Source organism: Bacillus sp. FJAT-45350 (assembly GCF_002335805.1).
In the GTDB taxonomy this organism is placed as follows: domain Bacteria; phylum Bacillota; class Bacilli; order Bacillales; family NISU01; genus FJAT-45350.
Window position 1 is genome coordinate 2159240 of sequence record NZ_NISU01000001.1, and the last position, 230686, is coordinate 2389925.

General features: G+C 36.3%; 233 protein-coding genes, 14 tRNA genes, 1 other RNA gene, 2 pseudogenes and 2 riboswitches (2 of these 252 cut by a window edge). Of the genes and pseudogenes, 45 read left to right on the top strand and 205 right to left on the bottom strand.

All coding sequences use genetic code 11. The features are described 5' to 3' along the window. Positions 1-62: the 5' end (the start) of a sensor domain-containing protein gene (locus CD003_RS10825; RefSeq protein ID WP_096201132.1), read on the bottom strand. The gene continues 2014 nt to the left of window position 1, outside the view; only the first 62 of its 2076 coding nucleotides appear in the window; its start codon is at positions 60-62; its stop codon lies beyond the left edge, outside the window. A 375-nt stretch (positions 63-437) separates the two neighbouring features. Here CD003_RS10825 and CD003_RS10830 point away from each other — a divergent pair, with 375 nt between their 5' ends. The 5 genes from CD003_RS10830 to CD003_RS10850 all read left to right on the top strand — a co-directional run bounded on the left by CD003_RS10830 (position 438) and on the right by CD003_RS10850 (position 4680). Further along, positions 438-740, top strand: coding sequence for a MerR family transcriptional regulator (locus CD003_RS10830; RefSeq protein WP_096201133.1), 303 nt, complete (start codon positions 438-440; stop codon positions 738-740). Positions 741-863: 123 nt separating this feature from the next. After that, positions 864-1766, top strand: a complete 903-nt coding sequence (locus CD003_RS10835) for an NAD(P)/FAD-dependent oxidoreductase (RefSeq protein ID WP_096201134.1) — start codon at positions 864-866, stop codon at positions 1764-1766. Between the two features lie 75 nt (positions 1767-1841). Further along, entirely contained in the window at positions 1842-2645 is an 804-nt protein-coding gene (locus CD003_RS10840; protein WP_096201135.1) for a divergent polysaccharide deacetylase family protein, read from the top strand. Positions 2646-2672: 27 nt separating this feature from the next. Then, the gene (locus tag CD003_RS10845; protein WP_096201136.1) at positions 2673-4454 is read left to right on the top strand and encodes a S8 family peptidase; all 1782 of its coding nucleotides are present in this window, start codon (positions 2673-2675) and stop codon (positions 4452-4454) included. Positions 4455-4497: 43 nt separating this feature from the next. Next, positions 4498-4680, top strand: coding sequence for a DUF5370 family protein (locus CD003_RS10850; RefSeq protein WP_096201137.1), 183 nt, complete (start codon positions 4498-4500; stop codon positions 4678-4680). 59 nt (positions 4681-4739) lie between these two features. Here the strand turns inward: CD003_RS10850 and CD003_RS10855 are convergent, their stop codons facing one another. From CD003_RS10855 to CD003_RS10900, 10 genes are all read right to left on the bottom strand, one after another. Further along, positions 4740-6119 carry an HD domain-containing phosphohydrolase gene (locus CD003_RS10855; protein WP_096201138.1) on the bottom strand — a complete coding sequence of 460 codons (1380 nt, stop codon included), beginning with the start codon at positions 6117-6119 and terminating at the stop codon, positions 4740-4742. Between the two features lie 241 nt (positions 6120-6360). Continuing rightward, positions 6361-6567 (bottom strand): DUF3906 family protein, encoded by a 207-nt coding sequence (locus CD003_RS10860; protein WP_096201139.1) that lies wholly within the window; start codon positions 6565-6567, stop codon positions 6361-6363. Between the two features lie 16 nt (positions 6568-6583). Continuing rightward, complete coding sequence (locus tag CD003_RS10865) at positions 6584-8200, bottom strand: nitrite/sulfite reductase (protein WP_096201140.1); 1617 nt, start codon at positions 8198-8200, stop codon at positions 6584-6586. 43 nt (positions 8201-8243) lie between these two features. Further along, a complete protein-coding gene (gene cysC, locus CD003_RS10870) occupies positions 8244-8837 on the bottom strand; it encodes an adenylyl-sulfate kinase (protein WP_096201141.1) in 594 nt (197 codons plus the stop codon). A 183-nt stretch (positions 8838-9020) separates the two neighbouring features. Next, on the bottom strand, positions 9021-10103 hold the full coding sequence (locus CD003_RS10875; protein WP_096201142.1) for an inorganic phosphate transporter: 1083 nt from the start codon (positions 10101-10103) through the stop codon (positions 9021-9023). A gap of 63 nt (positions 10104-10166) precedes the next feature. Then, positions 10167-11312: a sulfate adenylyltransferase gene (sat, locus tag CD003_RS10880; protein ID WP_096201143.1), complete on the bottom strand. Its 1146-nt coding sequence runs from the start codon at positions 11310-11312 to the stop codon at positions 10167-10169. A 167-nt stretch (positions 11313-11479) separates the two neighbouring features. Beyond that, positions 11480-12166 carry a phosphoadenylyl-sulfate reductase gene (locus CD003_RS10885; protein WP_257008360.1) on the bottom strand — a complete coding sequence of 229 codons (687 nt, stop codon included), beginning with the start codon at positions 12164-12166 and terminating at the stop codon, positions 11480-11482. 175 nt (positions 12167-12341) lie between these two features. Further along, positions 12342-12491, bottom strand: a complete 150-nt coding sequence (locus CD003_RS10890) for a YezD family protein (RefSeq protein ID WP_096201145.1) — start codon at positions 12489-12491, stop codon at positions 12342-12344. Positions 12492-12705: 214 nt separating this feature from the next. After that, positions 12706-13473, bottom strand: a complete 768-nt coding sequence (locus CD003_RS10895; protein WP_096201146.1) for a hypothetical protein — start codon at positions 13471-13473, stop codon at positions 12706-12708. A 174-nt stretch (positions 13474-13647) separates the two neighbouring features. Beyond that, positions 13648-13899: a hypothetical protein gene (locus CD003_RS10900; protein WP_096201147.1), complete on the bottom strand. Its 252-nt coding sequence runs from the start codon at positions 13897-13899 to the stop codon at positions 13648-13650. A 225-nt stretch (positions 13900-14124) separates the two neighbouring features. Between CD003_RS10900 and cbpB the strand changes: the two genes are divergently transcribed. Further along, a complete protein-coding gene (gene cbpB, locus CD003_RS10905) occupies positions 14125-14562 on the top strand; it encodes a cyclic-di-AMP-binding protein CbpB (protein WP_096201148.1) in 438 nt (145 codons plus the stop codon). A gap of 165 nt (positions 14563-14727) precedes the next feature. Further along, a complete protein-coding gene (gene namA, locus CD003_RS10910; protein WP_096201149.1) occupies positions 14728-15744 on the top strand; it encodes an NADPH dehydrogenase NamA in 1017 nt (338 codons plus the stop codon). Positions 15745-15903: 159 nt separating this feature from the next. Here the strand turns inward: namA and CD003_RS10915 are convergent, their stop codons facing one another. After that, the gene (locus CD003_RS10915; protein ID WP_096201150.1) at positions 15904-16332 is read right to left on the bottom strand and encodes an SRPBCC family protein; all 429 of its coding nucleotides are present in this window, start codon (positions 16330-16332) and stop codon (positions 15904-15906) included. A gap of 112 nt (positions 16333-16444) precedes the next feature. Between CD003_RS10915 and CD003_RS10920 the strand changes: the two genes are divergently transcribed. Together CD003_RS10920 and CD003_RS10925 are read left to right on the top strand one after the other, a co-directional pair. Then, entirely contained in the window at positions 16445-17692 is a 1248-nt protein-coding gene (locus tag CD003_RS10920; protein WP_179295524.1) for a DUF4236 domain-containing protein, read from the top strand. Between the two features lie 19 nt (positions 17693-17711). Further along, positions 17712-18314 (top strand): CPBP family intramembrane glutamic endopeptidase, encoded by a 603-nt coding sequence (locus tag CD003_RS10925; protein ID WP_096201152.1) that lies wholly within the window; start codon positions 17712-17714, stop codon positions 18312-18314. A gap of 149 nt (positions 18315-18463) precedes the next feature. Here the strand turns inward: CD003_RS10925 and CD003_RS10930 are convergent, their stop codons facing one another. The 11 genes and pseudogenes from CD003_RS10930 to mce form a co-directional block, all read right to left on the bottom strand. Next, on the bottom strand, positions 18464-18904 hold the full coding sequence (locus CD003_RS10930; RefSeq protein WP_096201153.1) for a YaaR family protein: 441 nt from the start codon (positions 18902-18904) through the stop codon (positions 18464-18466). Between the two features lie 91 nt (positions 18905-18995). Beyond that, positions 18996-19226 carry a hypothetical protein gene (locus tag CD003_RS10935; RefSeq protein ID WP_096201154.1) on the bottom strand — a complete coding sequence of 77 codons (231 nt, stop codon included), beginning with the start codon at positions 19224-19226 and terminating at the stop codon, positions 18996-18998. Between the two features lie 166 nt (positions 19227-19392). Further along, positions 19393-20535, bottom strand: coding sequence for a flagellin (locus tag CD003_RS10940; protein ID WP_373558568.1), 1143 nt, complete (start codon positions 20533-20535; stop codon positions 19393-19395). Positions 20536-20610: 75 nt separating this feature from the next. After that, a pseudogene (locus CD003_RS22670) lies at positions 20611-21018 on the bottom strand (flagellin N-terminal helical domain-containing protein); the annotation flags it as partial. Positions 21019-21048: 30 nt separating this feature from the next. Next, entirely contained in the window at positions 21049-21471 is a 423-nt protein-coding gene (fliS, locus tag CD003_RS10945) for a flagellar export chaperone FliS (protein WP_096201156.1), read from the bottom strand. Between the two features lie 59 nt (positions 21472-21530). Further along, positions 21531-21827 (bottom strand): EscU/YscU/HrcU family type III secretion system export apparatus switch protein, encoded by a 297-nt coding sequence (locus tag CD003_RS10950; protein ID WP_096201157.1) that lies wholly within the window; start codon positions 21825-21827, stop codon positions 21531-21533. After that, positions 21824-26917, bottom strand: a complete 5094-nt coding sequence (locus CD003_RS10955; RefSeq protein WP_096201158.1) for a hypothetical protein — start codon at positions 26915-26917, stop codon at positions 21824-21826. Before CD003_RS10955 ends, CD003_RS10950 begins: the two co-directional genes overlap by 4 nt. A 116-nt stretch (positions 26918-27033) precedes the next feature. After that, complete coding sequence (locus CD003_RS10960) at positions 27034-28311, bottom strand: DNA polymerase IV (RefSeq protein WP_096201159.1); 1278 nt, start codon at positions 28309-28311, stop codon at positions 27034-27036. A 13-nt stretch (positions 28312-28324) separates the two neighbouring features. Further along, the gene (locus CD003_RS10965) at positions 28325-28813 is read right to left on the bottom strand and encodes a MarR family winged helix-turn-helix transcriptional regulator (RefSeq protein ID WP_179295525.1); all 489 of its coding nucleotides are present in this window, start codon (positions 28811-28813) and stop codon (positions 28325-28327) included. A gap of 214 nt (positions 28814-29027) precedes the next feature. Continuing rightward, positions 29028-30149: a M20/M25/M40 family metallo-hydrolase gene (locus tag CD003_RS10970; protein WP_096201161.1), complete on the bottom strand. Its 1122-nt coding sequence runs from the start codon at positions 30147-30149 to the stop codon at positions 29028-29030. 101 nt (positions 30150-30250) lie between these two features. After that, positions 30251-30664 (bottom strand): methylmalonyl-CoA epimerase, encoded by a 414-nt coding sequence (gene mce / locus CD003_RS10975; RefSeq protein ID WP_096201162.1) that lies wholly within the window; start codon positions 30662-30664, stop codon positions 30251-30253. Between the two features lie 199 nt (positions 30665-30863). On the opposite strand from mce, the gene prli42 reads away from it, so the two are divergent. Next, complete coding sequence (gene prli42 / locus CD003_RS21880) at positions 30864-30956, top strand: stressosome-associated protein Prli42 (RefSeq protein ID WP_179295526.1); 93 nt, start codon at positions 30864-30866, stop codon at positions 30954-30956. 48 nt (positions 30957-31004) lie between these two features. Here prli42 and CD003_RS10980 read toward each other — a convergent pair whose 3' ends face one another. The 20 genes from CD003_RS10980 to CD003_RS11075 all read right to left on the bottom strand — a co-directional run bounded on the left by CD003_RS10980 (position 31005) and on the right by CD003_RS11075 (position 52469). Then, positions 31005-31517, bottom strand: coding sequence for a L,D-transpeptidase (locus CD003_RS10980; RefSeq protein ID WP_096201163.1), 513 nt, complete (start codon positions 31515-31517; stop codon positions 31005-31007). 86 nt (positions 31518-31603) lie between these two features. Then, complete coding sequence (locus tag CD003_RS10985) at positions 31604-32551, bottom strand: aromatic acid exporter family protein (protein ID WP_096201164.1); 948 nt, start codon at positions 32549-32551, stop codon at positions 31604-31606. Between the two features lie 85 nt (positions 32552-32636). Next, positions 32637-33359, bottom strand: a complete 723-nt coding sequence (locus CD003_RS10990) for an amino acid ABC transporter ATP-binding protein (RefSeq protein ID WP_096201165.1) — start codon at positions 33357-33359, stop codon at positions 32637-32639. Beyond that, positions 33352-34011: an amino acid ABC transporter permease gene (locus CD003_RS10995; protein WP_096201166.1), complete on the bottom strand. Its 660-nt coding sequence runs from the start codon at positions 34009-34011 to the stop codon at positions 33352-33354. Before CD003_RS10995 ends, CD003_RS10990 begins: the two co-directional genes overlap by 8 nt. A gap of 32 nt (positions 34012-34043) precedes the next feature. Further along, on the bottom strand, positions 34044-34835 hold the full coding sequence (locus CD003_RS11000) for a transporter substrate-binding domain-containing protein (protein ID WP_096201167.1): 792 nt from the start codon (positions 34833-34835) through the stop codon (positions 34044-34046). 318 nt (positions 34836-35153) lie between these two features. Continuing rightward, the gene (locus CD003_RS11005) at positions 35154-36812 is read right to left on the bottom strand and encodes an SLC13 family permease (protein ID WP_096201168.1); all 1659 of its coding nucleotides are present in this window, start codon (positions 36810-36812) and stop codon (positions 35154-35156) included. A 320-nt stretch (positions 36813-37132) separates the two neighbouring features. Next, entirely contained in the window at positions 37133-38191 is a 1059-nt protein-coding gene (locus tag CD003_RS11010; protein ID WP_096201169.1) for a DctP family TRAP transporter solute-binding subunit, read from the bottom strand. A gap of 11 nt (positions 38192-38202) precedes the next feature. Next, complete coding sequence (locus CD003_RS11015; RefSeq protein WP_096201170.1) at positions 38203-38892, bottom strand: response regulator; 690 nt, start codon at positions 38890-38892, stop codon at positions 38203-38205. Continuing rightward, complete coding sequence (locus CD003_RS11020) at positions 38879-40492, bottom strand: ATP-binding protein (RefSeq protein WP_096201171.1); 1614 nt, start codon at positions 40490-40492, stop codon at positions 38879-38881. Before CD003_RS11020 ends, CD003_RS11015 begins: the two co-directional genes overlap by 14 nt. Before the next feature lie 151 nt (positions 40493-40643). Next, positions 40644-40718, bottom strand: a tRNA-Arg gene (locus tag CD003_RS11025). 148 nt (positions 40719-40866) lie between these two features. Next, on the bottom strand, positions 40867-41223 hold the full coding sequence (locus CD003_RS11030; protein ID WP_096202330.1) for a hypothetical protein: 357 nt from the start codon (positions 41221-41223) through the stop codon (positions 40867-40869). A 52-nt stretch (positions 41224-41275) separates the two neighbouring features. Next, positions 41276-41701 carry a BrxA/BrxB family bacilliredoxin gene (locus CD003_RS11035; RefSeq protein WP_096201172.1) on the bottom strand — a complete coding sequence of 142 codons (426 nt, stop codon included), beginning with the start codon at positions 41699-41701 and terminating at the stop codon, positions 41276-41278. Positions 41702-41853: 152 nt separating this feature from the next. Next, positions 41854-43110 (bottom strand): metal ABC transporter solute-binding protein, Zn/Mn family, encoded by a 1257-nt coding sequence (locus tag CD003_RS11040; RefSeq protein ID WP_096201173.1) that lies wholly within the window; start codon positions 43108-43110, stop codon positions 41854-41856. 159 nt (positions 43111-43269) lie between these two features. Beyond that, a complete protein-coding gene (locus CD003_RS11045) occupies positions 43270-43749 on the bottom strand; it encodes a hypothetical protein (protein WP_096201174.1) in 480 nt (159 codons plus the stop codon). A 387-nt stretch (positions 43750-44136) separates the two neighbouring features. After that, entirely contained in the window at positions 44137-45423 is a 1287-nt protein-coding gene (locus CD003_RS11050) for a dihydrolipoamide acetyltransferase family protein (RefSeq protein WP_096201175.1), read from the bottom strand. 43 nt (positions 45424-45466) lie between these two features. Continuing rightward, the gene (locus CD003_RS11055; RefSeq protein ID WP_096201176.1) at positions 45467-46450 is read right to left on the bottom strand and encodes an alpha-ketoacid dehydrogenase subunit beta; all 984 of its coding nucleotides are present in this window, start codon (positions 46448-46450) and stop codon (positions 45467-45469) included. Positions 46451-46465: 15 nt separating this feature from the next. Next, complete coding sequence (locus CD003_RS11060) at positions 46466-47458, bottom strand: thiamine pyrophosphate-dependent dehydrogenase E1 component subunit alpha (RefSeq protein WP_096201177.1); 993 nt, start codon at positions 47456-47458, stop codon at positions 46466-46468. An 85-nt stretch (positions 47459-47543) separates the two neighbouring features. Further along, complete coding sequence (gene lpdA, locus CD003_RS11065) at positions 47544-48968, bottom strand: dihydrolipoyl dehydrogenase (RefSeq protein WP_096201178.1); 1425 nt, start codon at positions 48966-48968, stop codon at positions 47544-47546. A gap of 182 nt (positions 48969-49150) precedes the next feature. Further along, positions 49151-50245 (bottom strand): branched-chain amino acid dehydrogenase, encoded by a 1095-nt coding sequence (gene bcd / locus CD003_RS11070; protein ID WP_096201179.1) that lies wholly within the window; start codon positions 50243-50245, stop codon positions 49151-49153. Between the two features lie 160 nt (positions 50246-50405). After that, on the bottom strand, positions 50406-52469 hold the full coding sequence (locus CD003_RS11075) for a sigma-54 interaction domain-containing protein (RefSeq protein WP_096202331.1): 2064 nt from the start codon (positions 52467-52469) through the stop codon (positions 50406-50408). 160 nt (positions 52470-52629) lie between these two features. On the opposite strand from CD003_RS11075, the gene CD003_RS11080 reads away from it, so the two are divergent. Then, a complete protein-coding gene (locus CD003_RS11080; protein WP_096201180.1) occupies positions 52630-52893 on the top strand; it encodes a DUF2627 domain-containing protein in 264 nt (87 codons plus the stop codon). A gap of 14 nt (positions 52894-52907) precedes the next feature. On the opposite strand, the gene CD003_RS11085 is transcribed toward CD003_RS11080, so the two are convergent. Genes CD003_RS11085 through steA form a run of 4 tightly spaced genes read right to left on the bottom strand, consistent with a single transcriptional unit; the run spans position 52908 to position 55951 of the window. Further along, on the bottom strand, positions 52908-53702 hold the full coding sequence (locus CD003_RS11085; protein WP_096201181.1) for a hypothetical protein: 795 nt from the start codon (positions 53700-53702) through the stop codon (positions 52908-52910). Next, complete coding sequence (locus tag CD003_RS11090; RefSeq protein WP_096201182.1) at positions 53699-54364, bottom strand: glycosyltransferase family 2 protein; 666 nt, start codon at positions 54362-54364, stop codon at positions 53699-53701. The genes CD003_RS11085 and CD003_RS11090 overlap by 4 nt, the downstream gene beginning before the upstream one ends. Then, positions 54351-54821, bottom strand: coding sequence for a hypothetical protein (locus CD003_RS11095; RefSeq protein WP_096201183.1), 471 nt, complete (start codon positions 54819-54821; stop codon positions 54351-54353). Before CD003_RS11095 ends, CD003_RS11090 begins: the two co-directional genes overlap by 14 nt. A 2-nt stretch (positions 54822-54823) precedes the next feature. Next, complete coding sequence (gene steA, locus CD003_RS11100; RefSeq protein WP_096201184.1) at positions 54824-55951, bottom strand: putative cytokinetic ring protein SteA; 1128 nt, start codon at positions 55949-55951, stop codon at positions 54824-54826. Positions 55952-56088: 137 nt separating this feature from the next. Here steA and CD003_RS11105 point away from each other — a divergent pair, with 137 nt between their 5' ends. Then, the gene (locus tag CD003_RS11105) at positions 56089-56268 is read left to right on the top strand and encodes a hypothetical protein (RefSeq protein WP_096201185.1); all 180 of its coding nucleotides are present in this window, start codon (positions 56089-56091) and stop codon (positions 56266-56268) included. A gap of 162 nt (positions 56269-56430) precedes the next feature. Here CD003_RS11105 and spo0A read toward each other — a convergent pair whose 3' ends face one another. From spo0A to CD003_RS11250, 29 genes are all read right to left on the bottom strand, one after another. Beyond that, a complete protein-coding gene (gene spo0A, locus CD003_RS11110; protein WP_096201186.1) occupies positions 56431-57225 on the bottom strand; it encodes a sporulation transcription factor Spo0A in 795 nt (264 codons plus the stop codon). Positions 57226-57584: 359 nt separating this feature from the next. Beyond that, on the bottom strand, positions 57585-58901 hold the full coding sequence (gene spoIVB / locus CD003_RS11115; protein ID WP_096201187.1) for a SpoIVB peptidase: 1317 nt from the start codon (positions 58899-58901) through the stop codon (positions 57585-57587). 122 nt (positions 58902-59023) lie between these two features. Continuing rightward, the gene (gene recN / locus CD003_RS11120; protein WP_096201188.1) at positions 59024-60748 is read right to left on the bottom strand and encodes a DNA repair protein RecN; all 1725 of its coding nucleotides are present in this window, start codon (positions 60746-60748) and stop codon (positions 59024-59026) included. A gap of 16 nt (positions 60749-60764) precedes the next feature. Next, a complete protein-coding gene (gene ahrC / locus CD003_RS11125) occupies positions 60765-61214 on the bottom strand; it encodes a transcriptional regulator AhrC/ArgR (protein WP_096201189.1) in 450 nt (149 codons plus the stop codon). 209 nt (positions 61215-61423) lie between these two features. After that, positions 61424-62272 carry a TlyA family RNA methyltransferase gene (locus CD003_RS11130; protein WP_096201190.1) on the bottom strand — a complete coding sequence of 283 codons (849 nt, stop codon included), beginning with the start codon at positions 62270-62272 and terminating at the stop codon, positions 61424-61426. Between the two features lie 3 nt (positions 62273-62275). Further along, the gene (gene dxs / locus CD003_RS11135) at positions 62276-64165 is read right to left on the bottom strand and encodes a 1-deoxy-D-xylulose-5-phosphate synthase (RefSeq protein WP_096201191.1); all 1890 of its coding nucleotides are present in this window, start codon (positions 64163-64165) and stop codon (positions 62276-62278) included. Positions 64166-64174: 9 nt separating this feature from the next. Next, positions 64175-64792, bottom strand: coding sequence for a hypothetical protein (locus CD003_RS11140; protein ID WP_096201192.1), 618 nt, complete (start codon positions 64790-64792; stop codon positions 64175-64177). Between the two features lie 798 nt (positions 64793-65590). Next, positions 65591-66484 (bottom strand): polyprenyl synthetase family protein, encoded by an 894-nt coding sequence (locus tag CD003_RS11145; RefSeq protein WP_096201193.1) that lies wholly within the window; start codon positions 66482-66484, stop codon positions 65591-65593. Further along, a complete protein-coding gene (locus CD003_RS11150; RefSeq protein WP_096201194.1) occupies positions 66481-66720 on the bottom strand; it encodes an exodeoxyribonuclease VII small subunit in 240 nt (79 codons plus the stop codon). The genes CD003_RS11145 and CD003_RS11150 overlap by 4 nt, the downstream gene beginning before the upstream one ends. Beyond that, the gene (xseA, locus tag CD003_RS11155) at positions 66713-68077 is read right to left on the bottom strand and encodes an exodeoxyribonuclease VII large subunit (RefSeq protein WP_096201195.1); all 1365 of its coding nucleotides are present in this window, start codon (positions 68075-68077) and stop codon (positions 66713-66715) included. Before xseA ends, CD003_RS11150 begins: the two co-directional genes overlap by 8 nt. A 12-nt stretch (positions 68078-68089) precedes the next feature. After that, positions 68090-68944: a bifunctional methylenetetrahydrofolate dehydrogenase/methenyltetrahydrofolate cyclohydrolase FolD gene (gene folD, locus CD003_RS11160; RefSeq protein WP_096201196.1), complete on the bottom strand. Its 855-nt coding sequence runs from the start codon at positions 68942-68944 to the stop codon at positions 68090-68092. An 18-nt stretch (positions 68945-68962) separates the two neighbouring features. Then, positions 68963-69358, bottom strand: coding sequence for a transcription antitermination factor NusB (gene nusB / locus CD003_RS11165; protein ID WP_096201197.1), 396 nt, complete (start codon positions 69356-69358; stop codon positions 68963-68965). A gap of 335 nt (positions 69359-69693) precedes the next feature. Next, on the bottom strand, positions 69694-70101 hold the full coding sequence (locus CD003_RS11170) for an Asp23/Gls24 family envelope stress response protein (RefSeq protein ID WP_096201198.1): 408 nt from the start codon (positions 70099-70101) through the stop codon (positions 69694-69696). Positions 70102-70176: 75 nt separating this feature from the next. Further along, positions 70177-71529, bottom strand: coding sequence for an acetyl-CoA carboxylase biotin carboxylase subunit (accC, locus tag CD003_RS11175; protein ID WP_096201199.1), 1353 nt, complete (start codon positions 71527-71529; stop codon positions 70177-70179). A gap of 13 nt (positions 71530-71542) precedes the next feature. Next, a complete protein-coding gene (gene accB / locus CD003_RS11180; protein WP_096201200.1) occupies positions 71543-72031 on the bottom strand; it encodes an acetyl-CoA carboxylase biotin carboxyl carrier protein in 489 nt (162 codons plus the stop codon). A gap of 348 nt (positions 72032-72379) precedes the next feature. Beyond that, a complete protein-coding gene (locus CD003_RS11185; protein WP_096201201.1) occupies positions 72380-72742 on the bottom strand; it encodes a hypothetical protein in 363 nt (120 codons plus the stop codon). Positions 72743-73026: 284 nt separating this feature from the next. After that, complete coding sequence (locus tag CD003_RS11190; protein ID WP_096201202.1) at positions 73027-73623, bottom strand: SpoIIIAH-like family protein; 597 nt, start codon at positions 73621-73623, stop codon at positions 73027-73029. A gap of 3 nt (positions 73624-73626) precedes the next feature. Continuing rightward, the gene (spoIIIAG, locus tag CD003_RS11195; RefSeq protein ID WP_096201203.1) at positions 73627-74295 is read right to left on the bottom strand and encodes a stage III sporulation protein AG; all 669 of its coding nucleotides are present in this window, start codon (positions 74293-74295) and stop codon (positions 73627-73629) included. 2 nt (positions 74296-74297) lie between these two features. Further along, positions 74298-74930: a stage III sporulation protein AF gene (gene spoIIIAF, locus CD003_RS11200; protein ID WP_096201204.1), complete on the bottom strand. Its 633-nt coding sequence runs from the start codon at positions 74928-74930 to the stop codon at positions 74298-74300. Positions 74931-74945: 15 nt separating this feature from the next. Continuing rightward, positions 74946-76118 (bottom strand): stage III sporulation protein AE, encoded by a 1173-nt coding sequence (gene spoIIIAE, locus CD003_RS11205; protein ID WP_096201205.1) that lies wholly within the window; start codon positions 76116-76118, stop codon positions 74946-74948. Positions 76119-76168: 50 nt separating this feature from the next. Beyond that, entirely contained in the window at positions 76169-76558 is a 390-nt protein-coding gene (gene spoIIIAD / locus CD003_RS11210; RefSeq protein ID WP_096202332.1) for a stage III sporulation protein AD, read from the bottom strand. 14 nt (positions 76559-76572) lie between these two features. Beyond that, the gene (gene spoIIIAC, locus CD003_RS11215) at positions 76573-76776 is read right to left on the bottom strand and encodes a stage III sporulation protein AC (RefSeq protein ID WP_096201206.1); all 204 of its coding nucleotides are present in this window, start codon (positions 76774-76776) and stop codon (positions 76573-76575) included. Positions 76777-76800: 24 nt separating this feature from the next. Continuing rightward, positions 76801-77313 carry a stage III sporulation protein SpoIIIAB gene (gene spoIIIAB, locus CD003_RS11220; protein WP_096201207.1) on the bottom strand — a complete coding sequence of 171 codons (513 nt, stop codon included), beginning with the start codon at positions 77311-77313 and terminating at the stop codon, positions 76801-76803. After that, a complete protein-coding gene (gene spoIIIAA / locus CD003_RS11225) occupies positions 77310-78239 on the bottom strand; it encodes a stage III sporulation protein AA (RefSeq protein ID WP_096201208.1) in 930 nt (309 codons plus the stop codon). Before spoIIIAA ends, spoIIIAB begins: the two co-directional genes overlap by 4 nt. Before the next feature lie 98 nt (positions 78240-78337). Beyond that, on the bottom strand, positions 78338-78619 hold the full coding sequence (locus CD003_RS11230; RefSeq protein WP_096201209.1) for a DUF2619 domain-containing protein: 282 nt from the start codon (positions 78617-78619) through the stop codon (positions 78338-78340). Between the two features lie 320 nt (positions 78620-78939). Next, positions 78940-79497 carry an elongation factor P gene (gene efp, locus CD003_RS11235; RefSeq protein ID WP_096201210.1) on the bottom strand — a complete coding sequence of 186 codons (558 nt, stop codon included), beginning with the start codon at positions 79495-79497 and terminating at the stop codon, positions 78940-78942. Between the two features lie 80 nt (positions 79498-79577). Next, positions 79578-80645, bottom strand: coding sequence for a M24 family metallopeptidase (locus CD003_RS11240; RefSeq protein WP_096201211.1), 1068 nt, complete (start codon positions 80643-80645; stop codon positions 79578-79580). Beyond that, positions 80642-81079 carry a type II 3-dehydroquinate dehydratase gene (gene aroQ / locus CD003_RS11245; protein ID WP_096201212.1) on the bottom strand — a complete coding sequence of 146 codons (438 nt, stop codon included), beginning with the start codon at positions 81077-81079 and terminating at the stop codon, positions 80642-80644. The genes CD003_RS11240 and aroQ overlap by 4 nt, the downstream gene beginning before the upstream one ends. A 103-nt stretch (positions 81080-81182) precedes the next feature. Further along, entirely contained in the window at positions 81183-81671 is a 489-nt protein-coding gene (locus CD003_RS11250; RefSeq protein WP_373558540.1) for a YqhR family membrane protein, read from the bottom strand. A gap of 262 nt (positions 81672-81933) precedes the next feature. Here CD003_RS11250 and CD003_RS11255 point away from each other — a divergent pair, with 262 nt between their 5' ends. Then, positions 81934-82290: an SA1362 family protein gene (locus tag CD003_RS11255; protein ID WP_096201214.1), complete on the top strand. Its 357-nt coding sequence runs from the start codon at positions 81934-81936 to the stop codon at positions 82288-82290. A gap of 155 nt (positions 82291-82445) precedes the next feature. Next, positions 82446-83261, top strand: a complete 816-nt coding sequence (locus CD003_RS11260; RefSeq protein ID WP_096201215.1) for a phosphatase PAP2 family protein — start codon at positions 82446-82448, stop codon at positions 83259-83261. 1 nt (position 83262) lies between these two features. Here CD003_RS11260 and CD003_RS11265 read toward each other — a convergent pair whose 3' ends face one another. The 4 genes from CD003_RS11265 to CD003_RS11280 form a co-directional block, all read right to left on the bottom strand. Then, positions 83263-84153 (bottom strand): patatin-like phospholipase family protein, encoded by an 891-nt coding sequence (locus tag CD003_RS11265; RefSeq protein ID WP_096201216.1) that lies wholly within the window; start codon positions 84151-84153, stop codon positions 83263-83265. A gap of 284 nt (positions 84154-84437) precedes the next feature. After that, positions 84438-84872, bottom strand: a complete 435-nt coding sequence (gene mntR, locus CD003_RS11270; RefSeq protein ID WP_096201217.1) for a transcriptional regulator MntR — start codon at positions 84870-84872, stop codon at positions 84438-84440. A gap of 194 nt (positions 84873-85066) precedes the next feature. Then, complete coding sequence (gene splB / locus CD003_RS11275) at positions 85067-86095, bottom strand: spore photoproduct lyase (protein ID WP_373558541.1); 1029 nt, start codon at positions 86093-86095, stop codon at positions 85067-85069. A 148-nt stretch (positions 86096-86243) separates the two neighbouring features. Beyond that, positions 86244-88796, bottom strand: coding sequence for a vitamin B12-dependent ribonucleotide reductase (locus CD003_RS11280; protein WP_096201219.1), 2553 nt, complete (start codon positions 88794-88796; stop codon positions 86244-86246). 461 nt (positions 88797-89257) lie between these two features. Between CD003_RS11280 and dat the strand changes: the two genes are divergently transcribed. After that, positions 89258-90103, top strand: coding sequence for a D-amino-acid transaminase (dat, locus tag CD003_RS11285; protein WP_096201220.1), 846 nt, complete (start codon positions 89258-89260; stop codon positions 90101-90103). Positions 90104-90121: 18 nt separating this feature from the next. On the opposite strand, the gene CD003_RS11290 is transcribed toward dat, so the two are convergent. After that, on the bottom strand, positions 90122-90955 hold the full coding sequence (locus CD003_RS11290) for a lipoate--protein ligase family protein (RefSeq protein WP_096201221.1): 834 nt from the start codon (positions 90953-90955) through the stop codon (positions 90122-90124). 241 nt (positions 90956-91196) lie between these two features. On the opposite strand from CD003_RS11290, the gene CD003_RS11295 reads away from it, so the two are divergent. After that, positions 91197-91574: a rhodanese-like domain-containing protein gene (locus CD003_RS11295; protein ID WP_096201222.1), complete on the top strand. Its 378-nt coding sequence runs from the start codon at positions 91197-91199 to the stop codon at positions 91572-91574. Between the two features lie 55 nt (positions 91575-91629). Here the strand turns inward: CD003_RS11295 and gcvPB are convergent, their stop codons facing one another. From gcvPB to gcvT, 3 genes are read right to left on the bottom strand one after another with little or no spacing between them, the layout of a single operon-like run. Then, positions 91630-93087, bottom strand: coding sequence for an aminomethyl-transferring glycine dehydrogenase subunit GcvPB (gene gcvPB / locus CD003_RS11300; protein WP_096201223.1), 1458 nt, complete (start codon positions 93085-93087; stop codon positions 91630-91632). Continuing rightward, the gene (gcvPA, locus tag CD003_RS11305) at positions 93081-94427 is read right to left on the bottom strand and encodes an aminomethyl-transferring glycine dehydrogenase subunit GcvPA (RefSeq protein ID WP_096201224.1); all 1347 of its coding nucleotides are present in this window, start codon (positions 94425-94427) and stop codon (positions 93081-93083) included. Before gcvPA ends, gcvPB begins: the two co-directional genes overlap by 7 nt. 37 nt (positions 94428-94464) lie before the next feature. Next, positions 94465-95556: a glycine cleavage system aminomethyltransferase GcvT gene (gene gcvT / locus CD003_RS11310; protein WP_096201225.1), complete on the bottom strand. Its 1092-nt coding sequence runs from the start codon at positions 95554-95556 to the stop codon at positions 94465-94467. 261 nt (positions 95557-95817) lie between these two features. After that, a riboswitch (glycine riboswitch) is annotated at positions 95818-95914 on the bottom strand. A gap of 119 nt (positions 95915-96033) precedes the next feature. Here gcvT and CD003_RS11315 point away from each other — a divergent pair. Further along, positions 96034-97722, top strand: coding sequence for a DEAD/DEAH box helicase (locus tag CD003_RS11315; protein WP_096201226.1), 1689 nt, complete (start codon positions 96034-96036; stop codon positions 97720-97722). After that, a complete protein-coding gene (locus CD003_RS11320) occupies positions 97700-98494 on the top strand; it encodes a YqhG family protein (protein WP_096201227.1) in 795 nt (264 codons plus the stop codon). Before CD003_RS11315 ends, CD003_RS11320 begins: the two co-directional genes overlap by 23 nt. A 157-nt stretch (positions 98495-98651) precedes the next feature. On the opposite strand, the gene CD003_RS11325 is transcribed toward CD003_RS11320, so the two are convergent. After that, positions 98652-98828 (bottom strand): DUF2759 domain-containing protein, encoded by a 177-nt coding sequence (locus CD003_RS11325; protein WP_096201228.1) that lies wholly within the window; start codon positions 98826-98828, stop codon positions 98652-98654. Between the two features lie 153 nt (positions 98829-98981). Further along, positions 98982-99509 carry a hypothetical protein gene (locus CD003_RS11330; protein ID WP_096201229.1) on the bottom strand — a complete coding sequence of 176 codons (528 nt, stop codon included), beginning with the start codon at positions 99507-99509 and terminating at the stop codon, positions 98982-98984. A gap of 95 nt (positions 99510-99604) precedes the next feature. Here CD003_RS11330 and CD003_RS11335 point away from each other — a divergent pair, with 95 nt between their 5' ends. Together CD003_RS11335 and CD003_RS11340 are read left to right on the top strand one after the other, a co-directional pair. Continuing rightward, positions 99605-100240 (top strand): MBL fold metallo-hydrolase, encoded by a 636-nt coding sequence (locus CD003_RS11335; protein WP_096201230.1) that lies wholly within the window; start codon positions 99605-99607, stop codon positions 100238-100240. A gap of 367 nt (positions 100241-100607) precedes the next feature. Further along, positions 100608-101741, top strand: a complete 1134-nt coding sequence (locus CD003_RS11340; RefSeq protein WP_096201231.1) for a class I SAM-dependent methyltransferase — start codon at positions 100608-100610, stop codon at positions 101739-101741. 68 nt (positions 101742-101809) lie between these two features. On the opposite strand, the gene CD003_RS11345 is transcribed toward CD003_RS11340, so the two are convergent. From CD003_RS11345 to CD003_RS11495, 32 genes and pseudogenes are all read right to left on the bottom strand, one after another. Beyond that, positions 101810-102052: a DUF2626 domain-containing protein gene (locus CD003_RS11345; RefSeq protein WP_096201232.1), complete on the bottom strand. Its 243-nt coding sequence runs from the start codon at positions 102050-102052 to the stop codon at positions 101810-101812. A 155-nt stretch (positions 102053-102207) separates the two neighbouring features. Then, positions 102208-102918 carry a helix-turn-helix transcriptional regulator gene (locus CD003_RS11350; RefSeq protein WP_096201233.1) on the bottom strand — a complete coding sequence of 237 codons (711 nt, stop codon included), beginning with the start codon at positions 102916-102918 and terminating at the stop codon, positions 102208-102210. A gap of 207 nt (positions 102919-103125) precedes the next feature. After that, positions 103126-103320, bottom strand: coding sequence for a YqzE family protein (locus CD003_RS11355; protein WP_096201234.1), 195 nt, complete (start codon positions 103318-103320; stop codon positions 103126-103128). Positions 103321-103370: 50 nt separating this feature from the next. Next, the gene (locus CD003_RS11360; protein WP_096201235.1) at positions 103371-103868 is read right to left on the bottom strand and encodes a shikimate kinase; all 498 of its coding nucleotides are present in this window, start codon (positions 103866-103868) and stop codon (positions 103371-103373) included. Beyond that, positions 103868-104206, bottom strand: coding sequence for a competence type IV pilus minor pilin ComGG (gene comGG / locus CD003_RS11365; RefSeq protein WP_096201236.1), 339 nt, complete (start codon positions 104204-104206; stop codon positions 103868-103870). The genes CD003_RS11360 and comGG overlap by 1 nt, the downstream gene beginning before the upstream one ends. A 34-nt stretch (positions 104207-104240) precedes the next feature. Further along, complete coding sequence (comGF, locus tag CD003_RS11370; RefSeq protein WP_096201237.1) at positions 104241-104675, bottom strand: competence type IV pilus minor pilin ComGF; 435 nt, start codon at positions 104673-104675, stop codon at positions 104241-104243. Then, entirely contained in the window at positions 104672-105013 is a 342-nt protein-coding gene (locus CD003_RS11375; protein ID WP_096201238.1) for a type II secretion system protein, read from the bottom strand. Before CD003_RS11375 ends, comGF begins: the two co-directional genes overlap by 4 nt. Beyond that, on the bottom strand, positions 105000-105425 hold the full coding sequence (gene comGD / locus CD003_RS11380) for a competence type IV pilus minor pilin ComGD (RefSeq protein WP_096201239.1): 426 nt from the start codon (positions 105423-105425) through the stop codon (positions 105000-105002). Before comGD ends, CD003_RS11375 begins: the two co-directional genes overlap by 14 nt. Beyond that, positions 105425-105727 (bottom strand): competence type IV pilus major pilin ComGC, encoded by a 303-nt coding sequence (comGC, locus tag CD003_RS11385; RefSeq protein ID WP_096201240.1) that lies wholly within the window; start codon positions 105725-105727, stop codon positions 105425-105427. The genes comGD and comGC overlap by 1 nt, the downstream gene beginning before the upstream one ends. 475 nt (positions 105728-106202) lie before the next feature. Next, positions 106203-106275, bottom strand: a tRNA-Thr gene (locus tag CD003_RS11390). Positions 106276-106282: 7 nt separating this feature from the next. Next, positions 106283-106359, bottom strand: a tRNA-Asp gene (locus CD003_RS11395). A 48-nt stretch (positions 106360-106407) separates the two neighbouring features. Further along, positions 106408-106498 (bottom strand) — tRNA-Ser (locus tag CD003_RS11400). A gap of 4 nt (positions 106499-106502) precedes the next feature. After that, positions 106503-106577, bottom strand: a tRNA-Asn gene (locus CD003_RS11405). 3 nt (positions 106578-106580) lie between these two features. Further along, positions 106581-106657, bottom strand: a tRNA-Ile gene (locus CD003_RS11410). A gap of 131 nt (positions 106658-106788) precedes the next feature. Next, positions 106789-106863: transfer RNA gene (locus CD003_RS11415), tRNA-Gln, on the bottom strand. Positions 106864-106878: 15 nt separating this feature from the next. After that, positions 106879-106954, bottom strand: a tRNA-His gene (locus tag CD003_RS11420). A gap of 17 nt (positions 106955-106971) precedes the next feature. Beyond that, a tRNA-Met gene (locus CD003_RS11425) sits at positions 106972-107048 on the bottom strand. A gap of 318 nt (positions 107049-107366) precedes the next feature. Further along, positions 107367-108401, bottom strand: a complete 1035-nt coding sequence (gene comGB, locus CD003_RS11430; RefSeq protein WP_096201241.1) for a competence type IV pilus assembly protein ComGB — start codon at positions 108399-108401, stop codon at positions 107367-107369. After that, complete coding sequence (gene comGA / locus CD003_RS11435) at positions 108388-109464, bottom strand: competence type IV pilus ATPase ComGA (RefSeq protein WP_096201242.1); 1077 nt, start codon at positions 109462-109464, stop codon at positions 108388-108390. Before comGA ends, comGB begins: the two co-directional genes overlap by 14 nt. 126 nt (positions 109465-109590) lie before the next feature. Then, positions 109591-109932: an MTH1187 family thiamine-binding protein gene (locus CD003_RS22675; RefSeq protein ID WP_373558569.1), complete on the bottom strand. Its 342-nt coding sequence runs from the start codon at positions 109930-109932 to the stop codon at positions 109591-109593. Positions 109933-110007: 75 nt separating this feature from the next. Beyond that, positions 110008-110697 (bottom strand): annotated as a pseudogene (locus CD003_RS22680) (DUF1385 domain-containing protein); the annotation flags it as partial. Between the two features lie 13 nt (positions 110698-110710). After that, positions 110711-111307: a hypothetical protein gene (locus tag CD003_RS11445; protein ID WP_096201244.1), complete on the bottom strand. Its 597-nt coding sequence runs from the start codon at positions 111305-111307 to the stop codon at positions 110711-110713. A gap of 145 nt (positions 111308-111452) precedes the next feature. After that, positions 111453-112250, bottom strand: coding sequence for a bifunctional hydroxymethylpyrimidine kinase/phosphomethylpyrimidine kinase (thiD, locus tag CD003_RS11450; RefSeq protein WP_096201245.1), 798 nt, complete (start codon positions 112248-112250; stop codon positions 111453-111455). A gap of 13 nt (positions 112251-112263) precedes the next feature. Then, on the bottom strand, positions 112264-113373 hold the full coding sequence (gene thiO, locus CD003_RS11455; RefSeq protein WP_096201246.1) for a glycine oxidase ThiO: 1110 nt from the start codon (positions 113371-113373) through the stop codon (positions 112264-112266). Positions 113374-113397: 24 nt separating this feature from the next. After that, a complete protein-coding gene (locus tag CD003_RS11460) occupies positions 113398-114177 on the bottom strand; it encodes a thiazole synthase (RefSeq protein ID WP_096201247.1) in 780 nt (259 codons plus the stop codon). Between the two features lie 5 nt (positions 114178-114182). Further along, positions 114183-114380 (bottom strand): sulfur carrier protein ThiS, encoded by a 198-nt coding sequence (gene thiS, locus CD003_RS11465; RefSeq protein ID WP_096201248.1) that lies wholly within the window; start codon positions 114378-114380, stop codon positions 114183-114185. A 1-nt stretch (position 114381) separates the two neighbouring features. Then, positions 114382-115008, bottom strand: a complete 627-nt coding sequence (gene thiE, locus CD003_RS11470) for a thiamine phosphate synthase (protein WP_096201249.1) — start codon at positions 115006-115008, stop codon at positions 114382-114384. A 150-nt stretch (positions 115009-115158) separates the two neighbouring features. Further along, positions 115159-115272, bottom strand: a riboswitch (TPP riboswitch). A 51-nt stretch (positions 115273-115323) separates the two neighbouring features. Further along, positions 115324-116436: a hypothetical protein gene (locus CD003_RS11475; RefSeq protein WP_096201250.1), complete on the bottom strand. Its 1113-nt coding sequence runs from the start codon at positions 116434-116436 to the stop codon at positions 115324-115326. Positions 116437-116809: 373 nt separating this feature from the next. Continuing rightward, entirely contained in the window at positions 116810-118225 is a 1416-nt protein-coding gene (gene aspA, locus CD003_RS11480; RefSeq protein WP_096201251.1) for an aspartate ammonia-lyase, read from the bottom strand. 317 nt (positions 118226-118542) lie between these two features. Further along, positions 118543-119511 carry an ROK family glucokinase gene (locus CD003_RS11485; RefSeq protein ID WP_096201252.1) on the bottom strand — a complete coding sequence of 323 codons (969 nt, stop codon included), beginning with the start codon at positions 119509-119511 and terminating at the stop codon, positions 118543-118545. 1 nt (position 119512) lies between these two features. Beyond that, on the bottom strand, positions 119513-119719 hold the full coding sequence (locus tag CD003_RS11490) for a YqgQ family protein (RefSeq protein WP_096202333.1): 207 nt from the start codon (positions 119717-119719) through the stop codon (positions 119513-119515). Positions 119720-119815: 96 nt separating this feature from the next. Continuing rightward, positions 119816-120328 carry a hypothetical protein gene (locus CD003_RS11495; RefSeq protein WP_096201253.1) on the bottom strand — a complete coding sequence of 171 codons (513 nt, stop codon included), beginning with the start codon at positions 120326-120328 and terminating at the stop codon, positions 119816-119818. A gap of 153 nt (positions 120329-120481) precedes the next feature. Between CD003_RS11495 and CD003_RS11500 the strand changes: the two genes are divergently transcribed. Beyond that, the gene (locus CD003_RS11500; protein WP_096201254.1) at positions 120482-120880 is read left to right on the top strand and encodes a YueI family protein; all 399 of its coding nucleotides are present in this window, start codon (positions 120482-120484) and stop codon (positions 120878-120880) included. Positions 120881-120971: 91 nt separating this feature from the next. Here the strand turns inward: CD003_RS11500 and CD003_RS11505 are convergent, their stop codons facing one another. The 5 genes from CD003_RS11505 to CD003_RS11525 form a co-directional block, all read right to left on the bottom strand. Continuing rightward, the gene (locus CD003_RS11505; protein ID WP_096201255.1) at positions 120972-122435 is read right to left on the bottom strand and encodes a spore germination protein; all 1464 of its coding nucleotides are present in this window, start codon (positions 122433-122435) and stop codon (positions 120972-120974) included. Between the two features lie 129 nt (positions 122436-122564). Next, positions 122565-123815, bottom strand: coding sequence for a multidrug effflux MFS transporter (locus CD003_RS11510; protein WP_096201256.1), 1251 nt, complete (start codon positions 123813-123815; stop codon positions 122565-122567). Between the two features lie 60 nt (positions 123816-123875). Beyond that, entirely contained in the window at positions 123876-125741 is a 1866-nt protein-coding gene (locus CD003_RS11515; protein ID WP_179295527.1) for a XylR N-terminal domain-containing protein, read from the bottom strand. Positions 125742-125971: 230 nt separating this feature from the next. Beyond that, entirely contained in the window at positions 125972-127447 is a 1476-nt protein-coding gene (hpaB, locus tag CD003_RS11520) for a 4-hydroxyphenylacetate 3-monooxygenase, oxygenase component (RefSeq protein WP_096201258.1), read from the bottom strand. Positions 127448-127842: 395 nt separating this feature from the next. After that, the gene (locus CD003_RS11525; protein ID WP_096201259.1) at positions 127843-128892 is read right to left on the bottom strand and encodes a M42 family metallopeptidase; all 1050 of its coding nucleotides are present in this window, start codon (positions 128890-128892) and stop codon (positions 127843-127845) included. Positions 128893-128980: 88 nt separating this feature from the next. Here CD003_RS11525 and CD003_RS11530 point away from each other — a divergent pair, with 88 nt between their 5' ends. After that, entirely contained in the window at positions 128981-129862 is an 882-nt protein-coding gene (locus CD003_RS11530) for a hypothetical protein (RefSeq protein WP_096201260.1), read from the top strand. A 56-nt stretch (positions 129863-129918) separates the two neighbouring features. Here CD003_RS11530 and CD003_RS11535 read toward each other — a convergent pair whose 3' ends face one another. The 8 genes from CD003_RS11535 to CD003_RS11570 all read right to left on the bottom strand — a co-directional run bounded on the left by CD003_RS11535 (position 129919) and on the right by CD003_RS11570 (position 137979). Further along, on the bottom strand, positions 129919-131493 hold the full coding sequence (locus CD003_RS11535) for a rhomboid family intramembrane serine protease (protein ID WP_096201261.1): 1575 nt from the start codon (positions 131491-131493) through the stop codon (positions 129919-129921). A gap of 4 nt (positions 131494-131497) precedes the next feature. Then, on the bottom strand, positions 131498-132250 hold the full coding sequence (locus CD003_RS11540; RefSeq protein ID WP_096201262.1) for an HAD family hydrolase: 753 nt from the start codon (positions 132248-132250) through the stop codon (positions 131498-131500). A gap of 285 nt (positions 132251-132535) precedes the next feature. Further along, positions 132536-132733, bottom strand: coding sequence for a sodium:proton antiporter (locus CD003_RS11545; protein ID WP_096201263.1), 198 nt, complete (start codon positions 132731-132733; stop codon positions 132536-132538). 123 nt (positions 132734-132856) lie between these two features. Then, complete coding sequence (locus tag CD003_RS11550) at positions 132857-133813, bottom strand: L-lactate dehydrogenase (RefSeq protein ID WP_096202334.1); 957 nt, start codon at positions 133811-133813, stop codon at positions 132857-132859. Between the two features lie 238 nt (positions 133814-134051). After that, complete coding sequence (locus CD003_RS11555) at positions 134052-135071, bottom strand: ThiF family adenylyltransferase (protein ID WP_096201264.1); 1020 nt, start codon at positions 135069-135071, stop codon at positions 134052-134054. A 37-nt stretch (positions 135072-135108) separates the two neighbouring features. Further along, positions 135109-135669 (bottom strand): 5-formyltetrahydrofolate cyclo-ligase, encoded by a 561-nt coding sequence (locus CD003_RS11560; protein WP_179295528.1) that lies wholly within the window; start codon positions 135667-135669, stop codon positions 135109-135111. 91 nt (positions 135670-135760) lie between these two features. Further along, on the bottom strand, positions 135761-135910 hold the full coding sequence (gene rpmG, locus CD003_RS11565; RefSeq protein WP_045485842.1) for a 50S ribosomal protein L33: 150 nt from the start codon (positions 135908-135910) through the stop codon (positions 135761-135763). Positions 135911-135984: 74 nt separating this feature from the next. Beyond that, the gene (locus CD003_RS11570) at positions 135985-137979 is read right to left on the bottom strand and encodes a glycoside hydrolase family 15 protein (protein WP_096201266.1); all 1995 of its coding nucleotides are present in this window, start codon (positions 137977-137979) and stop codon (positions 135985-135987) included. Between the two features lie 409 nt (positions 137980-138388). Here CD003_RS11570 and CD003_RS21885 point away from each other — a divergent pair, with 409 nt between their 5' ends. After that, positions 138389-138760, top strand: coding sequence for a hypothetical protein (locus tag CD003_RS21885; protein ID WP_179295529.1), 372 nt, complete (start codon positions 138389-138391; stop codon positions 138758-138760). Between the two features lie 56 nt (positions 138761-138816). Then, positions 138817-139335: an endolytic transglycosylase MltG gene (locus CD003_RS11580; RefSeq protein ID WP_096201267.1), complete on the top strand. Its 519-nt coding sequence runs from the start codon at positions 138817-138819 to the stop codon at positions 139333-139335. Positions 139336-139443: 108 nt separating this feature from the next. Here CD003_RS11580 and CD003_RS11585 read toward each other — a convergent pair whose 3' ends face one another. From CD003_RS11585 to CD003_RS11600, 4 genes are all read right to left on the bottom strand, one after another. Then, positions 139444-141531 (bottom strand): peptidoglycan D,D-transpeptidase FtsI family protein, encoded by a 2088-nt coding sequence (locus CD003_RS11585; RefSeq protein WP_096201268.1) that lies wholly within the window; start codon positions 141529-141531, stop codon positions 139444-139446. A 69-nt stretch (positions 141532-141600) separates the two neighbouring features. Further along, positions 141601-141780: non-coding RNA, 6S RNA (gene ssrS / locus CD003_RS11590), on the bottom strand. Positions 141781-141862: 82 nt separating this feature from the next. Next, positions 141863-143131: an MFS transporter gene (locus CD003_RS11595; RefSeq protein WP_096202335.1), complete on the bottom strand. Its 1269-nt coding sequence runs from the start codon at positions 143129-143131 to the stop codon at positions 141863-141865. A 171-nt stretch (positions 143132-143302) separates the two neighbouring features. Continuing rightward, on the bottom strand, positions 143303-143914 hold the full coding sequence (locus tag CD003_RS11600) for a superoxide dismutase (RefSeq protein WP_096201269.1): 612 nt from the start codon (positions 143912-143914) through the stop codon (positions 143303-143305). 265 nt (positions 143915-144179) lie between these two features. On the opposite strand from CD003_RS11600, the gene CD003_RS11605 reads away from it, so the two are divergent. Continuing rightward, positions 144180-145004, top strand: a complete 825-nt coding sequence (locus tag CD003_RS11605; protein WP_179295530.1) for an undecaprenyl-diphosphate phosphatase — start codon at positions 144180-144182, stop codon at positions 145002-145004. 99 nt (positions 145005-145103) lie between these two features. Here the strand turns inward: CD003_RS11605 and CD003_RS11610 are convergent. The 6 genes from CD003_RS11610 to CD003_RS11635 all read right to left on the bottom strand — a co-directional run bounded on the left by CD003_RS11610 (position 145104) and on the right by CD003_RS11635 (position 147411). Next, a tRNA-Ser gene (locus CD003_RS11610) sits at positions 145104-145196 on the bottom strand. Between the two features lie 17 nt (positions 145197-145213). Beyond that, a tRNA-Ile gene (locus CD003_RS11615) sits at positions 145214-145290 on the bottom strand. 10 nt (positions 145291-145300) lie between these two features. Continuing rightward, positions 145301-145376 (bottom strand) — tRNA-His (locus CD003_RS11620). Between the two features lie 30 nt (positions 145377-145406). Then, positions 145407-145483, bottom strand: a tRNA-Met gene (locus CD003_RS11625). A gap of 5 nt (positions 145484-145488) precedes the next feature. Beyond that, positions 145489-145563, bottom strand: a tRNA-Asn gene (locus CD003_RS11630). 216 nt (positions 145564-145779) lie between these two features. After that, the gene (locus CD003_RS11635) at positions 145780-147411 is read right to left on the bottom strand and encodes a Na/Pi cotransporter family protein (RefSeq protein ID WP_257008299.1); all 1632 of its coding nucleotides are present in this window, start codon (positions 147409-147411) and stop codon (positions 145780-145782) included. 426 nt (positions 147412-147837) lie between these two features. Here CD003_RS11635 and CD003_RS11640 point away from each other — a divergent pair, with 426 nt between their 5' ends. Next, on the top strand, positions 147838-148626 hold the full coding sequence (locus CD003_RS11640) for a DUF1189 domain-containing protein (RefSeq protein ID WP_096201271.1): 789 nt from the start codon (positions 147838-147840) through the stop codon (positions 148624-148626). Between the two features lie 50 nt (positions 148627-148676). On the opposite strand, the gene CD003_RS11645 is transcribed toward CD003_RS11640, so the two are convergent. From CD003_RS11645 to CD003_RS11655, 3 genes are all read right to left on the bottom strand, one after another. Next, a complete protein-coding gene (locus CD003_RS11645) occupies positions 148677-149336 on the bottom strand; it encodes an NfeD family protein (RefSeq protein WP_096201272.1) in 660 nt (219 codons plus the stop codon). A 322-nt stretch (positions 149337-149658) separates the two neighbouring features. Further along, the gene (locus tag CD003_RS11650; RefSeq protein WP_096201273.1) at positions 149659-150531 is read right to left on the bottom strand and encodes a DUF1002 domain-containing protein; all 873 of its coding nucleotides are present in this window, start codon (positions 150529-150531) and stop codon (positions 149659-149661) included. Positions 150532-150646: 115 nt separating this feature from the next. Then, on the bottom strand, positions 150647-151867 hold the full coding sequence (locus tag CD003_RS11655; protein WP_096201274.1) for an MFS transporter: 1221 nt from the start codon (positions 151865-151867) through the stop codon (positions 150647-150649). Between the two features lie 141 nt (positions 151868-152008). On the opposite strand from CD003_RS11655, the gene CD003_RS11660 reads away from it, so the two are divergent. Continuing rightward, complete coding sequence (locus CD003_RS11660) at positions 152009-152347, top strand: hypothetical protein (protein ID WP_096201275.1); 339 nt, start codon at positions 152009-152011, stop codon at positions 152345-152347. Between the two features lie 154 nt (positions 152348-152501). Next, the gene (gene ispG / locus CD003_RS11665; protein ID WP_096201276.1) at positions 152502-153599 is read left to right on the top strand and encodes a flavodoxin-dependent (E)-4-hydroxy-3-methylbut-2-enyl-diphosphate synthase; all 1098 of its coding nucleotides are present in this window, start codon (positions 152502-152504) and stop codon (positions 153597-153599) included. A 104-nt stretch (positions 153600-153703) separates the two neighbouring features. Here ispG and CD003_RS22315 read toward each other — a convergent pair whose 3' ends face one another. Next, a complete protein-coding gene (locus tag CD003_RS22315) occupies positions 153704-154102 on the bottom strand; it encodes a DUF4190 domain-containing protein (protein WP_096201277.1) in 399 nt (132 codons plus the stop codon). A gap of 184 nt (positions 154103-154286) precedes the next feature. On the opposite strand from CD003_RS22315, the gene CD003_RS11675 reads away from it, so the two are divergent. Continuing rightward, on the top strand, positions 154287-154865 hold the full coding sequence (locus CD003_RS11675) for a hypothetical protein (RefSeq protein ID WP_096201278.1): 579 nt from the start codon (positions 154287-154289) through the stop codon (positions 154863-154865). Positions 154866-154928: 63 nt separating this feature from the next. Here CD003_RS11675 and CD003_RS11680 read toward each other — a convergent pair whose 3' ends face one another. The 4 genes from CD003_RS11680 to CD003_RS11695 all read right to left on the bottom strand — a co-directional run bounded on the left by CD003_RS11680 (position 154929) and on the right by CD003_RS11695 (position 157941). Beyond that, on the bottom strand, positions 154929-155360 hold the full coding sequence (locus tag CD003_RS11680) for a Fur family transcriptional regulator (protein ID WP_096201279.1): 432 nt from the start codon (positions 155358-155360) through the stop codon (positions 154929-154931). Positions 155361-155375: 15 nt separating this feature from the next. Further along, positions 155376-156209: a metal ABC transporter permease gene (locus CD003_RS11685; protein WP_096201280.1), complete on the bottom strand. Its 834-nt coding sequence runs from the start codon at positions 156207-156209 to the stop codon at positions 155376-155378. Between the two features lie 81 nt (positions 156210-156290). After that, positions 156291-157163 carry a metal ABC transporter permease gene (locus CD003_RS11690; RefSeq protein WP_096201281.1) on the bottom strand — a complete coding sequence of 291 codons (873 nt, stop codon included), beginning with the start codon at positions 157161-157163 and terminating at the stop codon, positions 156291-156293. Continuing rightward, positions 157156-157941 carry a metal ABC transporter ATP-binding protein gene (locus CD003_RS11695; protein WP_096201282.1) on the bottom strand — a complete coding sequence of 262 codons (786 nt, stop codon included), beginning with the start codon at positions 157939-157941 and terminating at the stop codon, positions 157156-157158. The genes CD003_RS11690 and CD003_RS11695 overlap by 8 nt, the downstream gene beginning before the upstream one ends. Before the next feature lie 235 nt (positions 157942-158176). Between CD003_RS11695 and CD003_RS11700 the strand changes: the two genes are divergently transcribed. Beyond that, entirely contained in the window at positions 158177-159721 is a 1545-nt protein-coding gene (locus tag CD003_RS11700) for a Ppx/GppA phosphatase family protein (RefSeq protein WP_096201283.1), read from the top strand. Positions 159722-159814: 93 nt separating this feature from the next. After that, positions 159815-161920, top strand: a complete 2106-nt coding sequence (locus tag CD003_RS11705) for an RNA degradosome polyphosphate kinase (RefSeq protein WP_096201284.1) — start codon at positions 159815-159817, stop codon at positions 161918-161920. 44 nt (positions 161921-161964) lie between these two features. On the opposite strand, the gene CD003_RS11710 is transcribed toward CD003_RS11705, so the two are convergent. Then, on the bottom strand, positions 161965-163005 hold the full coding sequence (locus CD003_RS11710) for a two-component system sensor histidine kinase NtrB (protein WP_257008300.1): 1041 nt from the start codon (positions 163003-163005) through the stop codon (positions 161965-161967). A gap of 255 nt (positions 163006-163260) precedes the next feature. Between CD003_RS11710 and CD003_RS11715 the strand changes: the two genes are divergently transcribed. Continuing rightward, complete coding sequence (locus tag CD003_RS11715; RefSeq protein ID WP_096201286.1) at positions 163261-163524, top strand: DUF2624 family protein; 264 nt, start codon at positions 163261-163263, stop codon at positions 163522-163524. Between the two features lie 534 nt (positions 163525-164058). Here the strand turns inward: CD003_RS11715 and CD003_RS11720 are convergent. Together CD003_RS11720 and CD003_RS11725 are read right to left on the bottom strand one after the other, a co-directional pair. Continuing rightward, on the bottom strand, positions 164059-164955 hold the full coding sequence (locus CD003_RS11720; RefSeq protein WP_096201287.1) for a deoxyribonuclease IV: 897 nt from the start codon (positions 164953-164955) through the stop codon (positions 164059-164061). Positions 164956-164980: 25 nt separating this feature from the next. Continuing rightward, on the bottom strand, positions 164981-166312 hold the full coding sequence (locus CD003_RS11725; protein WP_096201288.1) for a DEAD/DEAH box helicase: 1332 nt from the start codon (positions 166310-166312) through the stop codon (positions 164981-164983). A 227-nt stretch (positions 166313-166539) separates the two neighbouring features. Here CD003_RS11725 and CD003_RS11730 point away from each other — a divergent pair, with 227 nt between their 5' ends. Together CD003_RS11730 and CD003_RS11735 are read left to right on the top strand one after the other, a co-directional pair. Further along, positions 166540-167256, top strand: coding sequence for a YqfQ family protein (locus tag CD003_RS11730; protein ID WP_257008301.1), 717 nt, complete (start codon positions 166540-166542; stop codon positions 167254-167256). Positions 167257-167362: 106 nt separating this feature from the next. Beyond that, entirely contained in the window at positions 167363-168310 is a 948-nt protein-coding gene (locus tag CD003_RS11735) for a 4-hydroxy-3-methylbut-2-enyl diphosphate reductase (protein WP_096201289.1), read from the top strand. A gap of 84 nt (positions 168311-168394) precedes the next feature. Here CD003_RS11735 and CD003_RS11740 read toward each other — a convergent pair whose 3' ends face one another. From CD003_RS11740 to rpsU, 27 genes are all read right to left on the bottom strand, one after another. After that, a complete protein-coding gene (locus CD003_RS11740; RefSeq protein WP_096201290.1) occupies positions 168395-169516 on the bottom strand; it encodes a Nif3-like dinuclear metal center hexameric protein in 1122 nt (373 codons plus the stop codon). Next, a complete protein-coding gene (locus tag CD003_RS11745) occupies positions 169513-170223 on the bottom strand; it encodes a tRNA (adenine(22)-N(1))-methyltransferase (protein WP_096201291.1) in 711 nt (236 codons plus the stop codon). Before CD003_RS11745 ends, CD003_RS11740 begins: the two co-directional genes overlap by 4 nt. A gap of 175 nt (positions 170224-170398) precedes the next feature. After that, a complete protein-coding gene (locus CD003_RS11750) occupies positions 170399-170776 on the bottom strand; it encodes a c-type cytochrome (protein ID WP_096201292.1) in 378 nt (125 codons plus the stop codon). Between the two features lie 191 nt (positions 170777-170967). Continuing rightward, positions 170968-171513 (bottom strand): hypothetical protein, encoded by a 546-nt coding sequence (locus CD003_RS11755; protein ID WP_096201293.1) that lies wholly within the window; start codon positions 171511-171513, stop codon positions 170968-170970. A gap of 87 nt (positions 171514-171600) precedes the next feature. Then, entirely contained in the window at positions 171601-172719 is a 1119-nt protein-coding gene (gene rpoD / locus CD003_RS11760) for an RNA polymerase sigma factor RpoD (RefSeq protein ID WP_096201294.1), read from the bottom strand. Positions 172720-172788: 69 nt separating this feature from the next. Then, complete coding sequence (dnaG, locus tag CD003_RS11765; RefSeq protein ID WP_096201295.1) at positions 172789-174600, bottom strand: DNA primase; 1812 nt, start codon at positions 174598-174600, stop codon at positions 172789-172791. 102 nt (positions 174601-174702) lie between these two features. Then, the gene (locus CD003_RS11770; RefSeq protein WP_096201296.1) at positions 174703-175164 is read right to left on the bottom strand and encodes a YaiI/YqxD family protein; all 462 of its coding nucleotides are present in this window, start codon (positions 175162-175164) and stop codon (positions 174703-174705) included. 414 nt (positions 175165-175578) lie between these two features. Then, positions 175579-176394, bottom strand: a complete 816-nt coding sequence (locus tag CD003_RS11775; RefSeq protein WP_096201297.1) for a pyruvate, water dikinase regulatory protein — start codon at positions 176392-176394, stop codon at positions 175579-175581. A gap of 37 nt (positions 176395-176431) precedes the next feature. Next, a complete protein-coding gene (locus CD003_RS11780; protein WP_096201298.1) occupies positions 176432-177085 on the bottom strand; it encodes a helix-turn-helix transcriptional regulator in 654 nt (217 codons plus the stop codon). A 191-nt stretch (positions 177086-177276) separates the two neighbouring features. Next, positions 177277-179349, bottom strand: coding sequence for a glycine--tRNA ligase subunit beta (glyS, locus tag CD003_RS11785; RefSeq protein ID WP_096201299.1), 2073 nt, complete (start codon positions 179347-179349; stop codon positions 177277-177279). Beyond that, complete coding sequence (glyQ, locus tag CD003_RS11790; RefSeq protein ID WP_096201300.1) at positions 179342-180232, bottom strand: glycine--tRNA ligase subunit alpha; 891 nt, start codon at positions 180230-180232, stop codon at positions 179342-179344. Before glyQ ends, glyS begins: the two co-directional genes overlap by 8 nt. A gap of 341 nt (positions 180233-180573) precedes the next feature. Next, complete coding sequence (gene recO, locus CD003_RS11795; RefSeq protein ID WP_096201301.1) at positions 180574-181329, bottom strand: DNA repair protein RecO; 756 nt, start codon at positions 181327-181329, stop codon at positions 180574-180576. Between the two features lie 40 nt (positions 181330-181369). Continuing rightward, positions 181370-181510, bottom strand: a complete 141-nt coding sequence (locus tag CD003_RS11800) for a YqzL family protein (RefSeq protein ID WP_096201302.1) — start codon at positions 181508-181510, stop codon at positions 181370-181372. A gap of 409 nt (positions 181511-181919) precedes the next feature. Next, positions 181920-182831 carry a GTPase Era gene (gene era, locus CD003_RS11805; RefSeq protein ID WP_096201303.1) on the bottom strand — a complete coding sequence of 304 codons (912 nt, stop codon included), beginning with the start codon at positions 182829-182831 and terminating at the stop codon, positions 181920-181922. Then, on the bottom strand, positions 182824-183222 hold the full coding sequence (locus CD003_RS11810) for a cytidine deaminase (RefSeq protein ID WP_096201304.1): 399 nt from the start codon (positions 183220-183222) through the stop codon (positions 182824-182826). The genes era and CD003_RS11810 overlap by 8 nt, the downstream gene beginning before the upstream one ends. Continuing rightward, positions 183215-183973, bottom strand: coding sequence for a DUF502 domain-containing protein (locus tag CD003_RS11815; protein WP_096201305.1), 759 nt, complete (start codon positions 183971-183973; stop codon positions 183215-183217). Before CD003_RS11815 ends, CD003_RS11810 begins: the two co-directional genes overlap by 8 nt. Before the next feature lie 115 nt (positions 183974-184088). Next, positions 184089-184478: a diacylglycerol kinase gene (locus tag CD003_RS11820; protein ID WP_096201306.1), complete on the bottom strand. Its 390-nt coding sequence runs from the start codon at positions 184476-184478 to the stop codon at positions 184089-184091. Then, positions 184462-184932, bottom strand: a complete 471-nt coding sequence (ybeY, locus tag CD003_RS11825; protein WP_096201307.1) for an rRNA maturation RNase YbeY — start codon at positions 184930-184932, stop codon at positions 184462-184464. The genes CD003_RS11820 and ybeY overlap by 17 nt, the downstream gene beginning before the upstream one ends. Next, positions 184929-187100 carry an HD family phosphohydrolase gene (locus CD003_RS11830; protein ID WP_096201308.1) on the bottom strand — a complete coding sequence of 724 codons (2172 nt, stop codon included), beginning with the start codon at positions 187098-187100 and terminating at the stop codon, positions 184929-184931. Before CD003_RS11830 ends, ybeY begins: the two co-directional genes overlap by 4 nt. A 178-nt stretch (positions 187101-187278) precedes the next feature. Beyond that, positions 187279-188244, bottom strand: a complete 966-nt coding sequence (locus CD003_RS11835) for a PhoH family protein (RefSeq protein ID WP_096202338.1) — start codon at positions 188242-188244, stop codon at positions 187279-187281. Positions 188245-188258: 14 nt separating this feature from the next. Beyond that, positions 188259-189446 carry a sporulation protein YqfD gene (yqfD, locus tag CD003_RS11840; protein WP_096201309.1) on the bottom strand — a complete coding sequence of 396 codons (1188 nt, stop codon included), beginning with the start codon at positions 189444-189446 and terminating at the stop codon, positions 188259-188261. 24 nt (positions 189447-189470) lie between these two features. Beyond that, positions 189471-189752: a sporulation protein YqfC gene (yqfC, locus tag CD003_RS11845; RefSeq protein WP_373558542.1), complete on the bottom strand. Its 282-nt coding sequence runs from the start codon at positions 189750-189752 to the stop codon at positions 189471-189473. 255 nt (positions 189753-190007) lie between these two features. Then, positions 190008-190544: a hypothetical protein gene (locus tag CD003_RS11850; RefSeq protein ID WP_096201310.1), complete on the bottom strand. Its 537-nt coding sequence runs from the start codon at positions 190542-190544 to the stop codon at positions 190008-190010. Positions 190545-190578: 34 nt separating this feature from the next. Next, on the bottom strand, positions 190579-191562 hold the full coding sequence (gene floA, locus CD003_RS11855) for a flotillin-like protein FloA (RefSeq protein ID WP_096201311.1): 984 nt from the start codon (positions 191560-191562) through the stop codon (positions 190579-190581). A 28-nt stretch (positions 191563-191590) separates the two neighbouring features. Beyond that, the gene (locus CD003_RS11860) at positions 191591-192931 is read right to left on the bottom strand and encodes an NfeD family protein (protein ID WP_257008302.1); all 1341 of its coding nucleotides are present in this window, start codon (positions 192929-192931) and stop codon (positions 191591-191593) included. A gap of 272 nt (positions 192932-193203) precedes the next feature. Next, entirely contained in the window at positions 193204-193647 is a 444-nt protein-coding gene (locus tag CD003_RS11865; RefSeq protein ID WP_096201313.1) for a GatB/YqeY domain-containing protein, read from the bottom strand. A gap of 18 nt (positions 193648-193665) precedes the next feature. After that, on the bottom strand, positions 193666-193839 hold the full coding sequence (gene rpsU / locus CD003_RS11870; RefSeq protein ID WP_003323311.1) for a 30S ribosomal protein S21: 174 nt from the start codon (positions 193837-193839) through the stop codon (positions 193666-193668). Between the two features lie 352 nt (positions 193840-194191). Here rpsU and CD003_RS11875 point away from each other — a divergent pair, with 352 nt between their 5' ends. After that, complete coding sequence (locus CD003_RS11875; protein WP_096201314.1) at positions 194192-195121, top strand: Na/Pi symporter; 930 nt, start codon at positions 194192-194194, stop codon at positions 195119-195121. A gap of 68 nt (positions 195122-195189) precedes the next feature. Here the strand turns inward: CD003_RS11875 and deoC are convergent, their stop codons facing one another. From deoC to gpr, 13 genes are all read right to left on the bottom strand, one after another. After that, complete coding sequence (deoC, locus tag CD003_RS11880; protein WP_373558570.1) at positions 195190-195843, bottom strand: deoxyribose-phosphate aldolase; 654 nt, start codon at positions 195841-195843, stop codon at positions 195190-195192. Between the two features lie 198 nt (positions 195844-196041). Beyond that, entirely contained in the window at positions 196042-197382 is a 1341-nt protein-coding gene (gene mtaB, locus CD003_RS11885) for a tRNA (N(6)-L-threonylcarbamoyladenosine(37)-C(2))-methylthiotransferase MtaB (RefSeq protein ID WP_096201316.1), read from the bottom strand. Positions 197383-197389: 7 nt separating this feature from the next. After that, on the bottom strand, positions 197390-198142 hold the full coding sequence (locus CD003_RS11890) for a 16S rRNA (uracil(1498)-N(3))-methyltransferase (protein ID WP_096201317.1): 753 nt from the start codon (positions 198140-198142) through the stop codon (positions 197390-197392). Positions 198143-198193: 51 nt separating this feature from the next. Continuing rightward, positions 198194-199129 carry a 50S ribosomal protein L11 methyltransferase gene (prmA, locus tag CD003_RS11895; protein WP_096201318.1) on the bottom strand — a complete coding sequence of 312 codons (936 nt, stop codon included), beginning with the start codon at positions 199127-199129 and terminating at the stop codon, positions 198194-198196. A 53-nt stretch (positions 199130-199182) separates the two neighbouring features. Beyond that, positions 199183-200301 (bottom strand): molecular chaperone DnaJ, encoded by a 1119-nt coding sequence (gene dnaJ, locus CD003_RS11900; protein WP_096201319.1) that lies wholly within the window; start codon positions 200299-200301, stop codon positions 199183-199185. Between the two features lie 202 nt (positions 200302-200503). Then, a complete protein-coding gene (gene dnaK / locus CD003_RS11905; RefSeq protein WP_096201320.1) occupies positions 200504-202339 on the bottom strand; it encodes a molecular chaperone DnaK in 1836 nt (611 codons plus the stop codon). A gap of 47 nt (positions 202340-202386) precedes the next feature. Further along, positions 202387-202950, bottom strand: a complete 564-nt coding sequence (gene grpE / locus CD003_RS11910; protein WP_257008303.1) for a nucleotide exchange factor GrpE — start codon at positions 202948-202950, stop codon at positions 202387-202389. Positions 202951-203058: 108 nt separating this feature from the next. After that, positions 203059-204087, bottom strand: coding sequence for a heat-inducible transcriptional repressor HrcA (gene hrcA, locus CD003_RS11915; protein ID WP_096201322.1), 1029 nt, complete (start codon positions 204085-204087; stop codon positions 203059-203061). A gap of 204 nt (positions 204088-204291) precedes the next feature. Further along, complete coding sequence (gene hemW / locus CD003_RS11920; RefSeq protein ID WP_096201323.1) at positions 204292-205431, bottom strand: radical SAM family heme chaperone HemW; 1140 nt, start codon at positions 205429-205431, stop codon at positions 204292-204294. A gap of 130 nt (positions 205432-205561) precedes the next feature. Then, positions 205562-207388, bottom strand: a complete 1827-nt coding sequence (gene lepA / locus CD003_RS11925) for a translation elongation factor 4 (protein WP_373558543.1) — start codon at positions 207386-207388, stop codon at positions 205562-205564. Between the two features lie 267 nt (positions 207389-207655). Then, positions 207656-207979 (bottom strand): hypothetical protein, encoded by a 324-nt coding sequence (locus CD003_RS11930; RefSeq protein WP_096201324.1) that lies wholly within the window; start codon positions 207977-207979, stop codon positions 207656-207658. Positions 207980-208029: 50 nt separating this feature from the next. Next, positions 208030-209199, bottom strand: coding sequence for a stage II sporulation protein P (spoIIP, locus tag CD003_RS11935; protein ID WP_096201325.1), 1170 nt, complete (start codon positions 209197-209199; stop codon positions 208030-208032). A 231-nt stretch (positions 209200-209430) separates the two neighbouring features. Further along, positions 209431-210546, bottom strand: coding sequence for a GPR endopeptidase (gene gpr, locus CD003_RS11940; RefSeq protein WP_096201326.1), 1116 nt, complete (start codon positions 210544-210546; stop codon positions 209431-209433). A gap of 155 nt (positions 210547-210701) precedes the next feature. On the opposite strand from gpr, the gene rpsT reads away from it, so the two are divergent. Further along, complete coding sequence (gene rpsT / locus CD003_RS11945; protein WP_096201327.1) at positions 210702-210968, top strand: 30S ribosomal protein S20; 267 nt, start codon at positions 210702-210704, stop codon at positions 210966-210968. A gap of 184 nt (positions 210969-211152) precedes the next feature. Here rpsT and holA read toward each other — a convergent pair whose 3' ends face one another. Beyond that, positions 211153-212190 (bottom strand): DNA polymerase III subunit delta, encoded by a 1038-nt coding sequence (gene holA, locus CD003_RS11950; RefSeq protein ID WP_096201328.1) that lies wholly within the window; start codon positions 212188-212190, stop codon positions 211153-211155. A 584-nt stretch (positions 212191-212774) separates the two neighbouring features. Between holA and CD003_RS11955 the strand changes: the two genes are divergently transcribed. Beyond that, on the top strand, positions 212775-212912 hold the full coding sequence (locus CD003_RS11955) for a YqzM family protein (protein WP_096201329.1): 138 nt from the start codon (positions 212775-212777) through the stop codon (positions 212910-212912). A 62-nt stretch (positions 212913-212974) separates the two neighbouring features. On the opposite strand, the gene CD003_RS11960 is transcribed toward CD003_RS11955, so the two are convergent. From CD003_RS11960 to CD003_RS11970, 3 genes are all read right to left on the bottom strand, one after another. Continuing rightward, positions 212975-215305 (bottom strand): DNA internalization-related competence protein ComEC/Rec2, encoded by a 2331-nt coding sequence (locus tag CD003_RS11960; protein ID WP_179295533.1) that lies wholly within the window; start codon positions 215303-215305, stop codon positions 212975-212977. 100 nt (positions 215306-215405) lie between these two features. After that, positions 215406-216692: a homocysteine synthase gene (locus CD003_RS11965; RefSeq protein ID WP_096201331.1), complete on the bottom strand. Its 1287-nt coding sequence runs from the start codon at positions 216690-216692 to the stop codon at positions 215406-215408. 204 nt (positions 216693-216896) lie between these two features. Then, entirely contained in the window at positions 216897-217511 is a 615-nt protein-coding gene (locus CD003_RS11970) for a helix-hairpin-helix domain-containing protein (RefSeq protein ID WP_096201332.1), read from the bottom strand. Between the two features lie 85 nt (positions 217512-217596). On the opposite strand from CD003_RS11970, the gene CD003_RS11975 reads away from it, so the two are divergent. Next, entirely contained in the window at positions 217597-217854 is a 258-nt protein-coding gene (locus CD003_RS11975) for a DUF2533 family protein (protein ID WP_096201333.1), read from the top strand. Positions 217855-217951: 97 nt separating this feature from the next. Then, positions 217952-218776 carry a late competence protein ComER gene (gene comER, locus CD003_RS11980; protein ID WP_096201334.1) on the top strand — a complete coding sequence of 275 codons (825 nt, stop codon included), beginning with the start codon at positions 217952-217954 and terminating at the stop codon, positions 218774-218776. A 60-nt stretch (positions 218777-218836) separates the two neighbouring features. On the opposite strand, the gene CD003_RS11985 is transcribed toward comER, so the two are convergent. The 8 genes from CD003_RS11985 to yqeH are packed head-to-tail and all read right to left on the bottom strand — an operon-like array spanning position 218837 to position 224304. Beyond that, a complete protein-coding gene (locus CD003_RS11985; RefSeq protein ID WP_096201335.1) occupies positions 218837-219586 on the bottom strand; it encodes a class I SAM-dependent DNA methyltransferase in 750 nt (249 codons plus the stop codon). After that, on the bottom strand, positions 219583-220449 hold the full coding sequence (locus CD003_RS11990) for a CvfB family protein (protein ID WP_096201336.1): 867 nt from the start codon (positions 220447-220449) through the stop codon (positions 219583-219585). The genes CD003_RS11985 and CD003_RS11990 overlap by 4 nt, the downstream gene beginning before the upstream one ends. Next, positions 220449-220805 (bottom strand): ribosome silencing factor, encoded by a 357-nt coding sequence (rsfS, locus tag CD003_RS11995; RefSeq protein ID WP_096201337.1) that lies wholly within the window; start codon positions 220803-220805, stop codon positions 220449-220451. Before rsfS ends, CD003_RS11990 begins: the two co-directional genes overlap by 1 nt. Positions 220806-220809: 4 nt before the next feature. Continuing rightward, the gene (gene yqeK / locus CD003_RS12000) at positions 220810-221388 is read right to left on the bottom strand and encodes a bis(5'-nucleosyl)-tetraphosphatase (symmetrical) YqeK (protein WP_096201338.1); all 579 of its coding nucleotides are present in this window, start codon (positions 221386-221388) and stop codon (positions 220810-220812) included. Next, positions 221375-221956 (bottom strand): nicotinate-nucleotide adenylyltransferase, encoded by a 582-nt coding sequence (locus CD003_RS12005; RefSeq protein WP_096201339.1) that lies wholly within the window; start codon positions 221954-221956, stop codon positions 221375-221377. Before CD003_RS12005 ends, yqeK begins: the two co-directional genes overlap by 14 nt. A 57-nt stretch (positions 221957-222013) precedes the next feature. Next, positions 222014-222304 carry a ribosome assembly RNA-binding protein YhbY gene (gene yhbY / locus CD003_RS12010; RefSeq protein WP_096201340.1) on the bottom strand — a complete coding sequence of 97 codons (291 nt, stop codon included), beginning with the start codon at positions 222302-222304 and terminating at the stop codon, positions 222014-222016. A 1-nt stretch (position 222305) separates the two neighbouring features. After that, positions 222306-223139 (bottom strand): shikimate dehydrogenase, encoded by an 834-nt coding sequence (gene aroE, locus CD003_RS12015; RefSeq protein WP_096201341.1) that lies wholly within the window; start codon positions 223137-223139, stop codon positions 222306-222308. Between the two features lie 55 nt (positions 223140-223194). Continuing rightward, positions 223195-224304, bottom strand: a complete 1110-nt coding sequence (gene yqeH / locus CD003_RS12020; RefSeq protein ID WP_096201342.1) for a ribosome biogenesis GTPase YqeH — start codon at positions 224302-224304, stop codon at positions 223195-223197. 547 nt (positions 224305-224851) lie between these two features. Between yqeH and CD003_RS12025 the strand changes: the two genes are divergently transcribed. After that, positions 224852-224992, top strand: a complete 141-nt coding sequence (locus tag CD003_RS12025) for a sporulation histidine kinase inhibitor Sda (RefSeq protein ID WP_096201343.1) — start codon at positions 224852-224854, stop codon at positions 224990-224992. 57 nt (positions 224993-225049) lie between these two features. On the opposite strand, the gene CD003_RS12030 is transcribed toward CD003_RS12025, so the two are convergent. Next, positions 225050-225253, bottom strand: a complete 204-nt coding sequence (locus CD003_RS12030) for a hypothetical protein (RefSeq protein WP_096201344.1) — start codon at positions 225251-225253, stop codon at positions 225050-225052. 494 nt (positions 225254-225747) lie between these two features. Here CD003_RS12030 and CD003_RS12035 point away from each other — a divergent pair, with 494 nt between their 5' ends. The 5 genes in view from CD003_RS12035 to CD003_RS12055 are tightly spaced (at most 5 nt apart) and all read left to right on the top strand, a layout consistent with a single transcriptional unit that may run on beyond the window. Then, positions 225748-228165, top strand: coding sequence for a Na+/H+ antiporter subunit A (locus CD003_RS12035; protein WP_096201345.1), 2418 nt, complete (start codon positions 225748-225750; stop codon positions 228163-228165). After that, positions 228162-228587, top strand: a complete 426-nt coding sequence (locus CD003_RS12040) for a Na(+)/H(+) antiporter subunit B (protein ID WP_257008304.1) — start codon at positions 228162-228164, stop codon at positions 228585-228587. Before CD003_RS12035 ends, CD003_RS12040 begins: the two co-directional genes overlap by 4 nt. Further along, positions 228587-228925, top strand: a complete 339-nt coding sequence (locus CD003_RS12045; protein WP_096201346.1) for a Na(+)/H(+) antiporter subunit C — start codon at positions 228587-228589, stop codon at positions 228923-228925. The genes CD003_RS12040 and CD003_RS12045 overlap by 1 nt, the downstream gene beginning before the upstream one ends. Beyond that, positions 228918-230399 carry a Na+/H+ antiporter subunit D gene (locus CD003_RS12050; RefSeq protein ID WP_096201347.1) on the top strand — a complete coding sequence of 494 codons (1482 nt, stop codon included), beginning with the start codon at positions 228918-228920 and terminating at the stop codon, positions 230397-230399. The genes CD003_RS12045 and CD003_RS12050 overlap by 8 nt, the downstream gene beginning before the upstream one ends. Positions 230400-230404: 5 nt before the next feature. Further along, positions 230405-230686, top strand: partial view of a Na+/H+ antiporter subunit E gene (locus tag CD003_RS12055; RefSeq protein WP_096201348.1) — the 5' portion only. The gene runs 195 nt beyond the window's last position; only the first 282 of its 477 coding nucleotides appear in the window; the start codon lies at positions 230405-230407; the stop codon falls past the right edge of the window.

Here is a 230686-nt window from a genome sequence, read left to right on the forward strand (position 1 = left end):
GTTTTAAGTATATCAGGGTTTTCCCATAGCTTATTTTTTATTGCACGCTCTTCATTTTTCATTATGTTGCAACCTTCTTTCAAAAACCAATTTTATTACTTATCAGGTTACACCTGTTCTTTTATTTAAACTTATTTTACAACGTAATCACTATCTTTTTAAGAAAAATATAGTGAAAAAGTTATGTATGCTAGATTTCGCTCGAAAACATAGAGAAATTTCAATTAGTAAAGATAGCCGTATCTACATTTAAAGGTTACCTCATATTATACATGAAATAAATTGCTTTAAATGAATTACAATGAAAAAATTCTTATCGGAATAAACCATGTAAGATTATCTAACGTGATAATTTATCTTACATGAAAAGTATGATATATTCTTAACTAAAGATTCGGAAACTTTCAGTGTGGAATTGAGAGGAGTGTTATAGCGTTGTGTCCTATAGAGATAAAAAAGTAATTACAATAGGAATTGTAAGCGAACTAACCGGTCTATCTGAAAGAAAAATACGTTATTATGAAGAAAGAAAACTAATTTATCCTGACCGTTCAAAAGGTGGAACAAGAAAGTTTTCCTTTTTAGATGTAGAGCGTTTAATTGATATCGCTAATAAAATGGAAGACGGAATGCAAACGTTTGAAATTAGAAAAATGGAACAGAAGGCTCTCAAGAAGAAAGATGTACGAGACAAAATGCTACGCGGTCAGTTAAATGCCGCTTTCAATATGCGAAAATAAAAACTGCTGCAGATGAGATTCGGCTCATCTGCAGCAGTTTTTATTTTCATAGGTAAATTACAAATGAATTACTTAGTTTTGGGAAAGATAATCTTATCATATGCCCGAAAGGATTGTTTAACCATGATTTACGACTGCATTATAGTTGGTGGTGGAATTGCTGGCTTACAAGCTGCAATTCAGCTCGGTCGATATAAGCATTCGGTAGCTGTAATTGATTCAAATAAAGGGCGTTCTTCCTTATGTAAAGAATATCACAATATTCTAGGTTGGCCTGATGGTATTAGTGGTGATTACTTTAGACAAAGTGGAAAAATTCATGCAGAACGTTATGGAGTGAAATTCATTGACTCTAAAGCATTAAAAGTGAAAAAAAATAAAGAACTTTTTTCCATCACAGTAGCAAATAATGACTCTCCAATGCTTAGTAAACGAATATTATTTGCTACAGGTATTACCGACTCATTACCTGAGTTGCCAGGTTTACTCCCGTGCTTAGGAAATAGTATTTACCTATGCCCTGACTGTGACGGTTATGAAGTAAAAGATAAACGAACAATTGTATTAGGTTCAGGTGAAAAAGGAGCAAATTTATCATTAATCATCCATTATTGGACAAAAGAAATCATTTATGTCAATCATACACTTGACACAATAAGTGAAGATACATTACAACGATTAGAAAACTATAATATTCAAGTCATTGAAGAACCTATCGCCGCTTTAAAAACTGATGGAAAATCACAATTTCATGGAGTCACATTAAAAAATGGTCAAACAATAAATGCGAAACATAGTTTTATTGCCTTTAGTGGAACAAAAGTAAATTCCGATTTGGCAAAAAGCCTCGGGGTCGAGCGTTTAGAAAATAAGCATATCGTTGTTGACCCTCGTACAAAAATGACCAATGTGCCAAATGTGTGGGCAGTTGGCGATGCCACTGTACATTCTCAGCTATTAACAATTGCAATGGGAGACGGTGCACAAGCGGCCATATGGATTCACAAAAGCTTATTATCAAGTTGAAGGGAGATTTGTCCCTTGACCTAGTAAGAAACAACGTGCATATAGTTGCACTACCCCTAAAAGGAGTGAGCAAGATTGAGATTATCTTTTGTTTTTTTCATTATTACTTTATCTTTACTAAACACCCTATCTCTACCAAAAGTTTTTTCTGAAGATAATGTTTCTAAAGCAGCTATTATTATTGATGACTTTGGTGGTGATGTAAGAGGTGTGAATGAGTTTTTTGACTCACAAATACCAATTACTGTTGCTGTAATGCCTTTCCTCTCCCACTCGAATGAACAAGCAGAAAAGGCACATGAAATCGGTTTAGAGGTAATCGTTCACCTTCCATTAGAACCGAAAAAAGGAAAAGCTTCTTGGTTAGGACCAAATCCAATTACAAGCGATTTATCACTAGAAGAAGTCAAAGAAAGAGTCAATAAAGCAATTGAAGATGTCCCACATGCAGTTGGAATAAATAATCATATGGGCTCCAAAATAGTAGAAGACGAAAAAATCATGAGAGCCATTTTAGAAGTAGCAAAAGAAAAAGGTCTATATGTTGTCGACAGTGGGACAAGCGGTAAATCTGTTATCCCTACTTTAGCAGAAGAGCTACATATTCCATGGGGAGTTAGGGATATTTTTTTAGATGACACCCTTTCTAACAGTGGTCATGTGGAGCAACAAATGAAAAAGTTAGCTAGAATCGCTAGTAAACAAGGACAGGCAATTGGAATTGGACACGTAGGGATAAAAGGGGAGGCTACAGTCGCAGGAGTTAAACAAGCTATGCCTTATTTAAAAGAGAATCACGTAGAAGTTGTACCTGCCTCTCATTTATTAGATTCACCAATTGATAAAGACCCTGAAAAGTTTTGGCATAAAGGAGCTTAGTATTTTACAAAAAGGGAGGTATCAGCAATGCGAAAAACCTATAGAGCCGCCTTATTTGTTGGCGCATTTATCGTACTGGGCTTTGTTGCTCTATTACTCAATAATGCAGATAATATGGGACTTCAAAACCATACTCAACAAGAACAAAATTTAGAACGCATGGATCAAGTGTTGGCTAACGACTTATCAATGACTACCTCAATGTTTATTGACCAACTTTCTTTACAATTACACCGATGGGCAGAACAAGATTTAACTGAGCCAATGCTCCGAGAACAATTTGCACAAGAGATTGATGAACACAAACATTTTCATGGATTTGCTATGGTTGAAAATAATGAGATTAAAGAATCGATAGGTGACATAACATCAGACAAACTTGCACTTTTGACTCATAACCATGAATCAAAACAGTTTTCCGACCCCTATGTTATGAACGGCCATCAATTTCTGTTAATGTCTGAAAACATTGATTCAAGTAAAAAGGTAGTAGGAGAAATTGATTTATCCTTCGTTAAGACTTTTGTTCATAATATGGCTTCAGTAGCTGATGCCAACGGTAATTTCTTTATATCCGGAGAAGACCCAGAGGTTAAATGGGAAACAGCGGACCGTATCCCAGACGATGTAGCCACAGAAACTGTACCCGAACTAGGTTGGAATATAGTAGTCCATTCAAAACCATCTGAGGATGAAGAAAAGGATTATCATGAAGGAGAGGCTGTCGTAAAGTTCGAGGATGAAGCAGATGCAAAAAATTGGGTTCAAGGCCAAGATGACCTACAAGTACTAAAAGATGGTGGCCCATATGTCGTTCTTCGTTCCGACACTCGAACAACCCAAGAACTTCTTAGAGAGCTCAGAAGAGATAACAGAGTTGAAGTTGCAGAACCAAACTATATTATTTCAAAACAAACAACAACGAATGCTAGAATACAGGACAAAGAAAGCTTACCTAACGATGAATTCTTCCAGGAGTATCAGTGGAATCTATCTCAAATCTCTGCTGAAGAGGGTTGGAACCTAACTGAAGGCGCTGAAGATGTCATTATTGCTGTTTTAGACACAGGAGTTGATCCTGATCATCAAGATTTATCAGGTAAATTATTACCTGGTTACAATGCTTTTGATGGTACGTCAAATTCATATGATGAGCATGGCCATGGAACACATGTAGCAGGTATCGCAGCCGCTATTACAAATAATGTAACTGGAATTGCTGGTGTGTCATGGCATAACTTCATTCTTCCAATTAAGGTATTAGATGAAGATGGTCAAGGGACATCCTTTGAAGTTGCTAGAGGTATTCGTTGGGCTACTGACAACGGAGCTAAAGTCATTAATATGAGCTTAGGGGACTATTATAACTCCTTCATTCTACACGACGCTATTCGATACGCTCATAAAAACGATGTCGTCTTAATTGCTGCGTCAGGAAATGATAATGTGAATACACCAATGTACCCATCAGATTATCCAGAGGTTCTAACAGTAGCCGCAGTGGATCACAACCGGGAACGTGCATTCTTTTCTAATTTCGGTCCACACATCGATGTAGCAGCTCCAGGAGAACATATACCTAGTACGTTCCCTGATAATAACTATGTCATCATGAGCGGTACTTCAATGGCGGCCCCACACGTAGCAGGTCTAGCAGGACTGATTCGCTCGTTAAACCCGAATTTAACAAAAGCCGAAGTTCATAATCTCATTCGCGAGACATCATTAGACCTAGGACCTACGGGTCATGACCAATATTATGGTTTTGGAGAGATAGATGTAGCAAGAGCTTTGGAAAAATTAAGATAAGGAATTTCATTATTTTGCAAATACGTATGCTAGGAGGAAGAAGATGGGCGTTATTGATAAAGACGGATTTCGCTTTGAGGTAGAATACAGTGTAATAAACCAGACAGGTGCACTACATGTATACAGAGGTGGAGAATTTATTGAAGAATTAACATATAATTTTGAAGGAGATAGACCAAATCCTGAACAGATAGAGGAAATAGTTGACGGGTATGTAGGAAGATAAAACAACAAAAAATGTACTCGTTCTAATTAGCTTGTTAGTTCGAGTACATTTTAATTTACCTATACTTCCTCTTTCTTTTCATGCATTTTTCCTAATGTTAGGTCGAGGATGTCCTTTATACCAAGTAGAGCATCGTGTTCTTCACCGACTGAGAGCTGACCATCATCCCACTTTGACTCGATTTCTTTTATCGATTTAACTATTACATCAATAAAAATATTTTCGACCGTCATTCCTTCAGTAACTTCTTTGAAGTTCTTTATTGCTTCATCTCTATTTCCATTTACAAGATTAGAAACATATGACTTCCAATTTATCTCCTTTTGATTTTGAACAGTACTTCCATCCCATTCTATAACCTGGTCCCATTGAACAAACCGAGGGATAGTTACAGATAGATTAGTTGGTAATTCAAACGTTTTGGAACGATCAAGTTCTTCTAAAATTGGGCGATACGGTTGGTTCTCATTTACTTCTTTAATCCTCGCCCTCTTACCATTTGATAGCGTAACAATAGAATCCGCTGGATATATATTTAGTAATTCTATAAATTTCACTAAATATAACGAGTCATACTTCCCTTTCTTACCAAGTAATAACTCAATCGCTTTTGTAGAAGAAAGTGGTTCTCTATAGGACCTTTTTAAGGTTAATGCAGAATACGTGTCTACAATCCCCATAATTCTCACTTCTGTTGACAAATCATTCCCAGTTAAGCCTTCTGGATAACCACTACCATCTAGTCGTTCATGGTGAGATTTAACAACATCTACAAAATTTTCTGGTAATTTATTTTCCTTTAACCATTCTACTCCACAAACTGTATGACTTTGTATTTTCTCAAATTCTTCTTTAGAAAGTTTGCCTTCCTTATGCAATAAGTATCTCGGTATTTTCAACTTTCCAACGTCATGTATTAAGCAGCCAGTTGCAAATAGTTTCACATCTCTAATTCCAACAACATCTGCTAACAATGAGCCTAATAAAAAAACATCGAAGGAATGGAAATAACTATATGAATCGACTTTTTTTAAAGTGAACAGGGCTGACGAGATTTTTGAATCTTTCAAAATTGAAGTGAAGAGATTTTCAAGCCAGCTTAATTGCTTTTCATTATGCAATACATAGCCATACCTAGATTCATTTACTACATACTGTAAACTTTCGTAAAAAAGTTGTTTAATATCAAGTAATTGTTTAGAGAAAAATATACTTTCCTTTTTTCTTTCTTCTAATAAAGAGTTGACATTCATTTGAGGAGAAAAGTCATTTCTTGATTGAACTACATCAATTTTAGTAACACCCCACAACTGGAGCTTTCTGATAACAGTATCATTTACTAGTGTACCTGCCTTAACAAGTAGTGTTCTGTTTACATATATATCACTAGTAATGATTTCTCCTTCCTCAAGTTGAGCAACATATTTTGTACTTGCCAAAGCAATCCTCACCCATTTCCACAATAATTTATCCGATTAATTTTAATTACTCTTTTTATAGATATGCACTTCATTATTTTACATAAATATAAGAATCAGTAGCAATAATTATTTAACTTATTTCTTGAAATATATTACAGTTATGATACTAAAATGTTACATTAGATTATATACAGTGTATTATTTATATAGGTAATCTTAGTATAACTCGAAAAAACCTCTGCGCACAGAGGTTTTTTCATTATTCATTCATATCTACAACAAAGCCTGTCCCACTACCGATTGTCTTCTTTTCAACTAAGCTTAGTTCTTTAATAATCGGTAGCTTTAAGTAATTTCTTTCAATTTCTCGTTCTGCAAGTTGAAAGGCTTTCTCTTCTGTTTCGGAGGCAACGACAACAAAAACAGTCTTCTTCTCCAATACCGCTTCAAAACGGAATAAAACCATGCTTACAACCTCTATTCTATGCTGGTACTAAAATTGAATCTAAAGTCGCTTGTAGCTTTTCAATACCTACACGTTGTGAGAAGTCAAAGAAGTTCTCTTTTTCTTCTTTATTGTCAGTATAGAACTGAAGGAATTCTTGAAGAACTTGAGGTAACTCTTCTCCATCAATTTTACCTTGAAGCTTTTGGTTAAACTGAGCATGTTCTCTTTCTAATGTTCCACCAACATATAGTTCAAAGGCTTCTACAAGCTTTTTGTCTTTGTTTCGTAGCTTCACACCCTGTAAACCGATATCAGCAATTTGACGCTGACCACATGCATTTGGACAGCCAATCATGTGAATACGCACAGGAACATCAACAGTTATCTGCTCATCTAAGTATTCAGCCACACGACGCATGCGCTCTTTCGTTTCAACTAATGCAAGGTTACAGTATTCAATCCCTGTACATGAAACAGAGTAACCTATAAAGTTCTTTGGCTCAAGCTTAATTCGGTCAAATAGCTTTTCTTTTAATAGTCCTTCTAATTTTTCGTCTGGAACATTAGGAATGACGATATTTTGTGAGTTACATGTACGAATTTCTCCGTTTCCGTACTCTTTCGAAATTCGCGCAAGATCAAACCACTCAGCTGAGTCCATACGCCCTACAGGTACGTTAAAGCCAACATAGCTTAATCCTTCTTGTACCTGCTTATGAACGCCATAGAAATAACCTGCATTCCAGTCCTTAACTTTGTCTGTTCCCTTTGAAGGAAGCTCTACGTATTCCATAAGTTTTTCTTTAAACTTTTCAACGCCCCAATCAGCAATTAAGAACTTAAGACGAGCACGGTGACGTTTTTCACGGTATCCAAAATCACGGTAAATTGTCGTAATTGCAATCGCTACTTCCTTCACTTGCTCTGGACGAACAAATACATCAAGCTCTTCTGCTAAGTATGGCTTTGCCGATAAACCGCCACCTACTTTAACATGGAAGCCTATTACTTCTTCACCGTCAATTTCTTTTACAGCTGGTGTAAAAGCTAGACAGTTAATCTTGTCATGCCCCGCATTATGAACGTTTGCTGAGATTGACATTTTATATTTTCTTGGTAAGTTAGAAAAATCATAATTTCTTTGGAAGAATTGATATACATCCTCAACAATTTCTCGAGTGTCTAGTAATTCATTTGGATCAATTCCAGCAAGTGGGTTACCAACAATTGTTCTTGGAATATCACCACATGCACCAACTGGAGACAATCCAACACTATCTAAACGTTTATAAATATCAGGTATTTGCTCAATTGTTAACCAATGGAATTGGATTGCTTGTCGAGTTGTAATATCAATAACATCGCGACCATAGTCACGACCAATCGCAGCAAGTACTTCAGCTTGCTCGTTTGTAATGATTCCAGATGGGATGTTCACACGCATCATAAAGTAGCCATCTTCCTTTGGCTTTTGGAGATACATACCCGCCCACTTGAATAAGCTCCAGTCTTCTTTCGGAATTGAATCAAAACCTTCTTTTGCATACTTTTCAATATCTTTTAAAATATCAAGACCATCTTTTTCTAACTTTTTTAATTCATCTTTATTAAGTTTACTAGGGTCTTCAGCCCATATTTTTTCGTAAGCCATGTTGTAGCCTCCTATATTATCTGTCTGTTGCGTTAAACAACACCTACAAAACTTCCTTATTCTTTAAGTATTGTATAATTAAATCTACTGATTCTTCAATAGTATGTTTATCTGTCTCAATTACTAGCTCTGGATTTTCAGGTTCTTCATAAGGAGAACTAATGCCAGTAAATTCTGGGATTTCCCCTGCTCTTGCTTTTTTATACAGACCTTTTGGATCTCTGTTTTCACATTCTTCTAACGAACATTTTACAAATATTTCGATAAATTCACCGTCTTCTACAATCTCTCTTACTTGATTTCGGTCCTCTTTAAACGGAGAAATAAAGGCAGTGCAAGTGATTAAACCAGCATCAACGAAAAGCTTTGCAACCTCTCCAATACGACGAATATTCTCCTTACGATCTTCGTCACTGAAGCCTAATCCCTTATTTAACCCGTGTCTTACATTATCTCCATCTAGCACATAACTATTTACACCTGAATCATAAAGCTTTTTTTCAACCGCATTCGCTAGTGTTGATTTCCCTGAACCAGATAACCCAGTAAACCATAGAATTGTGCTCTTATGTTTGTTTCTCTCCTGTCGTTCATCCTTACTAATCGTCGTGTTATGCCATACAATATTTTCAGCCATTTTTGAACCATCCTTCCCTTTATTTAAAATAGTCACGACAGGTGAACACTTTTAGCACATAGTAACCAATTAAATGACACACATGAACTGAAAAATAAGCCTTCAATTTACTATTTACTATTCTGATTGATTTACTATGTTTTAAAGATAGTGTTATTTAAGGAATTTGTCAATATTTGAAGCCTAAATTCCCCCACCTTGGTCATGAACTGCACGCTTTTCTTTTCTCCCTGCTTGCGCAAGACTAATGGACCCAATTGTTGCGATAAAAACGCTTAAAATAATTGCTATTGTATAAAAATCTGCTTTTAAAAATAACATAATTAAACCATACGAGATAACAAGAGAAAATACAGGAGAGACAACCCAAACTTTAATAATTTTCTTTATAATCCCCTTTTGCCATAACTTGAATCCATTATCAGCTGTACCTATCCCAAGAATGGCAGATGTCGTAACCTGCGTTAATGGTACAGGCAATCCAAAGATTGAAGCAATAATAACAAGTACCCCACCTATCGATGACACTGTTGTCCCTTGAGTTAAGGATAGCCTCGTAATCCTTTTACCATTCGTTTCAAGTACTCTTCCACCTAATAAAATAGCTCCTAAACTAACAAAAATTCCACCAATGATTAACGCGGGCGTAATATCAATTAAACCGGCACCAACTAGTGGACCAACTGCATTTGCTACATTATTCATCCCTGCTGCAAAAGCTTCCAAACAGCCTGCTAACACAAGTAAAACTACTAACCACTTTTTCCATTTTCCTTCGCCTTTTAAAGCTGGCCATTTCTTTTCTGCTCGTTTTAATACAAAGCCAAATCCATAGGCAAGTCCAAAAGCAACAATTGGTACGATAACCCAAAACGATACAATGACAAATAGCTTATCAAAATAGACTGCTTGAAAAGCCACACCTGCACCAACAATTGAACCGACAACAACTTCACTTGTAGAAAGAGGAATCCCAATCAGATTGGCAATAAAGAGGGTCAAACAAGCTGCAGCTAGTATAATCGTAACAACGTTTACATCAACAACATCAGGAGGGATAATCCCCCCACCTATTGTTTTTACAACCTCGCCACCAGCTAAAGCACCTAGGAAGGCAAAAATGGCAACTAAAAACATCGCATTTCTTTTCTTTTTTATTGCCCCACTTCCGTAAGCTGGGCCCATGGCAGCAGCTGTACCACTTGCCCCAATATTCATTGCAAAGAATAAGGCAATTGCAAACGCAGCTATTGTTATTAATGACATTTGCTCATCACCGCTACCTTCTTGTTATCCATAACCCTCACCCTCTCTAATCGCGCCTGTGGATTATGCTTGAACTTTCTCTCGCATACCACGAATAAGCACTTCTACCACTTCTTTTCTACTAAATTCCGGTGGTGGAACCTCACCATTACTTAGCATTTCTCTTACTTTCGTTCCTGATAAAATCACTCGGTCTTCTACACCGTGTGGGCATGTTTTTGTTGATGCCATGTTCCCACACTTTTTGCAATAAAAGCTATGTTCAAAAAACAATGGAGTAATACCTAGTTCTTCACTAGTGAAGTTTTGGAAAATTGTTTGTGCGTCATATGTTCCATAATAATCACCAACACCTGCATGATCACGACCAACGATAAAATGAGTACAACCGTAATTTTTTCGTACCATCGCATGGAAGATTGCTTCTCTCGGCCCAGCATAACGCATCGCTGCAGGGAAAACCGCTAAATAAACACGATCTTTCGGATAATATTTTTCTAGTAAAACTTCATAACTTTCCATACGTACATCAGCTGGAATATCATCAGACTTCGTTTCACCTACTAATGGGTTTAAGAAAAGCCCATCAACGATTTCAAGTGCAGATTTCTGAATATATTCATGCGCACGGTGAACTGGATTTCTCGTTTGGAAGCCTACAACACGTTTCCATCCTAAACTTGCAAATTGCTCACGAGTTTCTTTCGGATCAAGATAATACTCTGTGAAACGTTCTCTTTCTACACGCTTCGTTTGTTTAACTGCTCCACCTAAGTACACACTCGGACGGTCAAATAATTTCTTAACCCCTGGATGTGCTAAATCCGCCGTACGATAAACATTTTCAGCTTCCTCTGTCTTATTAGGAACGTATTTTTCTTTAAGCTCGATAACACCATAAACAGTTCCACTCTTTACAAGCTTAATAGTTTCTCCAATTTCAAGAACTTCTGCAACATCCTCCGTTACTGGTAACGTAATTGGGACACTCCAAACTGTCCCGTCTGCTAAACGCATTGATTTAACGACAGATTCATAATCCTCTTTACCTAAAAAGCCTGTAATTGGACTAAATGCTCCATTTGCAATTAACTCCAAATCAGATAAAGCAAAATCATCTAATTCAACTTCCTTTGTAATTGTTGATACATCAACAGCCTCATCAAAACGATTCACCAAAACTCCACCATGCGGTTTACTTAAACTCATCATAAAACACTCCCCATTTTTATTAATTATTAATTATGAGTTATGAGTTACTAGTTCTTGCTCTTCAATTCATAACTCGTATCTCATAATTCATCATTGAATTACGTTTTCGTAATTCTTGCTCCCTTGCACTTCAATTTATAATTCATAACTCATAACTCAAAATTCTACTGATGTAGTCCACATTCCGTTTTATTCTTTCCTGCCCATCTTCCACTTCTTGAATCTCCATCTTCATCAACAGGTAGTGTACAGTGTTCACAGCCTATACTTGGATAGTTTTTATCGTGAAGTTCATTGTATGGGAGCTGGTGTAATCGGATATACATCCAGACTTCTTCCCACGTCCAATGAATAAGTGGACAAATTTTAATAGATTGAAAGCGGTTATCTTTGTTTACAAATTGCGTTGATTGTCTTGTAGGTGATTGTTCTCTTCTTAAACCAGATATCCAAGCGCTATAATTAGATAATTCCTTTTCTAGTGGCTGTAACTTACGTACCTGACAGCATTGGTCAGGATTTGTCTTCCAAAGTTCAGCTCCGTATTGCTCCGTCTGTTCTTCTAATGTTATTTCTGATTTTAATAGCTTAATATTTAACTGTGGATACTTTTGTCGAACCTTTTCAATCAATTCATAAGTTTCTTTAAAATGTACGTCAGTATCTAAAAACGCAATGGTTGCATCCTTTTTTACCTTACTAATTAAATCAATCATAACCATCCCTTCTGCCCCGAAGCTACATGCATATACAACATCCTCTTCAAAGGTAGAATAGGTCCACTTTAGAACATCCAGTGCATCTTTTCTATCTAACTCTCTGTTTACATTTTGATAACCTTCTTCATCCATAGATTGATAGCTTAATTCTGCCATTAGAGCTCCCCCTTTGTTTATGGCAATTGCAGTATTTAATTCACAGTTTGCCATTTATAATTACTAATTTATTGAAATTTTCATATAAAAAAAGCAACATTAAAATTGAGTGTATCCCAATAAATGTCGCCTCTAGTTGTCTAGTCAGCTATTATTTCAAACGTACCTTTTCGTTTTTTTCAATTTGAATTACTTTTCCATCCTGCACGACTAACGTAATTGATCCATATTTCAAATTTTTAAGAAGGTCTTTTAATTTATCAAACATTTTTTCTTCCTCGTCTATTTCTCGAGATTTCATACTGATGCCTCCTTACTCTCCATCTCTTAATTCCATGTAAGTTTATATGATTTATTTGTATTTTATCCATGAACATCCAAAAAGTCAACCCTACTTTTCGGGTAGGAATTAAATATTTTGATTTAATTCATAAAATTTTATTAACTCGTCTATAATCGATATCCTAAAATACAAAAAAAATAGCCACCAAACTTAATTGGTGACTACGCTATCTTTATTGATTAACTGTACCCTTAACATTTGTAACCGTCACTTCACCACTGCTATTTTGCACAATTGTTACATCTTTCTCAATTGAATCAATTACAATAGCGCCAGTACCACTCATCACTTGAACTGAACCATCAACTGATGAGATATCAATATTACCTGAACCAGCAATTAAATTTACGTTTCCAATGTGGTTACTTAAAGTAAATTGGCCAGAACCGTTATTTACTTCTAACTCACCGACAATGTCATTTAATGCTATTTTTCCAGACCCATCAGTAATTGCGATGTTTCCAACAACAGAGTTCATAATAATATCCCCTGAACTGTGGTTTAGCTTCATGTTTCCGTTCATATTTTCCACATAAAAATGTCCAGCAGTTTGCTTTAGTTCCACATGTAAATCAATTGGAACATAAATCTCTAAGTGTACACGTGCTTCATTTGTCGTTTCTGTTCCTTGATAAATACTCGTTGATAAAAGGGCTTCTGTTCCCTCTTTATCAAGACTTACTTGAATATTATTTTCTCTAAAAGCCGCAGCTTCCGCTTCAGTGTCACTAACAACAACTACACTCGCAATAACTTCTATCTCTGCTCGTCCTTCTTCACCGAATATTTCAACATCACCTTTTTCTAAATCCATAACAAGTATATCAATGCCATCTGCTGCTAATGTATAGTCTGTCGCTTCCTCTGTCATCGATAAATTACATCCACTTAGTAGTAATAATACAAAGCTTATAATTCCAATTATAAAAACACGTTTCATTCCGATTTCCTTCTTTCATCGCAATTTCATCCGCTTAACAATACCATAAATCCGAGATTTACTACAATATAGAACACCTGTAGTAAGAGAAGTTTCACCTTTTAGACAAGAGTAAGAAAATTTTTACCCATCAAGATTTGACATAACCAATGTATATGTATTCTTAATTTACAACTATCTACTCCTATCTTTATATCGAAAATCAATTACAATAGCTGGCTTTTTGTTTATTTCTTTTATTTCTGTCATATACCCTTCACTCTTTCTTTGCTCAAAGGTTCTTTTTGAGATTGGCCGAGGTCTTGACCATGAAAGTGAACCTATGTTCTGCCATGAATCATGTGTGATAATTTCTTGTTTATAATAATAGCAATTTCCTGAAGGATATTTTTCACAAATATATTTTACTGTTTGCTTTGTATGCATCTTATCACCCTCTTTACAACTATTATCATCGACAATAATCCATAAAATAAAACCCAATTTTAATCAATTTATTCATATCTATATAGTGTTTAGCATAGATTATTAATGAGTTCACCTCTCTTGTAAACGCTTTCATTTCCTCCTTGACAAATAATTGCATACCTCCTAGTATAAAATGAGAGGATATTTGAACGGATACTAAATAGAGAAGAAGTGATACGAGACATGATGCAAGAATTGAAGAACAGTAATATTATGGAAAATGAAATTAAAGAGTTAATGATTCCTCATGAAAAGGTAGCCCATGTACAGCTTGGAAATCCACTTGAACATGCACTACTTGTTTTAATAAAGTCAGGTTATTCTGCCATTCCAGTACTAGATACATCTTACAAAATACGTGGGCAAATTGGTAAGGCACTAATTTTAGATTCACTCCTTGGACTAGAGCGTATTGAAATGGAACGCTTAAACGATCGTAAAGTAGAGGAAGTGATGGATTCAAAAATTCCTTATATTCGAAAAGACGCAAACTTTTCGAGAGCGTTAGCAATGTCTATCAATCATCCATTTATCTGTATAATTGATGATGACGATTCGTTTATCGGGATACTCACTAGAAGATCGATATTAGCATTAATCAATCGATATTTAAGAAAATAGTTTTTGTGAAGGGCCGTTTGGAAAATATCCGAATGGTTTTTCTTTTAGTTTAAAAACAAATTAGAACAGAAGAAAAGAGGTAAGCCATCCTTTTGAATACGTTCTATGAAACATGATACACTTATGGTATGTTTTAGAATTTAGATAATTGGAAGGAGTAATACGATGACTATGCTATTTTCACCTTATACAATTAAAGATGTAACATTAAAAAATCGTATCGTGATGTCACCTATGTGTATGTATTCCTCAAATGAACAGGACGGGAATGTAACTCGCTTCCACATTACTCATTACGGAACTCGCGCATTAGGACAGGTAGGTCTTGTCATGCTAGAAGCAACTTCTATCACTCGACAAGGTAGAATTTCGAATGAAGACTTAGGGATTTGGCATGATGACCATATTGAAGGTCTTTCTAAAGTAGTAGAAGATATTCATTCATATGGGTCAAAGGCTGCGATTCAAATTGCACATGCAGGTAGAAAAGCAATGGCTGATGGAGATGCAATCGGCCCGTCAGCAATACCTTATAATGATAAAATGAAAATGCCTATTGAAATGTCTGAAAAAGATATTAAAGACACAATTCAAGCATTCCAAGACGGGGTATTACGTGCGAAAAAAGCCGGTTTTGATATTATTGAGCTTCACGGGGCCCACGGATATTTAATTAGCTCATTCCTATCTCCTTTATCTAATAAACGAACAGACAACTACGGTGGCAGTCTAGAAAATCGATACCGTTTCCTTAGAGAAACAATTACTGCTGTAAAAGAAGTATGGGACGGACCACTATTTGTTCGCGTATCAGCAAATGATTACTTAGAGGATGGATGCTCCATTGAAGACTTTGTTACATACAGCAAGAAAATGAAAGAAGACGGTGTAGACCTCATCGACACTAGCTCAGGTGGAGTTGCCTCAGCAAAAATTAAGCCATATCCAGGTTATCAAGTACGTTACGCAGAAACAATTCGAAGTGAAGCAAATATCCCTACAGGAGCTGTTGGCTTAATTACGACAGGGATTCAAGCAGAAGAAATCTTACAAAATGAACGTGCTGACTTGGTTTTTATTGGTCGTGAATTACTCCGTGACCCTTATTGGCCACGAACAGCAGCTAGTCAGCTAGGTGAGACAATTGAAGCACCTGTACAATATGAGCGAGGCTGGAATTAACTAATGATGAGTTATGAGTTCTAAGTTATGAATGGGTAATTGTTAATGGTTAATTAGGGAGGGGGGATTCTTTCCTCTTTCCAACTTTCTGCTAACCAACAAGTAACTTGATGCCATTATCAATTAACAACTGTCAGTACCCTTTCCAGCTTTCTACTTTCAACTAAAATACTTCCTAATCTCCTTCTCCCTACTAGAAAACATCCCCTTTAAAAATTGTTGCACAAATAAACCTGGCATAATTGCTTCGTATGTCACAGTATCCTTCATTAGCGTACCATTACCCTTCTCTTCAAAAGCATGAACATGCCTCCACTCTTTAAATGGAAAAGGAACAACTTTACCAACATCAATAAAATATGACTTTTCTACAACCTCCGTAATATCTGAACTCCAAGCCATTTTAAACAATCTAAAATTAAGCTCCATCTCAATTATGTTTCCTTTTACCGTAGCCGGGTTAGAAAGAATCCGAACTTTTGGGAACGAAGTAATTTTAGCTAAATTTTCAGCGGTTGAAAAGAAATCCCAAACATTATCAATATGACTATCAATGTATGTCTCATAATAAAACGTGTGTTTCCCCATTCAAAGCCCACCTTCATAGACACAATTATTTCCTCTCATTGTAAATATCAGGTACAATATTTGTAAAGAAATAAGAACGAGTAAGTGTTAACTAAAAAGGAGGTCTATGAGAATGAGCTTCCGTTTTCAAAAACGAGTGAAAGTAGCACCAGGTGTACGTATAAATATAAGTAAACGAGGGGTAAGTACTTCAATAGGTCGAAGAGGAGCCTCAGCTACCTTGGGAAAACGAGGTCTTTACGGGAATATAGGTATGCCAGGAAGTGGCTTATCCTATCGAACCAGATTAGATAAAAAAAGTGGTCGAAAAACGATTCAAATGACAAATGGTAATAATGACTCACCTGCCGGAAATATACAACTCGTATACCAAAAGGATACACATAGTGTTGCCTTTGTCACAGATAACGGAAAACCGCTTCCTTCATCGTTAGAAAGACAATTAAAGAAGGAGTTTAGTTCTGATATTGAAAAGCTGTATAGGGAAAAAGAACAAGAAATAAATGCCCAAACTGATCGCCTATTGGATTTGCATCATCAAACTTTTAAACCTACATCATACCAAGACCTAGACAGAGAGATAGATGAAATTACAGCCTTCAATGAAAGAGAACCTTTGCAAGAAGAAATCTATCGAGAAATGTTAGAAAGTGAACGTAAACAGTTACATACTATGACAAAGCTACTCCTTCTTCTCCCCTCCAAGAAAAAAGAATTTGAAGAGCGTATCAATGAGCAATCAACAAAAGCTTACAAAGAACAACTGACACAATACCAAGAGGACAAAGCCGCACTGGAGGATGAAAAGGAATATAGAAAAGGGTTGCTATCAAGAGTTGGGCAAGGTGATATGGAAGCAATTGAACAATGGCTTGAACTTTATTTACCAGAACTAGATTTTCCTCTAGAGACGAATGTTTCCTTTTCTGTTCTATCAAAAGAAACTATCTATTTAGATGTTGATTTACCTGAAATGAAAGACATTCCACTAACAAAGGCAGAAATACTTAAATCAGGAAAACTTAAGGTAAAGGAAAAGTCTCAGAGGGAAACACGCGAACATTTTGCTCTAGTTGTTGGTGGGACGGCACTTTATTTATGTTCCTTTGTTTTTGCCTATGTACCCTCCTGTAAAAATATTGTCATTTCAGGATTCACACAGATACTTAATGAAGCAACTGGACATACAGAAGACCAGTATATATACAGCCTAGTTGTAGACCGTACTACTTTATTTGAATTAAATATGGAGCATCTTCACCCTGTAGTTGCATTTGACAATTTTAAGCCTAAAATCAACGCAACGAAAACATATATTTTTAAAGAAATTAAACCATATCAACCAGAGGATTTCAGTTAGTAGAAAGGTGGGAGTACAGTTGAATTATTGGTTTTCTATTGTTATACCTGTTGTCATAGCCCATCTATTACTCTGTTTAAGCTTTTTATTGCAGCCAATTGATTTTTGGATTCTGTTCCCCCTTTCCCTTTTTGTTTTATCGGTATATGCACTTACTAGGGAGAGATTGTTACTTGAACTTCAAAACCACATTTTATGGTTAGGATTCGTCTCAGGGTTCTTACTATATGGAGTATTTGCATTTGGTAAATGGTTTATTGCCTGGAGTGGTATACCGTTACTAGAACAATTAGAAGCACTATATCAGCTAGTTCAACCAGTAAGTCTGTGGAATTATCTATTTTTATTTTTGATTATTATACCTGGAGAAGAGTTATTTTGGCGGGGGTTAGTGGTAAAGAGGTTAAGTATGAAGTTTTCACCTATGCTTTCTGTAAGTGTAGGTGCACTATTCTATGCATCAGCTCATATATATTCAGGAACGATTTTGTTGGTTGTAGCAGCTTTACTAGCTGGATTTGTGTGGGGATGGATTTATTTGAGGACAAGGAGTATTTGGGTGGCGATATTCTCACATTTGGTGTTTGATTTGTTTTTGTTGGTGGTGTGGCCACTTATGTAAAAGTCATAAAAACGTATAGGGGTGTTTCAGAGAAGGGCAATGGCTTCGCTCGCTACTCGTCAAACAACAAGAAAACCGCTTGCTGTTTGACTTTAAAAACAGGTAGCAGCTAAGCACATTGCTTTGCCTAAAAGCGACTAACGTCGCTTTTAGGCGTATATATTAACTAGCAACCCTTTAATCTCTCCAACCATATCAAGTATTTCTAAGCCCTTCTTCTGCTTTTCAATTAATGCATCTGTTAAATCGAGTAGTTTCCGGTCTACTTCTTGAACGATTTTGTAAATTTTTGTACGTCCACGTCGGTTAAAGCCGCGGCGCTCTTCGAGGCTTAGACCGAACTGAACGGCATCCTCCATGAACTCTTTTACAAGTGCTTTATATTTACGAAGCTCGTCAACCGTTCTTGAAGATTCAGCTAACACTTTTCCTTGGTCATCTATTTTTTGCATTAGAGCATTTAAACGTTCGTATGCTTTTTCATCACGTTGTTTTCCCATAACTTCTGTAAAAGAAACCTTTCCAGTAACCTCTTGCTTTTTCGGGTCTATTTTACCTAAGCCTGTCTTTCCTACTCTTTGAACATCCATTTACTTCCCGCCTTTATCTTAAGTAATTAGTTTTATTTTAGCACAGGCTTATATAGCAAGTAAGGTGCTAAACTTCTGTAACAGTGGAAAATTAATGTAAGAACTGTTCGCACTGTTTTTGAAGCTCATTAATTTCTCGCAGTAGACGATTTATTTCCAACTGTATCTCAGCTACCTTTTCACGGTCATGCTGTACTTCTTTCGCATACTCAGCAAGCAGCTTCATCTCCCGAAGCTTATACTCAATGGCACACAACAAACGGTCTCTCTCCTTTACCCACTCTAACTGCTCCTCTAAAAACCGTCTCTCTTCCTCACTCATGTAAACACGCCCTTTAAATACTTACACCCATTATCTCAAAAAAGAAGCAAAGTTAAAAGGCGCTTGTCCTTCCCTTCCCAACGTTCTACTTTCCAACTATCCTCTAACCAACTAACCCCTAAAAAAAGAGACTGACCAAAACGGCCAAGTCTCCTTGTTAATATGTTTATTGTAATAACTGTAATACACCTTGTGGTAATTGATTCGCTTGTGCAAGCATTGCTGTTGCTGATTGGTTAAGAATGTTATTTTTCGTGAACTCTGTCATCTCAAGAGCCATGTCAGCATCACGGATACGAGACTCAGACGCAGTTAGGTTTTCATGAGTTACTTGTAGGTTATTAATTGTGTGCTCCATACGGTTTTGAGTAGCACCTAATTTTGCACGAACGTCTGATAGGATGTTAACTGCACGGTCAAGAATGAAAATTGCTTCATTCGCACCTTCTTGCGTAGTAACATCAACTCTCTCAATACCTAAACGAACTGTGTCAAGTTGTGGGATGTCGATCATTACATTTTGGTTAGTGTTCGGCCCGATTTGGAATGCTAGAGCATTGTTGATTAGTGCGAATTCAGTTGTGTTTCCACCTGTAGCATTTGAAGGTTGTATGTTACTATCAAAATTAAATTCAAACCCACCATGACGGATAACACCATTTCGAGATGTAATTTCCTTATTAAATTCCATTCTTTCATATTCTTCTGGATCGGCGTTATCTTCTTTATAATAAACAGAGAAGTTGGCTCTCATTTCCAATGATACTTTTACAGTTCCAGCACCAGTGATTTCTGTAGTATTAATTAATAACCCACCAATTGTTACTTCTTGATTTAGTCTTGCAACTTGGTCCGAAGTAAAATCGGTTACACTCACATCTTTATAGTCAGCAGAAGCTGGAGCTATTAGTGTTGTAGTACCTCCATCATCATTTACTGTAAACCAGTCTGTCCCATCGGTTCCAATTATATTACCATTATTATGCTTAAAAAGCTCTAAATTACTGGTAACTGGTCCTGGACCTGTGACAAAATCCCCAGTATACTTTTCACCAACTTCTACTGCTTTCTTTTCAATTGGTATTCCGTTTGGACCAATAACTTCAATAGTTGCTCCCTTATTATCTCCGTCAAAATTTCTTATGTTTATTGTATATTCACCTAATGCATTCTCTTCATCAAGTGCTGCAAATTTTATATCTGAAGAAAGTCCTATTCCTGCTGCTGGTTGTGTAATACGGACAACCTCTTCTACCCCTGCAATATCTAAACGATAATCCCCTGACTTTAATGCTGGATTCAACACCATTGGAAAATCAGTTAAATTAGATATGTTGGTTTCATTTGCGTTTTTAAAAGTGGTAAGCACTGCACTCGATCCATTTAATAGAGTTCTTGTATTAAACTCTGTTTTTTCAGAAACACTATCAATTTCTAACTTCAACTGATCAATCTCTTTCTGAATCTGTTCACGGTCAAATTCAGTATTTGTATCATTTGCACCTTGAACTGCTAGCTCACGCATACGTTGTAGCATAGCATGTACTTCTGTTAAAGCACCTTCTGCTGTTTGCATTAATGATATTCCATCCATCGCATTTCTTTCTGCTTGTTTAAGACCACGAATTTGAGAACGCATTTTCTCCGAGATTGCTAGACCAGCTGCATCATCAGCTGCACGATTAATTCGAAGACCAGAAGATAATTTTTCTAAATTTTTCGATGTACTAAACTGATTTGCATTTAAATTACGATAAGCATTTAAAGCTTGAATATTGTTATTAATTTTCATTGGAATTTACTCCCCTTAATTCTGTAGTTTTTATTCGTAAATAGCTGTTTGCTCGTAAGCATTTGCTTTTTGTCTTATAATTTTTGGTTGTGCATCGGCATTTTTTTTCATCGCTAGATTCCATGCATTCATAATCTCAGTTAAGATATTAAGAACTTCATTAATACTAGTCACATCTTTATTATAGTTTGCTTCAACCAGTTTATCTGCCATATAGTTATATAGCGTATCTAACTGGTCAGCGACAATACCAGCTTCATAATTAATTCCAGCCCCTAAGCGGTGTAGGATATCAGTTGCCTTCTTTAAATTTTCATTTGCTTGTATATAATCTTTTTCATCTATTGTTTTTATTGCACTTTCTAAATTTGTTACGCATGCCTCATAAAGTAATGCTGTAATTTCTTGTGATGTTTTTTTATGAAGAGCCTCACTTGTTATAAACTGTGTCAAGGTTACACCTCCGTCTCTTTCAACTTCTATTTGTAATATCGGAATATTAATTTCAATGTTTAATAGTTTTTCTCCATTTCCTCAATAAGTAACAAAATTTCTGCGATTACCGAGTACAATTGGGGTGGAATATTGTCACCTAGGTCCATATCTAGTAAATTTTCGACGAGCATTGGGTCTTCTTGCATGTGAATATTGTTCTTTTTTGCTAAATCTAAAATTTGATTTGCTACTTGTCCTTTTCCTTGGGCGATAATCTTCGGTGCTCCACCGTCTTCATCATACTTAAGCACAGCAGCAGTTGGACCATTTGTCATCCGACGCTGTTTATGGTTAAAGTGCTTTGACACCATCATATCTTGAAGTCAAATCCTTTCTCAGTGAAGATTGGTTTTTGCTGTGGTTCTATTTGCTGTTCACCTTCTTGAGTTACTTGTTGTTGTGTATTTTTCTCTTGAGAAACCATTTTTGTAAATTTTATTCCACCGACGTTATATCCAATCTCTGCTAGATTATCAATACTCTTATCCACTAAAGGCTCCATTCGGTCTTTAAAATCATCTTGTTCGTTTTTTAATGTTACTGATAGATTACGATCAACGACATTCAACATGATTCCAACCTCGCCAAGTTTCGGTGTATCAATTAGGAAATAAAGATTACAGTTTTCCCAGTCTACTTGCTGACCTTCATTTCTTGAATTGACATACACCTGTAGATTCTCAGCTTGTTCTTCTAATAGTAATGGTAGATTAAATAGCATACTTTGTAGGTTACTACTATTATCCGATTTGCTTAGTAGTTGCTGTCCAGTTAAGTTATTTAACGCTTGGTTTGCTTGTTGAGAGATTCTAGTTCCTTCTTCCTCACCACGCATCAGTTGCATCAAGACTGCCTTCATATTTCGTTGATTCGCATCCTGTTGTGATTGTTCGCGAGATGAAGCAAGCATTTGGGCAATCTCACTATCCCGGTTTAATCCAAGACTACGTACCATTTCAAAAGCTTGTCGCGCTGATGGCTCTTGCATATACGTACGAGTAGTATCTGTCAATTGTTGTAGTAACTGTTGTTGGGGTGTACGCCCTTCTTGTTGAAGACGTTCATTTGATACATAATGTTTAATTTTCGTTTCCGACGGCTGGAAGTTTAGTTTCTCTACTTCATTTTTTACTTCTTGGACAATACGACTTGCTTCTTGATAGTTTCCTCTATTTAAAAACTTCTTCGCTTCAGCTAACTGACCACTTGCTTGCATTAGTTTTTTTTCTGTCTTCATATCTGTTAAAAGCATCATTTCACTTTTTAAAATGGCATTGTCTAGTTTCTTAATTGTTGTCTCTAATAATGGTTTTACTTGGTCTCTTGATTTACTTCTGTATTGTTCTATTAATCTCTGAATTGTATCTAAATTTCTTGTAATATCACGCTGCATATCTTTAAATTCTGCTGTAGCTTCTGCTAACTTTTGAGTAACAGTTGTTACTGCAATATCTTTACTATTTAACTGAACACTCGTTTGAAATTGCTCATTTAAGACATATTGCTGGGTTTCCTGAGCTGGTCTAACAGGCTCTTGCGCTGCTGCTTGTTGTTCAACTTGTGTTAGTGCTTGCATCATTTCTTGACGAGCTGCCATTTCACGACCATTTTGCTGTAATTCACTTGCACTTCTCATAGATTGCTCTAGTGCTCGTGCCATATCTTGACTTGTTTGCGGGTGTTCAGCAACTTGTTGACGTACCTGCTCTATAGCTCGCTCAAGTTGTGGCTCTTTTTGAAGAGTTTGTTGTGCTTGACGAATGGCATCAGTAAAACGGGTTTCTGTTTTCCCTGCTTCGGAATTATTAGAAGTACGAGTCGCGTTTTGTTCAGTTCTTTGCAACTCAGTTTCTGCCTTTGCTAATGCTTGTACCATCCGGTCTTTGCCAACTTGCTCAAGCTGTTCAGCCTGAGTTGCAACACGATTAAGTGAATCCTGCGTACGAGTTTCAACAGCGTTACTTTGCATTTGCTGACGAATATTTTCAACCGCTCGTTGTAAGCTGCCTGTTTGTTGTACTTTTTCACGAATTTGGCGAACCATATCATTTAAACGTTGCTCGTTTCTTTGTCCTTCTTGTGTGCGTTCAACTGGTCTCTGTTCAGATTGACGGCCTTCCGCGCGAGATAAATCCCGCTCTGCCTGTTGTAATGCTTGCGTTAAACGCTCTCGTCCCGTACTTTCCTGACCTCGTTGCTGCAACTGACGAGCTTCTTCTGTTGCTCGCTCTACCCTCTGTGCCACTTCTCGGCCCACACTTGGGTTATTCACTACTTGTTGGCGCACTTGCTCCACTGACCTCTGCAAGTTAGGTTCGCGTTGCACTTGCTCTCTCACTTGACGAACTGTTTCACTTGCGCGTTGCTCTTGTCTTGGAGCTTCTTGCGCTCTCTGCTCCTGCACACGACCTTCCACGCGCGATAAATCTCGCTCCGCCTGCTCCAACGCTTGCGTTAAACGCTCTCGTCCCGCACTTTCCTGTCCTCGTTGATGTAACTGACGAGCTTCTTCTGTTGCTCGCTCGACTCTCTGCGTAACCTCAGGACTCACTCTCGGATTATTCACCACTTGTTGACGCACTTGCTCCACTGCTCTCTGCAAATTCGGCTCTCGTTGGACTTGCTCTCTTACTTGACGAACCGTTTCGCTTTCGCGCGGTTCTTGTCTTGGTACCTCTTGCGAGCGTGTACTTTCTGTTCTTGCTAAATCACGCTCCGCCTGTTGCAATGCTTGAGTTAACCTTTCACGTCCAGCACTTTCCTGGCCACGCTGCTGTAATTGACGGGCTTCTTCCGTCGCTCGCTCTACTCTCTGCGCAACCTCTGGACTCACTCGTGAATTGTTTACAACTTGTTGGCGCACTTGCTCTACTACTCTTTGGAAGTTCGGCTCTCGCTGTACTTGTTCCCTCACTTGACGGACTGTTTCACTCGGGCGTTGCTCTTGTCTTGGTACCTCTTGCGAACGTGTGCTTTCTGTTCGTGCTAAATCACGCTCCGCCTGTTGCAAGGCTTGTGTTACACGCTCACGCCCCGCACTTTCCTGTCCTCGCTGCTGTAATTGACGAGCCTCTTCCGTCGTTCGCTCCACTCTCTGCGCTACCTCAGGACTCACTCTCGGATTGTTCACCACTTGTTGGCGCACTTGCTCCACTGCTCGTTGTAAATTTGGCTCTCGTTGGACTTGTTCCCTCACTTGACGTACCGTTTCACTCGCACGTTGCTCTTGTCTTGGCACTTCCTGTGGTCTCGTCTCCTGCACACGACTTTTCACTCGCGATAAATCCCTCTCCGCCTGTTGCAACGCTTGCGTTAACCTGTCTCGTCCTGCACTTTCCTGACCTCGTTGCTGTAACTGGCGTGCTTCTTCCGTCGCTCGTTCTACTCGTTGCGCTACTTCCGAGCTTACGCGCGGATTATTCACCACTTCTTGACGAACCTGCTCCACTGACCTCTGGAGGTTCGGCTCTCGTTGTACTTGCTCTCTCACTTGACGGACTGTTTCACTCGGACGTTGCTCTTGTCTTAGCGTTTCTTGTGGTCTCGTCTCCTGCATACGACCTTCCACTCGCGATAAATCACGCTCCGCCTGTTGCAACGCTTGTGTTAATCTCTCTGGTCCTGCACTTTCCTGTCCACGCTGCTGTAATTGACGAGCCTCTTCCGTCGCTCGCTCCACTCTCTGTGCTACCTCAGGACTCACCCTAGGATTGTTCACCACTTGTTGGCGCACTTGCTCCACTGCTCGTTGTAAATTCGGCTCTCGTTGTACTTGCTCTCTCGCCTGACGAATCGTCTCACTGGCACGCTGATCGTTCCTTACAGCTTCCTGAACTCTTACATCCTGTGATGGTCTACTTTCTACGACTCTATCAGTCTGTCGCCCTTCTGTACGAGCTAAATCTCTCTCTGCTTTTTGAAGAGCATCTACTAATCTATCTCTACCAACTTGTTGTAAATATCTAGCCTCATTTACAGCTCTGTCAACTCTTTGAGCTACTTCTCGATCCACTCTAGGGTTATTTACCACTTGTTGACGCACTTGTTCTACTGCTCGTTGAAGATTTGGCTCTCTCTGTATTTGTTCCCTCACTTGACGAACCGTTTCACTCGGACGCTGTTCTGCTCTTTGCACTTCTTGTGATCTAACTTCTTGAGTCCGTCCCTCACTAATTCTTCCATCTTGTGAACGACCTTCTACTCTTGCTAGATCTCGCTCTACTTGCTGTAGCACTTGGTTTAAGCGCTCTCGTCCAACGCTTTCTTGCCCCCGTTGCTGTAGTTGACGAGCTTCTTCTGTCGCTCTCTCTACCCGCTGAGCTACTTCTGGACTTATACGTGGATTTTCTACCACCTGTTGACGCACTTGTTCCACTGCTCTCTGCAAGTTTGGCTCTCTCTGAACTTGCTCTCTCACTTGACGAACCGTTTCACTCGGACGCAGTTCTGCTCTTTGGCTTTCCTGAGGTCTTACTTCTTGAGTTCGACCCTCATTCGCTCTCAGATCTTGCGAACGACCTTCCACCCGCGATAAATCTCTCTCTGCCTGCTGTAACGCCTGAGTAATTCTTTCTCGACTAGCACCTTCTTGACCCCGTTGTTGTAATTGGCGGGCTTCATCAACCGCTCGTTCCACTCTTTGAGCCACTTCTCGATTTACTCTAGGGTTATTTACTACTTGCTCACGAACTTGCTCTACTACACGTTGCAAGTTTGGCTCTCTCTGAACCTGTTCTCTTACTTCGCGAACCATTTCACTAGGACGAGCCTCACTTGAGGCACTAGCAACAACTCTCTCTTGTCTCGGTATTTGGAATTTAGGGTCGATTTCTTTCGCTAAATCTGTTAACACTTGATTCAACGGTCGGCCGTGCAGTGCTTCATGTACCGAACGTAATTGTGTTGGCGTTGCTTCTAGACGTTTATTCGCCATCGCTTGAACTGTTTGTAAGCGCTGCTCGGTTGTTCCATTTGATGAGTTCATAAAGGTTTGGAGATCACGAACAGATTCCCTCGTTAATGGAACTCCTTTATCAAGGAGCATTTGTGCCGCTTGACGAAGTTCTGGAGTAGGATTCGCCCCTGCTCCTAAACTTCGTAGTACACGTGTAACATCTCTTTGCTCACCTGTCTGCTGTGAAGAAGATGAACGAGGCTCTTCTGTAATTGTTCGAACACGAACTACATCATCCTTCTGTGTACCAATTTGGACTGTTACTCTATCACTTGATGGGACGCTCCCTTCAAATCTTGCTTGAACTTCACGTCCACGAATTTGTAATGTGGCTTCATCTTTACTAGTTCTCTCTTTTATCGTTGCACGATAGACTTCTCCTTCACGAAGCTGTATCGGTCTATCTGATGAATTTTGCTGATTCGAGGCAACTAAACTACTTATATTCATTCGACTCACTCCCGTACAATTTCCCTATATATGTTGTTTATCGGCTTGATAGCAAAATCTATTAACGATCTGTTAAAAAGAATTAAGTAAAACAAAAAACACTTAGCTACTTTTAACTAAGTGTTGTCATTTTTACTTCTTTCTCTCAAAAAATCCTTATCTAAGCTCGTCCCTCGACGCTTTTTATCCCTCAATAATTCACTTGGATCCCCTTTTGCTTGACCACCCTTTATTAATGAGCTCTCACCATATTTATTTCGAATTTCATCAACTGTCTTTAACAGCTCGTAACTCTTGGCATCTTTTTCGTAATTAAATAAATCTAGCTGCTTATATCCATATTGCTCATCAACTAAGTTTTGTCCTGTAATTCCTAATAATCGAATAGGCTCTTTATTCCAATATTTTCGAAATAGAAACAATGAGTACTCTAACAACTCTTCACTCGATTGAATTGGATAATCTAAGGATTTGCTTCGAGTGATTGTTTTTCTGTCACTATAACGAATTGTTAATTGTACTGTATTTGCACATACCTGTTTCCGCCTTAATCTACGACCAACAGAACCTGCCAGGTTCGTGAGCACAATTTTTACTTTCTCTTCACTTGTCGTATCTGCCTTTAGTGTTGTTGAATTCCCTACACTTTTGAACTCTGAAAAAGAGCTAGGATCAACTGGGCGAGCATCAACCCCGTTCGCCCTTTCAAAGAGCTTAACTCCATTCACACCAAATTTTGTACTTAAAATATCCTTACTCGTATGAGCCAAATCTCCAATCGTTCTAATGTTAAGCTTAATTAATTTTTCTGCCGTTTTCTTACCAACACCATGCATTTCACCTACAGGTAAAGTCCAAAGCTTCTTGTCTAGTTCACGCTTTCGCAAAATAGTAATCCCTAATGGCTTCTTCATTTCACTAGCCATTTTCGCTAGAAATTTATTCAGAGCAATTCCAATACTACAAGGAAGGTCAAGCTCCTTTTGCAGTCGATGTTGAATTTCATAGGCAATTTTTATTGGATCTTCTGTATAGTTTGTTATATCAATATATCCTTCATCTATAGAAACTGGTTCTACTAAAGGTGTATATTCTTCTAACAACTGAAACATTTTTTCCGATGCTGAACGGTAACGATCGAAATTTGGTGGTCTAATAATTAATTCTGGACATAAACGCTTCGCTTGCCAAATAGGCATTGTTGTTTTTACACCTTTAGCTCTTGCTTCATAGCTACATGTAACAATAATACCGCGCCGTTCTTCTACGTTTCCAGCTATTGCTAATGGTTTTCCTTTTAAAGTGTGGTCATAGGCAGACTCAACTGAGGCATAAAAACTATTCATATCAACATGAAAAATGACTCTACCTTTTTTCAAACGGTTATCTGCCATAACGCTCCACCCATTATTTTTGTCCTGTTTTCTCTACCCATTTGACAAATTCTTTTCCATGAAAAAAACTGTTAGCTTCTTTAATGAACTCTCCCATTTGTAAAACAAATTGTTTATTTTCCTCACTTTGTGCCATATATGCCTTAATATAATTCATGAAAGGAGATTCGAATTTAGCTGATTCTTCACGTTTCTGCTCTCCCTTATCTGTTAAACAAACATAGGATACACGCAAGTCTTGTTCGTCCTTCGTCGTTCGGACTAACTCCTTTGCTTTTAACCTTTTAACAATTTGCATCACTGTCGATAAATCCCAAAGTCCTACCTCTGCAATTCTAGACATCGAAGCTTTTTTCTCAAAGAAAAGAATCCACAAAATGTGTTGCTCTGATTGAGTAATCCCAATTTCTTGAGCTGAATGTTGCCAGCTCTCATCAACAACTTTTCCAATACCTCGAATATAATTTAACGCTTTATGTAAATCATGAAAATCATTACTCATTATTCCCCACATTCCTTCCACTAGTATAACTAGATTTCTCTATATTGGAATCGAATCAATATAGGGAAATATTAACATAAAATAAACCCACAGTGGTAATAAAGAGCCTTTTCATTAGTAATTAATAGTGATTTAAGTACATTGTGCAATTTAAATTCTATTACAATATAAAAAATCGCCACCACTTATAAGTACGTAGCGACGATTATTCATTCTATTGTTCTGAAACTGTTTTTACAACAGCAATTACCATATCAGTTAATTTAACTAACTCAGCAATTGGCATTTTTTCATTTTTAGTGTGGATTTCCTCATAACCAACAGCTAAGTTTACAGTTGGTATTCCGTGTCCAGCAATGATGTTCGCATCACTACCTCCACCACTTTTTAGTAATTTTGGAGTTAGACCTAGGCTTGTTGCTGCTTTTTTTGCAACCTCAACTACCTCGTCACCATCTCCTAATTTAAAACCTGGATACATCACTGTCACTTCTACATCTGCAGTTGTACCCATTTCTTCCGCCGCTTCTTCAAAAGCTTTTTTCATTTTCTTAACTTGCTTTTCCATTTTTTCAGGGACAAGAGAGCGTGCTTCAGCTAAAATTTCTACGTAATCGCAAACAATATTCGTTTGACTACCACCTTCAAAGCGACCGATGTTTGCAGTTGTTTCTCCGTCTATACGTCCAAGAGGCATTTTTGAGATTGCTTTTGACGCAACTGTAATTGCAGAAATACCTTTTTCAGGTGCTACACCTGCATGTGCTGTTTTACCATGAATCACAGCTTTTACCTTTGCCTGTGTAGGTGCCGCTACGATAATGTTACCTACTGGACCATCACTATCTAATGCGAAGCCGTATTTTGCCTTTAGTAATGCAGGGTCAAGAGCTTTAGCACCTACTAAACCTGACTCTTCCCCAACTGTAATAATAAATTGAATAGTTCCGTGCTCAATATTATTCTCTTTCATTACCTTTAAAGCCTCAAGCATCGCTGCTAGACCAGCTTTGTCATCGGCTCCTAAAATTGTTGTTCCATCAGTAACAACATACCCATCTTTCACCGAAGGATTCACACCATTACCCGGAACAACTGTATCCATATGGGAAGTAAAATAGATTGTGTCTACTCCCTCTTTCGTCCCTGGTAATGTACAAATTAAGTTTCCAGCACCATGGCCAGTAATCGACGTTGTATCATCTTCAAAGACCTCAACACCTAGAGCTTCAAATTTCTCCTTTAAAATAGGAGCAATCTTTCCTTCATCCTTTGTTTCAGAATCAATTTGAACTAGCTCTAGAAATTCTTCTAGTAATCGTTTTTCATTTGTCAATGTCACCACTCCAATATTGTTATGTCTCTATTGATGTTACACGAATGTGGTAGCTTTTTCATCTAATTGGAGGCTCTCACGTAATAATAAAAGAATTCAGATTATTTCTTTTCACAATACTCATATAAAATTCCACCAGCAGATTTCGGGTGTATGAATGCTACTTGAGCCCCACCAGCTCCAGGTACTGGCTTATCATGAATCATTTTAATGCCTTCTGTCTTAATTTCATTAATTCTCTCTTGAATATCAGAAACCCCTAACGCAACATGATGAATTCCTTCCCCACGCTTTGCTATAAACTTAGCAATCGGACTTTCATCAGATAGAGGTTCTAAAAGCTCAATCTTAGATTCCCCAACCTGTAGAAACGCTACCTTAACACCTTGAGATTCTACCTCTTCAACAGCTAGTAATGGCATTTTTAAATTATCGACATAAAAAGGTAAAGACTTTTCAATAGAAGAAACTGCTATTCCAATATGGTCAATTTTCTTCGGCGTACGACTTTCCATGTTCCCCACTCCTATATTTTCTATAAATTTATTTTGATATGTAACAATTCTAGACAAAACATGAATCCCCTCTAATTACTTTCAGAGTTCTAATCTTCTTTAATTAACAATTACCCATTAATCATTGACCATTAACATCTTGTGTTTTAGCCTAATAAGTTGTACAATATTATCAGTAATGTTTATAGGGGGTTATCGTATGCCACGTAAATTTCAAAAAACAATTATTTATATTATGATCGTTTCGTTAGTTCTAGGTAGTTTGTTTACTGGAGCAGCGTTTATTTTCTAATGATATACAATAGTCAAAAGACCAGAAGTGATTCACTTCTGGTCTTTTTTATATAGCTCCGTATTCCTTTGCAATCTGTTCAAATGTCTTTTCAGAACTAATTACCAATATTTTCGTACCCTGTGGAACTCGTTCAAAAAGCTCTTCCACCTGTTGATTAAACATTCTTATACATCCTGCTGTCACATAGCTTCCTATAGAAGGAGGATTATTAGTACCGTGAATTCCGTAAATCCGTCCATCTGTTTCTAATGCATCAAACCCAATCCATCTCGTACCTAAAGGATTTTCAGGAGAACCACCTTCAATGTCTCGTTTCCGGTAGTATGGGTCTATCGCCTTAACAACAATGGTAAACTCCCCTTCAGGTGTCAGTTCTGTCGTTTTACCTGTAGCTACTTGATATGTCTTTTGTATTTCACTTTCATTAATAAATGCGAGCTCGTTTGTTTTTTTATTCACAATAATATATGGATCTCCTATCACTGGATTTTCTCCGATAGGCCATATAGGAGATGCAATGAACGTAACACTCATAAGTAACGCAAATAATTGATACATGAAAGCCTTCCTCCTATTCAAGTATCTTTTCAACTCTGTTACCTAATAGTGTTACAATTGCTCTAGAAGATTATTCCCTTAACGCACTATGATTTACTTAATGCATCTTTGATTAATAAATATTGTTCTAGCTCGTGCATAATATAAAATAAAGACGAACGAATTTCAAACTCCTGTCTGTCTTTTGGTAATTCCATCCCCTGAAATTCTTGTTTCATCTCTGCTAATTGACCTAAAAATATATGAGAACGGTTTGTTGGACTTATTCCAGCACTCAATCCCTCTAAAAATTCAGCCATCCTTTTACCTTGTATAACCGTTTCGTCCATAGAAGAAATAAAGGGCATGATTCGCTCTATAATTTCAAATTGCTTTTCTCTCATTTTAAAATAGTAGAAGTATTGATCCTCGTGTCTTAGTAAATGATTTTCTATATTACGTAATGCAGTATTTTTTGCTTTATCTAGGAGAATTACTGTATCCGTTAACTCTCTTCCATCCCATTCACTAGTTCCTTCTCTTAAGAATAAAGCGAGCTCATTAAAGATTTTCTTGAAATTTTTTTCTGTTTCCTCTTGATATTTTTTTAATTCATTTTCTACACTTGGCATATAAAGATTCATTACTAAGCCTGTCCCTATTCCAATGATAATTAAAGCAACTTCATTCATAATGATTTGCAATGAAACAGTTTGCAATGTGTAAATATGTAAAATAATAACGACGCTAGTAACAATACCTTCCTTTGCTTTGATTGCGACCATCGTTGGTATAAATACCAGTAGTAATAATCCTAGAGCAACAGGATTATATCCAATTAACTCAAATAAAACGATAGAAAAACCCATCCCGATAAGACAGGCAATAAATCGTTGCCAAGAAACTTTAAGCGAGCTTTTTTTTGTAACAGATATGCATAATATCGTTAATATAGCGGCAGAGGCATAAAAGTCTAGTTGTAATAACTGAGCAATACCAATTGCTATTGATGCACCAACTGCTGTTTTTATCGTTCGGTAGCCTATTCTAAACATAATAAGGTCCTTTCTAAAACGACTTTATTTTATTGTACCAAAAAAGGACGATCTAAAATGATCGTCCTTTCAAATAATATCGTTATTACAATACTTTTTCGAGAAACTCTTTCGCACGCTCTGTTTTTGGTGAAGTAAAAAATTCTTCTGGTTTACCTTGTTCCATTAAAATACCTTGGTCTAAAAAGTAAACGTGGTCTGCTACTTCTCTGGCAAAGCCCATTTCATGAGTCACAATTGCCATTGTCATACCAGAATTCGCTAGTGTCTTCATAACATCTAACACTTCCTTAACCATCTCTGGGTCAAGCGCTGATGTCGGCTCATCAAACAGCATCACTTCAGGATCCATAGCTAAAGCACGAGCAATCGCTACACGTTGCTTTTGTCCGCCTGATAAACGGTTTGGATATTGGTCCTTTTTATCAAGAAGGCCAACCTTAGATAATAGGTCTTCACCCTTCTTGTTTGCATCTGCTTTAGATAACCCTTTAACAGAAATAGGAGCGTATGTTAAATTTTCTAGAACCGTCATGTGGGGAAATAAATGAAAGTGTTGAAACACCATACCAATACGTTGACGTACATTCATGATATTTGTTTTACCACTTGTAAGTTCTTCATCATTAACCCAAACTTCACCTGCTGTCGGCTCTTCTAGAAGATTCATACAACGAAGAAATGTTGACTTACCAGACCCAGATGGACCTATAATTGCAACAACGTCCCCTTTGTTGATTTCTGCTGAAATTCCTTTTAGTACTTCTAAATTACCAAATGATTTGTGTAAATCAACAACTTTAATCACTTCTCTTCATTCTCCTCTCTAAACCTTTTCCAAGAAGAGTTAGAACCATAACCATGCAGTAATATAAGACAGCCGCTACGAATAGTGGTTCAAAGTAGAGATATTTATCGGCGGCGACAATTTGTGAACGACGCATAATATCCCACACACCAATGGTTGAAACAATCGCTGATTCCTTCGTTAACGTAATAAATTCATTCATTAATGCTGGTAAAATATTTTTAAATGCTTGCGGTAGAATGATTTTTAACATCATTTGACGATAGGGTATCCCTAATGCCTCAGCCGCTTCCTTTTGTCCTTTATCTACTGCTTGAATACCTGCACGGATAATTTCTGAGATATAGGCCGCAGAATTTAGACCAAAGGCAATTACCCCTGCCATGTACGCTGAAATATCATAACCAATTAGCTGTGGTGGTGCAAAGTAAATAATAGCAAGCTGTAAGATAAGGGGAGTCCCACGGAAAATGGACGTATAAATATCAGCTAAGATAATTAACGGTTTAAACTTTCCTATTTTAAATACAGCTAAGATTGTTCCAAGCGCTAGACCAACTAGTATTGAAACTGTAACAAATTGTAACGTGACCCATATCCCTTTAACGATAAAAGGGATAGAGGGCGCGATTTGGGCGAAATCTAAATTCATACCCCAAACTCAATCCTCTCTATCCTTTATTCTTACTCTTCTTCAGAGAACCACTTAATCATTAGTTCTTCTAACATTCCGCTTTCTTTCATTTCTAATAATATTTCATTAAAAGGTCCAACTAATTCACTATCTTTTGGAAAACCAATTGCAGAACCACCTGGCTCGTCATCTAGTAATATAAATGAAGTTAATACTTCATGTTGGTTTAAATGTCCTAATGCTACAGCATCCTCAATAATTGCTGCATCTATACGATTTGAAAGTAATTCTTGAACTAATGCAGGGATACGGTCACGTTGTACCATCTCAATCCCATCAATTTCTTTCGCAGCTTCTTCTTGAATCGAACCAAGCTGAACTCCAACTGTTTTACCAGCTAAATCTTCAACTGATGTAATCCCACTATCTGATTTAGTAATAATTAAATTGTTAGCTTCATGATATATGTCAGAAAAATCAACGTTTTGTTTACGCTCTTCTGTTGGTGTCATACCAGCTAATACAAAATCAGCACGTCCTGAAGTTAATGCAGGTACTAATGTACTAAACTCCATATCTTCAATTTTGAACTCATAACCTAATTGCTCGGTAATGTATCTTGCAATATCAACATCAAAGCCAACAATTTCTCCTGTAGCTGAATCAACTGATTCAAATGGTGGGTAGTCAGCAGATGTTCCCATTACAAGTACTTTCTTCTCTTCTGTGCTATCTCCCGCTTCTTCATTTCCATTACCTGATGTTGTATCTCCTGCTCCACAACCTACTAATAATCCAACAGATAAAACTGCTGATAAACCTAAAGATAAAAGCTTTTTCATTATATTTCCCCCTAGAAAGTTTTATGTTTGTTTATGCATTTATTCCTATATTTATTCGCTGATTTGTATATTATCATAAGTCTACTAGATTGAAAAGCTTTTTTATAAAAGTTTTATACCAATCTATCATAGTCGTAATTTTCAGTGAAATACCTTACTAAACAAAGTTTTTTTGTAAAACTCATTATTATTACTAACTTCAATTGGCATAGAAACATAATGATTTACAACATACTACAATATATAGGAATATACAATAAATCAAGCTACAATAAAAAGGAAGTCTGATAGGTTTTTCCTAACAGACTTCCTTTTATATTATTTAAATACATCTGGGTACATTTGTAGGTCTATGCCCCATATAATTGGTAAAAAGTAATATACAGCTACAACAACAAACACAATTGCCAATAAATTAATCCAAAATCCTGCCCTTGCCATATCAATCATCTTCAGGTGACCAGAAGCAAAGACAACTGCATTTGGCGGTGTCGCTACTGGTAGCATAAATGCACATGACGCAGCAATTGCTGCAGGTATCATTAATGCAAATGGGTGTACATCAATCGCAAAGGCTAATGAAGCCATAATCGGTAGAATCATTGTTGCTGATGCTGTATTTGAAGTGATTTCTGTTAAAAACATCACTAACGCTGTTACGACTAATAAAATGATAAGGAAATGAACTCCCTGTACAACTGTTAACTGATTTCCAATCCATTCTGCTAATCCAGATTGACGGAAGCCTGCTGCAATTGCCAAGCCACCACCAAATAGTAATAGAATACCCCAAGGGACTTTTTTCGCAGTTTCCCAGTCTAATAGGAACGTTCCTCTTTTACTTAGTGACGGAATCATAAACAATAATACTGCCGCTGCAATAGCGATCATCGTATCATCAATTCCTGGAATCCATTGTTCTAAAATAAATGAACGGGTAATCCACGAAATTGCTGCAAAAGAGAATACGGCAAGTACCGCCTTTTCTTCAAAGCTCATTCTTCCTAACGATTTCTTTTGCTCATTAACAAGAGCTTCTCCACCTGGTATTGTCTTCATCTGCATTGGAAACGCAACTTTTATTAAATACAACCAAGCTAGTACTAGCATAATGACTGCTAACGGAACCCCAAATAACATCCATCCTGCAAATGAAATTTGAAACCCAAATAATTCATGTACGACTCCTGCTAGTATCATATTAGGTGGTGTACCAATTAATGTCCCTAAACCACCAATTGAAGCAGCATAAGCAATCCCTAACATCATTGCTTTAGCAAAATTCCCATCTTCTTTAGCGATGCCAACATTTTTTTCCTTTAATGAATGAGATACTTGAATAATAATCGCTGTACCAATCGGAACCATCATCATAGCTGTTGCTGTATTTGATATCCACATAGATAAAAAGGCAGTAGACACCATGAAACCAAGTATAATTCGTTGAGTGCTCGTCCCAATTAAAGAAATAATCGTCAACGCAATTCGTTTGTGTAATTCCCAGCGCTCCATTGCTAATGCAATAAGGAAACCTCCAAGGAATAGGAAAATAATTGTATTTCCATAAGAAGCTGTGACAGCTCCAGTATCTAGTACCCCCGTTAGTGGGAACAAGATAACCGGTAATAATGAAGTAACTGGGATAGGAATAGCCTCAGTAATCCACCACGTAGCAATCCAAACCGTACTCGCTAACACTGCTTTCGCTTCTGGACTCATTCCTTCTGGAGAAAGAAAAAACATAATAATAAAAAATAAAGATGGTCCTAAAATTAGGCCAATTTTTTGAGGTGTCCGATAAACTGGAGGCCTCTCTTCGTTATTTTTATTGTTATTGTTTTCGACTCTATCAGTTTCCTTACTTTTTTCTACATTATCAGCTTGATTTTTTGGAAGTGAAAAAGTTAACACTTGCTTTACCTGGGAATGAGATTGCCAAAGCTGTCCCCATACTGTTGCTAGAAATGAATTATTCATTCGTTCATTCCCCCTCTTATTAATTTTACTATTCTAATTTAAAACGCTTTCAGACATTATTCTTTACTTGAACTTAGTTTTATTTCTAACTATTCAAATTATAAAACGCTTTCATAAATATGTGTTGATTTGAACTTAATGGTCTTTTTGTTCTTTTTGGTCTTTATACACTGTCGTAATCCACTTTCGCCTCGCAAACTATTACAAACAACAGAAATATAGATGCATAAAGGAATCTTCTGTTTAATAATCATTATATTTTTACACATAACAGTTTTTTATTAATTCCGACATTTTTTAAGAAAATAAAAAAGAGTGAATTATTCACTCTTTTTCCCATGCAATTTATATACTTGTTCCATAATATCTGGATGAATTAACTCAGAGTATTTATCGTATACTGATTCTAGCTGATTACGCCAATGTTCCTTTTCTACTTGAGCTAGTTCATTAATTTCTATCAGTCCTGTATTTTTTATTCTGTTTAACCTTTCTTCATTATGGTCTATCGCGTATACTCGAAGCCAGTCATTCACTTCTTCCATTGCCTCCATAATGCTACTTTGATGCTCGACAGGAAGTCTTTCCCAGAGGTGTTCATTCATTAATACCGCATAACCTAAGTAATTATGATTGCTAATGGTCATATATTTTTGTTGTTGGTAGAGGCCCTTTGAATAAATATTTGATGGGGTATTTTCAGTACCATCCACTCTACCATCACTTAATGCTTCATAAACTTCATTAAATGCGTATACACGTGGGCGAGCACCTATTGTTCGATATGTATCCATTAGTGCATCACTAGGCATCACACGCACTGTTACTTCTGACAAATCCTCAGTTGAGCGAATCGGTCGAATATTATTTGTAATATGTTTAAAACTATTTTCCCAGTATGCGATCCCCTTATATCCTTGTCTACCTATGCTCTCAAACAGAAGCTGGCCTATTTCACCATCAAACGCTTCCTTTACCTCTTTTTCATCCCGAAACAAAAAAGGTAAATCCATGACAAACCAGTTTGCATTATGAACTGCAATTTCTGAAAAGGCAGGAGCAATCAAGTGAACTTCATTTCTCTTTAACGCATCAAATTCCTCTTGAGCATTAAAGAGAACCCCATTTGAAAAAATTTGAATATCAACCCAGCCATCAGTTTTTTCTTTAACAAGCTGCGCAAATAACGAAGCTGCTAATCCTTTAGGTGTATTATCAGCTACTACATGACTAAAGCGTAGTACATATTTTTCATTAAGACCTTCAATTTCTTTATCTACTGCTTGTGGTGTTGTTTTTACATCAAAACCAAAGCCGATATAAAAGGCAGTAATAATTCCAATAAATAAAAATGATAAAATTGCAATAAACCCTTTCATATCGCCTCACCTTATTCTTTCATTCGATACATTTGTATTGGTCTACCAATTGTCCCATACGTTAGTTCCATTTCTACTTTTCCAACTGATTCCAAATAATTTAAATACCGTCTAACTGTTACCCGTGCTAGTCCTACCGCTGTGCCAATTTCTTCTGCTGATTTTCCCGTTTGTATTTGTTGTAAGTACTCAGTAATTTGATTTAATGTTTGTGCATGTAATCCTTTCGGCAATTGGTGTTGAACTTTATTTGTCTCTTCCTTTTGTGTTCTAAGCTCATCTAATTTCGCTTGAGATACTTCACCTGCTTTATCTAATTGGCGATAGACGTCTTTATATTGCTTTAATGCCTTCTCTAATCTTTCAAAAGTAAATGGTTTTACAATATAATCGACTACACCTAAGCGTAATAACGTCTTAACTGTCTGCGTATCATTTGCAGCTGTAACTGCAATAATATCCACATCTATTAATTCACTACGAAGGTGCTTTAACACCTCTAGTCCATTTTGCTCCGGCATAAAAACATCAAGAAGTACGAGATCAGGCTTAAGGCTCTGCACCTTTTTTATCCCTTCAGTTCCTGTTGATGCAACACCTTTAACAGTAAAGCCTTCAACTTTTTCAATAAACATCTTATTTACTTGTTGAACCATCGGATCGTCTTCAATTAGCAGCACATTTACTTTAGCCTTTGTCATAAGTACCTCCCCGCCTCTTCATCGGTAGAATTATTGTAATTGTTGTACCCTCTTTGTACACACTATCAATTGAAATTGTTCCTTCTACTCGTTCAACGATAGAATGAGCTAAGAATAACCCAATTCCTCTGCCTTCTTTTTCTTTTGTTGAGAAGCCCCTAGTAAATACTTTCTCTTGAAGTATTTCATTCATTCCCATTCCATTATCTGAAACCTCGATGACAAGCTCCTCTTCTTTTTCCTTTATTAGTATATATACATCCTTTTCTTCTTCACTAGCAAACTCTATGAGCGCGTCAAAGCTGTTGTCAATCAAATTTCCAAGAATTACGACTAAATCATGTAGCGTGATTCCTTCTGGGTAATTTACAAAGGAACTATTATTATCAACATGTAAGTTAATTCCAAGCTCTTTACTTCTACTTATTTTCCCAAGCAGTAATCCAGCAATACTATCATCATGTATTTTTTGCATAATTACCCTTGATAAGCCCATATGTTCCTCTTCTAACTCAAAAATATACTCTAACGCTTTTTTTCCTTCATCCAGCTGAATTAATCCAGCAATTGTATGAAGTTTATTGGAATATTCATGATTTTGAACACGTAGAGCATCCACAAACGCTTGTACACCTGTCAATTCTTTCGCTAAACGATTTACTTCTGTTTTATCCTGGAAAATCGCAACTGCCCCTACCGTTTTATCAGCAACTGTAATAGGAATACGGTTACTCAAAATCGCTTTATTCTGAACATAGAACTCACGCTGAAAGACAGGCTTCCCAATTTTTAATATTTCAGGTAATCGTGTATCAGGAATGACATCTTGAATTTTTTCTCCAATGATACTTCTCTTGATATTTAGCATTTTCTTAGCTGCTTCATTAATAACTGTAACTCTTTCATCCTCATTAATTGCTATAACTCCTTCATGTATGGCATTAAAGGTAGCTGTTCTTTCTACAAGGACTCGAGCTAATTGTTCAGGTTCCATTTCGAATGTTTGTTTTTTTATATGGTTTGCTAACAGCCATGCACCCCAAACGCCAAATAACGTTGTAATAAGGACAATGACAAAGGCTGTATTTGCAAACTCATTCAGTAGCTGCGAAACAGTTGGTAATACGTTTCCAACTACAACTACACCAACCTGCTCCCTGTCTAGTTTAATTGGTGCAAAAGCACGGACTGTTGTTACAGCATTTGCTTGTGCTTTTGAAATATAAATATGGTCTGAAAAAGCAGGATCTTCATCTCCTCCAACAAAAGGGGTGTACAGCCTATCTTGTATTGGATGAGTAAGACGAATTCTCTCCATATTCAATACAACTATATAGTCATGCTCATTAATAACACGCATCCGTTCAACAATTGGCTGTAATATATCTGCTGCATTTTCCTCTTGAATATTTTGTTGCACAGTCGAGTTTTGTGCTACAAGCTGTGCAGTAATCAAGGCTCTATGTGAAAGCTCTTCTTCTTTTATTTCAGTTGTGTACCCTAATAATATAATTCCTATAATTAATAAGGAAAAAGCAACAATCCCAAAGGATAAGCCTGTTATTTTCCATTTAATAGGTATATTTACAATCTTATTCATCAGAACCCTCGACTTTTTTCAACATAATATAATAAATATACCATATCATTTTATCTAGAACTATTTTTTATAGACAGTAGTCAGACAGGCAAAAAATAAACAAAAAAAGACTTAAGAGTATATACTCCTAAGTCGTGGTATGTAAAATAAATGGCGCGCCCACCAGGATTCGAACCCAGAATACGAGAGCCGAAATCTCGTGTGATATCCATTTCACTATGGACGCATTGTAGTTTATTGCGACTTTATCATTATATTATAGTTAAAGTACAAAGTCAATATATAATGAAATGAACATAAGGTCGTTCACTGTAAACCAAGTTAAAAGAATACCCTTTAACTTGGTTACAGATTACTATGCTATTGCTTATTAATTAAGCTTTTACAGGACCTTCTTCAAACATTTGCTCGAAGCGCTCGTTAATGTCTTCTTCTGTATAACCTAAGTTAGCTAAACGAGCTGTAAAGTTTTTAGCCCATAGTTGACATCTTTCAGCCATCTTCTTGTATTTCTTAGCTTCTGAACCTTTTTGCTCTTTCTCTCTACTTTCAGCATTTGACATAATGCTTTCAATAATGAATAAAGCCTTCCATACGTCATCCTCTTCAAAGCTTTCATGGTCAGCTCCAAGATTATCTATTACTTTTTTATAGTATTCACTAAATTCTTTGAATGAAATTTCTTCATCCATGTTTAAGTATTCTTGAATCTTTGCATACAACTCTTGCATTACGACACCATCCTTTTCTTGTTCGGACATATTATAGCAAAATAAATCAGTTTTAGGAAGAACAATGCGTGTCAAAAGCTTCCTCTAGCTTCTGTACAACTTGAATTGGCTCATGTCCTTCAATTTCATGTCGTTGCACCATCATTTGAATCTTGCCATCCTTCAACAAAGCAAAAGATGGTGAAGACGGTGGATATCCTTCAAAATAAGTACGAGCCTTCTCTGTCGCTTCTTTATCTTGTCCAGCAAAAACAGTAACAAATTGATCTGGCTTCACTTCATAATTCACCATGTACGCAGCTGCAGGACGAGCAATTCCACCAGCACATCCACAAACAGAATTTATCATGACTAACGTCGTACCTTCTCCCTCTAGTGTTTGTTCTACATCTTCCACTGTTTTTAACTCTTTGTAGCCAGCATTTTGCATATCCTGTCTTGCTTGTTCTACCACATCATTAAAAAAATTAAATTGCATATCTATCACCTCTGGATTAAATTTTAAAATATTAAATCACTCTCTTTATCCCTATTGTACCCAAACCTATGTGGATAACCAAATAATAATACTTGAACATTTAAATATTAAACGGGATAGCCAATTTAAGGCTACCCCGTTTTAACATTTTATTATTGTAGAGCAATACGTAATGATTCGATATTCTTTCTCATTAAACTGAAATAATCTTCATTATTATCAATGTCTTGTTGTACCAATGCCTCTAAATTATGAATATACAATGCTTCTGCTCCAATTTCGTCTTGAACAACTTCCGCCACCTTTGGAGTTATGTTTTGCTCAAATAAAATATGTTGTATCCCATTTTCTTCAGCTAAATGTATGATATCTTGCAATTGCTTTTGTGTTGGCTCATTTGTTGGTGATAATCCAGCAATTCCAATTTGATACAACCCATAACGTTCAGCCCAATAACCAAAGCCTGCATGAGAAACAATAAATGTATTATTTTCTACTTCTTCAACCATTGTACGGAACTCCACATCGATTGCTTCAAGCTCAGCTTTTACATCTTTAAAATTAGCTTCAAAGAACTCCTGCTGTTCAGGCATTAACTGCACTAAAGCATTCTTAACGTTTTCCGCTAATTGAATAGATAGAATAGGGTCTAACCAAACATGTGGATCCTCGTCGCCATGATGATGGTGATGGTCATCGTGATCATGTCCGTGGTCGTCATGCTCGTGTCCATGATCATCGTGATCATGTCCGTGGTCGTCATGCTCGTGTCCATGATCATCGTGATCATGTCCGTGGTCGTCATGCTCGTGTCCATGATCATCGTGATCATGTCCGTGGTCGTCATGCTCGTGTCCATGATCATCGTGATCATGTCCGTGGTCGTCATGCTCGTGTCCATGATCATCGTGGTCATGACCGTGGTCGTCATGCTCGTGTCCATGGTCATCGTGGTCATGTCCGTGGTCGTCATGCTCGTGTCCATGGTCGTCGTGGTCATGTCCATGGTCATGGTCGTAGTCAATTAACTCGATTCCTTCTGTGGCTTTAACTATAAGGACATCTTCATTGGAAATGGTTTCAATTAGAGCATCTGCAAAACCTTCCATTCCAGCACCATTGTAAATGAATATATCCCCTTCTGCTACTTCTATCATTTCTCTCGCAGTTGGTTCAAACGTATGTGCATCTGCTCCAACGGGAACAAGATTCGTTACATTAACAAATTCCCCACCAATTTTGTTTGCAAAATCTTCTAATGGAAAGATTGTGGTAAATAACTCTAGCGCCTCTACCTCCTCTATTTCATGTGCACTTGTGTCTTCTTGTACTTCTTCTTGACCACCACATGCTGCTAAAAATGTTGAAAGTACAAGCATAATGGCAAAAAGACTTGCTTTAATTTTCATTGTATGTATTCCCCTTTCGTAATAGTTCTTATTAACAATTACGAATTATATCGTAATTATTACGATTTGTAAATAAAGATCGCTTTTATTTTATCCTCAAAAACATACAAAAACTGAGGCTTGCCGACTCGACATACCCCAGTTCCTATAAATATATTCCTATTTAGCCATTTGAATTCGCTTTTTATACAGCTTATTTAATTCTTTATGTTGGTCAAAAAGTTTTGGTATCATTTTTTTTATTTCTTTTTCATCATACTCTTTTATAGCTTTTGCAAAATTAGTTTGTAATTCCGCATGACTCTTATACCAATCTTCCCCTACCTTTTTACCATGTAGAAGCGCACCTGTCTTTTCAAGTTCAGTAATCTTCTTCTCTAGCATATCTCTTTCCTTTTGTATTTCATTCCACTCAGCAACTAACTCAGGTGCATATTTTTCAGCTAATAATTGATAATACATTGTCATATGTATATCAATAATCTCCGAAGTATAACTTAGGTCATGGCCAGAACTACAATTACATTCTTCTTTAACAATCGATTCCTCTGCATGTACTGGCATCTGAGCAAAAGAAACTAAAAAACCAACTAAACAAGCCAATCCAACGAAATATAAACGACTGTTTTTCAAAATCATACTTATATCATCCTTTCTGTCGATCAGTCATTTGTAGGATAACCAGAGGGGGGAGGAATTATTAATTATGAATTATGAGTTATGAATTATGAATTGCTAATTGCTAATTGCTAATTGCTAATTGCTAATTGCTAATTGCTAATTGCTAATTGCTAATTGCTAATTGCTAATTGCTAATTGCTAATTGCGCGGCTGATAAATCAGCCGCGACAATTAGCAAGAGCTCGTTCTAGCTTTGCTAGAACTTCAAATGATTTTAATTTGCCATTCGCCATTTGCAATTTTAAATTCAATTATTCATTAACCATTTACAATTAACAATTAATTACCGTTCCAAACGAAAAAGAGAGAAACTTTCCATTGTAGAAAGTTCCTCTCTTTAAGTTATTAATAAACTGATGTATTTTCGTTAGAAATAGATTCAAGTTTTTCTTTTACTTTTGCTAGGAACTTTCCACACACTAATCCATCTAATACTCGGTGGTCTAGTGATAAGCATAGATTTACCATGCTACGGATTCCGATTGCGTCATTTTCTAAAACGACAGGGCGTTTCACGATGGATTCAATCGATAAAATAGCTGCTTGTGGATGGTTGATAATTGGCGTTGATAATATTGATCCAAACGAACCTGTATTATTAATCGTAAACGTTCCACCTTGCATCTCTTTGCTAGAAATTTTACCAGTACGAACTTTTGCAGCAATATCGTTTATTTCTCGAGCAATTCCTTTGATATTTTTTTCATCTGCATGTTTAATCACAGGTACAAATAGGGCATCATCAGTTGCTACGGCAACAGACATATTGATGTCTTTCTTTTGAATAATCTTATCTCCTGCCCACATAGAATTCATTTGAGGGTATTCTTTTAGCGCTTCAACCGTTGCTTTAAGGAAGAACGGTAAGAACGTTAAATTATACCCTTCACGGGCTTTAAATTCGTTCTTAATACTATTACGATAGTTCACAAGGTTTGTTACATCCACTTCAATCATCATCCATGCATGTGGAGCCTCATGTTTACTTTTCACCATATTAGCAGCAATTGCTTTACGCACACCTGATACAGGTATTTCTGTATCACCTACACTTACAGGGATATCTATTGCCTGCTGATTAGGAGCTTTTTCTACTTTGGGTGATGCTGTTGGTTGTGATTGCCCTTCAACTGACTCTGTCTGTTTTGTAATAGGAGTGCTTGGTGCTACAGGTATTTCACCACTATTAATGATTTTTAATAAATCCTTTCTAGTGATTCTTCCACCTTTACCAGAACCATTTACTTGAGTAAGGTCAATATCATTTTCTTGTGCTAAACGTAAAACAGCTGGAGAGTAACGAGCCTTCTCTGAGTTATCCGGCTGTACGTCACTCTTCTGTGCAGGTGGACTTGCTTCACTAGAAGGAGCTGATTTTTCCTCGACTGCCCCACCTTCTACTTCAATCGTACAAATGACCCTACCAACTTCTACTGTTTCATCTTCCTCAGTTAGTAGTTCTTTAATTGTCCCTGTATAAGAGGAAGGTACCTCAGCATTTACTTTGTCAGTCATTACTTCTGCTATTGGATCGTATTTATTTACTTTATCGCCTGGTTTCACTAGCCACTTCGTAATCGTACCTTCTGTGACACTTTCACCAAGCTGGGGCATTGTAATTTCTGTTGCCATTTGTCGACCTCCTTTTAGAGGTTGTTTAAAACAACCTCTATTATTAAAATTCTGCTAGATCACGCATTGCCTTCTCAACTTTATCTGGATTAATCATAAAATACTTTTCCATAGTTGGAGCGTATGGCATTGCCGGTACATCTGGACCTGCGAGTCTTCGAATTGGCGCATCTAAATCAAAAAGACAGTTCTCACTAATAATTGCTGAAACTTCACTTATGATGCTACCTTCCTTATTGTCTTCCGTAATTAATAGAACTTTACCTGTCTTTTTAGCCGCTTCTATGATACTTTCTTGGTCTAGCGGATATATTGTACGAAGGTCTAATACATGAACAGAAACTCCATCTTTTTCAAGTTTTTCTGCTGCTTGTAAAGCAAAATGTACTGCTAAACCATAGGTAATCACCGTAATGTCATCACCTTCACGCTTCACATCGGCCTTTCCAATTGGAAGAGTATAATCATCTTCTGGTACTTCTCCTTTAATTAAACGGTACGCTCGTTTGTGCTCAAAGAAAAGAACTGGATCTTCGTCTCGTATTGCTGCCTTTAATAATCCTTTAACGTCATAAGGGGTAGAAGGCATAACAATTTTCAAGCCCGGAACACCTGAGAACATCGCTTCAACAGATTGTGAATGGTAAAGTGCACCATGTACACCACCGCCATAAGGAGCACGAATAACCATCGGACAACTCCAATCATTATTTGAACGGTAGCGGATACGCGCTGCTTCACTGACAATTTGGTTCACTGCTGGCATAATAAAATCGGCAAATTGAATCTCAGCTACTGGACGCATTCCGTACATAGCAGCACCAACTCCAACCCCGACAATTGCAGATTCCGCTAATGGTGTATCCATCACTCGGTCTTCCCCAAACTGTTCATATAATCCGTTTGTCGCACGGAAAACACCTCCGCGTGCTCCAACGTCTTCACCTAATACAAATACTTTCTGGTCCCGTTCCATCTCTTCACGTAATGCTAACGTAACAGCTTCTATATATGAAATAATTGCCATTTAGTTCCCTCCCCGTTACTCGGCATATACATGCTTTAATGCATGTTCCGGTTTTTCGTAAGGCGCATTCTCAGCATACTCTGTAGCTTCGTTTACGATTTTTGCAATTCTATCATTCATTTCTTTTTCTAGTTCTTCAGTTAATAAACCAACATCACGTAAATACGTAGCAAAAGTAAAGATAGCATCTTTCTTCTTCGCTTCAGCTACTTCTTCTTGAGAACGATACGCCCTATCATCATCATCACTTGAGTGAGGTGTTAAACGATAAGATACTGTTTCAACCAATGATGGTCCTTCTCCTCTTCGTCCACGGTCTGCCGCTTCTTTAACTGCCTCATAGACTGCCAATGGGTCGTTACCATCTACTGTTACACCAGGCATACCGTATCCAATCGCACGGTCAGAAACCTTTTCACAAGCTAATTGCTTCTCAATCGGTACAGAAATTGCATATTTATTGTTCTCACACATGAAAATTACTGGAAGCTTATGAACCCCTGCAAAGTTTGCCCCCTCATGGAAGTCCCCTTGGTTAGAAGATCCTTCACCAAACGTTGTAAAGGTCACTAAGTCTTTTCCTTCCATCTTTCCTGCCAACGCAATTCCAACCGCATGAGGTACTTGAGTTGTAACAGGAGAAGAACCAGTAACAATTCTATTTTTCTTTTGTCCGAAATGTCCGGGCATTTGTCTTCCACCTGAGTTTGGATCTTCTGCTTTCGCAAATGCAGATAGCATTAATTCACGTGCAGTCATACCAAAAGTAAGAACAACTCCCATATCACGATAATATGGTAAAATATAGTCTTTCTCAGTATCTAAAGCAAATGCTGCACCTACTTGAGCAGCTTCTTGCCCCTGACAAGAAATCACAAATGGTATTTTTCCTGCACGATTTAATAGCCACATACGCTCATCAATTTTTCTCGCTAGTAGCATTGTTTCAAACATATTCATAACCGTGTCGTCGGATAAACCAAGTGCCTGATGTCGGTTTTCTGTCATAGGAATGCCTCCTTTTATATAATAAAACCTAGAAAACGTTGTTTAAGGTTTCAATAGACATGGGCTTTTTAGAATCACTTATATTCTATGAATGTATTGCTTTCCCATCAACAGCCAATGCTGCTTCTCCCATTACCTCTGATAAAGTTGGATGTGGGTGAATTGTATGAGCCACTTCCCAATTGGCTGCATCTAGTACCTTTGCAATTGCAGCTTCACTAATCATATCTGTTACGTGAGGCCCAATCATATGAACGCCTAATAAATCATCTGTTTTCTTATCCACAACAAACTTAACAAAACCATCTGATTCACCATAAACAAGTGCTTTACCAATTCCTTTAAAATTGAATTTACCTGTTTTCACTTCATAACCTTTTTCAATTGCTTCTTTTTCTGATAGTCCAACGCTTGCAATCTCTGGATGGCTATAGATACAAGTAGAGATAAGTGTATAGTCAATTGGCTCTGGGTTATTATTTGATAAATGCTCTACTGCAACGATACCTTCATGTGACGCAACGTGAGCTAATTGCATACCACCGATAACATCACCAATTGCATAGATGTGACTTTCTTTTGTTTGATAAAACTCATTTGTTTCAATAACACCTTTATCCACAACGATATCTGTGTTCTCTAAACCAATACCATCAATATTTGCAGAGCGCCCAACCGAAACTAGCATTTTTTCTGCAGTGAATTCTAACTCTTCACCGTTTTTCTCTGCCTTAATTGATACGCCTTCAGCACTAGCAACAAGTGAATCTCCTTTTACTTGTACACCTGTTTGTATTTTAACGCCCTTACGCTTTAATAGACGTCTCGCTTCTTTTGAAATTTCTTCATCTTCTGTTGGAATAATGTGTTTACCATACTCTAGAACAGTTACCTTTACACCAAAATCTGCCAGCATTGAAGCCCACTCAATTCCAATTACCCCTCCACCAACAATGATGATTGACTCAGGTAATTCCTCTAGCTTAAGAGCTTCATCAGAAGATAAAACATTTGTTCCATCAATTGTTAAACCTGGTAATGAACGCGGTTTTGAACCTGTAGCAATAATAACGTTTTTCGGAATTAACATTTGATTTTCTTCTCCATTGTTCATTTCAACAGAAATTGTCCCTGGAGTAGGTGAAAAAATTGACGGCCCTAAAATACGACCAATTCCTTCATATACGTCAATTTTTCCTTTCTTCATAAGGTGTTCGACACCTTTATGTAATTGGTCAATGATTTTTTGCTTACGCTCTTGTACTTTGATAAAGTTAAACGAAACTTCACCTGTAGTCACACCAAATTCTTCAGAACGCTTTGTCGTTGCATAGACTTCCGCACTTCTAAGTAAAGCCTTACTAGGAATACACCCTTTGTGTAGACACGTACCTCCTAATTTTTCCTTTTCAACAACAGCTACCTTTAATCCTAATTGTGATGCTCTAATTGCAGCTACATAGCCACCTGTTCCTCCACCTAGTATGACAAGATCGTATTCTTGTGACATCTTAAATTCCTCCTCTAGTTGCTTTACCTTTATAAATTTTTATTTTAAATATACCACTTTAAAATGTTACTTCCTTTTAACTCTAAAGTAAATCTATGTAAGCTTCATTTTTGAAATATATATACCACTACGAAAAGACAGTCCTATAGGCAATTAAGCTACTACTGCCTATAGGTAATCCCTTATCTACGACTTAAAATATGGTGACCATTTTGTAAGAATTGCTTACGCGATCTACGCATACGTTCTATTCTTTCTTCTGCCATTCTGTCTGCTGCTAAATACGTTGGAACCTTATCTCTCTTAGAAATCTCAAGAACTTTCTCTATGTTATCGTAAATACCTTCAACCTTTTTCAATGCACGTTCACTATTGTAGCCATAAAGCTCATCAGCCACATTGATTACTCCACCTGCATTAATTACATAGTCTGGCGCATACACAATGCCCATTTCATGAATTCTATCTCCGTGACGGTTTTCTCTTAATTGATTATTTGCTGCACCAGCAATGACTTTCGCCTTAATTTTAGGAATCGTATCATCATTAATAATTGCACCTAAGGCACAAGGAGCGAAAATGTCACATTCTACGCTATAAATATCATTAATATCTACTGCTTTTGCATTAAATTCATTTACGACTCTTTCAACAGCTTCTTTATTAATATCCGTTACAATTAATGAAGCCCCTTCTTCGTGAAGGTGACGACAAAGATTGTAGGCAACATTCCCTACGCCTTGAACAGCAATCGTTTTACCTTCAAGAGAATCTGTACCAAATGCTTCCTTCGCTGCAGCTTTCATACCAACGTACACACCATATGCAGTAACTGGAGATGGGTTTCCAGAAGAACCAAATGCCGGGGAAATCCCTGTTACATAATCAGTTTCGTCATGAATTAGATCCATGTCAGCAACCGTTGTACCAACGTCCTCAGCTGTAATATACCGACCATTTAACCCTTGGATATAACGTCCAAATGCTCTAAACATTTCTTCGTTTTTATCCTTACGAGGATCACCAATAATTACTGTTTTCCCGCCACCAAGGTTAAGCCCTGCTGCTGCATTTTTATAAGTCATTCCTTTGGCTAAACGTAGTGCATCTTCAAAAGCAGCTTCTTCTGACTCATACATCCACATTCTAGTACCACCTAATGCAGGACCTAACGTTGTATCGTGAATAGCAATGATTGCTTTTAAACCTGATTGTTTATCTTGGCAAACGACTACCTGTTCATAGTCGTAGTTCTCCATGTATTTAAATAATTCCATTTCTATTCCTCCTAGATGACTTATTAAAAATGAGCAAGACACTCACCTTTACTCACTTATCTATTATGCAAGAACCGTGCCAACTTTTAATTTCGTGAAAGCGCTTTATTTTACTGTTCTTTGAATAAAACCACATGCAATATTTTTCATACTATGAAAATTACTGCATGTTACTTTTGTCAATTTTATATTTTTCCATTTTATAGTATAAATTACGAACAGAAATTTGCAGTTTTTTCGCCACAGCTGTTTTGTTTCCATTACATTGGTTAAGTGCTTCAATGATCTTTTCTTTTTCAAATTGCTCCACCATTAAAGATAATGAGGTCTCAGCTATGACCTCTTGCTTAGGAAAAATTTCTACACCCGCTTCATCCGATTGTAAGTGAGGGATATGACTCTTTTTTATTACTTGCTCCCCGTAGTGCATATAAATAATTGCTCTAGCTAGTACATTTTCAAGTTCACGAACATTTCCAGGCCAGTCATATTTTTTTAGCTTTTCTAATGCCTCATTATCAATACTCTCAATATTGCGTCCAAAATCTTGATTAATCTTCTGAATTAAGTAAACAGATAAGTTCTGTAAATCTTCTTTTCTTTCACGGAGTGGTGGTATATGTATTGGCATCTTATTCAATCTATAATATAAATCTTCCCTAAAAGTGTTTTCACTTATACCTTTTTCTAAATTTACATTCGTTGCCGCTATGACTCTCACATCCACAGAAATTGCTTTTGTTCCACCCACTCGAACGATTTCTTTTTCCTGTAATACTCGTAACAACTTCGCTTGAGTGTTTGCAGAGAGTTCACCAAGTTCATCCAAAAATATACTACCCTTATTCGCTTCTTCAAATAGACCTCTTTTTCCGCCACGCTTGGCACCTGAAAAGGCTCCTTCTTCATAACCAAAAAGCTCACTTTCAAGCAGAGACTCTGATATAGCAGCACAATTCACTCGAATAAATTTATTGTACTTCCGATCACTTTCGTTATGTATCGCATGAGCAAATAACTCTTTACCCGTCCCAGACTCTCCACGTAATAATATAGTAACGGGTGTACCTGCTGCGACCTTTGCCTGTTCGATTGCAAGCTTAATTTCATCAGATTGTCCAATAATATCATCAAATGAGTATTTCGCTTCTAATGTACGAATGATCTGTCTAGCTCTCGCTAACTCCTCGGTCACCTGTTTAATTTCCGACATATCATGAACGACACCGACACTTCCTTTAATCTTGCCATCTACAATAACAGGGGCTACATTAACAACGACATCTTTACGTTTTGGTCCTACCTTCATTCGTACACTACGAACCGGCTTTTTAGTTTTTAATACATGTAAATGCATACTATCTCCCTCATAAATATCAGCTGTTGCAGGTTTACCAATTACCTCTTCAGGAGATAATCCCGTCAACCTAGTATAGGCTGGATTAATCATAATTCCATTTCCATTTTCATCCACTACTGAAATGGCATCGTCGGAAGACTTGATAATAGCCTCTAACATTGTTTGTATGCTTTTTAAATTTGTTACTTGCTCTGCCATTGCTTGTATTTCGGTAATATCTTTAAAAACAGCTAGTGCACCAATTTGGGTGTTACCTTCAAGCATTGGAACTCTAGTTGTAATGATACTTGTCCCGCTATCAAGCACCTGCTCCTGGTTTCTTTCTTCTACTCCAGACTTTAAAACTCGCGGTAGAAGACTTGAAGGGAGAACTTCAGAAATTGGTTTTCCTAATGCCTCATAAGCTCTTTTGTCAGACATCCGTTCCGCTGCCCGGTTAAAAAGTGTCACGATACTATTATTATCAATTGCCACCATGCCATCTGAAGTAGAGTTTAATATCGTTTCTTTTATTGAGGCATAATTCTCCATTTCTCTTATCAAATTTTCTTTTTCTTCTATTAAATTAAATATGACATTCGCTACAGAGCTAGGAATGATTGATGTATTCATATCGCATGTATTATGTAACTCTTCGACAAGTGCATCATTTCCAGTTGCCTCCACTACAACATCCACAGAGCTAGAAATAACTTCTTTCCAATTAAGACTTGTTTTAATTCCATAATCCCTTGCCACAGATAAGCCAATTGCCTCCGGGTTAATATCAGCGACCGCAATAACTTCGATCATCTCTAATTCCTTCAGCATCGTTAGTAACGACGTGCCACCTTTCCCAGCACCAATAATCACTACCTTCTTCACAACCATTCACCTCACCCCTTACTATTACGCAAATATCACAAACTTGCAACTGATTACTTGGACAGACACCCATTTATCATGTAAAATATAAAGAAAATATCGATTTAAAAATACTAAATATACTTACAACCTTGTTTTTAGGCAGAAAGGATAAGTGAATATGACTTTACAACGGTTTATTGCACTTTTAATTTTAGTTATTCCAGCAGTTATCGCTGGTTATGGCATAAAGCTTATGCGAGACACGGTTTTTCAAATATTACATCAACCATTCCCATTTCTATCATTACAATTTATATCAGGACTAATTCTTACAATTTTAGGTGTAGCCTTCATAGGTGGATTTATTTTTCATCGAGATCGTAAAAATAATAAAATTGCTCCACGTTTTCAAAAGCCAAAAGACGAAGCGACTAGAACATAGTCGCTTTGTCTTTTTTATTCATTCGTCCCAAGTCGATCAATTCTACTGAGAAATGTAGAACGTGCAATGACTTTTGAAAAAGATACCTTTTCCGCAAGTAATGTTAAGAAAAAACTTATAGTTATTGTCAACCATTGATGAAGTGGTGAACCATGAACTATAGTAATTACCGCTAAAATAGCACCTATTGTCGTTGCTCCATTATCCCCTAACATCGCTAGTTTCCTTCCTTCAAAGACAAAGATAACACTACATACAACAATAAAATAAATGAATGAAATTGGTTCAACTATTGTTAAAAAAGGAAGTAAGCTCGCTACGTATAATAGACCTACTTTTGATGCTCGCAAAGGTCTCGTATCAAATAGATTGAATATATGAGGTAAAAGCAGTAATAACAAAAGTATTCGAACTGCCTCTAGATTAAAAACTGCTGAAGTAAGAACAACGAAGAATAAAGACGCCATACCCGTTACAATAATCTTTACAATGCCTGTACTAATTTTCCGTTCGTGTAGTAATACCAATATATGACCACGAAAGCCTTTTGATGCTTTATCTCCGTAACGGTCATCAATAAAGCCACTAAACCAAATCAAAGTAACATAAATTACACTCTGCAATGTGAGTATTTCATTCGAGTAAAATAGTACACCTGGTAAGAAAAAAGCTACTATAATTATTACACCAAGATTATAGGGTATTTGCTTCCCCTCAAAATTAGTCGTTGTCCACCCATTTTTTATAAAGAATTTATAACACCCGATGCTAACAACTGCAATTATTAGAGATAGAAAAAAGGAATTCACTCAGAAATCCTCCTTAACGACCTCTCCATTTCAATCCACTGTATTCCTCGATGTAAGAAACCCTTTAAATCTTTCCCAGTTTCTCTATGATACATATTTGTATCAACTTCAACTATTGTAGCCCCTTCTTCTAATAAATCAATCGTCATTTCTGTCTCAACACCGAATCGAAAATAGTTTTTCTCTAGCAAAAATGGTATCCATTTTTTACGTATTGCACGTTGTCCTGATAATGGAGATGTTAACCATGTCCCTGTTCTTTTTAATACCAATCGTTGAACTCTTTTTTTCATTAACCCCAAACCTTTTTTTCTACCACTCGGTAGTCGACCAATTACACAATCAAAGAACGGATATTGAAGAGGCTCTAAAAGTTTCTTAGCCTCTGTAATTGATGGACCCAAATCTGCATCGAGCATGACAATAATATCACCTTCAGCCTTTTTCCATCCCTCTTGTAACGCTCGTCCCTTTCCTACATTACTGTGTACATGGACGGTCATATCACTATACTGGTCAGCAATTTTTCCTGTTCTGTCTGTACTACCATCATTCACTACGATTAATTGATCATACCAATGCTCTTGTCTCAATGCTGCTAATGTTTGACCGAGATAACCTTCTTCATTGTAAGCTGGTATTACGACACTAACCTTCGTCACTGAAATTCTCTCCTTTTATCCGTAGTAATGAAAGATAAAATTGCTGGGCTGAATATATATCATCTGGTACTGCATCTATAACTAGTTGAGGTAAATCGTACTCACTATCTAATTCCTGTCCGACCGTTATTAAAAAGCCTTCTTTTTCTAGAAGCGTCTCCATCGTATCAAACTGTTTTGCTTCTACACCAATATGATTGAGCCAAGTTTTAATATTTGAATCGTGTACGTCCTCCGTTAGATAGATATCAATTCTCTTTAACTCATCCGACACATAGGATAACCATTGTTGGTTTTCATTTTCCAAACGATCCTTTTCCATTTTTACCGATTGTATATATGTCAGCTGTTGATCAGATACCCAGCCCTTGTCTAACATGAACCCAAATAGAGTCCCTCCAAAAAAGGTGATAAACAATAGAAAATAAGCTTTTAATTTCATATTAAATTGTAACATTCTCACCCTCCATTCAATGAAAACCATACTAGCGATAGTAGGAGTTTGCATTTTTCATTAAACATCGCGAATGTAAGAGCCACCGCTGAAACAGAAGGCAGAAACGGCAACCGATTCTTTTCTTCTAACTTATTAAGTTTATGAATTCCTCTTAAATCAGTAATAGTATGCCCCGCTTGAATTCTAACTAATATGCTAGAACCCATTCCTTTTCTACCTTTTTCTAAAAAGTCAACCATGCTTGTATGACTGCCAATCGTATATATATGCTTCGCTTGTGCCCAATAAGAAAAAATAGTAGCAACATCCTCGCTTGTTCCTACAAAAGATTTGCTGTCATAATTTAAATTCAAACTCTCAAGACGTTTTGCTCCAGGGGCTACTCCATTCAAATAGGAATGAACAACGAGCTTTGCTCCAGTAGCTAATGCCTTTTCACTTACAGAATCCATGTCACCAATAATGATTGTAGGTGTAAGCCCATATTTTAATAATCCATCTGCTCCACCATCTACTGCAATAATTATTGGCTTCTCCTTCTTCACCCATGATTTAATTGCCTGAATATCTTTTTCATACTTATCACCACGAGTAACTATCAATACCTCCTTATTTGAACAGAGTTGGAAAATCCCTTCTACTAACTGTCCTTTTGCAAACAGGGATAATTCTTTTTTCCCATACTGAAATGAATTCTCGATAAATTGCTCAAATTGCTCAGGCAAATGCAATTTAGCAACACGGTCTAGTTGATTCACTCGTTTAAAATCATAGCGAGAGAGCTTTGCTACTTTAATAAATTGATTATTATCCGATATATATAAATCGTTATTTGAAATACGAACGGTTTCTCTTTCAAGACTGATGTCATGACGATAAAATTTTTCTACATCAAAAACTGGTATCCTGTTTTCTAATAATGTTCTCACACCATTATGTACATAGTGACCAGTCATTGACTTTTTTATATTTATAATTGCCTTCACTTTACAATTCTTCAAATCATCAGCAGCCGTTGAGTCGATGTCCTCATGGGATAAAACTACAATGGACCGAGGTGGAATTCTCTTAACTAACTCTTTTGTTTTATTCCCTTGATAGGCAATGTCCTCTATTAAAAAAACTACCATATACCTCATCTCCCAGTCTCACTGTTTTCCGTTAGTATGAGCAAATAATTCTTATTTCAACCAACAAGTGAGCAAATCGCATAAAAATAGGGAACAAAGGAAAACTAATAATACTTTCTATACAAAGAGGTGAAAGAATGTTTACGCATATTGAAACGATTAATAATCGTGAAATTTACACAGCAAATTACAACAGCAAGGATTTTCGAATAACATATAATCCAGAAAATGAACAAATTGAACAAGTCATACCACTAAGTGTCGGGACAGACTATTTAGTTAATGAATTTCGCCGGTATATCGAAAAACACAACTAACTGACTTTGAATAAGCTTTCAATTATCCATAGCTTAAGTATTTTTTAATTTCCTAGCCATAAAAAAGAAGCTTCTCAAAAGATCCAACTTTGATCTTTTGAGAAGCTCCCTTACTATAATAAATTAATATTAGTTATAGATGCTGATAATTATTTTTATTATTTAACTAACTTTATGTTCGATGCGTAATTTATCAGCGACCATCGCAATAAACTCTGAATTTGTCGGCTTCGCTTTTGACACTGATACTGTATATCCAAATAGACTTGAAATTGAATCGATGTTTCCGCGACTCCAGGCTACCTCAATCGCATGACGAATTGCACGTTCAACACGACTTGCTGTTGTGTTAAATTTCTTCGCGATATCTGGATAAAGCACTTTAGTAATTGAGCCTAATAACTCGATGTCATTATATACCATCGTAATTGCTTCACGTAAGTACATATAACCTTTAATATGTGCTGGAACACCAATTTCATGAATAATATTTGTGATGCTCGCATCTAAATTAAAGACATTTTCATCCCTTTTCACAAAGGACTGTTGATAGCTTACTGTTTTTTGTATAAAAGTGCGCTTTTGACCACTTACTTCACGAATATTGTTCATTAATGTATCCATATCAAAAGGCTTTAAAATATAGTAGGACGCACCTAAATCAACCGCTTTCTTTGTTACATCCTCTTGACCAAAAGCAGTTAGCATAATAATATTTGTATTTTTCTTTAACCCTGTTTGATGTAGCTTTTCTAAAACAGCTAATCCATCTAAGTGAGGCATAATTATATCAAGAATTAATACATCAGGCTCATTTTCTTCAACTATGTTTAAGCATTCTTGACCATTGTAGGCAAGACCTACTACTTCCATGTCCTCCTGAGCCGAAATATACTCATTTAATAAGTTAACTAATTCACGATTATCGTCCGCAATACATACTCTTACCTTTTGCACGTGATGTCCTCCTCGTATCTCTAAATTTTTCACTAACCTACAAATTCGACAATCAACCATCTTTTCCTTTTTATTTTAAAAATAAATTAAAAAAAACTTGTTTTCTTAACGCGAAATAAGATATAATGTTAAATTCGACTATTTTCGATTATTATATTATATATTATAAATTCTTTTGTCGAATATTCTTTAAAGGCATGATTATGTCGTTCTAATTATCAATATGTCAATTATTAAGTCTTTATGTCCCCTATTATCATACCACAAGAAAACTATTCTTTGTCGGATATCTTTAGAGCTTGAAATTACCGTTTTTTCGATTTTTTCTACATTTTTTCAATTAAAAAGCAAAGGTGAGATTAACTCGCCTTTGCTTTGCCATCTTTATTAAGTTCTACGCCTGCTTCTTGCAGCATCCATTCAATGTGACAACCGTATCCACTTGTTGGATCGTTTACGAATACGTGAGTTACTGCTCCAATCACTTTCCCATCTTGAATAATAGGGCTACCACTCATTCCTTGAACGATACCACCTGTTGCATCTAGTAATTTTGGGTCGGTTACTTTAATGACAAGGCCTTTCGTTGCAGGAAATTTTTGCGGTACAGAATTTACAATTTCAATATCAAATTCTTGCACTTCTTCGTCCTCAACAACTGTTAAAATCTTTGCGGGTCCTTCTTTAACTTGATTTGCTGGGACTACAGGTAATGCTTTGTCATGAATATTATTTTTTAAACTTCTAGCTGTAATTTCTCCAAAGATTCCAAACGGACTGTTTTTTGTTATTGTCCCAATAATGCTCCTTTGGTCAGAAAAGCTTGCTAACTTTTCTCCTGGATCCCCATTACTACCTTTTTCGATTGACGTTACAGATGACTCAATAATATGTCCATCATGTACAACAATTGGTTTTTGTGTATCCATATCAGAGATAACATGACCTAATGCGCCGTATTTCTTTGATTCTGGTTCATAAAACGTAAGTGTCCCAACACCTGCTGCTGAATCGCGAATATATAATCCTAAACGGTAAGAACTTTCACCTTTTGCTTTAAGTGGGGTTAGCTGTTTTGATAAGGTTTCTTTCTCTCGTTTGACTTCAATATCTATTGGTTCACCTTTATCTCCCGCTTCTTGAACAATACTAGCCACCTGGTTCATTTTAGAAATAGCTTTACCATTCATTTTTGTAATCATATCTCCTACCTCAATACCTGCTATTTCACCTGGTGATTTGTCACCTTCCTCTGTGTGTACAAGGTGATGACCAACAACTAGCACACCATCAGTATTTAGCTTAACGCCTATGGATTGACCACCTGGAATGACTTTAACCCCTTCGATAACGTTTACATTTACCTTTTTGACTGGAAAACTACCGACTTCAAGTGTCACGTTAGTATCACCTTGCTTTTCGGCTGTAAATGCCATTGTATCCTCTAGTTCATGCTCCTCCATCATATTAAAAACGAGCATATCTTCATTTGCTGGAGTTGCTGTTAAAGGACCAAATTCAGCTTTCGAAGCTTGTAGTTCTCCTATCTCACCTTCATAAAGGACCAATTCATCGGGAAGAGTTACCATTTGTTGAACAGGTTTGTAAAATCCAATACTGAATAAACTAACAAGGAGAATTACACCTATAATTTTTCTAATTGTATCGCCTTTCAATCACTTCACTCTCCTCGCTCCTTACCCACACCTCCAATTTCGCTGTACTACTAATGTTGCCTTGTTTTAGAACATTTATAACAAGTTCAAAATAAAAAAGCTCACCACGTTTGGCAAGCTTTTCAAGAATTGTTTTTTATTTTATCTGCTAAGTCAAGTAGTTCCTGAGCATGTTGTTTAGTTAGTTGTGTAACTTCTACACCAGAAATCATACGAGCTACTTCATCTATGCACTTCTCTTTTGTTAATGGTACTACACTTGTTAACACTCTATCACCTAATTCTTGTTTAGAAATATATAAATGAGTGTCTGCCATTGCTGCTACTTGTGGGAGATGCGTAATACATAACACTTGTGACCCTACAGAAATATGATGAATTTTTTCAGCGATTGCCTGTGCTACACGTCCACTTACTCCAGTATCTACCTCGTCAAATATTAATGAAGTCACACCTTGATGATTTGAGAAAATTGTCTTCATCGCTAGCATAATTCTAGAAATCTCCCCACCTGAGGCTACTTTTGAAAGGGGTTTTAACGGTTCTCCTGGATTTGTCGATAACAAAAACTCAACAGAATCAATACCGTTATCGTAAAATGTTATAGGTGCACCATCAATAGTACGGGCTTTGGAGGAATGTTTTTTCTCTTTGAACTCAATTTGAAATTGAGTTTTCTCCATATATAGTGCTCTTAGCTGTTTATGGATTTGATCTGATAATTCCTGAGCTTCTCGAACTCTTATCTTAGTTAATGCCTTTGCTTCAACTAACATATCGAGAATTGTTGCCTCAAGTTCAGCTTCAAGCTTTTGAATTCGGTCATCCTTATTAAGTAGTGAATCAATTTCCTCTTCTATCTTCGCTGCATACTCCATTATCTCAGCAACATTTTCACCGTATTTTCGTTTCAACTGATTGATTTCATTTAATCTAGTCTCGATAAAATTTAATCGATTCGGGTCAAATTCTAATTGTTCAAATCGATCCCTCATAGAAAAGGAAGCTTCTTCTAGTAGATAAAAACAATTGCTAATCGTTTCCTGCATTTCACTTAATTCTTTATCAATTGAAGCTGCCTCCTCCATATGATTCATAGCTAAGCTTAACCAATCTAAACCTTTGCCGTCTCCATAAAGACTATAGTATGAATCATGAAGGGTTTTATATAATTTTTCGCTGTTTGCTAATTTATATTTTTCTTCAGATAAAAGCTCATCTTCATTAGGTATTAAATCAGCATTTTCAATTTCCTTTAACTGATACTGAATTAAATCAAGACGATGAGCTAGTGCCTGTTCGTTATCGGTCATTTGCTTTACTTGTTTATCTAACTGTTGATACTTTTTATATAAATGGTGATACTCTGTTAACGTCGGCATTAGTGAATCTTTCGCAAAGCTATCTAGCATAGAGAGATGTCTCTCTGGCTGCATAATTGATTGATGTTCATGCTGACCATGAATATCAACTAGCGCTTGTCCAATTTCACGAAGTATTGCTAAAGTCACAAGCTTTCCATTCACACGACAAATACTCTTTCCATTAGCTGAAATATCACGTCTAAGAATGAGCATTCCCTCTTCGGTTTCAATACCTAATTCATTTACTTTTATTATACATGGATTAGTCGATTCAACAGTAAAAAGCCCTTCCATTTCAGCTCTATTTGTTCCGTAACGGACAAATTCTGAGGAACCTCTTCCCCCTGTTAACAAACCGATCGCATCAATAATTATTGACTTACCCGCACCTGTTTCACCTGTTAAGACCGTTAACCCCTTTTCAAAGGAGATTGTTAGCTCATCTATGATAGCAAAGTTTTTGATTGTTAACTCAATTAGCATACGTTATCACAACCTCTTAGAGCATTTCTAAAAATCGTTCAGTAACAATAGGACTTTCCTCTTTATGCTTGCAGATTATAAGAATTGTATCATCTCCACAAATAGTTCCCATAATCTCATTCCAATCTAAATTGTCAATCAATGCTCCAACTGCATTTGCATTACCCGGTAAAGTTTTCATCACAATCATATTTTCAGAACGATCAATACTGACGAAGCTATCCATTAACGAGCGCTTTAGTTTTTGGAGTGGATTAAATCGTTGATCAGCAGGTAAGCTATATTTATAGCGCCCGTCCATCATAGGAACCTTTACTAAATGAAGTTCCTTTATATCCCTTGAAACTGTTGCTTGCGTTACATTGTATCCAGCATTTTTTAAACATTCAACTAACTCATCTTGTGTATCTATATCATTATTTGAAATAATTTCTCTAATTTTTATATGACGTTGCCCTTTATTCAAACTAATCACCTACATTTTCCAATTAATGTATACTTCATTTTAGTCAGTTTAAAAAATATACATACTTGTATCATACATTATAACCGTTATGACTACAAATAAATATTAATAAAAATGAATAAACATAAGATAGTATACATTATTGTATAACATAGCAAAAGAACAAATATAGGGGTAAAAAACATAAATATAGCAGATCAAATGAGGTGCTAACCCTCATTTTGATCTGCTTTATTATTGTCCTTTAATTGTTGGTGTGCACTAGCGACAACTTCATCTTCCGTCATATCTGCGAGTCTGTTTCCACTTTCTCTCCCATGTTCCCATGAAAGATAGAGAAGAAACTCTATATTCCCTTCGCCACCTTTTATCGGGGAGAAGTCGATGCCCTTAACGTCATAGCCTTGTCCAAGAGCAAATTCCACCATATACGTTAACACTTTCGTATGTGTTTTAGGATCACGAACAATTCCCTTTTTTCCTACTTCTTCACGACCTGCTTCAAATTGAGGCTTGACCAAAGCGACTACCTCACCATGATTGACAAGTAATGTACCAAGAACAGGTAAAATTAGTTTTAGTGAAATAAACGACACATCAATTGTTGCAAAATCAGGCATTCCCTCTTGTAAATCCTCAGGTTTTACGTAGCGGAAGTTTGTCCTCTCCATAACTTGTACACGCTCATCTTGACGAAGTTTCCAAGCAAGCTGATTATAACCAACATCCAATGCATAAACGAGCTTAGCTCCATTTTGCAAGGAGCAATCAGTAAATCCACCAGTTGAAGCACCGATATCTAATACAATTTTATCTTGAAGAGAAAGATTAAAACGATTAATAGCCTTTTCTAACTTAAGGCCGCCCCGACTAACGTAAGGTAAAACATCACCTTTTATCGTTAATATCGAATCAGTATCGATTTTCATTCCAGGCTTGTCAATTCGCTCTTCATTCACATAGATTAGACCAGCCATGATTGAGCGTTTTGCTTTTTCTCTCGTCTCAATTAAGCCCTTCTCAACAAGTAAAATATCTACACGTTCTTTCTTTGCCATACTTTACGCCCTTTGTCTTTTTCTAGGAATAATTGAGCTTATTTTCTCAACAACATGATTAGTAGTTAAACCTACCTCTTCAAGTAGCTCTGATACACTTCCATGCTCAATAAATTTATCTGGAATCCCCATTCTTTGTACGATCGTTTCATGGTAGCCACTATCATGTATGAATTCTAACACAGCACTACCAAAACTACCTTGGATTGAAGCTTCTTCTACTGTTAGCAATGGAAACTTTTGTTCAGCAAGTTCTCGCAGCATTTTCTCATCTAACGGCTTAATTGAACGAGCATTTACAACTTTTACAGAGATACCTTGACTAGATAATTGTTCTGCTGCTTCTAACGCAACAGGAATCATTGTTCCAAATGTTAATATACAGGCATCTGAACCTTCTACAAGTACTTCCCATGTGCCAATTGGAATTTGTTTTAATTGTTCATCCATTTTAATACCGTATCCATTACCCCTAGGATAACGAACTGCAATTGGTCCATCATCATAATTAACAGCAGTATAAATCATATGTTGTAGTTCATTTTCATCCTTAGGATTTAAGATAACCATGTTTGGAATGTGTCGTAAAAAGGCAATATCGAATACACCTTGATGAGTTTCCCCATCTGCCCCAACTAATCCAGCACGATCAATTGCAAACATCACATTTAAGTTTTGGCGACATACATCATGAACCACTTGATCATAACCACGCTGTAAAAACGTAGAGTAGACTGCAAAAACAGGTTTTAACCCTTGCGTTGCAAGACCACCAGCCATTGTTGTTGCATGTTGCTCTGCAATCCCTACATCAAACATTCGCTTCGGAAACTCAGAAGCATATTGATCAAGTTTTGTTCCACCTGGCATAGCAGCTGTTAATGCTACCACACGGTTGTCTTCTCGTGACACTTTTCGTAATGTATCACTGAAAACCCCACTATAACTTGGTGGTCCTGGCTTCTTCACTACTTCACCAGATTCAATCTTGTATGGTCCTAGACCATGCCATGTTCCCTTAGCATCATTTTCTGCAGGAGCATACCCTTTTCCTTTTTTCGTAAGAACATGAATTAACACTGGTCCTTTTGTCTTTTTCGCATATTTAATATTGTCCATTAGGTCATCCAAGTCATGACCATCTACAGGTCCTAAATACGTAAAGCCCATTTCTTCAAAAAAGATTCCTGAAACAAGTAAATATTTTAAGCTATCTTTTACACGCTCAGCAGTTGTTGCAAGCTTACCACCAAAGGCAGGAATCTTTTTAATTAGATACTCAAGCTCTTCTTTTGCTTTCTTGTACTTACCAGCTGTACGCAAACGACCAAGTACATTATGAAGAGCACCAACATTCGGAGCAATCGACATTTCATTGTCATTTAATACAACAATTAGATCTTTTTGCTCATGTCCAATATGGTTCAATGCTTCTAATGCCATTCCACCTGTAAGGGCACCATCACCAATAACCGCAATAACTTGCTCATCACTGCCTTTTAAATCTCTTGCTGTCGCCATTCCCATTGCAGCTGATAACGAAGTTGAGCTATGACCAGTTTCCCAAACATCATGTTCACTCTCACTACGCTTTGGAAATCCACAAAGCCCTTTGTATTGTCTTAATTCATCAAACTGTCCAGCTCTGCCAGTTAATATTTTATGAACGTAAGCCTGGTGGCCAACATCCCATATAATTTTATCCTTTGGACTATCAAAAAGGTGATGAAGAGCCAATGTTAGCTCAACTACACCTAAATTCGGACCAAGATGTCCACCAGTAACAGATAACTTCTCAACTAAAAAGCGACGAATCTCTTGACCTAGAGACTCTAGCTCTGCTTTTGAAAGGCTTTTCAAACTACTAGGGTCATTTAACTTCTCTAAATTCATGAAGTACCCTCACTTTCGGCTTTTTTTCTCTTTATTCTTCTTTTTACCGTTTTTGTTCGTAGAAAATACATTTATCTTCAATTTTAGCTCTAAAATGTATAATAATCTACCGACTTGATAAATAATCGGTGTGGCAAATTCAATCGCAAGTGTCTTACCAAATGACTTACCACCAACTGTAAGTGCTGCAACAACACTTGTAAATAGTACAGATATCGCAAATTGATATACTGAACCATCTTCATGTCCCATTTGTAATGAAAGCTGAAGAACAACATAAGCTGATGCGGTACCACTAATGATACCAGCAATATCACCAATTACATCATTACAAAAATTAGCAAAACGGTCCGCGTTACGAGTAATCATTACCGCATGCTTTGCGCCAACTAACCTTTCTGCTGCCATCGCATGAAAGGGCTTTTCTTCTGCGGCTGTCGCGGCAACTCCAATTGTATCAAAAAACACACCTAAAAATACAATCGCAAGGACTATTACCATTCCAACAGCCCATGTAACACCGCTTAATATAAAAGTAGATATAATTGAAAAAATAGCCGCTAACACCAGAGTGATAACGGCAATTCCTAGACTCCAATTTATTGATTTTAATAGTTTTTGCTTCATCGTTATCGGTTTTACACCCTATCATTATTGACATAAAAGAACTTTTCTAACCCTTATGTACGACCAGAGTGGTCATTTAAAGAGTAAACACTGTGGCTTAGGTCCAGTAGGCTTTCCCAAGCAGGTACCAAAGCGTTGCCGCTCTGACGGTTTCCCATTAAACCCACTTTAACGCTGTCGCCAAACGTTAGACTAGATTACCACTTAGCCCACACTATAATCCCCTTTAAATGTCACAGGAACAGTCTAGGAGTTTTCCTCTACAGCCCTTAACCAACTCTTATCCTCTTTTGCAGGGCAGATTTCATATGGCAATCAATGACTTCTGTTGGCCGACAGTAATCATTTCTATTTCCATAATCCCCTCATACCCCACTCAAGGCAGGCTACGCTGCTGACAAGCTCCCAAGCTTGTCATAACAGGTTTATACCCCGCACCTCCCATTGTAATACACCTGTATACTGGAAAGATACGAAGCCTCCGCGGAGGCAGGGTCATCGCCTACATGCCTTTGTAGATCGCCCTACCACCTTAACACCCAGCATCGACCCAAGGCTGGGCGCCTCAAGCCGACACAAGGAGCTTCATCGATGTGCCCTTTGGCGGATTTTTAGGCCCGCCTTCGAGAATGGTGGACTGACTAGAATACTGCACCACTCAGTCTTTCAATCTATTATACCACTAGAATATCGCTTGCTCAATGAAAATGAATGGAAACATACCCAATATACAAATTTTGAGAAGAAGAGGGTGTTCCAAAAGGTAAAAAACGACTTTGGACACCCTCATTATTTATCTTAATGGTCACGTTCAACAATATAATCAGTAATTGCTTCTAATAAACTATTTTCCATATTTATTTTATATAAGTATTCTTTTGCTTTGTTTTTATGACTATTTAATTTTTCTTTGGCACCTTCCATCGTTAACAGACTTGGATAAGTGCTCTTATTATTACCTTCATCACTTCCTACAGGCTTTCCAATTGTGCTTGCATCCCCTTCAACATCAAGAATATCGTCCTTAATTTGAAAGACTAACCCAAGTTCTTTTGCAAAACAACGAAGAGTTTCTACTTCATCCTCAGTTGCACCAGCCAAAATCGCACCTGCTACAACGGAATATGTTAATAAGTCACCTGTTTTATGATGATGGATATATTCTAATTGCTCTACAGTTAATTTCTGGCCTTCACCTTCCATATCGGCAACCTGACCGCCAACCATTCCCTCAGGTCCAGCAGCCTTCGCTAATAGCTCAATCAATCTCACTTTTTGCTCACTTGATATATCGGGATGGGATGTTTTCGCAACTACTTCGAAACTGTATGTGACAAGGGCATCACCTGCTAAAATAGCAATTGCTTCACCATATACTTTATGATTCGTTGGTTTACCACGACGTAAATCATCATCATCCATAGCTGGTAAATCATCATGTATTAACGAGTACGTATGGATCATTTCCAAGGCACAAGCTACATCCATTCCAATTGATTCATCTCTAGTAAAATCGCTAAGAGTTGCTAATAATAAAATTGGTCGCACACGCTTTCCACCGGCATCAATAGAATATAGCATCGCATCTTTTAAAGACTTCGGAACCTTTAACTTATCAATATGTGTAGGTAAACATTCATCAATTAATTTTTTATTAGTTGAGAGAAAGGTTTTTAAATTACTAACAGTCACTCTTTCAAGTCCTCCTGAAATAACGTTAATTCTATTTCTCCATCTTCATGCAAGATTTGGTCCATCTGCTGTTCCACATTTGTGAGCTTATCATGACATAACTTTGATAGCTTCATACCTTCTTGGAACATTGATATAGCTTCCTCTAATGGAACATCACCTTGCTCAAGCTTGTCTACAACAGTTTCGAGTTGCTCCATTGCCTGTTCAAAAGAAAGCTCTTTTTTCTCACTCATCATTATCCCCCACTCTCTTCATAACCTTCTCTTTAACCTCACACATTAATTGACCATCCTTCAACTGAATTTGGACCTTATTACCTTCTTCAAGTTGATTTACCGTTTTTACTAGCTTATTTTCACCTGAATATACTAAGCTATAACCTCGCTCCATTACCTTTAACGGACTCAACATATTAAGCTTGGCAATAGAAGCTTGAAATAAATGATTTTTTTCTTTCGTAATATCGTTCATTTGGCGCTTAAGTGTTGCTACTAATTCCTTGTGCCGCTCACTAGCATCAGCTATCTTTGCTTTCGGATGATTTCTTTTTAAATCCTTATGTAATTGAGATAGCTTATCCTTTTTCCTGTCTATCGCACGGTTGGCTTCCTTCTCTAAGCGTTCAAGTAGTCTATCTAAATCCTGTTCCTTTTGTTTAACTAGCTGTACTGGGTAGCGGAACGCGTATGATTTTTGAAGTTGTTGTAAACGTTTCGATTCTCCTGAATACCTTTCCTTCATAGCTCGAATCATTCTTGCCTTTGTAATTGAAAGCCTCTCATACAGCTCATCACTTGATGGAACTGCTAATTCTGCAGCCGCAGTTGGTGTGGCTGCTCTAATATCAGCAACAAAATCAGCTATCGTAATATCTGTTTCATGACCTACTGCTGAAATAATCGGAAGCATTGAATGATAAATCGCTCGCGCTACAATTTCTTCATTAAAAGCCCATAAGTCTTCTATTGAACCTCCACCACGACCAACTATGAGAACATCAAATATCCCTGCTGCATTTGCTTGTTCAATCCCCTTAACGATAGAGGGAGCAGCCTCATCACCTTGTACAAGTACCGGAAGAAGAGTAATTGATGCCATCGGAAAACGACGTTTAATCGTCGTAATCATATCACGTATTGCTGCCCCTGTTGGAGATGTAACTATAGCAATTCGAGTAGGACAAGAAGGAAGTGGCTTCTTATTATCTTCCGCAAAAAGGCCTTCCCTTTGTAACTTCCCCTTCAGCTCTTCGAATGCTAAATACAAACTCCCTACCCCATCAGGTTGCATTTCCCTTGCATACATCTGGTAGGATCCATATGGTTCGTAAACCGTGACGTTTCCTCTAATTAGTACCTTCATTCCATCTTCAGGGCGAAACTTTAGAAAGCGGTTATTTCCGGCAAACATAACTCCCTGCATCCGTGAATGCTCATCTTTTATAGTAAAATACATATGTCCACGACTGTGTTGTTTGAAGTTCGATAACTCACCACGTATCCATATATCTTGTAATAGATCATCTTCTTCAAATGTTCGCTTGATATATTTTGTTGCGTCGGAAACAGTTAGTATTTGTTCAGTTCCCATCGAAAAGCCCCTTTACGCCTTTGTGCGTTTTAGTGATTCGATTGTATTATGCATAAGCATTGTAATTGTCATTGGTCCTACTCCACCTGGTACTGGTGTAATATATGATGCCACTTCCTTCGCATCTTCAAATACAACATCCCCAACAAGCTTTCCTGTCTCTTCAAGGCGGTTTACACCTACATCAATAACAGCGGCGCCCTCTTTAATGTAGCTTCCGTCAATGAAGTTTGCTCTTCCAACAGCAACAACTAAAATATCTGCTTGCTTAGTAATATCCTTCATGTTTTTCGTACGTGAATGACAGTATGTTACTGTTGCATTTTCATTTAATAAAAGCTGTCCAACTGGCTTTCCAACAATATTACTTCGCCCAACTACAACAACATGCTTTCCTGCAATCTCAATTCCTTTCGATTTAATCATTTCAACGATACCAAAAGGAGTACAAGGAAGGAATGTCTCTTCACCAATCATCATTTTCCCGATATTACTAGGGTGAAATCCATCAACATCCTTATCAGGACTAATCTTTTCAATGACAGCCTGCTCTGTAATATGTTGTGGTAATGGTAATTGAACTAAAATACCATGAATGTTGTCGTCATTATTAAGCTTGTCTATCTCAGCTAATAATTCTGCCTCCGTTGTTGTTTCTGGCATTTCTTGAAGTACTGAATAAATTCCAATCTCTTGACATGCCTTTTCTTTTGCTTTCACATATGATCTTGACGCTGGGTCGTTTCCAACTAGAATTACTGCTAACCCTGGCTTTTTCCCCGTTTGAACTAGCTTTTCAACTTCTTGCTTCATTTCTAGTCTCTTTTGTGCTGCTAATTCTTTTCCACTAATAATTTCTGCTGCCATCTACTCTCTCTCCCTTACTTATTTTTCTATTTTATTTTTTATTTTTGAAAGAACCCCGTTAATAAACTTCCCTGACTCTTCTCCACCAAATGCCTTCCCTAACTCAATTGCCTCATTAAATGTTACATTTGGTGGGATATCTTCAATGTATTTCATTTCATGAATGGCTAAACGTAATACAGCTCGGTCCACATTTCCCATTCTTTCTAACGACCAATTCTCTAAGCTCTCGTTAATTAACGAATCAATTTCAGTTTGATGCTCTAATGTTCCAGTTACACTGGTCTCTAAAAATGGAGAGATTTTTTCCTCTTCCTCTATTGCATTCTCAATAGCTATTTTCCACTCTGCTTCTGTCACATCAATTTGAAATAGAGCTTGAACTGCCCTTAGTCTTGCTAGTCTTCTATTCATTCGTATATACTCCTTTGACTGCATCTAATCTAAATCTTCTGTATTCAAGAGGATGTCTGAAAGGAAAACGAACCTCTTTCAACTAATTTTACCTATCTTTACTATGTTTGATAATAGCACAAGAAACGACATGAATACAGGATTCTCTACAAAAAATTGATCGAAAAGCAGCCAAAGAATAAACCTTTGGCTGTACATTCATTAATCCATTATCTCCAGTTATTAAAGACATTAGACAAAATATAATGAGAAAAATCATAAAGACAATACTATACTATTAGGCGTCGACAGATTTAGAGGTAGGCTCATCATAAGAACCTACCTCGTCTTTCATATTATTGCTCTAGTTCTTCTTCTTGTGACTCTTGTGCTGATTCAAATTGCACTCCTACAATATGAACATTAACTGCTTGTAAATCAATCGCTGTCATTGTTTGTAGCGTTTGTTTAATATTGTTTTGAATCTGCTTTGCCACTTCTGGAATAGATACTCCGTAAATCATCACAACTGACACATCAACTGTGATCCCTTCTTCACCTAAATCAACCTTAACACCTTTACCATGATTTTTCTTCCCTAGACGCTCAACAACACCACTAGCAAAGTTTCCTCTCATGTTTGCAACACCCTCTACCTCTGATGCAGCAATTCCCGCAATTACTTCAATAACCTCAGGAGAAATTTCTACCTTCCCTAAATCACTTTTTTGTTCATCTAAATCAAGAATATGGTTTTCTGTCATCACAAGCACCTCCATATAAGATTAAAAAATAGTGTAATTGATAATCGTTACTCACATTACTTAAGTGACTTTGAATTATTTTTCAGTCAAATCATGTATTTCAAGGAATTTTGTATTAAATTCGCCTGAAACAAATGCTTCATGACTCAATAAACGTAGGTGGAATGGTATTGTTGTATCAATTCCTTCAATTTCAAATTCCATTAAAGCTCGCTTCATTCTTGCAATCGCTTCTTCCCGTGTAGCACCATATGTGATAAGCTTCGCAATCATCGAATCATAGAATGGTGAAATAACATACCCAGGGTAGACTGCTGAATCAACTCTGACTCCGAAACCACCTGGAGGTAAGTAATTCGTTATTTTCCCAGGTGATGGCATGAAATTTTTATCAGGATTTTCTGCATTAATACGACACTCGATAGACCAACCATTAAATGTAACTTCCTCTTGAGTAACTGAAAGCTTTTCTCCAGCCGCAACACGAATTTGTTCTTTGATTAAATCTATGCCTGTCACCATTTCCGTAACAGGATGCTCTACTTGGATACGAGTGTTCATTTCCATGAAGTAGAAATCACCTGTATTGTGGTCATAAATAAACTCAACTGTTCCTGCACCAGAATAATTAACGGCTTTAGCAGCTGCGACTGCTGCCATCCCCATCTCTTCTCGTTTCTTAGCATCTAACGCAGGAGATGGAGTTTCTTCTAGTAGCTTTTGTAATCGACGTTGAATACTACAGTCTCGTTCTCCTAAATGAATCACATTTCCATGATTATCAGCTAACACTTGGATTTCTACATGACGAAAATCTTCTATGTATTTTTCTAGGTAGACACCTGGATTCCCGAATGCAGTAGCAGCCTCTTGTTGTGTAATGTTAATACCTTTTACAAGCTCTTGCTCACTTCTCGCAACTCGAATTCCTTTTCCGCCACCACCAGCTGTTGCTTTGATAATAACAGGATACCCAATTTTATTAGCAATTTTCTTACCTTGCTCCACGTTTTCAATAATCCCATCGGACCCTGGAACAATTGGTACCCCTGCTTTATCCATTGTATCACGGGCTACATCTTTTGTTCCCATTTTATTAATCGCCTCAGGACTTGGGCCAACAAATGTCACATTACATGCTCCACAAATCTCTGCGAAATCCGCATTTTCAGCTAAAAATCCATAACCAGGATGAATTGCATTAACTTCAGTGAGTGTAGCGACGCTCATAATATTAGTCACATTTAAATAGCTTTTCCCAGAAGGAGTTGGCCCGATACAATACGCTTCATCTGCAATTCGAACATGAAGAGCATCTCTATCAGCCTCAGAAAAAACAGCTACTGTTTCTATCCCTAATTCACGACAAGCACGGATTATGCGAACTGCAATTTCTCCACGATTAGCAATAAGTAATTTTTTTATCATGATTTAACGCTCCCTATTCAGGTTGAACTAAAAATAGTGGTTGGCCGTATTCTACTAGTTGACCATTTTCTACTAATACTTCAACGATTGTTCCGTTAATTTCAGCTTCAATTTCATTCATTAATTTCATTGCTTCCACGATACAAACAACTGTATCTTCCTTCACCTTATCGCTTGCCTTTACATATAGGTCCGAGTCAGGAGACGGTGCAGCATAGAAAGTACCTACCATTGGTGATGTGATTTTATGTAAGTTATCTTGATTTACAGCTGGGGTTTCTTGTTTCGACATTGGAGCTTCTTTCACTTCCTCAAACTTTTGCTCAGGCTTAACAGGTACTTCGTTTTGAATCACACTTATCGGAGGGGCAGTTGTAGTTAACCCTGGTGTAGTTCTATTCTTTTTTATCGAAAGCTTAGTACCTTCTTGCTCAAATTTAAATTCATCAATACTAGAATTATCAATTAGTCTAATTATTTCACGTACATCTTGAATCTTCATTATATTCTCCACTCCTAACAATAATAGCTCCTAAATTCTAAGTTCTAAGTAAATTAACAATTTCCTTCTTAATTTCATGAAAAGTGATTTATTCCTCTTCATTCCCTTCACTAACCCGATAAAATTTCTCACACTATTGAATAATTTAGTATCAGGTCATAGGACATCTTATTATATCACAACCAGCTAGGAGAAAACCAAATGAAAATGAAAACGTATATAAACGGTTTTAAACTCAGGTTCGTATCCTAAATAGCATCATAAAAAAAGGACTAAACTCGATACCAAGTTTTATCACCTTCAATATTATAAGGTGATAAAACTTTCGAGCTAGTCCTTCGTATAATCTTATTCTTCGTTCTCTGTTACTTCTTCCTCTTCTTTAACAATCGCATCTAGCTTATACTGCCTGAAAACAGGAAACTCAGAAAGATTTTCAGGAATTTTACCATTTTCAAGTAAAATAATTTTTACAATGTTTTTATTTCGTGCCATATGGTATTTATCACCATATTCATTCTCTTGAGTGAATTTCTTTAGGCTTGTATAATCATCTTCTTGAATTGAAACTGTATATGTACTTCCACCTTCTGTTACAAATTCTTGCTCAAAACCAACTTCAAATTCAACAATTTGAATATTATCATTTTTCATATTACGTGTTTGTTCTAAAACGGCTTTCGCCCCTTCAGTTAAGTCATTCCATTCCATCATTAATCTCTCCCTTATTTCAATCTATCCTGACCATTAGGCATAACAATGTTGTATTATATCATGTCCATGTTACCATTGCATTATAATGTTAGGCTACAAACTAATTACGAATGACAAATTGCAAATTGTAAATTCCATGAATAAATACAACACAAGCTCGAATTTTTTTAACGTATTCCTTAAACCAAACGAACTTTACTAGCCAATTTTAAATTCCAATTGTTAATTCTAAATTAAAACAAGTAGGGGCAAAAACATAAATGTTTTTGCCCCTACTTGTTTTAGTTACCTGCTTGGAATTGAACAGCTACGTGTTTATGACCTAGTTGCTCCCCAGCCATTAATAGAATTTCATTTGCTTGCTCACGAGTAAGCTCGTCAGCTTTTACGATAATTTTTACTTGCTCCTCTTGTGTAATAACTAGCACATCATCATATCCCTTTGAACGGATTAACGTTTCTAGCATTTGTTCTTTTTGCTCTAATTGTAATAAGTTTTCTTTGCTTTCAAGAGCTGATGTTCTTATTTCTTCTGGTGCATCAGTAGAAGCAATAATGTTTGTGTACTCTTCTTGCATTCTTTCACGTGATTCTTGGCGATCTAGTCTAATTGAAGTAAATACTTCATCACTTGCGATACTTGAGATAACTCCAGCTTCATCTAACTCTTCTTCTAAGTTAATGTCCAACTCTTCTTCAATATTTACCGAAACTTGACCAGCTTCTTCAAAATTTAATTCTTCATTCACTGCTTCCTCTTCCTCAAGAAACGCCATTTGATCCCCTGTTTGCCCTGGAGCTGTAATGTAATAGACTGATAGTACAATGATTAAGCTTAACATCGTTAATAACCAAATTGTTTGTTTTTTCAAAACCATAATTTATTCCTCCTTAGTTTTTTTAGGCATTACTGATACACGATGAGCAGGTACATCGAGTGCACGACTTACTGCTTCAACGACCATAGACTTTACTTGGATGTTATCAACACCCTTAGCTACTACTAGCACACCTCGAATATTTGGTTTTTCTTTTTTTATTAAAATTGGCTCTTCTTTGTCACCATTTCGTACGATGACTAATTGCTCATCCCTTGAAAGGTCATCAACTTTTCGTTGACCTCCTTCTCGGTCTGTTTCCTCTGTTTGTTGCTTTTTCACATTTGAATTTCTTTCATACACTTTTTTTTCAGTTTCCGCTAAATTTATCATAACGGAGACATCAGAAACGCCAATGATTTGTTCAAGTGTTTCTTTTAGTTGATTTTCATAGCGAATCTCATAATCATTCATCGTACTAGGCTCTGATTGATTATTTTGACCAAAGGCTGGCTGGTCCTCTTCAGTAGAAGTTGCCTCACCGCGGAAAACAGGTTGACTCTCTTGTTCTGCGATGTCGTCCTTAAAGAAGTTTCCTAAAATCATTAGGGCAACACCTAAACACAAGATTAGCACTACATATGGTAATGAGAGCTTTTTCTTTTTTCCATCTACCTTATCGGATACTAGCTTCTTCAACCAATGACGGTCATTTTTTTCACCTGAGTCCATGTCTACTGCTCCCCTCCTTCCCATGCTAAAGAGATTTTATCTTTAGGAATTTGCCAACGCTCAGATAAGTGGTTGTGTAATGGCTTATCATCGAAGCTTTCTACTTTTCTTTCAAATTCTTTACTAGTATCAATAGAAACTACTTGAACTGCCTCGATTCCCTCATAATCAACTGGTACTTGGTCTTTCTTTGTAATGAGTACCCGTACTTCTTTGATTGCAACTTCAAACTCTACTGATGGGTCGGCAAACTCATCAAGGGAAATGGCAACTTCCTTCAGCTCTACATCAAATTGTTCAATCAACTCCTCTTCCACTTCTCTTTTCAATTGGACAGCCACCTGTTCTGAAATATATGCACGTTGTCCCATTTCTATATCTACTTTCTTTCTTTCAATTGAATTTTCTAAAGAATTATTTGTATTTTGTTCCACCTTTGAAACTTCTGCAAAGATATCATCCACATCTACTGAAAAAATAGAAAGTAGAGGATTTAGAATCATGACTAGTAACAGCAGGCCTACGACCATTTTGACGTACCTCTGCATACTAGAGTTGGGTAGGAGTAACTCCAGTATCGTCGCTAGTAATATAAAAAGAATGATATTCGTTAACCACTCTGTTATAAACGCCATGAAATCCCCCCTTCCCTATCTCATCATAATCGATATATTTCCTGAAGCTATGATAATTGTTAAAGCTAAAAAGAACATTAAACATACAGTCGCAAGTGCTGCGAAAATAAAAATAACTGATTTTCCAATTGTAGATAAGCAATCAATAATCGGACCACCACCTAATGGTTGAAGAACAGCTGCTGCAATATTAAATATTAGTGCCAAAGATAAAACCTTAATTGCAGGAAACGCACATAAGACAAGTAAAATTCCTAGTCCAGCAATCCCTACTGTATTTTTTAAAATAAGAGAAGCACTCATTACAGTATCAGCTGCATCTGTGAACATCCTTCCGATTACAGGGACAAAATTACCAGCAACAAACTTTGCCGTTCGAATTGTTATTCCATCAGCAACAGCAGAAGTTGCCCCTTGTACAGAAATGACCCCTAAGAAAATTGTTAGAAAGACACCAAGTGCCCCTATACTAATATTTCTTAGAAAGTTAGCTAGCTTGGTCACTTTGTAATGAGAGCTTAACGTGCTAACAATATTTAAAACTGCTGATAAAAAAAGTAAAGGTAGTACAAAATGCTGTATTAATAGTCCGCTTGTATTAACAAGAAAGACGATTAATGGGTGAAAGAGTGCTACTGAAGTTACACTACCCATAGAAGCCATTAACGCTAGTAAAAGAGGGATAAGAGCAAACATAAAATTTATCATTGTATTAATGGCATCTTGCGCATACGTGACAGCAACATGAAAACTATTTAATGCGATAATGATTAACACCATATAAATAATTGCATAAGCCACTTTACTAATCGTATGTTGTTCAAATGCATTTTGTAGTGACTGTAATACCATCGAGAACACAGTCAGCAAAATGAGCATCCCCAGAAGCTTCCCATTAACAAGGAGCTCATGAAGAAGAAATTTAACTAAACCACCAAACCACTCTTTAATAGAAAATTGTTTATCTCCACGAACAAATTCCATTAAAGAACCTTTTTGACTTTCAGGTAGAAAGCCACCATATTCATTGGCGATCATGTCCCAATAATCGCGGATTTCATCAATACCTAGCTGTTCAAGCTGGTTTTCAACAAACCCTTGATCAATTTCTTGTTCAGGACCTTCCGCTAATGTGACAGTCGGTAGAAACCAAATAAAAAAAAGTAGAAAGACAGCCGCGCGCAACATTTCACCTCCTATTATCAGACTCAATGCTTGTACACTACGGTGCTTGTACACTAACCCGGTAACAAGGAAACAACCATTTCAATAATTGCTGTTAGGATTGGAATTGCCATGACCATAATTAAGACTTTCCCTGCAAGCTCTATCTTTGAAGCAATAGCCGCTTGTCCAGCATCTTTTGCTATTTGAGCACCAAACTCAGCGATATACGCAATTCCAATGATTTTTAATATCGTTTGTAAATACACCATATTAATATTTGCATTTGTAGCAATACTCTCGAGCATCCCTATTACTTTAGCTATTTCTTCTATTAAAAAAAGAAAAATTAAAACACCAACAAAAACGGTTAACATAAAAGCAAATATAGGTTTTTGCTCTTTTACAACCAGGGCTAGGAAGGTGGTAATTAAGCCCAAGCCGACAATTTGAATAATCTCAATCAGAGACACCTCCCCTATTGAATCAAGAAAACCCCTTTAATTTTTTGAAATAAATCATCTACAATCGAGGCAACCATGTAGAGTACAACTACAAAACCAATTAATGTAACCCAATGAGCCCAATCTTCTTTACCCATCTGCTTTAAAACCGTATGAATCATCGCAACAACAATACCTATTCCAGCGATTTGGAAAATCGTATTTACATCATAGACCATCTCAATCCTCCTCTTAGGTCATAATTACAGCATTAGAATAACGATTAGTAACCCTGACAGAAACCCCAGTGATTTCAACATTTTTTCATATCGATTCTGTCGATCCCTTGCTTCCCCTTCCTCCCTTTCAAGGTGAGAAAGCGTCAGTTTGATTTGCTTTTGCTGGTGCGTCCTATCATGCTGTCCGAGGGTTGCACCAAACTGCTTCATCACTTCTAATTCAGCAGGACATAGTGCTGTAAGTGGCCACGTCTCATCCAAACTCTCTTGCCATGCCTTTGCGACACTATCTTCTTTATTGTGTAAATGAAAAGAGAACCTTTCAAAAAAATAAGCTACTGGCTTTGGCATTTGTTTCGCCAAATTTGTACTGGCCTCAGCTAACGGTGTCATCCCATACATGATTTCTGCTTCTAATGACTGTAAAGCCACTTTCAGTTGTCGTAATTGCCTTGGCCTGTCACTTAAACGTTTTGCAAATTCAAATCCTACCCATGTCGTCCCGATGATGATAATAAGAGCGCCAAGAAGCTTCAACTGCTCTTCACCACATCTTTCTGGATATGATTGCGTATTCTCCTTATTTTCCCAGCTGTTTCTCTTCTTGTTAATTCGATCGAACGTTGAAAGGCATTTGATGCAACAATAGGTTGAATCGTTGGTCTTTGTTCAATTTCCTCCATGTTGTGTCCGTGAGCAGTTGTAATAATTTTCACCCCTGCATTTATTGCTTCATTTATTGCTTCACCATCTTCTTTTCTTCCAATCTCGTCTACTATAATGACATCAGGACTCATTGAGCGTATGAGCATCATCATTCCTTCAGCTTTCGGACAACCATCTAGGACATCAACTCTATGTCCAAGTTGATGCTGAGGAATTCCTCTGACACTCGCTGCAATCTCAGATCGTTCATCGACAATACCGACCTTACTAGGTGCTATATTTAGAGAAGGTGCTCCGCAACTTATCAGCCTTGCTATATCTCGTAATAATGTCGTTTTTCCAGTTTGAGGTGGTCCGATAATTATCGTATTTAACCATCCTTGGTCATATATATATGGAATAATTTTTTCTGCGACACCGACCTTTTGATTTGCAATCCGAATATTATAGGAACTAATATCTCTCAATGCTTTAACTCGTCCATTTTCCACAACTACTTTTCCTGCTAGCCCTACTCGATGACCTCCACGAATAGTGATATATCCTTGTTTAAGCTCTTCTTCAAAAGCATATAAAGAGTATTGACTTAGTTGATTTAGTAAGTGAGAGGCATCTTCATTACTAACAATATACATTCTATTTGCAAGCTCTGGATAATAAGGTTTACCTGCAGCGATCACTTCTAAAGGGCGGTCGATACGAATTCGAACCTCCTCTAGATTCTTTTTTAAGGAAGCGGGCAATCCCACTAACAGGTTTTTTATTGGTACTGGACAAACTGCCAACACCTCATCCATATCTCATCCCTACCTTCTAAGAAAAACCGCTTTGCGGTCTTGTCGCTTTTTATACTTACTTACACCATATGCAAGCTTGACCCAATTTCATGATTACTTTATTTACGGATACCGATTAAAATGAGCAAAACACCTAGTCCAATTAGTAGAAGTTTACTAACAGAAATCTTTCCAGCAACCCCTAATAAACCAATGGCCATCGTACTTATTAAAACGAGAGGACCAACAATTGCGAGCACCGCATTTACAGCAATTGCCTTTTCAATGCTATTCAAACGCAACATAATTGCAGCTGCACTTAACTCAATAAGTCCTGAGGTTAGCCGTAATATAACCATACCAAGCACTGCTGTTTCTATTCCTACTAACCACGCTTTCACATACGTTCCCTCCACATATTAATCTACTTTGTACAACCTATGACAAGAGGGAGAAATTCAGAACAGAAAGGGGGACTTTAATTATTAGTTATAAGTTATTAGTTATATAATTTAGGGCTGTATTCATTGTAGTAACAATCAGCCATTGACGTTTTTTCATTCATAATCCATAACTCATAATTCATAATTAAAAAAGCCATTCACCCACTATATTGGTAAATGACTCTAACTAGATTATTGAACTCAGCTTAGTAAATCTTCTCGATTAGCGCAAAAAATCCATTACCCTATAGGATAATGGATTTTTCGAATTGGATAGATTATGCACGAGATACATAAGCTGAGCTTCTTGTATCAATAATTAATACATCGCCTTGGTTAATAAAGAAAGGAACTTGAACAGTTAGTCCAGTTTCTAAAGTAGCTGGCTTCGTACCGCCACTTGCAGTATCACCTTTAATACCAGGCTCAGTTTCCGTAACTTCAAGTTCAACTGTGTTAGGAACATCTACACCTAGAATTTCAGTTTGATACGTCATGATGTGGACGTCCATGTTCTCTTTTAAGAACTTTAATTCATACTCAATTTGATTTGCTGGAAGTTCAATTTGATCATATGTTTCGTTATCCATAAATGTATGAACATCGCCACTAGCATATAAATATTGCATACGACGGTTTTCGATATGAGCTTTTGCTACTTTTTCTCCACCGCGGAATGTTTTTTCTTGTATGTTACCATTACGAAGGTTACGAAGCTTTGAACGTACAAATGCTGCACCTTTACCTGGTTTAACATGTTGGAAATCTAGAACTTGCCATATTCCTCCATCAACTTCAATAGTTAATCCTGTTTTAAAATCATTTACAGAAATCATCTAATAAACTCCTCCATCTTTCATTTAGTCACATAGTTTACTATACCATAGGATGATAAAAAAGGCTCAAAAAGTAGAAATTACTCTCCTACTATAAGAAGCTCTTTTGTTGAAGAAGTGAAGGAACGATTACCATCTTCTGTGATTAATACATCATCCTCAATTCTTGTTCCACCTACACCTGAAATATAAATTCCTGGTTCAACAGTAACAACCATACCTGGCTTTAACACCGTATCTGATTTTGTTGATAATGAAGGTCCTTCATGAACTTCCATGCCAAGACCATGACCTGTTGAATGTCCAAAATATTCGCCATAGCCCTCATCTGTTATGTAGTCTCTCGTTAATGCATCTGCCTCTTTACCAGACATACCAGGTTTTATACCATCCATACCACGAAGCTGTGCTTCTAGTACTGTATTGTAAATTTTTCGTAACTCATCACTTGGTTCACCGATCGCAACAGTACGAGTAATGTCTGAACAATAACCTTTATAATATGCTCCGAAATCAAATGTTACTAATTCACCTTTTTTAATGACCTTATCACTAGCTACCCCATGTGGAAGTGCTGAACGAAGTCCAGATGCAACAATGATATCAAAAGAAGATGAAATGGCTCCTTGTTTTCTCATAAAGAACTCTAGTTCAGTTGATACATCAATCTCTTTCATCCCTGGCTTTATGTAATTTATAATATGAGAAAAAGCTGCATCCGCAATATCAGCCGCAGCCTGAATGATTTCAATTTCAGCTTGATTTTTAATCATTCTTAATTGCTCAACTAACCCTGATATCGGAACTAGTGATGTGTTCACATTCTTCTTATAAATATCATACGATTGATAAGTCATATGGTCCTGTTCAAAACCTAATGATTTAATGCCCATGCTTTCTACTTGCTTCGCTACTTCTTCAAAAATAGGAGTTGTATGTTGTACAATTTCATAATCTACTGCTTGCTCATTTGCTTGGTCAACATACCGAAAATCTGTGATGAATTTTGCCTCTTTCTCCGAAATTAACACAACTCCTGCAGTTCCTGTAAAGTTCGTCATATATCTACGGTTGTATGGGCTTGTAATAAGCATTCCATCAATATTCCGTTCGTTAAATTGTCCTCTAAGCTTTTCTATGCGTGTCAATTGTTTTCCCCCTCTAATAAAGCTAAAACAGCTAATTTATATCCCTTCAATCCCATTCCAACAATTTGCCCCGCAGTTACTGGAGCTGTAACAGATGTATGTCGGAACTCTTCTCTTGCATGTACATTTGAAATATGTACTTCAATGACGGGAATTTCAATACTTGCTATTGCATCGCGTATTGCATAACTATAATGTGTGAATGCACCAGGGTTGATAATAATCCCCGTAGCATAGTCCCCTGCTTCATGAATCCAGTCAATTATTTGACCTTCGTGATTTGATTGCTTACACTCCAATTCACATTGATTCTTTATTCCAAACTCTATCACTATTTTTTCAAGGTCAGCTAATGTTTCATATCCGTAAACTGCTGGCTCACGTAACCCCAATCTGTTTAAGTTTGGACCGTTAATAACAAGAATTTTCTTCATTACTCCGCTTCCCCTCAACCAACGTATTTAAACAAATCAGCATCTACACACGTAGAAAGATTTTCCTTCGTATTCTAACATAGCTCTTGTTTTTTGAATAGGTTTACGCTCTTGTATGCATTTCTTTGTATTCATACGAAATTGAATAGCCAATAAAGACACCATACAGGATGTAAAGACATATAGATGTAAGGATAGTATTTAAATCTAAATTTGCGACTGATTTTAACCCAGGGAAGATTGGATTAAGCAAGTAAAATACAATTAACCATAGTACGACACCATATCCGAGACCTGCCCAAATAGAATAGACCTTTTCTAAAATTAACTTATATAAAAAGGCAACCAAAATTGAAAGTAGTGAAATAATGAATATACCTACTAACTGGCCCATATAGCCATCCTTCCAATTTCCTAACGCCCAAGGCATTAGTACTAATGCAGGACCTACTCTCATAAAATTAAGAAAAAAGGCTAAATAACCGATCATACTCCAAATCAGTCCACCAAATAAGCCAATGACCGCCACTTTACCATTGTACGACATCGTTTCTTCCCTCTTATTTTGTTGTAATTGCTCTTGATTTTCCACTATTATCACCTCATGCGCTAGTATGTCCATGAATACATCCAACTATAGATTTTTTTGGAATCTATCTTTTTGCATACTTATTAATGAATACATGTGTAAAATTTTAATTTAAAGGGAAAAGTAGACAACATAAGGATTTAAATGGAGGATTTTTATTAATTCATGTAGAATAGATTTAAAGTATTACAGTACGTAAGTTTTACTAAAATAATATTTAAAAATTACACTTATGTTGTTTCGAATTTTATTGGAGGTGAGCACTATGTCTCGACAATTCTTTCATCCGCTTGTCATGGTTATTATTGGCCTTGCAGTACTTGGATTTGTTTACAGATTGGTCACAAATCCCCTTGGTCTATTCACCCAAATTATACTGTATGCCGCTATCGCCTTTGGTATTTTTCTCCTCTATAAACACTTTATATCTAAGAGGATGGGGATGCAAAGTACTTCTCACCGTCCAAACACAAACAAAACTAAACCTAGTAACGTTGTTCCACATAAACGTAAAACAAATGACAAAAAAGCTTCTGTACGCCCATTAAAACGAAGACCAGATCATAACCTAACGGTAATTGAAGGTAAAAAAAGCAAGAAAAAGAATCGAGCGCTCTTTTAAAATTGCTCGATTCTTTTTCTTTTAGATGGTATCTTTAAGGATAAAAAATTCTAACAATAAATTTCTAAATATTTTGCACTGTCAACGATCGTGTTAACATATTTTTATCACATATTAGGACAAGTCTTTTATTATCAAAGAAAGGAGAATGTAACTTGTTAGCATTTATACTATTTTCTACAACTTCCATAATTGATTTATTTATCTATTTAAGTGATGTATTTTCATCTTCTTATTTTTATTTTCTAGCCATCCCTTTTTTATTTTGGACAGTTGACAAACATGCTGGATTTCGATTACTTTATTTATTTATGTTTTCTGTTTATCTAAACAATATTTTGAAGGATATTTTTAAAGTAGATAGGCCAGATACATCGATAGACGGTTATTCAATGCCAAGTGGACACGCACAAGCCACTACTGTTTTTTGGGGGTTTTTAATTCCTTTCCTCTCGAAAAAGTTTTTTACATTCGTAGCGATTTCGGTTATTGCACTTATCTCTTTCTCTCGAGTTTATACAAACGCACATTGGACACTTGATATTGTAGTTGGTATTTCAATCGGTATTTTCCTAGTTTATGCCTCTTATAGAGCACTTGATTGGATAGGCGCTATGCCGGATATATATAAACTTGTGTTAGCGATTATATTACCTATTGCATTATGGTTACTCTCACCTGAAGATAGCTATTATGCAGGTTTACTATTAGGTGGAGGAGTAGGATATTTCTTTGAAATACTAAAGTGTCGCATGATCCTTCCAACAAGTTATCTTCGAAGAGGAGCAGCCTTTTTAATAGGGATTATCGGCTTAGTCATGATTGAAAGAATAGGAACTATCTTGTCAGGCAACCTTTTTATTGAATTATTATTCAGCACCTTATTAGGATTATGGATTACACTTATTGCCCCTCTACTATTTGTTAAAATCCGTTTATATAATAGTGAATTGAACAATATCAAAAATTAAATCAATATCGCCATTTCTTTAAAAAAGCTCTTGTATGCTCTCTTCCGATGGCTATAAGAGCTTCTTTTTCTTTATCATTCAAAAGAAAGTTAGTTGCCTTTACTTCATCAAAAGGAATAAATACGATATTCGCCGCATGGTGTTTAGAAATATAACGAACATCGTGAGCTTTTCTCATTGTTTCAAATAACGAATGAAACATATCAAATGCATTAGTGATTTTATTAGCTGGAATTTCATCTAATTCTGGTGTTAATCGAAATCCAATGACAGGGCGTTTTAATTTCATCTTTTCATCTTCCATAAAAACCCACATAGGGAAGTTACTTAAGACACCACCATCTACTATAATCGACTTATCCTTCATCGTATTGTACAACTTTACAGGTTGAAAAAAATACGGGATCGAACAACTCATTCTAATAGCTCTAGCAACAGAAAACTTTTCTGGAATCATACCGTACTCTTTTAAATCATCAGGCAGTACCAATATTCGACCTCGAGTAAGATCTGAAGCAATAATTTTTAAAGACCCTTTTGGAAGATCCTCAAATGTCCTTATCCCTTTCTGCCTTAAAATTTCTTCGAGCCACTCCTCTAATTTATCCCCTTTGTAAAGACCTAGACGATAATACACCCCAATCCACTGAATAAAACGGAATGGTAAAAGTTTATTAGTTTTATCCATAAAAGTAGATAAATCTAAAGGCTCTAATACGTCTCTAAGCTCCTTACTTGTAAACCCCGCCTTAATTAACGCCGCTATAATTGCTCCTGCACTTGTACCAGCCAATCTTTCAAATGTATATCCTTGGCTTTCCATTTCCTCTAGTACGCCAATAAAAGTAAACGCACGAACGCCTCCCCCAGCAAATACTCCATCAACTTTCATCTCACACCCCTCCCTCTTTATAGTAACTTATGCCATTTACCTACAAGAGTGATGTATGTTAAAATTTTTATCGTTTTTTTACAGAACAAAACCGCAAAAGCGGTATTTGTTTGATGCAATGTGCGGAGCCACTACCTGTTTTAAAGTATACTGACAAGTGGGTTTCTTGACGCTATACACGTAGTGCGCGGAGCCATTGCCATTCTTTAAATAAGCTTTCACTTATCCACTGCTTAAGTATTTTTCAATTTCCTAAACCATAAAAAAAACAACCATAAACATAGTTATGATTGCTCTTGTTCCACTTCGTTTTTTCGTTGTACTTCTCGTAATGAACTAATTCTTCCTTCGTCTTCCTGGAAAAACTGAACTAAATCCCCGATACGATCGATAGCATCCCAACTTAAGTGATGTTCGATCCCTTCTACATCTTGAAATATATTAACCTCTTCTACACCAATTATTCTCATGAAGTCTTCAAGTAACTCATGTCTATATACAAGACGCTTTCCAACCTTTTTACCTTTAGGTGTTAATACCAATCCACGATACTTCTCATAAATTAAATACTCACTTTTATCTAATTTCTGTACCATTTTAGTTACTGATGATGGGTGAACCTCCAATGCCTCTGCAATATCAGAAACCCGTGCATATCCTTTATCTTCTATTAATTGATATATTCTCTCTAAATAATCTTCCATACTAGGTGTTGGCATGGGTCCCCTCCAATTTTTTCACCGCAGTCTTTAGTCTGTTAAAATAAATAACAAAACTGTATCAATCTAATTGTACTATATTCGACCTTCAACGACAACGTTAAATATAGTAAGCTTGGGCTGTTTTTCTTTAATAAAGAGTCACTTAAAAAGGACATGATAGCTACGTATGTAACTGTCATGTCCTACTTTTCTTATGTGAAATATTCAATTTTTCCATTTGGAAAAAAGTGATTAATATATCCGATAATTGTATCCTTTAATTCATCTGCTTCTTCATTTTTATAAACATACTTCCCTCTTCCATATCTACCCCATTTGTATTTTCTTTCATCTTCATTCATTTCAAGCTTTGATTTTGGGTATCTCTTTTCTATCGTTCTTTTGGCTGTTTTCGTAAATCGATGCTGAATTAATTCAAATGTTAAATCCTTCGTCGCATAATCAGGAAGTGTAGCAGCTAACTTTTCAAAGAGCTCTTTATAACCCTCTTCCCACCCTTCATGACGATAAAGAGGGGCTAGAATAAAACCTAATGGATAATTTGCTTTAGCTACTTTTCCCGCAGCTTCAATTCTTTGCTCGAAGGATGATGTACCTGGTTCAAAGTTCTTAATCACATAATTGGAATTCAAGCTAAAGCGAAACCTCGTATTTCCGTTATGCTTCGCGTCTAAAAGATGATCAACATGATGAAATTTAGTGACAAATCTAAGCCTCCCTAAATTTGTTGAACCAATAAATTCAATTGTCTTTTTCAATGAATGTGTTAAATGGTCGATCCCTACAATATCTGATGTACATGCTGCTTCAAAGCGCGTTATTTCTGGCTCTCTTTCGTTAATGTACTTTTGTGCCACCTCAAATATATCCTCTAAGTTTACATAAGTACGTATATATGGCTTATCTCCCATTGTTGTTTGTAAATAACAATAATGACAATGTCCCATACAACCAGTAGCTAAAGGGATGGCATACTCAGCTGATGGTTTAGAAGTATCAAATTTTAATGTTTTTCGCACCCCTACTACTAGTGTTGATTTTGCGTTTCGATATTTTTGATTTTCTGTATCACCAGGTATATTTCGAACTTGATTATGTGATGTTGTTTCTCTAATTTCTATTCCCATGTTTTCAAACTTTTCTTTTAGTACTTTTCCTAAAGGGTAATCTAATGCTCTCGGTTCAATATACACGAGCTGCGGTACAAAAGGTTCCATCAAGATCTCATCCTTTACTTTTACTATTCTACTTTATGCTTTACAAAAAGAAATAGCAAAAATCAGTAAGTTGATGGAAACCTTTATTAACCAAAAAAAGGATGAAGAAAGGTACTACCCTTTCCTCATCCTATACATAATGCACTCTATATTATAGACCGCACTTCAATTGTGCGCCACAGCTTGTACACGTATTACATCCACCTAAGTCTTCAACTGTACCCTCACGACAAACAGGACACGTATCTCCAACTTCAGAACCAATCGTAACATTCGTTGAACGTAATGCATTTATCGTATCAACAAGAACAACTTTGCTCTTTTCCTTAGGTGCAGTCTCTTCATCAAATTTATTTTCTTCCGCTTTGAGTGATAGAACCTGTGCGTCACGACTACCATCGACATACACCGTTCCGCCTTTTGCACCCCCACGGTATAAACGCTCATATACTCCCTGTACTTGCTCAACAGTATAACCACGAGGAGCATTTACTGTTTTTGATAATGAACTATCAACCCAACGCTGAATAATACACTGAACATCTGCATGAGCTTCTGGTGGTAATTCCATTGTAGAAATAAACCAATCAGGTAAATTATTTTCATCTGCATCTGGATGCTTATCCAAGTATTCTTGAACAATTTCCGCTTTTACTTCAATAAATTTACCAAGACGACCACTTCTGAAATAAGAAAATGAGAAGTATGGCTCAAGCCCAGTACTTACACCGACCATTGTTCCTGTACTTCCTGTAGGAGCAACAGTTAATAAATGAGAGTTACGAATTCCATGCTCTAGGATTCCTTGACGGATATCCTCTGGCATTTTTCTCATATATCCTGTGTTAATAAAGGCTTGTCTTAATTCCTTTGTTTTTTCTTCTGTTTCACCTATTAAGAATGGGAAGCTTCCCTTTTCTTTTGCTAATTCAATACTTGTACGATAAGCAGTTGTTGCTATTGTTTCAAATACATCATCAACAAGCTTGTTTCCTTCTTCAGAGCCGTATTTGGTTTCACAATAAATCAGTAGGTCATGTAAGCCCATAACTCCTAACCCTACTCGACGCTCACCTTTGGCTTGCTTTGTATTTTGCTCTAAGAAGTAAGGTGTTGCGTCGATAACATTATCTTGCATACGAACGCCAACTTCAACCGTTTGCTTAAGCTTATCGTAGTTAACTGTTTGGTTCTCTTTATCTGCCATCTCAGCTAAATTAATAGCTGCAAGGTTACAAACTGAAAATGGTGCAAGGGGTTGTTCACCACACGGATTTGTCGCTACTACCTTCTGACCATACGCCTTCGCATTAGTCATTTCATTTGCATTATCAATAAAGAAGATCCCTGGTTCAGCGGAATACGTAGCGCAAATATTGATTAAGTTCCAAAGTTCTTTCGCTTTAATTGTACGGTATGTTCTAACTTTAAAACCTCGAGATTCCCATTCACGTACATCTCCACATTTATACCATTCTGCATTATATACTGCCATCTCTTCTACAGAGTAGTTTTCAACATCCGGGAAACGTAATGAATATTCTTCATCTTTTTCAACAGCATCCATAAATTCTTTCGTTAAACATACAGAAATGTTTGCACCAGTTAAAAATTCCGGATTGTTGACACTATAATTACCACCTGTGATTAACTTTTCTTCCGCCTCACTAATAGCTTTATCCTCAAACCCGCCTTGTCCTGGGACATTCTTGAAATTCACTATCCCTTGATACATTGCTGATTCAACATCATTTAACGGAGTAAATTTAAGCTTTTCCTTTACTAAGCTCTTAATTTGGTCATCATTCGTCTGTTCCAATAAGAAGCGTAGTATTTTTGGATTTTGCATTTTTGAAATAATGAATTCAAGAATATCAGGGTGGCTATCGACTAGCATGATCATTTGTGCACCACGTCTTGATCCACCCTGCTCTACTAAGTGAGTAAGCTTGGCGATATCATCTAACCATGAAACAGAACCAGATGATTTTCCATTGACTCCACGTGCAAGTGTGTTTCTCGGTCTAAGTGTTGAACCGTTCGTTCCGACACCCCCACCGCGGCTCATGATTTCCATTACTTGTTTACGATGTTCTGAAATACCTTCTCTTGAATCCTTCACATATGGCATTACGTAACAGTTAAAGTAGGTTACATCTGTTTCAGCGCCCGCTCCATAAAGGACTCGTCCAGCTGGAATAAAGTTCATATTTACTAGTTCATGATAATACTTTTCAAATGACGTTTGTCTTACTTCTTCGTCCACTTCAACCGAAGCTAGTCCTGTAGCATTTCTTTTGGCAATTTGCTCATAGAATAACTCTAAAGGCTTTTCGATTGTATCTAATGAACGACTAACTACTCCAGTCTTCATCTCTTCTGGGTCTTCAAGTACATGTTGGAACTCTTCATCTACTAAAACTTTTGCTTTGTTCAAATTCCAATCTATGTCTAATACAAACCCATATCCTCTTGCTGGAAACTTCGGGTCATCCTTTACTGTAAGAACAACGAAATCCCCTTCTTTTAACGTTTTCTTTTCTGTATCTTTAAATGTGTAGCGGTCAAGCATAACGAGCCTTGATACACCCTTTTTTGTTATGTTCATATCTGATGAAATTGGATGAACCTGAGGGAACTGCTTAATATCTTCATTAAGACTCTCCACATTTACCTTCATCACTTTCGACATCATCATTGTCATAGTTTCTCCTCCTTGAATGGAATAAACATTTATTTTACCTATTTCTTGTTGTCTAGTCACCAAGTTATTCTTTATATGTCCTATCCTGTTAGTTTATGTATTTGCTTGACCAAGCGTAACATAAAGAAAAGGTAAGATCAATATATTGTATTCAATATTCTATCTTACATACTATATATTGTGAAATATAGACCATTCAGTTAATTTGTCAACTATAAAAGAGCTCATTATTTGAAGAAAAAACGAGATATGCATGCAAAGATATCACCTCATTGCAGAAATTGAACGATTTTCTTTGTTGCAAAATCTTTAAAGCACTTGAACCCCTGTCCAATAAAGGTTTCAATTCTACGAGAATTTTTTAAAAATTTTTTTTTTAACAAGAACATTAAAAAGAAAACATTTGGACAAATCTAAATTGATATGTGAAGATAGAATCATCAATATATTGGGGGGATATAATGGGCTACGTACTATACCAGGATGAACTAATAAAAAAAGAAGATGCTAAAATCGATTTTGATGATAGAGGCTACTATTTTGGAGATGGCATCTATGAAGTAATGAGAATTTATGAAGGAATCCCCTTTGCTTTAGATGAGCACTTAGAACGCTTTTTTACTAGTGCTAAGAAACTAGATATAGATGCTACTTATACAAAGGAAGGTCTCATTACATTAATAAAAAAATTAATTGATAAAAATAAACTTATCAATGGAATTGTCTATCTACAAATGACAAGGAATATAAGTCCTAGAACTCATCTATATGAACGAAATCGGCATCCAGTTCTTACAGGATTTACTTCATCCATCGAAGGAATGAGTAAGCCTTCTTCTCCAATTGATGTTTGGATGACACCTGATATCCGCTGGCTTCGATGTGATATAAAAACAATAAATTTACTTGGGAATGTGCTGGCAAAAAGGTTAGCTGCTGATCATAATTGTACAGAAGCTTTACAACATAGAGACGGAACTGTAACCGAGGGCTCTTCTTCAAACTTGTTTATCGTAAAAGATAATAGAATCTATACACATCCAGCTACAAATTTAATTTTGAATGGAATTACAAGACAAATCGTCATTACACTAGCAAAACAATTAGATATCCCTGTTGTTGAGGAACCATTTACATTAGCTGAGTTGAGAGAAGCAGATGAAGTTTTTGCTACAAGCACAAGTCTAGAAGTGACTTCAATTAAAAAAATAATGGGAGATATAGAAGCCAATTTTCACCATGGTGAAATCACAAAAAAGCTAGAAGTAGCCTATACTGAACGTGTTGAAATAGAAATAAGAAAATAAGCTGTGTCAAGGCACAGCTTATTTTCTATAGTTCCACTCCTCGTTTGCATAACGTTCTTTTTCTATTAATCTAACGTGCTCCTCTTCTTCAACAGTTAACGTATACGGTTCAAGCTCGATATTTAGACCTTTTTCAAAACCTTTTTTAAAAGCTAACTTCGCTTCCTCAAGAGATAAAGGTATTTCTCTAAGTGCATTAATAGCTACTGCTTTATTTTTGAAATTACGCTGCATTCTTTCTCTTAACTTTTCGCTAGAGTAATTAAATAAATCAAAGAGCTTGTCCTCGTCTAGATCTAATATAATCGAACCATGCTGTAAGATTACGCCTTTCTGGCGCGTTTGAGCGCTACCAGCTACTTTTCTACCCTCAACAACTAACTCATACCATGATGGAGCATCAAAACAAACGGCAGAGCGAGGATTTTTTAATGCATCCTTCTCTTCCTTTGACTTTGGAACAGCAAAGTAAGCATCTAATCCAACATCTAGAAACCCCTCAAGTATTCCTTGTGAAATAATTCGGTATGCTTCTGTCACACTACTTGGCATATTAGGATGCTCTTCTGAAACAATGACACTGTACGTTAATTCCTTATCATGTAGCACCCCTCTTCCACCTGTAGGCCTACGTACAAAACCAAGACCATATGAACGAACCGCTTCCATATTGATTTCTTTTTCTACCTTTTGAAAATATCCAATTGATAACGTAGCAGGATTCCATCCATAAAACCGAATCGTAGGTGGAATCTTACCTTGACTATGCCAGTCAAGTAATGCTTCATCTAAAGCCATATTATAAGAAGGAGAACAATCTCCAGAATCAATGTAACGCCAAATTTCTTTCATTACTTCAACCTCATTTCTTTCTATTGAAAAGGAGTTGTAGAATATAATAAACAGGATTTCTATTAGGAACTACAATCATTTAGCCTTTTCTACTATCATTTTGTATAATTTGATTATCTTATTGAATAATATCGTTAGAAAGTATTCTGGTCAATTATCGTTGCTTCTTCGCTATTCAATGATTATAATTTAATATAGTGTATGACATGATTGTAGTAGATAAAGGAGTGTTTGTAGGTTCATGGAATTTATTTTATGGGGTATTCTTTTAGGTTTTATTATCTATCTTATTGCTAAACGATTTATAACTCCAAAGTATTTAAAGGAGTTAAATCAAGAAGAGTTCAAAGCTGGCTATCGAAAAGCACAATTAATAGATGTGAGAGAGCCACGAGAATTTGAAGGTGGACATATTTTAGGAGCACGAAATATTCCGATGTCTCAAATGCGTCAACGTATGAACGAAGTAAGAAACGACCAACCTGTCTATTTGTACTGCCAATCTGGTTCTCGTAGTAAGCAAGCAGCTTCTTACTTAAAGAAAAAGCGTGGTTGTGAAGACTTAAATCACCTTAAAGGCGGATTCAGAAAATGGGATGGTAAGATTAAGAAAAAATAATATGCTATATACAAATAAGAGGGGGTCCAAGTGGACACCCTCTTATTTGGTTTGTTTATTTACTATAACGTAAGATCGGTTTACGAGCAGCAGTCGTTTCATCTAGACGACCAATTACCGTGTGATGAGGCGCTTCTTGAACAACCTCTGGATTCTCTTCTGTTTCTTTTGCAATTTGAATCATTGCATCAATAAATTCATCCAGTGTTTCCTTTGATTCTGTTTCTGTTGGCTCAATCATCATACATTCCTCAACATTTAATGGAAAGTAAATTGTTGGTGGATGATAGCCAAAGTCTAGTAAACGTTTAGCAATATCTAACGTACGAACTCCAAGTAATTTTTGACGTTTACCTGATAATACAAACTCATGCTTACAATGTTGCTTGTAAGGTAAGTCAAAGTGTGGTTCTAATCTTCTCATCATATAGTTTGCATTTAAGACAGCATATTCAGAAACTTTTTTTAATCCTTCCGCTCCCATAGTACGAATATACGTAAATGCACGAACATTGATTCCGAAGTTTCCGTAGTACGGCTTCACTCGACCGATTGATTGTGGACGATCATAGTCAAATCCATAATGGTCACCTTTTTTTACTACTAATGGCTTCGGTAAATAAGGAATTAAATCCTTTTTCACCCCAACAGGTCCTGAGCCTGGACCTCCACCACCATGTGGACCAGTGAATGTTTTGTGTAAGTTTAAGTGAACTACATCAAACCCCATATCCCCAGGTCTTGCAATCCCCAAAATTGCATTAGAGTTTGCACCATCATAATAAAGCTTTCCTCCAGATTCATGGACAACCTTCGCCATTTCAACAATATATTCCTCAAATAAACCTAATGTATTAGGGTTTGTTAACATGAGTGCAGCTACATCATCAGAAACTACCTCTTTTAAATGCTCTAGATCAACCATTCCATTTTCATCAGTACGTACTGTTACTGACTCAAATCCAGCAACCGTCGCACTTGCAGGATTTGTTCCGTGTGCTGAGTCAGGAACGATGACCTTCGTACGATGGAAGTCACCGTTTGCTTCATGGTAAGCGCGGATTAGCATTAATCCAGTCCACTCTCCATGAGCCCCTGCTGCTGGTTGAAGTGTTACTTCATCCATACCTGTAATTTCAGCTAAATCTTGCTGTAATTCGTACATTAATTGAAGTGCACCTTGAACTTGGTTTTCTTCTTGATATGGATGGATGCTTGAAAATCCAGGATATCGAACAACATCTTCATTTATTTTCGGATTATACTTCATCGTACAAGAACCTAATGGATAAAATCCAGAATCAACCCCATGATTTCTACGTGATAAAGCAGTATAGTGACGCATAATATCAAGCTCTGATACTTCTGGTAGCTCAGGCTCATTTTCACGTAAAAATTCAGCTGGAATTAATTCTTCAATTTTTTCTTCTGCAATATCTAACACAGGTAAGCTATGGCCAACACGACCTGGTTTACTAATCTCGAATACAAGTGCTTGATCCTTCTCTAGCATACGATCGCCCCCAACTCATTTACAAATGTGTCAATCTCTTCTTTTGTACGCACTTCAGTTACTGCAATCAGCATATGACCTTGTAATTCAGAGTAATCCCTACCTAAGTCATAACCACCAATAAATCCTTTTTGTAGAAGCTCGTCATTTACTTTTGAAACAGGTTTTCCGACATTCACGACAAATTCATTAAATGTAGGGTTAGCATAAACTACTGACAATCCCTTTTCTTTTAATGCTTTTTTTGCATATGCTGCCTTCTGAACATTTTGTGTTGCCATTTCTTTGACACCTTTTTTCCCGATTGCCGTCATTGCAACTGAAGCTGCTAATGCATTTAACGCTTGATTAGAACAAATATTGGATGTTGCCTTTTCACGACGAATATGTTGTTCACGCGCTTGAAGTGTAAGGACGAATCCACGTTGACCATTTTCATCTGTCGTTTGTCCTACTAAACGACCTGGTATTTTACGCATTAATTTTGTTGTAGTAGCAAAATAGCCACAATGAGGTCCACCGAATTGTGGAGCAATACCAAATGGCTGTGCATCCCCTACAACGATATCTGCACCAAATTCACCAGGTGGCTTTAATAACCCTAATGATACCGGGTTACTAGAAACGATAAACATTGATTTTTCAGAATGAGTTAACTTTTCAATTTCAGCTAGATTCTCGATTGAACCGAAAAAGTTTGGATATTGCACAATTACACAAGCTGTGTCTTTATCAAATTCGTTCTTCAATGCATCAATATCTGTAACTCCGTCGGCCGTATCAATTTCCACAACCGTTAAGTTTTGTCCCTTAGCATTTGTTTTTAATACGTCACGTGCTTCGGGATGAACTGCTTTTGATACAAGAATTTTCTTTTTTTTCGTTTGACCACAGCTCATCATTGCTGATTCTGCTAGTGCTGTCGGGCCGTCATACATACTAGAATTGGCAATATCCATTCCTGTTAGTTCACAAATCATTGTTTGATATTCAAAAATGGCTTGAAGCTCCCCTTGAGAAATCTCAGGTTGGTAAGGAGTATATGCTGTATAAAACTCTGAACGAGAAATAACATGATCAACAATTGATGGAATATAGTGTTCATATACTCCAGCACCTAAAAATGAAACCGCCTTTTGTAAATCTACGTTCTTGCTAGCTAACTCTTGAAAATATTTAATTAATTCAGGCTCTTTTAAAGCATCACTAATATTTAGTTGTCCTTTAAAGCGAATACTTTCCGGAATATCTGCAAATAACTCTTCAATTGATTGAACCCCTATTGCTTCTAGCATTTCTATTTGATCTTGCTCTGTCATAGGTAAGTAACGATGAGTCATCAATAAATCCCCCTTGAATATGTTTTTTTCAATTCCCTTACTTTGCTCTTGAATAGAAAGGCGTCTTAACTACTTTTGCTTTTAGGCGTTTTTTACGAACCTGTACCTCAACCTCTGTACCAACTTCTGTATAGTCAATATCTAGTAACGCAAGACCTACATTTTTCTTTAATGTTGGTGATTGAGTCCCTGTCGTTACTTCTCCTATTTTTTTCTCACCACTGTACACCTCATAATGAGTACGTGGGATCCCTTTATCTATCATTTCAATTCCAACTAGCTTTCTTTGTAAACCCTCTTCTTTTTGACGTTTAAGGGCTTCTTTTCCAATGAAGTCAGCCTCCTTATCAACCTTAACAGCAAAGCCAATACCTGCTTCTAATGGTGTAATGTCTTTTGTAAGTTCCTGACCATACAAAGGTAATCTAGCTTCAAAACGAAGAGTATCACGAGCACCTAAACCACAAGGTACAACTTCCTCATCCTTCATTATAGCTTGCCATAAATTTGATGCCTCATCTTCATTACAATAGATTTCAAATCCATCTTCCCCTGTATATCCTGTCCTAGACACTAGAGAACTTACCCCAGCAATAACTACTTCACTTTTAAATTTAAAAAACTTGATTTCACTTAAATCTGTCTCAGTTAGACGTTGTAATACTTCCTCTGCCAATGGACCTTGAATTGCTAATTGAGCAATTTCTTCAGAACTATTTTTCACTGTTACACTGCCTGTTATATGTGACTCAAGCCACTCAATATCTTTTTCTATATTTGATGCATTAATTACTAGTAAATAATCTTCGTCCGCTCGTTTGTAAACAAGTAAATCGTCTACAGTTCCACCATCCTCATAGCACATAGCTGTGTATTGAGCTTGACCATCCTTCAATTTAGAAACATCGTTTGTAAGCATTCTTTGTAAAAATGAAAGGGCACCTGGACCTGTTACATCTACTTCACCCATATGAGAAACATCAAACAAACCTACTTTTGTACGTACTGCTTCATGCTCTTCTTTAATGCTTGAAAATTGCACTGGAAGATCCCATCCACCAAAGTCAATTGTTTTACCACCATGTTCCTTATAAAGGTCAAATAAAGGTGTTCTTTTTAAATCTGACAAATAAATCGCTCCTAACTTTTAAGTAAAATAGTTTAATGAATTTTTACACAAGTTACTATTTTTTTCAAAAGACTATATTTTATAGATTAATTTCAGCTAATTTTGATTAATCTATATAAAAAAAGACAGAGAAGTACATACTAAATAAAAGCATGTTCTTCTCTGTCCTGATACCAGAAAGTTTCTTCTTTATTGATTCAATAAAGAATGTCTTCGTGGGTGGTTCTAGTAAACGTAATACTAAAACTCTCTCCAGAGGTGCGTCGAGCAAGAGTCTTTTTTGCCTGAGAGATTCGCTTATCGCTTGCTCCTTCGGCGCCACAATCACGAACATTGTAGTCTCTCCCCTTGCTTTCATTCGCTTATTTACTATTTTTTAATAGTTTTCTCACGTTTGAGTATACTATTTATATTAATATCCTACCAATTGATTAGAATAAAGGCAACATTAATTTTTTCAGGAAAGGATGATTAGCCATGAAAATAGAAATAAATTTTTCTAAATCGTGGCAAGACGAATTTTTAAAAAGAATTGATGAAGACGGACCGTGGGCAAACTGGGAAACATTTAAATTAGCTTATGAGGCTGAACAGCACCTATCCATTCCTGATTTCCAAGGATTACAAGCTCCTAAGCATTTATCAAACTTACAGCCCTATCCTCATCAAATTGAAACTGCTAATACAGTGATAGAAACGATGAATGGTAAAGCCATTCTAGCAGATGAAGTTGGTCTTGGAAAAACAATTGAAGCGGGCCTTATCCTAAAGGAATATATGATTCGTGGATTAGTTAAGAAAGCTCTTATCCTTGTGCCAGCTTCTCTAGTATCCCAATGGAGCTATGAATTAAATCAAAAATTCTTTATTCCTGCTGTTCCTCAGAGAAAGACATATGTCTGGGAACAGTGTGATGTAGTTGTTGCTTCTATTGATACAGCAAAACGTCCACCTCATCGGGAAATTGTTCTAGAGCAAGATTACGATTTAATTATTATCGACGAAGCTCACAAACTAAAAAATCCTAAAACAAAAAACTATGAATTCATAAAAACATTAAAAAAGAAGTTCTGTCTCTTATTAACAGCTACTCCTGTACAAAATAAGCTGGAAGAAATCTTTAATCTCGTTTCTTTATTAAAACCTGGTCACTTAGGTGATATCACTAGTTTTGAAAAGGCCTATCGCTCAAATAAGCGCTCACCTAAAAACGAAGAGCAGTTACGAGAGCTCGTTAATAAAGTAATGGTTAGAAATCGAAGAGAAGAAACAGGAATTGAATGGACAAAACGTATTGTTGAAACTGTTCCTATCACCTTTTCTCGAGAGGAACGTACTTTATATGATGCAATTACAAATTTAAAATATGATGAAAATGTCCGAACAAACCATTTCTCACTACTAACTCTCCAACGTGAGGTTTGTAGTAGTCGTGAGTCTGCGTTCATGACGTTAAAAAATATGATTGATAAATCTCAAAAGGAAGGCAATACAATTCCTGTAGCTGAGAATTTAATGGAGATGATTGGTAACATCTCAACAAACTCGAAGGCTGAAAAAGCCCTTGAGATAATCAAAGGCATAGACGGTAAGGTCATTATTTTTACCGAATATCGTGCGACCCAATTATATTTACAATGGTTTTTAAAGCAACATGGTATTTCATCAGTTCCATTCCGTGGTGGATTTAAACGAGGAAAGAAAGATTGGATGCGACAGCTCTTTCAAAACCATGCACAGGTGCTAATCGCAACCGAAGCAGGTGGTGAAGGGATCAACTTACAATTTTGTAGTCATATTATTAACTATGACTTACCTTGGAATCCAATGCGTATCGAGCAGCGTATCGGACGTATCCATCGTTTAGGACAACAGCAAGATGTACGTATTTATAACTTTGCTGTGGAGGATACAGTTGAACAGTATATTCTCAAATTACTCTATGAAAAAATTAGCCTCTTTGAAAGTGTTATTGGTGAATTGGATGATATACTCTCAAAACTTGAGTTACCATCACTAGAAGAGCATGTAAGTGATATTTTCTTAAACTCCGACTCAGAAGGAGAAGTACGTGTGAAAATGGACCACTTATCTGCAATTATTAACCAAGTTGCTGAAGAGGAAAAGGAGGAACAACAAACAGATGCAACAGCATCAAATTCATAATTACTTAGAGCGGTATTTTATTTCAAACGAGTGTCAAATTATTGATAATGAATCAGGACATCTCCATGTTCAGTTATCAATTGATATGGATAAAGCACTTATGAATCGTCCCTTTTATTGGCATTACTTAGAAAAGACTGGTGGCACACCACAACCAATGAAAATGACATTAATTACAGACCCAGAAAAAGTATCAGAAGATAAAAAAGGGGAGATTATTCACTTTGGCTCTCCTAGATTGCATCAAATCTTTCAATCAACGAAAGAATTAGGTGGTGTCATCCGCCTTTATGAAGATGTACCCGCAAATGGACAGCAATCCACCCCATTACAGCCGTGGATTTGTATAAATGTCAAAATCTCTTATCAGTGTGATCGAAAAAAGGATGTAACGTTATCACTGGGTTTGAATCTAATTAATGGACAAATTGTCCCTGGCTTCTTTGAGAAGCTTATAGAAAAAAACTTAACGCCTAAAATTCCTGACTTTTGCTTTACGCTCTCTCCTCTTATTACACCTAAGAGTGGACTAATTCGTTTGGAGCGTATAATAGAAACCTATATCGAGGAACAGGACGATGATTGGGCGCAAGCTGCTAGAGAACGTTGGGACGAAGACCTACAGTTATTAAACCGATTTTATGAAGAGAAAGAGGAAAAACCAGAAAGTTATTACACTGAAAAAGAAGCTCTAAAGAGTCAATATGAGCCAAAGATTATTGCCTCAATCATTAATGGTGGTATGTTTTATTTACAACAGAAAGTTTTTTAGGAATTATGAATTATGGGTTATGAGTTACGATAGAGAAATTAGTAACATTCACTCATGAAGTCTATTAATTTTTTACAATTCATAACTCAAACCTCATAATTCATAATTAAAAAAATCCTGCTCGTATAACGAGCAGGATTTTTCCCTTCACAACTGATTAAAATGCTGAACCGGTTGTAATAACATCGAAAAGAGTCATAACACCAAACCAGCCGAATACTGCTAGCGAAAGACCAGCAAAACCAACTGCAAAGAAGTTCTTTGTTTTTAAACTTTTTAATAATCCAAATGCACAAAAAATAGCTACTAAGATCATATTGATTGCCATAAACATGGGCGACTCCCCCTTTCCTTATGTAAAAGATCATAACCCAGAGATTATCATTACTTATTATAAACTTCTCTGAGGAAAGTTTCATCATAAAAATTTGACAGAAATAGAACAGAAACGTATCCTCAATAATAGCTTGGGCGATTTTCTTTTATTTTACTCTCTTTCACCACTTTTGTCGAGCCAGTTTCTTATTTCGCACCTCTTCTCTTGGAAGCTAATACCGATTTTATAAGCCTTTGCATAACCACTCATTAAATCTTCTTTTTGTTTGTCCACAAAGTATATCTCTTCGTCTTTAAAGTCTACCGCAATTAAGTCTTCCTCAATCTGATAAATAGCCATCTTTATCTGCTCTTCTTCTCCTTCATTTATGACGAAACAAGAAGTCTGGTCGGCAAACAAAAAATAGTTATCATTTTCTGTTTTAAAGCCATAATCTAAAAACGCGTCTTCTAGCTTAGGTACTTCTATTTGAAATAATTGATGATTAGATTCGAGTAATTTCTTCTCACCTAGAAAGTTTCCTAAACGAGTAGCCTCTTCTTCTGTTTGAACAATGAATAATTCAACATCATCATCAACAATCGAAACTATCTCATAGATTGATTGGAATAATGGTTCTAACTCCTCTGTCGATAAACACTCGAACGACTTCATCTCCACCCCATAGCAAATATTCATCACCATGTACCCCTTTTTATAGAGTTTTCTATTTTTGATTCCAAACTATAATAAGTGTAAAATAAGATTGAATTGGATGCAATGGAGGAGATTAGATGAATTGGACACAAATACCTTTGGGACCGTTACAAACAAATGCCTATATCCTTATGAACGATAAAAAAGAAGTCGTTATTTTTGATCCAGGTGGCAATGGGCCTGAATTAAATGCTTGGTTAAAAAAAGAAGACCTAAAACCTATCGCTATTTTACTAACTCATGCTCACTTCGATCATATCGGTGCAGTTGATGATGTTCGTGACGAATGGAATGTAGAGGTCTACATACACGAAAACGAACAAGATTGGTTAGGTGATGCAAGCAAAAATGGCTCAGGTCGTTTTTTAGGCAATGATGCCATTGAAATTAAAGATGCAGATCATCTTATTTCAATGGAAGGCACGTTAACTATCGGTAATTTCTCGTTTGAAGTATTTGAAACACCTGGACACTCTCCTGGTAGTGTCTCTTTCTATGTAAAAGATGAAGGTGTTGTATTCTCAGGTGACGCACTTTTTGCTAACAGTATCGGTCGAACTGATTTACCAGGTGGAAATCATCAACAATTAATTAACAGTATTAACGAAAAGTTAATGGAATTACCAGAAGATACGATTGTCGCTAGTGGACACGGTCCAACAACGACAGTAGGTAAAGAAATGGACTCAAATCCTTTCTTAAACGGATTTTAAGATTAGTTGTTCGACATGTAAGAACAAATGGGGTGTCCCAAAAGGTAAAAAACGACCTTTTTGGAACGAGGCCGCTGAAAAAATGTGATTTTCACTTTTTCAGCGGCCTCGTTTGGGACACCCCTATATTTTTAACGACTATTAGATACATTACCCTTCAATTAACTGGAATTAGGAACAAAAAAAAGAGACTTCCTAACCGTTAGGAAGTCACAAGGGGAGTAAATCGTATTATTAAATGAACTATGAGGGGGAGGGGGACTCCCAAATCATTGTATTCACCAATGTAAATTTAGTATATTATATACTTAACACTATGTCAATGGTATTAATGATTTTTTGTAAAAATAAAAGGAGAAAATTTCAAATGAAAGAGACAATCATTCGTTTCATAAACGAACAGCCTACAAAAAAAATTTCATATGCTACTTTTATTGAAAAAGCACTTTACGATGAAGAACAAGGCTATTATATGACTGACAGAAAAAAGCTTGGAAAAGAAGGAGACTTTTACACTAGTGCTACTCTCCATCCTATTTTCGCTAAAGTCTTTGTTCAAACTTTTTTAGATATTATTGAGAAGGAGAACATGACTTATACTATATGTGAAATTGGCGGTGGTGACGGACGATTTGCGAAGGCATTTCTAGAAGAATGGGAAGAATTAAGTCCCACTACATTTAAAGATGGAAACTATTTATTAATAGAAGAAAGCCCTTTTCATCGTAAATGCCAGTATGAGCGTGTAGGACATTTAAAACAAGTACAACAATTCTCCTGTCTTCAAGAAGCCATGAACATACATAAACAATATCAAGGAATTATATTTTCTAATGAATTACTTGATGCTTTTCCAGTCCATGTTGTACAACAAAGGGAATTAGGTCTTCAGGAATTGTTTGTCACAGTAAACGACGAGGCAAATCTGATTGAAACAGAAGAGCCTTGCGAAAATGAAGAGTTGTTACAATGGATAACAGACTATGGTCCACCCTTGCAAACGAATCAAAAAATTGAAGTTCCTCTCGCTATGAATCATTGGCTGAAATCAATCTCAGACTGGATGACCAAAGGTGTTGTCATGACAATTGATTATGGCTATACGAAAAGTGAGTGGCAACAACCAGAACGAATGGATGGTAGCTTGAGAGGATATCATCAACATCAACTAATTAATAACCCTCTCCTATACCCAGGTGAAATGGATATTACAAGCCATATTCATTTAGACGCATTAATCGACATAGGCAAAGAAGTTGATTTAGAGACTTGTTTATTTACAACTCAAGACCGTTTTTTATTATCATGTGGTTTGCTCTCATACCTCCAAGAAAATCACGATCCAAATCCGTTTTCGGAAAAAAGCAAACAAAACAGAGTGATTCGTTCCCTTATATCAGATAGTGGGATGAGCAAAGCTTTTCACGTAATCGTCCAAACAAAAAATGCAAATCAAACTAACAATTATCCTTGGGTTGGTCGGGACCCCTATAAAATATAACACTAGAAAAAAGCGATGTGCATTTAGCACATCGCCTTTTCTTTGTGTTATGTAAAACACATTACATATTAGTGCCCGAAGCTTGGAACAAGTAAGAATGTAGAATAATACGTAAATCCTACAAAGAATACTGTTAAATAAGCACCAAAAATATACACATATGCTCTTTCAGAAAGGTTTAAGTAGCTAAGTGCTAAAAAGCCTCCCGTTTGAGCAAAGAATAAAAGAGCTACGTTGTACATATCTCCAGCAAAAAACAGAACTGCAAATATACCTGTCCAGAAGCCCAGTACACGGAACATACGATCCATACATTTCCCTCCTTCTTTCTATCTTTTGTGTTACTTTCTTAGCACAAACGTACTTATGGAAAGTAAAGGAATAATGATCATAAGATACAGTACACACTTAATTATATATGACTAATGAATCCATTGTAAATGACTTTCTCATTGTCAAATTCGTGTCAATTAGGAATAACGACTGTTGTATATGAACAAGCTGAACAATCTGGCTCGGTCATTAACTCATTTTCTTCTAATTTAATTTGCCCAAAAAAATGAGTAAATATCCCAACTAAAAAGGAATGATGCATAATACAAAGCGTTGCCGAATGGTCATTAATCAATTCTTTAAAAGTACAATTATAAATTTTAAAGTTAATTGTTTTATCCTCATCATTATAATGGAACTCAGGATTTAATCCTTGGTTATTCGACATTTGCTCAACTAGCGTCATTTTTTCTTCAACACTTAAAGTTTCTACATCTTTTCCTACTCTCGAAAGGAATGATTTAGCAGCTTCGATACCGTACTTATAGCCGATGTTCTTAATAGCCTTCTTTCCCTCTTCACCAAAAGTAGCAAGCGTTTCTAATGCCAAATTAGATAACATTTGGTAATCACGGTAAGGAAATTGTAGACTTATGACTTCTTCTGATAATCGATAAAAACGACTAGGGCGTCCACCCTTACCTGTTTTCTTCGTTTCAGAAATTAGCATTTTTACATCTTCTAGCTTTGTTAAATGTAGTCTAGCTACATTTGCATGTATTTTAAAATTATCTGCAATTTCCTGAACTGTGACATCACCATGTCGCTTCGATACAAATTGATAGATTGAAAAACGAGTAGGATCAGAAAGTACATTGGTAATCTTTAACGTTTGTTGCTCCATCTAAAACTCACCCCCTCGATTACATGTCTTGTTCCATTATAATACAACATTTGTAACAAATAAACGTTTTTCATCGTAATATAGGGGTATTTATTCTTACCAAAAAAAGCTGGGTTAAAAGTCTGTAACCTTTTAACTCAGCTTTCTAGTAGAAATCTCTTATAAGATGTGAATAACCACCAATCATAAACAATTAATAAAAGGTCATTAACCTCGTCGTTTTGACTTTCTTTTTCTTAATGCAATTGAAATAGCTAAAGGTATCATCCCAAACATTCGAAAATGTGCCGGTGGTCGACTTTCTTTTTTCTCTAATCTCATTGCCTTTCTTTCATCTGTCGGTTTGTTTACATACGTAACAAATTGCTGTGTTATAAATTTTACTAAGTCATTGAGTGACATTTGAGCACTCCCTTAAATAATAACTACAACAAAGTATCTCCATATTTCAACTAGATATTCAATTGCTCTTTAATTTCCTTTACAATATCGGTAACCGACTTATTCGTTGTATCTACAACTAGTTCTGCTTCTTGGTATAAAGGTAATCGACTTTCATACAAATTTGCGATTTCTTCTAATTTCTTACCTTTGAGTAAAGGTCTTGTCGTATCCCCCTCGGTTCTTCGAATTATCTCGTTCAAAGAACATGATAAGAAAATAACTTTTCCCTTCGTTTGCATAATTTGACGATTTTCATCTTTTATAATGATTCCGCCACCTGTTGTAATAACCATGTCCTCACCATTAATGTTATTTAGTGTTTCTGTCTCAAGCTTCCTAAAGCCTTCTTCACCATACTCTGCAAAAATAGAAGATATTGATTGTTTTTGTTGTTTTTCAATATATTCATCTGTATCAATCACTTGAAAATTAAATGCCTTCCCCAATTCTTTTCCAACCGTTGTTTTACCAGATCCCATAAACCCTGTTAAGTAAACCAAGCCCATTACATTGTTACCTCCCATAACTCATAAACGATACCTAGCTCTTTATTAAAAAAAAGACGAACGTATCGCTGACGATTTTGAATTGTTTTAACATTTAGTAATACTTCTACTTTATCACGGGAGTTTGTTTGAATCCAATACGTTACAGTACCATTTGTATAGTTGAATTGACCATTCTTCCCATATAAGTCTCTTTTGAGAAGATTAACCATATCCAACGTCCCCATTTGTAGTAACGATTCAATTGTTATGATCTCTGTTTGCTCTTGAAAAAATTTCCTCTCAGATTGAAGACGATCAATTTGGTGAAGTGTAAACGCACTAACGAAAAGCATCATACCTAATGTTAAAGGTAAGATATAACCAGATTGATTATTCAGTATCTATCACCCCGCACAAAACATATGACATACTTATAAATTTTCTGTACTCAACGTTATGATTATCAACTACTGTGACCAGAACCGAGCAGTTAGATACTTCATAGCGCACATGCATCACTTCCCGTAATAAAACATCATGGCCTGTCCCATTCAGTCTTCTTCTGATTAAATTTCCGAATTTTTCAATTGAAACTGTTGCGCCGCTTGGTTTATATAGATAAAGAGTAGTTCCAGTAAGATGAATTGAACTTGCTTCACGAATGTCCATCGAAAGCTGATTGCAAAATAAAGTGAATTCAAATTTTTGAGGAGTGGATGCATCATTAGATAATGCATTAATGAATAGGGGGAGCAAGGATATTACAAGAAGAAATATCGAGAAAGAAATAATAGTTTCTATAAGGGTAAATCCCTTCGTGTTCATTTTTTTGCACTTTCACACCTCTCATAAAAGCGGTGATTTCGGCCTTCCCATTTAATACAAACTGTTAGTTCATTTTCTCTCAAGATATTAGTGAAGTGAAAAACAGTATTATGATGATTTTCCAACTCCGTTTCACTAGATAATAAATCATTATATAACCACTCATGTAATTTTATTTTGATTTGTTCTAATGCTAACTGTTCTTCTTGAATCGTCAATCTCTCTTGATAAACTTTTGTTAATATTGGAATGACAACACTTGAAGTCATTATAAGTAACGATAAGGCTACAATCACCTCAAGTAACGAAAAACCGCCCTGATAGTTATGATGAAACATAAAATCTACCACGCCCTAATAAAAATACAATTGAATACCTATTTCCATTAAAGCTGACATACATCGTTCCTGATTTACTAATGTTTCCCTTCGTATTGTAAATAACTTCTGCTAATCCCATTGTTCCTGCTTGAAAGAAAACATGTTCACCATATTCTCGAATAAATTCAATTCTACCAGCCTGTCTAATAAGGAAAGTTGGAGTTGGAGTGTTAATAAAGAGGCAATTTGTACTTTGAGCGTTAGAAAGAGCCATTTGCTGACAAAGGTAAAGGTCATTTGTAAGTTGTGCAAGCAATCGTTGTTCTTTCTTGTCTGAAATTGCTTGAAGAGATAGTACACTAATCGTACTAATTATAGAGATGATTGATAACACAATAATAACTTCAAAAAGAGTATATCCTTTTTGCATTATTCGCTAACTCGTTTCACAATTCCGCCTTCCAGCTTTAATTGTGTTTTATCTGAGCATTCAATGCGATCTACATATCCTTTTTCTTTTAACACTTGAAGATTCGCAGGCGACTCACCGGTTTCAATTTCATAAGCTCCAACTTGAGCTTGAAGTAAGTCAACTGTAGCATCACATCCCTTAGAACTTGCTACCGTGTTATTTTTGGTCATATTAGGGACAGCGATAAGCAATAAAATAGAGATTATCATTAAAACGATCATCATCTCAATTAACGTAAATCCACTATCATTTTTTAACATTCACACTCTTTCTCCTTTCATTTTAAATAAAAAATAGTTGAATCGTTGACCAAAACTGTGAAAGTAATATGCAGAAAATAGAGGGGCGTTTTTGGGGTTAATGAATAGAGATAATGTACATATCAATCTCCTCCATTCTTTAAGAGGGTAGTAGAGAAAATTTTCTCCACAGCTAACTAATTTGACATAATTCTAGAAATTCCTTCATGTTTTTTATTTTTTTTGGAAATAATATTAGAGAATAAGCAGCCTTACATTGGTCTAGTTAGAATTGGTAAACAATCTTTTTAGAAATACAAAAAACATGCCTATGACCATGAGATTGCTGAAAAGGTCCAATAAAGTGGATTCAGGAAGCGGTAATGGCTTCGCACATTACTTAAAAAGGCTGCTGAAAAAGTGAAAATCAAACACTTTTTCAGCAGCCCTGATGACATGCTTAAATTTTTTTTTAATTTACAGTTGTAAAAAAATATGCCGGCAAGAGGACTTGAACCCCCAACCTACTGATTACAAGTCAGTTGCTCTACCAGTTGAGCTACACCGGCGTATAAATGGCGGTCCGGACGGGACTCGAACCCGCGACCTCCTGCGTGACAGGCAGGCATTCTAACCAACTGAACTACCGGACCAAAAGTATATGGTGGAGGATGACGGGACGGGCCATTTTATAAAATAAATGGCGGAGAAGGAGGGATTTGAACCCTCGCGCCGCTTACACGACCTACACCCTTAGCAGGGGCGCCCCTTCAGCCACTTGGGTACTTCTCCATTTTGGCTCCACAGGTAGGACTCGAACCTACGACCGATCGGTTAACAGCCGATTGCTCTACCACTGAGCTACTGTGGAATATGGTGGGCCTAAGTGGACTCGAACCACCGACCTCACGCTTATCAGGCGTGCGCTCTAACCAGCTGAGCTATAGGCCCATTACAATTACTCGTCGCATGTTAGAAAAGATGTTTACACATTGTATTAAACATAGTGCCGAGGGCCGGACTCGCAAGCCCCACCTTGGCAAGGTGGTGTTCTACCACTGAACTACTTCCGCTTATAAAAATGGCTGGGCTAGCTGGATTCGAACCAGCGCATGACGGAGTCAAAGTCCGTTGCCTTACCGCTTGGCTATAGCCCAATACTAGTTATTTAATGGGGCGACTGATGGGAATCGAACCCACGAATGCCGGAGCCACAATCCGGTGCGTTAACCACTTCGCCACAGCCGCCAAGATAATAAAATAAATGGTTGCGGGGGACGGATTTGAACCGCCGACCTTCGGGTTATGAGCCCGACGAGCTACCAGACTGCTCCACCCCGCGTCAATATTATAGAATACGGATGATGTTAAGCTCCGTAGTATTAACTGTTTCTTCCTCTACAAGCTAACTTATAGAAATTAATATGTCAAAACAACTCGTAGTCAACCACTTAGTAGAATGACTCGTAGCTGAGCTAAGGCCCCATATTGAATGTATCTTATCGTTACTGACCATAAGCAACGATATTTAATATAACATAAATTAATTATTTATCGCAATACTTTTGTAAATTTTTTTGCTTTTTTAAACGAAAAAAATTACAAATAAAAATTTTTGTTGTTTCAAAAGGGAGTGAGTCCCTTTTGAAACAACAACACCTTAATCTAAGGAATTAATTAATTCAAATACTGGTAATAAGACTGACAAAAACATACTCAATACTAGTATACCAATAATAAGAAACAAGCTAGGTTGAATAATAATGAGTAGTTTATTAAGTTTCTCCTCTATTGCACTATAAAGTAATTCACTGTAATGAAATAACTCTAAGTCTAGCTGCCCCTTATCTTGTCCATGTTGGATTACTAATGCCAGTTCTTTTTGGTAATAGCCTCTTTTACTCATTACATCGGAAAGATTCTCCCCTTGATGTAACAGTAATTTAACTTCCTCTGCTTCATTTTTATAAAATAATAAGTTATCTTGTTCTTCAAATACTGATAGTGAGTCGTAGATTGACATCCCACCCTTTAATAAACCACTTAATTGTAAGCTAAAATAATAAGTTATGAATAAGGTAACAAATTGATTTACAACTGGAATTTTTAAAAATATTGACATTTTCTTATGAGGAGATAATTCACGGAAGTATTTCATATAGAGGACTAGTATAACAAACAATGTGACAATAATAATAATGACTAGAATCGGTATATGTTCGATAAAGCCTAGAACAAATAATGTAATCAGTGGAAGCTCATTATCAACTGTGTGGAAAAGAGATTGAAAATGTGGAAAAAGATATTGGACCATTACAATCGAAATGGCAATAACAATCCACAATAAAAATAAAGGGTAACGTAGGAGCTTTAGTAGTTTTTCTTTTATCGTTTCGCGTTTTAGATAAATATCTCCTGCTCTTTTCATACCACGAGCTAAATCACTATTTCGTTCAGAAAAATACAAAAACGCAGCAATATCTTTAGGTATATTTATTGTTTCTAAAGCTTTATGAACAGCAATACCTTCTTTAAGTTCATCTAATATAAAGAATAATTGCTCCTTCACTACTTTCTTTTCTTGAAAGCTTAGGAGTTCAATCCCAGATGTAATCGTGTATCCTTGCTCCAATAATACCCCTAGTCGCTTGAGAAACAATGCTTTAGCTGAGCTTTTCCACTTATCTTTTCTCATTTTTTTCACCTATATATTTCTCATAGTAACTTTGATGAAGAAACCCTAAAGCAATTCCCCGTTTGATTCCTTTTTCTAAGGTGTCGTATGGAATTTGCTCACCAATATTCCCATTGAGCAAATCAAATCTGGACTTTAGTGCATCACCTGCTAAAATCTCGTATAAGGAATAACGATTTTTCTTTATTAATTGGATACAGAGTGGATGACAGCTCCCTCCACAATAAGGACACGTTACATTTACGAGACGCTGGGAAACGACCGCTAATAATGTTTGCTCTAAATCAATTAAGGGTATGTTAAGGTCCGTTAATCTGTGTAGAGCACCAATTGTATCCTTTGCATGTAAGGTAGCTAAGACAAGATGGCCAGTGAGCGCCGATCTTACTGCTAGTTCAGCTGTTTTTGCGTCACGTATTTCACCAATCATAATAATATCAGGGTCATGCCTTAAAATAGATCGTAAAGCTTCGGTATATGTAATACCTGCTTTTTCGTTTATCTCAATTTGTAAAAAATCATCTGTCTTTTTTTCTATTGGGTCTTCAATTGTAATTATATTTCTCGGAAACAATTCTTTTATTGAATGAAGGAGAGAGTATAAAGTGGTTGTTTTACCCGAACCAGTTGGTCCAGTTAATAAGAGTAAACCATTTGCACGCTTTAAAAATGAGAACAATTGATTTGTATGCTTTGGAAACAAAGATAGCGCTTTTAATGATAAAGTTTGTTCTTGAGGAAGAATACGAATAGCTAGGCTTTCTTGAAAAGGTGTTGGGATAGAGGAAATACGGAGGTGTAAGTGACAATTATGGTTGATAAAGTCCATTGAGCCACTTTGGGGTCTTCTTTTTTCACCGATATCCATTCCTGCACGAAATTTGAAATGACTGATGAGTTTTTCACAGGAACTTTTAGTTACTATTTCATATTCAAGTAATTGCTGATTGATGCGAAGCCGTATGAGTGCATCTTTTCTTCTTGGAACGATATGAATATCAGTTGCTTGCCTATCATACGCCTGTTGAATAAGGAGTTTACTTTTTTGTTCAATATGGAGCAATCGCTATCACCTACTTCTACTAAAATATATAACAGCTATTATCATTCGATAAAAGTAGTCAAAATCCTTCTTAGAAAAAAGGGGACTAAAAGTATAACTTCTAATACCCCTTCAAGGTTGATTATTTTACTCTGATTTCTGTTCTGCGTTATCATCAGTTGTTGTTGCTAGTTTCTTTTCTACAGTAGCAACCTTCTCGTCCATTTTTAATTCTTTATCACGTCGGTCATCAATTCGGATATTTGTTGCTACTCGCTGAACACCAGCCTTAAACGGCGCTTCATGGATAGCTTGTATAACCTCAAATAATACAGGTAGCTCTCCTTCTATAATCGTACTCATCGGTGTTAAACGATACGTTATTTTGTCTTGATAGCTTTCGAGTACCTTATGAATATCAGCAACGTAATCACTAACACTAGGCGTATTCGTACCAATTGGAATTATCGTAATATCAACAATTGCCATCCTCTTAACCTCCTTTTTACCCCTTTTCGGTTCAACTAAATGTTCAGGGAACTCCACTTCCGCTAATCGACGATACGATTGTATAGCAGTAAGTAAATGCTTTCTATCAGGCTCTGTTGTTGTTACCTTTTCTTGTAGATAATAAGATGTTTTCAAAATATAATTTCTGACTGGCTTCATCAAACTAAACTTTAAACTCGTATTAATTATAGGTACTAATAATAAACTACCGTACGAAGCCCACTGTAAGGCTTCAAAAAAAGAAAAATTATACAATAGAGCTAATGTACCTACAATGACTAAAGAAAAATACAGGACAACAGTATTCGTCGAGCAATTTCGATTTGTTATTGCAGCTCTTTTGATTCTGTATAATCTTCCTCTTTTTTTTACTCCACGATCACTAAAAACTTTATGTTCAGCGCCATGATACTTTCTAAGCTTCTCTGGAAAAATGAAATGGGTCCCAAACATATAATAAAAAAGAAAGTAAAATGGTAAACCTGACCATTCAAAAAGAGTAATATCAAAAAGTACTAACAGCTTTGGAATAAATATAAGTGTCAAATAAAGCACAGAAATAATTTTAAACCAAAGTGGCATAGAAATTATAATTGCCTTTGTCATCAGAAAAAGTGTGGGTCCATCAATTGGTTTCACCCAATCCGATATTTTTCCATTATCATCATATGCACAAGCAACATGTTTTTTCCCAATAAAGAAAACACCATTTTGATAGGATAACCCACGTATCATGACATACATACCTTCCTTTCTTCTACTCCTCTATCGTCCGCTCAATTACCCAATATGATTCATTTATAGTACCTGAAAAAACAGGAGAAATCATTCTAGCATCTTCATATTTAAGTCCTTCATGCTCGTTCCAAGTATGAAGATATGTAAATGAAGCCCTGTATTCAGAATCATAATTAGAGGCAAAACTTACTTTAAACCCACCCTTATTACCATAGCTCTCATGTTCAATTATTTCATTAGGATAACTAAAGATTAAGCCATTATCTACTACTTGTCCTACAGTTTCATAAATTAACTTATGACCATGGAATAATTGAAGTTCGCTTCCTACAACTTCATCACCCGGAATAAATTCACCGGTTTCGATATTAGTTAATGATACACCTATATAATCCTCACCAATTAACCCTTCGTGTGGCATGTCAAGCCATTCCCAGCTCCCTATTAATTCTACCGTCTCACCTAATCGATTCATTTCGTGGTTAAAATCTATTGATTGATGCAACTGTTCATTAGTAACAACATTTGTACTTTGCAAATAATGATAGCCACCATAAAAAATAAAGCCCATTAATAAGACCGGCAGAATTATCGCCAATTTATTTCCATTAAACATAACTCATTCACCTTCTTAACTGTAATGTTCATACTATCTATTTCTGCATTATAGCAAAGAAAACCCCGATACATTTGTTTCAAACAAATACCGGGGTTTTCACTTTCGTGCGCATACTTTTAATTCAAACACCGCCAACGTCATACTATTTTTTGGACTTTTGAAAAGCCCCATGATTTGTCGGACCAATCCCTTTTCCGATTGCTAATGAATTAGAAATGGCAGAAGTAATAAATTCCTTCGCTGTCTGTACTGCAGAATGAATCGATTCTCCCTTTGCAAGCTCTGCTGCAATCGCCGCCGCAAATGTACATCCAGTACCATGGGTATGTTTCGTATTAATACGAATCGACTCTAAAGGGAACATTTTTTCACCATCATAAAGCAGATCTATTGCCATATCATCTTCTAAATGTCCACCCTTTAAGATTACATAATCAGCACCTAACTTATGAATTCCTTTTGCAGCCTCTTCCATCTCTTCTAATGTTTCCATTTCTTTAACACCTAATATGGTAGCAGCTTCTGGTAAATTAGGTGTAATCACTGTTGCAATCGGAAGTAAATCACTAATTAAAGCTGATACAGCCTCTTCTTGCAAAAGTGGCGCACCACCTTTGGCAATCATTACAGGGTCTACAACGATATTTTTCACATTATATTCATTAAGCTTTTTTGCCACTAGCTTAATAATCTCTGCAGAAAAAAGCATCCCTGTTTTAACAGCATCTGTTCCAATATCAGATAACACTGCATCTATTTGAGCTTCAATTGCTTCTATCGGTTGCGGATAAACTCCGTGTACACCTAGTGTGTTCTGAGCTGTTAATGCTGTTATTGCAGTCATACCAAAGACATCTAATTCTTGAAATGTTTTCAAGTCTGCTTGAATGCCTGCTCCTCCACCACTATCAGATCCAGCTATTGTAAGAGCCTTATACATATCATTTCCCCCCTTAGCTAAACCGTTCTGGCTTAAATAATGTTAACGGAACTCTGTCTGGCTTACCATCTAGTAGATCCGCCACAATTGTTCCTGTAACTGCACTTAATAAGATACCGTTACGATAATGCCCTGTTGCAAAAATAATGTGTGGAGCTCCTTCTAGTTTTCCAATAAGAGGGAACCCATCTTGAGTTGCTGGACGTAATCCAGCCCAAGTATGGAAAGGATTTTCTTTTGCTAGAAAAGGGAAGACATTTTTATTCCAATTCGTTAAACGATTGATTCCCTTTTCAGTCACTGTTGTATTAAATCCTGCGATATCTTCTGAAGCCCCGTTCACAAGTGTTCCATTTGCTTTAGGGACAAGGTATCCTTGACTTGTATAAATGATATGCTCCACTTTTCCAACTGGAATTTCATAGGCGCAAATTTGTCCACGAATTGGATAAACAGGGATATTTAAACCAAACACATCCTCAAGTTCTTTAGCCCAGGCTCCATTACTGACAATTAATTTGTCTCCTTTAAATACTTGTCCGTCCTTTGATTTTAGCTGAACGTCCTCTTTCCAACTTTCAATATACACTTCTTCAAGCTCATCAAAAATTTCTACTCCAAGATTTCTACAACCTTCTTCAAGTGCCTTCACATAATCTGGCGCAAACACATGACTCTCTTGTGGATAATGCATAGCTGCAATTATATCTCGAGAAAGCTCTGGTTCTAATGAAAAGAGTCGTTCCCCTTCTAGTATTTCAGCCTTTGCACCAAACTGTCCTTGCCATTGCTGTCTCGTTTCAAGTGCAAGCAAATCAGCTTCATGGTAAACACAATGCAAGCTCCCAGAATTACTAAATTCAAAGTCTAGCTTCGAAACATGTTTAACTTCCTCTTGCCACTTAGGATAGAGGTTTAAACTTTCTAAACAAAGGCGAAAAAAGTCATCGGGATCTTCACCAATTTCAGAATAAGGAGCAAGCATACCAGCTGCCGCTCCTGAAGCTTGTCCACCACATTTGACTTTTTCAACTAAAGTGACATCAAACCCTCGTCTTTGGCATTCGAATGCAGACGCAAGTCCAACAATGCCTCCTCCTAAAACGATAATACGTTCTCCCATTGGTTTCACTCTCTCTTTTTCTGCTTATTTTGAGATATATGATTCAAATCCACTACTAGCTGTCGCATACTTTTTCTTTGGGATACGTCCTGCTAAATAAGAAAGTCGTCCTGCTTCTATCGCATATTTCATCGCTAATGCCATTTTTACAGGATCCTTTGCTTTTGCTACAGGTGTATTCATTAAAACACCATCTACTCCAAGTTCCATTGCTTGAGTAATGTCAGAAGCTGAACCTAATCCAGCATCAACGATAATTGGTACATTAGCCTCTTCAACAATTAATCCAAGGTTATAAGGGTTAAGAATCCCCAGACCAGTTCCAATTGGAGCACCACCTGGCATCACTGCCGCAGCTCCTGCTTCCTCCAACCGCTTACAAATAACTGGATCATCTGATGTATAAGGTAATACAACAAAGCCTTCATTTGCTAATACTTCTGTTGCTTTAAGTGTCTCGATCGGATCTGGTAGTAATGTTTTTTCATTCACACTTATCTCCACTTTAATCCAATCACTAAGTCCTGATGCCTTTGCTAATCTAGCTATACGAATTGCTTCTTCTGCATTTTTTGCACCTGACGTATTTGGAAGGTATGTAAATGTTTGACCTTCTAAATGTTGTAATATCGCATCCTCATCAGGGGCATCTAGGTTTACACGACGAATAGCAAATGTAAGTACATCAGCTCCCGATGCCTTTATTGCCTCATTTTGAACGAATGGATTTGGGTAGCGTCCTGTCCCAATAAAAAAACGTGAAGAAAGCTCTTTTCCTCCAATAACAAACGTATCTTTTTTCATGTTGTTCACCCTCCTCCTACGAAATGCACCAGTTCAATTTTCATTCCAGGCTCTACACTAGTTGATTCCCACTGGCTTCTATCAATGATACTTCCATTCACTTCAGTTACGACGAGGTTTTGTTCTAACCCATAATGCTTTACTACCTCATCTAATGTTGTTACATCTATGTTTTCGACTTCACCATTTATGATTAATTCCATGTTATTTCGCCTCGCTGTTAATTTTCGATAAAAATGATTCACAAGTACTTTTAATATCCTCTGCTCCTACTATCTCACTTACAGCACAAATTCTACTTGCTCCCGCAGCTAATACCTGGTCTACATTATGAAGCTTAATGCCACCAATAGCTACAAACGGAATTTTGATTTCCTTTGCCACTTGCTTTACATACTCTGTTGTTACTGGATCAACTACATCTACCTTACTTTTGGTTGGGAATACTGGTCCAACACCGATATAATCAGCCCCGCCCTTTTCTGCTTCTAGTGCTTCTTCAATCGCATGTGTAGAAATTCCAATTATTTTGTTCCCCATAATTCTTCTTGCTTCAGCTAATGGAATATCGTCTTGTCCTAAATGTATCCCGTCAGCATCCACAGCTAAAGCTACATCTATATGATCATTTACAATAAAAGTAACACCATATTTTTTTGTTAGCTCTCTCAATACTTGTGCTTTTTTTAGTACATCTCGCTTACTACTATATTTATCACGAAGCTGAATAATATCAACTCCACCTAATATAGCTTCTTCCATAACAGTTAGTAAGTCTCGTCCAGGATGAAATTCTTCACCTGTAATGGCATATAACTTAAAATCCTTCATTAATTATCCCTTCCTTATCAGCAAAATACTTGAACTAACCTAAGAACAAAAAGCGCAAAGCGGTCTTTTGTTTAATTCTTTGAATAAGCTTTCACTTGTTCCTAAGCCATCAAAAAACCGTAACCCAGCGAAGTGGATTACGGCTAAATAGCATCAATTAGTCGACTTTCCTACGCTGGTATTTTCCAGATCAGGTTCAAGGGTAAAAGGATTACTACCTTTTTCTCAGCCCACGTTTCATTGCAGACACCCCTAGTCTTATTCATATACAATTTCATTATGACAGATTTGGACAATAATACAACAAAATTGCCTTTACATATTTACTAGCTTCTTCATTAGTTTATTTTTTACATTAATAATCTGCTCTGATTTATGACCGTATAATATCCAATCACCATTTGGAGAAATTTTTATTGGCGCATGGTTATCTACCACAATAATTTTTTCTTCTTGTCCCGTCGTAATATTGAATGAAACAAGAGTATATCCATCACGGTAGTTAAAGAAATCTCCACTACGAAATGGGCGAAGATAGTAAAAGAGGTTATCTGAATAGGCATGAAATGGCACCCACCACTGCTCAGAAAACGTATTTAATACAGGCACTTTTGTTTCATTAATTTTTTCACCTTTTTCATAGAAACGATAAATGGAATGTTCATCAGTAGGTGAGTTAACCTTAACTGTTACATATTTATCATTTTGAAACGAAAGAAAAGCCAAAATCTCATCGTCTACTTTTTGCTTTTCCTTTGTATGAATATTATAAGAAACTAAAGGTGCATAGTAGCTTGGCTCATACGGCCAGTCTAAAAAGCCAACTTCATCTTCTGTTAGCCATTGAAAATACGTTTGTTCAATTTCTAATTGGGCTAATGACTGTTCTCCAATCGATAGATGATACACATAGTATTCCCAATTAGGAAGGAAAGCTACGATAAGTAATTCATCCTCCTCATATTGACTCCAGTAAATTGTGTAATCCTCTCCAATATCATCAAATTGATACCTAACTTGTCCCTCACTATCAACAATGTATAAAGGGGATTTTTCACTTTCCAAAGAAATAGTTTGGATAGCAAATAGACTATAATCCTTATTTGCCTCTACATACAGCACAGGCTCATCAACTTCAAAAAATATAGTATTATCTCCTGTGTACAAGTCAAACCTTTGTATGATGGATAAACCATTTTCATCTTTCAAGTATAAAAGTTCACGATCACTATACCATTCACTAACTTCAACAAAGCTATATGGATTCACATTTAATGTATGTATGTCCTGTTTGAAAGAAGGTGCAAAAGCGATCTTTTCTTTCACAATTACATGTTCGTAAGCGGGCATTGGACGAACTTCAGTAGAAGGCTGACAAGCAGTAAATAGAAAAAGGATAATAATTAGAAATACAAAAGCTTTTATCAACTTACCCACCCTCTATTTAATTCCCATAATTTTTTTTCGTTTGCATCTAAATCTTGACCTTATTTTCTGTAGTATTATCTCATTTATTAACATGTTGAACAATGAATAACAAAAGGATTTTTTTATAATTTTTTCACACTTTTGTCATACACCTCTCGTTATGTTGAAGCATACAAATATTTTGAGGATAGAGCGATAATGTAAAAGGGGTGCCCCAAAAGGTTGTTATTTACCTTTTGGGACACCCCCAAAGCAATGCGGAGTCGCTACATGTTTTGAAGTCATACTGTGAGTGGTTTTCTCATAAGATGACGAGTAGCGTAAGGAGTCATTGCCATGAATTCACACTTTTGAGACAGCCTCGGTTTAGAAGCTAGTTATAAATATATTTTGCCCCAGCTATACCTGGATTTGTCATTTCTTTCGGGTCTAATATTACATTTAACTCTTCCTCTGATAAAATACCACGTTCTAAGCATATTTCCCTTACCGGTCTGTCTGTTTGAATTGCTTCTTTCGCAATTCTTGTTGCTACTTCATAACCAACGTGAGGGTTAATTGCTGTAATGATCCCAACACTTCTTTCAACCATGTTTCTGCAATGCTCAATATTTGCAGTTAAGCCTTCAATTGCGTATTTTCGGAATACACCAATTCCGTTTTGCAATATTGATAGTGATTGAAGGAGATTGAAAACTAACACTGGCTCCATTACGTTTAATTCTAATTGACCTGCTTCTGATGCCATGCTTATCGTGTGATCATTTCCAATGACTTGGAATGAAATTTGATTAATGACCTCACACATAACTGGATTTACTTTACCTGGCATGATTGATGAACCAGGCTGTCTAGCTGGTAAATTGATTTCATTTAAACCAGTTCTCGGACCTGAACTCATTAGACGTAAGTCATTTGCAATTTTTGATAAGTTAATTGCCATGATTTTCAAGGCGCTTGAAAGCTCTGTATAAGCATCTGTATTTTGAGTAGCATCTACTAAATCCTCTGCTGTTTTAAAAGGCATTTCAGTTATTTCAGACAGGTATTTTGACACTTTTTTGATATAATCCGTTTTTGCATTTAATCCAGTACCTACAGCTGTCGCACCCATATTAATTTCATATAGATGACTTAACGAGCCGTTTAATCTACTTAGGTCTCGAGTTAACACTCGGCGATACGCACCGAATTCTTGACCTAAGCGAATTGGAACAGCATCCTGTAAATGAGTTCTACCCATTTTAATAACATCATCAAATTCTTTCTCTTTTTCCTTCATCGCTTCTATTAGTTGTTCAAGTGCTTTTGTTAAGCCTTTAGCTAAATTTAAGCATGCAATATGAATCGCTGTCGGAAAGGCATCATTCGTCGATTGGGCCATATTTACATGAGTATTTGGACTGACCTTCACATACTCACCCTTCTTACCACCCAATAATTCAATTGCACGATTGGCAATTACTTCATTAGCATTCATATTAAAAGAAGTACCTGCTCCACCTTGAATTGCATCGACAATAAAATGGTCATTGTATTTCCCTTCTACTACTTCCTCTGATGCACTAGCAATCGCTTCTGCAATTTTATCATTTAATACTCCAACATCTTTGTTCGCTAATGCAGCAGCCTTTTTTACAAACCCGAAAGCTCTAATTAATTCTTCATGTGGTGGATAGCCTGTAATTGGAAAATTCTCTTTTGCACGCATCGTCTGGATTCCATAATAAGCATCAGCTGGAACCTCTTTTTCACCTAATAAATCTCGTTCAACACGATAGTTCGCCATAGTATATTCCCCTCGCATTATAAAAGCTTTTAGCTAAATCAAATGTTTAAACCGAAAAGTCGGCTTTCCTAGAAATAACAACTTACGTAACAAAGTGTATTTCTGTAAAAACAAACAACTTAATTGTACCAAAGTAGTTCATTTTTCGCACTAACTTAGATTTCACTAATTGCTTATTACCCTTACTCTTTCCATTAGAATCCTATCTTACTACCCTCTTTTCAGAGATTTTCTTATTATTATTTTATGTATTGACGGGGAGATAGTGAGTAAAATACCGCTAGTCACAGTCTATTTTAACAACGTAACATATCCATTTATTTAAACGTTTCTTTCGCCAACCATGCTCCTCCAATAACACCTGCATCATTACCTAAAGTAGCTATAGTAATATTAAAGCTTTGTGAGACTCTAGAAAGAGCAAACTGTTGAAAATAGTGATTCAAAGGTTTTAATAAAAGAGCTCCTGCCTTCGAAACGCCTCCACCGATTACAATTTTTTCAGGATTTAAAGAATTAGCTAAATTAGCTATCACTAAACCTAAGTGGAAAGCCATTGTATCAATCACTTCTGTAGCCCACTGATCATTTTGTTTTGCTGCTTCAAAAATATCTTTACTTGTGAGTCTTCCTCTTTGAGTAAATACATTCTTTAATATACTTTGTGTTCCTTTTCCGTTTAAGCCTTCCGTAGCCATACGGGATAGTCCTGTAGCAGAAGCAATTGTTTCGATACATCCTGTTTTACCACAATTACATGCTATTCCACCCTTTGGTACGGCTGTGATATGACCTATCTCACCAGCCATTCCGTTTACCCCATGAACAATTTGCCCATTTGCAATGATTCCTCCACCAACACCTGTTCCTAGTGTGATGCATAATAAATTCTTCGAACCATCTCCTGCTCCACGCCACATCTCACCTAAAGCAGCAATGTTGGCATCATTATCAACGATTACAGGTAAACCAGATTCTACCTCAAGGCGGTCCTTTAAAGGGAATTCCTTCCAACCAATATTTACAGCACTATAGATATAGCCTGTTTCCATATTAATAAATCCAGGTGCCCCTAACCCAATCCCTCGTAGCTTTTCTTTTGTTTCACCAAGCTCATCTAGATGTTTATCAATCGATTTTGTAATCTCTGTCGTAATAAACTTACCTTCTTCTGATGTATTCGTTCGAATCTCCCATTTTTTTATAATGTCGCCATATTTATTTACAAACGCCACCTTAATTGACGTACCACCTATATCGACTCCTGCCAACCACTGTTCTACCATCTTAATCACCTTTAATTACAGTATTTTCTCTTTTTTCCTGTCTTAGAATTAATAAAGCTTGCTGATACGTTTTCACATCTACTAGTTCCATCGTATACAATTCTCGTATCTCTTCTTCCATTAACTCTAAATCGTTCCCTCTATTACGCGTATAAATAAAGATGCCATACTGCTTTAATAATTGTTGAATATCGTACATTGTTTTCATATTTTCACCTTCTGTGTTCTGCTTATTCAAAGAAATAATCATTCAACTTTTTGAACACACCTATTATAGTGCAACTTGAAAATATCATGCAATGACTCATACAAATTTCAATACTACAACAAGAAGTAGCCAGACTAAGGGGAAGAATGGTAAAAATGGAATTCTCCACATTTTCTTAACGAATTCCAATTGAAGAATCGCCCCTCCAATGATAGCACCGAGTAATAACAAAACCGCCACTAATAGAAACAGCCGACTCATTTCAAGTAACGCCCACTCTACTCCAATAATAAAAAACAATAAGATTAGTACTCCCCATAATGTTTTATCTTCTGAATGAAAAAAGCCTAATGTAGGATGAAAACGAACGATACATAAAGCAATAAAAGCAAGACAGATAATAGCAACAATAATCTCCCCAATACGTGGTGAAAGCCAATGAGTTATTAAAGAACCAGAAATCATTCCTAAATAGCCTGCCATACCAAACAATATTGCCACTAAAAAGAAAAGCATTTGATTTGGCATCATTCTTTTAGAAATGAAAACTCCTCCTAAACCTATTCCAACAAAAAGTAGAAAAAAGCATGCTGCAATCCACGTAAACATACTCACCCTCCTTATGACAAATAAAAACTCCAACAAATAAACAAACTACTGAAGTGTATTAAAAGCTTTTTTATACGCTGTCTATGGTTTACTATATGTATAAGACTCCTGTTTAGGACAAGAAATAAGAACTTATTGAAGGGGGATAAAGATTTGTCAAACAAAGTAAACGAAATACTTGAAAGAGGAATTTACGGAACTCCTGAAACATTACCAGAGGAGAGAAATATTTTTCTTTCTACTATTGTGGAACGAATCTATCTTGCATTAACGAAAAAACAAGTCATACACAAGGGGATGTATGATGAGGCAGTACGTTTTCTTAATAATAAAAAAGACATTCGACTATTCATCAATGGAAATTTGTCGTACCACCTTTATTCAAATTACGTAAAAGAGGCAAACAAAAACAACGTACCTTTCACCGTTGTAAATGATCAAAACAATTCACCATTTGGTCTTGTTATTGCTAGTGACCGTACGGCTGTTAATCATTCTGATATTTATATAAAAGATGACTACTTTCACCGTGAAATGAATGAGCTAAAATAATCTAATAATTTAAAACGAAAAGCTAAAAAAGGTATTGTCAAATGGTTAGTTCACCATTTTGACAATACCTTTTTTAATTCAGGTAAGCAACTTATCGATCTGGATCAGTTGGGTGGATTGCAGACGGTCTTCTGTTTTTTAAAGGCATCGCTGCACGGAATAGCACATCTCTGAAGGGACGATATGAAAATGGTAGAAACGGCCATAAATATGGTGTTTCAAACACTTTCATTCGAGCTAAGTAAATAATATACACCGTTGTCCCTATAACAAATCCACCTAAACTAAATATCGCAGTTGCAATAAGAAGTAGAACTCTAATAAATCTATTAGCAAGACTCATTTCATAACTTGGAGTAGCAAAGGAACCAATAGCTGCTGCAGCTAAATAAAGAACAACTTCTGGTGAAAATAATCCAACATTTATTGCCACCTCACCAATCAATATAGCAGCCACTAAACCTAATGCGGTGGCAAGAGCGTTAGGTGTATGAATGGCGGCCATCCTCAGCATCTCTATACCAACCTCAGCAATCAGAAATTGCGCATAAAGAGGGACTCTTCCTTCCTCTGCTAATCCAATATAATCAAGCCCTACTGGTAGCATCCATTCATTAACCGCTAAAAGATACCATAAAGGCATTAAAAAAATGGACGCCCATACAGCTATAAAACGAACCATACGAAATGATGCACCGATAATTGGCTTTTGACGATACTCTTCTGCATGCTGTAAATGGTGCCAAAACGTAGTAGGAGTTATCATGACACTTGGAGAACCGTCAACCATAATAATGACGTGTCCCTCAAATAAATGACTAGCTGCCACATCAGGTCGTTCTGTGTAACGTACTAACGGATAAGGATTTAGGTTTTGTCCAAAAATAAATTCCTCAATTGTCTTATCCCCCATCGGTAATCCGTCAGTATCTATACTTTCAATAGACGTACGAAGTTCTTCGATAATTTTAGGGTCTGCAATATCTTCTATATAAGATAAACAAATATCTGTTTTTGAACGACGCCCTACACGTAAATATTCGATTCGAAATGTACGGTCGCGAATTCTTCTTCTTGTGAGGGCTGCATTTTCTACTAATGTCTCAACAAATCCATCCTTCGCTCCTCTTATTACCTGCTCTGTGTCGGGCTCTTCAGGACCTCGAACAGGATACGTACGTGTGTCAATGAGAATAACTTCCTCTAGTCCCTCTACAACGAGAGCAGCAGGACCTGCTAATACTTCATCGACCACTTGGTCCAAATCATCATTCGTATCGATTTCTATGTAAGGAATCTTAGATTTTACTAATTTCTTTAGCGGATCAACACCCAAATCCTCTGCTTTCAGCTGCATAAGCTCTCTTTGAATTTGAGTTAACGCCTCATCTTTCCCAAATCCATCTACCAGAAATAATGCCATTTTTCGTTCAGCATATTCTAAATCCAGCTGAATCATATCGAAGCTTTTGTCAACACCAAGCTCTTTTTTCAAAAAGGCTATATTTTCATCAAGTGTAGGTGAGACAGGATGCTCAATTTGTTTTTTCTTCATGGTGATCACCTCCATTGTCATTGTTTGCAATTTTTATAATAAAAATGCAACATCAGACGAATGTTGGATGTACATATTAAATGGGTGCTCAGAAGTTTCACCTCATGAGCACCCCATACTTATTTAGTTTTAGGACACACCATTATTTTGAGTGTGTAATGACGTTTCTTGCTCCTTACGTACAAGTATCAAATAAATAACCACTGCCCCGAAAGTACAAAGGGCTACAGCTATTGCCATCGGTAATGCCGTTTCACTTCCACCTATTCCTACAAAAGGAGCTACTGCTCCTCCAATCGTGAATTGCAATAATCCTATTAATGCCGAAGCACTTCCAGCGTTTCTACCTTGTTGTTGCAAGGCTAACGAAAAGCAAGTCGCATTAATTAGACCAACACTTGAAATAGCAATAAATAATGAAAGAAAAATTGGGAGTAACCCTGCACCTACTAATGTAAAAGTAAGTAACAAAAAGCCTCCACTCACAGCAAACAAGAGTCCTCTTCGTAGTAATACCGTTTCCCTTACTTTACCAGCTAAACGACCAGCTACTTGACTAGCTATAATAATACCAGCCGCATTACAAGCAAAAAACAGGCTATACATCTGCGGTGAAACCCCAAATATATTTTGAAACACAAAAGGAGAACCCGCAATATATGCAAACATAGCTGCTGTAATAAGGGCTTGCGTTAAAGCATACCCCATAAAAGGACGACTTCTTACAAGTCCCTTAAATGTCGAAAATGTGTTTTTTATACCACTCTGTAAACGATTTTCATTAGACAATGTTTCTGGCAAAAGAAATAGAACAATTACAAGCAAGATAAAACCGATAGTTGTCAGAGTAAGAAAAATACCTCTCCATGATGAAAATTGCAACAATAGCCCACCTATAATGGGAGCAAGTATAGGTGCAGCACCCATTACAAGGGTTAATAGAGCAAATTTCTTCGTTAATTCAGGTCCTGAATACAAATCACGAACGCACGCACGAGCAATAACAATTCCTCCTGCCCCTGCTAGACCTTGAATAAACCGTAAAGAGATTAAAGCATAAATAGATGGTGCGAACGTACATAGTAAAGAAGAAATAGTATATATAGTTAAGGCAATAATAAGTGGTTTTTTCCGCCCTTTTATATCACTTATCGTACCGAAAATTAACTGACCTACAGCAAGACCAAGGAGACAAGCCGTTAAACTTAGCTGTGTAAAAGATGAAGTTGTTTGTAAATCTGATGTTAAGATTGGGAAAGCAGGTAAATACATATCAATAGTCAATGGACCAAAGGCAGTTAAAGCTCCAAGCAAAAATATTAACCATGTACGATTCAAATAGACAGATGAAATGGAATTTAGACTTTCTTCACTTTTCACTTATACCTACTCCCTTTAATAGCAGTGTGTATATTTCACTAAATCCTTCTAGTTTTTGCGCTAGTCAATCGTTATTTCCCCTAGCATAATTAACGCTTGTAAAGTCAAAAACAACTGATAACTAACATGAGGATTTCGAAGCTCTTGTGAAATTAATGTCTCGATTTTTTTGATTCTATATCTCAATCCTGTCATTGATAGTGCAAGTTCCTCCATTGTTTTTTCGAGGTTCCCACCATTTTCTAGAAACACATAAAGGGTTTTAATCAATTCAGTTTTTTTATAATTACTATTTTGATATAACGGACCTAAAAGTAGTTCCCCTTTCTTTTTTATTTCATTTTCATTTTCTGAATTGACTAAAATCCCTACGACACCAAGTTCCTCAAATAAGACAACCTTATTATTACTTGTCGCTACTCGTAACGAAGAAACCGCTTCATCATAATACTCAGACGCTCTATTGATTTTTGACGCCTTAGAACTCACACCGACTTTACAGAGTAAATGAGGATATTGTTTATTTAACCTCTTTACATATTTCTTCAAGTGCTTAGACAAATCTTCATTACTTAGAAATTCCGTTTGAATTAGTATTGTCACCTTATTCATGCGCTGGCCTATTAAGACATTAAACTTTCCCTTATAAAACGTTAGAGTTTCTTCAAGTAGCTCTTCATTTAGTTGCAAATCATTTTCTACATTTCCATGAATATTTTCATAGGATAATAAGACGAGATGAAATGGTTGATCCAAATCAAGGTTTATGTAACTACCACGTTTCAATATTTCTTTCTTTGATGTGAACTGCTCACTGATTAACTGCTCTAAAAAATATCCCTTCATCCTTTCTACTGCGTCAAAACTCGTCTTTTCATTCAAAAGATATAGTGAACAAACAGTCGCCACTCGTTCTAAAATCATCATATCAATTTCTGGATATTCTTCTTGTTTTTCTTGGTAAATAAAAGAACAATATCCAAACTTCTTCACATGTAACATAATTGGTGCGACTAAACGATCATGTAAGGTACTATGTATACTTAGCGTGTTAGAAAAAGACTTGACTTGTTTTTTCTTCATATACTCTTTTATATCTTCATTTATTTCATGAAATTCATTCATTTTAATGCCCGAATAAGCCAACTCACGAAAATTTGTATCTTCTATAATAATAGGGATATCTGTAATTTCAAAAATAACATCTGCAATTGATTGTAACCCATAGCCATTAATAATTTGTTCTGTTAATTTTTTGTCAATTTTCCATGTTTTTAATAAGTTATTCCGTTCTTCTAACAGTTTCTCATACGTTAATTGCAACTCTTTAACTATTGAAGAATTTTCATAATATTTCAGTTCATCCGTAACCTCATGGCCCCAATCATGTAATGTCTTTCCTACATATTTGCATTCACTATCTCCCATTCCCTTACAAGAAACTTCAACAAAAATAACTGGTTGTTTACTAATCGTTGAATAATAACCGCTTGCATACCCGACAAGCGTATGACATATCGGGGATGCAGAATAACCAAATTGACGGAGGTGTTCTTCTGCCTCATACGAGTTTAGCCATGCTCCTTCTACGTGAACAGAGGTAACACTTCCATCTGTATCATGCTCAAGATGAAACATGGACCTTTTTACTTTAGTATAGCCTTTCGCCATATGTAAAATAGGGCCTTGTTTCAATGTCTCTTCCATCGATTCCAACCCTATCTCTAGTACTTTCTCCGCATCATTGGTACCAAGATTCCATCCATACCGAATGAGAAAGCCTTTCATACGGTCCATTCCTATGTTCTCAATCAGCTCTTTCCGTAATAAACCGAAAATAGAGGATGACGTTAATACCATACGCTCCCCATGTAAGTAAATCCCTCCATCTTCTTCAGCTATCGTTTGAATTTGTCTATTCTCCACTCTAACACCTTCTTCAGAGAAACAATATTTATGTCGCAATAGTTTAAATATTCCATAACAATAGGATAGCATGTAAGTTCGATTGCTACATTATAAATATTAAAAAAGTACCTAATGCCTTTGAGACATTAGGTAAAATATTTTCTAGGTCAATTTAATGGGAGAGTGTATATAATTCTTGCGGAACAAACTAAATGAATCAGCTTTGTACCGCAAGTGCGTTTTTTACATTATTTAAAAAGCTCTACATCTTGTAAAGCCATTTCCTCTAAGAATTTATCAACTAATGCCGTTTCCTTATCTTTATTTGCCATTAGATAAGCAATCGCTGTCATTCTATAAGAGTCTAATAGGTAGAAGCGCTCATAAAGCTCACCGCGGCTCCCCATATCTGAACCAATGAAATCCCACGCTAGACGGAATAGACGGATCTTTTCTTCTGCTGGTGCATTACGAGCTTGGTAATATTTATCAATATACTCACGTAATGGCCCTTCCATATCAGCCTTACTTGGCGTAAGCATGAATCCACCTCCACCAATTAGACGAATCAATTCCATAGCTCGAGGAATCCATTTAGGCATTAAGCCACGCAAAGCTATTAGTGGTTTTTCATCTGGTACATAAATTCCATCAAGAACAGTCGATGATCCTTCTATAGCAGCAACTAATCCAGAACGAGTCATTTCCATCATCGTCCAAATTTCACCAAGCTTCTCTTGAACATGGTCAAACTTATTAACACCATTCATATCGGCAATTTTATGACCAAGTCCAAAAATGAACTCAAGCTTTGTTAGGGCTCTTGTCATCGCTTGGAATACAATATACGCTCTCCAATTTGTCGCATCTGTTAGATCACGATATAATTCAGTATCCCCATCTAAGAATACTCTTTCTTTCGGAATATGAACATCATCAAAGATAACAACTGCATCCATCTCATCAAAACGACTTGATAGTGGATAGTCAAATTTATCACGTTGTTTACTATATGAGTCACGACATAAAAATTTAAGCCCAGGTGTCTCCATTGGCAAGGCAAAGCAAAGGGCATATTTTTTATCCTCAGGACGTATACCTTTTCCACCAGCAGATGGGTAAACCGTTAATTCATCTGAAAATGGAGCTAATGTCGCTAACATTCGTGCACCGCGAACGATAATTGAATCCTCAGTTTCACCAACCTTATGAAGTGCCACATCCCCTTCACCTTGCTGAACCTCTGGTATTGAACGGTCCACTTGAGGATTGATAATTGAATGAGTTAAACATAGATCATTTTCTCTTATATAGTTAAAGTAGTTTTCTAAATTTTTTGCTCCTTGCTCATTGCCATTTCTTCTCCACACATCAAGTCTACTAGCATAGCAAGCAAATGTTACATTTAAGTAGTCAGGGCTTCTTCCCATAATACCAGCTGAAGACTCTGCCCAGATTTTTGCTGTTTGTTGGATTCGTTTTAAATCTTCTTTACTTCTCGGAATCATGAATGAAGTTCCAACTTTATCACCAGTTATCGGTGATTCAGTTAACATGATATCAGCGTTCTCATGCTGCAAATCATATAATCGAGCAATTGAATGGGCAGCCCCTTCGAATTCTGGATGATTCGTAACATCTTTAATTCTTTCACCATTCAACCAAATTTCCCTGTTATCATTTCTTAATCCTTCTAAAAACTGCGCTCCAGTACGTGCTGGCATATTATCATCTCCTTAGTTTAAGTAATTATGAGAAATTGTTATCAACTTACAATCTGCTTTAAACTAGCTCTTAGGTGATGTAAACATTTTCAAAATATTTCGATAACTCTTCTTACGTCTTATAGTAATGAATTCTACAAAAGATTACTACGTCAATAACTAGTTAAAAACTTAAAATATTCAGATAGAAACTTACTAAAATAATAAATACCTTAACCTTACAAAACATTGACGATAGTATGTAAAACCAATATAAAAAAAGGAGGTTGTCTAGGAACAACCTCGAATCAATATGCGGAGTGGCTACATTTTTGAGATGTCTACTATGAGTGGATTTTTCATAGTAGGACAAGTAGAGTACGGTGCAAATAACTTTTAATACAGCCGCCTCCTTATTATTCAACAATGTCAGATAACAAATAATGATAAAGCAAACTAGATGTATTCTTCAATGAATCAAAATGAGTTCTTTCATGTGCATGAGAAGCATCAATTCCTGGTCCTACTAATCCATGGATAATATCATGACCAGCACGAATTGCCGCTGATGCATCTGAGCCATAGAATGGATAAATATCTACTGCGTAATTTAATTGATTTGTCTTTGCAATGTCTACTAGGTTCTTTCTCAGCTTTAAATTGTAAGGTCCACTAGAATCTTTCGCACAAATAGAAACACAATATTCTGTTGTTGCTTGACCATCACCAATAGCTCCCATGTCTACAGCTAAATATTCAACAGTTTCTTCAGGAATATTTGAATTTCCACCATAACCAATTTCCTCATTATTTGAAATCAAAAAGTGTGTTGTATAAGGAAGCGTCAGTTGATGCTCCTTTATTAATGTTATTAAATGCAATAAAATTGCGACACTAGCTTTATCATCAAGATGCCTTGATTTTACAAATCCGCTTTCTGTTACTTGAAAACGAGGATCAAACGAAACAAAGTCTCCAACCTCAATCCCAAGCTCTTTCACTTCTTTGTCAGTTGTCACTTGCTCATCAAGACGAATCTCCATATTTTTTTCGTCACGTTTTGCTTCTCCTGCATCTTTATAAACATGGACTGATGATTGATGAATGACAATCGTTCCTGTAAAAGTACTCCCATCACTCGTTTCAATTTCACAATATTCTCCTTCTACAGCGTTCCAACGAAATCCACCTATCATTGCTAGCTTCAAACGACCATCATTCTTTATTTCCTTTACCATCGCTCCCAGTGTGTCTACATGGGCAGTTAACATTCTTTGTTTCTCTTTCTCTTTCCCTTCTATTGTAACAATAAGGCCGCCCTTACGATTTCTTTTCATTTCAACGCCTAGCGGTTCTAATAATCTTTCTACAGCCGATATGACCTTTTCTGTGTTTCCAGAAGGACTCGGAATTTCAACTAATTTTTTTAATATTTCAATGATTGAGTTGTGATTGATTTGATTCATTTATAACAACCTCTCTTATTTTTTCATATTTTTGTTACTGGCTTCATAGATTGTAGACAAACAAGGGCTGTCCATTGGAGGGAAAAGCATGCACAGAAATAACGTATTATCAGTGATTGCGTTGACAATTGTTTCAATAGGTTTTGTATTATTCTTTTATATAGATCATCCACCTCATACGCGAGAAACATTAACACACTTTCCACACGATCCTGGAGTTCAATACACTGATGCTACCACTTCATTGAAAGTTCTACTTCTAGAAGATGAGGATGAATATACTCTAGAATGGGATACCACTTCCACATTAGACGAAGTTGCCTATTTACGACATGATATCTCCTTGTTATTTGAGGATGGTCGTTTAAAAGATACTATGTCTAGTTGGAAAGAAGAGAGCGAAGCTATCTCAATGAATGAAAAGATTAATGGTGAAGACAGTGGTCATTATGAAGCAATTAGCTTCCACCATTCAGAACTTCATTACCCTAATGACGAAATAAAAAGCCGCCAGAAAATGAGCTATGACGAGTTGTATATAATTGATTCACCTTTTACACCTTTAACATCCTTTAAGGTACCGGCATCAGAAGAAGACATCGAAAGTAAGCGAATACTAGATTATATCGTAAAACAGCAATTAACATATGTTTGGGAGGAGCTTCTAGAATACTATAACATTCCTAAAGACACCTATAAAAAAATCCCTCTTACTGAACTACATATGTACGAAACAAAACCACTTCCTAGCCTAGATGAAAAACAAACAACGAAGGTCCTAGGCTCAATATGGGAGGGGATTTATAAACATTATGTACTCGGTGTAAGCAAGCATGAGGGGGAGGTTATCGATCCAATTGGAAGTTCAGTACCACTCATTCTACTGCCTCATGAAAACGACCATTTTATCGTTGTCTTTAAAACAGCAGAAGGTGAAAGGGTTCAACTCCTTCAAACACTTTCACCGTGAACATTTAATAATAGAGGTTATACAAAAAGATTTTGCGATACGACTTTTGTATAACCTCAACTTATTTCCTCATCGTTTATCATTCGTTCTTCTAGTTTCTCCTTGATTTCTTGATACAGTTCTTCATTTGGCTCTAATTGAATTGCTGTCGAAACAGATTCATAAGCCTTTTCAACTTCCCCTAATTCACTATAAACTAACGCTAAATTATAATGAGCCTCGTGAAATGTTCTCCTTTTTTGAATTGCAATTAACAAGTTCTCTTTTGCATCTTCAAAATACTCTAAATGAGCTTCTGAATATGCTAATAGAAAGTAAGCTTCTGGTATATCCACTCCCTCATCTACTGCATTCTTTAATAATGGATATGCTCGTTCGTTTTCTTCCTGTTGTAAATATTCCTGTGCAATTTGAACATAAACTAACGGAGTCCCTCTTTTATCTTCATTAATGAATCCAAAACCAAGAAGGGAAGCAAATAGAATGACTGTTAGAATGAAGAAAGGTACTTGCCTCCATGATTTCTTGTGCTTCGGTAAATGTAAAAAGCTAGTAGCAAGAAATCCTCCGATTAAGCCACCAATATGTGCTCCGTTATCAATCATCGGGACAACAAAACCAAAGATTAGATTAATCACAAGAATGATTATTACACTCATCCCAATCGTTCTAAAAAATAATGTTTTATGAATAAGTCCAAAATATAATAATGCTCCAAAACAGCCAAAAATCGCTCCTGATGCACCAGCTGATATTTGATTATTAAGGGCAAAGCTAGCGACTGAGCCGAATAAACCAGCAATAAAGTAAATAATAAAGAATCTTTTCGATCCATATATCCGTTCAACAACTCCACCTAAATAAAAAAGTGCTAATGAGTTCATAAAAAAGTGCAATAACCCTATATGTAAAAACATAGCAGAAACAAAGCGCCACCACTCACCCTCAATAATAAGCGGGTTATATTTCGCACCAAATTCTATTAATGTCAAAATTCTCGTGCTTCCACCATTCAATTCAAGGACGATAAACATCACTAAATTTAAAATTAGAAACAAGTATGTAAACAGCGGCTTTCCAAAAGTAAAAAGAGATCTTTCCTTTTCTAAACGTGCTTCTGCTGTCGCTTTTACGATACTTGAAAGAGCTTCTATTTGTTCATACTCGTTTTCGTTAGTCCCTGCCCACTCTGTGAGTGGTGGAGCTGCTAACTCTATTCGATTATAGAGACTTGCTACTTCCTCTTCCTTTTCTTCAACATTAGCAGGAATAATTGTTGTCTTTATTGTCATCTTTGCCTTCTCTTGGCTAGGCTCGTCTAACAGATGCTCCCATGAATCAACTGGTGTATACATCGAAACATAGATGTTTTCACAATGTAACTTTCGAGTTCCCAATTGTTTACGAAGGAAATCAAATTTACGGTTAGCCGTTTCTAATTCTTTCTTTAGCCAGTTTGCCCAATCGATATCATAACGAACAAGTCTAATGATACGTTTTTCCTTCCCATCCTCTTGCTCAAGCCATATTTCCCGCTTATCAGGGCTTATTTCAATTACCCTCATATTATTATCAATGACAAGATTATGGACTAACTGAAAATAAAATAAGTCATGACGAACAACGTCCATCTACTCATCCTTTCAAATGATTTTCTACTATTATTAACTCCTTTACCTCTGCCAAAGAACTACATGTAGCAAAAGGAATATGATCCGTTGTTGGTTTCTGTTCACGCGTATTCAAGTACACAGCATCCCACCCTGCATTCATTGAACCTACTACATCATGTTCCCATGAATCACCTACATATAACAAAGTGTGTTCAGATCCGAGCTCCAGCTGTTCCTTCACATAATCAAACATTTCTTTATTCGGCTTTGAAAGTCCTACTTCTTCTGAGATAAAAAAAGACCTTATATCCATTTCTATCCCTAATCGCTTGATTTTTCGATACTGTGTACTAGCTGATCCATTTGTGATAATAGCTGTTTCAAACGAATTTTCTTTTAATAATGAAAATATTGAGTCTAGTTCAGGATAAGGCTCACTAAATCGGTCAACTACACGATAGTAATGATTTTGGAAGTAGTCCGCTTCCTCGCAACTATAAGGAAGGTTCATATGAGTTACCGTTTCATAATATCGTAATCGTCTATATGTTTGGCTATCAACCTTTTTATCTTCAAATAATGACCAATATTTATCACAATTGGATTTAAAAATGGTAAACCATTCGTCAATGTCAACAACCGAACTTATTTTACCCTGTTTATACCAACGATCAGATAAGTCTTTAAAGCAATAACATACAGCTTTTTGGAATGCAGTTTCATGACTGAATAGTGTATTGTCTAAATCAAAGCAAATCGCATGCCACCGTTTCATCTAATACACTCCCTCTTTATTTTATAACATGTTTAGCATCATTACGAACTTCACTAATCTAAAGAACAAAATCCGTTAAGCGGTCTTTTGTTTAAAGCAATGTGCGGATCCACTACCTGTTTTAAAGTATAGTGACAAGTGGGTTTCTTGGCGCTATACGCGTAGCCATTGCCCTTCTTTGAATAAGCTTTCATTTTTATCCACAGTTTAAGTGTTTTGTAATTTCGTTAAGCCATTTAAAAGACCCTTGCTTCACTTAATCAAGGGTCTACGTCTCTTATACATTCATCTATTCGTTTCTGGTGTTTTAAACATATTGCTCATCATATTATTACGGACAAATGGTATTTGCATCGTATATGATACAACCGCTCTTCTTATCCATCTTTGACTAAGTACGAAGTTAAGTACTCTATAACGGTAACGAAAAAGAAAATAGCCTGAAGCGATTAATGGTAACATTGAAAATAAACGTCCTATCACAATCATCCCTCCTCTCTAATACTTTGTCTAAAATTGATATACTTTATCCTCAACGAAAAAATTTCCTTAAAAAAAGTTGATGTAAAAAGTTATTATTAACTTTTTACATCAACTTCTTTCTTACTATGCTTTGAATACAGGTGCCATAGCTTGTTTCAGAACATTTGCTGAGTGTTCTAGCTTTTTCTGTTCAGCATCATCTAGCTTTAGCTCTAGCACTTCTCGAATTCCATTTCTGTTCACAATAGCAGGAACACCAATGTAGATATCATCTAAATTATATTGCCCTTGTAATAGCGTTGAAACCGTTAAAACAGAATTTTCATTTCGTAGGATAGCCCTCGTTAAACGAACAAGCCCCATCGCAATAGCGTAATACGTAGCCCCTTTTCTCTCAATAATATGATAGGCTGCATCGCGAACATTAATAAAAATGTCATCTAAGTCTTTCATTGAGCGATTTGTATTATGATCCTCTAAATAGCTTAAAATCGGACGTCCACCAATATCCGCATGACTCCATACAGGCAACTCGGTATCACCGTGCTCTCCCATAATGTAAGCATGAACATTTCGAGAATCTACATCAAAATATTGTCCTAGTAAGAAACGGAAACGTGCAGTATCTAATATTGTTCCTGAGCCAATTACTCTCTCCATAGGAAGTCTAGAAAACTTCCATGTAGCATAGGATAGAATATCTACTGGGTTAGTTGCGACAATAAAGATTCCGTCAAAGCCAGAGGCCATGATATCAGAAACAATCCCTTTGAAAATTTTAGTATTCTTCTCGATTAAATCTAACCTTGTTTCTCCTGGACCTTGATTTGCCCCAGCTGTTATGACAACTAAATCAGCATCTTTACAATCAGAATAATCTCCAGCCCAGATTTTCATCGGGGATCCAAAAGGCATACCATGATTCAAGTCCATCGCATCCCCTTCAGCTTTTGCTTTGTTTAAATCAATCAATACCATCTCATCAACGACACCTTGATTTAATAAAGCATAAGAATAGCTCGAACCTACAAACCCTGTTCCAACGATAACAACACGAGTTCCTTTTCCACGTTCAATAATAATAGCCACCTCCTTAATTGCTAATTGCTAATTGCTAATTGCTAATTGCTAATTGCTAATTGCTAATTGCTAATTGCTAATTGCTAATTGCTAATTGCGCAGCTGATAAATCAGCCGCGACAATTAGCACAAGACCTTTCTAGCTTTGCTAGAACATCAAAACCTTCAATTCGCCATTTGCAATTCGTAATTCTAAATTATTCATTAACCATTAACCATTATTATTATTCTTCTTACACTACGAACCAATATATCTAGAATAAATAACCTTCGCTCTACTTACATCCTCAGTCCCCTGTACAAGTACTCGCCCATCTGAAAACATTACAATTCTTTCTCCCTCTTGTAAAAAAACACGTAGTAAAAACGGGGTTTTTTGCACTTCAGCCACAGCACCTAATTTGTCTGCCCACTTATCAAGGTTAAAAGATTTTTCAGCATGTATTTGAACTGTTTCTCTACCACATAAAGAGGTAACTGTATCTTTATTCTCAATATTTAATGCAGGATATTCCTTTTCCTGACACGTAGGGCAATGTGCTTCTGGTTTATTAAACTTCATCTCAAACTGATGGAACTTCCATAAATCAAATGTTAATAAACTATTACGATATGAGCTTTCTGCATCAACTAAATATTTTAACGCCTCTACAACTTGATAAGAAGCTACAATATCTACTACTGGAGAAATAACACCTATCATATCGCATGTTTGTCCACCTGTATCTCCTTGTTTAATAAAACATCGCAGACATGGTGTTTTACCTGGTATAAACATCGCAGACATACCTCTAGAACTAACTGCCCCCCCGTACACAAATGGAATATTATGTTTGAAACAAGAGTCATTAAGTAAAAACCTTGTTTCAAAATTATCAGTTCCATCTAAGACGATATCCACATCACTAATTAACTCTTCAATATTATGTATGTTCACATCTGTAACTATTCCTTCAATAGTAACATCTGAATTAATTTGTTTTAGCTTCTGTTCAGCAGCGATAGCTTTCGGTCTAGCTTCCTCGACATCCACTTCATCAAATAACATTTGACGTTGTAGATTACTCTTCTCTACATAATCGCGGTCAACTAATTTTACATATCCGACACCAGATCGAACGATATGATTCGCTAACACTGTTCCTAATGCACCAAGACCAACAATTAGAACTCGCTTGCTACTAAGCTTTTTCTGTCCTTCCTCACCTATTGGTGCGAATAACATCTGTCTAGAATAACGCTCAAATTGTTTTTCCATTTTCTAAAACTCCTCCTCTTTTAACATATATACAACATTACCTGTACACTCTCTTATCAGTAATAATTACTTCAACAGGTAAATCATAGTCGTTTACGGGAATCTCCTCAATTACCTGAAAGTCAAACGCAAGGGCACATGTCTTCCCATTATAATTAGCTAGAAACCTGTCATAATAACCTCCACCAAAACCAAGACGGTAGCCTTTCTTATCAAATGCTAATCCTGGCACTAGTAAATACTCTATATAATCTGGTGATATCTTTTTACACATATCAACTTTTGGCTCTTTTAGACCAAAGTACGTATTCTCTAGTTGTTCAAAGGACTCTATTTCATAGAAATCCATCATTTTCGTTTCTTTTATTGTTTTCGGTACAACAATTCTCTTTCCTTCATTCCATGCCTTCTTAATAAGTGAGTATGTATCTACTTCAGGTTTTCTTGAAATAGTCGCACCAACAATAGTTGTCTTTTTCCAATCAGGTTGTTCTATCAGTTTTTCTGTTATATTAGTTGATAATGTATGATAACGCTCATCGGGAAGCTGTTCTAGCTTTTTAGTCATTGCTTGACGTAGTTGCTTCTTTATTTCCATCATACCACCCCAATCTTTTTTCCTTCTACAAATATACATGATTTGGATATATGAAGACAAAAAAAATAAGCAGAGGAATAAATCCTTCTGCTTATTTCGTCTCGCGGTGTAACGTATGTTTCTTAAGTCTTGGGCTATATTTCTTTAGCTCAATACGCTCAGGGTTTGTACGTTTATTTTTAGTAGTGATGTAATTACGATCACCAGTCTCAGTGCAAGCTAATGTTACTTGTACGCGCATGTAATTTCCCTCCAAACATCATGGTCTCAATCATACTTTTAAATGATAGCAGAGAAATCCTTCACAATCAAGTATTAATTAGATTCATTTCCTTGCCAACCTTTATTTGAGAGAAATTCATACATTTCAAAATAGTCTTGTATTACATCTACATAGGTTGCATGAGACCATGTAAGTGGTGCAACAGAAAGAGGATTTCCCTCAAACGGATGCAGTTGTTCCGGTAATAATCCACTACTTAAAGAATGATTACATACCCACTCAATTAACTCATAAGCAGGCTGAAGCTCATCAAGATTCGTTGCCTTTAAAATATGCCACTTCGCAACCCATAATGTGCATATAATCCACGGGTTCCCTGGTACATCCTCATTTCCATCGACTTGCTGAAAGTAACTATCATTTACATAACGAGCAATTCCACCAATATCTGTTTTTACACATAGCTTTTCCTTTATATATTCCATCGTCTTCATTATCTTTTCATCTACTGGTGAATATACCCCGAAAGCAAATAAACCGTATACGCTACTTTCAGCTGTCATATCTTTTTCAATTTCACCTGAATCAGATTTATATATTCCTCTTAAGAATCGTTGATTTTCTTTATCAAACAAATATTCTTCCATTCCTTTTTTAATTCTTTCAGCACCATCTCTAAATCGTTTTGAATGGTCATCTTCTCCTAATAATTTTGCAAAGGAACTAGCTGCGATAAGTCCACCATATACGGCACTACACGTAAAGGTAAATATCCCTCTCCTTTCTTCCCATAAATCATAGGATGGCTTTGGCAAGTTCAACTTTTCATCAATAAAGCCTAATAAAAATTCTGCACTCGGTATAATAAGTGTTTGATATAAGTCTTGTACAAACTCAATATCTCCTGTTGCTAAATAATCTTTCCAAAACGCCCACAATACAAGAGCCGTCTCATCCTCTTGGATAGGTAATTGCTCTTCCCCTGTTTCACTAATATGAGGATGCCAACTTGAGCCAATAGAACCATCAGGATTGTATTTATGATATAAATAGCCTTCTTTTGAAAGAATTTCACTACATCTTCGAAAAAAATTTCGTACCATTCCATGATAACCAGCCTTCACCATTGCCTGGGCAATAAGCGCCCCATCTCTAGGCCACATATAACTATAATGGTCCTGATTATATTGAAGAATATCTGAATCGTTAGCTGCTATAATATATCCATTATCATTTGTTTGGGTCCGCACAATTAGCAAGCTTCTCTTATATAAACTCAGCATTGACTCTGATAGGTTCGTTTCAGGTATTGAATTTTTATTTGCCCATCTATTCCAGTACTCTTTAATATTATCTAACAACATTTGAGGACCAGTTTCTTTAACTACCTCATTCAGTTCGAGAACTCCATCCAACGACTTTCCAACAGTCATCCAATAATAAGCAACTGCTTTTTCATTTGGAGCGATTTTTTGCTCAAGAGAAAATGTACTATCAACAGACCCTTGAGTGATTGGATTAAAATGGAGTATCCCATCTTCTGCATCTTTATATGTTCCCTCTTGTGCATGAAACCTCTTGATGCCCGTTGTGTATTGTTTAATACCCTCTTCACCAAAACGTCCATTAAATAAAAAGTAACGATTTTTTTTATAATGAACCATCGTTTTTTGTTTCGGTGCATAAAATGCTGTATCTCCTACTTCATTTTCATAAATGGCCAAATCCTGATGAAAAAAAAGCCGAACCTCTCTTTCTGAATCAGTTAAATTTTCACACGTAAACTTTCTAACGAAAACCATGTCCTTTTGATGAACTCCTTCTTCTACTATTAGTGCAATCTGAAGTTCATGATGAATAGCCTTGCTGTATGTAACTAAAGAATCTGTATGATAATTCGTTTGGATTGACCAATCACTTGAATTAAGCCATGAAAATGTTCCATCGATCCAAACCCCAATTCGATTCGGGTGACCTTGAACATGATTTTGTTGTCCTACAAAAGGAAAATAAATATCTCTTACATGTAAATTTCTATCTATATTCACTAATAAGTTACCATTTCCAACGACTAGTTCCCTTGGCACTTCTCCTACCCCCGTTTTTATCTAAATGTAAGAATAATTGAATGAAAGAAATTATTATATTCAAAATTTCCGTTTATTATGCTTATATTTTTGATCATACACAGTATTTTTCCGTGGAACAAGAAGGGTAAATTGTCTTTATTTGTCACAGTCAATACCTATGCTAGTTAGAGTGCATAAAAAAATACCAGTTATATAAATTTTGACAAATTCCTCAAACTTTTGAAGAGTGAATCCGACGTTTTTTTCAATGTTTCGATAGTAATCAAGTAATTTAGGGTCAAATATCGTAAATAATTTATCATTCTCTTTCTAGTAGTCAAGATGTATAATGGTCAATAATAGGACAAGTTATTATGTATTGAACACTGTCGGTTTAGTACCAGGCTTTTATAAAGGGGAAATGACAATGGAATTAATGATTATTGGTTTGTTTTTACTCTCAATTTTACTACTTGTTTTATCATTTTTTAAAAAAGATAAAACAAGTGATTTAGAGAACCAAATGGAAAACTTCTCAATTACACTCATGCAAGAAATTTATCAACTTAAAAAGAAAGTGAAAATACTTGAAGAAGAAATTTTAGCTGGTAATGAAGAAGCATATTTTGACCAAGCTGAAAAACCACAAACAACGAGTACCTTAATGGAGGAAGTTGTAGAATATTATGAAGCTGGCCATTCACCAGAAGAAATTGCTTCAATTATGTCTTTAACTGAAAATGACGTCTATTCTTTATTATCTAAATATCAAAGAAAGAACGAATCATTAGATTCTTAAAATTGAATGGTGCTGATTAATTAATTTGCAATTTATGAAATAAGGGAGAGAAGAGCATGACACCAAATGGAATAAGAGGTTTTGCTATTGGTTTATTCATCGCTACTAGTCTATTCGCATCTATTTATTTTTTCGGTAATGGACAAACTGATGCTGCCCCTTACACGGAAGCTCCTTCTTTAACAGAAGAAGAAATGACAACAATGCTAGAAAATGCAGGGTACATTGTATTAACAGAAGAAAAGTACGAAGAAATTGCACATCACGTTGATGAAGAACCAATCGAAGAACAAGCTGAAGAAATAATCGAAGATGAACCGATGCAAGCTGAACCGGAAGAAACTCAACCGGAAACACCATCTCAACAAGTTTATTATTCATATGTTAACATCCAAAGTGGGATGAGTAGCTCGGAAGTTGCAGGGCTATTAGAACGAGCGAATATTATAGAAAGTCGAGATGAATTTCTCGACTACATGAGACAGCAAAAACTAAACCAATCGATTAGAGTTGGCGAATATGAGCTTAATAGTAATATGTCAATAGCTGAAATCGCTCAGAGAATTACATTTTAACAACTTCTATAAAAGCAGAAAAGGGGGTTGTATCAAAAGGTAATAATACCTTTTGATATAACCCCTTTGCATTTATGGCGTCGCAAGTCAAGACAGCGACCTCAAGCATTACTCTTCCGATACACTCTCTTCTTCAGGTTGTTCCATATCCATATCATTTTCAACCGCTTCTCCCAAAACTGGTCCAGAGCGAGATTGCTGTAGTTCAAAATAAGTATCTAATGCTGCTCTTGCTATCCTACGAGAGATTTGTGTATCTCCACCCTCTCTATCCCTTTTAACATGGGGGATAACAACAGCAAAAGCAACCTCTGGATCATTATATGGTGCATAACCTACTAAAGTTTGATTGTTTCCTTCAACTAATCTTGTACGCTCCCCATAAGGCACTGATACCTTAACCTGAGAAGTACCAGTTTTTCCAGCAGGTTGATACGGGCGATTTCCAAATGTTCCAGTTCCAGTACCTCTAGAACCGGCCATTACTTGTCGAAATCCATATTGAACCCGTTGAATATGTTCATCGCTCATATCTACGCGGTTCATAACCCTCGGTTGATTCTGATAAATTACTCTTCCTAATTCGTCTTTAGATTGACCTGGCTCACGAATTTCTTTTACTAAATGCGGTTGCATTCGATAACCATCATTAGCAATTGTCGCTACATATTGAGCAAGTTGTAAAGTAGTATATGTGTCAAACTGACCAATCGAAAAATGGAGAAGATTACCTGCATCACGAAGAGGACCTACAATCCCTGTTGATTCCGAAGGTAAATCTATCCCTGTTTCGGTACCTAAGCCAAATTGACTAAAATAATTTCGCATATCATGTAAAGCCTGAGTAAATTGGTTTAAGTATATACGACCTTGTTGTCCATAATTATAGCCAGCTGATCTCATCACAATATGGGCCATATACACATTCGACGAGCGCTCCAAAGCTGTAATATCGTTAATACTTCCCATATTTGCTACTGACTTAAATTGAGGACTACCAGGTAGATTGATTGGTGAATCATGAATCACTGTTCCAGGTTGAACAACACCTTCCTGAAAACCAGCTAGCACTGTTGCGCCCTTAATAGCTGAACCCATCGCATACGCTTTGTTTATGACCCCAGTATGATCGTTGTTATATCCAGCCATTGACAAGATTTCACCTGTCTTTGGATTCATTAGCACAACATAAGCAGTTGGATCATCTATATACGAACGTCTAGCACCATCTACTTCGCGATTAATAATCTCTTCCACTTGCTGTTGAAGCTCCATATCAATTGTTAACACAAGGTCATTCCCTCGTTGACCTAATTGCTCTATAGGCGAACCAACGACTGAACCTCTACTTGTAATATTTTCGACGACAGCCTTTTGACCACGTAACGCTTCCTCGTATTGATTCTCTAAAAAACTTGTACCAACGATATCGGAACGGTCATATCCTCTTGAAAGATAAAAGTCCAGACTTTCTCTCGGTATTGAACCGGTTCTACCAAATATACTTTTAAATGTATCACCAAAAACAAATTTTCTACTTGAATCCCTTAGAATATCTATACCTGGTAATTCTGATAAATTTTCACTAACAATATGAGCCTCTTCTAACCTTATCCCCTGTTTAATTCGTTGAGGTGCTAGAGCAAAACCACGGTCCATTTCTCGTTTAATGGCTAGAACTCGCATTTCAACTTCATCATTTTCAATAGCAGAAAGCTCTGCTTCAGTAATTCTATCAAGCGTTAATTGATATTCCTGTTGATTGTCTAACTCTCTTCGCTCTTCCGTGCTAACTTTTTCTAACGCTTCTTCTCTATTGTTGATAATCCAGAAATCTTTCATATCCCGCTCAGTAATCTTTGACGTATCTATATCAATCATCGTCTCTAGCTTTCGAGCAACATCTAGCTTCTCTGCTTCCGACGGGCGCGTTGTTGGGCTTGTATACGTAAGCGATAATTCAAGTTCATTATCAACAACAACATTTCCATATCTGTCATACATTAAACCGCGCGGGGCATCAATCCGTGCCGTTACATTCGTTGTACGGTCTAATTGCTTCACAAATTCTTCACCATTTACAATTTGCACAAACCCTAGACGTAGAATAAGTGCAGAAAATAATAAAAAGACAGCGAAGAAAAGTAAGTTTAAACGTGCCGGAACATGACTTTTCTTTTTCTTTTGATTTGCCATCCTTTTTCCCCTTTTATACTTTTTTTTATACATGAGAATAGACACCTAATTTCTCTAGGTGTCTAAAATTGTAAACCCGCTACATGCCGTTGCTCCTAATGTTTCAAGAACCTACACTCGTAGGTGGGTGTTCGCAAAAGGTCCTTCAACTTCCTTATAGAAGGCATGTTGTCAAATCTTTAATATAGAACTCCCTTATAACATTCACGGTTCGAAACAGATAGAAGCTGACAAACACGGCAGGCTTTTTATTCGTTTATTTATACCCTTATTATATCATATTGTCTTACTCTGTCAAAGCGTCATAAAATACTTCCATTATTTTTAACTTTTACACAGTAGTTCCCCCACTGTCTCCTTCACCTTTATCTTGCCTTGCAAATGCATAGTTTTGTCCCCCTTTATTCTCAGGGAAATTCACCTTACGAACAAAGAAGTATATGACTAAATGGCCTGCACCTATAATCAATAGTAATATAGGAATGCCTTTTTCTTCACTAAAAAACGTAATCGTAAACAAGAAAGCAAGGATTGATGTTATTCTTCCACCATTTAAAAATAATTCTCTAACAACGATGTATTCTACTCTCATCTCTGCTGCTTTCCAACCTTTTCCGATTACATCATATGTTAATGAAACATACGGGACTAACAACGTTGGGTATGCGATCGAAATCACAATTGCATATAAAATTAGCTTCGTAAATGTTAATTCAAAGATAATTAAGAATATGGCTAAGTAAAGAAACACACCACCTAGTAAAATTGCTTTTTTACGAAAGGATGGTTTCATTATCCTAGTAGCAATAAAATAACTAACAAAAGATACAGCAGAGGCAACAAGTCCATATGTTCCTATCGCAAGCTCACTATTTGTTGTAATGTAAACCCATACAACAATAATAAAGACAAAAGACCCTTCTCTTAATCCTTGAAAAAAATGTGCGTGTAAAATATGTCTCCAGTTAGCATTATTTTTCCTTTCAGCTAATATCTTTGGAAAACAAAAGGAGCCTTCTGCCTTCCTTCGATTTAAAAAGAAGGAGGTAATGACAGCTGCCACAAACAAAGAAAGCGAAATAGTAAAAATGACTTTATAGCCAATTAGCTTTTCCATTCTTGTAATAAGAAAGCCCGCTAAAATGGGACCAATCATACCTGCAAAAGATGTAAGTAATCCTAAAAACCCATTGAAAAATACTCTCGTCTCAGGTTCGGTAACCTCAAATGTTAATACATTAAAAGCTAGCCAGTAAAACCCAAAACCAATACCAAGCAACGCCCCAAGTAATAGTAAATATTCATTTGCCCGTTCCCCGAGAAACAATACAGTAAAAAAGAAAACGGATAGGAAACTAACCCCTAGCCGCAATACAATCACTCTGTCAATTTTCTTCGCCCATCTTCCTGCTAATATAAAAGCTAATGGTTGCATTACAACTGCGGCTAGATTATATAAAGCAATATCTCTAAATTCTCCAGATTGTTTCCACAAATAAACATTTACAAACGTATTAGAAAGGGCAATGCTTAATGCATAAAGACCACCAATAAGTAAAAGAAATTTCAAATCTTTATTTACTTCTACATCACCAATCATTTTCTGAAAAATACGCTTTACCACCGACTCCACCACCCTTATGGGTAGTTTGGCATTTGTAGTATTCGATTATACTCACGTAAATTGACTTTATCCTCTTTTCAAAATGGCATTAGTTATTACAAAAAAAAGGTTGCTATATGTATCAACATAGCAACCTTTTTTTTGTAATTATTTTGCTGCGCTATAACGCTTAGCAACTTCATCCCAGTTTACTACATTCCAAAATGCGCCAATGTAGTCAGGACGACGGTTTTGATAGTTTAAGTAGTATGCATGCTCCCAAACATCAAGACCAAGGATAGGTGTTTTACCTTCCATTAATGGAGAATCTTGGTTCAATGTGTTCATAACTTCTACTTCACCGTTATTAACTACTAACCAAGCCCAACCAGAGCCAAAACGAGTTAAACCAGCTTTTGTAAATTCTTCTTTAAAGCTGTCTAAGCTTCCAAATTTCTTGTTGATTGCTTCTGAAAGCTCTCCAGTAGGCTCGCCACCACCGTTAGGGCTCATTACTTGCCAGAATAAAGAGTGGTTAGCATGTCCTCCACCATTGTTACGAACTGCTGTGCGAATACTTTCTGGAACAGCGTCTAAGTTGCTTACTAGGTCTTCAATTGATTTACTAGCTAAATCATCATGACCTTCAAGAGCAGCATTTAGGTTTGTTACATATGTGTTATGGTGTTTACCATGGTGAATGTTCATTGTTTGCTCATCGATATGTGGTTCTAATGCGTTTGCAGCGTAAGGTAATGCCGGTAATTCGTACTTTGCCATAATAAAATCTCCTCCTAAAATATACAATAAATTCAAAATAAAGTTTTTCGATTTACTAAATAGAAATGTTTAGTAAGTTCTCTCATTTATTACATTAGCAGAATTAGCTAAATTGTGCAATTAATACACACTAGAATGTTTTATTCTATCTTTATAGCTAATGATACGATTCCCAAATACCTAAAAAATAAACTCCATGTCATAAAAAATATAAACAATCATACATTTTATTATCAAAGAGACAAGCTAGGAAGGAGGAATATTATTGAATTGGTTTGAAGCCTTACTACTTGGAATCATTCAAGGGGTTACAGAATTTTTACCTATTTCAAGTTCAGCTCACCTAATTCTAGCAGAAAAGTTGTTAGGGTTAGAGGTCGGTAGTACGCTGTCATTTGAAGTACTATTACACCTTTCATCACTAATAGCGGTTATCTGTTTCTTCTGGAAAGATTTAATTATCATTATTCGGGACTTTTTCTCTTATTCATTAAAGAAGAAACAAGAATCATATGGAAACTATCGGTTTGTATGGCTAATGGTAATAGCTACGGTTATAACAATGATTGTTGGGAAAAGTGTTGAAATGGTACTAGAAGAACGAATTACAAATACAGCAACTATCGGTGCTTCATTAATTATTACTGGGATTTTTCTTATTTTAATCGAGCATGGAATAACTCCTGGAAAAAGAACTGAGCGTGAGATGACATGGAAAGATGGTGTAATAGTAGGGCTAGGTCAAGCACTGGCCGTTATTCCTGGAATTTCAAGAGCAGGAAGTACACTAATCGCTTCCCTATGGTGTGGTTTATCAAAAGAAACAGCTGTACGCTATTCATTCTTATTATCAATCCCAGTCATTGCAGGGATTTCAATCATTAAACTACCGGAATTATCAACAGGACAGTTCGAACCATTTTTATTCGAACTTTCAATAGCAGCTATTGCTTCTTTTGTTTTTGCAATTATCGGTATTAAATGGCTTATCCAAATGTTAAATAACGCAAAATTAAGCTATTTTGCTGTTTACTGTATTGCTATCGGGTTAGTTACGTGGGTTTTTTTAAAGGACATTCCTGTAGCATAAAAGAGAAAAGGGTCTTATATGATAACATCCCAACACTAATAATAAAAAACGACACTTATGATTAGCTAGTAATCACAAGTGCCGTTGGGTATGTAAGTATGGCGGAGGAAGAGGGATTCGAACCCCCGCGCGGTTTAACCCGCCTGTCGGTTTTCAAGACCGATCCCTTCAGCCGGACTTGGGTATTCCTCCGCGTTAACATATGAAAATGGTGGACCCTGTAGGACTCGAACCTACGACCAATCGGTTATGAGCCGATTGCTCTAACCAACTGAGCTAAGGGTCCACTTAAAAAATGGGGCGACTGATGGGAATCGAACCCACGAATGCCGGAACCACAATCCGGTGCGTTAACCACTTCGCCACAATCGCCATAATTGAAACTCTACAAAAAAATAAACATGGTAGCGGCGGAGGGAGTCGAACCCACGACCTCACGGGTATGAACCGTACGCTCTAGCCAGCTGAGCTACACCGCCATGTTTGGCTCCACAGGTAGGACTCGAACCTACGACCGATCGGTTAACAGCCGATTGCTCTACCACTGAGCTACTGTGGAATAATTACTTAACGACATTTGTAATATTACCATATTACCTTGTAACCCGTCAAGAATCTAATTATATGAATATTTCGTAACAATTTGTACTATATCATATTCCTAAATGTTGTACAAGCCACTTTTTATAGAAAAACAAATTATAACAGTCAAGCTGGGCTATAACTTATTATAGGAAAAGGGGCAATAACCAACGTCACTGCTCCCTCCGAATATTTAATCTTCTCCAATAACCGCTTCTGCAATATTTACTGCATGGTCACCAATTCTCTCTAAGTTACTTACAATATCAACAAAAACAATTCCTGCTCCACCATCACATTTACCTTCATTTACTCGGATAATATGTTGTTTACGAAGCTTACGTTCCATTTTATCGATACGTTCTTCCTTCTCAAGTACTAGTTGAGCTTGTTCAATGCTTCCATTATCTAAACAAGACATTGCCTCTTTTAACGTATCACTTGTAAGAGTAAACATCTCGTCCAGGTCCGATAACGCTGTTTCAGAAAGGCTAATTTTATTTGTTAATGCATAATCCTTTAATTCTATAATATTTTCAAAATGGTCACCAATTCTTTCAATATCTCGAACAGTATCCATTAATGTTGAGTGTAATTTTGAATCCGGATCTGATAAAGAACGGGATGAAATTTGTATTAAGTACTCAGTAATTTTTCTATCAAGGTTATTTATTGCTTCCTCAAATTGAACAGCCATCTCTGCATGTCGCTTCTGACCTGTAGCCATATACTGACTTGCTTCTTGAAGACCTTTTTCTGAGAAATCAGCCATACGAAGAACTTCTGCTTTCGCTTGACCTAAAGCAATTGATGGTGAGCTACCAATAAAGCTTGGATCTAAGTGCTTTGCTTTATATTCGATTTCATACTCTTGTCCAGGGATTATTTTAACTGCAATTAACGCTAGTAGTGCTACAAATGGTAGTTGTATTAATGTGTTTGCTACATTAAATATACCATGAGCAAAAGCAATAGTCATTTCGGGATTTAACATAAGCTGATCGCGTAATGCACTAATAAAACGTAAGTATAACGGGAATATAGATAGTACAATTATTGTACCAATTAAGTTAAAAATAACATGTACTAGAGCAGCGCGTTTCGCTGTGATTGAAGCACCAATTGCTGCTAATACAGCTGTAATCGTAGTTCCAATATTATCACCAAACAATACTGGTAATGCAGCTGATAATTCCATAGCACCTTGTGAATATAACGTTTGTAATAAGCCTATAGATGCTGATGAACTTTGTACAGCAACAGTGAAGATAGTTCCTATGACTACACCAAGGATTGGATTAGTACTCATACTTACTGTCAAATCAGCAAACGCTTGTACTTCTCTTATTGGTTTTAGACCTTCCCCCATTATATTCAATCCATAGAAAAGAGCACCAAAACCAAACACAACCTGTCCATAGTTACTAACCTTTTTATTCTTAAAGAAGAATAGTAAGAATGAGCCGACAGCTATTATAGGTAAAGCGTAGGCAGAAATCTTAATACCAATAATAAAAGCCGTCACTGTTGTACCTATATTGGCACCCATAATAACACCAACAGCTTGTTTTAATGTCATGAAGCCTGCATTAACAAGACCAATTGTTAAAACAGTAGTTCCGGTACTTGTCTGCAGTAATATCGTTACGAATAGACCCGCTATTACCCCCATGACTGGATTAGAAGTAAAGCGGTCTAGTAATTCTCTTAAGCGATCTCCTGCTACCTTTTGAAGACCATCACCCATAAATTTAATACCAAATAGGAAAATCCCTAAACCCCCAAAAAACATAAAAAGCAATGTCTGTAAATCCAATTCTCTCATCCCTTCAAAAAGTAATCCCCTAATTTAAATAAAAATCTGTTCTTTCGACAAACCTCTACAAGCATACTCGTCTAATATTGATTTAATATTAATGATTTGTAAAGTTTTTATTAAGTTTTTTAAATATATTTCACTGTATATGTATGGGACTATATCAAAACATGATTATTAAATACTTCATGTTTAATCTCGAGCGCGCCCTTTACAATTCTTTTACAAAGTTCGTCATATTTCAAGTGTTTTTTATGTTTTTTTTGTAAACATTTTGATTACCTTCCAAGATTTCTTCTTGTACCTAGTATGAACATAACAAGAGTTAACATCCATTTTATTTTGTAAATGTCCTTACTTTCCTTGTCGTTAGGAAGTTTTATCGTTTAAAATGATGACGTAGCAAATAAATAGATAGTTAAAAAGGAGTTCCTAATGAACATTTTTAAGCAATTTTATAGAAGTCTTTTTTCACCAAAGGATATTGCCCTCTTTCGCTTTCAGGGTATTGGCAAGACAATCCTTTATATCTTTGTCCTAATGGCAATCGTTTCAATCCCTGCTGGTGTTTCACTAGCTCTATCTTTATCCAATGGTGTACAGCAGTTCCATCAAGCAATTGAAAGTGATATTCCTGACTTTGAATTTACTAATGGGGTTCTTACCTCAGAAATTGATGAACCTTTTATTGAGGAACTTGATGGAGTTATTTTTGTACTAGACCCTACAGATACAGTATCTAGTGATGAGCTACTAGCATATAATAATGGTTTAGCATTAACATCACGTGATGCCTACTTAATAACAGATGGAATTATTGAACAAATACGTTACCGAGATTTCGGAAACATTAATATGACAAAGACAGAAATTGAAGCACTTATAGCTGGTCTATCATCGATGATGCCCGTTATTATTACCTTACTTCTACTTGTACTATATATATTTACTACTGGTATGAAATTTATTGGTGTAACTGTATTAGGAGTAATCGGTTTGATAATTCGTTCTAAGCTAGGTGTGAAACTAACTTATAAGCAGCTATGGGTTTTATCCGCCTATGCCGTAACTTTGCCTACAACGATATTCGCTCTACTGGATTTACTATATTTAAATATTCCTTTCTCTTTTACAATTTATTGGGTTCTTGCAATTGTCATGCTCTATATGGCTGCTCAAAGAGTTCCTAAGCCTCGTCCAAAGGTTGAAGTACCCGAGGAGTAACATAAAAAGCAGCAAGTTAGCTATTTACTAACTTGCTGCTTTTTGTCTTTTTAATCTGTTGTTTCTTGTTCATTTGGCTTCTTTTCTAATTTTTGAATAACAATTTTTGTTCCATCTACAGAAACTACTACAACTTCTTCATTGGCTTCAATCCACTGAGTCTCACTAGTTGCACTATATTGTTTTCCATCAACTACAATTGTTCCTATTGGTCTAAATGGAGTCAGAGTTCTACCCGTTTTCCCGATTAATAACTTATAGCTTTCATTAATTGAATTATATCCAAGATCGCCAGTTAATCTATCTCGCAAGGTCATTTTTGACCACAAATTTCGATGCGGGAATACTTTTAAAAATAAAAACGATGAAAATCCTCCAAATATAAAGCCCATTGAAACTAGTACACCGTATAAAAATGTAGGTGCAGGAATTGCTAAGCCTAATATCATTAATATAATTCCGAGAATCGCAACGGTTCCATCCGTAATGACTTTGCCGTCCACTACAATCATTACTAACCCAGCAATATATAAAATAATAACCCATAGCCCTGTCTCAACAGATATATGGAATGAAAAATATATTGCCATAATTCCAATCCCGATAATCCCAAAAAAACCTTTCACCTTGACTAGCAACTCACCAAATAAAAATAATGTCCCTAAAAAAACAACAAAAAATCCAAAGCTTGCTATATTTAAGAGCTCCATATTATATCCTCCTCTTCTTTCATTACTTAATACGTTATAGATGCAAATAAGTTTCGAGATTTACTAATATTATTTCCAACATCTGTGGGTACACTATTATTGAGGTGATATTAGTGAATAAAAATGAACCATCAGCCAAACATCAAAAAAATAATTTAAAACACAATCTCAAAAAGACAAAACCGAACATTAGCCAAGAAGAAGCAAACGTTTTCCTTCAGTTTACCTCAAATACGTTTTCGGTTTAAGTTTACCAAATTATAATACATAAAAAGAGAGAAAAGCGAATTTACTTTTCTCTCTTTTTTGCTATTGATATTCTTTATCTAAAAAATCCTTTAATCGCATCGATAAACCGATTTAATAGGTCTAAGAAGGAAGAAATCATTCCTTGGGTGTCGTCTCTAGCTAAAAAGTCGCCAAGATTATCGCGGATTTTTGTAATTTGATTTTGTAATTGATCCCAATCAATATTCAAATCCTTAATTCGCATAAATAACGAAACTAACCCATTTAATTCTTCATCCGTTAATGTAATACCCAATTCATTTGCAATACGCTGTATTAAGGAACGTAAGTCTTCCTCAGTTTCAATTGGATTTTTCGCAAGCTCTTCTTTAATCCTTGTCATTAATTCAGTTGCTTGTTCTACCCCAATTGTTTCAGCCAGTTCTGCTGTCTTGACCATTTCCTCATTTGCTGCTTGCTTCTGTTCCTCTGGAATCTCAATATCAGCTGTGATTTCATATGCCTTTATTAACCCCGTTAATGCTGCTGTGCCTGATACCAATGTAGGTGCAGTTACGTAGATATCCACATCTTCTACACCTGCTGTTATTAGGGCATTAGCATACATTCCCTCAGATACCCAACGAATATTGTTTGTTTCAACATTGATACCTGAGCCTTCTCTACCTATCGTAATCATCGTAGAAGACAAAGCCCTCGTACCAATTTGGTCCTTACTAATATAGTCACCTAAATATTGGTGTTCTTCAGCGTTACTTACATAAATAATCTCAGCATCTTCAGGGGCTCCCATTTCAGTAAGTAGCTGCTGTTTCTGTTGTTCAGATAGGTTTTCTCCTAACGTCACAATCGTTTCTCCATAAATTGCATCTGCAAAGACTGCTGTTGGTAATAATAGTGACAGAACTAGCAACAACGACAATGCTTTATTCTTTAATTTGTTCATGTACATTCTCCTTTTAAAACCAAGTATACTAAGCAGCTTCCTTCTCTTAAATTAAGAAAGAAGCTCTAAGCAATAGCAAACAACTTTTCAGACAAAAATAAAAGGTACTAATGACTTATTTTTGTGGACAGTACTTCATAATTGGAATACATGTCCAAGACATCATTAGTATAACGATCGGCACACCAATCGATAATATTGATAAATAAAACATCTCTTGCACATTTGCCATCCACATACTAAACGTAATAGGACCGAAAGCCACACCTAGAAAGCGAACCATCGAATATAGAGAAACAACCGTGCCTCTCTCCTCTTTACTAACAGACGATGTAATTGCTGTACTTGATGCAGGTAGAAACAACCCTAAACCAGTTGCCAACATAGTAGAGTAAATTAATAGGCTTCCTAACCCATGAAAAAACAATAAAAGGCAAAAAGAAACAAATACAAGTAGTAACCCGATAATCATATAGCGTTTAATCTGATTCACATTTGTTCCAATATTTTTACCAGCAATATAAGAGAATAACGTAAGAAATGCCAATGGTAAAGCTAATAACAATGATTTCGTAACCCCTGATATTTGATGCATTACTTCCAGTTCAAATGATAAGAAAAACAACATCCCAAATAGTAAAAACAAGCCTACACCACTTGAAATAAAAATTGGAATAATCCATTTATATTTTTCAAGCATAACACTACTTACCTTCTTCATATATAGGGAAAAGCTGATACTACTCTTTGTACCCTCTTTATCCTTAATAAATAACACAATACCCACAAAAGATACGAAAGAAACGACTGCATAAAAATAAAAGCTACTTTCCCAAAACCATATAGCTGCAAGTGCTCCTATAATTGGGCTAATTACCTTACCAATTCCATTGAATACTTCAAGGATCCCTAATGTACTACTTCGCTCTATACCTTCAAACAAATCACCAGCTAGAATCATTGCAAGTGGTGCAGTACCTCCTGCACCTAAACCTTGAAGTAATCTCCCAAATAATAAAATCGAAAAACCTGTTTGGCCAGGAACATAAGTCGAGGCTATTGCTGATAGTAAACAACCAATGATAATAAAAATAAGGGAAACCAGGACAATGATCCTTCGTCCGATCCGATCAGCTAAGATTCCTACAAAAGGAATGATAAGGGCGGCAGGTATTGCAAAAACTGTTAGAATCATTCCACCTTCAATAGTGTTTAATCCCATTTCTGTTTGAATATTAGGTAAGATAGGTATTAGCATCGAATTTCCAAGTACCATTAACAACGGTAATAATCCAAGATTTAAGGTTATTAGCCACCTTGTCCCTTTTACACTCATATATATTCCTCCAATTTAAGAAAAGACATGACGATAAAATCAATAAAGAAAATTTTTTCTAATTAGTCATATTTCTTTTTCACGAGCATATAATTTATTAATTATGGACTATTATCGAACTAATAAAAGGGGGACAAGCCTTTGAAACGGCTTTTAGTCATTCTCATTATATTTATTATTGCATACGCTACTTATTATGATCTCTCTGCTGGAACTTTACCCAAAGCTGTAGAAGAAAATAAACAAGCCAGTGATGAAACACCAAACGAGAACCACGACATTCAACAAACAATTCCTTCTGAAGATGTAATAGTTGAGCCCGGCTATACAGTTCTATCGATTGTGGAACATTTACATCAAGGTTCTGTTCCGGTTACTATTCAGCAAGTAATTGATGATTTTAAAATGCTGAACCCTGAAATACAAAATCCTGACGAAATTCAAATCGGCAAAACCTATATGTTTCCATTATATGAATAATAATTTACATACCCGCCAGACAGAGTTTTGGTGAATTTCAATAACTTGAAAAGATAATAGTTGCAATAAAAATCGTCTCATTGATAAAATAGGCTTATGTGTGTGAAAGTATTATTACAATGTAAGACTTATCAATAGAAGGGGCGGTACGTAAATGACCCAAATGACACACCGTACGAAAACAAGACCAGTTAAGGTTGGTAACCTTACGATTGGTGGAAATAATGAAGTAGTAATTCAAAGTATGACAACGACAAAAACACATGACGTTGAAGCAACTGTTGCTGAAATTAAGCGCTTAGAAGAAGCTGGATGTCAGGTAGTTCGTGTTGCTTGTCCTGATATGCGTGCAGCAGAAGCAATTGCTGATATAAAGAAACAAATCTCTATTCCACTTGTTGTTGATATTCACTTTGATTATCGTTTAGCTCTTAAAGCTATAGAGGGTGGAGCAGATAAGATTCGTATTAACCCTGGTAACATAGGTAAGCGCGAGAAAGTTGAAGCAGTTGTAAATGCTGCTAAAGCGAAAGGAATTCCTATTCGTATCGGTGTAAATGCTGGCTCATTAGAAAAAAGAATTCTGGAAAAATACGGATACCCAACAGCTGATGGAATGGTAGAAAGTGCTCTTCATCACATTAAAATCCTTGAAGACTTAGACTTTCATGACATTATTGTTTCAATGAAAGCATCTGACGTTAATTTAGCTATCGAGGCATACCAAAAAGCAGCAGCAGCATTCGACTACCCTCTTCACTTAGGTATTACAGAATCTGGCACATTATTTGCAGGTACAATCAAGAGCGCAGCAGGCCTTGGCGCTATCCTAAGCTTAGGGATTGGGAATACGGTTCGAATTTCATTAAGCGCCGACCCAGTTGAAGAAGTTAAGGTAGCAAGAGAATTATTAAAATCCTTTGGACTAGCAGCTAATGCAGCTACATTAATTTCTTGTCCTACATGTGGACGTATCGAAATTGATTTAATCAGTATTGCAAATGAAGTAGAAGAATATATCTCTAATATCAAAGCACCTATTAAAGTCGCTGTATTAGGATGTGCCGTTAATGGGCCTGGAGAAGCAAGAGAAGCTGACATCGGTATTGCAGGTGCTCGCGGCGAAGGATTATTATTCAGACATGGAGAAATTGTAAGAAAAGTTCCTGAAGCAACAATGGTTGAAGAGCTAAAGAAAGAAATTGACCAAATCGCTAAGGAATATCAAGAAAAAGAAAAGCAGAAAATTTAAGACCCAAAATCAAAAGGAGACCATGCTGCGAATTAGCATGGTCTCCTCTTATTAACTCCTCATTAACAAATCACTGCTCCAAGGTGATTTATCATGGACGGAGGTTAAAAGAAAGGTGAGAAAAATACGGTCAAGATAATTGACACTGCACCAATACCAATAGCCCAGTTACCTAGTCCAGTTGCTCCATTTCTTCTTGAAATGAAACCAACGATAATACCAGAAGCCCCCAATAATACTGGTAAGAAGAATAACGAAAGAATAGATAATACAAGGGCAAATGTGCCTACCCCTTTACCGGCAGTTGCATCATCTACATTAGCCTCTTCCGTTGCATCGCGCTCGTCATCTGCAAATGGACGACTTCCTACGAAACCATTCATTGGGGCTACCTCAGCAGCAGTCTCTTCTTGATACTCTTCTGCTCTAAGTTCTTGATTTTCATCTCTTTCTGAATCTTCAAGTTCAAGTGAACGTTCGTCTCGCTGATTAAAGTCAGTCAATTTGATCCCTCACTTTCTTTTTTTCGGGAGCAGTCTTAGTATGACTCTGGATGAACGAATTATGGGTGTTAATCTTTGCATGTTTAGGAAGTATGAAACTTAACCTCTCCTTATATAAATCATGAATTTTATTGTATGATAGAAGAGCTTGGTTATTTTAATATGAAGAAGGTGAGGAATTAAATTGAATAAAAAGAAAAAATTTGGTTTAGACATTGATGGTACTATCACACACCCAGCAACGTTTATCCCTTATCTAAATAAGCATTTTAATAAAAGCATAACGTTAGATGATATAAAAGAATACGATTTAACAAAAGTCCTTCATGTTACACAGAATGATTTTTGGGACTGGTTAGTAAAGCATGAACATAGTATTTATTCAGAAGCAATTCTTGCAGAACATGTTGAAGATGCATTAACTTTCTGGAAGGAGTCTCACCACATGATCTACATTAGTGCGAGAGGAAACCATTTGCATCAAATAACAACCAATTGGTTTGAAACAAGAAAGTTACCTTATGATCATATTGAATTAATTGGTCAACACGATAAGATTAACGCAGTAAAAGAACATCAATTAGATATTTTCTTTGAAGATAAACATGATAATGCATGCGATATTGCTGAAGAATGTGATATTCCTGTTATTCTAATGGATACTCCTTATAATCGACTATCAACACCAAAGAATGTAGTCAGAGCGAACGATTGGCGGGAAGCTAAGGATTGGGTAGACAATTGGCTAAAAAATAACGGTTAATTAACCAAAAGTCATATTGAACCGTTAATGATTATAAAAAAAGAAACAGGCTAACAGTTTACATTAGCATGTTTCTTTTGTTTTTTCTTTACACCCATCACAATACCCATAAATTTCAAATTTATGTCCTGTTACTTCAAAGCCTGGGAATTTACTCTCTAATCCATCCATTGGACAATTATGGATATGTTTTGTTGTACCACAATCTAAACAAATAATATGGTGATGATGACTTACTGTAGGACAACTAAAACGAAATCGTTTTTCCCCATCTAACTCTGTTACTTCAAGAATTTCTAGATCTGTAAATAACGATAAGTTTCGATATATTGTATCAAAACTAAGGCCAGGAAAATCGCCTGACATATGCTCAAGGACGTCCTTGGCAGAGAGATATCTCTTTTCTTCTGCAAATATGTTAAGCATCTCTTCCCTCTTGCCCGTATGTTTATAACCTTTGTTTTTTAATACGTCCATTGCTTCAGTTACATTCACAATGTGTCCCCCCTCTTACCTAGAACTCACAACTTTTTTCGCCAGAATTGAAATGATTAGAATAATTACAGCCGATAAAACAATTACTCCACCAGTTGCTATATTTAAATGATATGAGAAGTAAATACCACTTCCCATTGCAATTTGACCAAAAAGGATACCTAAAAATATAAGCTTTTTAAAACTTTTTGCGAGCTGTACAGCTGCAGCGACCGGTAAAACGACCATCGCACCTACAAGTAAGATACCAACTACTTTCATTGATAAGGCAATTACTAAAGCAACTAATAATGAAAAAACAAAATTCATCTTTTTAATTGAAATCCCTGATACCTTTGCATACTCTCGGTCGAAGGATATAGCTACAAATTCTTTATAAAAGAAGATTACAATAATTAAAACAGCAATCGATATAGCAATCATGAAGTAAAGGTCTTCTAATGTGACACTGACAATACTTCCAAATAGATAAGCAAACCATTCATTATAACCACTTCTTGAAATGCTCATGATGATCGCACTCATTCCAATTCCAGTTGAGAGAATAATTGGAATTGCCAACTCCTGAAAACTAGGGTATACCTGCCGTAATCGTTCAATTAGTAACGACCCCACTAAAGCAAACACTAAACCAACATACAAAGGATTAATCACTGAAAAATATGTTACTGTCTGAGATAGTAACAAACCTACAGAAATCCCTGTTAAAGTAATATGAGAAAGAGATTCTGAAATAATTGACATCCGACGTACTAATAAAAATGCTCCTAATATAGGACAAACAAAGCCTATTAGTACAGCAGCAACAATTCCTCTTTCAATAAAAGTCAAACTTGCTAGTATTTCCATGTATAATTTACTCCTGTCTAAATTCCCTGTTAATTTTACCTGAGAATAGACATGAACACAATCATCGGCTTTATAATATAGCTACATTTTGACTACGTTCTTCAGCTCTCTTCTCGTAATAAATAAGTTCTTCCACTTTTTGATATATATAGTTGATACTAAAATGAGTACAGCTAACATAACGATTGTTCCGCCAGGTGCTAAATCTAATTGATATGCCAAAATTAGTCCCCCAATAACAGCAATTTCACCAAATATAATCGAATAGATAAACATTTGCTTAAAACCTTTCGCAATTCTCATGCTTGCTGCTACTGGTAATGTCATTAAGGAAGACACGAGTAGAATTCCAACAACTCTCATTGAAGCTGCAATTACTAGTGCAACCATGACAATAAAAGCAAAATGAATTAATTTGCGATTAATTCCCGAAACAATAGCTTGTTCTTCATCAAATGATAAGAAAAAGAGCTCTTTATAGAAGAAAAGTAAAACAACAATTACAATAATAGTAATTCCAAGGATTGTCCATAAATCGGAACGACTAACAGCAATTACACTTCCAAATAAGTAGTTAAATAAATCATTATTAAAGCCGTCTGCCAACGAAATAAAAACGACCCCGATTCCAATTCCAGCAGACAAAATAATCGGGATTGCTATTTCTTGATAAAATTTATATACACTTCTAAGTTTTTCAATCAAAATTGAACCCATGACAGAAAACACCATTCCTAAATATAGGGGATTCAAACCTTGAAAAAATACCAGATACTTTCCTAAAAGAAGACTTGCTGCAATTCCGGAAAGTGTAATATGAGACAAAGCCTCAGCAATTAAAGCTAAACGACGAACGACTAAAAACACACCTAAAATAGGCGCTAAAAAACCAATCATAATTCCAGTATAAAAAGCATTTTGTAAAAATTCGTACCGTAAAAAAGCTTCAACCATGGGAATGACCTCCGTGGTCGTGGTTATGAGTTAATAAATGAACATCATGACCATAAAAAGAGGATAAATCTTGATTTTGCTCAAATTCCTCTGTATTTCCATGAAAATGAAGGTGCTTATTTAAACATGCGACATCCGTTACATGATCTGTCATCGCTCCAATATCATGAGTAACTAACACTAGTGTAATCCCGTGTTGTTTATTTAAATTACTAAGCATTTCATAAAAATTCTTTACTGATTTAGCATCAACACCGACAGTAGGTTCATCTAAGATTAGTAATTCTGGATCACTTACTAATGCCCTTGCTATAAATACTCGCTGTTGTTGTCCACCAGACAGTTCTCCAATGTTTTGATTCATATAATCAGTCATACCTACACTCTCAATTACATCTCTTACCTTCTGTTTATGATGCTTTCTCAAAAATCGAAATAAACCTACTTTGGCAAATAATCCCATCGAAACAACCTCAAAAACAGTTGCTGGAAAACCAGAATTAAAGCTATTTGCTTTTTGGGATACAAAGCCAACCTTATCCCAATCTCGAAATTTTGAAATTGGTTGACCGAACAATTGAATAGAACCTTGCTGTGGTGTCAATAAACCTAATAGACATTTAACTAAGGTAGACTTACCTGAACCGTTCGGACCTACCAGTCCAAGAAAGGCTCCATTTCTAACTTGTATCGATATATCTTCTAATACATTGCGATTACCATAACGGAAACTAAGGTGATTAATATCGATAGCCACCCTATTTTCATTAGTACTCATAAGAGAACCCCCATACTACTTTTTCAAAGTAGAAAAAGCTTTATATATACATTTTTTCACGTTCATTATTATAACACCTTATAAGAACGATTACGATTTATTAACTTCTATTTTTTATATTTTGTTGTTCAAATTTTCATTATACCTTTCTTTCTTGGAATAACAATGCAATTGAGCGTAAAAAACGTTATAATAAAGGAATTAGTAACATTTTACATTTAAGGAAGTGAGCATCTTGAACGAACATAAATATGCAATCATCGATATGGGCTCAAATTCCATACGGCTTGTCATTAACTCAATTGATAATCATGGCTATTATAAGGAATTATACAATTTTAAAGTGGTTGCCAGACTAAGTAGCCTTGTGACAAAAGAAGGTCTCATCACTAATCACGGAAAGGAAACTATCTTAGAAACCCTCAAGAAGTTTGAAGAGATTATTAATGACCATCATGTTGATGAAGTCAAAGGTGTTGCTACAGCGGCTGTAAGGAAAGCTGTAAACCAACAAGAAATACTACAAGCTATTTCTAATGAAACATCACTAAAATTTGATGTTCTTTCTGAATATGAAGAAGCCTACTATGGCTATTTGGCAGTAGTGAATTCAACAAATCTTGAAACAGGTGTGACAATTGATATTGGCGGTGGTAGTACTGAAGTGACACTTTTTGATAACCGCGAACTTATCCACTACCATAGCTTTCCATTTGGTGCTATCACGTTGAAACAGCAATTTATTCAACATGACCAGCCTACTAATGAAGAGCTCCAAGAACTGATTTCTTTCCTAAATTCTCAGTTTAGTTCTTTACCGTGGTTACATGGTTGTAACCTTCCTGTTATCGGTATCGGTGGTAGCGCAAGAAACCTCTCATTAGTTCACCAACTAAAAGTGAATTATCCATTATCCGGTTTACATCAATATGTAATCAAATTAGAAGACATTCAATCCATTTTAGAACAATTTGTGTCTCTAAGCTTTGAGGAACGACAGAATATAGATGGATTATCTAACGAAAGGGCAGACATTATTATCCCTGCAGTTCAAGCAATCGCATCTTTAATGACAATGACTGCTTCTACTCAATTTATAATGAGCAATAAAGGGCTTCGAGATGGTATTTTTCACGAAAAAGTTTTTCAAAAATTAGGATTAAAGCAGTTTCCAAATGTAGCTGAAGAAAGCTTCTATCAGCTAACACAAAGCTATAACATTAACATGTATCATGTAAAACAAATTGCAAAAATAGCTGGTATAATTCTCAAACAGACACATTCACTTTCAGAGTCTACTTATACTTTGGAAGAAGATTTACGCCTACTACGATATAGCACTCGGGTACTTTACCTTGGAGAGTTTATTAGTTCTGAAGCTAGTAGTCAGCATACATTTTATCTACTAACGAATATGACAATAGATGGTTTATCACATGAAGACAGGCTTGCTATAGCCTTCATAGCTTCCTTTAAATCTCGCTCGTACCTTAACAAGTATTCTCAAGCATTTAGCGAGCTTGTTACTAGTGAACAATTAAAAAGATATGAGAGATTAGGGGCAATTTTAAAGCTTGCTTATAGCCTAAATCGAACACGTAGAAATGTAATTACAGATATAACTGTAACTAAACTTCCAAAAAGAGCATTAGCTTTTTATATACAATGTCGTAAGGATGCACATTTTGAAGGGCAACAATCACAAAAGTATAAAAAACACCTAGAAAAAGCGATTGGTTTTCAGGTTGAACTTCAATTTGAACAGAATTCTTCTAATTAACAAAATCTTTACATAATATTAACAAATAGCTGATAAAATGAGGATAGATTTTATGACGAATAATCCATTATATTAGAGAAAGGTTGACTTTTTATGGAAGATACTAAAATAGAAAAACAAGTAGACCTTAATAACCCAACCTTCTATAACAACCGCGAATTAAGTTGGCTTGCCTTTAATGAGAGAGTGTTAGAAGAAGCCATAGATGAACGCAACCCCCTTCTAGAGCGACTTAAATTTTTAGCAATTTTCAGTTCTAACTTAGATGAGTTCTTTATGGTACGAGTTGCAGGTCTTAAAGATCAAGTAAAAGCAGGTTATAATCGCCCGGAAAATAAAGCAGGATTAACACCTAAGCAACAGTTGAAACAAATAGCTGAAAAGAATCATCGACTAGTACGTTTACAGGATAATGTTTATACAGAAACATTACTTCCTATGCTTTATCATGAGGGAGTACAATTTTTATCAATTGATGAGCTTGATGATATTCAAATGCAATTCTTAGAGAATAGGTTTGACCATTACATCTTCCCTGTCTTAACACCTATGGCAGTAGATGCTTATCGCCCTTTTCCTATGCTTCTAAATAGAAGTGTCAACCTAGCAGTTGTTCTCCAAAAAGACCGTCAAAAATCTAGAGAACAACTTGCTATCGTTCAAGTACCAGGAGTACTTACTCGATTTATTAAAATTCCTAGTGCCAATGGGAAGCATCAATATATTTTACTTGAAAATGTAATTAGTCATTTTATCGGGAAGCTTTTTTCAGGTTATGTAGTTAAGTCAGTTTCTCCATTTCGAATTACCCGTAATGCAGACTTAACGATCCATGAAGAAGGTGCACGGGACCTATTAAGAGAAATCGAAAAAGAATTAAAGAAACGTAAATGGGGAGCAGCCATTCGGCTAGAAATGCAAGAAGGGTTGATGGATCCAAAGGTGTTAAATCTATTACTAGATGTACTAGAAATACACAAAAACGATGTGTATTCATTCAATGGTCCTTTAGACTTAAGCTTCCTTTTTAAATTTTACGGAGAATTAGTACAGGATTATGAGCATCTAGCAAATGACACGCTAATACCTCAGCCAGCTAACGATTTAGTCGATGAGGAAGACATTTTTTCAGCGATATTGAAAAAGGATATCTTTTTTCACCATCCATATGAATCGTTTCAACCAATCGTTGATTTTATTTCCTTAGCCGCGGATGACCCAAATGTGCTAGCTATTAAACAGACACTCTATCGCGTAAGTGGAGACTCTCCTATCATTACAGCGTTAGCTCGTGCAGCAGAAAATGGAAAACAAGTTACTGTCCTCGTTGAACTGAAAGCACGATTTGATGAGGAAAACAATATTCAGTGGGCGAAAAAACTAGAAAAATCCGGTGTACATGTTATTTACGGCATTACTGGTCTAAAAACTCATAGTAAAATTACGTTAGTTGTTCGTCATGATAATAACTGTATTCAACGGTTTGTTCACTTAGGTACAGGAAATTACAATGATTCGACAGCAAAACTTTATACAGATATGGGAATTCTTACATCTGGTGAATCATTTGGCATTGATGCTACTAATTTTTTTAACTATTTAAGTGGCTATAGCGAAAAACCTCTATGGAATCATATTTCAACAGCACCTTTTGAAATACGTGAAACTTTCATTGATATGATCGAAAGTGAGATAGAGTACCATAAACAATATGGTCAAGGTCGAATCATTGCAAAAATGAATTCCCTAACAGACAAACCGATAATTCTTAAATTATATGAAGCTTCACAAGCAGGAATTAAAATTGATTTGATTATTAGAGGCATTTCTTGTTTACGTCCAGGTATTGAAGGAGTTAGTGATAATATACGAGTCATCAGTATCGTCGATCGGTTTTTAGAGCATAGTCGAATTTTCTATTTTCATCATGGTGGAAGTGAAAAGTTATTTCTATCCTCTGCTGACTGGATGACAAGAAATATGGAAAAACGTATTGAAATCCTCTTTCCAATCGAAAGTGAGACTATAAAAGAACGTATCAAGGATATATTACAAATCACCTTACAGGATAATATGAAGGCAAGGGAGCAAGACAAAACAGGATGCTACCATTACGTGAAGAAAACTGAACTCGAACAACCAATACAAAGCCAACTAACCTTCTACGAAATGGCTGCACAATTTAGTGAAGATGAATAAGAAGAATACTTGATCTAAAAAGCTGAGCCAAATAGCTCAGCTTTTTAGGTCAATGGTAAATTTATTTCTATCGTTGTTCCCTGATTAATTTCACTACTTATTTCAAAGCTTCCTCCGTGATCCTCTATTATTTTTTTACATAAAGGAATACCTACTCCTGTACCTTTTTCCTTTGTAGTGAAAAAAGGCTTTCCAAGCTGAGCTAACACTTCATGATTCATTCCTGGTCCATTATCCTCAACCACTATTTTATAATAATCCCCATATCTAAATGTAGTAAGTTCAAAGCTTCTATCTTGCTTATTTTCATACGCTTCTATAGAATTTCTAAGTAAATTTAACATCACTTGTTTAATCATCGGTTCATTTACTTCTACTTTTTCATCGGTCCTTTCGATATGATGCTTAAAAGTCACATTATGTAAAAGACATTCCGACTTTATTATTTCCACTAATGAAGTCATGATTAAATCTGGTTCCTGTATCTTTCTCTCTGTTTTTTTCCTTGAAACAGACAAAAAGTCTTCGATTATTCCGTTCATCCGATTTAACTCAGACATTATCGTTCCTGAATATTTCTGGTATCCATTAGTTAACTCTGCTAACTGTAAAAAACCTTTTATTACGGATAATGGGTTTCTGAGCTCGTGAGCAACTCCCGCAGCGATTTGTGACACTTCTTCCATTTGGTGATGAAAAGTCACTAAGTTTTCAAACCTTTTCTCAAGTGAATAATCATATACAAATAAATAAATTGAACGATTATCTTTACTAGGAATTCCTTTTATGTGGTAGAAAAGTTCCTCTTTTTCATACTCTACATAATTAGACTGATAAGTTTCTTGAATCTGTTGAATTAGTTGTAGTATTGGATAAATAAGAACGTGTTTTGCTTCAAATAATGAAATTTCTTTATATCTTATAAAATCTAATGAAACTTCTCCAAAAAGCTCGAGAAAGGTATTATTACAATCAATAATTAATTTATTCTCATCAACCTTTACGTATGGAATATTCAATTGTTTTAAAATTTCATTTTCTTCTGAGGGAATAGATTTTTCCATCTCCGATTCATAGAAATCCAATATAAATGCTCCTTCCATTTTTATACGTTAAAATGATAAGTGACCTGTATTGTAAAAAATGGTGTTTAGATTAGAATAATGTATATTAGTTAAAAAATTACTTATCGCTAACATAGTCCTAATTATATAAAAAATTCTATTATTTTCATAGAATCTTTTTACCTATGTACGTATTATATTTACCAATAAAATCACACTTTTACATGAATTGTCATACCCTATTTTATCATCTAGATATTTTAGGAGTGATAATATATGAATCCAATGGTAGTACAAATGGTCAATCACAAAGTAAATAATATTACTGCATCAGAATTAGTTGAACTTGGTAAACAATACCAAATGCCTATAAACAAAGAGCAAGCAGAAAAGGTTGTACGCATATTACGTTCTGAAACGATAAATGTATCAAATAAAGCTCAAGTAGAGAGAATGATTGAAAGATTAAAAACAGAGGTCGACCCCAAGGTTTCGACCATGATTAACCAATTATTACAGCAATTTGGACAATATCTATAAGTACATCTAAGGGACATATTACAGTAGAATAAAGCAATAACCAAACGAAAGAGCTTGCAAAAACTGGCAAGCTCTTTTTAAACATCCATAATAATAATAAATACTATTACTTATAAACTAATCGGCGATAAACAACGCAACATCTACTACAGCCATTCCAATTATAAACTATCTCCTGCTTATAGCTGCAATCTGAACATAGCAATAACTCGCAATATGGACACTCTTTCCCCTTATTGATTCGATTAGTTTCTTTCTTACCATCTTTGCCACAATCAACACAACGTTTAACCGACAAAACCTCATCCTCCCTTCTCTCTAAAATATGAAGTGAATATTATCAATATGTTTTTGATTGTGATTGTTACAGTTTAAATCCATTTCAGAAGGGAAATTTCTCTATATAAGATAATAAATAAGCTAAAAAAAGAGGAGTTGGTTTAAATGCCAGCACAATTTTGTTCGTTAGTATTTGTTTAGTTACTAAAAAAGTCTTCTCCTAAATTAAACGGAGAAGACTTTTTTATCTAATTTTTACGTTGTTGCAAGTAAATGATTTTGTAATTCTGAATCAAATACTTTTGATTTTAACATTTCAATTTCTAGTTTATATGGAGCTTTTTTATTTTTCTTGTCTGGTCCAACAAAAGGTGTTTCTAAAATCTTAGGCACATCTTGTAATTGCGGATGGTGAACAATAGTCGTTAGAGCTTCGAAACCAATATGACCAAAGCCGATATTTTCATGTCGGTCTTTTGCTGCTCCACATACATTTTTACTATCATTTATATGAAGTACTTTTATGCGGTCAATACCAACAATCTTATCAAATTGATCTAATACGCCATCAAAGTCATTCACAATATCGTAGCCAGCATCATGAGTATGGCAAGTATCAAAACAAACAGAAAGCTTCTCATTATGTGTGACACCTTCAATTATCTGAGCAATCTCTTCAAATGTTCTGCCACATTCTGAACCTTTCCCAGCCATTGTTTCAAGTGCAATTTGAACTTGTTGGTCTTGCTCAAGTACTTCATTCAAGCCTTCAATTATTTTCGAAATTCCTGCTTCTACCCCAGCGCCAACGTGTGCTCCGGGGTGAAGAACAATTTGCTTTGCACCTAGAGCCTCTGTTCTCTCAATCTCTGACCGTAAAAATCGTACACCTAACTCAAATGTTTCCGGTTTCGTAGTATTTGCAATATTGATTATATAAGGAGCATGGACAATAATTTCTGCGATCCCATTTTCTTTCATATGAGCAAGACCAGCTTCTATATTTAATTCTTCTATTGCTTTTCTTCTCGTATTCTGAGGCGCTCCAGTATAAATCATAAACGTACTTGCACCATATGAAACTGCTTCTTCACTCGATCCTAAGAGCATTTTCTTGCCACTCATTGAAACATGTGAACCTAATCGTAACAATTTCTCCACTCCCTAAACTAACTCTTTATTTTTTCTTTTTCGTTCGGCTCGTAATTCTACGTTGTTTTTGGTCTTCTTTTGCTTGCTTAAACTTAGCTTTTTTCTTATAGCCTGGTTTTACATTCTTTGCCTTTGCTACAGCTTTTCCACCTGTATTTTTCGTTTCTTTTCTTTTTGTTACAATCGTTGTGCTCGTTGTCGGCCTTGTTCTCGGCTTCTCTAATTGAGCCCATTCCCCTTTTTTCACATCTACGTACGAGAAGGAGATTCCTCGCTTAATAAGCTTATCGACAGCTTGTTGGTCAGATGGCTCAAAAATAGTCAGTGCAATACCCTCTTCCCCAGCTCTAGCTGTACGACCCACTCGATGGATATAATAATCTAAATCCTTAGGAATATCTACATTTACAATATGACTAATCCCTTTAATATCAATTCCTCTTGCAGCTAAATCAGTTGCTACAAGGTATTGAATCTTAGCCTCTTGTAATTGCTTCATTACTTGTTTGCGATGTCTAGGGTTTAGTCCTCCATGTAGCCTTTCTACATTCATCCCTGCTGCTGCCATAGCATCAGCTACTTCATCTGCATGTTCCTTTGTATTCGTAAAGACAATAGCTAAATAAGGGTTTAGAAGCTTAGCTGCTTCAATTACCACTTGAATTTTGTCTCTATGACGTAATGGTAATAGCTGATGGTCAATTTTTTTCGCTGTTGCATTTTTTGGTTCCACATGTACGTGACGTGGATTATTCATATACTTCTTAAGGAATGGTTGAAGGTTCTCTGGAATCGTTGCTGAGAATACAAGCATCTGTAAGTCTTCAGACATTCTTGATGCAACTTTATCTACCTCAGCTATAAAGCCCATATCCAACATCTGATCAGCCTCATCAACGACTAGTGTAGAGCCAGTGTAAATTTTCAGGGCTTGCTCGTCCATCATATCGGCAATTCTTCCTGGTGTACCAACAACAATATGTGGTTGTTGATTTTTCAATTTTTCAATTGTACGTACGCGGTCTGTACCCCCTACAATTAACATTGCTTGGATAGAATCTTCTTTTTCTAACAAAGATTTTAACACTGATAAAATTTGTGAAGCTAGCTCCCGTGTAGGTGCTGTAATAACAGCTTGTACTTCACTAATAGCTGGGTCAATTCTATCTAAGAGCGGTAATAAAAAGGCAAGTGTTTTTCCTGAACCGGTTTGTGATTGACCGATTACATCCTTTCCATTTTTTATCGCTGGAATTAAACGTTCTTGTATTTCAGTTGGCATATCAAATCCTTGCTCCAACATGGAATCAATTAAAAATGGTTTTAGCTCAAACCGTTCAAAATTAGAGTTCATCATAAAATCTCCTACCTTCACTTATCTAAGTTACTGTCAATATTTCTTTGCAATAGTTTATTATAACATAATTTTCTTCTCTGTTTTTAAAAAAGCTTTATTCCTATTTGTTTTTCAACTTTTTTAATTAATTGTTACCTTATTATGATACTTGTTTACTTTCACCAATATCCTAAAAGAGCATAGTTTACTTATAGAGAATCATTTCATGAACGAAAGGATGACACATAATGTTTTCTCCTATGCATCATCAACCATCACCAATGCCAATGCAATCTCAGACCGGTCCTTCACTTTTTGAATTTCCTGGCTCGCCAATGCATGCTCCTATACAGCAACAATCAATGCCAATGCATGGAATGCCTTATCAACAACCGATGAATCCTTCTCCTCAACCAAAAGGTGGTTTCCTTTCACGCTTATTTAAACGTAGCGGTGGGTCTCCATCAATCGGTAATCATGGTACAGCATTTAATTCAAACCCATCATTCGGATTTGGTGGAGGTGGAAATCCAACAGGAGCCTTTCCTCAGGCTGCCGGTTTAGCTGGAGCAGCGGGTGCAACAGGTGCAGCTGCTGCAACAACTGGTGCTGCTACTGGCGGAGGTTTTATGGGCTTCATTAATAATGCTCAGAAAGTCATTGGTGTAGCACAACAAGTAGGGCCGATGGTTCAACAATACGGTCCTCTAGTTCGTAGCGCGCCTGCATTATATCAAATGTTCAAGGGGAGTAGTGGCGGTCAAACCAATCCCGCTGAAACAACTAATGAAGAAGCAACACCAGCTGAACCAGTTTCTAATACACAGCCATCTAAATCACTCACTGCAACAACTTCTACTAAATCAAACCATACTCCACTAATGACCGAAGATTTCCCATTGTCTGAACCAGTAGCTAAAAAGAACACTGTAGCTGGTATGCCAGGTCCTAAATTATACGTTTAATATATTATGCCCTAGCCTAATTCATTGTCAGTCTACAATAACTCCTTTATAATTAGAATGTGCAAGTACATCCATGTACTTGCAGATTTTTTGTAGGAGGCCTGTCATGAAAGTTTTAAAAATATCTCCACGAGGCTATTGTTATGGTGTAGTAGATGCAATGGTCCTAGCAAGACAAGCTGCACAAAACCTTGATTTACCAAGACCCATTTATATTTTAGGAATGATCGTTCACAATAAACATGTTACAGAGGCATTTACTGAAGAAGGTATTATATCATTAGATGGCCCAAACAGAATGGAAATTATAAAGAATGTCGACAAAGGAACTGTAATTTTTACAGCACATGGTGTATCACCAGAAGTACGTAAGGTTGCAAAAAATAAGGGCCTAACGATTGTTGATGCAACATGCCCTGATGTAACAAAAACACATGATTTAATAAGGGAGAAAACATCTGAAGGCTATCACATCATCTATGTTGGTAAAAAAGGTCACCCTGAGCCAGAAGGAGCTATCGGTGTTGCTCCTGAACATGTTCATCTTATCCAGACAACTGATGACGTAGCACAGTTAGATCTTACTTCAGATAAGCTCCTTGTAACAAATCAAACAACAATGAGTCAATGGGATGTAGCAGATATTATGAATGCAGCATTAAAGAAATATCCTCATGCCGAAATTCATAATGAAATTTGTCTCGCTACTCAAGTTCGTCAAGAGGCTGTTGCAGAGCAAGCTGCAGAAGTAGACCTCGTTATCGTTGTTGGTGACCCAAAGAGTAATAACTCTACTCGCCTTGCTCATGTTTCTGAAAAAATTGCTGGTACTAAAGCATATCGTGTGGCAGACGTAAGTGAAATTCAGCTCGATTGGCTAAAGGGCATTACCTACGTAGGAGTAACATCCGGTGCTTCAACACCTACTCCTATTACAAAAGAAGTTATAAACTTCCTCGAGAATTATAATCCTGAAGATGAAACAACATGGACATTAGAAAAGAAAGTAGAACTTAACAAAATTCTACCCAAAGTTCGTCCAAAGAAAAATTAGCACACATTAAAGAGGCTGCCTATTTGTAAAAACTTTAAAATAGGCAGCCTCTTTTCATTTTCACAAAAACTAATTAAATGACTTTTACACAAAAGTAAAAGGATCTGTATTTATTTTAGATGCTGTGATTTCAATTGCATGATTATTTCTTTCTGCCCAGGCCTGAAGGTATATTCTTACTCCATCCTTCATTATTTTTTCTACATTATGTCCCGGATCGACAATATTTAAACCATCCATCATAGCATCATGTGCAACATGATAATAAACATCACCTGTAACAAAAACATCCGCGCCTTTAAATCTTGCCTGTGACATATACTTATTGCCATCTCCACCTAAAACAGCTACCTTCTTCACCTTATCGCTCAGATTACCTACGACCCGCGCTCCCTTTACATCAAAAGTCTTTTTGACATGATGAGCGAACTCTTCTAACGTCATTTCAGTTTCTAATTCACCAATTCTCCCTAAACCTAGTGACTCTCCTTGGTTGTCTAATGGATAAATATCGTAAGCAGGCTCTTCATATGGATGAGCTTTAATCAAAGCTCTTAGTACTTTATTTTGAAGGTGAATTGGGATAATTGTTTCAATTTTTGTTTCCTTCACAAACTCTAGTGTTCCTTTTTGACCGATATAAGGGTCTGTACCTTCCTCAGGTAAGAATGTTCCTGTTCCAACACTATTAAATGTACAGTTACTATAATTCCCTATATGACCAGCACCCGCAGCTCCTAATGCCTGTCTAACCTCATTTTCATGTGATTCCGGTACAAAAACTACTAATTTCTTTAAAGCAATCGTTGTTGTCGGGGCAAGTACATCTATATTTTCTAAGCCTAATGCTTCTGCCATTAAATCATTGACTCCACCTTTTGCAACATCTAAATTTGTATGAGCCGCATAGATAGTAATGTCATTCTTAATTGCCTTTTCAACAATTCTCCCATTCGGTCTATCAGTTGCAATACTTTTTAACGGACGAAAAATAAGAGGATGATGTGCAATAATTAAATCTACATTCTCTTCAATTGCTTCATCAATAACCTCTTCTAACACATCGAGAGCAATCATTACTTTATGTATAGGCTTATTTAGTGTACCGATCATTACACCATTCTTATCTCCTTCTACCGCAAGAGATTTTGGTGACCACTCTTCAAAAGCTTGAATGACTGTTTGTCCATTTAGTGATTTATTCATCCTTTTAAAACCCCCTCAACTTTTTCTATTAAAGACGTTAGCTCCTCTTTCTTTTGTAACACTTCTTCTGTTTGCTTTGCTTCTTTAAATTGTGACAAAATCCTTCTCCAATTTTCTAATTCATAAGTCCACTTTTTACAGAAGGCTTCATTTCTCTCCAGCATTAAGTAAGGCCCTAATAATATAGAAAGCTCTTTGTTATCTTCGTAAAGCTCTTCAGCTTCTCCTCTATCAGCAACTAATACTTCATATATTTTATTATCTTCTTCTAGAATTGTTTCTTTCGTTAATGCCCAACCATTGTTCATGAGCCAAATTCGAACTTTATCTGCTGTAACATTAGGTTGTAAAACTAAGCGCTGTACGCCGTCGAGCTTATCTTTCCCCTCTTCAAGAATCGTGGCAATCAACACTCCACCCATCCCAGCAATTGTTATTACCTCTACTTCACCTGGTTCCATTACCTCTAATCCATTTCCCTTACGTACCGAAATAACAGACTGGAGTGAAAGTTTCTCTACTTGTTCCTTAGCAGAGAGAAAAGGTCCCTCATTTACCTCCCCTGCTACTGCTTTATGTAGTTTCTTATGCAACGCTAAATAACACGGTAAATACGCATGATCAGACCCAATATCAGCTACACTTGAGCCATTTGGTACATATTCTGCGACTTCCTTTAAGCGTCTTGATAATTGCAATTCGTTCATCTATTATTCACCACTAACCTTATTTATTAGAGGTATTGTTCCTCATAAAAACTAGTTTCATTATACGGAAGTTGTAAGTCGCCTTGCAACCAGTAGACAGTATAAAATCTGTAAAGTGATCTTTTCGTTTCATAAGCAATGAAAAAAGAGGGTATATATACCCTCTTTACATTCATTATTCAGAAATTGATAGCAAGTATGTAGCGATTGCATCAGCTTCAACTTGATTATGTGGCATTGGAGGCATTGAGCCGATACCTTTTTGAACGATGTTAGCGATTTCTTCCTCAGAATATCTACCATCTAAGTCGCTAATAGCAGGGTTAGAACCTACACCTTGAAGGTCGCCACCATGACATCCGATACATGATCTGTTTACAAGTTCTTCACCAGCAGTAATTGGATCTTCAAATTCTACTACTTCTTCAGCACCTTCACCGTCCGCCTCATCTGCACTTAATTTCTCAGATAATCCAACGAATGAAAGAGAAAACATAAGAAGAATTCCAATAATTGCTATAACTCCAAATGGAACTAATGGTTTACCTTTCACTTTCTTATCCCCCTTTACACTATAATAATTGTATTCACCTATTATGTTTGTGAATATCGGTTAGGATTCCCTCTATATTTTACTTGAAAACATTACAAGAGAAAAGAGATAAGATCAGATTTGCTTATTTTGTCACTCTTTTCCCTTGATATACACTCCTATGTAAACATTATCTACTTGAACTTACTCTATTATATAGCAAATAAAAAGAAAATCAAAAGTACAAACCCAATTGAACCTGCAATTGTAAAGTATTTTAATTTAAATTTTACACCGATTGCAAGCCAAGTTACACATGTTAATAGTATTGTGAGCGCCATTGCTAGGCTGTTGTTTGGAAAGAGTTGATCTGTTCCATGAACCATTAGGATAAACAATACTAGTGCCCCTACTAAATAATATAAATGAGCGAGCATTTGATGTGATTCAAACATTTTTCGCCCCATAAAGAAAATTGCTACGACAAAAAATGTTCCTAGGAGCATTTGCATTACAAACGAAAAATCAGTAAAATAAATTACAAGAACTGTTAATGCTAAAGATAGATTAACAAGGAAAAATGTATAAATAACTTTGATATTCCATTTTGAACGTTGAGTCTGGGCTGGTTCTTCTTTAGTTTCGTTTCCTTCTGAATACAGACTTAACAGAAAATCACAATAATGGGCAGGTAATAAATTACTTGCTTTCCAATGTTTTATTTCTTTAATAATTGTTTCTTTACGTTGCGGGTCCATTGGCTCTCCTCCTAACCCCCATAACCGCGTACAAAAATGGTTTACTTCTCGATAAATACGAAGTAAACCATAGATAGATATTAAATTTTACTCTAAGAAATCCTTTAATCGCTTGCTTCTACTTGGGTGCCTTAATTTACGTAAAGCTTTAGCCTCAATTTGACGGATACGCTCCCTAGTAACACCAAATACTTTTCCTACCTCTTCTAATGTGCGAGTTCTTCCGTCATCTAGACCAAAACGAAGACGTAACACATTTTCTTCTCTATCAGTAAGAGTATCTAGTACATCTTCTAATTGCTCTTTTAAAAGCTCGTAAGCCGCGGCATCCGATGGAGCAAGTGCATCTTGGTCTTCAATGAAATCTCCAAGATGAGAATCATCTTCTTCACCAATTGGCGTTTCTAATGATACTGGTTCTTGAGCAATTTTTAGAATTTCACGAACTTTCTCAGGAGTTAAATCCATCTCCTCTGAAACTTCTTCTGGCGTAGGTTCACGACCAAGGTCTTGAAGTAGCTGTCTTTGAACACGGATTAATTTGTTGATAGTCTCAACCATATGAACCGGGATACGAATCGTTCTTGCTTGGTCAGCAATTGCTCTTGTAATTGCCTGTCTAATCCACCAAGTTGCATACGTACTAAATTTATATCCTTTTTCATAATCGAACTTTTCAACAGCTTTAATTAGACCCATATTACCTTCTTGAATTAAGTCAAGGAACAGCATCCCACGTCCAACGTAACGCTTTGCAATACTTACAACTAAGCGAAGGTTCGCTTCTGCTAAACGACGTTTCGCTTCTTCGTCACCCTGTTCAATACGTTTTGCTAATTCAATTTCTTCTTCTGCTGATAAAAGTGGTACTCGGCCGATTTCTTTTAAATACATACGTACAGGATCATTAATTTTAATACCTGGTGGTACGCTTAAATCATTTAAATCGAACTCTTCCTCTTTCTCAACTTGCTGTAAACTAGGTGGGACATCATCTGATTCATTTAAAATCTCAATACCCTGTTCACCTAAATATTCAAAAAACTCGTCCATCTGATCTGAATCCTGATCAAATGCAGCTAGTCTTTCTGTAATTTCAGTATAGGTTAGGACACCACGCTTTTTCCCTAGCTCTACTAATTGTTCCTTAACCTGATCGATTGACAACTCGCCTTCCGCCAATGGGCGTAATGGTTTCTCAGCCATTCGATCCCCTCCTTCCATTGTTCAAGACAATTTATATCTTTACTTACTTAATTTTTGATTGTTCGAGACTTACTTCTGTTTCAAGTCTCTCTTCATTTGAATAATTTCCATTGCTATTTGAGCAGCAAGAACAGCATCTTGCTGTCTTTCAGCTGCACGTTTGTCTTTTTCTCTCTGTTCTATTTCTACCCACTTTGGATAATCTTCAACCTGTCTAATATAATCAGCCAGTTCTTGTTCCGTTAATTCAGCAACATCAATCAAGGCAATTTCAGACGCTACCTTAATTATTTGTTGGTCAGGAAGTCTTTGTACAAACCTTCCTGGGTCTGGTGGATTTCCTTCTGCATAATAAGCATATAAGTATGCAGCAATGGCATGATGTTCATCTATATTAAAGGCTCCTCCAATACGTTCTTGGATTGTATCCGCTAAGTCAATATCCCTCATCATATGCGCAAGCAATCGCCTTTCTGCCATATGAAAGGCTGGTAACAACCTCTTTTGCTGAATTTGCCTTTGGATTGCTATAGGCTTTTTTTCAGTAGGTTGTTGACCCATCTTTGATTTCTTTTGTTCTCGAAATATTCGATATTGCTCTTGCTTTAATGAATCTAATGATAATGAAAATTCCTCAGCAATTTGCCTTAAATAATGATCCCTTTCAACCGAACTTATTAACTTACTGATTTCTGTAAGTACTTCTTCGATATAACGTATTCTTTCTCCTTCATCTTGAAGGTTTCTATCCTGACGTAGATATCTTATCTTAAAAGCCATTAATGTTAAGCTTGCCCCTATTACATCCGTTTTAAATCGATTTCCACCAAATTTCTGGATGTAGTCATCAGGATCAAGTCCGTCAGGTAATATTGCTACTTTGACGAAACACCCTACAGATTCTAAAGTAGAGGAAGCTCGAAATGCCGCACTCTTTCCTGCTGAATCCGGGTCGTAGCAAATGACAACAGTTTCTGCATTACGACGAATTAATTTTGCCTGCTCTTCAGTTAATGATGTACCTAGAGTAGCGACACCATTTTTCACATCTGCCTTCCAAGCGGCAATTACATCAACATATCCTTCAAATAGAACAGCTTCGTTTGCCTTTCGGATTGTCGGTCTAGCAAGGTGTACACCATAGAGTGTTTTACTTTTATTGAAGATTTTTGATTCTGGGCTATTTAAGTATTTTGGTTTCCCGTCCCCAATAACTCTTCCACCAAAGGCGATTGGCTTACCTTGACTATCCCAAATTGGAAACATAATTCGACTTCGAAATCTGTCGAAATACTTTCCATCAAACTCTCTTACTGATAATAGGCCAGCTTGCTCTACCTTTTTTAAATCATACTTTCGTTTTTCTAAAAAGGTTTGTATGCTATTCCAAGCATCAGGAGCATACCCAATTTGAAAGGTTTCTATCTGCTCTTTCGAAAAGCCTCTACCTTCCAAGTACTTTCTCCCAACCTCACCATGTTCTGTATTAACTAAAATATGATGATAAAATTTTGAAATAAGTTCATGAACTTCACTCATTTGAGTTAGCTCGTCATCTTTATTTCTTCCTTCAAAATCACTAACCTCTGGAAGGTCTATTTTGGCTCTAGAAGCTAAATTCTTAACTGCTTCTATAAACGTATATCCCTCAATTTCCATGATAAATGAATATACATTGCCACCTGCCCCACAGCCGAAGCAATGATATAGTTGCTTTTCGGATGACACAGAAAAGGAAGGTGACTTTTCCCCATGAAACGGGCAAAGACCTACATATTGACGCCCTTGCTTTCTAAGCTGAACATAATCGCTTATCACTTCAACGATATCAACAGATTGTCGTATCTTTTCTATCTTTTCATCTGAAATTCGACTCCCCATGGTCACTTCACCATTCTTTACCTAAAGGGTTACTTACAAATAGTCATGTTATTATTTACCTCAACAAATACTTTGAACGCTATTAGGATTCGAGCTTTTTCTTCATAATCCTTCTTTTTGAGATAAAATCTTTCTTAATACATTAGAAAAATTAATTCGGTCAGTTTCTGTAAACTTTTTCGGACCTTTCGTCTTATTCCCAGCTCTCCTCTGTTTTTGAGATAAATGTCTCAGGTGTAGTAAGTTAGAAATATTATCCTCATCGTAAATCATTCCCCTCGGAGAAATAACATTTGCACCTCGAGGTAACAATAAAGAAGCTAAAGCATGGTCTTGAGTCACTACCACATCCCCCTTCTGAACATGGTTAATGATATACAAGTCAGCTGCTTCACGGTCTTTATCAACAATGATTGATTTGGCAACTCTCTTATCTACGACATTATGAGCATAAGACGAAATAAGAAAAACCTCTGACTTAAATTCTTCTGCAATAATAATAATTTCTTCTTTTACTGGACATGAGTCAGCATCCACTATAATGTTTTGCTTTATTCTCTCCATATAACTTTAATTCTACATCCCCTTGCATTATCCTGCTTAGATTTTGTGAATACGAAGAAATTTGTCGACAAACCTTTATCTCTTACTATCATTACCAAAAAAAACAATAAAAAATCTTGACTTTCTCAATTTATTTGTTCTTTTTTCGATTTATGCTTGATTTTTTGATATTTGATCACAATTTTTTATTATAGTAAATATTTACGAGTTTGACTACATATTTGTTATATTTTTATTTATTTCTTAATTTCCCTGAAAGAATACCTTAGATTAGTTATGAGTTATGAGTTATGAGTTCCAAGTATTTATTTTTTTAGCTAGTTAAAAAGCTTTTGCGGTACTTTCAATTCATAATTCATAACCCATAATTTATAATTTAAAAAAACTCCCTATCACTAGAGAGTTCATTCATGATTACTTTCCTTGAAACATGTTTGAAATTAAATTTGCTGTTTCTTCTACCGCTTTGCTTGATACATCGATAACAGTACAACCAATTCTATTCATAATGTCTTCAGCATATTCTAACTCTTTCTTAATACGGTCAATATTTGCATAGTTAGCTTCTGCTTTTAGGCCTAATGCCTTTAGGCGCTCTGCACGGATGTCATTTAACTTTTCTGCACTGATTTTTAAACCTATACATTTTTTGGGAGATACTTTAAAGAGTTCTTCTGGTGGCTCTACCTCTGGTACTAAAGGTACATTCGCAACCTTTAAACGTTTATGAGCTAAGTATTGCGAAAGAGGTGTTTTTGACGTTCTTGAAACACCAATTAATACGACATCTGCTCTCATAATCCCTCTAGGATCTCTACCGTCATCATATTTAACCGCAAACTCAATTGCCTCTACTTTACGAAAATATTCCTCATCTAAACGATAAACAAGTCCAGGCTCAAAGCGAGGCTGTTGATTCGTTAATGCACTAATTTTCTCAAGCATAGGCCCAATTATATCTACAATTTCTACCTTTTCTTTCGATGCTTGCTGAATTAAATATTGTTTAATTTCAGGTACAACTAGTGTAAATGCTATGACAGCATTTACTTGTTTAGCTAAAGTAATAATTTCATCAATTGTGACTTTATCTTCCACATATGGAATTCTCCTAACTTCCACTCCTGTGCCACTAAATTGACTAGTAGCTGCCTTGACTACTAAATCTGCTGTTTCACCAACAGAATCGGATACTACATAAACGACTGGTCGGTGTTTTAAATCTACCATTCCTACCTCCTATAGAGTGTTCAATTATACCTTGACCTTAAATTAAATCATCGCTCGCTAAGTCTACCAATAACTTAGTTATATTTGTTTTCGTCATTCTACCAACAACTTCGTATCCTGAACCTTTGTCACACTCACACACTACAGGAAGGGCATCTATTTGTTTATCAATTAACTTGTTGGCTACTTCTATTATTAAATCATCCTTCTTGCACATCGTTATGTTCGGCATTCTTGTCATAATAATACTGACCGGCATTGTTTCTAGCTTTTGCTTTCCGATACTTGCTCTTAACAAATCTTTTCTTGATAGAACACCAACTAAAGTTGAATGAGAATCTATTACAAATAGAGTGCCCACATCTTCTAAAAACATTGTACAAATCGCATCATATACTGATGAAGATTCACTTACTGATACTGGTATTGACTGATATTCTGAAACTGTAATGTTCTTTACCTTCTCAGTGAGCATTTGGGAACCAGTCTTACCTGTATAAAAATAACCTACTCTAGGTCTTGCATCCAAAAATCCTGCCATTGTTAAAATCGCTAAATCAGGTCTAAGGGTTGCTCTAGTTAAAGATAGCTTTTCAGCAATCTGTTCGCCCGTAATTGGACCGTTTTCCTTAACAATATCTAAAATATGTTCTTGACGAATAGTAAGTTCGATTGTTTTCACCGCCTTCATAACACAAATGTGTTATGCTTATTCATAAGAACATTATATACTAATTCAATCAAATTTGAAATATATGCATAACATTTCTGTTTTTTTTGAAAAATATTAATCAAACTTCTACTAGATATTGAAAATGAGGTGTCCAAAAGACACTTATATCTTTTGGAGCACCTCAGAATGAGCTAACGTTAGCGTATTAGCTAAAAAACAATGACATCAAAGTGTGCGAAAGATTGAATTGTTTCCGCTAGCTTTTTCATTTGAGTCAAACGATTTTGTTTAACTTTTTCATCATCACTCATAACCATAATGTTATCAAAATAATTATTAATCACAGGTTGAATTTTTTCAAGAGCTTGTAGGGCTTCTGAAATATTACTTTTTTCAATCTCCTCATCAACCACTTGTTTTGTTTCTATATATGCCTTATAAAGTGCCTGTTCTTCTTCTTTTTCAAACAATGCTTCTTCTATTTCACCTTCACCAGTGGCTTTCTTAGAAATGTTCGTTACGCGACTTAAAGCTTCGACTAAATCTTTTAAATCTGACTCATTTAATTTCTTCATCAACGTCTCTGCTTTAGTAACTAAAACTTCTACAAGACCAACAGACCCACCTAGAACTGAGTCAATTACATCATAGCGTACCCCACGTTCTTGTAGAGCATTTTTTATACGTAGCTTAAAGAAATTTAGTAACTCATCATAAACCTCTTCCTTACCACGCTTCAGCAATTGGCGTTGTTCAATAATGTTTAATGACATTTGTAGAAGTTCTTCTAGCTTAATTGCTAACTTATGGTCTAAAAGCATTTGCACGATCCCAGTCGTCTGCCTTCTAAGTGCGTATGGGTCTTGTGAACCTGTAGGAATTAGGCCAATAGCAAAACAAGCTGTAACTGTATCTAGCTTATCGGCTATACTAACAACAGTACCAATTAGGGTTTCAGGGCTAGCATCTCCTGAGAAGCGAGGCATATAGTGCTCATAAATCGCTTTCGCTACCGATTCATCTTCTCCTGCTTTTAGTGCATACTCTTGACCCATTCTTCCTTGTAGTTCTGGGAATTCGTATACCATTTGTGTAACTAAATCAAATTTACATAGCTGTGCTGCTCTGTCAATTTTTTCACGGTCGTCTATTGCAAGTAGACTTGATAATTTACTCGCACTATCTCTAACTCGACGTACTTTGTCACCAATTGAACCTAGTTCTTCATGATAAACAATGTTTTCAAGCTGAGAAAGAGCATCCTCAATTTTCATCTTCTGGTCCTCACGATAGAAAAACTGAGCATCAGATAATCTAGCGCGAAGAACTTTTTCATTACCTTTTACTACGTTGTCAAGGTGTTTATGGTCACCATTTCGAACCGTTATAAAACGAGGTAATAACGTATTAGACTTGTCTTTAACTGGGAAATAGCGTTGATGCTCCTTCATTGATGTGATAAGCACCTCTTGTGGTACTTCTAAAAAGCTCTCATCAAACCCACCGAACAATGCTGTTGGATATTCCACAAGATTATTTACTTCCTCAAGTAAGTCTTCATCTATTGGGACAGTCCATTGATTTTCTTCTTCAATTAACTGAATTTGCTTACGAATTGCATCCTTTCTCTCTTCAGGATTTACAATTACATACTGCTGTAACAATGTTTTAGCGTAATCAGAAGGTTGATTAATGTCTACTTTTTGACCTAGGAAACGGTGTCCATATGTAAAGCGGTCTGTATGAACATTAGTAATTTCAAATGAAAGAACTTCCTCACCATATAATGCTACTAACCATTGAATTGGACGAACAAAACGTAAATCATAGTTATTCCATCTCATATTTTTAGGAAAATGTAATGATGTAATTAACTCCTGCACTTGAGGTAATACTAGCTTCGTTTCTTGTCCTGCTGTGAATTTTTTTGCAAATACATATTCTCCACCATTAACTTCTTGGAAAAATAAATCTTCAGGGTCTACACCTTGTCCACGGGCAAATCCTAAAGCTGCTTTTGTCCAATTACCATCATCATCTATTGCAATTTTCTTTGCAGGCCCTCTTGCTTCTTCTTCCATATCTTCTTGCTTTTCAGCTAAACCATGTACAAGTACAGCTAAACGTCTTGGCGTTGAATACGATTCAATTGTATCAAAAGAGATTTTCTCAGTATTTAGCCATTCCGCAACCTTAGTCGATAACTGATTCATCGCATCAGTAACAAAACGGGCAGGCATTTCTTCCATTCCGATTTCTAATAAAAAGTCACGTTTACTCATCGTTCTTCTCCTCCTTCACCTTAAGCATTGGGAAGCCTAAGCGCTCTCTCTCCTCATAATAAACAGATGCACATTTTCTTGCTAAATTACGAACTCGACCAATATAGCCTGTTCTTTCTGTTACTGAAATTGCACCTCTTGCATCAAGTTGGTTAAAGACATGTGAGCACTTTAAGACGTAATCATAAGCAGGGAAAACAAGTTCTTCTTCTAACGCCCTTTGTGCTTCTTGCTCATATGTGCTAAATAAACTAAATAACATTTTGCTATCAGACACTTCAAACGTATATTTTGAGTGCTCATATTCAGGCTGTAAATATATATCTCCATATGTGAAGCCATTAACCCATTCAAGGTCAAATACATTTTCTTTATCTTGGATATAAGACGCTAACCGTTCAATTCCATATGTAATCTCAGCTGCTACAGGATTCGCATCAATCCCACCTACTTGTTGGAAATATGTAAATTGAGTAATTTCCATTCCATCAAGCCAAACTTCCCACCCTAGTCCCCATGCACCAAGAGTAGGAGCTTCCCAGTTATCTTCAACAAAACGAATGTCATGTTCTAGAGGGTTAATTCCTAATTCCTTTAAACTTTCTAAATACAATTCCTGAATATTATCAGGTGACGGCTTCATAATTACTTGGAATTGGTGATGTTGATAAAGACGATTTGGGTTTTCACCGTAACGACCATCTACAGGGCGTCTTGAAGGCTCAACATAGGCTACATTCCAAGGCTCTGGACCTATACTTCGTAAATAAGTCATCGGGTTCATCGTTCCTGCACCCTTCTCAACATCATACGCTTGAGTGATAATACAGTTTTGTTTAGCCCAAAAATTTTGTAAAGTTAAAATCATATCCTGGACATTCATAATACATCCTCCATTCTTTAATCAAACAGTTGTAAAGCTGGTGTCAGCTGAAGTTGGTTCTAGTTTGGGCAAATAGAGATTAAAAACAAAAAAAACCTCTCGTCCCTATGTTTAAAATAAATTAAACATAGGGACGAGAGGTTTTCCCGCGGTTCCACCCTAATTGCTTATCATCAAAGAATAAGCCACTTTCACCGATTGTGCTCCAGACTGCCTTCGTTATCTTCAACACCCCTAGCTCTCACTATCCTAGGTTCGCTTTCTGTTGAGAGGATAAGTACTACTTTCCTTCTTTACACCATATAAATTTAATTGAATCATACTGAAATTTTCTGAAGATGTCAAATTTCGTCATAGCCCATTCGCTCAAGCTGTTCCAAAAAACGCTTTGACTTTAGGTTAAGCCCTGAATATTGGTCGTAATATGTAGAGATAACTTTTTTTATTTCATCCTTCGTTTCTCTTTTGACTGACACTTTCCCTAATCTTTTTAAATCGAAGTGATAAAATATACGTAATAATTTTACTGTCGCTGGAGTAATTTTGATTAGGTGTGGATCTTTATAAAAGCAACGATGACAAAGAAATCCCGCTTCTTTTATCGAAAATCCAAAATCCCCTTCTTGATTGCCACAGCTATTACAGCTATCTAGTTGTGGGTGAATCCCTGCTACTGGCAGCATCTTCATTTCAAAGATACGAATCAATATCTCCGGATCAACTTCTTCATTCATATAGTGAAGAGTTTGAAATAATAGCTCAAATAAAAATGGATTACGCTGTCGTTCGTCCGTTAGTTTATCTAATAATTCTACAATATAGGAAGCATAAGAGGTTCGAAACAAGTCATTTCGAACCTCACGAAATGAGTCTATGATTTCACCTTGCTGTAACAGTCCTAGTCCCGTACTTTTTTGAAAAAGAAATGAACCATAGATGAAATGTTGTGAAATCGCAGTAAACCGACTCCGGGGCTTTTTCGCACCTCTAGCCATAACCCCAATCTTTCCATATTCTCTTGTATATAAAGTAACAATCTTATTCGATTCACCGTAATCCATTGTTCGGATTACAATACCTTCTGCTTTTTGCAACACCTACATCACCACATTTACTTAGTGTAAGGTGCAATAAGGGCTAATGAGCGTCTACTTTATCTAATTCATCCTCAAAATCATTTAACTGTGTGTCGTCATTATCACGTTCTAACTCTTTAAGTAGCAAATACGTGTCAACATTGCCTGTCATTGAAAATACTTTCCATGAGAAATCAAGCATCTAAGACTCCACCTTTCTATGAATTCAATTTAGACCGCTCTATAGTCCTATCTTGACCTATTTTTTAAAAATCATGTTAAGGAAAATTTGTAAATTAAAAACTAAGAGCTGTTTTTAATTTACGCACATGTTTTCTGAGCGATGTCCCAAAAGCTTGTTTTTTACTTTGAGGATACCCTCGTACAACCATGTGTAGAAATCGAAACCATTGCTCATCTTTGCCCCAGCTAAAATACTTTTTACTAACTCAATCATAAATTTTTTCAATAGAAAAAACAATGGCTACAGATTGTGCCATTGTTAAATCTTTGTTAACAGTATATTACATTCCTACAATTGGTTGCGGACGACTAAGAATTACCCTACAAATTCTATATAATCTAGACTTCATAAAACCTGTGTTGATATTCTAATACTCGTCCGATCTAAAGCCATAGTCTCTAAGCTGAGCAGGCTTATTTCTCCAATCCTTCTGTACCTTAACCCATAGCTCTAAGAATACTTTTGAACCAAGTAAAGCTTCGATATCTGCTCTTGCTCTTTTCCCTACTTCTCGAAGCATTGTTCCCTGCTTACCAATGACAATCCCTTTTTGAGAAGAACGTTCTACTATTATTGTTGCTCCAACGTAGACTGTATCATTTGTTTCTCTACGTTTCATTTGCTCAATTACAACAGCAATCGAATGAGGAATTTCTTCCCGAGTTAGGTGCAGTACCTTTTCACGGATTAATTCAGCCACAATAAAGCGTTCTGGGTGGTCTGTCACCTGATCTGTTGGATAATATTGTGGTCCTTCAGGCATGTATCCAACAATTTGATCTACCAGTGTTGAAACATTACTTCCTTCTAACGCTGACACTGGTACAATTTCTTTGAAGTTGTAACGAGTACGATAACTGTCAATAAACTTTAATAATTTTTCAGGCTCGACTTTATCAATTTTATTTACAACAAGAAAAACAGGAGTGTTTGTTTCCTCAAGACGCTCGAGGATAAACTGTTCTCCAGGCCCAAATGATTGGTCAGCTTCAACAACAAATAAAATTAAATCTACTTCTCTTAATGTACTACTGGCAACTTTCATCATAAAGTCCCCAAGTTTATGCTTTGGTTTGTGAATCCCTGGCGTATCCATGAAAACAACTTGGGAATCGTTTCTAGTTAATACACCTTGAACTTTATTTCTCGTTGTCTGAGGCTTATCACTCATAATTGCAATTTTTTGCCCGACAAAATAATTTAACAATGTAGATTTACCTACATTGGGTCTTCCAATTATTGCTACAAAACCTGATTTAAAATTACTATTATTATTCATCCATATCCTCCGCTGTAAATGCTCCTGGTAATAATTCTGAAACCGTCATTTCTTGAACTTCACCATGTAAATTTGTTAAAATCACTTTCATATCTGGTGGACAAAGCTCTGATAGAACTTGTCTACATGCTCCACAAGGTGGTACTGGTCTATTCGTATCAGCTACAATCGCTATTGCAGCAAACTCCTTATCTCCTTCAGAAATCGCTTTGAATAATGCCGTACGCTCAGCACAGTTTGTTAACCCATATGAAGCATTCTCCACATTACACCCATGATATGTCTTCCCATCTTTCGTAAGTAAAGCTGCTCCTACTTGGAACTTTGAGTAAGGGACATATGCCTTCCCCATTGCCTTTTTGGCTTCATGCATTAATTGTTGTTTATCCATCTCCATCATCCTTTCTCTTTTTCACATGAATGACTAAGTTCTTTTCATCAACGACTGCTTCCTTTTTTAGCTTATCCCTTTTTTTAAGTTCTTCATCCTCATAATCAGGTGGAACAACGACTCCTCCTGAAATGATAAACTTTAATCCTTGTTCAACTGTCATATTTAAAACGATGACATCTTCTCTAGGAACTAATACAAGCCATCCTGACGTAGGATTTGGAGTAGTAGGTAAAAATACATTTATACAGTCTCTCGAAGTCAACCGCTGTACTTCTCCTCTAGATTCACCAGTTTGAAAACCAATCGTGTATAGACCTTTTCTTGGGTATTCTAAAAGTACTACTTGCTTAAAGGATGAACGCTCTTGGGCAAAGGCATGAATAATCTGTTCTACTGAGCTGTAAATTGAATTAGCAATCGGAATCTTTCGAAAGGTAAGGTCGATTTTCGTGAAAAGGTTATTCCCTTTACCTTTTAAGCGCATGGAACCTATCCAAGTTATTAAAATGATTGTTAATATAAAACCAATACCTAATAATCTCTCCGTAAAAGGCGTATACACACCTAAGAAATAAATACTGCCTTCTCTTATTGTAATAATATTAAGGGCTTTTAATATGTTTGTAATAAACTGACCAAGGAAAGCATCTATTAGAGAAAAAAGAAATTGAAGAACATAAATCGTTGCAATAGCTGGTAATAAAAAGATTAACCCTGCAATAATATTTTTTTGAAGCCTTTTCCACATTTAAGAATAGGACTCCTCTCGTTTCATATCAGGTATAATTCACCTGTCAAATTTCATATGTAAGAGGTGAGTGAAGACATAAACTACCGCAGTTCTTCACTCACACTCTAATCCTTTACCCTATTAACTCAATAATTGGCGGAATGAAAATGAGCAATCCAACAATTATCGCTACTAAACTAAAAATAAATACAGCTCCAGCTGATACATCCTTCGCTAATTTGGCTATGGGATGAAATTCATCTGTAATTAAATCAACCGTTCGTTCAATAGCTGTATTCATTACCTCTAAAGCCAACACTCCACCTATGACTACAATCAAAATAAGTTTATGCATTAAAGGGATATTTAAAAATATCGATAGAGCAATAACAAATACACTTGCCACTAGATGAATTCTCATATTTTGCTCTTTTTGTACTACATATTTCAAACCAGAACAAGCATAAACAAATGAACGAAGTAGGCGTTTAAATCCCCAACGATTTTTATCGTGTAAGCCCATATGCAGTTAAAATTTCCTCTTGTCTTGCAAACATCACTTTTTCTTCATTTTCATCAATATGATCGTAACCGAGTAAATGAAGAAAGCCATGTACTGCTAGAAAGGCTAATTCACGTTCAAATGAATGCTCATAACGGTTTGCCTGCTCTGTAATACGAGGAACAGAGATAATGATATCCCCTAATAAATTAGGCCCTTCTCCACCTACTATCTCCATTTCATCTTCACCTTGTTCATTTAACGCAAAGGAGATGACATCAGTAGGCTTATCCTTATCTCTGTATTCTCGATTAATTTCCTGTATCGTTTCATCATTAACAAAGGTAATTGAAACTTCTGAATCCATCTCCACAGATTCCATTTCAGCAGCCTTTGTTAATACATTAGTAACGAGCTCTAGCTGTTCTTCTTTTAATTCACCTGTTTCATCAACAGAATCAATTGCTAATCTCATGAGGAAGCCCCCTTTTCTTTTGGGTCATCAGGATATTCAATTCTCGAATGGAAAGTTCCTTTTAACGTTTCACAAATTGATTTCGCAATAACATCTAACTCCTTCAACGTTAAATCACATTCATTAAATTGACCATCTTCTAATCGGTCCGTAATAATCTTTCGAACCATCGTCTCAATTTTATCTGGTGATGGTTTAGCAATAGAGCGAACAGCTGCTTCAACACAATCTGCTATCCCCACAATTGCTGCTACTTTCGTCTGAGCTTTTGGCCCTGGGTATCGGAATTGAGATTCTGGTATCTTTTGTTCTGTTTCTTGGTTTGCCTTATGGTAAAAATACTTTAATAATGTCGTCCCATGATGTTGTTCGGCAATATCAATAATTTCTTTAGGCATCTTATACTCTCTTAACATTTCTGCTCCATCATATGGATGAGAGATAATAATCGTTTTACTTAGCTGAGGTGAAATTTTATCATGTGGATTTTCCATTTTCATCTGGTTTTCTATAAAGAAATGAGGTCTTTTCGTTTTCCCTAAATCATGATAATAAGATCCTACCCTCGCCAATAAACCGTTTGCCCCTATTGATTCACATGCAGCTTCTGATAAGTTCCCTACCATTACACTATGATGATACGTCCCAGGTGTTTCTGTTAATATTTTTCGTAGCAATGGATGATTGGGATTGGATAATTCGATAAGCTTTGTTGTCGACAATATTCCAAATCCAGCTTCAAAGAACGGCATTAAACCTAACGTTAATACAGCAGCTATAAAGCCCGAAAGAAATGCATAACCGAAATGTAATCCAATTTCAATCCAACTAAATTGAAAACCTTTTAATAATAATATTGAAGCGATTGTTAGCATATTAATAAATGAAACGAATAATCCAGCCTGTAAAATTCTTGTTATACGATTGGATTTCCCAAGAAAGTATACACCTGCAAAAGAGCTAAATAACACATAAACTCCAAAGGAAAAATTAAACGTACCTACCGTATCATTGTTAAAGATTACACTCGCACAAATAGCAAAGAAAATACTTGTAAATAAAGCTACTCTTTCATGAATCAACATTGTTAAAAGCATTGTTCCTACTGCTACAGGCACAATTAAGCCAATTGCTTGGAAATCAACTCTCTCTAACAAGCTCGAGATTTTCATTACTGAAATCGTAACAAAGAAAATAAGAACATACATAAGTAAGTGACTATTATTTGTTTTCACACTTGTTTTTGCTTCATTTAAATAATAAGATAGCATACCTACCATTAACAAAACCAATAAAGCTAATCCTAAATACGGATAAAAAGAAAATGAATCATCAAGAAGACCTACCATTCTTAGTTGCTCATAGGCTTCATGATTAATTGTTTCTCCAGCTTTCACAAGAAGCTGTCCTTCTCGAATAATAACAGGTTCAACTGCTTCTGCAGCCTCTCTTTTCAACTGTTCAGTTGCTGCATCATCGTAAATATAGTTCGGAATAATCGCAAATCTAGCTATTTCAATGATGGCATCATGTAGTCTCGTACTAATTGTTGAAATCACTACTTTATCTTCAACTGATTGCTTAGCATCATGTAAATCATTAATAGCTATTTTCTGACTCATTACTTCAAAAACCGCATTCGTAGTAGCTTCTCTAGATAATTTAAGCTGTGATTCACTCGTTTGTATTAATGTTAGTACCGTTTCATTGGACAAGTCATTGCTCGTCCCAGAGGAGATGACGTCCTGTACATAGTTAAGACGATTGTTCAAAATTTCTTCCTCTGTTAATTCACTTTCTAGGCTGAGCTTTTCCACTTCCTCTGCATATTCACGATTAACTTGTTTAATTAAATCAAATATATCATTAATTCTTTCAACCTGATGCTGGGCGTAATCCTTTTTTTCAAAAACAGGACCTATTGCATCTGTTGCTTCTTTCTTCTTTAAATCGGTTGCTATTTTATTCTCTACCGTTATAGGAGCTCTTATATCATTTTCTGCTACTGATGAAAGACTTACATCTACTTTTTCAGGAATAACATTATCAATCATAGATACAAATAGTATAATTCCTAGAATGATAAATAGAATGAATCTTATATAACGGTGATCACGAATGCCTTTCCACCATTTCATCTGGTCTATTGGTGCTCGTTTATTCAACATCCTTCACCTCATTTAACCTCTAATTTCAGCTAATTTTATACCATCTTTGACACAAAAACCATACTATTAATTTAACTGTACTTAAATAGTTAAGAAAAATCGACAAAAGTGTGCTCAAAAGGAAAATCTTTTTGAACACACACTATAAAAGAAAACCCTCATGTAGAGGGTCTCTTAGCTAATCTTGGATTGGTTTTTGTTCTGCTTTGTCATAAGCATCTAATACTCGTTGTACAAGGGTGTGTCTAACAACATCAGTTGGCTGTAGATAGATAAAATCAATTTCAGACACTTTGTTTAAAATATCTATCGCAACTTTTAATCCAGACTTCTTCCCTTTTGGTAAATCTACTTGAGTGAGGTCCCCATTAACAACCATCTTCGAACCGAAACCTAATCTAGTTAGAAACATCTTCATCTGCTCTTGAGTTGTATTTTGAGCCTCATCTAATATAACAAATGAGTCATCTAACGTACGCCCTCTCATATACGCAAGAGGTGCCACCTCAATTGTACCACGCTCCATTAAACGAACTGTATGCTCCATTCCTAGAACATCATGTAGCGCATCATATAGAGGTCTTAAGTATGGATCTACTTTCTCCTTCAAATCACCTGGTAGGAAGCCTAAGCTCTCCCCTGCCTCTACTGCTGGTCGAGTTAAAACAATTTTCTTTACTCGTCCATCCTTAAGTGCGGTAACAGCCATAACAACTGCTAGATAAGTTTTCCCTGTACCTGCAGGACCGATACCGAAGACCATGTCCCTTTTTCGAATAGCTGTTACATAATGCTTCTGCCCTAATGTCTTAACAGAAATAGGCTTTCCCTTTGCATTAACTGCTATTTTCTCTTGGTATAAATCTAAAAGCTCTGATAATATGCCACGTTCCGCTAACTGCAGTGCATAAACAACGTCTCGCTCAGAAATTGTAACACCTTTACGTATTAAGGAAACTAACGTGTTTAATATGTTCTCAATCGTTTCAACTGTTTTATCATCACCTGAAATGGCTACTTCTTCTCCTCGGGTAACAATATCAACACCTAGTTTTTCCTCAATACGTCGTAAGTGGGAATCATGTGGACCAAATAAAGCTTGAGTTTCATTAGCGTCTTTTACTTGTAACTGAATCAACTTCATTTCTGACAATAGACTCAATCCCCTTGAATGATCGGTTGCTCCGATGTAATGTCTTCTATAACTTGGTAATGGATCTTTAATTTAACTTTACCATTCTCAATCGTTTGGTGCAAAACTTTTTCACCTTTAATCTCTGCATCGTCTGAAATTTTCTCTTCTATTTCGCGTCTAGACATTTCCTTCGCAACAGATACTGCTTCTTCCTCTGTATAGTCTCGGTCGAATGTTTGTTTTTCAAACCATTCACTCTTCCTATATTGTACAGGTAAGCTCCATTTTAAAAGTCTAAAATTACTTTTTCTTTCAAATACTTCAGATTCCACAAAGTCTGGCTCAGTAAATCCCCAGATAGGAACATTAAATTCACCAAAGGAGAGGTAATGTAATGATTTACTTTCTCCTGTTAATGTTTCAAATGTTGTAGAAAGAGGAATACTCACTTCGGACTTGTACCAAATTTCACCAAGAACAACCGCTTTCGCCGGTACGATTTCGGTCTTTCCTTCTTTCCCAATAAATCCAGAAATAAGTAAATCTCCTTTATTAACATAATCATTAGGTTGCACTTGAGATTGGCCCTGTTCAACAAACAAATCATGAATTACAGCTTTTTTCTTTGCTACTAGATGTCTTGGACTTAACTGTTGTTGTTCTTCTGGCAATGTTTGTTCTACAACTTCAAAGTGAAAGGTCGTCCCATTTAATCTCACCCCAACCCAAGTTGCATCCTCTATTTGGTCGGTTACGACTTTCTGTATATCCTCAACACTAGGAAGTAAAAATAAAAACTTCCCCCGTTCTATACCTAGTTCACTAACTACTTTCTGTAGTTCGTGCTCAACCTTTGGTGAGGCACCGTCAATACTAATGTTCCAAACAATATTAGATAAAATAAAAAGTATCAGACCAAAAGAAGCTAAGCCAGCGACAAAACCACCTCTAGATAACATCTTTTTATAAAGGAAGGGAAGTCCTCTCTTTTCTGTAAAAGTTACTTTACAATTGGTCATTCTTAGTAAAGGACGCAGCCTTTTAACATCTTCTAACGAAACATAACATATAATTCTTGTTTCCCCAACACGTTTGATATTCCATACGTATAGCTCATTTTGTATACATCTGTTTAAAAACCTCTCTATGTATGGCCCATCAATCCTAATACGAACGTATCCAATAAAGAAATTCATCCATACGTTTTTCATCCAACCCCTCCTGTACACTCTTCATCATTCATTTAGATATAAGACTTGGTCAATCTTTCCCTCTAAAAGAAGCTCTTCTGGTAAAATTGTTTTAATCACAAATTGCTCACCTTTGATAAGTAACTGTCCTTGCTCTAATAAAAGCCGTAACTCTTGATTAGAAAATTGAAGGACACCTCTATGGTTTTCAATATAAATATGAATTTGACCAATCATAGTAATCCTCGGCAGATCCATCATTACATCTGCGGGAAGTTCCATTTGATCTGTCATCCATTTTTTGAATCGATGCTTAAATTTTTTCATGATGAGAACCTCCTCTCCTCTCATTTTTATGAAGGAACCATCGTATCTATCACTAAAACTTTCTCTTCAATTAAGAAACATTAAAAAAGGAATAAGGGTTGCATAAAAAATTCTTATAGAAACTTTTTTTGGAAAGTTAAGTACAACAAAAAACGAGGGGTGCTGAAAAAATCTAAAGTATAGGATCCAAGAAACTAAACACACTTTTTCAAACCTCTTCAAAAACAAAAAAAACAAGGATAAGCAAAAATTTGCTTATCCTTGTCTACGGAATCGATTATTTGAGTTATGTGGCCTTTGGGCACGTGGTTTCCCAAGCACCTCTGACCATATAACCCCCTTCATTGCTTCCTCATTTGTTATTTTATTAAAATTTAAACCTAAAGATGAAGATTTCCTACCAATTTCATTAGAGAAAATCGGAGAACTTTCTTCAATATTGCCTTTAGAAATATCGTTTCTCTTTAGTCTTATTTCTTCTTTTTTCTGAAGTAACTCTGCTCTTCTTTGCTCAATTGCTTCTACATGCTGACTAAGCTCACTAGGTGACGATACTTCTGTACGTTCAGGTCTTACCTGTGATGGACTACTTTGTTCTTGATTGGTCTGACTTCCTTCTTGCTTGAAAATTTCTTTCCAATCAACCTGGTCCTCTGCAGGCCTTCGTTGACGTCTTTGAGGAGATTCTTCCTTCTTTTCCCCTCTCATGAAAAAGTTAAATAAAGCACCTAAAATCAAAAGTATGAAAAAGAGATTTCCAAAAATAAAATCAGATATTGCTTCTAATGGCATGACAGTCTCCTCCTTTCAAGAAGACACAGCAAGATTATTGCTTATCTCTGTTATCCTCATCGGTTGCTTTACCGATGGAGTCTCTCATATCTGTATCAGCCATGATGTTTTGATAGTTCATATAATCCATTACACCCATATTTCCTTTTTTCAATGCTTCTGAAAGGGCCATAGGTACTTCTGCCTCTGCCTCTACTACCTTCGCACGCATTTCTTCTACGCGAGCTTTCATTTCCTGCTCTTGCGCTACAGCCATTGCACGACGTTCTTCCGCTTTTGCTTGAGCAATCTTCTTATCTGCCTCTGCTTGGTCAGTTTGTAATTCGGCACCAATATTTTTACCGATATCAATGTCCGCAATATCAATCGAAAGAATTTCAAATGCTGTACCTGCATCTAAGCCTTTTGATAAAACTGTTTGTGAAATCATATCAGGATTTTCAAGTACTTTCTTATGATTAATAGCAGAACCGATTGTAGATACAATCCCTTCACCTACACGAGCGATTACTGTATCCTCACCAGCACCCCCAACTAAACGGTCAATGTTTGCACGAACTGTAATACGTGCCTTTGCTTTTACTTCAATACCATCCATTGCAACACCAGCAATGAAAGGTGTTTCGATAACTTTAGGGTTTACACTCATTTGTACAGCTTCTAATACGTCACGACCTGCTAAATCAATTGCAGCAGCTCTTTCAAACGTTAACTCAATGTTTGCACGTTGAGCAGCAATTAATGCATTTACCACACGGTCAACATTACCACCAGCTAAGTAATGACCTTCTAGCTTACTTGTGTTTAAGTCAAGTCCCGCTTTTACCGCTTTAATTAACGGGTTAACAACACGAGCAGGGATTACACGACGTAACCTCATACCTACTAATTCAAAAATCCCAATTTTAACCCCAGCAGCTAACGCTGAAATCCATAGCATTACTGGTACAAAAGTAAATAGAACAGCTAATGCAATAATAATAAGACCAACGACAACTAATAACATAATATCTGTCATTTAATAATTCCTCCTTTGTGTAATAAACTTACATATCTTTAACTTCCCTCACAACAATACGCGAGCCAGAAGTATAGACAACCTGTATTTTCTTGCCCTGTTCAATATATCCTCCCTCAGAGACTACGTCAAGGCGTTCATGACCAAAAACTGCCGAGCCAGAAGGACGAAGTGGTGTTAATGTTTCACCAGTCTGTGCTAGTAACTCTTCTCTTGTTGCATTCGAAATATACCCTTCTTCAGTTGATGTAGCACCAGTGAAAACAATTTTTTTCATTGGACCTCTATTTCCAAAATATTTAAAAATGAAGATAGAAGCAATCACTGTAACTACTACTGCAATAAGAATAGCAACCAGCATATTCACTGTAGAATACGAAGCTAAAATCATACTTCCGATTATTGCTCCAATTCCTAAGACCCCAAATATTCCAAAGCCTGGGACGAATATTTCAATGAGGATTAATAAAATACCAGCACTAAATAAAATAATCGTTTCAAAGCCAGCAAAACCAGCAAACAGATGCCCAAAGAAAAACAATAGTAAAGCACTTAGTCCCATAATCCCAGGAACACCAAAACCAGGAGAATAAAGCTCTAATACAAGTCCTAAACTTCCTACAGATAGAAGTATTGGGATAACAATTGGATTTGTAACAAAGCGAGCAATTTGTTCAGCAAAGCTCACTTCCATATCACGCTCAATTGCATTTTCAAGCTCTAGAAATTGTAAGAGCTCATCACGATTTGAAGCAATTGCCTCCGCATAACCTACCTCTAACGCCTGATTAGCAGTAAGGGTTAATAATTTCCCAGATTCAGCACCATAGTCTGGCAAATCTACATCTTTGTCAGCCATAGCCAAAGCATAAATTGGGTCACGTTCATTTAATTCTGCGGCTGCTCTCATTTCACTTAACCAATAGGATTGTGTCTTTTCTTCTGCTGCACTTCCAGCAGAATCAATTACTGCTGCAGAACCCATATTCGATGCAGGGGCCATAACAATTTGGTCAGCATTTAATGAGATATAAGCACCTGCTGAAATAGCATTATTTACTACATATGCAGTGATAGGTGTTCTAGTTGAACGTAAAATCCCCGCAATATTCCCCGCCGCATCAACCGCACCACCTGGTGTATCTACCTCCAGTACGATATGGTCTGCGCCTTCTTCCAAAGCAGTCGTTATTGACCGTTGAATAAAGGCTTCTAATCCACGTTCTACAGCTTGTTCTACCGGTATATAAAAAACAACCGGACGAGACTCATCTTCTTGACTCTGTACAAGCCCTTGAATCGGAATTAAAATAAGTGCTACGACAATGAGAGATAAGAAAAATATACTTTTCAAACTCCGTTGTGTCACTTCTTGTCCCCCTTTTCTTACAAAACTCATTAGTCTTCTGGTTTATACTTTATACTTCACTACTATATACGTATATAATATGCCTTGGTTCCAAAAAAATTTAGCGTGTACATTAATTAAAACAAATTTCTCCAGGATACTCAAATCATATCAAGCTCATATTATGTAGTTATATGAAAAATATCAATTATGTACTATAGATCAATAAGGCGAGCAACAACATAAAAGGCCTTACCAATCATTACGAGTGGCAAGGCCTAATTTGTCATCTTTTATGATAAATGTTGTTGTACAAGACGATTCACAAGACCACCATCAGCTTTTCCTTTAACCTTTGGCATGATGGCTCCCATCACTTTACCCATATCTGCTTTAGAAGTTGCACCGACTTCACCAATTGTTTCTTTGACGATAGTAGATACTTCTTCTTCAGAGAGTTGCTCAGGCATATAGTGCTCTAAAATAGCAAGCTCATTCTGCAACTGGGCAGCCAAATCTTCACGGCCTGCTTTTTCAAACTCATGGAGGGAATCCTTGCGTTGTTTCAGTTCGCGATTCAAAACCGTCAATGAGTCATCTTCTGTTAGCTCACGCCCAAATTTAATTTGTTCGTTTTGTAAAGAAGATTTCACCATACGGATGACAGAGAGTTTCTGTTTATCTTTGTTCTTCATCGCTTCCTTCATATCTTGGTTTAAACGATCAAGAAGACTCACTAAAAACACCTCTCTTAATTAGAACTTACGCTTTCTTGCCGCCTCAGACTTTTTCTTACGCTTAACACTAGGCTTCTCATAGTGCTTACGCTTTTTCACTTCAGCTAATGTACCTTCCTTAGAAAGTGATCTCTTGAAGCGACGAAGAGCAGCATCGATCGATTCATTTTTGCGAACACGAGTTTCTGCCATCTTAATTTCCCTCCCTCCGAAACAACCAACTAACGCCTGTTTTTTTTCCGAAAATAATACTAGATATTATAAAATGTACCATCTTCTCATTGCTATTTAAACTAGCTAAAAAACAAGTCTTTTTTGATTATAATACAATCAATTACATAGGTCAACTTATATTTAATTATAAATGATGATTTATGAATTACTAATTGCAAGATTTTTTTATTTATAAAACTGTTACAAATAAATTAACTTGATCTACAAAACAATTATTGATTTTCAAATTCATCATTCATAATTTATAATTCATAATTAATTTAGTCATGCTTGTTCTTCCTTGTCCATAGAATGGTAAAGAGGTGGTTCAATGGCACAGGAATTGTTTACTTTATTTGCAGTTTTTATTGCCCTTTTTCTTTTCGGTATGACCGTAATGAGAACTGGCTTAAAAAACGTAGTAGATAATAAATTTAAGCAAACCCTTATTTCATTAACTAATACACCGTTAAAGGGTCTTTTAGTTGGAACAATCGTCACCGCATTATTGCAAAGTAGCTCTGCTGTAATGATTATTACTGTTGGTCTTGTGGCAGCTGGATTTATTACTTTTAAACAATCCATAGGTGTTATATTAGGAACAAATATAGGTACTTGTATAACTTTAGAGATTATTGCTTTTGATCTCTCTTCCCTTATATTACCGATGCTCCTACTTGGTGTTTTCATGCTCATGATTCCCAAACATCTTACATACTGTATTGGATGTGTTTCCTTTGGATTAGCTTGTATTTTCATAGCCATGCAAGGTCTCGAGAAGTTAGCATACCCTTTAGCTTCATTACCTTTCACTCATTCCTTCTTCCAGCTTACGAATGAGAGTGAATTAATAGGAGTTGGTGTTGGTACTGCAATGTCTGCAATTATTCAGTCAAGTACAGCAACAACTGCTATAACGATGGGCTTTATGAACCAAGATATGCTAGCATTACCTGCTGGAATTGCCATTATGTTAGGAGCTAATATCGGAACTTGTTTTTCTGCCTTTTTAGCAAGTGTTGGGGCAAATCATACTGCAAAATTAGTTGCCTTTGCTCACATCTGGTTAAATATTGTAGGAGTACTTTTATTTTTACCATTAATCGGTTGGCTAGAGTCCATCTCTAGTTCATTGACTTCTTTACCAAACCTCCAGCTAGCTCATGCAAGTACAATTTTTAACATTATTTCTTCTCTTATCGTATTACCATTTGTTCATTATTTTTCAAAATTTATCCTATATGTTCATGGAAAGAAATAATTCGTAATGTAAAAGCCGAGTCCTTAAAAAGAGGCTCGGCTTTTACATTACAATTTCTAATTCAATATTTAATAGCTGGCATCTGATACTTCACCTTTGACGATTGCAATTCCCGCACTTGCTCCAATTCTAGTTGCTCCTACTTCTATCATGGCTAAAGCAGTTTGGCGGTCTCTTACCCCTCCAGAGGCTTTTACACCGATAGTAGGACCGACCGCTTCTCTCATTAGCTTAATATCTGGAAGTGTAGCTCCTCCTATCGAAAATCCAGTAGATGTCTTAACAAAATCTGCTCCTGCCTTTACAGAAAGCTGACAAGCTCTCAACTTTTCCTCATCTGTCAATAAAGAAGTTTCAATAATAACTTTCGTTAATGCACTGCCTTTTGCAGCGTCTACAACCGCTCGAATATCTTGCTCTACTAAAGAATCGTTTTTATCCTTTAATGCCCCAATATTAATGACCATATCTATTTCTGTTGCCCCATTCTCAATCGCATTCTTTGTCTCAAATGCTTTTACTTCTGGAGTAGACGCTCCTAAAGGAAAGCCTATAACCGTACATACCTTAACATTAGGCTTGTCCTTTAACTCTTCATAGGCAACAGATACCCATGTAGGATTAATGCATACAGACGCAAAATCAAATTCTGCAGCTTCTTTAGATAATTGAATAATTTGTTCTTTTGTAGCCTCAGGCTTTAGTAATGTATGATCAATCATACGTGCAATTTTATCACTCAAAAAGTACACCCTTTCATCACTTTGTTATTTAAACTTTACAAAACTTTATGTATTTTTCCAATTTAATCCTACCACATCGACAAAGGTTGAATAAGCGAACATGAACTTATTATGTGCAATTATAACCATAAACATGAAAAAACTTAGTAACTCATGTCTATGAGCTACTAAGTTCTTTTATTTCATACTAGCGACCTCTTCTTTTACAACTCGTACAAATTCACCTTCATTGTATGGGTAACCAGCTTTTATAACTTTTACTTTTACAATTTCACCAATCATGTCTTTATCAGCAGTAAATTTTACCTTCAAGTAGTTATCAGAGTAGCCAGTATACATCCCTGATTCTGGATTTTCTTTATCCTTTTCTTCAGGAATAACCTCTAGAACTTCTCCTTCAAACTTTGATGAGTACTCTTTTGCAAGCTGGTTTGAAAGCTCAATTAAACGATGAACACGTTCATTTTTCACGTCTTCATCTACTTGGTCTTCCATTCTTGCAGCTGGCGTACCAGTTCTCTTTGAATATGGGAATACGTGAAGCTCAGAAAATTGATGTTTCGCAATAAAATCATACGTTTCTTGGAATTCTTCTTCCGACTCACCAGGGAAACCAACAATTACATCAGAAGTTACCGCTAAACCAGGTAATACTTCTTTCAAACGATCAATTCGCTCACCAAAGAATTCCATCGTATATTTACGTCGCATACGTTTTAGAACTGTATCTGAACCAGATTGTAGAGGAATGTGTAAATGGCGAACTACCTTCTCAGAACGGTCAATTACACGAATTACTTCATCGGTAATTTGACTAGCTTCTATTGAAGAAATTCGAATTCTCTTTAACCCTTCTACCTTCTCTAAATCTTCTAAAAGCTGTGCAAGACTATAATCCTTCAAGTCTTCACCGTATCCACCTGTATGGATTCCTGTTAGAACAATTTCTTTATAACCAGCTTCTACTAATTGTGTCGCTTGTTTCACTACATCGACAGGGTCTCTTGAACGCATTAACCCACGAGCCCATGGAATAATACAGAATGTACAGAAGTTATTACAGCCCTCTTGAATCTTAAGAGAAGCTCTCGTACGGTCAGTAAATGAAGGAACATCAAGTTCTTCGTATACTCTCGTCTTCATAATGTTTGATACACCATTTATTGGTTCACGTTCTTTTTTGTATTGTTCAATATACTCAAGCATCTTCTTACGATCTTGAGTACCAACAACAACGTCTACACCAGGGATTGCCATTACTTCAGCAGGAGATGTTTGAGCATAACAACCTGTTACACAAATAACAGCATCAGGATTTCTTCGAATTGCTCGACGAATAACTTGTCGACTCTTTTTATCACCAGTATTCGTCACTGTACATGTATTAATTACATATACATCAGAAGCCCCATCAAAATCTACTTTATCATAACCCTCTTGCTGAAACAGTTGCCAAATTGCTTCTGTCTCGTAATGATTGACCTTACAGCCTAATGTATGAAATGCAACTGTTGGCATTGTTCTTTCACCTCAATATTTCAAAATGATACGAAACAGCAGATAAAAAATACAACGGTGCTGTTTCCGTACGCAAAATTCTAGGTCCGAAGCTAGCACGTATAAAACCAGCTTCATCTAATTTATTAACTTCTTCTTCAGAGAGTCCACCTTCAGGACCAACTAATACAAGCGCCTTGTCTCCTGGCTTCAATGAGTTTAATGCTCTCCCTAAGCCCAGATGTTCTCCTTCTTTAGCACTCTCTTCATAGGCTACTATTTTTACATCGTATTGCTGATTAACAGAAAGTAATTCAGCTAACGACATCGTTTGTTCAACTGTTGGTAGATAGCTACGGTGTGACTGTTCTGCTGCCTCTTTTGCAATTTTAGATAAACGCTCTATCTTCTTTCCTTCTTTCTTCTTGTCCCATTTCACTATTGAACGAGAAAGAGAAACAGGAATAAAAGAGGAAGCACCAAGCTCTGTACCTTTTTGTACAACATACTCTAATTTATCACCCTTTGGGAGGCCTTGAGCAATCGTTATATGCACTGATAATTCACTATTGTTAGTAATGTCAGAGAGTATCGTTGCAACAATCTCTTCTTCAGAAATTGAGGCAATCTCACAATTAACAACACGAGACTCACCATCACTACAAATAATTTTGTCACCAATACCCATTCGCATGACTCGGCTAATATGTTTTACATCATCACCATTTATAACTACTTGTTCATCTACCATTTGTTCTTTATTAATAAAATAGCGTTGCACAACCACTCACCTGCTACTATCGAAGTTTACACTGAAATGACAGTGTTTATTTTACGCCTTTTTTGCAATTATGGCTACCCAATCTTCTAGTTGCAATGTTTCCTCGATTACAAAACCATGGGAAAGAAGGGCATCTTTTACTTCTTCCTTCTTTCTCGAAATTATTCCTGATGTAATAAAGGTACCATTTGGTTTAAGTACCCTTGCCGCATCTTGAACAAATTGAACAATAATTTCAGCTAAAATATTAGCTACAATTGTATCATACGGCCCATCTATCCCTTGAATTAAGTTGTTCTTCTTAACAGTTACTTGTTCAGAAACATGATTCAACTCAACATTCATCGTTGCACTTTCTACAGCAACATCATCAAGATCTAGAGCTAATACTTCCTTTGCTCCTAGTTTTGCGGCAGCGATACTTAATACACCAGAACCAGTTCCAACATCAATAACTCGTTCTTCTTTACCAAGCATTTTTTCTAAGGCTTGAATACATAATACTGTTGTTGGATGAGTCCCTGTTCCAAATGCCATACCTGGATCAAGCTCAATAATCTTTTCTCCTTCAACAGGCTCATACTCCTCCCACGATGGAGTAATAGTAATTGAGTTAGAGATTTTTACTGGCTTATAATATTTCTTCCAAGCCGTTTCCCAATCTTCTTCATGTACTTCAGCCAATGTCACCTTATTAAAGCCCAAGTCAATGTTATGAGCCGATAACCCGTCAATTTCTAACTTAATTTCTTCAACTGTTTCAGCTAATGAGCTAGTTACAGGGAAATATGCCTTAATAATAACTCCTTCTTCTGGATAATCATCAGGAGAGAGTTGGTACATTTCGCCTAAGTGGCCGCCCCAATCCTTTGTTAAGTCCTGAGGATCTTCAATCACAACTCCACTCGCACCTGCCTCATGTAAAATATTACAGACCGGCTCTACAGCTTCCTCTGTTGTATGAATGCTAAACTCCGACCACTTCATTAATACCAACTCCATTTCCTGTAATAAGAAAAACGCAAAGCGTCTTTTCTTTGTTATTCTCCCTTAAACGCTCGTTTCACCTTTGTAAAAAAGTTTTCAGTTTGTTCATCAGCAGGCTGCGAACCAGTAATTTGAGCAAATTCACGTAATAGGTCCTTTTGCTTTTCCGTTAAGTTAGTAGGTGTATTAACCTTTACAATCACATGCTGGTCCCCGTGACCTCTACCATGAACATTAGGTATACCTTTTCCTCTTAAGCGGAATACTTTACCTGTTTGCGTTCCTGCCGGGATTTTTATTTTTACTTTACCATGCAAAGTAGGTACTTCGATTTCATCACCTAGTGCAACTTGCGTGATTGTTAATGGCATTTCTAGGAATACGTCATCGCCATCACGCTCGAATAATTCATGATCCTTCACACTGAATACAACATAAAGATCACCAGGAGGTCCACCATTTACGCCATCTTCACCTTGCCCAGAAATACGAATTTGTTGTCCATTGTCAACACCCGCAGGTACCTTGACCTTAATTTTCTTTCGTTTACGAACTTTCCCTTTACCGCCACACGTCGTACACTTATCTTTAATCATCTTCCCTGTACCTTCACAATGATTACAAACTCGACGATTAACTATACGGCCGAATGGAGTATTTTGTTCAATATTTAATTGACCAGCTCCATTACAATGTGAACATGTTTCTGGACTAGTTCCTGGCTTTGCTCCCGAGCCATCACATGTTGAACATTCTTCTTCTTTCGGTATTTCAATTTCTGTTTCTTTTCCGAATACTGCTTCTTTAAATTCAAGTGTCATCGTGTATTGAAGATCTGCTCCTTGTCTAGGTGCATTCGGGTTTCTACGACCACTACCGCCACCAAAGAACATATCAAAAATATCACCGAATCCGCCACCAAAGTCGCCAGCTCCGCCACCAAAGCCCTGATTTGGATCAGCATGACCAAACTGGTCGTAATTCGCTTTTTTCTGCGGATTACTTAACGTATCATAGGCATCTTTCACTTCTTTAAATTTATCTGAGGCATCTGGTGCTTTATTTACGTCTGGATGGTATTTTCGAGCGAGTTTTCTGTAGGCTTTTTTAATTTCATCTTCTGAAGTACCTTTTTCTACCCCAAGTACTTCATATAAGTCTCGTTTACTCATGCTATCCACTCCCGATTACTTTTAGAAAACATTCATGTCTTCTTTTTAGGTACGCTTTTACATAACGATTATCTTACCATTATATCTTTCATCCTTGCAATACAAACTAATTTATATGTTTTCAAGGTAATATAAGAAAAAGTTCATTACTAGCAAAAAGTCAAAGTCAAGATAACCTGACTTTGACTTTTCGCATTAGTTATTACTTTTTCTCTTCTTCTTTTACTTCTTCGTACTCTGCATCAACTACATTATCATCTGCTTGTTGCTCTGCTCCACCTTCAGCACCTTGTGCTTGTTGTGCGGCTTGAGCTGCTTGCTCGTATAATTTAGTAGAAAGCTCTTGAACGATTGTTTGAAGTTCGTCTTTAGCGGTACGAATTGCTTCAATATCCGTTCCTTCTAAAGCAGTTTTTACTTTTTCTTTTGCTTCATTTGCTTTATCAATCTCTGCTTGTTCTACGTTTTCAGCTAAGTCTTTTAATGTTTTTTCTGTAGTAAACACTAATTGGTCAGCTTCGTTACGAAGTTCAACTTCTTCACGACGCTTCTTATCTTCCTCAGCATTTGCTTCAGCGTCTTTTACCATTTTTTCAATCTCATCATCAGAAAGACCAGATGAAGAAGTGATTGTAATTGACTGCTCTTTGTTTGTACCAAGATCTTTCGCTTTAACATTTACGATACCATTTGCATCAATATCGAAAGAAACTTCGATTTGCGGCACACCTCTTGGAGCTGGCGGTAAATCTGTTAATTGGAAACGACCTAATGTTTTGTTGTAAGCAGCCATTTCACGCTCACCTTGAAGAACATGAATATCAACAGATGGTTGGTTATCAGCCGCCGTTGAGAATGTTTGAGACTTACTTGTTGGAATAGTAGTGTTACGGTCAATTAACTTCGTGAACACTCCACCCATTGTTTCAATCCCTAGTGATAATGGCGTAACATCTAAAAGAACTACATCTTTAACGTCCCCTGTTAATACACCTGCTTGAACTGCTGCACCTAGCGCAACAACTTCATCTGGGTTTACACCTTTATGAGGGTCTTTTCCAGTTAATTTCTTAATTGCTTCTTGAACTGCTGGAATACGAGTTGAACCACCAACTAGGACTACTCTATCAATTTCATTTGCTGTTAAACCAGAATCCTTTAATGCTTGGCGTGTTGGACCCATCGTACGTTCTACTAAATCACTAGACATCTCTTCAAACTTTGCACGAGTTAACGTAAGCTCTAAATGCTTCGGTCCAGTTGCATCAGCAGTAATGAATGGTAAAGAGATTTGTGTTTGCGTTACACCTGATAAATCTTTTTTCGCTTTTTCGGCTGCATCTTTTAAACGTTGCATTGCCATTTTATCTTGAGAAAGATCAATTCCGTTTTCTTTCTTAAATTCAGTAACTAAATGGTTCATAATTACTTCGTCAAAGTCATCCCCACCAAGTTTGTTATCACCTGAAGTTGCTTTAACCTCGAAGAAACCGTCTCCAAGCTCTAGGATTGATACGTCAAACGTACCACCACCTAAATCATAAACTAAAATTGTTTGGTCTTCTTCTTTTTCTAAACCATATGCTAAAGCTGCTGCTGTTGGCTCATTCACAATACGGTCTACTTCAAGACCTGCAATACGTCCAGCGTCTTTTGTCGCTTGACGTTGTGAGTCATTAAAATAAGCAGGAACAGTAATAACTGCCTTCGTTACTGTTTCACCTAAGTATGCTTCTGCATCAGACTTTAATTTTTGTAAGATAATTGCAGAGATTTCTTGAGGAGTATAATCTTTACCTTCTATCGTTTCTTTGTGGTCTGTACCGATGTAACGTTTAATCGACATTACTGTATTGGGGTTTGTGATTGCTTGACGTTTCGCTACTTCCCCTACTAAACGCTCACCATCTTTGAATGCTACAACTGAAGGAGTTGTACGATTTCCTTCTGGGTTAGGGATTACAGTTGCTTCTCCACCTTCCATTACAGCAACACAAGAGTTTGTTGTTCCTAAGTCAATACCAATAATTTTACTCATCGCGAGATTCCTCCTATATATAATTTCTTTCTTTTTTTATGTAGGTTCTATGAATTTACCTTAACCATTGCTGGACGTAGAACACGGTCCTTTAACTTATAACCTTTTTGTAATTCTTCAACAACAGAATTGGCTTCAAAATTACTATCTTCAACTTGCATCACAGCTTGGTGTAAATGAGGGTCAAACTGCTCACCAACTGCTTGGATTGCTTCAACACCTTCATTCTTCATTGCATCCTGAAGCTGACGATAAACCATTTCCATTCCTTGAAGTAATGATTTTGTTTCATCATGCTCAGGTTGCACCATTAATGCTCTTTCAAAATTATCTAGAGCTGGTAACAATTGCTCTACTAAGCTCTGAGCTCTATATTTGCTAGCCGCTTCTCTTTCTTCCTTTGTTCGACGGCGAAAGTTATCATAATCTGCTGTAGCTCGTAATAAACGATTTGAAAAATCAGCCACTTGATTTTCTAATTCTTTGATTTTTGCTTGTTCCTCTGAAAGCTCAGATTCTTCAGTTTCCTCAACAACTTCTTCAGTTGACTCATCTGCTTGCTCTACTTCCTCAATTACTTCTTCTGCTGATTGATTTTTAGTTTCTTCCAACCTATTCACCTCCCTAATATGATAAACAATACACATTCTATTAAATTAAACGCATCAAAAGAGTTGGGAGAATTTATCTCCCACAACTAATTCTCAATATTACCATTCCTAGCCTCTTTGATACAAGTCAGTCAACACTTTTGTTAAATCTTTTGAAATATAATCTAGTATTCCAATCACGCGACGGTATTCCATGCGAGTTGGTCCTAATATACCTACTGTCCCCATATGCTTACCACCAATTGAATAAGAGGCAGTAATGATACTACAGCTTTCAAATGCTTCTACATTGTTTTCTTGCCCAATTCTTACATGAATACCAGTTGAATCTGTACGTAACAATTGCTGTACGAGGTCATCTTCTTCCAAAATATTCAATAGCATTCGAAATTTATCTACGTCACGAAACTCTGGTTGTGTAAGTAAATTTGTTCTACCACCATAAAATACTTTTTCAGGCTTTTCATGTTCAAATGTTTGATTCAAGAACGACAACACTTGACTATAATTATGAACGTGAGCTCTCAGGACATTGGCAACCTCATTATTCAATCTACTTTTTAATTGAAACAGAGGAACCCCTTTTAGGCGTTCATTTAAAATATTTACTATTTTTTCTAAATCATTAACCTTCATTCCATCGGGCAAGGTAACTGTTTGATTTTCAACATGACCTGTATCGGTCACAATAATCATAACCGCAGTTTCAGCAGATAACGGAATAATCTGCATATGCTTTAAGCGAGCATCAAACATCTCAGGCCCTAAGACAATGGATATATAACTTGTGATATTAGATAAAATTTTTGCTGATTGCTGGATTGCCTGTTCAACTTCATGAACCTTTTCTGTAAAAATCGTTTCAACACCTTTAAGCTCTTCATTTGATAAACTTTCAGGTAACAAATTATCTACATAATAGCGATATCCTTTTTGAGATGGAATACGTCCAGCAGAGCTATGCGGTTTTTCAATATAACCTAACTCTTCTAGGTCAGCCATTTCATTACGAATCGTAGCTGCACTAAATGTGACATTCTCTCTCTTTGAAATGCTCCTTGAACCTACAGGCTCTGCAGAACGAATGTAATCGTCGACAATTGCCTGCAAAATGAGTAACTGACGCTCTGTTAACATTCTACATCACCTCTGTTAGCACTCTCAATGGTCGAGTGCTAAATCTAAAAATAAGTTATCAAAAAGGTCAGCTTTTGTCAACCGATTATCATTGAAGTACGAATTTAAAATTACAAATTGCCAATGAAAAATTAATCAAACTCTTAGGATTCATTAATTCAATTCACAATTCTACATTTGCAATTTTCAATTAAATAAGAGATTTTATTCTACTACTAAAAACTTCTCAAACACTTCATTACCAAAAAACAAACCTTCTCTAGTGAGTTTTATATAATCATTATCACCTTTAAGCCAACCTTGTTTGATTAAGTAAGAAATTTGTTCTCCATAAATTACATCAATAGGCGAACCAAATTTCTCCTTGAAAATTTGGGTGGAAACACCTCTTATTTTTCGTAATCCCATAAACATGAACTCTTCCATCTGTTCATTTTTTGGTACATGATGTTCCTTTTGATGAGGTAAACCAGACTTTTCGATTAATGAAAAATATTTAGGTAAGGGACCTGCGTTAGCATGGCGCACTCCATTTACATACCCGTGTGCACCAGCTCCGAAACCATAATACTCTTCATTATCCCAATACGTTAAATTATGTTTACTCTCATAGCCCTTTTTTGCAAAATTACTTATTTCGTACTGCTCATACCCATTCTTTTGCATCTCCTCAATTAACAACGAATACATGTTAGCTTCTTCTTCCTCTGTAGGTAATGGTAGCTTTCCCTTTCGTTGCAGATTGTAGAAAACCGTTTTTGCTTCTACTTTAAGAGAGTAGGCTGAGAAGTGTTCTACATTAAGTTCAAATGCTTTCTTTAGCGTCGTTTGAAACTGCTCAATCGTTTGTGTTGGAAGACCAAACATTAAATCTAGTGAGATATTTTTAAATCCAGCCGCTCTTGAAAGCTCGATTGTTTTAGCAACATCTACTTCTAGATGTGTTCTTCCTATTTGCCTTAATAATCCTTCATCAAAAGATTGAACTCCTATGCTTAAACGATTTACCCCTGCTTTCGCAAGAACCGCTAACTTGTCTACATCTACACTTCCGGGGTTCACTTCTACTGTATATTCTAAGTCATCTGATTTATTTGGGAAATATTGTTCAATACTCTCAAACAAGAATTCTAGCTGTTTTAAGCTTAATGCGGTTGGTGTACCGCCACCGATATAAATAGTTTTGATAACTTCCCCTTGTTCAGTAATTGAATTTTTCATTTCCTCTTTTAACGCAAACAAATACTCCTCTACAGGCTGTCCATGTAAGAAAACCTTGTTAAAATCACAATAATGACAGATATGCTCACAAAAAGGGATATGAAGATAAATTGCTTTTGGCATAGTAACAACTCTTTTCAAATTTTTTTATGAAATAGGGAAAAGGAGATGCCTTAAAGGTGTAACCCTTTGAGACATCCCCTAGACATGGAACAAAATCCGCAAAGCGGTCTTTTGTTGGAAGCATAAAAACTTATTTCGAATCATCCATTCGAAGTACAGCCATAAATGCTTCTTGAGGTACTTCAACATTTCCGACACTCTTCATTCGTTTCTTACCTTCTTTTTGCTTCTCTAATAGCTTACGCTTACGAGAAATGTCACCACCGTAACATTTTGCTAAAACGTTTTTACGCATTGCTTTAATTGTTGAACGAGCAATAACTTTTTGTCCAATACTTGCTTGAATTGGAACCTCAAAATGCTGTCTTGGAATTAATTCCTTTAGCTTTTCAACAATGATTTTTCCACGCTCATAGGCTGAGTCACGATGAACAATGACAGATAATGCATCTACCTGTTCGCTATTTAGTAGAATATCCATTTTTACAAGTTTCGATTGCTTGTAGCCAATTAGTTCATAATCAAATGACGCATACCCTTTTGTACTTGATTTTAATTGGTCAAAGAAATCATAAACAATTTCAGATAGTGGAATTTCATAGACAATTGATACACGATTTTCATCTAAATATTGCATATCAATGAAAATCCCACGTTTCCCCTGACATAGCTCCATTACTGCCCCAACATAATCATTTGGTACCATAACGGATGCTTTAACATACGGTTCTTCGACATGCTCAATTTTCTGAGCATCTGGCATATTTGACGGATTATCAATACGTACTGTTTCTTCGTTTGTTAAAGTTACGCTATAAATAACACTTGGCGCTGTTGTAATTAAGCTAATATTAAATTCACGTTCGATACGTTCTTGAATGATTTCCATATGAAGTAAACCAAGGAATCCACAACGGAATCCAAAGCCCAATGCTTGTGAAGTCTCTGGCTCATACTGAAGTGATGCATCATTTAACTCAAGACGCTCAAGCGCTTCACGAAGATCATTGTAATCATTCGTATCAATTGGATATAATCCACAGAAAACCATTGGGTTCATTTTTCGATACCCTGGTAATGCTTCAGCTGCTTGATTATTTGCGTGTGTGATAGTATCACCAACACGTGTATCCCCTACATTTTTAATCGCTGCTGTAAGGAATCCAACATCCCCAACAGTTAGCTCATCTCGCTTCACTGGTTTCGGTGTAAATACACCTACTTCAAGAACTTCGAACTCTTTTCCTGTCGCCATCATTTTTATTTTTTGTCCCGGCTTTACAGTTCCTTCTACGATTCGAATATACGCAACAACACCGCGATATGAATCATATAAAGAGTCGAAAATTAATGCTTTTAATGGCCCTTCTGGATCTCCAGTTGGGGCGGGAACACGTTCAACAACTTGCTCAAGAATTTCACCAATTCCAATTCCATTCTTCGCTGAAGCTAAGACCGCATCAGATGTATCTAAGCCAATCACATCTTCTACTTCTTTTTTCACACGTTCAGGCTCCGCACTTGGTAAATCAATTTTATTGATAACCGGTAATATTTCAAGGTCATTATCTAATGCTAAATAAACGTTCGCTAACGTTTGTGCTTCAATCCCTTGTGCTGCATCAACGATTAACAATGCACCTTCACAAGCCGCTAAACTTCTTGATACTTCGTATGTAAAGTCGACGTGTCCCGGAGTATCAATTAAGTGGAAAATGTACGTCTCCCCGTCTTTAGCTTTGTATTCTAATTGAACTGCATTTAATTTAATTGTAATACCACGTTCTCTTTCTAAATCCATTGCGTCTAACATTTGGTCTTTCATTTCACGTTGCGTTAATGCACTCGTTGCTTCTAAAATACGATCGGCCAGGGTCGATTTCCCGTGGTCAATATGAGCTATAATTGAAAAGTTACGAATTTTTGACCGCCTTGCAATTCTCTCTTCTTTATTCATCGTCATCACTCCTACAGCATCTATCATACGTTACCATTTTTTAATATTCAGTAGATCTAATGTACCATACAACTAATAAAATTGCTCAGTTTCAATAATTGAGCAATTTTAAACGATTTTATAATATAATTCACATTTTTCATTTTGTAATTTAATACACCTTTTCTATTATACCAACGAGAAACGGTTGATTCAATATATCTTGTTTCACACCATAAAAAAAAGAAAAGCATTACCACTTGTTATAGTAGTAAAGCTCATACCTCATTAATGAAATATATTATTAAATACTTCTGTCACTTTTGATATAATCGAATGGAATGTATAGTGTAATGCTTCTTCTAAATTCGTACCTAGTTCAGAAAAAAAGTTAAACGCATATGATTGTTGAACATTCGCTTGCTGAATAACATCTTTTTCCTCGACTACTGTTTCCTTTACTTCCATAATTGTAGGGGGTGATGTGACTTCTTCTTTTACAGCAGGCTCTATGGCATTAGTCTCAACAGAAGTTGTATGATAGAAACCAAGCAATACACCAAATAACAAAACTAACATAATAATTGTCATATTTCTAAAAATAATAGTCACTTACATCTCCCCCTTTTTTATTACCCTATTAAATCCCATTGTTATTATAATTACTCATTCACTTTATGACTCTCCCAGTATAAATCACTAAACACAGTCGCAAATGCTTCAGCCGAGCGGTACGTTTCTTCTAACGTATTATCTACCCCACCTATTTCGAGAAGAACTGAATTCGTAGATAAGTCCTGATTGAAACGACCATTTGTACCTGGTCCACCTTTTACAAACACACCTCGACTTAACCCTGGATATTTCTTTTCTAGTCGTTCATGTAAGTCTTTTGCTAATTTAAGATTATGCTCATATTTGCTGTGATTTTCACCAATAACAAAAAATGTTCTAGCATATTTCTGGCCATTAATTTCGACTGTTGTTAGGTCTCTCGGTTGAGCATCACGATGGAGGTCAATAAAAAACTCTAAATCTTCATTTTGGGACATCGCTTTTTTTACTACTTCTCTTGATGCATCATAAGATTTTCCATATTGCCAATCTCGTTGATGTAAGAGCGATTCAACATCTGTCTTATCGACGTCAACACCTATCCCTCTATTACGTAATTCTTGCCCTAGCCTTTCACCTACTAACGTAATATTTACTTCAGGATGAAAGGCAACGTCTGCATTATCAAGCTCAGGGAAAAATGATTCACGAGAATGTGAGTGTATGATATGAACAACATTTCTATCACCTGTAGTCATTTCTGGTTGTTCACTATCAGTTGTATCTCCTTGCTTGTCCAGCTGCTCTAGGGTTTGCTCTGATGCTTTCCGTTCGGCCATTAATACATCCATTGGAGGTGCAGATTCAATTGGCATATTCGTATAATCCGTACCTTCACCAGCAACGATAATTCGCCCATCAAAAAGTGCAAATCCAGGTAGTTCTCTTCCGAGCAAACTTCTCGGATCATCCGGATTAATACTAGTTGCTAATTGAAATGCTAAAGCTGATAAATCTGGCTTATGACTGTCATCAGGTAGTGCTTGAGTAAAATATGGGTTTTCCATCCCTAAAACATAAACCAAATTATCACCTGTTAGATTGTTCGCCCATTGATTAACAGATGTAGAGGCTAGTCCATAACCTGGCTCAAAAGAAGTAAGCATTCCTGTAAAAATAAAAACTGCCATAATCCCAACAATGATTAAAACAGCTATACGCTTTAAACTTGTCCTATTTAACGATACAGTAATTCCTGTAAATCGATTCCTACTCATAGGTGACCCACCCTTCCTGACACTCTTAACTAATGCATATGACAGGACAGTTTATGTTAGAACAGGAAGTTAATAAATTATGAATTATGGGTTATGAGTTATAAATGAAAAACCTTAACTATTACCACTCCGAGGCGTTACAGCAAAGCTGGAACATCACCCTAATTCATAACTCAGCACATAATTGCACTAAATAAAACAACTTCCGCTATTGAGCGGAAGTTGTTTTATTTAGTGCGTATAGTGTCCCACGTTCCCTTGATCTACTTCGCCGTGGAGTGCTGCATTGAGTCCTTCAGCAATAACATTCGCCATGTCTTCAATAAAAACATCTACTTCTTTTGGAGTCACCATTAGATTATGACCAAGTGGTGATAGCACTTCTTGGATTAATTGTCGTTTTTCTTGTTCCTCTAGTGAACCAATCATCCCCATAATCGTTTGTCTATTTGCTTCATCTGGTAAATCTTCATCTGTTAGTTTTCTTTTTTCACCAAAAGTCATCCCAGCAGGTGTAAGAGCTCTTGATGGTTTGTTTCCTTCTCTCATTTCTCTACCAAAGTGCTTTAATACATAGTCAATTGTATCACTTGTAATAGAAACTGCATCAACTACAGTCGGAATTCCTACAGCAATGACAGGGATGCCCAATGTGTCTTTACTTAATTCTTTTCTCTTATTTCCTACTCCACTACCTGGATGTATACCCGTGTCGGAAATTTGTATCGTAGAGTTGACACGGTCAATCGAGCGTGAAGCAAGGGCATCTATTGCGATGACAAAATCAGGCTTCGTTTTTTCAATAACCCCATGAATAATATCACTCGTCTCAATCCCTGTAATCCCCATTACCCCTGGTGAGATAGCACTCACAGGTCGGAAGCCATCTTGTACCTGCTCAGGTGATAAATCGAATAAATGTTTTGTCACTAATAAATTCTCAATCGCTAACGGTCCTAATGCATCAGGAGTAACGTTCCAGTTCCCTAATCCAACAACTAGGCAACTATCATTTTCCTTTACACCAACTTGTTTTAAAAAATGATGAAATTCATTCGCAAATACTTGTTCAACCTTTTCTTGAAGCTCAGTATCCTTTTGACGAATACCTTGCGTTTGAAATGTGAGGTAGCGCCCTTCCTTTTTGCCAATTTGTTCGGCACCTGCTTTAGTAATTTCTACAGAAGTCACTTCAACGCCCTCAATTGTTCTTTCTTTTACAATAACCCCGTCAATTGCTCTTTTTTTCTTTTCCTTTTTTTCCTGTTCTTCTTGAGCAATTTGGTGAGCTTCTATTGCTAAATCGGTACGCACATTAAATTTTTCAAGCTCTAAGTCTTTACCCACAGTTTTTCACGCTCCTAATTTTCTTTATTTATTTATAACGTCCCCTGATATATTCCATTTCATTCTTCTATTGCAATTACATTCTGTTTTTGATAGAATGCAGAGTGTTGTAATTATATTTGCAGTCTTATGGTTGCTTCAAGGAGGTGAAAGATATGCCAAACATCAAATCAGCTATTAAACGTGTTAAAGTAAGTGATAAGCGTCGTGCTCAAAACGCTGCTGTTAAATCTGCACTTCGAACTGCTGTTAAGAATTTCGAAGTAAAAGCTGAGAGCAAAGAGGTAGAAGGTGCTAAAGAAGCACTCTTGCTTGCAACCAAAAAGCTTGATAAAGCAGCAAACAAAGGTCTTATCCATAAAAATACGGCATCTCGTCAAAAGTCTCGCTTACAAAAGAAACTTAACGAGATCACAGCTTAATTTCCTATAAAAATGACTTCCATCAGATGAAGTCTAACTACAGCTGATGGGTAGTCACATTTATCAGGTTCTTAGCGTCGGTTATCTTCTCCTATTGGCAGAGTTTTACCGACGGTTGGAACGAGATAAGTGTTTGGACACATAGCTCAATAAAAAAACGACTCCTATCGAGTCGTTTTTTTATTTAACTTTTAGTTAGCGCCGGTTGATGAATACTCATAATAAAGAGTTCTAGTGCCAACTTCTTGTCCATTTTCCCTGATTTAATGTTAAAATCTGTATCCGCGAGCTTTTCTAATAGTGTAAGTAAATGGCGCGCTTCAAAATTCCGCCCTTGCTGTCCTGCAAGCTTTACAACATAAGGATGAAGCTTTAATTGTGACGCCATTTGCTTTTGAGGATAGCCTAACCTCGTCATTTCCTTCACTTGATAAACAATCCTAAACTGCCTAGCTAATAATGCAAGAAGCTTTAATGGGTCTTCTTTTTGCTTTAATAAATCATAGAATATTTGAAGGCCCTTCTCTAAACGATTATGTACTACATGATCAATTAACGCAAAAACATCTTGTTCGATTGTCCTCGCTACTAAATTTTGTACGTCTGCTATATCAATTGTTCCACCTTCACCGACGTAGAGTGCAAGCTTTTCAATTTCTTTTGAAACCATTAATAAATGCCCACCTAGCAATTGTAATAGAAGTTCTTTTCCAGCCTCACTAATTGTTACGCCATATGAAGTAGCTTGTTCGTTCAACCACTGACCCATCGTTTTGTCATCAAAAGGCTTTGCATTTAATACATCCGCCTCCGCCTTTAAGAGCTTTGTAATTTTCTTTCTCTCATCAAGCTTTTCATATGGTGCGATGATAACAAACACTGTTTCAGGTACAGGATTACTTACATATTGTTCAAGCTTTTTTATATTATGCTCAATTTTACTTTCATCCTTTTGTCCAGTTAAGAAATAAGCTTCTTTAATTAAGACAACCCTCCTTGTCCCCATAAAAGGTAATGTTTCAGCATCATCAATCGCCACTTCAACAGAAATTTCTTTCATCTCGAAAACAGAGAGATTAAAGTCACGTTCATCGTCTGTTAAAGCTATAGAAATAATTTGCTGAACGATATCTTCAATTAGAAAAGACTCAGTACCTGCCAGAAGATAAACTGGTGAAAGTTTTTTTTGATTTAATTTCTTTTTCATTTCAATATATGACATTGCATGCACATCCTAAACATAATAACCATAAGTTTTATTGTATTAATCCTATTCTTTATTGAGAGCAATGGCAAGTAGCAAGATAAGAAAGCGCTTTCATTTAAATGAAAAGAGGAAATTAGCACGCAGTGGGCTAATTTCCATTTATGATAAACGCCATCATGAAGAACCTAGGACCCCCTCACGCTGACGATAATCATTTACTTTTGTATTATTTATGATATCCTATGCACCCTAGCTCTATAGGTGACAACTCTTTACAGTATAGGAAGAACTCTCAAACTCATTTAAAAAGTGTAGGCTCCATTTTTTAGTACTGAACTTTCTACGGTATGGAAATTCTATTTATTCAAATTACTGTCACAAATTGCTTCTACAAATATCCAATCCTGTTTACTCACTCTCTTAATAACACTCATAGCAAGGCTTGTTTAAAGGAGGTTGCTTCATTTAAGAATATTAAGCAGAATTATAAATATTATGTTTTTTCATACCCTCTAAGAATTTCTCTATATTAACTGCATGTATTATAGATTTTTTTTAGTCATTACCGTATACTAAAGATTGAAATAGGAGGGATAGCAATGAATCATTTTGAAAAAGAGGTTCAAAGCAAGCGTAACGATGCAATCGATTCTGGTATTGGCTTCGTTGTTTCTTTTGGATTTTTTGCAACTTTATTTGTTATTGCTACACTAGTAGATCTTTTTGGAACAAGATAAGCCAGACTACCTACATAGGTAGAAAAAGGATTACGGACATTGACCGTAATCCTTTTTTATCGTTACTTATTGTAAGCCTGTCTTGTTCGAAACCTACCCACATCATCTCGAAATTCATATCGTACAGCACCGTGTAAATCCGTTCTATATATTCTGATCCTATTGTTTTCAAATCGCTCAATTACTTCTGAAGATGGATGACCAAAACGATTTCCTCTTCCAGCTGATACTAACGCTACTTTTGGTGAGAGATATGAAACAAATTCTTCAGTTGAAGAAGTTCTACTTCCATGGTGTCCAACCTTCAGTACATCAATAGTTAAACCTTTATACTCTCTGATTAACCTTGACTCCCCGTCTGTTTCAAGATCTCCAGTAAATAACCATGTAAGACCACCAATTTTTGCCAATAAGACTATTGAACGATCATTCAAACTTTGCTCGTTCCCTTTGGGTGAAAGGACAAAAAATTGTGATTCCCCCTCCGACCAACGAACCCCTTCATTGACCATCGTAATCGTCACACGCTGTTTAGCAAGCTTAGTTAACAGCTCTTTCTCATAGGCGCCTTCAACCTTTCCTTTACTATAAAGTACTTCAGTAATTGGTATTACTCCTATTAATGCTTCTGTCCCACCAATATGATCGTAATGTCCATGACTTAAAATTAACTTGTCAATTTTTTGGATTCCCCTTGCCTTTAAGTATGGCAGAACTATATCCTTTCCAACTTCAAACTCCCTTCTTCTATCACGCCATACCTCTTGTGAACGAAACGTTACTAATCCTCCTGTATCAATTAGGTAGATTCCCTTTCTATATGGAAGCTCAATTAACAAACTATCTCCTTGACCAACATCCAACATCGTAACCATTCCTTTAGAAGAAAAGTAAGGCTGAACAATTTGAAAGCTGATAACAACTACAATGCAAGTGAGCGGAATAAGTTGCTTCGTTATAGAACTAGTCGACTCCCACCTTATAAAATAGATTAGAATCGTAATATATAAAGACACAATCACTGTTAACGAAGGCTGTCCTAGCCGAAGCACAAAAATGGATAATTCATTTATTTTTATTAAGAAGGAATGACTTGTTATGACGACAAATGAAAATAGAGAGATCAGTGGTTCTCCTATTACAGGAACAATTATATGGATTAAAACAGTAATAAAAGAAGCGGGTAAGATGATAATAGATACAAAGGGAATGAAAATGAGGTTTAGCGGTAAACTGAGAATTGAAATTTCATAAAAGTGGTAAATAATAATCGGGAACGCTATTAACTGGGATATGATAGTTACTGCAAGCAGTTGGTTCCAATAACTTACATAACGTTTTATAACCGTAGGTGCCGATAATATCAAAGCATAGCTCACAAGGAAAGAAAGTTGAAATCCAATATGAAATAAATAATACGGGTTATAAAACAAAAGAAGTAAACAAACAACACTTACACCATCAAGAGGATGTAGTTTCAAACGTAGACGAATAGAAAGCAGTATAATCATTGCCATTAGTGATGCCCTAATTACAGAAGGGGCTGCACCAGCAACAATCATATAAATTGGTAGACTAGCAATCAATACATCTAAGGCTCGTTCCTTTGTTACACCAATCCTTAAAAGAAGGTAATAAGCTGTAGCAACAACTAATCCAACATGAAGACCAGAAACAGCTAATAGATGAATGATTCCTAGTGATTGATATGAGGATAATACATCCTCTTCAATCATAAAACGATCACCAAATATAAGAGCGATTACAATTCCTGCTACTTCTTTTGGATAATTAGATTGAATATAAACAACTCCATTTTGCCTCCATTGTTGTATACGCTCATAAAAAGTAAGTGAACTCTGTATACAATTTTGTAACGTGATCTGATTAGGAATAAAAATCCAATGTATTTTCTGTTCATATAAATAGCGCATGTAATTAAATTGGTAAAAATTAACAGGTGGAGAAGGTTTCTTTAGCTCTCCATCAAGCCTACATTTCATTCCCACCTTTAACTGCTTTACTTGAGTTTGCTCATGCTTTGAAGAAAGGTAATAATGGAGTTGTAATTTTTCACCTTTGGTTGTTTTAAAAAGAAAGGACAGTCGGTCTCCATCTATTTTAGGTATAGATGAAACCGTACCTGTGAATTGAGTTTGCTTTGGAGGAAAAATCGTTTTATTGCCACTATCAACATTCGCAGTAATTAAAAAGGAAGAGAGAAAAAAGCCAACAAAAATGAGATAACCAGTTCTCCTATTTGTACAAAAATGAAGATAAACAAGAAAAGCTGATAAAAATAACCCAAATAGTATCCAGCCAGACCACCCCCTAAGGGAAAAGCAGATACCTAAAGAAGAGGCAATAACAAATATGTGCCACTTTCCTGTCAACCATATACCTCCTAAAGAAATCATATTGTAGTTCGCTAGCTTTTGCTAGGTTAGGAAAGTACCCTCCTAACCTAGATATAAAGCATAGTCTTAACAAAAATTAACTTTGGCTTTTAACAAGCGCTTGCTCTAAATCAGCAATAATATCATTTGCATTTTCAATACCAATCGAAAGACGTACAAGCTCAGGTGTTACCCCTGCTGATCTTTGGTCTTTCTCAGATAATTGCTGATGAGTCGTACTCGCTGGATGAATAACAAGAGATTTAGCATCCCCAACGTTAGCAACATGGCTGAATAGCTCAAGAGAGTTAATAAACTTCTTCCCTTCTTCCATCTCACCTTTAATACCAAACGTTAAAATAGCTCCTTGTCCATTCGGTAAATACTTTTGTCCTAAATCATACGAACGATGAGATGGCAATCCAGCATAACTAACCCATTCAACTAAATCATGATTATCTAAATACTCTGCTACTTTTTTTGTATTTTCACAGTGTCTTTCCATACGTAAATGTAACGTCTCTAATCCTTGTAAAAGTAAAAACGAGTTCATTGGTGCAATTGCTGGCCCTAAATCTCGTAGTAATTGGACACGTGCTTTAATAATATAAGCTAGATTTCCAAGTGCTTCCGTATAAACAAGTCCATGATAACTAGGATCAGGCTCAGTTAGCCCAGGGAACTTACCGCTCGTCCAATCAAAATTACCACCATCTACAATCACACCACCAATTGATGTACCGTGTCCTCCCATAAACTTGGTAGCTGAATGAACAACAATATCTGCTCCATGCTCTATCGGACGACATAATGCTGGTGTAACTAATGTTGCATCGACCATTAATGGAATTCCATGCTTATGTGCAACATTAGCAACACTTTCTACATCTAATACATCTCCATTCGGATTTCCAATCATTTCACCATACAATAGCTTCGTATTTGGTGTGATTGCTTGTTCAAAAGCAGATGGATCTGTTCCATCAACTAGGTGAACGGTGATCCCCATTTTTTTCAATGTATGTACAAATAAATTGTATGTCCCCCCATATAAAGCACTCGACGCAACAATTTCATCTCCATGCTCACAAATATTTAAAATAGCTAAATGAATAGCAGAGCTTCCACTTGCTGTTGCTAAAGCTGCCACTCCACCATCTAAGTCTGCCACTCGCTTCTCAAATACATCTTGTGTAGGGTTCATGATTCGTGTATAGATATTCCCAAACTCAGATAACGAAAATAAACTAGCAGCATGCTCCGTATCTTTAAAACCATACGAAGTAGTTTGATAGATTGGAACTGCTCTAGACTGTGTTGCTGAATCGATTTCCTGTCCTCCATGTACTGCAATTGTTTCTAAAGACCATTTTTTCTCACTCATACTTTACGCCCCCAAAATTTTCATTTATTTATTAATTATCAGTTTTTTCACCTGATAACAAGTCCAAAAAAATAAGCCAATGACAAACCATTTCCACTATCTATTTAAATTTAATGATAATGTAAATGAGCTGTTACAATTATGAATTTTGAGGCTAATTTTAGCCTTTTTTATTACAAAAGTCAATTTTTTCATTAAATTCTGTTAATTTACCGTAATATGCTCTTTTAGTTTTTCTAAAGATTTCGGACCAATACCAGAAACATTTACTAAATCCTCAACTTGCGAAAATGGTCCATTCGTCTCTCTGTACTCTATAATAGTTTCTGCTCTTGCAGGTCCTATTCCTGGTAACTGCTCTAGTTCTGTAGCTGATGCATGGTTAATTCGAATTTTCCCTCCATTAGAACCAGCAGAACCAGCATTCATGTCAATCACCATTCCCTCTAATGCACCTTCCCCCTCTCTCGGAATAAAAATCATCATTTCATCCTGAAGTAATTGAGCAAGGTTTACTCGTGTTTCATCAGCTTCTTCTAAAAGTCCACCACCAAGATTAATTACATCAATAACTCTACTGCCTTTGTGTAAATGATAGACTCCAGGTCGAATAACCGCTCCCTTTAAATCGACCATTATCGTTTGCTCTACTTCCATTATTGCTTCATCCATAACCGTATCCTCATTTTCAAAGAGCCAATCCAAGTCAGTTTCTTCTGTTTTTTCATTGTTAAATCCTTTATATAAGCTTAGACTTGCAAATAATAGTATAATAAGAATAGCTCCAACCATTATTTGCTTTTGTTTTATAAAATTCATTACGCTTCACCCGTTTCAACATGTTTTTTATTACACCCTAATGGGAAAAATCTTTAGTACGAAAAAGAAAGGAAGAACAATTAAAATGAGTGTACACCTACAAATTGCAAGCCAAATAAACAAACATCTAGATGGTCAAAAAGAATTTAGACGCTTAGATATGATGCGTGAAGAGGCAATCGCTAGAACAATTGCTGAGGCAAAGAAAGTGAGTGATTTTTCAGTTCAAGAAATTAATCAAATAACAAACGAAATGAATCAACTTGCAAAAAAATTTAGCTTCCCTGTTCGTAAAAATGTAACAAAAGAAATGGTCATTGATTATACAAAAAATAGCAATTAAATAGATAATTCATATTCTCTTACTTACCTACATACATTTAGTGATAAATGGCAAGACCTGCAAATAAGCATGGTCATTTGGAGAAGGAGGGGATATTATGAATATTGGTGTGATTGGAACAGGTAGTATGGGGACAATTTTAATTGAATCTCTATTAGATTCGTTAGCTGTTAATCCGTCCCAAATGTTTATTACAAACAGAACAATAAAGAAAGCCCAAGTGCTATCAAATAAATATGATGGTCTACATGTAATGGATAACCCTACAAGTGTTATTAATAATTGTGACATCGTATTTATTTGTGTTAAGCCATTACAGTTCCACTCATTACTTCTTGAGATTCGTGAACAATGTGATAATAATCAAATGATTGTGTCAATTACAAGTCCTATTGCCGTTGAAGAATTAGAGGAAATGGTTGATTGTAAGGTCGCTAGGGCCATCCCAAGTATATTAAACAGAGCTCATGCAGGCCCATCATTACTTAGTTTTGGTGATCGTTGTAATGATAGCGATAAGGAAAGACTTCAAAGCTTAATGAGTCACATTTCAGCACCACTAGAAATAAATGAAAATATTACTAGAGTTTCCTCAGACATCGTAAGCTGTGGTCCTGCTTTCTTTAGCTATATCATGCAACAATTTGTTGATGCAGCTGTTAGGCAAACAGAAATCACAAAGGAAGAAGCAACCACATTAGCTACAGATATGATGATTGGGATGGGAAAATTATTAGAAAAGGAAATTTATACACTACCGTCACTTCAACAGCGCGTATGCGTACCAGGAGGTATTACTGGTGAGGGTATAAAAGTTTTAGAAGATGAAATTGGAGAAATGTTTGACCACCTCTTTCAAAAAACTCATGCAAAGTATTATGAGGACAAAGAAAAAATTAGTGAACAATTTAAAAATCAATAGAAATAGAGCAAGGAGATTATTTCTCCTTGCTCTATTCGTTTCTTGATTAACTTATTCCTGCTACTTATCCAATTTTTTTGTAACAAAAAAAATTCTTTCACTCGTCGGTTGTATCTCATTGTCATGAAAATCAGCAGTTACTTCTAGTACCTCAAAACCAGAATCTCGCAGCCAATTTTTATACGTATCAATTGGGAACGTTCGTTGTTTATGTAACTCTTCAATACGCTCGAACAGTCCGTTTTCATGCTGTGCAAAAAAGGTTAATTCATGTTCTACACTATCTTCATATTCTCCGTGAAAACTATTCCATATATAAGCGATAGTATCCTCTGTTTCAGCAAACGTTTGCTCAGCAAATACTTCATTCATCTTATATGAAGTATGAACATCAAAAAGGAACAAGCCATCCGTCTTTAGCTGTTGATGGATTGAACGGAAGGCTTCCATGACGTCCCGTTCCTCTTCTAGATAGTTTAATGAATCACAGAAAACAGTAACCGCATCAAATTTATCAACCATTTCTAACTGACACATATTTTGCTGAAAAAGTGGAACTGAATACCCAGCAGAATTTAGTTTTTCTTGAGTAACTGTCAGCATATCTGGAGATAAATCTACCCCTGATGCCAAATATCCTCCTTTTGCGAGCCTAAGCAAAAAGGAGCCAGTCCCACAACCAACATCTAATACTTCCTTACATGTTGGAGCGTACTGTTGTTGCTTTCTCTCAAAAAACTGAAACCACTGGTTATATGGTTCCTCATCCATTAATTTATCATATAAATACGCAAAACCTTGATACGTCATTTTCTCTCCTTAAAATATGTCCAGCCTTCTTCTTGATACACTTTTCCTTCCTTCATTAGCTTGCCAAGTGCTCGTTTGAAGGCAGCTTTACTTAATTGAAAACGACTATAAATATCTTCTGCTTGAGACTTATCCCAGTAAGGCATTGCACCATTACGGCCTTCCATATACTGAATAATCTTTTCTGCATCATCTGACAAAGCCTCTTGTTTACGAGGTTTTTGTGATACGTTGAGACGTCCATCCTCTCGAACATTTGTTACACGAACCGCAATTTTTTGACCAAGTCTTACAGTTGAATTCATATCGTCATTATGCAAAAAGGCTAAGTGTTTTTCGTCTGTTAAGATATTAACACCCTCTACATCCTCGCCCATTTTGTATACGATTCCTTCAACGTCTTTATTATACATCTCTGGCCCTGCCTTGACGGATTGGTCTTCAATCGGCTTACCATATACATGCTTAGCCATCAATCTACCTTTTTTATCCGTACTTAAAGTGACAAATAACTCATCACCTTCCGCTGGCCATCTTTCACGTTCTGGTGGTAAGTCATCCATAGAGAAAAACACATCTCTTGACGTACCGTTATATAAAAATAGTCCTTGGTTTCTAATTTGGCTTACTACCTTCAGCCAACCCATCTCCCCAAGTGAAATAATTGGCATCTCCATCGTTGCAGTAAGACGCCCTTCATGATCGAGGTATAAAAAAACAGTGACTTTCTCATCCTCTTTCAACTCGCCTTTTGCCTCTCTTTTGTGCAGTAGAATATCTTCCCCTTGCTGAGATAAAAAATAGCCAAATTCATTTTCTCTAGCAACTGTAAGTGTTTCAATGACCCCTGGCTTTAAAGTCATTACAGCAACTCTCCTTCTAAATTAATAGTAGGTGCGTCGCCCCATAATTTTTCTAGGTTATAATACGTTCTCTCATCACGATGGAATACGTGAACAACAACATCTCCTAAATCGACTAACACCCAACGTGCTTGGTCGTAACCTTCTAGCCTTTTGATTTCAATACCGTACTCCTGTGCTTGTTTCTTTAATTCAAAAGCAATTGCTTGTACTTGTTTTTCTGAGTTCCCGTGGCAGATAACAAAATAATCAGCTATCAGTGAAATCCCCTTCATATTTAAAGCAACAATATTATCAGCCTTTTTATCATCAACAGCCGTTACCGCTAGTTGTAGTATTTCTCTTTTTTCTCCCATAAAATCAATCCCTTCCTTTCTGCTTACCCTTTTGTATTAATTCATTATATGTTGCTAGTGTTTCTGGAAATATTGGTTGTCCCTTTTTCATTAGAAACGAGATTGTGTTTACGATTGATTGGATGATTGCCTTATCAAGGTCTTGCTTTGCAAGCTCTCGGACTTCGTCAACACCTTTGAAAGAACGACCAGGTTCAATATAATCAGCTAAATAAACAACCTTTTCTAATTGTGTCATCCCTTGTCTTCCCGTTGTATGATAGTAAATAGCATCTAATATTTCTTGATCGATTATACCTACTTCTTTTTTTACTAAATATGCTCCACAAGGGGCATGAAGCAGTTCAGTTCCATAATGCAAGAAGACCTCTGGGAACCCTTGCTCAATTATAATTGAGCGCATTTCATCCTTATCACGAAACTTTGCATAGTCATGGAAAATTGCTGCTGTTTCTGCCTTCTTCTCATCTACTCCATACCGTTTGGAAAGCTCGACTGCCGTCGCCATCACACCAATTGTATGTTGATAACGATGGTCAGTTAACTGTTCTTTTACGATAGATAATGCCTTATTTTTGTCCATATAATCCCCTCTCTTCTATATAGACTCGAACATTATCAGGAAGCAAATAACGAATGTTTTTCCCCTCTGCCACCCGCTCTCGAATATCACTCGAAGAAATGTCCACTTGTGGTGCTTCAATCTCAATCACATGCTTAGGATAAGGAGATTCTGAAGGATAGCCCGGTCGTTTCACCCCAATAAATGTAACTAGTTGAATTAGTTCATTTATACTTTCCCACTTAGGTAAAAAATCAATCATATCTCCACCAATAATGAAATAAAACTGATAAGTAGGATATTGTTCAGTCAACAAACGCATTGTATCAACCGTATAAGAACGTCCTTCCCTTTCTAGCTCAACTGTTGAAAGGAAAAAATTATCATTTTCATAAATAGCTAATTCAACCATCTTCATTCTATCTTCTGATAACGTTAGGTCCTCTCGCTCTTTATGTGGGGGAACTTGAGAAGGAATAAACCATATTTCATCAAGCTCACATTGACACATTGCTTCTTCCGCTATTAATAAATGTCCGTAGTGAGGAGGATCAAATGTCCCTCCCAAAATTCCAATTTTTTTCTCCATCCTTGAAACTCCCTATTTCCTTAAAATATAATGATAGCGACAATAGTCAATATATATTTATGGTAATTGTATCGATTTATTTTCTTCTGACTCTTTGTAAAGAACAATTGTATTACCTATCACTTGAACTAAGTGTCCATTTACTCTTTTTCCGAGTTCTTCAGCAACTTCCTTACGGTCATACTCACAGTTTTGTAATACATTTATCTTAATTAGCTCTCTTACTTCTAAAGCCTCAGATATTTGTTTTACCATATTATCGTTGACGCCACCTTTACCTACCTGAAAAATTGAATTTAAATGGTGCGCCTGTGAACGTAAATAACGTTTTTGTTTACCTGTTAACATGTTAACCTCCAAGTTGTTCTTCAACTATTTTTTTCATTTGTTCTTTATTTGGAGAAAGGCCTGTCCATTTCTCAAATGCGTGGGCACCTTGCCCAACAAACATCCCTACTCCGTTTACTATAATAGCCCCTTTGCTCTCTGCTTGCTCTAAAAATTTTGTTTTCAAAGGGTTATAAATTAAATCACTAACAACAGTGCCTTTCTTAACACTTTCGACTGAGATAGGTACCTCATCAATATTTGGACTCATACCTACAGAAGTGGTATTGATAATCACATCATAACGATTTATCAACTTCTCAGACTCTACTAGCGTCATAGCATCCATCTTCGTATTTGAAAAGCAATTATCAGCTATCCACTTGGCTTTATCAATTGTGCGGTTACAAATTGTTAATGACTTAACACCATAATTGGAAATAACGGTAGCAATCGCCCTTGCTGCCCCTCCTGCACCTATTACTAAGACACTTTTAGATCTAAGACTATCCCCAGTTACTTCTAACAGAGATGTTAGGTACCCTTGTCCATCAGTATTATATCCAACAAAGCGTCCGTCTTCATTAACAACTGTGTTAACAGCTCCAATAATCTTCGCTTCTTGATCCACCTCATCAAGTAGCTCCATAATCGCAACTTTATGTGGGATAGTGACGTTAAAGCCCGAAACACCTAAAGCTTTTAAGCCCTCTACTGCCGTTTTAAGATTTTCCTCCGGTACATCAAATGCGTGATAGAAATGTGATAACTCTAAAGAAGCAAACGCATCATTATGCATTGCCGGAGACATCGAATGCCCGACCGGATGCCCAAGAAGTCCAAATAATTTCCCCATTATTTTTTCCCCATTCCGATTATATAGCTTAGTTTTATTGAATTCCCTACATATTTTATATTAATGACTCACGAACAGATACACCTACACCTTCAGGAACATATGCAGCTACTTTTATATTTTTTTGATTAACCGATACCCAACCTAATCCTGAAAATACGATGTCAGTCTTTTCACCCTTTAGTACAAATTCATATTTAACTAAAGGCGGTAGTTCTTCTTTCGTTTCTGTTCCAGGTGGTGTTAGAAGTGTTCCAAGGTGTTGCTCGTATAAATCATCTGCCTTCTCTAGTTTCGTCCGATGAATATTTAATTCGTTTGAAAAGTGACAAACAAATGACGAACGGTCTCCAGAAACAAAATCTAGCCTTGCTAAGCCACCAAAGTATAATGTTTGTTGCTCATTTAACTGAAAAACCATTGGCTTTATTTCTTTTTTGGGAGTGATGACCTTTAACTCTTTCTTATCTATATAATGTGCTACTTGATGATGATTAATAATTCCAGGTGTATCATATAAGAACTTTCCATCATCTAAAGGAATATCGATCATGTCTAATGTAGTTCCTGGAAAATGAGAAGTAGTAATCATTAACTCTTCAGCTCCACCAAACTCTTTAATCATTCTATTAATAAATGATGATTTCCCAACATTCGTACAACCAACGATATAAACATCTTTTCCTTTTCTAAGCTCATCAATTTTACTAGCTAACTCGACAACACCATCACCTCTAGCTGCACTAATTAAATGAACATCCACAGGTTTTAAGCCTAATTCTTTAGAAGATTTTTTCATCCAGTTAATTAAACGGTTAGTATTTAACGACTTCGGTAATAAATCAACCTTATTCCCAACTAACAATACATCGTTTTTACCTACAAACCGATGTAAGCCAGGTAACCAACTACCATTAAAATCAAAAATATCGACAATCTTTACAATAAGTGAATTTGTATGTCCTAGTGTATTTAAAATCTTCAAGAAGTCGTCGTCAGTTAATGATACATCTTGTACTTCATTATAATGCTTCAAACGAAAACAGCGTTGACATATAATAATATCCCTTTCTAAGGAAGATGGTGGCGCATAGCCTAATTCTGCTTTGTTTTCTGTTTGTACCTTAACACCACAACCTGCACAGATTACCTCTCTCTCATTCACTCAAAAGCCCCCTACTCAAATTTATAAATCAATTGTGTTAGCATCATTAAAAGCTGGTGCCATCACATTTTCATTTACTCTTTTTTATGTTGTACTAAAATATCGTTAGTCAAACGGAAATTATACCCTTTTTCGATTTTTTTTGCAATTAATACGCTTTATAACTAACAATATATATAAATACATACGTAACAAATTGGAACTTTCACAAAAAATTAAAATATATTTTCGACAAAGTACAACCTCTATCTACACTTGTGGATAACTTTATACACCTCTTTACACAGTCATATCATTATGTTTAAACACCTTATAAACAAGTAATCAACAGCTTATCCACGCAACATTGTGGATAAAACGAACGGTTGTTCTATTTTACAATTGATGGTAGTATATACATAAATAATAAAGTTTAACTAACTAGCATATGTGGAAAACGACACATTAGAATAAAAATTAAAAAATTAGAAAAACAATCATGTCCACTTAATTCTAAACTATAAATTTTGATAGGGAGGTGTGTTGCCTTTTTGGCAACATAAATAATATGAAAAAATTATCGGACGAGCTTCTAATTGAAACATACTTTAAAGCTATTGAATTAAATCTCAGTAAAGATTTTATTGAATTAATTAGAATTGAAATTGATCGTCGTTCTTTAGGGGATAAAATCAAACTATCATCTTAATAAAAAAACAAAGAAAAAGAATCACTCTTCGGTAGGAGTGATTCTTTTTCTTTGTTTTTATGGGTGTATACGTATATACTCCCTCGGTCTAAAAGGCTCAAAACGTATTTGATGTGGCTCAGCCTCTAATATTTGGATTGTTTCAGATTCATCAAGATTTTGCATATATAAATTACGGTCATTTAATCCATGAATCCACCAAGCAGTCGCAAATATAACAAAGAATATCCCTATTGCAATAAATCCTTTTTGTAAAATCATGATTGCTCACCTCAAACTTTTCATTGAGAGTTTTCTTTTATTCTCTTTAAGTAGGATGAGATATTTCTGCGATAATTATACATTTTTAGGTAATAATAATTGATAATAATTTTCTAATTTAGCTTAAGGAAGCAAAATAACTTATCTTTTTATAAAATTTAATATTTCTAAAATTTTTTTTTATGCTTTCTAAACGTATTTATTCATATTTAATAAACACTTAATATTCCACGGTTATTGATATGTACAATGGATGCAAGGGTTTTAAAATTAGTATATAATTTGGGGTAGTTTTGAATATAAGAGTTTGTCAAAGGTAAACTCTATGCAAGAGCCACTTAGGCCATCCTTGATAGATTAATCCTCAGTCTAAAAAAAGGTTGTTCAAAAAGATAAAACCCGGTCTTTTTGAACAACCTACTGTAAAGAATTCGAGGATAGCTTCAGATGGATGCTCTATGCATAAATGATTTATAAAAAGGAGGTAATAAGCATTGACAGTATTACATTGGGTTACAATTGCACCATTTTTATTAGCCATCTTGGTTCCATTCTTCTATAAATTTGCAAGACCTATACATACAGGATGGTTTGTTTTTGTACTCCCCGTTGTACTTTTTATTTATTTCTTACAGCAATTACCGGTAATTTCAAATGGGGGTAATATCCTTTATACAGTACCATGGGTTCCTTCATTAGGAATTAACTTTACTGTCTATCTTGATGGATTAAGTTTGCTATTTGCCCTCTTAATCACTGGAATTGGTGCATTAGTAGTGCTTTATTCAATCTACTATTTATCTAAGAAGACAGAAGCGATACATAATTTTTATGTGTACTTGTTGATGTTCATGGGGGCGATGTTAGGGGTTGTTATTTCTGATAACCTAATAGTTCTTTATGTTTTCTGGGAATTAACAAGTTTAGCTTCATCGCTATTAATTAGTTATTGGTTTCATCGAGAAAAATCAATTTATGGTGCTCAGAAATCAATGCTCATCACTGTTTTTGGTGGGTTTGCTATGCTTGGGGGGTTCTGTTTACTTTATGTAATGACAAACACCTTCAGTATAAGAGCCATTATTGAACAAGCGGATGTCATAGTTGGAAATCCACTATTTATTCCAGCAATGATCCTTGTACTACTCGGTGCTTTTACAAAATCAGCTCAATTCCCATTCCATATCTGGTTACCAGATGCAATGGAAGCACCAACACCTGTTAGTGCATACTTACACTCTGCAACAATGGTTAAAGCAGGAATTTATCTAGTTGCTCGTTTAACACCTGTATTCGGCGGAGTAGCCGAATGGTTCTGGATTATTTCTGCATTCGGTATTGTTACATTATGTTGGGGCTCTATATCAGCTGTCCGACAAAAAGATTTAAAATCAATCCTTGCCTATTCAACAATCAGTCAGCTTGGATTAATAATGTCACTTCTAGGGTTAGGTTCAGCATCACTTTATTATGGATACGGAACAGATACTACATTATATACAACGGCCACTCTTGCTGCTGTATTCCATTTAATAAACCATGCAACCTTTAAAGGTAGTCTGTTTATGACCGTCGGGATTATTGACCACGAAACAGGTACCCGTGACATTCGTAAACTTGGCGGTTTAATGTCGATTATGCCAATTACGTTTACGATATCATTAATAGGGTTAGCATCTATGGCTGGTTTGCCGCCGTTTAATGGCTTCTTAAGTAAAGAAATGTTCTTTACAGGTGTGCTTAATGCTAGTCAGCTAGACATTTTCAATATGCAAACATGGGGTATGATTTTCCCTGTACTTGCTTGGATTGCTAGTGTATTTACATTTGTCTACTGTGCAATTATGTTCTTTAAAACATTTACAGGTCAATTCAAGCCTGAAAATTATGATGTTCATGTACACGAAGCTCCAATTGGAATGTTAATTAGTCCAATCATCCTTGGATCGTTAGTGGTTGTATTCGGATTCTTCCCGAACCTTCTTGCATACTCGTTAATTGAGCCAGCTATGGCAGCTATCCTTCCTGGAATATTACCAGAAGGTCAGCAGTTTTATGTAAATATTTATCATTGGCATGGCTTTAACACTGAGCTCTTTATGACAATTGGAGTTATTGCAGTTGGTACTTTTATTTATCTAACTGCTAAAAAGTGGATGCAACTTTCTATCTATCTAAAAGAACGCGACCCATTAAATCGTGTTTATGACGGCTCTTTGGTTGGATTAATCAAAGGCTCACAAAAGGTAACATCACTTCAAATGACTGGTCTTTTACGTGATTACTTTGCTTACATGATTACGTTCATGATATTCATGTTTGCGTACACGTTTATCCGATATGATGTCTTTGCGATTGATACCGTAAACGTTGCTGGAATTTCGCCATACATTTGGGTTGTAACACTAGTCTTTATTGCAGCTACATTAGCAGTACCATTTATCAACCATAGAATAACTGCAGTAATCATAGTCGGAGTTATCGGGTTCTTGCTCGCTTTATTCTTTAATATCTTTAGAGCACCTGACTTAGTTTTAACTCAATTATTAGTAGAAACTGTAATGGTTGTTTTATTATTACTTGCTTTCTATCACTTGCCCGAGCTTCGAAAAGAAAAGTTCACGCCTCGTTTTAATGGGGTAAATCTACTTATTTCGATAGCAGTCGGAATTTTTGTAACAGCTACAGCATTTAGCTCATTAGCGTTAAGTAACTCAAATGGTCTTGAGCCAATATCACATTACTTTATAGAAAACTCATATGAGCTAGCAGCCGGAAAAAACATGGTAAACGTTATCCTAGTTGATTTCCGTGGACTTGATACGTTACTTGAGGTGCTTGTACTAGGTATTGCAGCACTAGGTGTTGTTACACTTATTAAATTACGAATGACTGGGAGGGAAGATGTGTGAAGACAAACAATGTAATGCTCCATACAATTACAAAGGTTGCTACCTTTATCATCCTAACCTTCTCTGTTTACCTATTCTTTGCAGGTCATAACAATCCAGGTGGAGGTTTTATCGGCGGTCTGATGACCGCTTCCGCCTTGTTGCTTATGTACTTAGGATTTGATATGAAATCAATAAAAAAAGCAATCCCATTTAATTTTACACACATGATTGCTGTTGGGTTACTTATCTCACTTGCAACTGGAATAGCTAGTATGATTTTTGGCTATCCATTTTTAACACAGTTCGATCAGTATGTAACTGTTCCTCTACTCGGAGAGTTCCACTTAACTACTGCCCTACCTTTTGATTTAGGTATCTATCTTGTAGTAGTTGGAATTGCGTTACTAATCATACTTACGATTGCGGAGGATGATGCATAATGGAAATATTAATGTCCATCGTTGTTGGTGTCCTCTTTATGGTTGGAACCTACTTGATTCTTACAAAAAGCTTATTACGTGTCATTTTAGGTCTTATGCTCCTTTCCCATGGAGCACATCTATTGTTGCTGACAATGGCTGGTTTAAAGCAAGGGGCTCCTCCATTATTAGGAGAAGAAGCAGCAGCCTACGCTGATCCTTTACCGCAGGCATTAATTCTTACTGCGATTGTTATTAGCTTCGGGGTAACTGCCTTTATGCTTGTCTTAGCTTACCGCACATACAAAGAGCACAAAACAGATGATTTAGATAAATTAAGGGGTTCTGCTGATGAATAATTTTATTTTATTACCTATTCTACTCCCATTTATCATCGGGGTTATACTCATATTCTTTGCCAAACAGCATTCGATACAACGTATCATTAGTGGCTTTACTGTATTCTTCCTTTTAGGAATTGCTGCCTACTTAGCTATTTTTGTTTATCAAAATGGGATTCAAACTTTAGAGCTTGGAAACTGGCGAGCACCATTTGGAATCATTTTAGTTGCTGATATGTTTGCAACTATGATGGTGGTTCTATCAAGTATTGTTGGTCTTGTGTGTTTGTTCTTTGCCTTTCAAACAATATCTAATGAGCGGGAAAAGTATTATTTTTATCCCTTTTACTTTTTCTTATTAACTGGGGTAAACGGGGCCTTCTTAACTGGAGACTTATTTAACCTATTCGTATTTTTCGAAGTAATGTTAATTGCTTCATATATTCTCATCGTAATTGGCGGGACAAAGTATCAGCTTCGAGAATCATTGAAGTACGTTATGATTAACGTGTTTGCTTCTATCCTATTCATTGTTGGTGTAGCTTACATTTATGCTGCTACTGGTACTTTAAACTTTGCAGATTTAGCTGTAAAAGTTGGAGAACTAGAACAACAAGGTGTACTTAATGTCGTAGCTATATTATTCTTAATTGTATTTGCTATGAAAGGGGCATTATTTCCGCTCTATTTCTGGTTACCACGCTCATACTATGGTCCTCCAGCAGCGATTGCTGCACTTTTCGGTGGACTACTTACGAAGGTTGGTATTTATGCGATATTCAGAATGTTTACGTTAGTATTTGTCCACGACCCGGGATTCACTCATAACATTATTCTTGCATTAGCAGGACTTACAATGTTCTTTGGTGTTCTAGGAGCGGTATCACAGTTTGACTTTAAACGAATTCTTTCTTATCACATTATAAGTCAGGTAGGATATATGGTCATGGGACTTGGTATCTTTACACCGCTTGCTATTGCAGGGGCAATCTACTATATTGCTCACCATATTATCGTTAAAGCTGCTCTATTCTTATTTGCAGGGGCAACACAAAAAATTACCGGAACGACAGATTTAAAGAAAATGGGAGGATTATTAAAGACACATCCATTGCTTGCTTGGTTATTCTTTATTTCCGCTATTTCGTTAGCTGGTATTCCACCACTTAGTGGTTTCTTCAGTAAATTTGCTCTGATGTTATCAGGTTTCCAAGAGGAACGATACATCATTGTTACAGTAGCATTAGTCGTTGGTCTATTAACTCTCTTCTCTATGATGAAAATCTTTATCTATGCATTCTGGGGAGAGCAAAAACATACCGAACAACAAGCAAAGCAAAAAGTAGGGCCACTCCTTCTTCCGATTGTGCCTTTAGTATTCTTAACAATCGTACTTGGTTTCTTTGCAGAACCAATATTCCAATACTCTCTTGGAATTGCAGAAGAAATCCTTGATCCGTCCATTTATATTAATTCTGTATTGAAGGAGTAGTTGCTATGCATTTTCAAATATTACTAAATGTCGTGATCGCTCTCATTTGGGCCTTCTTGCAAAACAGTTACACTGGTGTAGACTTACTAATTGGATACGTGATTGGGATATTCATTCTCTATGGATTACGTCGTTTTCTTAAATTTGACTTTTATATGCGCCGTGTTTTCGCTCTAATTAGGTTAATTCTCTTGTTTAGTAAAGAGTTAATATTAGCAAACTGGGACGTAATTAAGATTGTACTAAGTCCTAAATTAAATATTCAGCCTGGTATTGTTGCTGTTCCT

Excerpts from the sequence above, each read along its gene's own strand:
- CD003_RS10835 (WP_096201134.1), top strand. The coding sequence starts at position 864 with ATGATTTACGACTGCATTATAGTTGGTGGTGGAATTGCTGGCTTACAA.
- CD003_RS10845 (WP_096201136.1), top strand. The coding sequence starts at position 2,673 with ATGCGAAAAACCTATAGAGCCGCCTTATTTGTTGGCGCATTTATCGTA.
- CD003_RS10850 (WP_096201137.1), top strand. The coding sequence starts at position 4,498 with ATGGGCGTTATTGATAAAGACGGATTTCGCTTTGAGGTAGAATACAGT.
- CD003_RS10860 (WP_096201139.1), bottom strand. The coding sequence starts at position 6,567 with ATGGTTTTATTCCGTTTTGAAGCGGTATTGGAGAAGAAGACTGTTTTT.
- CD003_RS10865 (WP_096201140.1), bottom strand. The coding sequence starts at position 8,200 with ATGGCTTACGAAAAAATATGGGCTGAAGACCCTAGTAAACTTAATAAA.
- cysC (WP_096201141.1), bottom strand. The coding sequence starts at position 8,837 with ATGGCTGAAAATATTGTATGGCATAACACGACGATTAGTAAGGATGAA.
- CD003_RS10875 (WP_096201142.1), bottom strand. The coding sequence starts at position 10,103 with ATGTCATTAATAACAATAGCTGCGTTTGCAATTGCCTTATTCTTTGCA.
- sat (WP_096201143.1), bottom strand. The coding sequence starts at position 11,312 with ATGAGTTTAAGTAAACCGCATGGTGGAGTTTTGGTGAATCGTTTTGAT.
- CD003_RS10885 (WP_257008360.1), bottom strand. The coding sequence starts at position 12,166 with ATGGATGAAGAAGGTTATCAAAATGTAAACAGAGAGTTAGATAGAAAA.
- CD003_RS10890 (WP_096201145.1), bottom strand. The coding sequence starts at position 12,491 with ATGAAATCTCGAGAAATAGACGAGGAAGAAAAAATGTTTGATAAATTA.
- CD003_RS10895 (WP_096201146.1), bottom strand. The coding sequence starts at position 13,473 with ATGAAACGTGTTTTTATAATTGGAATTATAAGCTTTGTATTATTACTA.
- CD003_RS10900 (WP_096201147.1), bottom strand. The coding sequence starts at position 13,899 with ATGCATACAAAGCAAACAGTAAAATATATTTGTGAAAAATATCCTTCA.
- cbpB (WP_096201148.1), top strand. The coding sequence starts at position 14,125 with ATGATGCAAGAATTGAAGAACAGTAATATTATGGAAAATGAAATTAAA.
- namA (WP_096201149.1), top strand. The coding sequence starts at position 14,728 with ATGACTATGCTATTTTCACCTTATACAATTAAAGATGTAACATTAAAA.
- CD003_RS10915 (WP_096201150.1), bottom strand. The coding sequence starts at position 16,332 with ATGGGGAAACACACGTTTTATTATGAGACATACATTGATAGTCATATT.
- CD003_RS10920 (WP_179295524.1), top strand. The coding sequence starts at position 16,445 with ATGAGCTTCCGTTTTCAAAAACGAGTGAAAGTAGCACCAGGTGTACGT.
- CD003_RS10930 (WP_096201153.1), bottom strand. The coding sequence starts at position 18,904 with ATGGATGTTCAAAGAGTAGGAAAGACAGGCTTAGGTAAAATAGACCCG.
- CD003_RS10935 (WP_096201154.1), bottom strand. The coding sequence starts at position 19,226 with ATGAGTGAGGAAGAGAGACGGTTTTTAGAGGAGCAGTTAGAGTGGGTA.
- CD003_RS10940 (WP_373558568.1), bottom strand. The coding sequence starts at position 20,535 with ATGGTGTTGAATCCAGCATTAAAGTCAGGGGATTATCGTTTAGATATT.
- CD003_RS10950 (WP_096201157.1), bottom strand. The coding sequence starts at position 21,827 with ATGATGGTGTCAAAGCACTTTAACCATAAACAGCGTCGGATGACAAAT.
- CD003_RS10955 (WP_096201158.1), bottom strand. The coding sequence starts at position 26,917 with ATGAATATAAGTAGTTTAGTTGCCTCGAATCAGCAAAATTCATCAGAT.
- CD003_RS10960 (WP_096201159.1), bottom strand. The coding sequence starts at position 28,311 with ATGGCAGATAACCGTTTGAAAAAAGGTAGAGTCATTTTTCATGTTGAT.
- CD003_RS10965 (WP_179295525.1), bottom strand. The coding sequence starts at position 28,813 with ATGAGTAATGATTTTCATGATTTACATAAAGCGTTAAATTATATTCGA.
- mce (WP_096201162.1), bottom strand. The coding sequence starts at position 30,664 with ATGGAAAGTCGTACGCCGAAGAAAATTGACCATATTGGAATAGCAGTT.
- prli42 (WP_179295526.1), top strand. The coding sequence starts at position 30,864 with ATGCCACGTAAATTTCAAAAAACAATTATTTATATTATGATCGTTTCG.
- CD003_RS10980 (WP_096201163.1), bottom strand. The coding sequence starts at position 31,517 with ATGTATCAATTATTTGCGTTACTTATGAGTGTTACGTTCATTGCATCT.
- CD003_RS10985 (WP_096201164.1), bottom strand. The coding sequence starts at position 32,551 with ATGTTTAGAATAGGCTACCGAACGATAAAAACAGCAGTTGGTGCATCA.
- CD003_RS10995 (WP_096201166.1), bottom strand. The coding sequence starts at position 34,011 with ATGAATTTAGATTTCGCCCAAATCGCGCCCTCTATCCCTTTTATCGTT.
- CD003_RS11000 (WP_096201167.1), bottom strand. The coding sequence starts at position 34,835 with ATGAAAAAGCTTTTATCTTTAGGTTTATCAGCAGTTTTATCTGTTGGA.
- CD003_RS11005 (WP_096201168.1), bottom strand. The coding sequence starts at position 36,812 with ATGAATAATTCATTTCTAGCAACAGTATGGGGACAGCTTTGGCAATCT.
- CD003_RS11010 (WP_096201169.1), bottom strand. The coding sequence starts at position 38,191 with ATGAAAGGGTTTATTGCAATTTTATCATTTTTATTTATTGGAATTATT.
- CD003_RS11015 (WP_096201170.1), bottom strand. The coding sequence starts at position 38,892 with ATGACAAAGGCTAAAGTAAATGTGCTGCTAATTGAAGACGATCCGATG.
- CD003_RS11020 (WP_096201171.1), bottom strand. The coding sequence starts at position 40,492 with ATGAATAAGATTGTAAATATACCTATTAAATGGAAAATAACAGGCTTA.
- CD003_RS11030 (WP_096202330.1), bottom strand. The coding sequence starts at position 41,223 with ATGCAAGAGTTGTATGCAAAGATTCAAGAATACTTAAACATGGATGAA.
- CD003_RS11035 (WP_096201172.1), bottom strand. The coding sequence starts at position 41,701 with ATGCAATTTAATTTTTTTAATGATGTGGTAGAACAAGCAAGACAGGAT.
- CD003_RS11040 (WP_096201173.1), bottom strand. The coding sequence starts at position 43,110 with ATGAAAATTAAAGCAAGTCTTTTTGCCATTATGCTTGTACTTTCAACA.
- CD003_RS11045 (WP_096201174.1), bottom strand. The coding sequence starts at position 43,749 with ATGATTTTGAAAAACAGTCGTTTATATTTCGTTGGATTGGCTTGTTTA.
- CD003_RS11050 (WP_096201175.1), bottom strand. The coding sequence starts at position 45,423 with ATGGCAACAGAAATTACAATGCCCCAGCTTGGTGAAAGTGTCACAGAA.
- CD003_RS11055 (WP_096201176.1), bottom strand. The coding sequence starts at position 46,450 with ATGGCAATTATTTCATATATAGAAGCTGTTACGTTAGCATTACGTGAA.
- CD003_RS11060 (WP_096201177.1), bottom strand. The coding sequence starts at position 47,458 with ATGACAGAAAACCGACATCAGGCACTTGGTTTATCCGACGACACGGTT.
- lpdA (WP_096201178.1), bottom strand. The coding sequence starts at position 48,968 with ATGTCACAAGAATACGATCTTGTCATACTAGGTGGAGGAACAGGTGGC.
- bcd (WP_096201179.1), bottom strand. The coding sequence starts at position 50,245 with ATGGAATTATTTAAATACATGGAGAACTACGACTATGAACAGGTAGTC.
- CD003_RS11080 (WP_096201180.1), top strand. The coding sequence starts at position 52,630 with ATGACTTTACAACGGTTTATTGCACTTTTAATTTTAGTTATTCCAGCA.
- CD003_RS11095 (WP_096201183.1), bottom strand. The coding sequence starts at position 54,821 with ATGTTACAATTTAATATGAAATTAAAAGCTTATTTTCTATTGTTTATC.
- steA (WP_096201184.1), bottom strand. The coding sequence starts at position 55,951 with ATGGTAGTTTTTTTAATAGAGGACATTGCCTATCAAGGGAATAAAACA.
- CD003_RS11105 (WP_096201185.1), top strand. The coding sequence starts at position 56,089 with ATGTTTACGCATATTGAAACGATTAATAATCGTGAAATTTACACAGCA.
- recN (WP_096201188.1), bottom strand. The coding sequence starts at position 60,748 with ATGCTAATTGAGTTAACAATCAAAAACTTTGCTATCATAGATGAGCTA.
- CD003_RS11130 (WP_096201190.1), bottom strand. The coding sequence starts at position 62,272 with ATGGCAAAGAAAGAACGTGTAGATATTTTACTTGTTGAGAAGGGCTTA.
- dxs (WP_096201191.1), bottom strand. The coding sequence starts at position 64,165 with ATGAATTTAGAGAAGTTAAATGACCCTAGTAGTTTGAAAAGCCTTTCA.
- CD003_RS11140 (WP_096201192.1), bottom strand. The coding sequence starts at position 64,792 with ATGAAGCAAAAACTATTAAAATCAATAAATTGGAGTCTAGGAATTGCC.
- CD003_RS11150 (WP_096201194.1), bottom strand. The coding sequence starts at position 66,720 with ATGAGTGAGAAAAAAGAGCTTTCTTTTGAACAGGCAATGGAGCAACTC.
- xseA (WP_096201195.1), bottom strand. The coding sequence starts at position 68,077 with ATGGGAACTGAACAAATACTAACTGTTTCCGACGCAACAAAATATATC.
- folD (WP_096201196.1), bottom strand. The coding sequence starts at position 68,944 with ATGGCAGCAGAAATTATTAGTGGAAAAGAATTAGCAGCACAAAAGAGA.
- nusB (WP_096201197.1), bottom strand. The coding sequence starts at position 69,358 with ATGAATAGAAGACTAGCAAGACTAAGGGCAGTTCAAGCTCTATTTCAA.
- CD003_RS11170 (WP_096201198.1), bottom strand. The coding sequence starts at position 70,101 with ATGACAGAAAACCATATTCTTGATTTAGATGAACAAAAAAGTGATTTA.
- accC (WP_096201199.1), bottom strand. The coding sequence starts at position 71,529 with ATGATAAAAAAATTACTTATTGCTAATCGTGGAGAAATTGCAGTTCGC.
- accB (WP_096201200.1), bottom strand. The coding sequence starts at position 72,031 with ATGAAGATTCAAGATGTACGTGAAATAATTAGACTAATTGATAATTCT.
- CD003_RS11185 (WP_096201201.1), bottom strand. The coding sequence starts at position 72,742 with ATGGAATGGAATGACTTAACTGAAGGGGCGAAAGCCGTTTTAGAACAA.
- CD003_RS11190 (WP_096201202.1), bottom strand. The coding sequence starts at position 73,623 with ATGGTTTTGAAAAAACAAACAATTTGGTTATTAACGATGTTAAGCTTA.
- spoIIIAG (WP_096201203.1), bottom strand. The coding sequence starts at position 74,295 with ATGGACTCAGGTGAAAAAAATGACCGTCATTGGTTGAAGAAGCTAGTA.
- spoIIIAF (WP_096201204.1), bottom strand. The coding sequence starts at position 74,930 with ATGGCGTTTATAACAGAGTGGTTAACGAATATCATTCTTTTTATATTA.
- spoIIIAE (WP_096201205.1), bottom strand. The coding sequence starts at position 76,118 with ATGTTGCGCGCGGCTGTCTTTCTACTTTTTTTTATTTGGTTTCTACCG.
- spoIIIAC (WP_096201206.1), bottom strand. The coding sequence starts at position 76,776 with ATGGTCTATGATGTAAATACGATTTTCCAAATCGCTGGAATAGGTATT.
- spoIIIAA (WP_096201208.1), bottom strand. The coding sequence starts at position 78,239 with ATGGATGAGGTGTTGGCAGTTTGTCCAGTACCAATAAAAAACCTGTTA.
- efp (WP_096201210.1), bottom strand. The coding sequence starts at position 79,497 with ATGATTTCTGTAAATGATTTTAAAACAGGATTAACTATTGAAGTTGAT.
- aroQ (WP_096201212.1), bottom strand. The coding sequence starts at position 81,079 with ATGAAGAAAATTCTTGTTATTAACGGTCCAAACTTAAACAGATTGGGG.
- CD003_RS11255 (WP_096201214.1), top strand. The coding sequence starts at position 81,934 with ATGTCTCGACAATTCTTTCATCCGCTTGTCATGGTTATTATTGGCCTT.
- CD003_RS11265 (WP_096201216.1), bottom strand. The coding sequence starts at position 84,153 with ATGAAAGTTGATGGAGTATTTGCTGGGGGAGGCGTTCGTGCGTTTACT.
- mntR (WP_096201217.1), bottom strand. The coding sequence starts at position 84,872 with ATGCCAACACCTAGTATGGAAGATTATTTAGAGAGAATATATCAATTA.
- CD003_RS11280 (WP_096201219.1), bottom strand. The coding sequence starts at position 88,796 with ATGACAATGATGATGTCGAAAGTGATGAAGGTAAATGTGGAGAGTCTT.
- dat (WP_096201220.1), top strand. The coding sequence starts at position 89,258 with ATGGGCTACGTACTATACCAGGATGAACTAATAAAAAAAGAAGATGCT.
- CD003_RS11290 (WP_096201221.1), bottom strand. The coding sequence starts at position 90,955 with ATGAAAGAAATTTGGCGTTACATTGATTCTGGAGATTGTTCTCCTTCT.
- CD003_RS11295 (WP_096201222.1), top strand. The coding sequence starts at position 91,197 with ATGGAATTTATTTTATGGGGTATTCTTTTAGGTTTTATTATCTATCTT.
- gcvPB (WP_096201223.1), bottom strand. The coding sequence starts at position 93,087 with ATGCTAGAGAAGGATCAAGCACTTGTATTCGAGATTAGTAAACCAGGT.
- gcvPA (WP_096201224.1), bottom strand. The coding sequence starts at position 94,427 with ATGACTCATCGTTACTTACCTATGACAGAGCAAGATCAAATAGAAATG.
- CD003_RS11315 (WP_096201226.1), top strand. The coding sequence starts at position 96,034 with ATGAAAATAGAAATAAATTTTTCTAAATCGTGGCAAGACGAATTTTTA.
- CD003_RS11320 (WP_096201227.1), top strand. The coding sequence starts at position 97,700 with ATGCAACAGCATCAAATTCATAATTACTTAGAGCGGTATTTTATTTCA.
- CD003_RS11325 (WP_096201228.1), bottom strand. The coding sequence starts at position 98,828 with ATGTTTATGGCAATCAATATGATCTTAGTAGCTATTTTTTGTGCATTT.
- CD003_RS11330 (WP_096201229.1), bottom strand. The coding sequence starts at position 99,509 with ATGAATATTTGCTATGGGGTGGAGATGAAGTCGTTCGAGTGTTTATCG.
- CD003_RS11335 (WP_096201230.1), top strand. The coding sequence starts at position 99,605 with ATGAATTGGACACAAATACCTTTGGGACCGTTACAAACAAATGCCTAT.
- CD003_RS11340 (WP_096201231.1), top strand. The coding sequence starts at position 100,608 with ATGAAAGAGACAATCATTCGTTTCATAAACGAACAGCCTACAAAAAAA.
- CD003_RS11345 (WP_096201232.1), bottom strand. The coding sequence starts at position 102,052 with ATGGATCGTATGTTCCGTGTACTGGGCTTCTGGACAGGTATATTTGCA.
- CD003_RS11350 (WP_096201233.1), bottom strand. The coding sequence starts at position 102,918 with ATGGAGCAACAAACGTTAAAGATTACCAATGTACTTTCTGATCCTACT.
- CD003_RS11355 (WP_096201234.1), bottom strand. The coding sequence starts at position 103,320 with ATGTCACTCAATGACTTAGTAAAATTTATAACACAGCAATTTGTTACG.
- CD003_RS11360 (WP_096201235.1), bottom strand. The coding sequence starts at position 103,868 with ATGGGCTTGGTTTACTTAACAGGGTTTATGGGATCTGGTAAAACAACG.
- comGG (WP_096201236.1), bottom strand. The coding sequence starts at position 104,206 with ATGATGCTTTTCGTTAGTGCGTTTACACTTCACCAAATTGATCGTCTT.
- comGF (WP_096201237.1), bottom strand. The coding sequence starts at position 104,675 with ATGAACACGAAGGGATTTACCCTTATAGAAACTATTATTTCTTTCTCG.
- CD003_RS11375 (WP_096201238.1), bottom strand. The coding sequence starts at position 105,013 with ATGTTTCATCATAACTATCAGGGCGGTTTTTCGTTACTTGAGGTGATT.
- comGD (WP_096201239.1), bottom strand. The coding sequence starts at position 105,425 with ATGCAAAAAGGATATACTCTTTTTGAAGTTATTATTGTGTTATCAATC.
- comGC (WP_096201240.1), bottom strand. The coding sequence starts at position 105,727 with ATGTTAAAAAATGATAGTGGATTTACGTTAATTGAGATGATGATCGTT.
- comGB (WP_096201241.1), bottom strand. The coding sequence starts at position 108,401 with ATGAGAAAAGATAAGTGGAAAAGCTCAGCTAAAGCATTGTTTCTCAAG.
- CD003_RS22675 (WP_373558569.1), bottom strand. The coding sequence starts at position 109,932 with ATGGCAATTGTTGATATTACGATAATTCCAATTGGTACGAATACGCCT.
- CD003_RS11445 (WP_096201244.1), bottom strand. The coding sequence starts at position 111,307 with ATGTTTAATGGAAATAAATTGGCGATAATTCTGCCGGTCTTATTAATG.
- thiD (WP_096201245.1), bottom strand. The coding sequence starts at position 112,250 with ATGTATAAGGCTCTTACAATAGCTGGATCTGATAGTGGTGGAGGAGCA.
- thiO (WP_096201246.1), bottom strand. The coding sequence starts at position 113,373 with ATGGGAGAACGTATTATCGTTTTAGGAGGAGGCATTGTTGGACTTGCG.
- CD003_RS11460 (WP_096201247.1), bottom strand. The coding sequence starts at position 114,177 with ATGAAAAAAGATACGTTTGTTATTGGAGGAAAAGAGCTTTCTTCACGT.
- thiS (WP_096201248.1), bottom strand. The coding sequence starts at position 114,380 with ATGGAATTAATCATAAATGGTGAAGTCGAAAACATAGATGTAACAACA.
- thiE (WP_096201249.1), bottom strand. The coding sequence starts at position 115,008 with ATGAAGGATTTTAAGTTATATGCCATTACAGGTGAAGAATTTCATCCT.
- aspA (WP_096201251.1), bottom strand. The coding sequence starts at position 118,225 with ATGGCGAACTATCGTGTTGAACGAGATTTATTAGGTGAAAAAGAGGTT.
- CD003_RS11485 (WP_096201252.1), bottom strand. The coding sequence starts at position 119,511 with ATGGTAGAACAGTGGTTGGCAGGAGTCGATATAGGTGGTACGTCAATT.
- CD003_RS11490 (WP_096202333.1), bottom strand. The coding sequence starts at position 119,719 with ATGAAAACAATGTACGATATTCAACAATTATTAAAGCAGTATGGCATC.
- CD003_RS11495 (WP_096201253.1), bottom strand. The coding sequence starts at position 120,328 with ATGTTTACGTGGATTGCAGCATGCTTTTTTCTACTTTTTGTTGGAATA.
- CD003_RS11505 (WP_096201255.1), bottom strand. The coding sequence starts at position 122,435 with ATGAAGAAAAAACAAATTGAGCATCCTGTCTCACCTACACTTGATGAA.
- hpaB (WP_096201258.1), bottom strand. The coding sequence starts at position 127,447 with ATGCCAGCACGTACTGGAGCGCAGTTTTTAGAAGGATTAAGAAATGAT.
- CD003_RS11525 (WP_096201259.1), bottom strand. The coding sequence starts at position 128,892 with ATGAATCAAATCAATCACAACTCAATCATTGAAATATTAAAAAAATTA.
- CD003_RS11530 (WP_096201260.1), top strand. The coding sequence starts at position 128,981 with ATGCACAGAAATAACGTATTATCAGTGATTGCGTTGACAATTGTTTCA.
- CD003_RS11535 (WP_096201261.1), bottom strand. The coding sequence starts at position 131,493 with ATGGACGTTGTTCGTCATGACTTATTTTATTTTCAGTTAGTCCATAAT.
- CD003_RS11540 (WP_096201262.1), bottom strand. The coding sequence starts at position 132,250 with ATGAAACGGTGGCATGCGATTTGCTTTGATTTAGACAATACACTATTC.
- CD003_RS11555 (WP_096201264.1), bottom strand. The coding sequence starts at position 135,071 with ATGGAAAAACAATTTGAGCGTTATTCTAGACAGATGTTATTCGCACCA.
- CD003_RS11560 (WP_179295528.1), bottom strand. The coding sequence starts at position 135,669 with ATGGAAATAAAGAAGCAACTACGTCAAGCAATGACTAAAAAGCTAGAA.
- rpmG (WP_045485842.1), bottom strand. The coding sequence starts at position 135,910 with ATGCGCGTACAAGTAACATTAGCTTGCACTGAGACTGGTGATCGTAAT.
- CD003_RS21885 (WP_179295529.1), top strand. The coding sequence starts at position 138,389 with ATGGAATTAATGATTATTGGTTTGTTTTTACTCTCAATTTTACTACTT.
- CD003_RS11580 (WP_096201267.1), top strand. The coding sequence starts at position 138,817 with ATGACACCAAATGGAATAAGAGGTTTTGCTATTGGTTTATTCATCGCT.
- CD003_RS11585 (WP_096201268.1), bottom strand. The coding sequence starts at position 141,531 with ATGGCAAATCAAAAGAAAAAGAAAAGTCATGTTCCGGCACGTTTAAAC.
- CD003_RS11595 (WP_096202335.1), bottom strand. The coding sequence starts at position 143,131 with ATGATTGGTGATGTAGAAGTAAATAAAGATTTGAAATTTCTTTTACTT.
- CD003_RS11600 (WP_096201269.1), bottom strand. The coding sequence starts at position 143,914 with ATGGCAAAGTACGAATTACCGGCATTACCTTACGCTGCAAACGCATTA.
- CD003_RS11635 (WP_257008299.1), bottom strand. The coding sequence starts at position 147,411 with ATGAGAGAATTGGATTTACAGACATTGCTTTTTATGTTTTTTGGGGGT.
- CD003_RS11640 (WP_096201271.1), top strand. The coding sequence starts at position 147,838 with ATGAACATTTTTAAGCAATTTTATAGAAGTCTTTTTTCACCAAAGGAT.
- CD003_RS11645 (WP_096201272.1), bottom strand. The coding sequence starts at position 149,336 with ATGGAGCTCTTAAATATAGCAAGCTTTGGATTTTTTGTTGTTTTTTTA.
- CD003_RS11650 (WP_096201273.1), bottom strand. The coding sequence starts at position 150,531 with ATGAACAAATTAAAGAATAAAGCATTGTCGTTGTTGCTAGTTCTGTCA.
- CD003_RS11655 (WP_096201274.1), bottom strand. The coding sequence starts at position 151,867 with ATGAGTGTAAAAGGGACAAGGTGGCTAATAACCTTAAATCTTGGATTA.
- ispG (WP_096201276.1), top strand. The coding sequence starts at position 152,502 with ATGACCCAAATGACACACCGTACGAAAACAAGACCAGTTAAGGTTGGT.
- CD003_RS11685 (WP_096201280.1), bottom strand. The coding sequence starts at position 156,209 with ATGGAAATACTAGCAAGTTTGACTTTTATTGAAAGAGGAATTGTTGCT.
- CD003_RS11690 (WP_096201281.1), bottom strand. The coding sequence starts at position 157,163 with ATGGTTGAAGCTTTTTTACGGTACGAATTTTTACAAAATGCTTTTTAT.
- CD003_RS11695 (WP_096201282.1), bottom strand. The coding sequence starts at position 157,941 with ATGAGTACTAATGAAAATAGGGTGGCTATCGATATTAATCACCTTAGT.
- CD003_RS11705 (WP_096201284.1), top strand. The coding sequence starts at position 159,815 with ATGGAAGATACTAAAATAGAAAAACAAGTAGACCTTAATAACCCAACC.
- CD003_RS11715 (WP_096201286.1), top strand. The coding sequence starts at position 163,261 with ATGAATCCAATGGTAGTACAAATGGTCAATCACAAAGTAAATAATATT.
- CD003_RS11725 (WP_096201288.1), bottom strand. The coding sequence starts at position 166,312 with ATGATGAACTCTAATTTTGAACGGTTTGAGCTAAAACCATTTTTAATT.
- CD003_RS11730 (WP_257008301.1), top strand. The coding sequence starts at position 166,540 with ATGTTTTCTCCTATGCATCATCAACCATCACCAATGCCAATGCAATCT.
- CD003_RS11735 (WP_096201289.1), top strand. The coding sequence starts at position 167,363 with ATGAAAGTTTTAAAAATATCTCCACGAGGCTATTGTTATGGTGTAGTA.
- CD003_RS11740 (WP_096201290.1), bottom strand. The coding sequence starts at position 169,516 with ATGAATAAATCACTAAATGGACAAACAGTCATTCAAGCTTTTGAAGAG.
- CD003_RS11745 (WP_096201291.1), bottom strand. The coding sequence starts at position 170,223 with ATGAACGAATTGCAATTATCAAGACGCTTAAAGGAAGTCGCAGAATAT.
- CD003_RS11755 (WP_096201293.1), bottom strand. The coding sequence starts at position 171,513 with ATGGACCCGCAACGTAAAGAAACAATTATTAAAGAAATAAAACATTGG.
- rpoD (WP_096201294.1), bottom strand. The coding sequence starts at position 172,719 with ATGGCTGAGAAACCATTACGCCCATTGGCGGAAGGCGAGTTGTCAATC.
- dnaG (WP_096201295.1), bottom strand. The coding sequence starts at position 174,600 with ATGGGGAGTCGAATTTCAGATGAAAAGATAGAAAAGATACGACAATCT.
- CD003_RS11770 (WP_096201296.1), bottom strand. The coding sequence starts at position 175,164 with ATGGAGAGAATAAAGCAAAACATTATAGTGGATGCTGACTCATGTCCA.
- CD003_RS11775 (WP_096201297.1), bottom strand. The coding sequence starts at position 176,394 with ATGGTAGATTTAAAACACCGACCAGTCGTTTATGTAGTATCCGATTCT.
- CD003_RS11780 (WP_096201298.1), bottom strand. The coding sequence starts at position 177,085 with ATGAAGGCGGTGAAAACAATCGAACTTACTATTCGTCAAGAACATATT.
- glyS (WP_096201299.1), bottom strand. The coding sequence starts at position 179,349 with ATGAGTAAACGTGACTTTTTATTAGAAATCGGAATGGAAGAAATGCCT.
- glyQ (WP_096201300.1), bottom strand. The coding sequence starts at position 180,232 with ATGAATGTCCAGGATATGATTTTAACTTTACAAAATTTTTGGGCTAAA.
- CD003_RS11800 (WP_096201302.1), bottom strand. The coding sequence starts at position 181,510 with ATGCTTGATTTCTCATGGAAAGTATTTTCAATGACAGGCAATGTTGAC.
- era (WP_096201303.1), bottom strand. The coding sequence starts at position 182,831 with ATGAATAATAATAGTAATTTTAAATCAGGTTTTGTAGCAATAATTGGA.
- CD003_RS11810 (WP_096201304.1), bottom strand. The coding sequence starts at position 183,222 with ATGGATAAACAACAATTAATGCATGAAGCCAAAAAGGCAATGGGGAAG.
- CD003_RS11815 (WP_096201305.1), bottom strand. The coding sequence starts at position 183,973 with ATGTGGAAAAGGCTTCAAAAAAATATTATTGCAGGGTTAATCTTTTTA.
- CD003_RS11820 (WP_096201306.1), bottom strand. The coding sequence starts at position 184,478 with ATGGGCTTACACGATAAAAATCGTTGGGGATTTAAACGCCTACTTCGT.
- ybeY (WP_096201307.1), bottom strand. The coding sequence starts at position 184,932 with ATGAGATTAGCAATTGATTCTGTTGATGAAACAGGTGAATTAAAAGAA.
- CD003_RS11830 (WP_096201308.1), bottom strand. The coding sequence starts at position 187,100 with ATGTTGAATAAACGAGCACCAATAGACCAGATGAAATGGTGGAAAGGC.
- CD003_RS11835 (WP_096202338.1), bottom strand. The coding sequence starts at position 188,244 with ATGAAGTTGATTCAGTTACAAGTAAAAGACGCTAATGAAACTCAAGCT.
- yqfD (WP_096201309.1), bottom strand. The coding sequence starts at position 189,446 with ATGAAAAACGTATGGATGAATTTCTTTATTGGATACGTTCGTATTAGG.
- yqfC (WP_373558542.1), bottom strand. The coding sequence starts at position 189,752 with ATGAAAAAATTTAAGCATCGATTCAAAAAATGGATGACAGATCAAATG.
- CD003_RS11850 (WP_096201310.1), bottom strand. The coding sequence starts at position 190,544 with ATGCCATTAGAAGCAATATCTGATTTTATTTTTGGAAATCTCTTTTTC.
- floA (WP_096201311.1), bottom strand. The coding sequence starts at position 191,562 with ATGACAGATATTATGTTATTAGTTGTCGTTGGTCTTATTATTATTGCA.
- rpsU (WP_003323311.1), bottom strand. The coding sequence starts at position 193,839 with ATGGCAGAAACTCGTGTTCGCAAAAATGAATCGATCGATGCTGCTCTT.
- CD003_RS11875 (WP_096201314.1), top strand. The coding sequence starts at position 194,192 with ATGGCACAGGAATTGTTTACTTTATTTGCAGTTTTTATTGCCCTTTTT.
- deoC (WP_373558570.1), bottom strand. The coding sequence starts at position 195,843 with ATGATTGATCATACATTACTAAAGCCTGAGGCTACAAAAGAACAAATT.
- mtaB (WP_096201316.1), bottom strand. The coding sequence starts at position 197,382 with ATGCCAACAGTTGCATTTCATACATTAGGCTGTAAGGTCAATCATTAC.
- prmA (WP_096201318.1), bottom strand. The coding sequence starts at position 199,129 with ATGAAGTGGTCGGAGTTTAGCATTCATACAACAGAGGAAGCTGTAGAG.
- dnaJ (WP_096201319.1), bottom strand. The coding sequence starts at position 200,301 with ATGAGTAAACGAGACTTATATGAAGTACTTGGGGTAGAAAAAGGTACT.
- dnaK (WP_096201320.1), bottom strand. The coding sequence starts at position 202,339 with ATGAGTAAAATTATTGGTATTGACTTAGGAACAACAAACTCTTGTGTT.
- hrcA (WP_096201322.1), bottom strand. The coding sequence starts at position 204,087 with ATGTTAACAGAGCGTCAGTTACTCATTTTGCAGGCAATTGTCGACGAT.
- hemW (WP_096201323.1), bottom strand. The coding sequence starts at position 205,431 with ATGCCAAAAGCAATTTATCTTCATATCCCTTTTTGTGAGCATATCTGT.
- lepA (WP_373558543.1), bottom strand. The coding sequence starts at position 207,388 with ATGAATAAAGAAGAGAGAATTGCAAGGCGGTCAAAAATTCGTAACTTT.
- spoIIP (WP_096201325.1), bottom strand. The coding sequence starts at position 209,199 with ATGAGTAGGAATCGATTTACAGGAATTACTGTATCGTTAAATAGGACA.
- rpsT (WP_096201327.1), top strand. The coding sequence starts at position 210,702 with ATGCCAAACATCAAATCAGCTATTAAACGTGTTAAAGTAAGTGATAAG.
- holA (WP_096201328.1), bottom strand. The coding sequence starts at position 212,190 with ATGTCATATATTGAAATGAAAAAGAAATTAAATCAAAAAAAACTTTCA.
- CD003_RS11955 (WP_096201329.1), top strand. The coding sequence starts at position 212,775 with ATGAATCATTTTGAAAAAGAGGTTCAAAGCAAGCGTAACGATGCAATC.
- CD003_RS11965 (WP_096201331.1), bottom strand. The coding sequence starts at position 216,692 with ATGAGTGAGAAAAAATGGTCTTTAGAAACAATTGCAGTACATGGAGGA.
- CD003_RS11970 (WP_096201332.1), bottom strand. The coding sequence starts at position 217,511 with ATGAATTTTATAAAACAAAAGCAAATAATGGTTGGAGCTATTCTTATT.
- CD003_RS11975 (WP_096201333.1), top strand. The coding sequence starts at position 217,597 with ATGAGTGTACACCTACAAATTGCAAGCCAAATAAACAAACATCTAGAT.
- comER (WP_096201334.1), top strand. The coding sequence starts at position 217,952 with ATGAATATTGGTGTGATTGGAACAGGTAGTATGGGGACAATTTTAATT.
- CD003_RS11985 (WP_096201335.1), bottom strand. The coding sequence starts at position 219,586 with ATGACGTATCAAGGTTTTGCGTATTTATATGATAAATTAATGGATGAG.
- CD003_RS11990 (WP_096201336.1), bottom strand. The coding sequence starts at position 220,449 with ATGACTTTAAAGCCAGGGGTCATTGAAACACTTACAGTTGCTAGAGAA.
- rsfS (WP_096201337.1), bottom strand. The coding sequence starts at position 220,805 with ATGGGAGAAAAAAGAGAAATACTACAACTAGCGGTAACGGCTGTTGAT.
- yqeK (WP_096201338.1), bottom strand. The coding sequence starts at position 221,388 with ATGGACAAAAATAAGGCATTATCTATCGTAAAAGAACAGTTAACTGAC.
- CD003_RS12005 (WP_096201339.1), bottom strand. The coding sequence starts at position 221,956 with ATGGAGAAAAAAATTGGAATTTTGGGAGGGACATTTGATCCTCCTCAC.
- yhbY (WP_096201340.1), bottom strand. The coding sequence starts at position 222,304 with ATGTTAACAGGTAAACAAAAACGTTATTTACGTTCACAGGCGCACCAT.
- aroE (WP_096201341.1), bottom strand. The coding sequence starts at position 223,139 with ATGGGGAAATTATTTGGACTTCTTGGGCATCCGGTCGGGCATTCGATG.
- CD003_RS12025 (WP_096201343.1), top strand. The coding sequence starts at position 224,852 with ATGAAAAAATTATCGGACGAGCTTCTAATTGAAACATACTTTAAAGCT.
- CD003_RS12030 (WP_096201344.1), bottom strand. The coding sequence starts at position 225,253 with ATGATTTTACAAAAAGGATTTATTGCAATAGGGATATTCTTTGTTATA.
- CD003_RS12045 (WP_096201346.1), top strand. The coding sequence starts at position 228,587 with ATGGAAATATTAATGTCCATCGTTGTTGGTGTCCTCTTTATGGTTGGA.
- CD003_RS12050 (WP_096201347.1), top strand. The coding sequence starts at position 228,918 with ATGAATAATTTTATTTTATTACCTATTCTACTCCCATTTATCATCGGG.